Origin of the sequence: Oceanobacillus sp. FSL W7-1304 (assembly GCF_037969805.1) — a bacterium.
Classification (GTDB): Bacteria; Bacillota; Bacilli; order Bacillales; family Amphibacillaceae; genus Oceanobacillus; species Oceanobacillus profundus.
The window spans coordinates 3,284,828-3,515,513 of the sequence record NZ_CP150211.1; the positions used below are offsets into that span (position 1 = coordinate 3,284,828).

Annotated in this window: 201 protein-coding genes and 3 pseudogenes (2 of these 204 cut by a window edge); 172 read left to right on the forward strand and 32 right to left on the reverse strand. The window is 37.9% G+C overall.

Annotated features, from left to right (window positions below; all coding sequences use genetic code 11):
• On the reverse strand, window positions 1-1,935 hold the 5' portion of the coding sequence (locus NYE61_RS16465; protein WP_303448372.1) for a transglycosylase domain-containing protein. 78 nt of this gene lie to the left of the window's left edge; 1,935 of the gene's 2,013 nt are visible here — the first part of the coding sequence; it begins with the start codon at window positions 1,933-1,935; its stop codon lies off the left edge, out of view.
• A 183-nt stretch (window positions 1,936-2,118) separates the two neighbouring features.
• Between NYE61_RS16465 and NYE61_RS16470 the strand changes: the two genes are divergently transcribed.
• Window positions 2,119-2,559, forward strand: coding sequence for a DUF1934 domain-containing protein (locus tag NYE61_RS16470; RefSeq protein WP_339316039.1), 441 nt, complete (start codon window positions 2,119-2,121; stop codon window positions 2,557-2,559).
• Window positions 2,556-4,226, forward strand: coding sequence for an arginine--tRNA ligase (argS, locus tag NYE61_RS16475; protein ID WP_095307781.1), 1,671 nt, complete (start codon window positions 2,556-2,558; stop codon window positions 4,224-4,226). Before NYE61_RS16470 ends, argS begins: the two co-directional genes overlap by 4 nt.
• A 101-nt stretch (window positions 4,227-4,327) precedes the next feature.
• Here the strand turns inward: argS and NYE61_RS16480 are convergent, their stop codons facing one another.
• Complete coding sequence (locus NYE61_RS16480) at window positions 4,328-4,933, reverse strand: TetR/AcrR family transcriptional regulator (protein ID WP_303448370.1); 606 nt, start codon at window positions 4,931-4,933, stop codon at window positions 4,328-4,330.
• Window positions 4,934-5,220: 287 nt separating this feature from the next.
• Between NYE61_RS16480 and NYE61_RS16485 the strand changes: the two genes are divergently transcribed.
• From NYE61_RS16485 to NYE61_RS16580, 20 genes are all read left to right on the forward strand, one after another.
• Window positions 5,221-6,117 carry an NAD(P)-dependent oxidoreductase gene (locus NYE61_RS16485; protein ID WP_303448369.1) on the forward strand — a complete coding sequence of 299 codons (897 nt, stop codon included), beginning with the start codon at window positions 5,221-5,223 and terminating at the stop codon, window positions 6,115-6,117.
• Window positions 6,118-6,145: 28 nt separating this feature from the next.
• Window positions 6,146-7,654 carry a CoA-acylating methylmalonate-semialdehyde dehydrogenase gene (locus NYE61_RS16490; protein WP_118888491.1) on the forward strand — a complete coding sequence of 503 codons (1,509 nt, stop codon included), beginning with the start codon at window positions 6,146-6,148 and terminating at the stop codon, window positions 7,652-7,654.
• A gap of 274 nt (window positions 7,655-7,928) precedes the next feature.
• On the forward strand, window positions 7,929-9,218 hold the full coding sequence (locus tag NYE61_RS16495) for a GntP family permease (protein WP_118888492.1): 1,290 nt from the start codon (window positions 7,929-7,931) through the stop codon (window positions 9,216-9,218).
• Window positions 9,219-9,542: 324 nt separating this feature from the next.
• Window positions 9,543-11,645: a (Fe-S)-binding protein gene (locus NYE61_RS16500; protein ID WP_303448367.1), complete on the forward strand. Its 2,103-nt coding sequence runs from the start codon at window positions 9,543-9,545 to the stop codon at window positions 11,643-11,645.
• Window positions 11,646-11,753: 108 nt separating this feature from the next.
• The gene (locus tag NYE61_RS16505) at window positions 11,754-12,941 is read left to right on the forward strand and encodes an acetyl-CoA C-acetyltransferase (RefSeq protein ID WP_095307790.1); all 1,188 of its coding nucleotides are present in this window, start codon (window positions 11,754-11,756) and stop codon (window positions 12,939-12,941) included.
• 21 nt (window positions 12,942-12,962) lie between these two features.
• Window positions 12,963-13,814 carry a 3-hydroxybutyryl-CoA dehydrogenase gene (locus NYE61_RS16510; protein WP_095307791.1) on the forward strand — a complete coding sequence of 284 codons (852 nt, stop codon included), beginning with the start codon at window positions 12,963-12,965 and terminating at the stop codon, window positions 13,812-13,814.
• Window positions 13,815-13,845: 31 nt separating this feature from the next.
• A complete protein-coding gene (locus NYE61_RS16515) occupies window positions 13,846-14,982 on the forward strand; it encodes an acyl-CoA dehydrogenase (RefSeq protein WP_095307793.1) in 1,137 nt (378 codons plus the stop codon).
• Window positions 14,983-14,995: 13 nt separating this feature from the next.
• Window positions 14,996-16,135, forward strand: a complete 1,140-nt coding sequence (locus NYE61_RS16520) for an acyl-CoA dehydrogenase (protein WP_095307795.1) — start codon at window positions 14,996-14,998, stop codon at window positions 16,133-16,135.
• A gap of 81 nt (window positions 16,136-16,216) precedes the next feature.
• Window positions 16,217-16,837, forward strand: coding sequence for a TetR/AcrR family transcriptional regulator (locus NYE61_RS16525; RefSeq protein WP_095307797.1), 621 nt, complete (start codon window positions 16,217-16,219; stop codon window positions 16,835-16,837).
• 21 nt (window positions 16,838-16,858) lie between these two features.
• A complete protein-coding gene (icmF, locus tag NYE61_RS16530; protein WP_303448365.1) occupies window positions 16,859-20,101 on the forward strand; it encodes a fused isobutyryl-CoA mutase/GTPase IcmF in 3,243 nt (1,080 codons plus the stop codon).
• 434 nt (window positions 20,102-20,535) lie between these two features.
• Entirely contained in the window at window positions 20,536-21,015 is a 480-nt protein-coding gene (gene rpoE, locus NYE61_RS16535; RefSeq protein ID WP_118888495.1) for a DNA-directed RNA polymerase subunit delta, read from the forward strand.
• 228 nt (window positions 21,016-21,243) lie between these two features.
• On the forward strand, window positions 21,244-22,857 hold the full coding sequence (locus tag NYE61_RS16540; protein ID WP_095307804.1) for a CTP synthase: 1,614 nt from the start codon (window positions 21,244-21,246) through the stop codon (window positions 22,855-22,857).
• Between the two features lie 731 nt (window positions 22,858-23,588).
• Window positions 23,589-23,948 carry a response regulator gene (locus NYE61_RS16545; RefSeq protein ID WP_303448364.1) on the forward strand — a complete coding sequence of 120 codons (360 nt, stop codon included), beginning with the start codon at window positions 23,589-23,591 and terminating at the stop codon, window positions 23,946-23,948.
• A 131-nt stretch (window positions 23,949-24,079) separates the two neighbouring features.
• Window positions 24,080-24,934 (forward strand): class II fructose-1,6-bisphosphate aldolase, encoded by an 855-nt coding sequence (fba, locus tag NYE61_RS16550; RefSeq protein ID WP_095307807.1) that lies wholly within the window; start codon window positions 24,080-24,082, stop codon window positions 24,932-24,934.
• Window positions 24,935-25,026: 92 nt separating this feature from the next.
• Window positions 25,027-25,665, forward strand: a complete 639-nt coding sequence (fsa, locus tag NYE61_RS16555) for a fructose-6-phosphate aldolase (protein ID WP_095307811.1) — start codon at window positions 25,027-25,029, stop codon at window positions 25,663-25,665.
• 364 nt (window positions 25,666-26,029) lie between these two features.
• Entirely contained in the window at window positions 26,030-27,316 is a 1,287-nt protein-coding gene (locus tag NYE61_RS16560; RefSeq protein ID WP_095307814.1) for a UDP-N-acetylglucosamine 1-carboxyvinyltransferase, read from the forward strand.
• Window positions 27,317-27,449: 133 nt separating this feature from the next.
• Window positions 27,450-28,418, forward strand: a complete 969-nt coding sequence (glpX, locus tag NYE61_RS16565; protein WP_303448363.1) for a class II fructose-bisphosphatase — start codon at window positions 27,450-27,452, stop codon at window positions 28,416-28,418.
• Between the two features lie 507 nt (window positions 28,419-28,925).
• Window positions 28,926-30,206 (forward strand): transcription termination factor Rho, encoded by a 1,281-nt coding sequence (rho, locus tag NYE61_RS16570; RefSeq protein ID WP_095307816.1) that lies wholly within the window; start codon window positions 28,926-28,928, stop codon window positions 30,204-30,206.
• 220 nt (window positions 30,207-30,426) lie between these two features.
• A complete protein-coding gene (locus tag NYE61_RS16575) occupies window positions 30,427-30,672 on the forward strand; it encodes a type B 50S ribosomal protein L31 (protein ID WP_095307817.1) in 246 nt (81 codons plus the stop codon).
• 483 nt (window positions 30,673-31,155) lie between these two features.
• Window positions 31,156-31,776, forward strand: a complete 621-nt coding sequence (locus NYE61_RS16580) for a thymidine kinase (RefSeq protein ID WP_303448362.1) — start codon at window positions 31,156-31,158, stop codon at window positions 31,774-31,776.
• 186 nt (window positions 31,777-31,962) lie between these two features.
• On the opposite strand, the gene NYE61_RS16585 is transcribed toward NYE61_RS16580, so the two are convergent.
• The gene (locus NYE61_RS16585; protein ID WP_303448361.1) at window positions 31,963-32,712 is read right to left on the reverse strand and encodes a FixH family protein; all 750 of its coding nucleotides are present in this window, start codon (window positions 32,710-32,712) and stop codon (window positions 31,963-31,965) included.
• Window positions 32,713-32,958: 246 nt separating this feature from the next.
• Between NYE61_RS16585 and prfA the strand changes: the two genes are divergently transcribed.
• From prfA to upp, 11 genes are all read left to right on the forward strand, one after another.
• Window positions 32,959-34,029, forward strand: coding sequence for a peptide chain release factor 1 (gene prfA, locus NYE61_RS16590; protein WP_095307820.1), 1,071 nt, complete (start codon window positions 32,959-32,961; stop codon window positions 34,027-34,029).
• Between the two features lies 1 nt (window position 34,030).
• Window positions 34,031-34,894 (forward strand): peptide chain release factor N(5)-glutamine methyltransferase, encoded by an 864-nt coding sequence (gene prmC, locus NYE61_RS16595; RefSeq protein ID WP_251660276.1) that lies wholly within the window; start codon window positions 34,031-34,033, stop codon window positions 34,892-34,894.
• An 86-nt stretch (window positions 34,895-34,980) separates the two neighbouring features.
• Entirely contained in the window at window positions 34,981-35,586 is a 606-nt protein-coding gene (gene spoIIR, locus NYE61_RS16600; RefSeq protein ID WP_095307822.1) for a stage II sporulation protein R, read from the forward strand.
• Between the two features lie 69 nt (window positions 35,587-35,655).
• Entirely contained in the window at window positions 35,656-36,066 is a 411-nt protein-coding gene (locus NYE61_RS16605) for a hypothetical protein (protein ID WP_339316047.1), read from the forward strand.
• Window positions 36,067-36,249: 183 nt separating this feature from the next.
• Window positions 36,250-37,275 (forward strand): L-threonylcarbamoyladenylate synthase, encoded by a 1,026-nt coding sequence (locus NYE61_RS16610; protein ID WP_303448359.1) that lies wholly within the window; start codon window positions 36,250-36,252, stop codon window positions 37,273-37,275.
• A gap of 138 nt (window positions 37,276-37,413) precedes the next feature.
• Entirely contained in the window at window positions 37,414-37,962 is a 549-nt protein-coding gene (locus NYE61_RS16615; protein WP_095307825.1) for a manganese efflux pump MntP family protein, read from the forward strand.
• A 275-nt stretch (window positions 37,963-38,237) separates the two neighbouring features.
• A complete protein-coding gene (locus NYE61_RS16620) occupies window positions 38,238-38,840 on the forward strand; it encodes a low molecular weight protein arginine phosphatase (RefSeq protein ID WP_095307826.1) in 603 nt (200 codons plus the stop codon).
• A gap of 18 nt (window positions 38,841-38,858) precedes the next feature.
• Window positions 38,859-40,151 (forward strand): HAMP domain-containing methyl-accepting chemotaxis protein, encoded by a 1,293-nt coding sequence (locus tag NYE61_RS16625; protein ID WP_303448358.1) that lies wholly within the window; start codon window positions 38,859-38,861, stop codon window positions 40,149-40,151.
• A gap of 126 nt (window positions 40,152-40,277) precedes the next feature.
• Window positions 40,278-40,847, forward strand: coding sequence for a TIGR01440 family protein (locus NYE61_RS16630; protein WP_303448357.1), 570 nt, complete (start codon window positions 40,278-40,280; stop codon window positions 40,845-40,847).
• A gap of 231 nt (window positions 40,848-41,078) precedes the next feature.
• Window positions 41,079-42,323 (forward strand): serine hydroxymethyltransferase, encoded by a 1,245-nt coding sequence (gene glyA / locus NYE61_RS16635; protein WP_095307829.1) that lies wholly within the window; start codon window positions 41,079-41,081, stop codon window positions 42,321-42,323.
• A gap of 137 nt (window positions 42,324-42,460) precedes the next feature.
• Window positions 42,461-43,090 (forward strand): uracil phosphoribosyltransferase, encoded by a 630-nt coding sequence (gene upp / locus NYE61_RS16640; protein ID WP_095307830.1) that lies wholly within the window; start codon window positions 42,461-42,463, stop codon window positions 43,088-43,090.
• 71 nt (window positions 43,091-43,161) lie between these two features.
• Here upp and ribE (NYE61_RS16645) read toward each other — a convergent pair whose 3' ends face one another.
• From ribE (NYE61_RS16645) to ribE (NYE61_RS16655), 3 genes and pseudogenes are all read right to left on the reverse strand, one after another.
• Window positions 43,162-43,632 (reverse strand): 6,7-dimethyl-8-ribityllumazine synthase, encoded by a 471-nt coding sequence (gene ribE, locus NYE61_RS16645; protein WP_095307831.1) that lies wholly within the window; start codon window positions 43,630-43,632, stop codon window positions 43,162-43,164.
• 47 nt (window positions 43,633-43,679) lie between these two features.
• A pseudogene (gene ribB / locus NYE61_RS16650) lies at window positions 43,680-44,267 on the reverse strand (3,4-dihydroxy-2-butanone-4-phosphate synthase); the annotation flags it as partial.
• A gap of 14 nt (window positions 44,268-44,281) precedes the next feature.
• On the reverse strand, window positions 44,282-44,932 hold the full coding sequence (ribE, locus tag NYE61_RS16655) for a riboflavin synthase (RefSeq protein WP_251660254.1): 651 nt from the start codon (window positions 44,930-44,932) through the stop codon (window positions 44,282-44,284).
• A gap of 870 nt (window positions 44,933-45,802) precedes the next feature.
• Between ribE (NYE61_RS16655) and NYE61_RS16660 the strand changes: the two genes are divergently transcribed.
• The 30 genes from NYE61_RS16660 to NYE61_RS16805 all read left to right on the forward strand — a co-directional run bounded on the left by NYE61_RS16660 (window position 45,803) and on the right by NYE61_RS16805 (window position 77,943).
• Window positions 45,803-47,965: a S8 family serine peptidase gene (locus NYE61_RS16660; protein ID WP_303448356.1), complete on the forward strand. Its 2,163-nt coding sequence runs from the start codon at window positions 45,803-45,805 to the stop codon at window positions 47,963-47,965.
• Between the two features lie 538 nt (window positions 47,966-48,503).
• Window positions 48,504-48,893 carry an ATP synthase subunit I gene (locus tag NYE61_RS16665; RefSeq protein WP_095307835.1) on the forward strand — a complete coding sequence of 130 codons (390 nt, stop codon included), beginning with the start codon at window positions 48,504-48,506 and terminating at the stop codon, window positions 48,891-48,893.
• 62 nt (window positions 48,894-48,955) lie between these two features.
• The gene (gene atpB, locus NYE61_RS16670) at window positions 48,956-49,678 is read left to right on the forward strand and encodes a F0F1 ATP synthase subunit A (protein ID WP_118888506.1); all 723 of its coding nucleotides are present in this window, start codon (window positions 48,956-48,958) and stop codon (window positions 49,676-49,678) included.
• A gap of 43 nt (window positions 49,679-49,721) precedes the next feature.
• The gene (atpE, locus tag NYE61_RS16675; RefSeq protein WP_010648360.1) at window positions 49,722-49,934 is read left to right on the forward strand and encodes a F0F1 ATP synthase subunit C; all 213 of its coding nucleotides are present in this window, start codon (window positions 49,722-49,724) and stop codon (window positions 49,932-49,934) included.
• A gap of 149 nt (window positions 49,935-50,083) precedes the next feature.
• Window positions 50,084-50,611: a F0F1 ATP synthase subunit B gene (gene atpF / locus NYE61_RS16680; protein WP_303448355.1), complete on the forward strand. Its 528-nt coding sequence runs from the start codon at window positions 50,084-50,086 to the stop codon at window positions 50,609-50,611.
• Entirely contained in the window at window positions 50,608-51,150 is a 543-nt protein-coding gene (locus NYE61_RS16685) for a F0F1 ATP synthase subunit delta (RefSeq protein WP_303448354.1), read from the forward strand. Before atpF ends, NYE61_RS16685 begins: the two co-directional genes overlap by 4 nt.
• Before the next feature lie 116 nt (window positions 51,151-51,266).
• Entirely contained in the window at window positions 51,267-52,778 is a 1,512-nt protein-coding gene (gene atpA, locus NYE61_RS16690; RefSeq protein WP_095307840.1) for a F0F1 ATP synthase subunit alpha, read from the forward strand.
• Between the two features lie 138 nt (window positions 52,779-52,916).
• Entirely contained in the window at window positions 52,917-53,777 is an 861-nt protein-coding gene (gene atpG, locus NYE61_RS16695; RefSeq protein ID WP_303448353.1) for an ATP synthase F1 subunit gamma, read from the forward strand.
• A gap of 40 nt (window positions 53,778-53,817) precedes the next feature.
• Window positions 53,818-55,209: a F0F1 ATP synthase subunit beta gene (atpD, locus tag NYE61_RS16700; RefSeq protein ID WP_095307842.1), complete on the forward strand. Its 1,392-nt coding sequence runs from the start codon at window positions 53,818-53,820 to the stop codon at window positions 55,207-55,209.
• Between the two features lie 98 nt (window positions 55,210-55,307).
• Entirely contained in the window at window positions 55,308-55,703 is a 396-nt protein-coding gene (locus NYE61_RS16705; RefSeq protein WP_095307843.1) for a F0F1 ATP synthase subunit epsilon, read from the forward strand.
• Window positions 55,704-56,023: 320 nt separating this feature from the next.
• Window positions 56,024-56,254 carry a DUF1146 family protein gene (locus NYE61_RS16710; RefSeq protein ID WP_095307844.1) on the forward strand — a complete coding sequence of 77 codons (231 nt, stop codon included), beginning with the start codon at window positions 56,024-56,026 and terminating at the stop codon, window positions 56,252-56,254.
• 190 nt (window positions 56,255-56,444) lie between these two features.
• The gene (locus NYE61_RS16715; RefSeq protein WP_095307845.1) at window positions 56,445-57,158 is read left to right on the forward strand and encodes a YwmB family TATA-box binding protein; all 714 of its coding nucleotides are present in this window, start codon (window positions 56,445-56,447) and stop codon (window positions 57,156-57,158) included.
• Window positions 57,159-57,193: 35 nt separating this feature from the next.
• Entirely contained in the window at window positions 57,194-58,519 is a 1,326-nt protein-coding gene (murA, locus tag NYE61_RS16720; protein ID WP_303448352.1) for a UDP-N-acetylglucosamine 1-carboxyvinyltransferase, read from the forward strand.
• A 261-nt stretch (window positions 58,520-58,780) separates the two neighbouring features.
• Window positions 58,781-59,605 (forward strand): M55 family metallopeptidase, encoded by an 825-nt coding sequence (locus tag NYE61_RS16725; protein WP_303448351.1) that lies wholly within the window; start codon window positions 58,781-58,783, stop codon window positions 59,603-59,605.
• Window positions 59,606-59,698: 93 nt separating this feature from the next.
• Complete coding sequence (locus NYE61_RS16730; protein ID WP_095307848.1) at window positions 59,699-60,631, forward strand: ABC transporter permease; 933 nt, start codon at window positions 59,699-59,701, stop codon at window positions 60,629-60,631.
• Window position 60,632: 1 nt separating this feature from the next.
• Complete coding sequence (locus tag NYE61_RS16735; RefSeq protein WP_303448350.1) at window positions 60,633-61,589, forward strand: ABC transporter permease; 957 nt, start codon at window positions 60,633-60,635, stop codon at window positions 61,587-61,589.
• Between the two features lie 8 nt (window positions 61,590-61,597).
• Entirely contained in the window at window positions 61,598-62,599 is a 1,002-nt protein-coding gene (locus NYE61_RS16740; RefSeq protein WP_118888511.1) for an ABC transporter ATP-binding protein, read from the forward strand.
• A 119-nt stretch (window positions 62,600-62,718) separates the two neighbouring features.
• A complete protein-coding gene (locus NYE61_RS16745; protein WP_303448349.1) occupies window positions 62,719-64,383 on the forward strand; it encodes a peptide ABC transporter substrate-binding protein in 1,665 nt (554 codons plus the stop codon).
• 190 nt (window positions 64,384-64,573) lie between these two features.
• A complete protein-coding gene (locus tag NYE61_RS16750) occupies window positions 64,574-65,491 on the forward strand; it encodes an LD-carboxypeptidase (protein WP_251660255.1) in 918 nt (305 codons plus the stop codon).
• A 35-nt stretch (window positions 65,492-65,526) separates the two neighbouring features.
• On the forward strand, window positions 65,527-66,627 hold the full coding sequence (locus NYE61_RS16755; RefSeq protein WP_251660257.1) for a dipeptide epimerase: 1,101 nt from the start codon (window positions 65,527-65,529) through the stop codon (window positions 66,625-66,627).
• A gap of 173 nt (window positions 66,628-66,800) precedes the next feature.
• Window positions 66,801-67,748 (forward strand): C40 family peptidase, encoded by a 948-nt coding sequence (locus NYE61_RS16760; protein ID WP_303448348.1) that lies wholly within the window; start codon window positions 66,801-66,803, stop codon window positions 67,746-67,748.
• A gap of 1 nt (window position 67,749) precedes the next feature.
• On the forward strand, window positions 67,750-68,766 hold the full coding sequence (locus NYE61_RS16765) for an oligopeptide/dipeptide ABC transporter ATP-binding protein (protein ID WP_303448347.1): 1,017 nt from the start codon (window positions 67,750-67,752) through the stop codon (window positions 68,764-68,766).
• 181 nt (window positions 68,767-68,947) lie between these two features.
• Window positions 68,948-70,147 (forward strand): stage II sporulation protein D, encoded by a 1,200-nt coding sequence (gene spoIID / locus NYE61_RS16770; protein ID WP_303448346.1) that lies wholly within the window; start codon window positions 68,948-68,950, stop codon window positions 70,145-70,147.
• 1,138 nt (window positions 70,148-71,285) lie between these two features.
• Window positions 71,286-72,191, forward strand: coding sequence for a M23 family metallopeptidase (locus tag NYE61_RS16775; protein ID WP_095307856.1), 906 nt, complete (start codon window positions 71,286-71,288; stop codon window positions 72,189-72,191).
• 215 nt (window positions 72,192-72,406) lie between these two features.
• On the forward strand, window positions 72,407-73,423 hold the full coding sequence (locus NYE61_RS16780) for an AimR family lysis-lysogeny pheromone receptor (RefSeq protein WP_095307857.1): 1,017 nt from the start codon (window positions 72,407-72,409) through the stop codon (window positions 73,421-73,423).
• 492 nt (window positions 73,424-73,915) lie between these two features.
• The gene (gene spoIIID / locus NYE61_RS16785; RefSeq protein ID WP_095307858.1) at window positions 73,916-74,197 is read left to right on the forward strand and encodes a sporulation transcriptional regulator SpoIIID; all 282 of its coding nucleotides are present in this window, start codon (window positions 73,916-73,918) and stop codon (window positions 74,195-74,197) included.
• A 325-nt stretch (window positions 74,198-74,522) separates the two neighbouring features.
• On the forward strand, window positions 74,523-75,524 hold the full coding sequence (locus tag NYE61_RS16790) for a rod shape-determining protein (protein WP_095307859.1): 1,002 nt from the start codon (window positions 74,523-74,525) through the stop codon (window positions 75,522-75,524).
• Between the two features lie 162 nt (window positions 75,525-75,686).
• Entirely contained in the window at window positions 75,687-76,496 is an 810-nt protein-coding gene (locus tag NYE61_RS16795) for a flagellar hook-basal body protein (RefSeq protein WP_303451276.1), read from the forward strand.
• A gap of 19 nt (window positions 76,497-76,515) precedes the next feature.
• Window positions 76,516-77,349: a flagellar hook-basal body protein gene (locus tag NYE61_RS16800; RefSeq protein WP_303451274.1), complete on the forward strand. Its 834-nt coding sequence runs from the start codon at window positions 76,516-76,518 to the stop codon at window positions 77,347-77,349.
• Between the two features lie 240 nt (window positions 77,350-77,589).
• Window positions 77,590-77,943 carry a DNA-directed RNA polymerase subunit beta gene (locus NYE61_RS16805; protein WP_118888515.1) on the forward strand — a complete coding sequence of 118 codons (354 nt, stop codon included), beginning with the start codon at window positions 77,590-77,592 and terminating at the stop codon, window positions 77,941-77,943.
• Window positions 77,944-78,012: 69 nt separating this feature from the next.
• Here NYE61_RS16805 and NYE61_RS16810 read toward each other — a convergent pair whose 3' ends face one another.
• Window positions 78,013-78,159, reverse strand: a complete 147-nt coding sequence (locus NYE61_RS16810) for a lmo0937 family membrane protein (protein ID WP_118888516.1) — start codon at window positions 78,157-78,159, stop codon at window positions 78,013-78,015.
• 137 nt (window positions 78,160-78,296) lie between these two features.
• Here NYE61_RS16810 and fabZ point away from each other — a divergent pair, with 137 nt between their 5' ends.
• On the forward strand, window positions 78,297-78,719 hold the full coding sequence (gene fabZ, locus NYE61_RS16815; protein ID WP_095307863.1) for a 3-hydroxyacyl-ACP dehydratase FabZ: 423 nt from the start codon (window positions 78,297-78,299) through the stop codon (window positions 78,717-78,719).
• A 169-nt stretch (window positions 78,720-78,888) separates the two neighbouring features.
• A complete protein-coding gene (locus tag NYE61_RS16820) occupies window positions 78,889-79,134 on the forward strand; it encodes a hypothetical protein (protein ID WP_339316069.1) in 246 nt (81 codons plus the stop codon).
• Window positions 79,135-79,393: 259 nt separating this feature from the next.
• Here NYE61_RS16820 and NYE61_RS16825 read toward each other — a convergent pair whose 3' ends face one another.
• The 3 genes from NYE61_RS16825 to NYE61_RS16835 are packed head-to-tail and all read right to left on the reverse strand — an operon-like array spanning window position 79,394 to window position 79,800.
• On the reverse strand, window positions 79,394-79,549 hold the full coding sequence (locus NYE61_RS16825) for a YjfB family protein (RefSeq protein ID WP_251660267.1): 156 nt from the start codon (window positions 79,547-79,549) through the stop codon (window positions 79,394-79,396).
• Complete coding sequence (locus NYE61_RS16830; protein ID WP_339316072.1) at window positions 79,542-79,700, reverse strand: hypothetical protein; 159 nt, start codon at window positions 79,698-79,700, stop codon at window positions 79,542-79,544. Before NYE61_RS16830 ends, NYE61_RS16825 begins: the two co-directional genes overlap by 8 nt.
• Window positions 79,669-79,800, reverse strand: coding sequence for a hypothetical protein (locus NYE61_RS16835; RefSeq protein ID WP_262366375.1), 132 nt, complete (start codon window positions 79,798-79,800; stop codon window positions 79,669-79,671). The genes NYE61_RS16830 and NYE61_RS16835 overlap by 32 nt, the downstream gene beginning before the upstream one ends.
• Window positions 79,801-80,003: 203 nt before the next feature.
• Between NYE61_RS16835 and NYE61_RS16840 the strand changes: the two genes are divergently transcribed.
• Window positions 80,004-80,480 carry a competence protein ComK gene (locus tag NYE61_RS16840; protein WP_095307866.1) on the forward strand — a complete coding sequence of 159 codons (477 nt, stop codon included), beginning with the start codon at window positions 80,004-80,006 and terminating at the stop codon, window positions 80,478-80,480.
• A 223-nt stretch (window positions 80,481-80,703) separates the two neighbouring features.
• The gene (locus NYE61_RS16845) at window positions 80,704-81,006 is read left to right on the forward strand and encodes a hypothetical protein (RefSeq protein ID WP_095307867.1); all 303 of its coding nucleotides are present in this window, start codon (window positions 80,704-80,706) and stop codon (window positions 81,004-81,006) included.
• Window positions 81,007-81,144: 138 nt separating this feature from the next.
• On the opposite strand, the gene zwf is transcribed toward NYE61_RS16845, so the two are convergent.
• The 4 genes from zwf to NYE61_RS16865 form a co-directional block, all read right to left on the reverse strand.
• Entirely contained in the window at window positions 81,145-82,620 is a 1,476-nt protein-coding gene (gene zwf, locus NYE61_RS16850; protein WP_118888518.1) for a glucose-6-phosphate dehydrogenase, read from the reverse strand.
• Between the two features lie 112 nt (window positions 82,621-82,732).
• Window positions 82,733-83,173 (reverse strand): threonine/serine exporter family protein, encoded by a 441-nt coding sequence (locus NYE61_RS16855; RefSeq protein WP_095307869.1) that lies wholly within the window; start codon window positions 83,171-83,173, stop codon window positions 82,733-82,735.
• Window positions 83,174-83,202: 29 nt separating this feature from the next.
• Window positions 83,203-83,946 (reverse strand): threonine/serine exporter family protein, encoded by a 744-nt coding sequence (locus tag NYE61_RS16860; RefSeq protein WP_095307928.1) that lies wholly within the window; start codon window positions 83,944-83,946, stop codon window positions 83,203-83,205.
• A 91-nt stretch (window positions 83,947-84,037) separates the two neighbouring features.
• Window positions 84,038-84,439, reverse strand: a complete 402-nt coding sequence (locus NYE61_RS16865) for a hypothetical protein (RefSeq protein WP_095307870.1) — start codon at window positions 84,437-84,439, stop codon at window positions 84,038-84,040.
• A gap of 258 nt (window positions 84,440-84,697) precedes the next feature.
• Here NYE61_RS16865 and NYE61_RS16870 point away from each other — a divergent pair, with 258 nt between their 5' ends.
• Window positions 84,698-85,774, forward strand: coding sequence for an MraY family glycosyltransferase (locus NYE61_RS16870; protein ID WP_095307871.1), 1,077 nt, complete (start codon window positions 84,698-84,700; stop codon window positions 85,772-85,774).
• Window positions 85,775-85,819: 45 nt separating this feature from the next.
• Here NYE61_RS16870 and NYE61_RS16875 read toward each other — a convergent pair whose 3' ends face one another.
• On the reverse strand, window positions 85,820-91,438 hold the full coding sequence (locus NYE61_RS16875; RefSeq protein ID WP_339316078.1) for a S8 family serine peptidase: 5,619 nt from the start codon (window positions 91,436-91,438) through the stop codon (window positions 85,820-85,822).
• A 529-nt stretch (window positions 91,439-91,967) separates the two neighbouring features.
• Here NYE61_RS16875 and NYE61_RS16880 point away from each other — a divergent pair.
• The gene (locus tag NYE61_RS16880) at window positions 91,968-93,425 is read left to right on the forward strand and encodes an APC family permease (protein ID WP_303451222.1); all 1,458 of its coding nucleotides are present in this window, start codon (window positions 91,968-91,970) and stop codon (window positions 93,423-93,425) included.
• A 70-nt stretch (window positions 93,426-93,495) separates the two neighbouring features.
• Here the strand turns inward: NYE61_RS16880 and NYE61_RS16885 are convergent, their stop codons facing one another.
• A complete protein-coding gene (locus tag NYE61_RS16885) occupies window positions 93,496-94,809 on the reverse strand; it encodes a nucleotide sugar dehydrogenase (RefSeq protein ID WP_303451220.1) in 1,314 nt (437 codons plus the stop codon).
• A gap of 327 nt (window positions 94,810-95,136) precedes the next feature.
• Between NYE61_RS16885 and galU the strand changes: the two genes are divergently transcribed.
• The 13 genes from galU (at window position 95,137) to NYE61_RS16950 (ending at window position 113,797) form a co-directional block, all read left to right on the forward strand.
• Window positions 95,137-96,021: a UTP--glucose-1-phosphate uridylyltransferase GalU gene (galU, locus tag NYE61_RS16890; protein ID WP_095307880.1), complete on the forward strand. Its 885-nt coding sequence runs from the start codon at window positions 95,137-95,139 to the stop codon at window positions 96,019-96,021.
• A 341-nt stretch (window positions 96,022-96,362) separates the two neighbouring features.
• Complete coding sequence (locus NYE61_RS16895) at window positions 96,363-97,487, forward strand: glycosyltransferase (protein WP_303451216.1); 1,125 nt, start codon at window positions 96,363-96,365, stop codon at window positions 97,485-97,487.
• Between the two features lie 24 nt (window positions 97,488-97,511).
• Complete coding sequence (locus NYE61_RS16900; protein WP_303451213.1) at window positions 97,512-98,672, forward strand: glycosyltransferase; 1,161 nt, start codon at window positions 97,512-97,514, stop codon at window positions 98,670-98,672.
• The gene (locus NYE61_RS16905; RefSeq protein ID WP_303451210.1) at window positions 98,673-99,446 is read left to right on the forward strand and encodes a glycosyltransferase family 2 protein; all 774 of its coding nucleotides are present in this window, start codon (window positions 98,673-98,675) and stop codon (window positions 99,444-99,446) included.
• A gap of 157 nt (window positions 99,447-99,603) precedes the next feature.
• Window positions 99,604-100,398 (forward strand): ABC transporter permease, encoded by a 795-nt coding sequence (locus NYE61_RS16910; RefSeq protein WP_251661614.1) that lies wholly within the window; start codon window positions 99,604-99,606, stop codon window positions 100,396-100,398.
• A gap of 33 nt (window positions 100,399-100,431) precedes the next feature.
• Window positions 100,432-102,033 (forward strand): ATP-binding cassette domain-containing protein, encoded by a 1,602-nt coding sequence (locus tag NYE61_RS16915; protein WP_095307892.1) that lies wholly within the window; start codon window positions 100,432-100,434, stop codon window positions 102,031-102,033.
• Window positions 102,034-102,070: 37 nt separating this feature from the next.
• Window positions 102,071-104,026, forward strand: a complete 1,956-nt coding sequence (locus NYE61_RS16920) for a glycosyltransferase family 2 protein (protein WP_303451205.1) — start codon at window positions 102,071-102,073, stop codon at window positions 104,024-104,026.
• Window positions 104,007-106,169 (forward strand): glycosyltransferase family A protein, encoded by a 2,163-nt coding sequence (locus NYE61_RS16925; protein ID WP_303451202.1) that lies wholly within the window; start codon window positions 104,007-104,009, stop codon window positions 106,167-106,169. Before NYE61_RS16920 ends, NYE61_RS16925 begins: the two co-directional genes overlap by 20 nt.
• A 19-nt stretch (window positions 106,170-106,188) precedes the next feature.
• Window positions 106,189-107,607, forward strand: a complete 1,419-nt coding sequence (locus NYE61_RS16930; protein ID WP_303451199.1) for an ATP-grasp fold amidoligase family protein — start codon at window positions 106,189-106,191, stop codon at window positions 107,605-107,607.
• Between the two features lie 26 nt (window positions 107,608-107,633).
• Window positions 107,634-109,256 carry an acylphosphatase gene (locus tag NYE61_RS16935; RefSeq protein ID WP_303451196.1) on the forward strand — a complete coding sequence of 541 codons (1,623 nt, stop codon included), beginning with the start codon at window positions 107,634-107,636 and terminating at the stop codon, window positions 109,254-109,256.
• Between the two features lie 27 nt (window positions 109,257-109,283).
• On the forward strand, window positions 109,284-110,930 hold the full coding sequence (locus NYE61_RS16940) for an acylphosphatase (RefSeq protein ID WP_303451193.1): 1,647 nt from the start codon (window positions 109,284-109,286) through the stop codon (window positions 110,928-110,930).
• Between the two features lie 373 nt (window positions 110,931-111,303).
• Window positions 111,304-112,725, forward strand: coding sequence for an acylphosphatase (locus tag NYE61_RS16945; protein WP_303451191.1), 1,422 nt, complete (start codon window positions 111,304-111,306; stop codon window positions 112,723-112,725).
• Window positions 112,726-112,780: 55 nt separating this feature from the next.
• Window positions 112,781-113,797 (forward strand): YheC/YheD family protein, encoded by a 1,017-nt coding sequence (locus NYE61_RS16950; RefSeq protein ID WP_303451188.1) that lies wholly within the window; start codon window positions 112,781-112,783, stop codon window positions 113,795-113,797.
• Window positions 113,798-114,179: 382 nt separating this feature from the next.
• Here the strand turns inward: NYE61_RS16950 and NYE61_RS16955 are convergent.
• The 3 genes and pseudogenes from NYE61_RS16955 to NYE61_RS16965 form a co-directional block, all read right to left on the reverse strand.
• Window positions 114,180-115,693: pseudogene (locus tag NYE61_RS16955) on the reverse strand (IS3 family transposase).
• A gap of 69 nt (window positions 115,694-115,762) precedes the next feature.
• Window positions 115,763-116,567 (reverse strand): annotated as a pseudogene (locus NYE61_RS16960) (transposase); the annotation flags it as partial.
• 121 nt (window positions 116,568-116,688) lie between these two features.
• On the reverse strand, window positions 116,689-118,869 hold the full coding sequence (locus tag NYE61_RS16965) for a sugar-transfer associated ATP-grasp domain-containing protein (protein WP_303451185.1): 2,181 nt from the start codon (window positions 118,867-118,869) through the stop codon (window positions 116,689-116,691).
• A gap of 203 nt (window positions 118,870-119,072) precedes the next feature.
• On the opposite strand from NYE61_RS16965, the gene NYE61_RS16970 reads away from it, so the two are divergent.
• A complete protein-coding gene (locus NYE61_RS16970) occupies window positions 119,073-121,781 on the forward strand; it encodes a peptidoglycan-binding protein (protein ID WP_339316085.1) in 2,709 nt (902 codons plus the stop codon).
• A gap of 385 nt (window positions 121,782-122,166) precedes the next feature.
• Here NYE61_RS16970 and NYE61_RS16975 read toward each other — a convergent pair whose 3' ends face one another.
• Entirely contained in the window at window positions 122,167-122,643 is a 477-nt protein-coding gene (locus NYE61_RS16975; RefSeq protein ID WP_303451387.1) for a transposase, read from the reverse strand.
• Window positions 122,644-122,920: 277 nt separating this feature from the next.
• Window positions 122,921-123,220, reverse strand: a complete 300-nt coding sequence (locus NYE61_RS16980; protein WP_303451390.1) for a transposase — start codon at window positions 123,218-123,220, stop codon at window positions 122,921-122,923.
• 367 nt (window positions 123,221-123,587) lie between these two features.
• Here NYE61_RS16980 and NYE61_RS16985 point away from each other — a divergent pair, with 367 nt between their 5' ends.
• Together NYE61_RS16985 and NYE61_RS16990 are read left to right on the forward strand one after the other, a co-directional pair.
• Complete coding sequence (locus NYE61_RS16985; RefSeq protein WP_339316088.1) at window positions 123,588-127,268, forward strand: peptidoglycan-binding protein; 3,681 nt, start codon at window positions 123,588-123,590, stop codon at window positions 127,266-127,268.
• A 204-nt stretch (window positions 127,269-127,472) separates the two neighbouring features.
• The gene (locus tag NYE61_RS16990; protein ID WP_095307952.1) at window positions 127,473-128,561 is read left to right on the forward strand and encodes an MraY family glycosyltransferase; all 1,089 of its coding nucleotides are present in this window, start codon (window positions 127,473-127,475) and stop codon (window positions 128,559-128,561) included.
• A gap of 43 nt (window positions 128,562-128,604) precedes the next feature.
• On the opposite strand, the gene NYE61_RS16995 is transcribed toward NYE61_RS16990, so the two are convergent.
• The 3 genes from NYE61_RS16995 to NYE61_RS17005 form a co-directional block, all read right to left on the reverse strand.
• A complete protein-coding gene (locus tag NYE61_RS16995) occupies window positions 128,605-129,645 on the reverse strand; it encodes an LCP family protein (RefSeq protein ID WP_095307954.1) in 1,041 nt (346 codons plus the stop codon).
• A 178-nt stretch (window positions 129,646-129,823) separates the two neighbouring features.
• Window positions 129,824-130,216 carry a glycerol-3-phosphate cytidylyltransferase gene (gene tagD, locus NYE61_RS17000; protein WP_095307956.1) on the reverse strand — a complete coding sequence of 131 codons (393 nt, stop codon included), beginning with the start codon at window positions 130,214-130,216 and terminating at the stop codon, window positions 129,824-129,826.
• 290 nt (window positions 130,217-130,506) lie between these two features.
• Window positions 130,507-131,619, reverse strand: coding sequence for an FAD-dependent oxidoreductase (locus NYE61_RS17005; protein WP_303449964.1), 1,113 nt, complete (start codon window positions 131,617-131,619; stop codon window positions 130,507-130,509).
• A 209-nt stretch (window positions 131,620-131,828) separates the two neighbouring features.
• Between NYE61_RS17005 and NYE61_RS17010 the strand changes: the two genes are divergently transcribed.
• Together NYE61_RS17010 and NYE61_RS17015 are read left to right on the forward strand one after the other, a co-directional pair.
• Window positions 131,829-132,551, forward strand: coding sequence for a WecB/TagA/CpsF family glycosyltransferase (locus NYE61_RS17010; protein ID WP_251661500.1), 723 nt, complete (start codon window positions 131,829-131,831; stop codon window positions 132,549-132,551).
• Window positions 132,552-133,016: 465 nt separating this feature from the next.
• Window positions 133,017-133,778, forward strand: coding sequence for a glycerophosphodiester phosphodiesterase (locus NYE61_RS17015; RefSeq protein ID WP_095307964.1), 762 nt, complete (start codon window positions 133,017-133,019; stop codon window positions 133,776-133,778).
• 344 nt (window positions 133,779-134,122) lie between these two features.
• Here the strand turns inward: NYE61_RS17015 and NYE61_RS17020 are convergent, their stop codons facing one another.
• Window positions 134,123-134,314 (reverse strand): Rpn family recombination-promoting nuclease/putative transposase, encoded by a 192-nt coding sequence (locus NYE61_RS17020; protein WP_303449943.1) that lies wholly within the window; start codon window positions 134,312-134,314, stop codon window positions 134,123-134,125.
• A 221-nt stretch (window positions 134,315-134,535) separates the two neighbouring features.
• Between NYE61_RS17020 and NYE61_RS17025 the strand changes: the two genes are divergently transcribed.
• Window positions 134,536-135,075, forward strand: a complete 540-nt coding sequence (locus tag NYE61_RS17025) for a hypothetical protein (protein ID WP_303449940.1) — start codon at window positions 134,536-134,538, stop codon at window positions 135,073-135,075.
• 411 nt (window positions 135,076-135,486) lie between these two features.
• On the opposite strand, the gene NYE61_RS17030 is transcribed toward NYE61_RS17025, so the two are convergent.
• Both NYE61_RS17030 and NYE61_RS17035 read right to left on the reverse strand, forming a co-directional pair.
• Entirely contained in the window at window positions 135,487-135,879 is a 393-nt protein-coding gene (locus NYE61_RS17030) for a hypothetical protein (protein ID WP_095307969.1), read from the reverse strand.
• A gap of 218 nt (window positions 135,880-136,097) precedes the next feature.
• Complete coding sequence (locus tag NYE61_RS17035; RefSeq protein ID WP_251661489.1) at window positions 136,098-136,895, reverse strand: MurR/RpiR family transcriptional regulator; 798 nt, start codon at window positions 136,893-136,895, stop codon at window positions 136,098-136,100.
• Window positions 136,896-137,016: 121 nt separating this feature from the next.
• Here NYE61_RS17035 and ptsG point away from each other — a divergent pair, with 121 nt between their 5' ends.
• The 16 genes from ptsG to NYE61_RS17115 all read left to right on the forward strand — a co-directional run bounded on the left by ptsG (window position 137,017) and on the right by NYE61_RS17115 (window position 154,580).
• Window positions 137,017-138,567, forward strand: coding sequence for a glucose-specific PTS transporter subunit IIBC (ptsG, locus tag NYE61_RS17040; RefSeq protein ID WP_095307973.1), 1,551 nt, complete (start codon window positions 137,017-137,019; stop codon window positions 138,565-138,567).
• 15 nt (window positions 138,568-138,582) lie between these two features.
• A complete protein-coding gene (locus NYE61_RS17045; protein WP_095307975.1) occupies window positions 138,583-139,260 on the forward strand; it encodes an N-acetylmannosamine-6-phosphate 2-epimerase in 678 nt (225 codons plus the stop codon).
• A gap of 41 nt (window positions 139,261-139,301) precedes the next feature.
• Complete coding sequence (locus NYE61_RS17050; RefSeq protein WP_118888550.1) at window positions 139,302-139,793, forward strand: PTS glucose transporter subunit IIA; 492 nt, start codon at window positions 139,302-139,304, stop codon at window positions 139,791-139,793.
• Window positions 139,794-139,824: 31 nt separating this feature from the next.
• A complete protein-coding gene (gene nagA, locus NYE61_RS17055; RefSeq protein WP_303449925.1) occupies window positions 139,825-141,000 on the forward strand; it encodes an N-acetylglucosamine-6-phosphate deacetylase in 1,176 nt (391 codons plus the stop codon).
• 99 nt (window positions 141,001-141,099) lie between these two features.
• Window positions 141,100-141,834, forward strand: coding sequence for a glucosamine-6-phosphate deaminase (gene nagB / locus NYE61_RS17060; RefSeq protein WP_095307981.1), 735 nt, complete (start codon window positions 141,100-141,102; stop codon window positions 141,832-141,834).
• Window positions 141,835-142,268: 434 nt separating this feature from the next.
• A complete protein-coding gene (locus tag NYE61_RS17065) occupies window positions 142,269-143,702 on the forward strand; it encodes a PTS mannitol transporter subunit IICB (RefSeq protein ID WP_095307983.1) in 1,434 nt (477 codons plus the stop codon).
• Between the two features lie 66 nt (window positions 143,703-143,768).
• Window positions 143,769-145,835, forward strand: coding sequence for a BglG family transcription antiterminator (locus tag NYE61_RS17070; protein WP_339317507.1), 2,067 nt, complete (start codon window positions 143,769-143,771; stop codon window positions 145,833-145,835).
• Window positions 145,836-145,850: 15 nt separating this feature from the next.
• Entirely contained in the window at window positions 145,851-146,288 is a 438-nt protein-coding gene (locus NYE61_RS17075; protein ID WP_095307987.1) for a PTS sugar transporter subunit IIA, read from the forward strand.
• The gene (locus NYE61_RS17080; protein WP_303449915.1) at window positions 146,289-147,425 is read left to right on the forward strand and encodes a mannitol-1-phosphate 5-dehydrogenase; all 1,137 of its coding nucleotides are present in this window, start codon (window positions 146,289-146,291) and stop codon (window positions 147,423-147,425) included. It abuts the gene before it with no gap.
• Window positions 147,426-147,711: 286 nt separating this feature from the next.
• On the forward strand, window positions 147,712-148,563 hold the full coding sequence (locus NYE61_RS17085) for a MurR/RpiR family transcriptional regulator (protein WP_303449912.1): 852 nt from the start codon (window positions 147,712-147,714) through the stop codon (window positions 148,561-148,563).
• A 114-nt stretch (window positions 148,564-148,677) separates the two neighbouring features.
• Window positions 148,678-149,568, forward strand: coding sequence for an N-acetylmuramic acid 6-phosphate etherase (murQ, locus tag NYE61_RS17090; protein ID WP_118888554.1), 891 nt, complete (start codon window positions 148,678-148,680; stop codon window positions 149,566-149,568).
• A 19-nt stretch (window positions 149,569-149,587) separates the two neighbouring features.
• Window positions 149,588-150,961: a PTS transporter subunit EIIC gene (locus NYE61_RS17095; RefSeq protein WP_303449907.1), complete on the forward strand. Its 1,374-nt coding sequence runs from the start codon at window positions 149,588-149,590 to the stop codon at window positions 150,959-150,961.
• Between the two features lie 73 nt (window positions 150,962-151,034).
• Window positions 151,035-152,105, forward strand: coding sequence for a MupG family TIM beta-alpha barrel fold protein (locus tag NYE61_RS17100; RefSeq protein ID WP_303449904.1), 1,071 nt, complete (start codon window positions 151,035-151,037; stop codon window positions 152,103-152,105).
• Window positions 152,096-152,647: a GNAT family N-acetyltransferase gene (locus NYE61_RS17105; RefSeq protein ID WP_336623569.1), complete on the forward strand. Its 552-nt coding sequence runs from the start codon at window positions 152,096-152,098 to the stop codon at window positions 152,645-152,647. The genes NYE61_RS17100 and NYE61_RS17105 overlap by 10 nt, the downstream gene beginning before the upstream one ends.
• A 354-nt stretch (window positions 152,648-153,001) precedes the next feature.
• Window positions 153,002-153,961 (forward strand): BadF/BadG/BcrA/BcrD ATPase family protein, encoded by a 960-nt coding sequence (locus tag NYE61_RS17110; RefSeq protein ID WP_303449898.1) that lies wholly within the window; start codon window positions 153,002-153,004, stop codon window positions 153,959-153,961.
• Between the two features lie 202 nt (window positions 153,962-154,163).
• Window positions 154,164-154,580 (forward strand): heme-binding protein, encoded by a 417-nt coding sequence (locus NYE61_RS17115; protein WP_303449896.1) that lies wholly within the window; start codon window positions 154,164-154,166, stop codon window positions 154,578-154,580.
• A 184-nt stretch (window positions 154,581-154,764) separates the two neighbouring features.
• Here NYE61_RS17115 and rpiA (NYE61_RS17120) read toward each other — a convergent pair whose 3' ends face one another.
• Entirely contained in the window at window positions 154,765-155,442 is a 678-nt protein-coding gene (gene rpiA, locus NYE61_RS17120) for a ribose-5-phosphate isomerase RpiA (RefSeq protein WP_303449893.1), read from the reverse strand.
• 29 nt (window positions 155,443-155,471) lie between these two features.
• Window positions 155,472-157,490 carry a transketolase gene (gene tkt / locus NYE61_RS17125; protein ID WP_303449891.1) on the reverse strand — a complete coding sequence of 673 codons (2,019 nt, stop codon included), beginning with the start codon at window positions 157,488-157,490 and terminating at the stop codon, window positions 155,472-155,474.
• Window positions 157,491-157,722: 232 nt separating this feature from the next.
• On the opposite strand from tkt, the gene NYE61_RS17130 reads away from it, so the two are divergent.
• From NYE61_RS17130 to NYE61_RS17265, 28 genes are all read left to right on the forward strand, one after another.
• Entirely contained in the window at window positions 157,723-159,786 is a 2,064-nt protein-coding gene (locus NYE61_RS17130; RefSeq protein WP_303449889.1) for a BglG family transcription antiterminator, read from the forward strand.
• A 30-nt stretch (window positions 159,787-159,816) separates the two neighbouring features.
• A complete protein-coding gene (locus NYE61_RS17135) occupies window positions 159,817-160,305 on the forward strand; it encodes a PTS sugar transporter subunit IIA (RefSeq protein ID WP_095308010.1) in 489 nt (162 codons plus the stop codon).
• The gene (locus tag NYE61_RS17140) at window positions 160,305-160,586 is read left to right on the forward strand and encodes a PTS sugar transporter subunit IIB (protein ID WP_095308012.1); all 282 of its coding nucleotides are present in this window, start codon (window positions 160,305-160,307) and stop codon (window positions 160,584-160,586) included. Before NYE61_RS17135 ends, NYE61_RS17140 begins: the two co-directional genes overlap by 1 nt.
• 75 nt (window positions 160,587-160,661) lie before the next feature.
• The gene (locus tag NYE61_RS17145) at window positions 160,662-161,921 is read left to right on the forward strand and encodes a PTS galactitol transporter subunit IIC (RefSeq protein WP_118888571.1); all 1,260 of its coding nucleotides are present in this window, start codon (window positions 160,662-160,664) and stop codon (window positions 161,919-161,921) included.
• 115 nt (window positions 161,922-162,036) lie between these two features.
• Entirely contained in the window at window positions 162,037-163,068 is a 1,032-nt protein-coding gene (locus NYE61_RS17150) for a zinc-binding dehydrogenase (protein ID WP_251661460.1), read from the forward strand.
• A 76-nt stretch (window positions 163,069-163,144) separates the two neighbouring features.
• Entirely contained in the window at window positions 163,145-163,816 is a 672-nt protein-coding gene (gene deoC / locus NYE61_RS17155; RefSeq protein ID WP_118888573.1) for a deoxyribose-phosphate aldolase, read from the forward strand.
• 248 nt (window positions 163,817-164,064) lie between these two features.
• Window positions 164,065-164,229 carry a hypothetical protein gene (locus tag NYE61_RS17160; RefSeq protein WP_168927271.1) on the forward strand — a complete coding sequence of 55 codons (165 nt, stop codon included), beginning with the start codon at window positions 164,065-164,067 and terminating at the stop codon, window positions 164,227-164,229.
• A gap of 19 nt (window positions 164,230-164,248) precedes the next feature.
• On the forward strand, window positions 164,249-165,349 hold the full coding sequence (locus tag NYE61_RS17165) for a galactitol-1-phosphate 5-dehydrogenase (RefSeq protein WP_095308121.1): 1,101 nt from the start codon (window positions 164,249-164,251) through the stop codon (window positions 165,347-165,349).
• 279 nt (window positions 165,350-165,628) lie between these two features.
• Entirely contained in the window at window positions 165,629-166,582 is a 954-nt protein-coding gene (locus tag NYE61_RS17170) for an ATP-dependent 6-phosphofructokinase (RefSeq protein WP_303449882.1), read from the forward strand.
• A 436-nt stretch (window positions 166,583-167,018) separates the two neighbouring features.
• On the forward strand, window positions 167,019-168,278 hold the full coding sequence (locus NYE61_RS17175) for an SAF domain-containing protein (protein WP_095308020.1): 1,260 nt from the start codon (window positions 167,019-167,021) through the stop codon (window positions 168,276-168,278).
• 94 nt (window positions 168,279-168,372) lie between these two features.
• Window positions 168,373-168,729 carry a PTS glucitol/sorbitol transporter subunit IIA gene (locus NYE61_RS17180; RefSeq protein WP_095308021.1) on the forward strand — a complete coding sequence of 119 codons (357 nt, stop codon included), beginning with the start codon at window positions 168,373-168,375 and terminating at the stop codon, window positions 168,727-168,729.
• An 87-nt stretch (window positions 168,730-168,816) separates the two neighbouring features.
• Window positions 168,817-169,359, forward strand: a complete 543-nt coding sequence (locus NYE61_RS17185) for a PTS glucitol/sorbitol transporter subunit IIC (RefSeq protein ID WP_095308023.1) — start codon at window positions 168,817-168,819, stop codon at window positions 169,357-169,359.
• Between the two features lie 26 nt (window positions 169,360-169,385).
• On the forward strand, window positions 169,386-170,429 hold the full coding sequence (locus NYE61_RS17190) for a PTS glucitol/sorbitol transporter subunit IIB (RefSeq protein ID WP_303449876.1): 1,044 nt from the start codon (window positions 169,386-169,388) through the stop codon (window positions 170,427-170,429).
• Between the two features lie 25 nt (window positions 170,430-170,454).
• On the forward strand, window positions 170,455-171,513 hold the full coding sequence (locus NYE61_RS17195) for a zinc-binding dehydrogenase (RefSeq protein WP_303449874.1): 1,059 nt from the start codon (window positions 170,455-170,457) through the stop codon (window positions 171,511-171,513).
• Between the two features lie 32 nt (window positions 171,514-171,545).
• Window positions 171,546-172,553 carry a 2-hydroxyacid dehydrogenase gene (locus tag NYE61_RS17200; RefSeq protein ID WP_303449872.1) on the forward strand — a complete coding sequence of 336 codons (1,008 nt, stop codon included), beginning with the start codon at window positions 171,546-171,548 and terminating at the stop codon, window positions 172,551-172,553.
• A gap of 101 nt (window positions 172,554-172,654) precedes the next feature.
• Entirely contained in the window at window positions 172,655-173,038 is a 384-nt protein-coding gene (locus tag NYE61_RS17205) for a transcriptional regulator GutM (RefSeq protein ID WP_095308031.1), read from the forward strand.
• A gap of 230 nt (window positions 173,039-173,268) precedes the next feature.
• Window positions 173,269-174,210, forward strand: coding sequence for a sugar-binding transcriptional regulator (locus NYE61_RS17210; protein ID WP_095308033.1), 942 nt, complete (start codon window positions 173,269-173,271; stop codon window positions 174,208-174,210).
• A 263-nt stretch (window positions 174,211-174,473) separates the two neighbouring features.
• Window positions 174,474-175,418 (forward strand): sugar-binding transcriptional regulator, encoded by a 945-nt coding sequence (locus NYE61_RS17215; protein WP_251661449.1) that lies wholly within the window; start codon window positions 174,474-174,476, stop codon window positions 175,416-175,418.
• 429 nt (window positions 175,419-175,847) lie between these two features.
• Entirely contained in the window at window positions 175,848-177,110 is a 1,263-nt protein-coding gene (locus NYE61_RS17220) for a PTS galactitol transporter subunit IIC (protein WP_095308037.1), read from the forward strand.
• A gap of 192 nt (window positions 177,111-177,302) precedes the next feature.
• Window positions 177,303-178,001 (forward strand): SDR family oxidoreductase, encoded by a 699-nt coding sequence (locus NYE61_RS17225; protein WP_251661147.1) that lies wholly within the window; start codon window positions 177,303-177,305, stop codon window positions 177,999-178,001.
• A 27-nt stretch (window positions 178,002-178,028) separates the two neighbouring features.
• The gene (locus tag NYE61_RS17230) at window positions 178,029-178,778 is read left to right on the forward strand and encodes an SDR family NAD(P)-dependent oxidoreductase (RefSeq protein WP_303449864.1); all 750 of its coding nucleotides are present in this window, start codon (window positions 178,029-178,031) and stop codon (window positions 178,776-178,778) included.
• 22 nt (window positions 178,779-178,800) lie between these two features.
• Window positions 178,801-179,793 (forward strand): thiamine pyrophosphate-dependent dehydrogenase E1 component subunit alpha, encoded by a 993-nt coding sequence (locus NYE61_RS17235; protein WP_095308043.1) that lies wholly within the window; start codon window positions 178,801-178,803, stop codon window positions 179,791-179,793.
• 12 nt (window positions 179,794-179,805) lie between these two features.
• The gene (locus NYE61_RS17240; protein ID WP_095308045.1) at window positions 179,806-180,801 is read left to right on the forward strand and encodes an alpha-ketoacid dehydrogenase subunit beta; all 996 of its coding nucleotides are present in this window, start codon (window positions 179,806-179,808) and stop codon (window positions 180,799-180,801) included.
• 12 nt (window positions 180,802-180,813) lie between these two features.
• Window positions 180,814-182,136: a dihydrolipoamide acetyltransferase family protein gene (locus NYE61_RS17245; protein WP_251661142.1), complete on the forward strand. Its 1,323-nt coding sequence runs from the start codon at window positions 180,814-180,816 to the stop codon at window positions 182,134-182,136.
• Window positions 182,137-182,149: 13 nt separating this feature from the next.
• Window positions 182,150-183,529 (forward strand): dihydrolipoyl dehydrogenase, encoded by a 1,380-nt coding sequence (gene lpdA / locus NYE61_RS17250; protein ID WP_303449860.1) that lies wholly within the window; start codon window positions 182,150-182,152, stop codon window positions 183,527-183,529.
• A gap of 121 nt (window positions 183,530-183,650) precedes the next feature.
• Window positions 183,651-185,582: a fructose-1,6-bisphosphatase gene (locus NYE61_RS17255; protein WP_303449958.1), complete on the forward strand. Its 1,932-nt coding sequence runs from the start codon at window positions 183,651-183,653 to the stop codon at window positions 185,580-185,582.
• A 205-nt stretch (window positions 185,583-185,787) separates the two neighbouring features.
• On the forward strand, window positions 185,788-185,964 hold the full coding sequence (locus NYE61_RS17260; RefSeq protein WP_303449859.1) for a hypothetical protein: 177 nt from the start codon (window positions 185,788-185,790) through the stop codon (window positions 185,962-185,964).
• On the forward strand, window positions 185,948-186,277 hold the full coding sequence (locus NYE61_RS17265) for a type II toxin-antitoxin system PemK/MazF family toxin (RefSeq protein WP_158586191.1): 330 nt from the start codon (window positions 185,948-185,950) through the stop codon (window positions 186,275-186,277). The genes NYE61_RS17260 and NYE61_RS17265 overlap by 17 nt, the downstream gene beginning before the upstream one ends.
• A gap of 121 nt (window positions 186,278-186,398) precedes the next feature.
• Here NYE61_RS17265 and ric read toward each other — a convergent pair whose 3' ends face one another.
• The gene (gene ric, locus NYE61_RS17270) at window positions 186,399-187,097 is read right to left on the reverse strand and encodes an iron-sulfur cluster repair di-iron protein (RefSeq protein WP_251661136.1); all 699 of its coding nucleotides are present in this window, start codon (window positions 187,095-187,097) and stop codon (window positions 186,399-186,401) included.
• Window positions 187,098-187,310: 213 nt separating this feature from the next.
• Between ric and NYE61_RS17275 the strand changes: the two genes are divergently transcribed.
• From NYE61_RS17275 to NYE61_RS17370, 20 genes are all read left to right on the forward strand, one after another.
• Window positions 187,311-188,315, forward strand: coding sequence for a substrate-binding domain-containing protein (locus tag NYE61_RS17275; RefSeq protein ID WP_095308056.1), 1,005 nt, complete (start codon window positions 187,311-187,313; stop codon window positions 188,313-188,315).
• Between the two features lie 17 nt (window positions 188,316-188,332).
• Entirely contained in the window at window positions 188,333-188,890 is a 558-nt protein-coding gene (gene hxlB, locus NYE61_RS17280) for a 6-phospho-3-hexuloisomerase (protein WP_095308058.1), read from the forward strand.
• Window positions 188,891-188,906: 16 nt separating this feature from the next.
• On the forward strand, window positions 188,907-189,545 hold the full coding sequence (locus NYE61_RS17285) for a bifunctional 4-hydroxy-2-oxoglutarate aldolase/2-dehydro-3-deoxy-phosphogluconate aldolase (protein WP_095308060.1): 639 nt from the start codon (window positions 188,907-188,909) through the stop codon (window positions 189,543-189,545).
• A 29-nt stretch (window positions 189,546-189,574) separates the two neighbouring features.
• A complete protein-coding gene (locus tag NYE61_RS17290; protein WP_251661134.1) occupies window positions 189,575-190,600 on the forward strand; it encodes a TRAP transporter substrate-binding protein in 1,026 nt (341 codons plus the stop codon).
• A 21-nt stretch (window positions 190,601-190,621) separates the two neighbouring features.
• On the forward strand, window positions 190,622-191,107 hold the full coding sequence (locus NYE61_RS17295; protein WP_303449855.1) for a TRAP transporter small permease: 486 nt from the start codon (window positions 190,622-190,624) through the stop codon (window positions 191,105-191,107).
• On the forward strand, window positions 191,107-192,393 hold the full coding sequence (locus NYE61_RS17300) for a TRAP transporter large permease (protein ID WP_095308065.1): 1,287 nt from the start codon (window positions 191,107-191,109) through the stop codon (window positions 192,391-192,393). Before NYE61_RS17295 ends, NYE61_RS17300 begins: the two co-directional genes overlap by 1 nt.
• Before the next feature lie 29 nt (window positions 192,394-192,422).
• Window positions 192,423-193,091: a ribose-5-phosphate isomerase RpiA gene (gene rpiA / locus NYE61_RS17305; protein ID WP_095308067.1), complete on the forward strand. Its 669-nt coding sequence runs from the start codon at window positions 192,423-192,425 to the stop codon at window positions 193,089-193,091.
• A 23-nt stretch (window positions 193,092-193,114) separates the two neighbouring features.
• Entirely contained in the window at window positions 193,115-194,065 is a 951-nt protein-coding gene (locus NYE61_RS17310) for a sugar kinase (protein ID WP_303449853.1), read from the forward strand.
• A 16-nt stretch (window positions 194,066-194,081) separates the two neighbouring features.
• Window positions 194,082-194,702, forward strand: coding sequence for a 3-hexulose-6-phosphate synthase (gene hxlA, locus NYE61_RS17315; RefSeq protein ID WP_251661127.1), 621 nt, complete (start codon window positions 194,082-194,084; stop codon window positions 194,700-194,702).
• A gap of 344 nt (window positions 194,703-195,046) precedes the next feature.
• Complete coding sequence (locus NYE61_RS17320; RefSeq protein WP_158586192.1) at window positions 195,047-195,688, forward strand: GntR family transcriptional regulator; 642 nt, start codon at window positions 195,047-195,049, stop codon at window positions 195,686-195,688.
• A gap of 197 nt (window positions 195,689-195,885) precedes the next feature.
• Window positions 195,886-196,290, forward strand: a complete 405-nt coding sequence (locus tag NYE61_RS17325; protein ID WP_095308127.1) for a thioesterase — start codon at window positions 195,886-195,888, stop codon at window positions 196,288-196,290.
• Window positions 196,291-196,305: 15 nt separating this feature from the next.
• A complete protein-coding gene (locus NYE61_RS17330; protein WP_187393114.1) occupies window positions 196,306-197,445 on the forward strand; it encodes an amino acid dehydrogenase in 1,140 nt (379 codons plus the stop codon).
• A gap of 91 nt (window positions 197,446-197,536) precedes the next feature.
• A complete protein-coding gene (pdhA, locus tag NYE61_RS17335) occupies window positions 197,537-198,613 on the forward strand; it encodes a pyruvate dehydrogenase (acetyl-transferring) E1 component subunit alpha (protein ID WP_251661123.1) in 1,077 nt (358 codons plus the stop codon).
• A gap of 1 nt (window position 198,614) precedes the next feature.
• Window positions 198,615-199,610 (forward strand): alpha-ketoacid dehydrogenase subunit beta, encoded by a 996-nt coding sequence (locus tag NYE61_RS17340; protein WP_095308077.1) that lies wholly within the window; start codon window positions 198,615-198,617, stop codon window positions 199,608-199,610.
• Window positions 199,611-199,624: 14 nt separating this feature from the next.
• A complete protein-coding gene (locus NYE61_RS17345) occupies window positions 199,625-200,896 on the forward strand; it encodes a dihydrolipoamide acetyltransferase family protein (protein ID WP_251661121.1) in 1,272 nt (423 codons plus the stop codon).
• 33 nt (window positions 200,897-200,929) lie between these two features.
• Window positions 200,930-202,366, forward strand: a complete 1,437-nt coding sequence (gene nhaC, locus NYE61_RS17350; RefSeq protein WP_303449845.1) for a Na+/H+ antiporter NhaC — start codon at window positions 200,930-200,932, stop codon at window positions 202,364-202,366.
• A 231-nt stretch (window positions 202,367-202,597) separates the two neighbouring features.
• The gene (locus tag NYE61_RS17355) at window positions 202,598-203,257 is read left to right on the forward strand and encodes a GntR family transcriptional regulator (RefSeq protein WP_303449843.1); all 660 of its coding nucleotides are present in this window, start codon (window positions 202,598-202,600) and stop codon (window positions 203,255-203,257) included.
• 12 nt (window positions 203,258-203,269) lie between these two features.
• Window positions 203,270-204,190 (forward strand): hydroxymethylglutaryl-CoA lyase, encoded by a 921-nt coding sequence (locus NYE61_RS17360; RefSeq protein ID WP_095308087.1) that lies wholly within the window; start codon window positions 203,270-203,272, stop codon window positions 204,188-204,190.
• A gap of 68 nt (window positions 204,191-204,258) precedes the next feature.
• Window positions 204,259-205,416, forward strand: coding sequence for a CoA transferase (locus NYE61_RS17365; protein WP_303449840.1), 1,158 nt, complete (start codon window positions 204,259-204,261; stop codon window positions 205,414-205,416).
• 323 nt (window positions 205,417-205,739) lie between these two features.
• Window positions 205,740-207,044, forward strand: coding sequence for a citrate:proton symporter (locus NYE61_RS17370; protein ID WP_303449838.1), 1,305 nt, complete (start codon window positions 205,740-205,742; stop codon window positions 207,042-207,044).
• Window positions 207,045-207,336: 292 nt separating this feature from the next.
• On the opposite strand, the gene NYE61_RS17375 is transcribed toward NYE61_RS17370, so the two are convergent.
• Entirely contained in the window at window positions 207,337-208,227 is an 891-nt protein-coding gene (locus NYE61_RS17375) for a LysR family transcriptional regulator (RefSeq protein WP_095308093.1), read from the reverse strand.
• 384 nt (window positions 208,228-208,611) lie between these two features.
• Between NYE61_RS17375 and hpaB the strand changes: the two genes are divergently transcribed.
• The 16 genes from hpaB to NYE61_RS17455 all read left to right on the forward strand — a co-directional run bounded on the left by hpaB (window position 208,612) and on the right by NYE61_RS17455 (window position 226,645).
• The gene (gene hpaB / locus NYE61_RS17380; protein ID WP_303449835.1) at window positions 208,612-210,117 is read left to right on the forward strand and encodes a 4-hydroxyphenylacetate 3-monooxygenase, oxygenase component; all 1,506 of its coding nucleotides are present in this window, start codon (window positions 208,612-208,614) and stop codon (window positions 210,115-210,117) included.
• A 97-nt stretch (window positions 210,118-210,214) separates the two neighbouring features.
• A complete protein-coding gene (locus NYE61_RS17385; protein ID WP_303449833.1) occupies window positions 210,215-211,042 on the forward strand; it encodes an FAD synthetase family protein in 828 nt (275 codons plus the stop codon).
• A gap of 19 nt (window positions 211,043-211,061) precedes the next feature.
• A complete protein-coding gene (locus NYE61_RS17390) occupies window positions 211,062-211,535 on the forward strand; it encodes a flavin reductase family protein (protein ID WP_303449830.1) in 474 nt (157 codons plus the stop codon).
• Window positions 211,536-211,742: 207 nt separating this feature from the next.
• Complete coding sequence (locus NYE61_RS17395; RefSeq protein WP_303449828.1) at window positions 211,743-212,420, forward strand: GntR family transcriptional regulator; 678 nt, start codon at window positions 211,743-211,745, stop codon at window positions 212,418-212,420.
• A 171-nt stretch (window positions 212,421-212,591) separates the two neighbouring features.
• Window positions 212,592-214,109: a 5-carboxymethyl-2-hydroxymuconate semialdehyde dehydrogenase gene (gene hpaE / locus NYE61_RS17400; protein ID WP_303449826.1), complete on the forward strand. Its 1,518-nt coding sequence runs from the start codon at window positions 212,592-212,594 to the stop codon at window positions 214,107-214,109.
• 29 nt (window positions 214,110-214,138) lie between these two features.
• Entirely contained in the window at window positions 214,139-215,122 is a 984-nt protein-coding gene (hpaD, locus tag NYE61_RS17405; RefSeq protein WP_303449824.1) for a 3,4-dihydroxyphenylacetate 2,3-dioxygenase, read from the forward strand.
• Window positions 215,123-215,164: 42 nt separating this feature from the next.
• The gene (hpaI, locus tag NYE61_RS17410) at window positions 215,165-216,091 is read left to right on the forward strand and encodes a 2,4-dihydroxyhept-2-ene-1,7-dioic acid aldolase (protein WP_095308106.1); all 927 of its coding nucleotides are present in this window, start codon (window positions 215,165-215,167) and stop codon (window positions 216,089-216,091) included.
• Window positions 216,092-216,202: 111 nt separating this feature from the next.
• Window positions 216,203-216,994 (forward strand): fumarylacetoacetate hydrolase family protein, encoded by a 792-nt coding sequence (locus NYE61_RS17415; RefSeq protein ID WP_303449820.1) that lies wholly within the window; start codon window positions 216,203-216,205, stop codon window positions 216,992-216,994.
• A complete protein-coding gene (locus NYE61_RS17420) occupies window positions 216,991-217,752 on the forward strand; it encodes a fumarylacetoacetate hydrolase family protein (protein ID WP_095308110.1) in 762 nt (253 codons plus the stop codon). The genes NYE61_RS17415 and NYE61_RS17420 overlap by 4 nt, the downstream gene beginning before the upstream one ends.
• A 36-nt stretch (window positions 217,753-217,788) precedes the next feature.
• On the forward strand, window positions 217,789-218,172 hold the full coding sequence (locus tag NYE61_RS17425; RefSeq protein ID WP_303449817.1) for a 5-carboxymethyl-2-hydroxymuconate Delta-isomerase: 384 nt from the start codon (window positions 217,789-217,791) through the stop codon (window positions 218,170-218,172).
• A gap of 50 nt (window positions 218,173-218,222) precedes the next feature.
• Window positions 218,223-219,641: an NAD-dependent succinate-semialdehyde dehydrogenase gene (locus NYE61_RS17430; protein WP_303449815.1), complete on the forward strand. Its 1,419-nt coding sequence runs from the start codon at window positions 218,223-218,225 to the stop codon at window positions 219,639-219,641.
• A 73-nt stretch (window positions 219,642-219,714) separates the two neighbouring features.
• A complete protein-coding gene (locus NYE61_RS17435) occupies window positions 219,715-221,577 on the forward strand; it encodes a XylR N-terminal domain-containing protein (protein WP_303449813.1) in 1,863 nt (620 codons plus the stop codon).
• Between the two features lie 145 nt (window positions 221,578-221,722).
• Window positions 221,723-223,240, forward strand: coding sequence for a 4-hydroxyphenylacetate 3-hydroxylase N-terminal domain-containing protein (locus NYE61_RS17440; RefSeq protein WP_118888593.1), 1,518 nt, complete (start codon window positions 221,723-221,725; stop codon window positions 223,238-223,240).
• Window positions 223,241-223,786: 546 nt separating this feature from the next.
• Window positions 223,787-224,860, forward strand: coding sequence for a TRAP transporter substrate-binding protein (locus NYE61_RS17445; RefSeq protein ID WP_303450662.1), 1,074 nt, complete (start codon window positions 223,787-223,789; stop codon window positions 224,858-224,860).
• Window positions 224,861-224,864: 4 nt separating this feature from the next.
• Window positions 224,865-225,344: a TRAP transporter small permease gene (locus NYE61_RS17450; protein ID WP_095308135.1), complete on the forward strand. Its 480-nt coding sequence runs from the start codon at window positions 224,865-224,867 to the stop codon at window positions 225,342-225,344.
• The gene (locus NYE61_RS17455) at window positions 225,341-226,645 is read left to right on the forward strand and encodes a TRAP transporter large permease (RefSeq protein WP_339316125.1); all 1,305 of its coding nucleotides are present in this window, start codon (window positions 225,341-225,343) and stop codon (window positions 226,643-226,645) included. Before NYE61_RS17450 ends, NYE61_RS17455 begins: the two co-directional genes overlap by 4 nt.
• Window positions 226,646-226,845: 200 nt before the next feature.
• Here NYE61_RS17455 and NYE61_RS17460 read toward each other — a convergent pair whose 3' ends face one another.
• Window positions 226,846-227,478, reverse strand: a complete 633-nt coding sequence (locus NYE61_RS17460; RefSeq protein ID WP_303450651.1) for a PAS domain-containing protein — start codon at window positions 227,476-227,478, stop codon at window positions 226,846-226,848.
• Window positions 227,479-227,622: 144 nt separating this feature from the next.
• On the opposite strand from NYE61_RS17460, the gene thrC reads away from it, so the two are divergent.
• From thrC to NYE61_RS17480, 4 genes are all read left to right on the forward strand, one after another.
• On the forward strand, window positions 227,623-228,735 hold the full coding sequence (gene thrC, locus NYE61_RS17465) for a threonine synthase (RefSeq protein ID WP_303450648.1): 1,113 nt from the start codon (window positions 227,623-227,625) through the stop codon (window positions 228,733-228,735).
• Window positions 228,736-228,762: 27 nt separating this feature from the next.
• Window positions 228,763-229,149, forward strand: coding sequence for a RidA family protein (locus NYE61_RS17470; protein ID WP_303450646.1), 387 nt, complete (start codon window positions 228,763-228,765; stop codon window positions 229,147-229,149).
• Window positions 229,150-230,256, forward strand: a complete 1,107-nt coding sequence (locus NYE61_RS17475) for a D-TA family PLP-dependent enzyme (protein WP_303450643.1) — start codon at window positions 229,150-229,152, stop codon at window positions 230,254-230,256.
• A gap of 329 nt (window positions 230,257-230,585) precedes the next feature.
• Window positions 230,586-230,686 carry the 5' end (the start) of a thiamine pyrophosphate-dependent enzyme gene (locus tag NYE61_RS17480; protein ID WP_095308205.1) on the forward strand. 1,558 nt of this gene lie beyond the right edge of the window, so the window shows 101 of its 1,659 coding nt (coding positions 1-101); its start codon is at window positions 230,586-230,588; the stop codon falls past the right edge of the window.

The window sequence follows — 230,686 nt, forward strand, 5'->3', positions numbered from 1 at the left end:
GGAGCAATAGTTTCTCGGCTCCGTTCCTTTTTCAAAGTACATAATTCTGCTTGCACCACAGCTAGGTGTTGCACGTGCGCCGGTCTCGGGATCTATCGGGATGCCAATTACTCCAGATGGCATAGCAAAAACATCCTGCGCCATCCCTTTGTGAGCCCCTTCCATAAAGCCAGCCCACATCTCTTTTGCGTAGGCTGATTCAGCAACAAGTTCCATGTTCCGGTTATCATCGTAACCGACCCAAATGCCTGTTACAAGGGAAGGGCTATAACCAATCATCCAGCTGTCCGAATCAGTTGTTCCAGACTTCCCGGCATATAGGCGACTAAGCTCCTTCGAAATTGTTGCACCAGTTACAGAGGTATAGCCATTCATCTCGACATCAAACATCCCAGTCATCAGGTGTGTTAAAATAAATGCTTTTTTCGGATCAAGCAATTGTTCTGATGTATCCTCATGCTCGTAAACTACTTTGCCATTCCGATCCGTAATTTTTTCTACCGTATATCCGGAAATTGACCTCCCCCCATTAGCCAGTATTCCGTAGGCACTCGTCATGTCGTTTACAGAGACAGAAGCAGTGCCTAAAGCCAATGCTGGTACAGCTTGAAAATCCCCTCTCAGTCCGAAGGTTTCAGCGGTTTCTATCAGTTTTTCAGGTCCTAGGTACATATTTGTTTTGACAGCATACACGTTATCGGACAAGGCAAGTGCTTGGGCCAGTGTTATTGGCTTATTTGCATAATACCCGTTAAAATTACTCGGTTGATAGCTATTGCCATCACCTAACGCAAAAGTGGTTGGTTTGCTCATTAATTTCGTGCTTGGTGTATAGCCATATTGCAGTGCAGCGTAATATAAAAAAGGTTTAAAAGTTGACCCTGACATTCGCTTGGAATTCATTGCTCGATTATAAGTGCTTTCTGCATAATCCTTTCCGCCAATCATGGAGAGAATTGCACCGTCATCAGGATCCATTGCAATAGCAGCAGTTTCTACTTCACTGGAAGAATCAATTGTTGCACGTACTTGTTCTTCCAGTTTTTGCTGGTATGCACGATTTAATGTTGTATAAATATGAAACCCGCCAGCACGAATTTCATCCGGACTTAAATCTAAGAATTTAGCAGCCTCTTGTAAAACAACATCCTGAAAATAGGGGGCAGTATCCGCAGGCTCAGGTGTAATCGAATAATCCAGCTGCTCTTCGATAGCCCCAACATACGCTGCTTCAGAAATATACTTGTCATCCAATAGATGCTTTAAAATTTGCTGTTGGCGCCGATTTGCATTCTCTTCATTGTTTAATGGAGAGTAATAGGTTGGCCCCTTTGGTATTCCGACGAGCATCGTAGCCTCGGCTAAGGATAACTCACTTGCTTGTTTATCGAAGAAATAATGGCTTGCCGCCTCAATTCCATATGCTCCATGCCCATAATAAATTGTATTTAAATAGCCTTCTAGAATATCCTCCTTGGAATAAAACATTTCCAGTCGTATAGTATAGAATGCTTCCGTTAGCTTTCGTGTCCATGTTTTTTCAGGGGATAAATAAAGGTTGCGCGCATATTGCTGGGAAATGGTGCTCGCACCTTCTTTTAACGAGCTATTACGTAAATTTTTAATAACTGCACCAGCAATTCGCTTCAAATCAAACCCTTGATGTTCATAAAAATGCTGATCCTCCGTTTGTAATGTAGCTTCAATAACCGCAGGAGATATGTCATCTAAGCTAACCCAGTGCTTTGTAAGGCTACCACGCTGCTCGCTTATTATTTCTTCTTCACGATCATAAATGATAGTTACTTGGTCATTTGCCAATTTAGGAGGACCTAAAACGAAGGCCACTAAATAAATTGCAGCTATTGTAAACACACCTATAGCAATAAGTGTAAGTATAATCTTTTTGAAAAACTTCTTCGGGAAAAGTTGCATGCTCGTAATCTCCAATGTAAAGTCTTGTTTTTATCATTATGGGAAAAGCGGCATGGAAATAAACTTAAGGCAGCAAAAATCCCGACTTTTGTTAGTAGGCAGAGGGAGAATTGCATCTTTTTATTGCTACTCACCGTGTTTTATCGCTATAATAGGGATATTATAGATTCAAGAGGCGATAGTATGGATGCACCGCAAAAAAAGATAAACATTATACTCAAGACAACTATTGATGATGATGGACAACTGGAGAGCAACGAACAGAGCTACCACGGAGTTCTTTTTCAAAAAAACAATATGGACGTATTGATTTTTGAAGAAACATTAGAAGATGGTTTCACCATTAAAAACTTGCTCACAATCTATCCGCATAAGGTTAGTATTAATCGTTCTGGTGCAGTGAAAATGAATCAAAAGTTTCAAGCTGACCAGATAACGGAGAATATATATCACCATCCCCATGGTAAAATACATATGGAAACATATACAGAGACCATTGAATATAAGAAAGCAAGCAATGGAACAGAGGGCACATTAGCGATTCATTATACGGTGAAGTTAAACGGGCAGGATAAACGAAAACATACATTGAAATTGGCATATCAAGAGGAGGAAAAGCAATGAACGTTTTGGAACAAACGGAAAATACATTGAAGCAGGAAATCGCTGTTGCTGTTATCCAAGCAAAGCTAGCGACCGAAGAAGAGCTTCCTGCAATTATATTAGAAAAACCAAAGGATAAGGCACATGGTGACTTTGCCTCAAATATTGCGATGCAATTGGCACGAATCGCTAAAAAGGCACCGCGTCAAATTGCTGAAGCTATTGTAGCAAATTTAGATCAATCAAAGGCGTCGATCGAGAAGGTCGAAATTGCTGGACCTGGATTCATTAATTTCTTTATGAAAAATGATTTTCTTGGAGAAATCATCCCAACTATTTTACAGGCTGGAGAAGATTACGGAAAAACAAATACTGGAAATGGCGAACGTGTACAGGTTGAATTCGTTTCTGTAAATCCAACTGGAGACTTGCATTTGGGACATGCCCGTAATGCCGCTTTTGGAGATGTGCTTTGTAATGTGCTTTCCGCTTCGGGATATAACGTAGAGCGCGAATACTATATTAATGATGCAGGAAATCAAATTGATAACCTCGGTTTATCTGTAGAAGCTCGCTATTTCCAAGAACTCGGTGAAGAATTTGATATGCCAGAGGATGGCTACCATGGACAAGCTATTATTGAGATTGCGAAGAAGCTTGTTGCAGAATACGGCAATGAATTTGCTTCCAAAGATCAAGCAGAGCGACTCGCGTTCTTTAAAGAATATGGATTGAAAGCATCCCTTGAAAATATTGAAAAAGACTTAAAAGCGTTCCGTGTTGAATTTGATAATTGGTTTTCAGAGCGTTCCCTTTATCAGGAAAATAAAATTCCTGTTGCACTAGATAAGCTAGAGGAAGGGAATTACACGTATGAAAAAGATGGCGCGATGTGGTTCCGCACAACTGATTTTGGTGATGATAAAGACCGTGTGCTCATTAAGCAAGACGGAAGTTACACCTATTTAACACCAGACATCGCTTATCATAAGGACAAGCTCGACCGTGGATTTGATTCTATTATTAATGTATGGGGAGCTGACCATCATGGATATATTCCAAGAATGCGCGCAGCAATTCAAGCGCTTGGCTACCCGGTTGAAAGGTTCGATGTGAAAATTATTCAAATGGTAAACCTATTTGAAGGCGGCGAAAAAGTGAAAATGAGTAAGCGAACAGGAAAAGCTGTTTCATTAAGAGAGCTAATGGAAGAGGTCGGCGTTGACGCGGTTCGTTATTATTTCGTTACTCGTTCAAATGATTCACAGCTTGACTTTGATATGGACTTAGCCCGCTCCCAGTCCAATGATAATCCAATTTTCTACGTTCAATATGCGCATGCCCGTATCTGTACAATGCTCGAACAGGCGAAAAGTAAAGGATTTACAGTCGGGGGAGATTTTAATGCTGCATTATTAACTGCAGAAAAGGAAGTAGATCTAATGAAGAAATTAGGTCAGCTTCCACAAGTCGTTGCAGACGCTGCCGAGAAGCATACGCCACATAAAGTAACACAGTATGTTTTTGACTTAGCCTCCGCATTGCATAGCTTTTACAATGCAGAGAAAGTGTTGGATGCAGATCATAAAGAAAGAACACAAGCACGAATTGCTTTAATGAAAGCTGTTCGCATTACACTTGCGAATGCCATGACACTGATTGGCGTATCTGCACCAGAGAAAATGTAATAACTAAATGTGAACCACTGAAATTTTTTCAGTGGTTTTACTGTTTTAGAATTAACTTTATGATGTGGTCGCAGGCCGAAGATGTTAACTAACAAATTCCCTTACTTTTTTAACCCATTCAAAATTGTAGATGTGAACTTTGTCATTTCTTGGACAACATCAAATTCTTCTCCAAAGATAATCCAATCGTAGATAGTTCCCCTCATACACCTAGTAATTAATACGGACGCTTCTTCAGTAGTTAATTCCTCCTTAAACTCATTATTCTCAATTCCTTCCTGAACGAAAGAATTAATTACTTTATAAAGATTTCTATCTGGATCGGCTAAATAATGATTTTTGTTAATTGTTAGTGACATAGCATTCATGTATACATTTCTAATTAAGTCCTTCCCTAATTCATCACGTAAATAGATCATTTGAGCTTTGTAAAACATAAGAATCTTCTCGCTTGCACTAATGTTCTTGGGGATACCTTGTTGGAATGTGGAATAAAAATTATCAATATCCTTAAACTTTTCATTGAAAATGTCATATTTGGTATTGAAATGTACATAAAATGCCCCTTTAGATACATTACATTTTTTTGCTATTTCATCCACCGTTACATTATCAAACCCCTTTCTATGAAACAGTTCCAGTCCAGTTTCTAAAAGCGTTTTCTTTGTCTCTAAGGCTTTTAATTTTCTTGTTGTCATACGCGGCATAAATAATCCCCCTTTTACTTAAGAATAGCATAATGCTTTGGAAATATAGAATTCAACAGAATAGTCTTGACTATTGTAAATTTTACGTTTATTATTTTAATTAATAATTTAAGTGACCGCAGTATTTGACTTTGGTATGTGAAAAAGGTAAAGAAAGGAGACTAATTATTATGAGTAAATTCTAATTGGTAGGCTATATATGTAATTTTTCAAGGAAAAACTTAATTACTAGATTTCAAAAATGATAGCGCTTTCTAAATGCTTATGAATATTTTAGGAGGGTCTGGATGGAAACAAAGAAAGTAGGTTTTCTTGGATTAGGGAATATGGGTTTTCCAATGGCAAGCAATTTAATGAAAGCAGGTTATACCGTATACGGAGTAGATGTAAACAAAGAAAATGAAAAAAGATTTGCTGAAATAGGCGGGATGGTTGGGTTCACTTCAGCAACATTAGCAAGTGAAGTAAATATCATTTTTACTAGTTTACCAACACCAAAGGTCGTAGAGGATGTTTATTTAGGAATCGAGGGTCTTGTGGAAAACGGAAAACCACCCTTAACTTTAATTGACTTAAGCACAATCTCACCAGAACTAAATAAAAAAGTAGCAAAAGCAGCATTGGAAAAGGGGATTCAGTACTTGGGAGCTCCGGTTAGTGGAAGTGTAGCTGGAGCAGAGGCAGCAACGCTGAGTGTGATGGTTGGAGGAGATAAAACAACATATGGCTTCGCATTACCGTACCTTGAAACAATCGGAAAAAATATATTTCATGTTGGAGAAGATCACGGATTAGGAACTATTGTTAAATTAATTAATAATCTAATGGCTGGAATTCATACACAGGCTGTCGCAGAAGCACTATCTATCGCAGATGCAGCAGGTTTGGACCATGAAATTGTTTATAGAATTGTAAATGTCAGTACAGGTCAAAGCGGCATTTTTACTAGAAACTACAAAAATTTTATTGCTCAGGATGAATATTATGAAGGGGCTTTTACTACAGCACTACTATTAAAAGACTTAAAACTTGCGAACCATGTTTCGAATTCATTTGAGGGTAAATTGCCATTGGGTGAAGAACTAGTAAATTACCTTGAATCAAATATTGAGGAGTATGCAGATAAGGACATTTCTTCAGCCTATCTTATGCTAACAGAAGAAAAGGTGAAATTAGGTAAATAGATATATCCAAAATGGGAGGTTTGTTTAGATGACGACATTAAAGTTAGATACAGTAACCCACTATATTAATGGGGAAAAAGTAAAAGGGAATAACGATAAATATGGTTTTGTATACAGCCCATCCACGGGCAAGCGAATAGCTGCTGTTCCTTATGCTTCTGCTGAAGAAGTGGATGAGACCGTACAGTTAGCGAAAAAAGCTGCTGCAAAATGGGCAAAAACCTCTGTGGGAAAAAGAGTTGAAGTTCTTTTTAAATTTCGCCAATTATTGGTGGAGAATACAGATGAATTGGCACAGCTAATTGGGAAGGAAAATGGGAAAACGATCTCTGATGCAAAAGGGGAGATAAGCAGAGGAATAGAATCAGTGGATTTAGCAATAGGGGCACCGCAAATACTCAAAGGAGAACATTCTGTAAATGTTGGTGGGGATATAAACGCTTATTCAATGAAACAGCCGCTTGGCGTTGTAACATGTATATCACCATTTAATTTCCCTGTTATGGTACCGCTTGCGATGAGTGTTATGGCAGTGGCTGTTGGGAATGCAATGATATTGAAACCATCTGAAAAAGTTCCATATTCTGCTCAATTAATCTCAGAACTTTGGGAGAAGGCTGGTTTGCCTGCTGGAGTTTGGAACGTATTGAACGGTGATAAGGATACGGTTAATGCCATCATTACACATAGCGACATACAAGCGGTAAGCTTTGTGGGCTCTACGAAAGTAGCTGAAATTATTTATGAGGTAGGAACGAAGCATCATAAACGAGTAAATGCCTTTGGTGGAGGAAAAAACCACCTGGTTATTATGCCAGATGCGGATATTGATAAAGCAGTTGACTCCTTCTTAGGCTCTGCATATGGTTCAGCATCACAGCGTTGTATGGCTGTTTCCGTAGCAATGCCTGTCGGGCAAAAGACAGCAGATGTATTCACGGCAAAATTAAAAGAAAAGGTTGAAAATCTTAGACCCGGTTCCTATGACGATGAATCAGCTGACTTTGGGGCCGTTATAAGTGCAGAAGCAAAACAAAGCATCTTACATTCGATTGATGAAGCAGTAAGGGATGGAGCTAATGTTGTGGTCGATGGCAGAAACCCTGATGTTGAGTTTAAGGAAGGTTTTTACCTGGGGGCTACGCTATTAGATAATGTTACTCCTGATATGAATGTATACAAAGAAGAAGTGTTTGGTCCAGCACGTACAATCGTTTCAGTAGATTCAATTGATGAAGCAATACAGCTAATCAATAATCATCAATATGGAAATGGGGTTGCTATATTCACCAATAGCGGCCGCGATGCTCGCAAATTCACGCAAGAAATAGAAGTCGGTATGGTTGGAGTAAATGTACCTATTCCAATACCTGTGGGCTATCATAACTTTGGAGGCTGGAAAGGTTCACGATTGGGTGAAGGACAAATGTTCGGACCGGATACCGCTCGTTTCTTTACAAAAACAAAGACGGTCTCGGAAAGGTGGTTTGACCAATCAAGCACAGATGAAATTAACTTTGATTTTCCTAGCAGTTAATGAGGAAGGGGCCATTAGAAGGCCCCCATTTTTTTCTATGTAGTGTGTTCAAAAAAAGGGGATAAAAAGGGCCGAGGTCGGCTAAGAGTCAACGGCCTTTTTGCAGACGCCGATACTAGCACGACCTGAGCGTCGAAGGTCAAATGCTCTCGGTGTGTCATCTTTGCCGGACTTTTTAAACTTTCTCTATCGGTTTGATGATTGGTAGATTTCAAAGACTTCAACCTTATACTGACGATTACATAAGGAATTTATGAGAATATGAGGTGATCAAATGCTAGGGATTGCATTAGGGTTAGTTTTGCTAATCATCTTAGCCTACCGTGGATGGTCAATTATCTGGATTGCACCGATTTGTGCTGGCGTTGTAGCAATATTTGGTGGGCTTGACTTACTTGATGCATATACAAACACTTATATGCAAGGATTTGTCGACTTTACGAAAAGCTGGTTCCCTGTATTTATGTTAGGGGCTATCTTTGGCAAATTAATGGAATACAGCGGAATGGCACAGTCCGTAGCTCAAGGTATAATTAAACTATTTGGTGAAAACCAAGCAATTATTGGTGTTATTATGGCTTCATCTGTTTTAGCATATGGCGGTATTAGTGTGTTCGTTGTTGTATTCGCTGTCTATCCAATCGCGGTAAATATGTTTAGACAAGCGGATATTCCAAGAAAATTGATGCCAGCTACTATTACAGCAGGAATGATGACATTCGCAATGACAGCTCTTCCCGGGACTCCACAGATTCAGAACTTGATTCCTACTGATTATTTTAACACCACAGCGACTGCAGCCCCTATTATGGGACTTGCAGCCTCATTCGTAATGGGTGGGGGGTCTATCCTTTATTTGAAGTGGAGAGAGAAGAAGCTAAAAAAAACCGGACATGGATTTAAAGCGTTGGAAAAAGATCTGGAAGAAAAAGAAAAGATAAAGGGAAAGCTGCCAAATCTATATATATCTATACTGCCTTTAATATCTGTAATTGTTACGCTTAACATTTTTAACTGGAATATTGTCGTTTGTTTATTAATAGCTGTTTTATTGATCATCATATTTTCATTAAACAACATTAAAAGTTTGATACCATCGCTAAATCAAGGAGCTTCCGATTCTGTAATGGCGATGATAAATACTTCTGCAGCGGTTGGATTTGGAACCGTAGTACGCGTTGTTCCGGGATTCCAAAAATTAAGCGATTATATTCTGGGTATCGATGCAAATCCACTTATCTCCATGTCGATTGCTTCAAATGTATTATCCGGAGCAACAGGTTCAGCATCTGGAGGATTAGGCATCACGATGGAAGCTCTAGGTCACAAATATAATGAAATTGCCGCATCAACCGGAATAGCACCCGAAGCATTTCACCGTATCGCATCTATTGCCTCAGGGGGCTTGGACGCACTACCACATAATGGTGCGGTTATAACCATACTGATTGTGACCGGTTTAACACATAAAGAGTCTTACCGAGATATTGCGGTAGTAGCAATAGTCTTTCCGATTTTATCACTGATTCCAGCTATTTTACTTGCGAGTATCGGTGTGTATTAATGTATGTCCGTTAAAAAAGTAAGCAAGATATGGAAACTGTATTGTACATCACAAAATATTTAAAGCCTACCATGACTTGAATATTTTGTGATGTTTGCGTTGCGGTCATTACCAATTTCAAGATTACTATTTCATAAATAATCAAAATGTGACAGGCTATCTTTTTTATTATATAATAAATTATGAATTTAATATCTTTTACCAAAAATCTGTTGACTGAATGCTCATTCACGTATAAAGTATAGATATAGATTTCTGTAAGCGGAATTTTTCAATCAAATGTAATCGCTATCATTTAACTGTAACAAAAAGGAGGAGCCGCCAGTGGATACATTTATGCTAGTTAATTGGATTGCGTTTTTAATCATCACGTTTTATGCATTGTATTTATTCGTCAGGGTCGTCTCAACACGGATTGCTTATATAAGGCTTGGTAAAAAATCCGAGTTTGATGGTGAAATTAAGTTGCGGTTACAAAGGGTGTGGACGATTGTATTTGGCCAATCAAAGTTATTGAAGGATAAGAAATCCGGTATCATTCATGTCATGATGTTTTATGGATTTATTCTCGTTCAATTTGGTGCAATTGACATGTTTGTGAAAGGACTTTCACCAGGTAACCATTTACCATTTGGTGTGCTGTATCCAGGGTTTGTCTTCTTTCAGGAACTCGTAACGTTAATGATTCTTGTGGCGGTTGTATGGGCATTTTATCGTCGCTATATGGAGAAGCTCGTGCGGCTAAAACGTGGCTTTAAAGCTGGTCTTGTTCTTATTTTTATTGGCACATTAATGCTTTCTGTGTTATTTGGAAATGGGATGGCGCTTCTTTGGCATGGCCATGAAGTAACATGGACAGAACCAGTTGCAAGTATGATTGCACTAGTACTGGGATGGATTTCACAAGACGCTGCAATAGTATTGTTCTATATTGCTTGGTGGGTACATACGATTACACTGCTTTCATTCCTTGTTTATGTACCGCAATCCAAGCATGCACATCTGATTGCAGCACCAATTAATGTGTTTTTAAGCAAGCAAGTCCCAGGTAAATTGAAAAAAATAGATTTTGATATCGATGAAGATAGTGAGGAAGAAATCTCATTCGGGGCAGGGAAAGTAGAAGATTTTGAACAGCATCAGATGCTTGATTTCTATGCTTGTGTGGAATGTGGCCGCTGTACAGACGTGTGTCCTGCTGCGGGAACTGGTAAAATGCTGTCGCCGATGGACATTATGATTAAGGTTCGTGACCATTTAACCGAAAAGGGGGCAGCGATAACAGGAAAGTCCGCATGGGTTCCAGCTTACGCATTTAACAATACGGCAGGGAATCAGGCAAGCGCGCAAAAAGAAGCTGCAGCGACTGTTCAAAGCGCAAGTCTAATTGGTGATGTTATTACAGAAGAAGAGCTTTCTGGATGTACCACATGCCGAAATTGTGAGGATGCTTGTCCTGTAAACAATGAGCATGTTGGAACGATTATTGATATGCGCCGCTATCTTGTTATGACAGAAGGAAAGATGGATTCGGATATTCAACGAGCGGTTATGAACATTGAACGCCAAGGAAATCCATGGGGACTTTCAAAAAAAGACCGCATCAAATGGCGTGATGAAGATGAAACTGCATACATCCCTACTGTGAAAGAGCTGAAAAAGGAAGGAAAAGAATTTGAATACCTTTTCTGGGTGAGTTCGATGGGAGCTTTTGATAGCCGCAGCCAAAAAATCGCGATTGCTTTTGCTAAACTAATGAATCAGGCAGGTGTTAGCTTTGCGATTCTAGGAAATACGGAAACGAACTCGGGTGATACAGCACGCAGAATCGGGAATGAGTTTTTATTCCAGGAGATTGCCGAGAAAAACATTAAAACATTTGAGAAAAACGGTGTCACCAAAATCGTTACGATTGACCCGCATGCCTATAATATTTTCAAAAATGAGTACCCAGATTTCGGCTATACAGCAGAAGTGTATCACCATACGCAAATGCTCTATGATTTGGTGAAATCAGGGAAAATAAAGCCAGAACGTCCAATCAATGAAAAGCTAACCTATCATGATTCATGCTACTTAGGGAGATACAATGGTGTGTATGACCCGCCGAGGGAAATTTTAACATCTATCCCAGGACTTGAGCTTGTTGAAATGAATCGTTCACGGGAAAATGGAATGTGCTGTGGTGCAGGTGGTGGCTTAATGTGGACAGAGGAAACGACTGGAAACCGAATTAATGTAGCACGTACAGAACAGGCACTTGCTGTCCAGCCATCGATGATTTCCAGTGCTTGTCCGTATTGCTTAACAATGCTAAGCGATGGGACAAAGGCAAAAGAGGTCGATGAGGACATTAGTACAATGGATGTTGCTGAAATTTTAGCATTATCTATTCACTTTGACGATCAATCAAGAACAGCCTCTTAATTGATGATAGACTGATAGGGGGGAGATTCCCCTTTTCAGTTAAACGGATTAAATGAGTGAGCGTTCAATCAAGAAAGTCAGATAAACAAAAAGAAAGGATGGAAATCAATGAGAAAAACAGTAATTGTTTCAGGTGCAAGAACCCCTTTCGGAAAATTTGGTGGAGGCTTGAAGCCTTTTGCAGCATGGCAGCTAGGAGGAAAGGCAATTAAAGAAGCGTTAAATCGAGCTGGAATTGAAGGCTCAGAAATCGATGAAGTAATTATGGGTACCGTCCTGCAAGGTGGCCAAGGTCAGATTCCTTCCCGGCAAGCGGCTCGCGAGGCTGGAATCCCATGGGAAGTAAAATCCGAAACAATTAATAAAGTGTGTGCATCTGGACTGCGTAGTATTACACTTGCTGATCAATTGATTCGTCTTGGGGATGAGAATGTGATTGTTGCAGGTGGAATGGAAAGCATGAGCAATGCACCGTACTTTCTTCCGGAAACGAGATGGGGAAGCCGGATGGGCGATAAAAAAGTAGTTGATATGATGGTACACGATGGACTGACATGTACGTTCACAGGGGTTCATATGGGGAATTATGGCAATTCAACTGCAGAAGAATTCGAATTAACAAGAGAAGCACAGGACGAGTGGTCCTATCGCAGTCACAAACGAGCAATCGAGGCGATTGAAACAGGCAAATTTGCTGAAGAAATCGTTGCAGTGGAAGTGCCGGTACGTAAAGGTGAACCGATTGTCGTAGATACCGATGAAGCACCCCGAAAGGATACAACAGTTGAAAAACTAGCGGGTTTGCGTCCAGCATTTGATAAAAATGGAACAATTACAGCCGGTAATGCTCCTGGTGTCAATGATGGTGCATGTGCTTTTGTTGTGATGGGAGATGACAAGGCAAACGAGCTTGGGAAAAAACCGATGGCAACGATTCTTGGGCACACAGAAGTTGCTGTAGAAGCAAAGAATTTCCCGCAAACACCAGGACTTGTTATTAATAAATTGCTAGAAAAGACAGGATATTCCAAGGAAGACATTGATCTGTTTGAAATAAATGAAGCCTTTGCTGCTGTGTCGCTTGCAAGTGGAAAAATCGCTGACATTGACACTGAAAAGATAAATGTTAATGGTGGTGCTGTTGCATTAGGTCATCCAATTGGAGCAAGTGGCGCCAGAATCATTTTAACCTTAATTCATGAATTAAAGCGCCGCGGTGGCGGGCTTGGCATTGCAGCTATTTGCAGTGGCAGTGGTCAAGGGGATGCAGTACTGATCGAAGTTCCTAAGGGTTAACGCAAAGGAGGAAACAAAAAGATGGCAATAAATAATGTGATGGTCATTGGTGCAGGGCAAATGGGAGCTGGCATTGCTCAGGTCTGTGCGCAATCAGGATTTAACGTACTACTACACGACCGGGATAAGAATGCATTACAAGCAGGAATAAACGGCATCGAAAAATTGCTTGCACGTAACGTGGAAAAGAAGAGATTAACAAAAGAAGAGAAGGCGACAACCCTAGGTCGCCTAACTCCTTCCCATACATTAGAGGATGCAGCAACCTGTGATTTGATTATTGAAGCTGTTGTGGAAAATATGGATGTAAAATCAGCAGTTTTCAAAGAGGTGGATACACACGCACCAAAGCATGCAATCCTTGCCTCGAATACATCCTCCTTACCGATTACTGAAATCGCGGCTGAAACAAAACGACCGGATCAGGTAATTGGCATGCATTTTATGAATCCTGTGCCAGTTATGAAGCTTGTTGAAATTATACGCGGGTTACAAACAAGTGATGAAACGTATGAAACAATTCAAATGATGACTGTCCAGTTATCAAAAACTCCAGTAGAAGTAAAAGATTTTCCTGGGTTTGTATCCAATCGGATTCTAATGCCAATGATTAATGAAGCGATTTATACGGTTTATGAAGGTGTCGCCACGCCAAAGGATGTTGACCAGGTGATGAAGCTTGGAATGAATCATCCGATGGGACCGCTAACGCTGGCAGATTTTATTGGTCTGGATACATGTTTGTATATTATGGAAGTGCTTCATGAAGGATTTGGGGATAGTAAATATCGTCCATGTCCATTACTGCGTCAATATGTAAAAGCAGGATGGCTTGGAAAGAAATCCGGTAAAGGCTTTTATGAATATAGCTAGTTAAATAACACCCAAGAGAGGTGCAAACGGTATGATGTTAAAGGTTACAGAAGAACAGGAAATGCTTCTAAAGGTAGTTCGAGATTTTGCCAGGAAGGAAGTAGCCCCTGTAATAGAGCGAATGGAAAAGGAAGATCGTTTCCCGATTGAAATTGTGAAGAAGATGGGAGAGCTTGGATTAATGGGCATTCCTATTCCGGAAAAATATGGTGGAAGTGGGATGGATTTCACATCCTACATTCAAACGATTCATGAGCTATCAAAAGTAAGTGCGACCGTCGGTGTTATTTTATCCGTACACACATCTGTTGGAACGAATCCAATTTTATACTTTGGAAATGAAGAGCAAAAAAGGCGTTTCTTGCCAAGGCTTGCAAGCGGAGAGTACCTTGGTGCATTTGCACTTACAGAGCCAGGAGCTGGTTCTGATGCTGGTAGTTTAAAAACGACTGCTAAGGAAACAGATGTTTCTTATATTTTAAATGGGTCCAAGGTTTTTATTACAAATGGCGGTGTGGCAGATACGTATATTACATTTGCTCGGACTGGTGACAATTCCAAGGATATTAGCGCATTTATTGTAGAAAAGGATTCTCCTGGATTGATTATCGGTAAGAAAGAAAAAAAGATGGGCCTTCATGGATCAAATACAGTTCAATTAACATTTGATCAATGTGTTATTCCAAAAGGAAATTTGTTAGGTGAAAAAGGAAGCGGTTTCAATATCGCGATGGCTAATTTGAATATTGGAAGGATTGGCATTGCAGCTCAAGGTCTTGGTATAGCGGAAGCGGCTCTTGAATACGCAGTGAACTATGCCAAAGAACGAAAGCAATTTGGGAAATCGATTGCTTCAAATCAAGGGATATCATTCAAACTAGCAGATATGGCAACGGCGACCGAGTCTGCAAAATTATTAACCTATCACGCTGCAACATTGATCGAGCAAGGAGTCCCATGCGCGAAAGAAACGTCAATGGCAAAACTTGCAGCAACCAGAACAGCGATGAACAACGCAATTGAAGCAATCCAAATATTTGGCGGTTACGGCTACACAGAGGAGTATCCTGTCGAGCGCCTATTCCGAGATGCAAAAGTAACGGAAATTTATGAAGGCACAAATGAGATTCAACATATTGTGATTGCCAATCATTTATTGAAAGACTAAGGAGGAGAAGAAGATGGACTTTCAATTAACGGAAGAACAAGAAATGCTGCGTAAAATGGTTCGTGACTTTGCGGAAAGAGATGTAGAACCAACAGCGGCCGAGCGTGATGAAGAGGAGCGCTTTGATCGTGGGATTTTTGACAAAATGGCAGAGCTTGGTTTAACAGGAATCCCATGGCCGGAAAGCTATGGTGGCATTGAAGCTGACTATGTAAGTTATTGTATAGCTGTAGAGGAATTGTCACGTGTTTGTGCTTCCACTGGTGTAACGTTATCTGCTCACCTGTCATTAGCAAGCTGGCCAATTTATAAATTTGGGAATGAAGAGCAGAAGAAAAATTTTCTTACACGCTTGGCGACAGGAGAAGCACTCGGCGCCTATGCGTTATCCGAGCCTGGGGCGGGTAGCGATGTCGTTTCGATGAAAACAACTGCAAAGGAAGATGGAGATCACTACGTATTAAACGGGAGTAAAGTTTGGATTACAAATGGCGGTGTTGCAGATATTTACATTGTTTTTGCAAAAACAGATGCGGATGCTAAACATAAGGGAATTAGTGCATTCATCGTGGAGAAGGGAACAGATGGATTTGCTTTCGGTAAAAAAGAAAAGAAACTCGGCATTCGTTCTTCTCCAACAACGGAGTTAATCTTTGAAAACTGTCGGATTCCAAAAGAAAATTTGCTTGGGGTTGAAGGGGAAGGCTTTACCATTGCGATGACAACACTTGATGGTGGAAGAAATGGAATCGCAGCGCAAGCGCTTGGGATCGCCCAAGGTGCTCTAGATGCAGCAGTAGCCTATGCAAAAGAACGTGAACAATTTGGAAAACCAATCGCAGTGAACCAAGGAATATCATTTAAGCTTGCAGACATGGCAACCGAAATTGAAGCGGCTCGTCTATTAACCTATCAAGCAGCATGGTTAGAATCCAAAGGACTTCCATATGGGAAAGCATCCGCTATGTCCAAATTATTTGCTGGTGATGTGGCGATGCGCACAACAGTGGAAGCTGTCCAAATATTTGGCGGTTACGGATACACAAAAGATTATCCAGTCGAACGCTACATGCGCGATGCAAAAATCACCCAAATCTATGAAGGCACAAACGAAATCCAACGACTTGTTATTGGCAGAATGCTAACAAAATAAATAGAGTGATGACGCATGAAACAGATGATGTCCCGAGTGATTGCACGAACATATCTATGAAACAGATTGGAGGGATTCATGATGAAGGGGGAGAAGATACTTTCTTCTGTAAAAGATCAGCAGCTCATAAAAGTACGGAGAGAACAAATTATTAAGGGTGCGATTAAGCTTTTTAAAGAAAAAGGCTTCCATAAAACAACGACAAGAGAAATCGCAAGTGAATCTGGTTTTAGCATTGGAACATTGTATGAGTATATTCGCACAAAAGAAGATGTTTTATTTCTTGTCTGTGATTCGATCCATGAACAAGTTCGCGAGCGAATTGCTCAGGCGATTGATTTAAAATCACCTTCCATTCCAAGTATGATGCAGGCGTTACGGTCCTTTTTTTACTTAATGGATGAAATGCAAGATGAAATCGTCATTCTTTATCAAGAAGTAAAATCGCTAAACAAGGAATCAAGAAAACATGTTTTAGAAAGAGAACGCGATATGGTAGGAATTATAGAAAATGTTATTAGCACTTGCACAGAAGGAAAGCTATCCACAAAAGAGGTTAGTCTGCTTGGCAATAATATTGTGGTACAGGGACATATGTGGGGATTCAGAAGATGGATTATGCAAAAGCAATTCACACTGGAAGAATACACGAATGCACAATTAAAATTAATCGAACATGCAATTAACAAGCAGATTTCATAAATTTTACGAGGGGGGAGCAAGATGGAGCAGGTTGAAGTTTACGTGCCGAAACATCCAATTCGATTCGTAACAGCCTCAAGTTTATTTGATGGACATGATGCATCCATCAATATTATGCGCCGAATTCTTCAGGCAAGCGGGGCCGAGGTGATTCATCTCGGACATAATCGTTCTGTCGAGGAGGTTGTACACGCAGCGATTCAAGAGGATGTGCAAGGAATAGCCTTGTCATCCTATCAAGGTGGGCACGTAGAGTATTTCAAATATATGATTGACCTTTTAAAGGAGCTGGATGCTGTCCATATAAAGGTATTTGGTGGTGGGGGAGGGACGATTATCCCGCGTGAAATTAAAGAGCTGCATGATTATGGTGTTGCCTGGATCTTCTCACCTGAAGATGGGCGTAAGTATGGTCTGCAAGGAATGATTAATCGGATGCTTAAGCAATGTGATACCTTGCCACCCGTTGATATTCAAGAAGATTTAAAAAAGCTCGCGCAGGGCAACCGAAATGCGATTGGAAAATTTATTACGTATGTGGAAAGCAAGGACACGAACCCGGACGAAAAGCAAAAGGTTCTCGAAGAGCTGAAAGAAAAGGGAGACAGCACCATACCTGTACTCGGAATCACTGGAACAGGTGGAGCAGGGAAAAGTTCCTTAACAGATGAATTGATACGCCGTTTTATGAATGAAATTCCAGATAAAAAAATAGCGATTATTTCTATCGATCCAACGAAGAAAAAAACGGGCGGAGCATTACTTGGTGACCGAATCCGCATGAATGCAATTTTTAATGACCGCGTCTATATGCGTTCATTGGCAACGCGTGATTCAAGAACGGAGCTGTCAAAAGCAATTCAGGATGTGATTGATGTCGTACGAAGATCTGGATTTGATTTCATTATTGTAGAAACAAGTGGTATTGGTCAAGGTGATGCAGCAATTACTGATATTAGCGACCTGTCGATGTATGTGATGACAGCAGAATTTGGTGCACCAACACAGCTTGAAAAAATAGACATGATTGATTATGCAGATTTCATTGTAATTAATAAATTTGAACAAAAGGGTTCCGAAGACGCACTCAATCAAGTGAGAAAGCAATATGAACGAAGCCGAATGCTCTTCCATCAGGATAAAACAGCATTTCCAGTTTTTGGAACGATTGCAAGTCAGTTTAATGATGCAGGAACAAATGCGTTATTTGCTGCACTAATTGATACACTAAGTGATAAATACCATTGGGATGAAAAAATTGATTTTGACCGAAACGTTATTTCTGAGAAACAAAATCGCATTATTTCCAATGACCGCAGATATTACCTGCTCGAAATTGCAACCTATATACGCAATTACCACCAGCATACAAAAAAACATAGTGACATTGCCAGGAAGCTTTATCAGCTTGAAGGAACGAAGGAAGTTATGGAAGATGCATCTGTTAAGGAAGCCATTGATCAAACGATTGATCAATATAAAGAACAACTCGATCCTCAGCTGAAGAAAATGCTTGAGAGTTGGGAAGCACTAAAGGAAAGCTACCAGGGCGATACAATGACCTTTAAAGTTCGGGATAAAGAAATTAAAATGGACATCACAACCGAATCACTATCCGGTCTTAAAATACCTAAAGTTGCGTTTCCAAAATATGAGGATTTGGGAGAGCGGCTCACCTGGCTGCGAAAGGAAAACGTACCTGGTTCATTCCCGTTTACTGCTGGTGTGTTTCCATTTAAACGAACAGGGGAAGATCCGACTCGTCAATTTGCTGGCGAAGGAACTCCAGAAAGAACGAATCGACGCTTTCATTATTTATCAAAAAATGATGAAGCAAAAAGGCTTTCCACCGCCTTCGACTCGGTCACATTATATGGAGAAGACCCTGCGGAAAGACCAGATATCTATGGGAAGGTCGGAGAAAGCGGTGTTAATATTTGCACGTTAGAAGATATGAAAAAGCTATACGCTGGCTTTGACTTAACAGACCCGCTTACGTCCGTTTCCATGACAATAAATGGCCCGGCTCCAATTATTCTAGCGATGTATTTTAATACAGCGATCGATCAGCAGGTCGAAAAATTTACCGAGAATAATGGACGAAAGCCTACAGAGAAAGAATACAAGAAGCTCAAATCAGATACAATCTCTGTCATTCGCGGAACTGTTCAAGCAGATATTTTAAAAGAAGATCAAGGACAAAACACATGTATATTTTCAACGGAGTTTGCATTACGCATGATGGGAGATATTCAGGAATATTTTATTGAAAACAATGTACGCAATTATTACTCTGTTTCCATTTCCGGCTATCATATTGCAGAGGCTGGTGCCAATCCGATTACACAGCTAGCCTTTACGCTTGCTAATGGGTTTACGTATGTAGAATATTATTTGAGCAGAGGAATGGATGTTAATAAGTTTGCACAAAATCTGTCGTTCTTTTTCTCAAATGGTCTTGATCCAGAATACACGGTAATTGGCCGAGTAGCCCGCCGAATTTGGGCAATTACAATGCGCGACAAATACGGTGCCAATGAACGCAGCCAAAAGCTGAAATACCATGTGCAAACATCTGGACGTTCCCTTCATGCGCAAGAAATTGATTTTAATGATATTCGTACAACATTACAGGCATTACTTGCGATTCAGGATAATACGAATTCACTGCACACGAATGCATACGATGAGGCAATTACGACACCAACAGAGGAATCCGTAAGGCGGGCGATGGCCATTCAAATGATTATCAATAAGGAATTCGGTCTTACAAAAAATGAAAATTCCTTACAAGGTTCGTTTATTGTGGATGAGTTAACGGATCTAGTAGAGGAGGCTGTACTGCAGGAATTTGAAAAAATGAATGATCGCGGTGGGGTGCTTGGTGCAATGGAGCGCCAATATCAGCGTGGTAAGATTCAAGAAGAGTCACTCTATTATGAAGGGAAAAAGCATTCTGGAGAACTGCCGATTATTGGTGTAAACACATATATCAATCCGAACCCACCAACCGATGAACAAATCGATTCCATGGAATTAGCGCGTGCTTCCAAAGAAGAAAAGGAGCATCAAATTACGGAATTAAGGAAATTTCAGGAAGTTCATAAAGCGGAAGTAGAAGAAGCACTAACGAGCTTAAAGCAAGTAGCTGCATCTGGCGGGAATATATTTGCAGAGCTTCTGGAGACAGTAAAAGCAGCAAGCCTCGGACAAATTACCACCGCTCTTTATGAAGTTGGCGGACAATATCGCAGGAACATGTAATAATAAAAACGCTTGAATGATTAGGACATCTAATAAGCATTCTTATACTATTTTCCAGCATAGTTGTTATAAGCGATGCTCTAACCATTCCAGGTGATCAGAGTGCCGTGACTGCGGAAAGTATCGGACCGAAGCCTCCCGGACGGCTATTAGTGCACATACTTGTAAAGACAGCCGAGAAGTTAGTTCGCACTCTATATCTATTCTCATATAACACCAAATCCTATAGAAACGGCATGAAAAACATAAAAAGTTGAGGGAATAATATATTTTCTCAACTTTTTATGCTTTCGTTCTAGCATATTCTATATAAAATTGTTTATAATGTAATGTATGTTTATTGTGAAAGAAAAATGGTATATTAGTACAATAAAATGATGATTATAAATTAGGCTCATAGCCTTCAATATTTTTAGCAAAGGGAGTGCATTGCCGTGAGCTTAGACAAGTATAGCCACGAAGAATTACAAGAAATGTCAATGATTGAATTAGCAAGTAAAATTCTATTTGATGAAAAGAAAGCCCTCAATTTCAGAGATATTTTTGATAAAATTGCTGAAATGAAAGGTTTCTCTGCTAGCGAGAAGGAGAATAATATTGCTCAATTCTATACGGACATGAACGTTGATGGCCGTTTCTTAACACTTGGTTCCAGTATGTGGGGATTAAAAAGATGGTACCCAGTGGAACAGGCGCAAGAAGAGCTAACGGAAGTACCGAAAAAGAAACGTGTGAAGAAGAAGACTGATGAAGAAGTAGAAGAGATTGACGAAGAACTTGATATCACAGATGCAGATATTGAGGAAATAGTTGATGACTTTGGGGACGATGATGACTTTGAAGAAGATTTTGATGAGGAAATTGACGACGAGGAACTTATTGTTGATGAAGACGAATTGGACGAAGAAAAATAGTTAAAAAGGTTCCTTGACTTTTTTTAGGACTATGAGTACAATCTTAATTGGGCTCTTTGAATCTAATAATCAAGGCGTTTCCCTAGATACAATTGGGGAAACGCCTTTCTTATTTTTGCAGATAAGAAATTAAAGGCATTTACTCAGGAAGTTTGTTGAATGCCAAGTTTTTTACATTATTTTTAGGAATACTAATTACAGAACAAGAAAAGGAAAGAAGGATGAATCGTGACTAAATATATTTTTGTAACTGGTGGAGTTGTATCCTCGCTAGGGAAGGGAATTACAGCTGCTTCACTTGGTCGTTTGCTTAAAAATCGTGGATTAAAGGTGACTATCCAAAAGTTTGATCCATATATAAACGTGGACCCAGGTACAATGAGTCCATATCAGCATGGTGAGGTTTTTGTAACGAATGATGGAGCGGAAACAGATCTTGACCTTGGGCACTATGAGCGTTTTACAGACATTAACCTAAATAAATTCAGCAACATTACTACTGGTAAGGTATATTCTAGTGTTATTCGCAAAGAACGTCGCGGTGATTATCTTGGTGGTACGGTTCAAGTTATACCTCACATTACAAACGAAATTAAAGAACAGGTATATCGAGCAGGTGAAGCGACAGAAGCTGATGTTGTTATTACAGAAATTGGCGGAACTGTTGGTGATATCGAGTCACTGCCATTTCTTGAGGCGATTCGCCAAATTAAAAGCGATGTAGGACGAAACAGCGTAATGTATATCCACTGTACCCTTGTGCCATACATTAAAGCTGCTGGAGAAATGAAGACAAAACCTACCCAGCATAGTGTCAAAGAATTACGTTCTTTAGGTATACAGCCAGACGCGATTGTCTTGCGTACAGAATTACCAATCAGCGTTGAAATGAAAAAGAAAATTGCGTTATTCTGTGATATCAACGAAAAAGCTGTAATTGAAATGCGTGATGCAGATACACTTTATCAAGTACCAATTGCACTTCAAGAACAGAATCTGGATCAGTTAACGTGTGATCATTTTGGTCTTGATTGTGGAGTAGCTGACATGAAAGAGTGGAAAAAGTTGGTATCCAAAGTTAGAAACCTTTCGAAAAAAATTGATATTGGACTTGTAGGTAAATATGTAGAACTTCCAGATGCATATATTTCTGTAGTTGAGTCATTGAAACATGCAGGTTATGATTTTGATGCAGATATTAAAGTACATTGGATTAATTCCGAAGAGCTGGATAGAGCTGCGATTCACTCAGAACTTTCCCATGTAGATGGTATTATTGTGCCAGGTGGATTTGGCGATCGTGGTATCGATGGAAAAATTGAAGCAATTCGTTATGCGCGTGAAAATAATATTCCTTTCTTTGGTATTTGTTTAGGAATGCAATTAGCTTCTGTAGAATTCGCTCGAAATGTTGTTGGTCTAGAAGGGGCACACTCAGCAGAAATTGATCCAAATACAGCCTATCCAATCATTGACTTGCTTCCTGAGCAGAAGAACGTTTCTGATTTAGGTGGAACATTACGTCTTGGATCTTACCCTTGTAAGCTTAAAGATGGTACGAAAACAAAAGCAGCGTATGATGGTGCCGATATGATTGAAGAACGTCATCGTCATCGTTATGAGTTTAATAATGATTATCGCGAGCAAATGGAAGAGCATGGCTTTATCTTCTCTGGTACAAGTCCTGATGGAAGATTAGTGGAAACAATTGAGATTGACAATCATCCATGGTTTGTTGCATGCCAATTCCATCCAGAGTTTACTTCTCGTCCAACGAGAGCACAAGGCTTATTTAAAGGCTTTATTGGAGCTTCTGTGGAACAGAGCAATAGAAAAAATTAAACCCCTTTTCAACTTAATGCTGTTTCACCCCAAAAGTTAACTTTTGGGGTTTTTCTTACGTTTAGAAATCTTTGGTTAACAGATTTGATTGTTTTTTTCTAAAAAAAGAGGATTTAACCATCTTTTGTTGAATTGAGATTATGAGTACTTTTTATAGAGTAAATTGGAAATGATAAACTATCATTGGATATTTTAACGATAAAAAATATGAAAAACAGCACGGATAAAGTTAACTTGTATGTTTAAACCAGACAACTAAATAGACAATGTGAAGACTGCTATTTTGATAGCGGGGACGTGTCAATATTGCTATCTTCTTATCATTTATAGGAGAGTATCTGAAAAATGCGCATTCATGCGCATTTCCAATTTCGTAACCCATTTTTTGAATTTCCTTATCCTCCACCCCGATTAGCCATACGTGCTGTTTTGATTCATCTTTTGACTAGTCGTAGAAAATTCGGTGATAGCTAAAAATCCAATTGCATTCGTGCTTGTACTTCTATTATTCTTAAACCTCATTTATCACAATAAATAATTCTTGAAATTGTAAATGTAAACAATGTATAGCTAATTTTTTCTTATAGGTAAATTATTAAATATTGCATGTAGTTAATTGTTATAAACAAATATAAACAAACTGAATATGTAGAGAGGACAAAAGGGGAAAGAGCGATTGCATAGAATTCATATTATAGTAGAGATATTTGTTATTAGGGGGATTAGAGGAGATGCCAAAGGAGATATTAGTAGTTGATGATCAGCCAGGTATCCGTTTGCTCTTAACTGATATTTTAACGAGTGAAGGTCATCGGGTGACTTTAGCTTCTACAGGGAAAGAAGCATTGGATAAAATCCACCAAGCGTCATTTGATTTAATTATTTTGGATTACAAGTTACCAATCATCGATGGGAGTGAAGTATTGAACCAATTAGAAAATGAAGAAATAAAAACTCCCGTAATTGTTATGAGTGGAATGGCAGAGAGTATTATTGGGGAAATGGAAACAAGGGGAATAGTAAGGTATACGATTGCAAAACCTTTTAATGTAATGGATTTATGTGCCAATGTAAGGGAAATAATTATGTAAGCGGATTAATTAGAGTTATACACTTGCCTTCAAGTATTACTTGTTGCGTGAGAAGACGGTAGTTGGTATTCTTATAATGTACGAAAGTAAATAATGTTGTTTAGGTAATATAATTTAAGGAGGATATTTTAATGCCATTAGTATCTATGAAGGAAATGCTTGAAAAGGGTAAAAAAAATGGTTATGCAGTAGGTCAGTTTAATATCAACAACTTGGAGTACATCCAAGCAATCCTACAAGCAGCAGAAGAAGAAAAGTCACCAGTGATACTTGGTGTTTCTGAAGGTGCTGGAAAATATATGGGAGGATTTAATGTTGTTGTTGCAATGGTTAAATCATTAATGGAATCCTATGGTACTACTGTGCCTGTTGCAATCCATTTAGACCATGGTTCAAGCTTCCAAAAATGTGCTGAAGCGATTCATGCTGGATTTACTTCTGTCATGATTGATGCTTCTCATTCACCAATTGAAGAAAATGTTGCCATTACAAAACAAGTTGTAGAGCTTGCTCATATTCACGGTGTATCTGTTGAAGCTGAGGTTGGTACAGTTGGTGGAGAAGAAGATGGTGTTATCGGCGGAATTCAATATGCGGACAAAGATGAGTGTAAACAACTCGTTTCTGAAGCTGGAGTAGATTGCTTAGCACCAGCATTAGGTTCTGTTCATGGTCCATATCAAGGAGAGCCAAATCTTGGCTTTACTGAAATGGAAGAAATCCTAAACCTTGTTCAAGTACCATTGGTATTACATGGTGGAACTGGTATCCCTACAAAAGACATTCAAAAGGCTATCTCACTTGGAACAGCAAAAATTAATGTAAATACAGAGAACCAAATGGCTCAAGCAGAAGCTGTTCGCAATGTGTTAAACGCTAAGCCTGAATTATATGACCCACGTAAATATCTTGGACCAGGTACAGAAGCAATTAAAGAAACGGTTAAAGGTAAAATGCGTGAATTTGGTTCATCACAACAAGCGTAATAAAGCAATCTAAGTTATACATTAAATTGGACAGGCTGTTCCTTCGGGTTCAGCCTACCAGTCTATAGAAGATAATGGGGAGTGTGGAATAGATGAAGTTTTTTATCGATACAGCAAACATTGAAGAAATTCGTAATGCGAATGAACTTGGAATTTTAGCTGGTGTTACAACGAACCCAAGCCTTGTTGCAAAAGAAGGAGTCTCCTTTCATGAACGCTTGCGTGAGATTACAGCTGAGGTGTCGGGATCTGTAAGTGCAGAAGTCATTTCTGAAGATGCTGAAGGTATGATTGAGGAAGGGAAAGAGCTTGCTGCAATTGCACCAAATATAACGGTAAAAGTTCCAATGACTTTAGAGGGGCTGAAAGCGGTTAAAACGTTTAGCGATTTAAACATTAAGACCAATGTTACGTTAATTTTCAATGCAAATCAAGCATTGCTTGCCGCACGTGCTGGTGCGACATACGTTTCCCCATTCCTTGGTCGTTTGGATGACATCGGTCATGATGGAATGACCTTAATTGCAAGCATTGCTGAAATCTTCGAACGCCACAATATCAGTACCGAAATTATCGCTGCATCTATTCGCCATCCATTACATGTAACAGATGCCGCAATACATGGAGCGCATATTGCAACAATTCCCTATAATGTATTGTCTAGTCTTGTAAAGCATCCACTAACAGACCAAGGAATTGAGAAATTCTTAGCTGATTGGAATAAGAACTAAAACAGAAGCATCTTGTTAGCGATGTGCGGACGGCGCCTCTGGGGCGAAGTCTGCGCTACAGCTTTAGCGCTTCGTGGACGCGGCTGTTTCGGCAACTAAGTTATCCACAGTGTTTAAACATTATAATTCCAAAATAAATAAAAATAATTGCATGAAATTGGAAAAAATGAAAATGATAATATTGATATGCATTCAATAGAACGATAAATTCGTTTCGCTCGGAATTTACGATATAATCTATAGATATTTCGTGCAAGCGGAAATACATAGAACAGGAAATTCCTGATTTTGTGTAACAATAATTAATCGAAATGAAGTGTGTTCAAATACTTTTTGGACAACCTCTCAGGAACGAGGTATTCAAATGCAAAAATTGTTAATTGAAGGTGGCCATGAACTAAATGGCAAAGTTCGAATTAGTGGGGCAAAGAACAGTGCAGTTGCACTACTGCCTGCATCCATTCTAGCAGATTCCACTGTGACACTTGAAGGCCTTCCGGAAATCTCTGATGTCTATACACTTGGAGACCTTTTGGAGGAAATCGGAGGAAGTGTTTCTTGGAATGGTCAGGATGTAACGATTCAACCTGAAAAGATGATTGCAATGCCCTTACCGAATGGCAAAGTAAAGAAGTTACGTGCTTCTTATTATTTTATGGGAGCGATGCTAGGGAAATTCAATAAAGCTGTTATTGGGCTTCCTGGTGGCTGCTATCTAGGTCCACGTCCTATCGATCAACATATTAAAGGCTTTGAAGCGCTTGGAGCCGAAGTTACCAATGAACAAGGCGCAATTTACCTGCGCGCCAAAGAGTTGAGAGGTGCCAGAATTTATTTGGATGTGGTAAGTGTCGGCGCAACGATTAATATTATGTTAGCTGCTGTTAAAGCAAAAGGAAAAACAATTATTGAGAATGCAGCAAAAGAGCCGGAAATCATTGATGTTGCAACCTTGTTAACGAATATGGGAGCGAAAATCAAAGGTGTAGGAACTGATGTTATTCGGATTGAAGGTGTACCATCACTTCACGGCTGTAAACATACAATCATTCCAGACAGAATTGAAGCTGGGACGTATGCGATTGCAGCTGCAGCACAAGGGAAAGAAGTGGTTATCGATAATGTCATTTCCCAGCATATAGAATCGCTTATCGCAAAATTACGCGAAATGGGTGTAACGGTTGAGGAGAGCGATGAACAGCTGTATATCGCTAATCGAAAGCCACTGAAAAGCGTTGATATCAAAACACTCGTGTATCCTGGCTTCCCGACAGATCTTCAACAGCCATTTACATCGCTATTAACTCAAGTAACAGGTACGGGTGTTATTACTGATACGATTTATTCTGCGCGTTTAAAGCATATTGACGAATTAAGACGGATGAATGCTCTTATTAAAGTAGAAGGTGGATCTGTAATCGTCTCTGGACCTACACAGCTACAGGGAGCAAAAGTAAAGGCATCCGATTTGCGGGCTGGTGCTGCCCTGATCATTGCTGGTTTGGCAGCTAATGGAATTACAGAAATTACAGGTGTCGACCACATTGATAGAGGTTATGAAAAAATAACAGATAAATTAACAAGCCTTGGAGCTAACATCTGGAGAAAAGACATGACGCAAAAAGAAATTGCTTCCTTTCAGAATTCCTAATGGACTGTGCTAAAACTGGTTAATTAATGTGATATGTAAACTCACACAGGAACGAAACGATTTCCACATTTTATAGATATGCTTTTGGGATGAGTATATGTAAAAAATGCACCTCTAAAAGGAGATGGAAATCATGGAAAGAAGTTTATCGATGGAGTTAGTTCGCGTCACAGAAGCTGCGGCATTAAAGTCAGCACGTTGGATGGGGAGAGGCGTTAAAGCTGAAGCTGATGATGCAGCAACAATGGCAATGCGTACTGTGTTTGATACAATTCCAATGCAAGGAACAGTAGTAATTGGCGAAGGAGAAATGGACGAGGCTCCGATGCTGTATATTGGTGAAAAGCTGGGAACCGGTGATGGGCCTGGAGTCGATGTTGCTGTTGATCCCCTTGAAGGAACGGATATTGTTGCACAAGGCTCCTGGAACGCACTCTCTGTTATTGCGATAGCTGATAAAGGAACATTGTTGCATGCACCAGATATGTACATGAATAAAATTGCGGTTGGTCCCGAAGCAATAGGCATGATTGATATCAATGCACCAACGATGGATAATCTACAAGCAGTTGCAAGAGCAAAAAATAAAGATATAGAAGACGTTGTTGCAACCGTGCTTGACCGCCCGCGTCATGCAAAATTAATTCAAGAAATTCGTGAATCCGGTGCAAGAATTAAACTCATACCTGCTGGAGATGTTGCTGCTGCGATTAATACGGCATTTGAGAATACCGGTGTTGATATTCTGCTCGGATCGGGTGGAGCCCCAGAGGGCGTATTAGCAGCAGTAGCACTTAAATGTTTAGGAGGGGAGTTGCAAGGAAAACTTGTACCTTCAAATGATGATGAGATTGAGCGTTGTGTAGAAATGGGGATAAGCGACTTAAATAGAGTATTTTGCATGAATGATTTCTGTAGTGGCGATGATGCTATTTTTGCAGCTACAGGGGTTACAGATGGTGAACTACTAAAAGGTGTCCAATTTAAAGGATCTAAAGCTACCACACAATCTCTGGTTATGCGAGCCAAAAGTGGCACTGTGCGTTTTATTGATGGTGAGCATAGTCTGCAAAAGAAACCGAACATGGTAATTAATTCTTGAATTAATTTTCAGCAAGTAGTTTTGATTTTTTAACTCGATTTTGAATGAAAGCCCACCTCCAGCTAAAGCAAAATGAAAAAAGGAAGCCAGATTTGGCTTCCTTTTCTACCACTATATAAAGCTATGAAAAAGGAAAGTTTTACAAGGGAAACAAAAGATGTACTTGATTATGTCTATTTTCTTAAAAATGATATTGAATATTAGTGATTAAAAGAGTAATATAATATATGTTTAATACAGGCATAACTTGGCTAATCTATTTATACGTTAACTTATACCAGATAAGATTACCAACGGAGAAACTTAATCGATAGACTTCTACTAAAGCTTCTGTTAAACTCTGCATTTCTTCAAGGACGATCCTACCAATAAAAAGTGGAATCATTGAAATTACGAATTTATATTAGTTCATTACTGTTGTAGAAGAGCTTTTTCGCAACATTAGTGTAAACGTAGTAAAATAAATCTCTCTAAGAGAAGATGTATAGGAATAGGCGTGGTGATTGAATGGAAGCATTAACAATTTCTAATTTAGAAACGATGACATTAAAAGAAATTTATGCTTTAGCAAAAGAATTTAAAGTATCTTATTATGCGAAATTAACCAAAAAAGAACTTATTTTTGCTATTTTGAAAGCACAGGCAGAAAAAGATGGATTTCTGTTTATGGATGGTGTTTTGGAGATTATTCCTTCAGAAGGATTTGGGTTTTTACGACCGATCAATTATTCCCCGAGTGCAGAAGATATTTATATATCCGCATCACAAATTCGCCGTTTTGATCTGAGAAATGGTGATAAAGTTTCTGGTAAGGTACGTCCTCCGAAGGAAAATGAACGTTATTATGGCTTATTGCATGTAGATGCAGTTAATGGTGAAGATCCAGATTCATCGAAGGAGCGAGTGCATTTTCCAGCATTGACAGCACTTTATCCGAATCGTGTAATCAAGCTGGAAACGATAACGAACAAACTATCAACGAGAATTATGGATCTCATGACTCCAGTAGGTTTTGGACAGCGTGGATTAATTGTTGCACCGCCAAAAGCTGGGAAAACGATGCTGATCAAAGAAATCGCAAATAGTATTTCGAAGAATCATCCAGAAGCAAAACTTATTATTTTATTGGTGGATGAGCGACCAGAAGAGGTTACCGATATCGAACGCTCTGTAGATCCAGATGTAGATGTTGTTAGCTCCACATTTGATGAAGTTCCAGAAAGTCATATTAAAGTATCTGAACTAGTATTAGAACGTGCAATGCGACTTGTTGAGCATAAGCGTGATGTTATCGTTTTGATGGATAGTATTACGAGACTGGCGCGAGCATATAACCTTGTTATCCCACCTAGTGGACGTACACTTTCAGGTGGTATAGATCCGGCTGCTTTCCATCGTCCGAAACGGTTCTTTGGTGCCGCACGTAACATTGAAGAGGGTGGTAGCTTCACCATTTTAGCAACAGCTTTAGTTGATACAGGTTCTCGTATGGATGATGTTATTTATGAAGAGTTTAAAGGGACAGGTAATATGGAACTGCATCTTGATCGACAATTAGCAGAACGCAGAATTTTCCCTGCAATTGATATTTTACGTTCTGGTACGCGTAAAGAAGAGTTGCTTGTTAACAAAGGGCATCTTGATAAAATGTGGGCAATCCGCAAAACAATGCAAGATTCACATGACTTCCTTGAACGCTTCTTAAAACGCTTAAAAGCATCAAAGAGCAACGAAGAATTTCTGCAATTAATGGATGAGGAAATGAAAAGAAAAGGCATGACGAAATAAATACGTTATCCGTTTAGTATGTATTCAGGAAGAAAGTTTGAAGGGCTAAGGGAGAAATTCGATGTGTCATTTTACCGGATTTTTTGAATAACCTCTATTGCAATCATTCCTTCATACTGTTATAATCTTTCTATGTGAGTTTAGAAAAGGCATTATGCCTATGACGGCTCTTACAATAACTCTGTTTCCTCAGGTCTCAGGGCAAAAAGGAGTGGAAGACATGAAAAAGGATATTCATCCAGAATACAAAAAAGTAGTCTTTCTTGATACAAGTTCAGATTACAAATTCTTGAGTGGTTCAACAAAAGAATCTAACGAGACAATCGAGTGGGAAGATGGTAACACATACCCATTAATCAAAGTTGAGATCAGCTCAGATTCACATCCATTCTACACAGGTAAGCAAAAAGCTGATAAAGTAGGCGGACGTGTAGATCGATTCAAGAAGAAATATAATATGAAGTAAAAAGCTGAAAGAGCTTGTTCAGCGACGAAAAGCATAGGTCAGAAACTTTAGAGCTCCTGAATTTTGGTGCTCGGAGTGTTTATGGGTTATGTCTCGAGTCGCTAGCGCTTGAAGCTGGATTGAAATAAAAGTCGTAGCATGCTTAATGCGACTTTAAGTTAGACGTAAAAGGGCTGAAGTAATTTGTTTTAGCTTTTAAAAGGACAGGCAAAATGTCTCTATTTTGCCTGTTTTTTTACTTTGCAGAAGGGAACGCATCGAACGGTCCTTTATGTATAAGTGCAACGAAGGCATCTGTCCAATGGCTTGCGCTTCAAAGTATAAGGTCTTCAAAAAAAGCAAAGAGCGCTTTCGTAAGCATCCCTTTAACAAATGCCAAACTTTCTAATATTATCCGAAAAAAGGGTTAGTCTTATCGAATATAGTGGTAAACTATACACTGTACATAAAGATTAGCCAACGTTATGAGAGGAGTTCTCCTGCATGTATGTAATGAAGCAAAGTGGTTGGGTTGAAGTCATATGTGGCAGTATGTTCTCTGGTAAATCAGAGGAATTAATCCGTCGTGTTCGCAGAGCGACATATGCCAATCTAACCGTCCGTGTATTCAAACCAGCAATAGACAATCGCTACGATGATACAGCTGTCGTTTCCCATAACGGCTCTTCAACCATTGCTCGTCCGATCCATAATTCTGTAGAGATTCTAGAACATATTGATGACCATGTTGACATTGTTGGGATTGATGAAGTACAATTTTTCGATTCAAATGTTATAGAAATAGTCGAAGAGCTTGCAAACCGTGGAATTCGGGTGATTACTGCGGGTCTGGATACAGATTTCCGTGGTGAACCATTCGGTCCAGTTCCCAAGCTCATGGCATTAAGTGAATCTGTAACAAAGCTAAACGCCATTTGTCCTGTGTGTGGCTCACCAGCAAGCCGTACTCAACGTTTGATTAACGGCAGTCCTGCATCCTACGATGATCCAATTATTCTTGTTGGTGCATCTGAATCGTATGAGCCAAGATGCCGCCATCACCATGAGGTTCCAAAGAAGCCCAAAAGAAATTTTAATCGGAACCTAGAAAATGCAATAAAGTAAAACGAGAGCTCCCAAATGGGTGCTTTTTGTTTGGGCAGATAGATTAAAACTTTTCTAACTGCATAAGTGCATCTAAGTCATTCACCTAAAGGCTTGTTGCTCCAGAGTGCAAGGGCTGCTGTTACCCATAAGGAACATAAAAAGAGCTGATCGTATTACGGTCAGCTCTCAATCATAAATCTTTTGTTATTTAACTACTTCAAAAGTAAAGTCTTGATGCTCATGCAAATTCTCATCATCTTTGACATGAATGTTAATTGTATATGCTCCGGCTTCATTAAACGTATGTGCACCTGTGTATTCCCCTGTCTTCGTTTCAGATGCGTCAATCCACTTTCTTTCGTCTTCATTTTCCGTGTTCCATATTTCATAGCGAACAGTAGCATTCTCGAAGGGTACTTCATCCATTTGTAAATGGACAACAAAATCCACTTCCTCGGCAAGCATAACTTCATTTAGCTCCATTAAATGGATGACAAAACCTTCTGCATGATGATTGTGTTCATGTTCAGAAACATTGTTTGATTCTGCTTGTCCATCACCTACAGTAATGGACTTCTTCGGCATCGTGTGCAAATCTCGTGCTGTTGTATGGGCATAGATTTCATAAACACCATCTTCTTCAAATGTTACTTTTGCTGTATATGTACCGTCCTCATGATTGGTTGACTCCAACATTGTACTGTCGTCTTCATTTCCTGTTAACCAATGTTCAAATACGACTTCATCAGCGTCGGTAACCATTTCATTACCATATGTAACAGTAGCTTTTAATTCAACTGTTTCTCCAACTTCTGCCTGCTCTGGCAATTCAAATTCAACATCTAATGATAGTAGTTCTCCGTCACCTTCATCCACTTGATTATTTGATCCACAAGCTATTAATGTAAAAATACAAACAAGCCAAAAGCCTACTTTTAAATACTTTGGAATCATTAATTATCCAGCCCCATTTTTATTAGTTTTATAAAAATTCAACTTCTAACAACAATCTACCAAGGTTTAACTGCAGCGTCAACAAACAAAACTGTGAACAAATTAAGAAAACACACCATTCCCGCAAATAAGACGCCACCCAATGCCCGAGTACGTCTATCACGTCCTAAAACCACCCGCCACTAATTGACCATGTTCCATGGTTATAATATAATTAGACTGTTAATCAGAAAGAGGTGTACGTGAATGTTAGATCGTTTACAAACATTAGAAGATCGTTATAATAAATTGAATGAGATGCTAAGTGATCCGGATATTATTAGTGATACAAATAAGTTGCGTGAGTATTCCAAGGAACAATCAGGTCTAGAAGATGTTGTTCAAGCTTATCGTGAATATAAAGATGTGACGTCCCAACTCCAAGATGCCAAGGTAATGCTTGATGATAAATTGGATGAAGAAATGTATGAAATGGTAAAAATGGAAATTGATGAGCTAAGTGAATCAAAAGCAGATTTAGAGGGTAAAATGAAAATCCTCCTCCTGCCAAAAGATCCAAACGATGATAAAAACGTATTTATGGAAATTCGAGGTGCAGCAGGCGGGGATGAAGCTGCGTTATTTGCTGGAGATTTATATCGGATGTATTCTCGTTATGCAGAGAGCCAAGGCTGGAAAATTGAAGTAATGGAAGCGAGCTCTACTGGTGTCGGTGGTTATAAAGAAATAATCTTTATGATAAATGGGAACGATGTTTATTCCAAGCTGAAATATGAAAATGGAGCACATCGGGTGCAGCGTGTACCAGAGACGGAATCTGGAGGTCGAATTCATACATCTACCGCGACTGTTGCTGTACTTCCAGAGGCTGAAGAAGTAGAGGTTGAGATTCATGAAAAAGATATTCGTGTTGATACATTTGCATCCAGTGGACCTGGTGGACAAAGTGTAAACACAACAATGTCTGCTGTTCGATTGACGCATGAGCCGACAGGTATTGTTGTTTCCATTCAAGATGAAAAATCGCAAATTAAGAATAAAGAAAAAGCGATGAAAGTGCTTCGCGCCCGTGTTTATGATAAATTCCAACAAGAAGCACAAGCAGAATATGATGAAAACAGAAAATCCGCAGTTGGAACGGGAGATCGTTCTGAGCGTATTCGTACGTACAATTTCCCGCAAAACCGTGTAACAGACCACCGTATCGGTTTGACGATCCAAAAACTTGATCAAATCATGCAAGGAAAGTTAGACGAATTCATCGATGCACTTGTAATGGAAGAACAAACTAAAAAACTAGAACAAATTGGTGAATAAGATGACACACGAACAAAAACAATTCGAAGTCCTGCGCTGGGCTTCTCTTTTTTTAGAAAAACATCACCGTGAATCTAGAGTTGCAGAGATACTTTTACAATATTATTTAGGAGTAGATCGGCAGCAATTTTACATGCTGATGCGAGATCCTGTTCCAATTGAGATTGTGGATAAATTCAAAGCAGCTGTTGAAAAACATGCAAAAACTGGTATCCCTGTCCAGCATTTAATAGGCCATGAAATATTCTATGGCAGAGAATTTATCGTGAATGAACATGTACTAATTCCAAGACCAGAGACAGAAGAGCTCGTTCAGCATATTATTCAATCTACTGACACATCGGGGGGAGACCCACTGACGATTATTGATATTGGTACAGGAAGTGGCATTATCGCAATTACACTAGCATTAGAAATACCGAATTCGATTGTGTACGCTACAGATATTTCAAAAAACGCGTTAGAAGTTGCTGAACAAAATGCCAAGCAGCTAGGAGCAGATGTTCATTTTCTGCAAGGGGATTTTTTACAGCCTGCAATTGAAAAAGACATCCAGGTAGACATCTTAGTGTCCAATCCACCGTATATTGCAAAATCAGAAGCTCCTGAGCTATCGGATACAGTGAAAAATTTTGACCCGGAACTAGCGCTGTTTGCTGATGCCGATGGACTAGCCGCTTATCAAAAAATAATTGCTCAGGCACCACAGGCTACAAAAAGACCAGCACAATTAGCGTTTGAAATTGGGTATGAACAAAGTGAAGCAGTTTATGCACTTATTCAAGAAACCTTTTCAGAAAGCACCATTAATACAATTCAGGATATTAATGGCAAGAATCGGATTGTCTCAGCAAAGATAAAATAAATATAAGAATTTGCTAGAATACTAGTTTAAAATCATTTTGACCTGTCCATACTGGCAATTAAGGAGTTGGAGAGGAGAATTACGAAATGAAAAAGCTAGTATTTTTTGTACTTATATGTTTTGTATTATATTTTTCGTTGCCATTAAATGGAGTAAGCAAGGAACTAAAGAATGAAGAAGATTATCAAGTAATTCCAGATGAAGCAATTCGTTTGCGAATACTTGCAAATAGTGATAATGAGCAAGACCAAGCGCTAAAACTTGAAGTCCGCGACCGTGTTAATGAAGTGGTCACAGAATGGGTACAGCACATTACGGATATCGATGAAGCACGTGCATTAATTGAATCTCGTATTCCAGAATTGGAACAAATAGTGAAAAGCACAATTGATGAACAAGGAACAGAGAATGATTACAGTGTCGAATATGGAAAAAATATAACATTTCCAGCGAAGCTTTACGGTTCCTTTTTATATCCAGCTGGTGAATACGAAGCAATTTTAATAACGTTAGGAGAAGGAAACGGCTCAAACTGGTGGTGTGTATTATTCCCGCCTCTCTGCTTTCTCGACTTTTCAGGAGGCACAACGGTAGCGGAGGCAGCAGACGCAGATACCGTAGTAGAGGAAGAGGTTGAAGAAGAAGAAACGGAAATTAAATTTTTCTTATTTGAATGGTTTGGCTGGTCATAGTCTCTCTAGTAAATGCATAGAATGGAAGAAAAGGTAAATCATAATTCTATTAAAAATTTATTTGTAGAGGTGAGACTATTGAAACTCATTCTTGCGAGAGACGTGTCCTATGAACAATTGGAAGCATTTTTTAACAAGAATCCAGATGTGAATAAAAATAGGGTATTTGAAAATGGTTATGTGGTTGAATTGAATAATGCAATTGAAGGATGTTTTATTCTAGACCAAGTAGAAGAAGGCATTTACTGGCTGAAGCAGCTGTATATTACGCAATCAGAAGCTGGAAAGCTCCCGTTTTTATTGGAGGCCATCTTAGTACTTGCAAAGGATCGTAATGCAAAAAGTGTTTATGTTCATAGCCATCAGCCTGTAGTAGACTTGCTGTTAGAGGCCCTGCAGTTTTATCCACAAACTCAAAGTCTATCAGAGGAAAAATATCCTGTAAAAGGTGGAAGTTGGTGGGCATATAATGTTTCTTAATGATTATACACATTATCCACAGTCTCTTGTGAATAATGTGTTGGGAAATTGTTTATAAGTATGTGTATTTGTGGGTAACATTCATTTGGATGTGCATAAGTGTCACTTCCAAATTTACGTTATCCACATTTTGCGTTATGTGCCTCAATCCTCTAGAATAGAATTAAGAAATGAGGTAGCAAAATGATAGAAACAAAACGCTGGAATATACAAAATGATGAAAGCTATAATAAGCAGTCTATTGCTGAAGCTGCTACACTAATAAAAGAAGGTAATACCGTTGCGTTTCCTACAGAAACAGTTTATGGATTAGGGGCTGATGCAACCAATGAAGCAGCTGTTGCGGAAATTTTCAAGGCGAAAGGACGTCCGCAAGATAATCCATTAATTGCACATGTCGCAACTGTGGAACAATTGAGACGACTTGTGGATAACTTACCGACTTACGCTGAAAAACTAATCGATGCATTTACTCCTGGTCCACTTACATTTGTTCTTCCGAGTAATGGAGCATGTGCGGAAAATGTTACTGCGGGGTTATCCACAGTCGGAGTTCGGATACCTGATCACCCAGTAGCACAGCAGCTTTTACAGTTAGCTGACATACCAGTGGCAGCACCAAGTGCCAATCTCTCTGGTAAGCCAAGTCCGACAAACGCTGAACATGTGTGGGAAGATCTTCAAGGGAAAATTGCTGGGTTAATAGATGGTGGACCAACCGGTGTGGGTTTGGAATCGACAGTAATTGATTGCACACAGGATATCCCCATTATTTTACGTCCTGGCGGAGTGACGAAACAGCAGCTTGAAACGGTTGTGGGGACTGTTATGATCGATCCTGGTCTTGCAAATGAAAAGGAAAAGCCGAAATCGCCAGGGATGAAATACAAGCATTATTCACCAGAGGTACCTTTATTGCTTGTAGCTGGTACGGCAGCACGAATGCAAGCAACGATTGATGAGCAGCAAATAAAAGGGAATCGGGTTGGAGTATTAGCTAGTGAGCAAATAGCAAGGCAACTGCACCGCGTAGAAATTCGCAACCTGGGAGCAAATTTACATGAGATAGCATCTAACTTGTATGATGGTCTGCGAGCTTTTAAACAAGGGGATGCAGATGTTATTATTTGTGAGGCATTTTCCGAAGAAGGAATCGGCCAAGCGGTTATGAATCGCCTGAAGAAAGCAGCTAGTGAAATCATACGTTAGATGTAGTCTAAAGCTCGTTGGTGCCCATAGTTCTAACCTAATAAACCTTCATATAGAACAGGAATTTTAGTGAAAGACATTCATATCTTCTATTGGACATGCATATAGTTAACAAGCATGTCCAAGGGGGATTTGTGAATGTTTTTTTCTGGTGAAATCGCATCATTACTCGTTGTTTCCATTGCGCTTGGTATGGATGCATTTTCGATTAGCCTTGGGATAGGTCTCGTAAAATTACGTTTAAAACGAATCGCTCTTGTTAGCATGACCATCGGTGTTTTCCATATCATCATGCCGTTTTTCGGAATAATGCTTGGAAAAGTGATTTCAGAACAAATTGGAAATTTAACAACTCTAGCAAGTGGTGCTTTATTGTTTGGTATAGGTGCGCAAATGTTTTTCTCCGCATTTAGCCATGAGGTGCAGAAGAGAATGCGTCCAATTGGGCTAAGTCTGCTTTTAATCGCATTTACGGTTAGTTTAGATAGCTTTACTGTAGGACTGGGTCTTGGGTTATCAGGTGTTCATGTAATTCTAACTTTAATCCTATTTGGCATTAGTAGTGCTTTTCTTGCGTGTCTCGGAATGCTGCTTGGCAGAAAAGTACAGAGCTATCTTGGTGTATACAGCGAACTACTTGGTGGCAGTATCTTATGTTGTTTTGGATTATATATGTTATTTAGCTAATAGGAGATTCCGGCTGGGTGCTGGAGTCTTTTTTTGACAAACAATCTTACTTGGATAAGTACAACTAAGCCATTCACTCAGGAAGCTTGTGCTCTAAAGTTAATAGTTAAGGGCTCTTAAGTAGGGTAATAACGCTTTGGTAAGAATCCTTTTAACGAATACCCAGTATTCTAATGAAGAGCTTTAATTCGAAAGGAAAAGTAAATTATTTTATCTAACAAGTTAATTGGAAATATGGTATATTTGTCGTAGAGTTCCAAGATGGAGGGCGTTTCATGAATATATTATTTGTCTGTACTGGAAATACGTGCAGAAGTCCAATGGCGGAAGCTTTATTAAAGGAAAAAATGCCCGAAGCAAGCACGCAATCCGCTGGGGTTTTTGCGAGCAACAATCTACATGCCAATGGGTTTGCGATTCAATCCTTGCAAGAACGTGGAATCCAGTGCGAACACAAATCACAACCAGTGACGAAAGAATTACTTGCTTGGGCGGACGTTGTGTTAACAATGACTACCGGGCACAAACAATCATTGATTATTGACTTTCCCGATTATCAGAATAATTTTTATACGCTAAAAGAATATGTTTCAGAAGCCGATAAACAAGTATGGCAGGAATTGCAAAAGGCGTATGCAGATCTAGAAGTAAAACGTGCCCTATTTATCCAACAAAATAAGGGTGAAATGGACAGAATAGAGCTTCAGCAACAACTTCAGGAGTATCTAAGGCATGAATTGGCAATGATTCGGGGGCTTGAAGCGAATTTGATCACGTATGATATTTCTGACCCATTTGGTGGAAGCTTGGAAATTTATCGGGAGACGTTGAAAGAACTAGAAAAATATATTGACCTGCTGATTAAAAAAATACAGTAGTAGTCGGAGGAGAAGGGCATGGAGAAAAGCTATAAGTTTAGTTTACGTTTGAAACTCGTAATCTTTACGACCATATTGGCCATTATAACATATACATTTAGTGCGCTATTCATTTATGTATTATATGATTATGTACAAGCCTATTGGTCTATTACAATCGAGTGGTATACGATTATTATTTTGCTGCTTGGAGTTATTTGGTCTGGTATTCTGGCATTCTTTGCAGCGCGAGTAATTACAAAGCCGATGGAAAGTTTAGAGAAGGTTGCGTCCGAAGCGGCGAAAGGAAACTTAAATCAAGAAGTACATATTCCGAAGTCACATGATGAAATTCGTGATCTTTCCATAGCTGTCGATACTATGCTAAATAACCTAAACGCAATGGTACATAACATTGATAAGCATTTTGAAAGTACGAATGAGACTGTTATTCAGATGAAAGAAGCATCTCATTCAGCGGTACAGCATTCCGCTGCTATAGGTACTTCGGTCTATGAAATTTCCAAAGGTGCGGAAAATTCCTCAGAAGCAATCCAGAATACGGCAGAGGCTGTAGAAGTTGCTACTGAGCTAGCCAAAAAAGTGCAGGAAAAAGCAGAGCAATCGAAAGTTAAATCAAGTGCAATGCTTGAGACACTCAATGAAAGTAAAATTGTCGTGAACCAGCTCGTAAAAGGTATTCAAAAATTAGCACAAGATCAAGAACTTTCTTTAAAAGACGTTGATCACTTAAAGCAAAATGCGATACAAGTTGAATCGATTATCACAATGGTTGGTGAAATCGCAGAACAAACGAATCTGTTAGCATTGAATGCATCCATTGAAGCAGCACGTGCCGGGGAGCATGGAAGGGGATTTGCTGTTGTTGCCGAGGAAATCCGCAAGTTAGCTGATCAAAGTGCTCAAGCAGTACAGCGCATTTCTAGTTTGATAGAAGCGATTCAAGAAGATGTGAATTTAGTTGTAAGAAAAATAAACGATAATGTTATGTACGCAAAAAAAGAAGCAGAAAATGGAGAAGGCACGAACAGAACAATTGAGCAAATGTCTGGTTCGGTAAATGATGTGGCATCGGAAATTGATATGATTACAAGTCTTGTCGATAAGCAATTAGAATCGATTCAGGATACGGTAAGGCAGTCACAAGAGGTTGCTGCGATCGCTGAGGAAACATCTGCAGGAACAGAGGAAGTGAATGCCGCTATTCAGGAGCAAGTTTCCACGATGGAACAAGTAGACCAGCTAGCTCAAAAGATGGAAGAGCAAGCTCAAAGTTTAAACAAGCAAATTAACCAATTTAAGGTTTTCTAACATCTATTCGCTTAACAATGGTCATACGGTACTATTCTTTGTACAATTAGAATTAGGTGTACATTTTTAGGACGTAAACTTGGGTCCTTTGATGCTTGACATAAATCAATGGAAGGTGAAGAATAAATGGCATATGAAAATATACAGCAAGATATGACCTCAATTGTTGTGCAATGGATGAAAACGGGTTATTTGCGACGTGATGAATTATTTGTAGTTGGATGCTCTACAAGTGAAGTTGCCGGTAAGCATATTGGAACATCTGGAAGCGAACAGATTGCAGCAGTTATTTTTAAAGCGTTACAAGTATTACAGCAACAAACTGGCATTCATCTTGTATTTCAATGCTGTGAGCATTTGAATCGAGCACTTGTAGTTGAAAGAGAAGCTGCCACTGCCTATCAGTTGGAAGAAGTTTCCGTTATCCCAATTCCTGCAGCTGGTGGATCGATGGCTTCATATGCATATAAGCATATGGAAGATCCAGTTGTGGTTGAAACAGTACACGCGCATGCGGGAATAGATATTGGAGAAACGATGATTGGGATGCATTTAAAGCATGTAGCTGTTCCACTTCGATTTAACGAGAAATTCATTGGGAATGCGCGTATTACTGCCGCAAGAACTCGTCCAAAACTAATTGGTGGTCACCGAGCAAATTATGAGAATACAAGATTGAATGATAGCTGCAAATAAGTTATTAATGGGAGAATCTATCTCCTTATAATATAGTTTAAAAGGAGGATAAAAAGGACCAAGAAGTTCAAGCCAACGAGCTTCCACAGAATGTGGTGACTTCGACGATCGACACAGGATGTGTCGGTAGTTAGTTGAAGATCCCCTGTTCTCAACGTGTCATTTTTACCGGACTTTTTGAACAACTTTTATATAGCTTTAAAATATTCTTATACATAGGAGGCTTTACTTATGGAACATGTTAAACAAGCAGATGTAGAAATATATGAAGCAATTCAGGCGGAGAAAAAGCGTCAGCAGGATAAGATCGAACTGATCGCATCTGAAAACTTCGTGTCTGAAGCTGTAATGGAAGCAATGGGCTCTGTGTTAACGAATAAATATGCGGAAGGGTATCCAAATAAACGATATTATGGTGGTTGTGAGTATGTTGACGTTGCAGAAGATTTAGCTCGTGACCGTGCAAAAGAGCTTTTCGGTGCGGATCATGTTAATGTTCAGCCTCATTCTGGTGCACAGGCGAATATGGGTGTGTATTTCTCTATTTTAGAGCCTGGTGATACAGTACTTGGAATGAACTTGAATCATGGTGGACATTTGACACATGGAAGTCCTGTAAACTTCAGTGGAAAGCTTTACAATTTCGTTGACTATGGTGTCGATAAAGAAACCGAAAAAATAGATTATGATGCTGTTTTAGCAAAAGCAAAAGAAGTAAAGCCGAAGTTAATTGTAGCTGGTGCAAGTGCATATTCACGTCATATTGATTTTGCGAAATTCCGTGAAATCGCTGACGAGGTAGATGCTTATCTAATGGTGGATATGGCACATATTGCGGGCCTTGTAGCTGCTGGACTTCATCAAAATCCTGTTCCATATGCTGACTTTGTTACGACTACAACACATAAAACATTGCGTGGACCGCGTGGTGGAATGATTTTATGTAAAGAAGAATATGCGAAGCAAATCGATAAATCTATCTTCCCGGGTATCCAAGGTGGACCATTGATGCATATTATCGCAGCAAAAGCGGTATCCTTTAAGGAAGCATTATCCGATGAATTTAAAGAATATGCGAATAACATTATTAACAATGCAAAAGTTCTTGGTGAAGCATTGACTGAAGAAGGAATTCGCATCGTTTCAGGCGGAACAGATAATCATTTGCTCTTATTGGATGTAACACCACTTAACCTGACTGGAAAAGTTGCTGAAAAGGCTCTAGATGATATTGGCATTACAACAAATAAAAATACAATTCCATTTGATACGGAGAGTCCATTTGTAACAAGTGGAGTCCGTATTGGTACCGCTGCTGTCACATCGAGAGGTTTTGGTGAAGAAGAGATGAAAGAAATTGCTGCCATTATTTCATTGACATTAAAAAATTATGAAGATGAAGCAGTATTAGAAGAGGCTGCAAAACGAGTGGCTGCTTTAACAGAGAAATTTCCATTATATACACAATATGCATAAGTAGTAGACGAGGATATTCCGGTTTTCGGAGTATCCTTTGTTACGTTTTTATAACAAGAATAAAACTAAACTTGAAAGCTCGCTTGTTTTTCAGTACAATTTTAGGGATATAACTAATTCTGAAGGAGTGATCTACAATGGGAAATGTTTTTGTATTTGATCATCCGTTAATTCAACATAAATTAACGTACATAAGAGATAAGAACACAGGAACAAAAGAATTCCGCGAACTTGTTGATGAAGTTGCGATGCTAATGGCTTTTGAAATTACAAGAGACCTGCCGTTACAAGAAGTAGAAGTGGAGACACCCGTAACTATTGCCAAATCGAAAACATTGGCAGGAAAGAAAATAGGACTTGTTCCAATTCTTCGTGCTGGAATCGGGATGGTTGATGGCGTACGTAAGCTTATTCCGGCAGCAAAAGTTGGACATGTTGGTCTATACCGTGATCCAGAAACATTAAAGCCTGTTGAATACTATATTAAATTACCTTCGGATATTAATGAGCGTGAGCTGATTGTAATTGACCCGATGCTGGCAACTGGTGGGTCAGCAAATGATGCCATCCATTCATTGAAGAAGCGTGGTGCAAAAAACATTCGTCTCATGTGTATAATTGCTGCACCAGAGGGCGTTGAGGTTATTAAGAGAGATCACCCAGACGTTGACATTTATTTAGCGGCTATGGATGAGAAATTGGACGATCATGGCTACATTGTCCCTGGACTTGGAGATGCTGGGGACCGTTTATTCGGTACAAAATAAGTACTGCTACAGTGTAATAAATAGACAACAAACGGAGAATGCAACTTTAACTTGCACTCTCCGTTTTTGAATTAATTTTCTAGCAGTTTTACCATATTCGCCATTTCAATAGCGGAAATAGCTGATTCAGCACCTTTATTTCCAGCCTTTGTCCCAGCACGTTCAATTGCCTGTTCAATTGATTCAGTTGTCAGGACGCCAAATATAATTGGCTTGCTCGTTTGAAACGATACATTCGCAACACCTTTCGCTACTTCATTACACACATAATCAAAATGTGGAGTAGAGCCGCGAATTACCGTTCCTAACGTGATAATAGCATCATATTTATTAAGAGCTGCCATTTTCTGAGCAATTAAGGGGATCTCAAACGCACCTGGAACCCATGCAATATCAATGTTATCTTCAGCAACACCATGTCTTTTCAGAGCATCACGTGCACCATCCAATAATTTAGACGTAATAAATTCGTTAAATCGGGCAACTACAATCCCGATTTTTAAATCTGTACCAACTACATTTCCTTCATATGTTTTTCCCATTTTTTCTGTCTCCTTTATGAATGAATAATCATTGTATTATTTGTTTTACGATAGGTAATTAAATCTGCTATTGAGATGACTTTTAAGTCAAATTTTCCAGCCATAATTTCAAGGTCTGCTAGTCGTGCCATTGTACCGTCATCTTTAATGATTTCACAGATGACACCTGATGGGAAGGCACCACTTAGAAGTGCTAAATCAACAGCTGCTTCTGTATGACCAGGGCGAGTTAACACGCCGCCTTCCTTTGCGATAAGCGGAAACATATGACCTGGCTGTTTGAAATCACAAATATGTGCGTGAGGATCTGTTAAAGCCAGAATGGTGTTCGCTCTTTCTGCTGCACTAATTCCAGTAGTAGTATCTTTGTGGTCAACAGATACTGTAAAAGCAGTACCATATGGATCCGTATTCTGATTGACCATCGGTGATAGTCCGATATTCTCCACGTGCTCTGCTGGAAGAGAAACACATACGAGACCTTTCCCATGTGTAATCATAAAATTAATCAATTCAGGTGTCGCTTTTTCAGATAAAGCAACAAGGTCACCTTCATTTTCCCGATCTTCGTCATCAACAACAATAATTGGTTTTCCAAGTTTCAAATCAGCAATTGCCTCTTCAATAGTATGCATTATGAATATTCCTCCTATATGAATCCGTTTTGTTCAAGAAAATCTTGGTTGATTTCTTCACCGTGCTTCTTATATTGATTATCGAGCATATTTCGTACATACTTCGCTAGCATGTCACACTCGATATTCACGATATCTCCTTTGCCTTTTTCGCCAAGAATTGTTTCGGAGGCGGTGTGGGGAATAAGGGAAATAGTGAATCGATTCTGATTTACTTGGAAAAGCGTCAAACTGATTCCATCAACTGTAATGGAACCTTTATGCATTAAAAATGGAATGAGAGATTCAGATATTTCGATGTCGTAATAAATAGCATTTTCTTTTCGGTACACCTGGACAATTTGACCTGTACCATCAACATGGCCAGATACAAAGTGCCCGCCAAACCTTCCATTTGCTGCCATTGCTCGTTCTAGATTTACCTCAGAACCAGTTTTTAAAGCTTGCAAAGAGGTGGATTTTATCGTTTCTGGCATAGCATCCACTTGGAAGCTATTGGAACTATAACTTGTCACTGTAAGGCAAATGCCATTAACAGCAATACTGTCACCAATAGAAACGTCCTCAATTACCTTGCTGGATCCTATAGTCATTTGGACAGCCTGATTGGAAATCTTCAGCATTTTCTTTACAACACCTTTTTCCTCGATTAAACCTGTAAACATATAACTCACTTCCTTTCATAAAGAGATCGCATCCTTTGTAAACAATAAAAGGGGCAGCGCTCGGTCAGCGATGTATGGAGGCTAGCAAGTTTCGCCAGTCCTTTGCCGCTGGAGCTGCAGGAAATGAAAAAAGCCCCTGAGTTTCCTCAGAGGCTTGTGATTAGAATTTTAATAGTAAGCGATGGAAAAATAATGTAATACAACGAAATCGCATCCTGTTAATTGTACAAAAAGTATACAAATAACAGCACTCGCCTAAAGCATTACAAATAGCGTGCCTACCTAAAATTCCTTCTCCCATCCAGACTTTAACTGTCGGTTCTGGTTTTGCACCAGATCCACCGCTTGGTTTATAGGTTAAAGGTAGTTCAAAAATTTCCGGTAAAAATGACATTTCGAGAACAGGGGGCCTTCAACTAACTACCAACACGTCCTGTGTTGAACGTCGAAGTCATCACATGTTGTGCAAGCCCGTTCCTCACGTATTAATTGCATACGTAAAGGTACGGGGGCTACGCCGTCTGGAAATTCTCGGTCCTTTTTATCCTCTTTTTTGATCAACTATCTTATAATCTTATAAAAACCGCACGGGTCACGGACTTAGAAGCTATGCTTCATCACCGTCGGTTGGGAATTTCACCCGACCCCGAAGGAATATGCGTATTGAATTTTGATGGAAAACTTCCCTAGCTGCATAAGTGCAACCAGGGTTTTCATCCAAAGGCATGGTGAATTCCAAGTTTTCTAAAAAATAGTATACCATTAGTTCTTCTGAAAAAGCAAGGTAGAAAAATCCGGCGTAATCGAAACGAATGTATAAGAACGTAATTTATTTCAAATGCTATTGCTAAAAAAAGGGAGTGGGCGCCTATGAGAATTTTTAGCACCTTTTTATTGCTTCTACTTCTATTTATTCCATACCCTCAAGAACTTCATGCGGAAAAAGAAATGGAATCGATCATCATCGAAGTAGAAGGGGATCCAGAGATACATAAAGAGTATTTGGAAACATATCATCCATTTATCGAGGTTATTGCAGTTTATCACCAATTGTTTAATGGCATTGCAATCCAGGGAGCTCCTGCAAATCTGCAGAAGATAGAATCGCTGCCTTTTGTTCAACGTATTCACTCGGTACAGCAATATAAAGCACTTCCTTGGGATGGAAATCGTGAAAAGGGTAACGGGGTAATCCCATCTGATCTAAATACGACTTCATTTACCGGTAAAGGTGTAAAGGTTGGGGTTATAGATACTGGGATTGATCACAGCCATCCAGATTTGCAAAAAAATTATAGTGGGGGATATGACCTTGTTGACCTTGATGAAGACCCAATGGAGACAATTCCAGAACAAGGTATACCGACATCACACGGTACTCATGTTGCAGGGATTATTGCGGCCGACGGAGAATTGAAAGGAGTCGCTCCAGATGCAGAAATTTACGCATATCGAGCGCTTGGTCCTGGGGGGGCAGGAACATCTGTGCAAGTAATAGCTGCAATGGAGAAGGCGATTGAAGATGGGGTAGATATTATCAATTTATCGCTTGGGAATAACGTTAATGTTCCTGACTTTCCAACGAGTGTAGCAGTTAACAGAGCTACAGAACTAGGTGTAGCGGTAGTTATAGCGAATGGTAATAGCGGCCCACAAGATTGGACTGTAGGATCACCAGCAACTGCAGACAAAGCTTTATCAGTTGGTGCATCAACTGCACCAACAGAAACCCCTCTACTCTATGAACCGATGGCTGATCGTACAATCCCGCTTACTGAAATGGTAGGTTCTTCTCCGTGGAATTTGACTAAAGACTATCCAATTGCTGATATGGCAGAAGAGAATGGAAAGTTGAATGGGCGTATCGCATTTATAAAACGTGGAGAAACACCGTTCTATGAAATGGCAAAACGGGCTGAAGAAAAAGGGGCAGTAGCGGTTGTAATCTATAATAAAGAGAAAGGAATGTTTCGAGGTTCTGTTCAAAATAAAGAAGATCCAATAAATATACCAGTCGTATCGATAGCCATGGAAGATGGTGTATGGCTGAAAGAGCAGAATGAAGGGGAAAGTATTTATTTGGAAACTGCATACGAACATGAAGAGCGAACAATAGCTCCATTTAGCTCAAGAGGACCAGTTACAGTTAATTGGAATATCAAGCCAGACGTAGTTGCACCAGGGACGAATATTATGAGCACTGTTCCAGGAGGTTATGAGCCACTTGATGGCACTAGTATGGCTGCACCGCATGTTACTGGTGCTATTGCATTAATCAAAGAGGCGCACCCAGATTGGTCGACCCAGCAAATCTTCGGAGCACTTAAAACAACCGCGCATGTAATCGGTGAAGGTAATGTTTTAGCTCCCACGATTCAAGGAACGGGAGAAATCCAACCGGAAAAAGCAATTGAATCGACAACAATCATTCACAATCCACAACTCAACTTTGGACAAATAAATGGGTATAGAGAAACAAGTGAATTTCCATTAACAATTGAGAACATGACAGATGTTGCACAGACATTTACCTTTGATTATCCAAAGCAACAGAATGGTGTTAATTGGAAGCTGCCAATGTCATTTAGGATCGAAGCCAATCAGAAAAAGACAATCCCAATTGAGCTTAGTATAACAGCAGCTCGAATGGATCAAGGTGTACATCAAGGCTGGATCACACTGAGATCTCAAGATAACCAATACAACTTACCATATATTTTTGTGAACCAAGCTGCGAATCAACCCAAAACAGCAGGATTTGAGTTTGCGATGAAAACTCTCTCTGAAGAAGCATATGAATATCGAATATATCTAACAGAACCTGCGAGACGGGTAGAAGTTGACCTATACGATCCTGAAAGTCTTGTATTCAAGAGACGACTATTAGAAATGGAAAATGTAAAAACAGGAGAACATCAAGGTGAAATAAGTAAAAAAGATGCTGGTGATACAGGTTATTATTTAGCGGTAGTAACTGTATTTCTCAAGGACGGAACATATGAAAGCAGTCCATCTATTGTATATATAGAATAATTCATTGTTCACAAGAGACAAAAAAACTCAAATAAATCAAGTGAGTTCACAAAGATGTCACATTACACGACCCAACTTTCATTTATAATGAAAGTTGGGTCACTTAATTGTAAATTTATAAATAAGAAAATGTCACATATTGTTTCAACGACAGTATTTTATCGATGGTTTAAAAATTGCAATTTATCTTAGTGTCCTAATTGACAATGGTGGTCAAGCTGTTGTAAACTTGCTAACTGTGGGGGAAGGTGTATTTTTATATAAACTGCAACTATCTTGTTAGCTGATACGACGATTTTTAGTATCATTCGACATGAAAAATGGCAGACTTAATTTCCCTTAAAGCAACTTCTGTTACATAAGCATTTCCGTGTTTTTGGCTGTGAAACAGGACCAATATTTTAAAATAATGACTGAAAATAACAACCGTTTAATAGTAAACAATTTTGTTTGGAAGCGGATGCACGTGTTTTTTCAGCCTTTATTTTGTAATGAGAACATCCACAATATCGTTTGAGTGTTTAGGAGAGTAGAGTACATGATGTCTGAATATGATTTGATGGTAACGAGGCAGCGTAAATGGATGCTCTTTCTTCTTGCAATTATCGTAATTGGTGCAGGGTTCTCATCGTATCCTCGAATTTTTAACGGTTTATTGTTAGGAAGCGCTGTAAGCTTCTACAATTTATGGTTACTGCAGCATAAAACAAAAGCACTGGGAAAAGCGGTTATTGAAACTGGAAAGGTACGCGGGGGATTGGGAACATTCTCAAGGCTTGCTGCAACAATGCTTTCCGTTTTGATCGCACTTCGATTTAATGAAACCTTTCATATTATTGCCCTGGTTTTTGGTCTTGTATCTTCATACATCATAATAGGAATTGATGTTGCTTTTCGATTCATTTTTCAAAGAAAACATATTAAGTAAACTAGTTTAACAGGCATAGTATGAACGGATTTATAAGTATGTAGTGTAAAGGGGGGAGAATTTTGGATCATACAGCTCCAATAGTTAATGACGTCTTTGGGATTTCCTGGCTCGACTTTAACATGTCCAATGTCCTCATGATTGCAGTTGTATCGCTAATTGTGTTTGTTTTCTGTGTGTGGGCAAGTCGCAAACTGCAGATGAAGCCAACCGGGATGCAAAACTTTATGGAATGGGTAGTTGAATTTGTAAAAGGAATTATTAGTGACACAATGGACTGGAAAACAGGGAAGGTGTTTCTTCCATTAGGATTAACGCTGATTTTTTACATCCTTGTTAGTAACCTAGTAGGTGTAGCGACTGTCGGAGTGGTCGGTCATGACTTATGGTGGAAATCACCAACCGCAGATGCAACATTAACATTAACACTATCCGCTATGGTTATCGTATTAACCCATTTCTATGGCATTAAAACACAAGGAACAAAAGCATATTTCAAAGGGTATGTCAGCCCAGTACCTTTTATGCTGCCATTTAAAATTATCGAGGAGTTTACTAACACATTAACATTAGGTCTTCGTCTATTTGGTAACATTTATGCAGGGGAAGTATTATTAACCTTACTTGTAGGTATGGCAATGTCAGGCTTCTTGGGAGCATTAGGAGCAGCAATACCAATGCTGGCATGGATGGGCTTTAGTGTGTTTATAGGTGCAATTCAATCTTATGTATTTGTTATGTTAACAATGGTGTATATGTCTCACAAAGTGAGCAGTGACCATTAAATAAAAAATAATATTAGGTTTAAATAAAAGGAGGAAATTTTCAATGGAAGCATTAGCAGCAGCAATCGCAATCGGCCTGGCAGCATTAGGTGCAGGTCTTGGTAACGGAATGATCGTTAGTAAAACAGTAGAGGGAATCGCACGTCAACCAGAACTAAGAGGTGCCCTACAAGGTACAATGTTTATCGGGGTAGCACTTGTTGAGGCGATTCCAATCATCGCAGCAGTTATCGCATTTATGGCTATCTTCATGTAATTTTATTTGTATTTTATTTAAAACATAATGGCGAAGTTCGTTACCATAGAATCTTCGCCATTCCTTTATGTAACTTTCAGGTGATATGAAAATAAAATGAATCACTATAGGTAAATAGATGTGAAGTCACATTGAAAGGAGTGAAATCAGTGCATTCATACATTGACTTTATGACAATTGGAGCTAGTGTTGGAGGATTAAGGGTAGGAGACATGCTCGTACAATTAGCCTTCTTTATCATATTACTAGTATTAGTAAAAAAATTCGCTTGGGGTCCCCTCATGAACAAAATGCAAGAGCGTGAGGAGTATGTAGCTGGAGAAATTGAAGCAGCGGAAAAAAGTCGTCTTGAGGCTGAAAAAGCTTCAAAGGATGCTGCGGCACAGCTAAACCAAGTAAGAGAAGAAGCTCAAAAATTGATTGAGGACGCAAAGGCAGCTGGAGCAAAGCAAGAACAGGATATTGTTGAAGCTGCACGTAAAGAGGCAGACCGCTTAATCCTAGCAGCTCAAGCTGATATTCAAAATGAGAAGGAAAAAGCATTACAAGCACTTCAAGATAAAGTTGCATCCTTATCCGTACTTATTGCAAGTAAAGTGATTGAAAAGGAAATAAGTACACAAGATCAAGAGAAATTGATCAATGATTACATTAAAGAGGTAGGAGAAGAGCGATGAGTGAAGTTGTTGTAGCTAAACGTTATGCAGACGCTCTTTACCAACTCGGACTTGAAAAGAATACACTGGATCAACTCGTGAAGGAATTTAGAGTCGTTCAAGAAGTATTTAACAAAAATAAACAATTGGAAACTTTCTTAATGCATCCCAAAATTGATAATGTGGAAAAGAAACAACTGATTACGAAAGTGTTTCAAGGTATACAAGCAGATATTATCAATACAATCAAACTGCTTGTTGAACGCAGACGCATTAAAGCTCTTTCCAACATTATCGAAAGTTTCATTCAATTAGTGAATGATGCTAAGGGTATCGCGGATGCAACGGTTTATTCTGTACGTGAATTAACAGATGTTGAAAAAATGGAGTTGCAGCAAACATTCGCAAAGCGAATCGGTAAAACTGCAATCAATTTGAAAAACATTGTAGATCCTTCCATTATTGGTGGAATTAAAATTCGCGTTGGAAACACAATCTATGATGGAACAATTAGTGGAAAATTAGATCGTATTTCAAAACGCATTGTTTCTACTAATTAATGTGAACAGGCAACGTACAGACCAAAGTTAAGCATACATACTTGACATGGTCTTCTAACATGGAATTGAATTTTATACATGCTTATTATGAACAAAGATGATAGGGGTGAAATGGTATGAGCATAAATGCTGAAGAAATCAGTACACTAATTAAACAGCAAATTGAAAATTTCGATACAGATATCGAAGTTAGTGACGTTGGAACAGTTATTGAAATCGGGGACGGGATTGCACGTGCACACGGACTTGATAACGCAATGGCTGGAGAGTTGCTTGAATTCTCAAACGGTGTTATGGGACTAGCGCAGAACTTAGAAGAAAGCAACGTTGGTATCGTTATTCTAGGGCCTTACACAGGGATTAAAGAAGGCGATGAAGTTCGTCGTACAGGACGTATCATGCAAGTACCAGTTGGAGAAGAATTATTGGGACGTGTTGTAAACCCACTAGGACAGCCAATTGATGGGAAAGGTACACTTGAAACTTCTAAAACCCGTCCAATTGAAGCACAGGCTCCAGGAGTAATGGATCGTAAATCAGTTGATGAGCCATTGCAAACAGGAATCAAAGCGATTGATGCATTGGTGCCAATCGGTCGTGGACAACGTGAGCTTATCATTGGTGACCGTCAGACAGGAAAAACAACAGTAGCCGTAGATACCATTTTGAACCAAAGCGACCAAGATATGATTTGTATTTATGTTGCAATTGGACAAAAGGAATCGACTGTTCGAAATACTGTAGAAACGTTCCGTAAGTACGGCGCATTAGATTACACAATCGTTGTAACAGCAGGAGCTTCTGATCCTGCACCATTATTATACCTTGCTCCATATGCAGGTGTAGCAATGGGTGAAGAATTTATGTACAACGGGAAACACGTACTTGTTGTATATGATGACTTGTCAAAACAAGCAGTAGCATACCGTGAGCTTTCCTTGCTGCTTCGTCGTCCTCCGGGTCGTGAAGCATTCCCAGGGGATGTATTCTACTTGCACTCACGTTTACTAGAGCGTGCTGCTAAATTAAGTGATGCACGTGGTGGCGGTTCTTTAACTGCATTACCATTCGTTGAGACGCAGGCAGGCGACATCGCTGCATACATTCCAACGAACGTAATTTCAATTACAGATGGACAAATTTTCTTGCAATCTGACTTGTTCTTCTCGGGTGTAAGACCAGCAATTAACGCCGGTTTATCTGTATCCCGTGTTGGTGGGTCAGCACAAATTAAAGCAATGAAGAAAGTTGCTGGTACATTACGTCTTGATCTTGCGTCATTCCGTGAGCTAGAAGCCTTCTCACAATTTGGATCAGATCTGGATAAATCAACACAGGCTAAATTAAATCGTGGACAAAGAACGGTAGAAGTTCTGAAGCAAGGTTTGCATAAGCCAATGGTTGTTGAGAAACAAGTAATGATTCTTTATGCACTAACAAGAGGATTCTTAGATGATATTTCAGTAGAAGATGTACTTCGTTTCGAGAGTGAAATGAATGTATGGCTTGAAAGCAATCGCAATGAATTATTGACTACCATCCGTGAAACAGGTAACTTGCCAGATGATAGCGATATGAAATCTGCTATTGAAGCATTCAAGAAAACATTCTTACCAACGACAAATTAAGTAAACGAAGGTACAAACACCAGAAAAAGTGTTTCCCTTTGTCAATAGATTTCGAAAAGAGAATAATGGACCGGAAAGAGTTGACATGACACAGCCTTTTCCGGCTCAACCTCTGTCAGGAAAGTGTGGTGAAAAAGCTTGGCATCACTTAGAGATTTAAAAGCTCGAATAGATTCAACAAAGAAAACAAAGAAAATTACTGGTGCAATGCAAATGGTATCCGCTTCAAAAATGAGTAAAGCAGAGCAGAATGCAAAAGGGTTCGTTCCTTACGCAGATAAACTCCAGGAAGTTGTAGCTAGTATCGCTAATAGCAATACAGATGTATCTCATCCGATGCTGATTAAACGTGAAGTGAAAAAAACAGCCTATTTAGTTATAACCTCTGACCGTGGATTGGTTGGTGCCTATAACAGTAATATACTGCGAAACTTGGTTCAAACAATTGAAAAGCGCCATGAAAGTAAAGACGAATATACAGTCATTGCTGTAGGGCGCAAAGGATACGACTTCTGTAAGAAACGTGATCTCTCCATGTCAAATAGTATTCTTGGAATGGCAGACCACCCTACATTCGCAGACATCAAAGAATTAGCTTCTGAGACAGTGCAAATGTATAGTGACGGAGAAATCGATGAACTTAACATTATTTACAATCATTATGTTAGTGCAATCTCTCAAAAGGTAACTGCAAAAAAATTGCTGCCAATCGAGAATTTGGACGCACACTCTGCCATTAACAATGATTATGAATATGATCCGGATCAAGAACAAATTCTGGAAGTTCTTTTACCACAGTATGCCGAAAGCTTAATATTCGGTGCTTTATTGGATGGAAAAGCAAGTGAACATGCGGCAAGTATGACTGCAATGAGAAGTGCAACAGATAATGCTGGTGACCTTATTGATGACTTATCATTGACATATAACCGTGCACGTCAAGCGGCGATTACACAGGAAATCACAGAAATCAGTGGTGGAGTAGCAGCGCTTGAATAAGCTTCTTTAACAGGCTTTAAGTAAGTTAGGAGGGAAAGCGATGAGTAAAGGACACGTTACACAGGTAATGGGACCGGTCGTTGACGTTAGATTTGAAGACGGCACACTCCCAGAAATATATAACGCTTTAGTTGTCCAAGACGAAAATACAGATCTTACATTAGAAGTAGCTCTTCATTTAGGAGATAACAGTGTTCGCACAATTGCAATGTCATCAACTGACGGTGTTAAACGTGGCGCAACAGTAGAAAACCTTGGAAGACCTATTTCCGTTCCAGTAGGAGATGTAACATTAGGACGTGTATTTAATGTTTTAGGTGAAAAAATTGACTTGGATGAACCGTTAGCAGACGGATTACGCTTAGACCCAATTCACCGTGAAGCACCTAAGTTTGAAAACTTGTCTACAGAAACTGAAATTCTAGAAACAGGTATCAAAGTAGTAGACTTATTAGCTCCATATATTAAAGGTGGAAAAATTGGTCTATTTGGTGGTGCTGGTGTAGGTAAAACCGTTTTAATCCAGGAATTAATTAATAACATTGCTCAAGAACATGGTGGTATTTCTGTATTCGCAGGAGTTGGAGAGCGTACTCGTGAAGGAAATGACCTCTACTATGAAATGAAAGACTCTGGTGTTATTGCTAAAACAGCGATGGTATTCGGACAAATGAACGAACCACCTGGTGCACGTATGCGTGTAGCATTAACAGGTCTTACAATGGCTGAATACTTCCGTGATGAGCAAGGACAAGATGTATTGCTATTCATTGATAACATCTTCCGTTTCACACAGGCAGGATCTGAGGTTTCAGCATTACTTGGACGTATGCCATCTGCTGTTGGTTACCAACCAACACTAGCAACGGAAATGGGACAATTGCAAGAACGTATTACATCAACAGATAAAGGTTCCGTAACATCGATTCAGGCGATCTATGTACCTGCCGATGACTACACGGATCCGGCTCCGGCAACAACGTTTGCACACTTGGATGCAACGACAAACCTAGACCGTGGTCTATCTGAACAAGGTATTTACCCTGCTGTGGATCCTTTAGCATCTACTTCACGTGCACTAGATCCAGAGATTGTTGGGGAAGAGCATTATCGCGTAGCAACAGAAGTACAACAAACACTACAGCGTTATCGTGAGCTGCAGGATATTATTGCGATTCTAGGTATGGATGAGCTTGGCGATGAAGATAAATTAGTCGTTTCAAGAGCACGTCGTATCCAATTCTTCCTTTCTCAAAACTTCCACGTTGCAGAACAATTTACAGGACAAAAAGGTTCTTATGTGCCTGTTAAAGAAACTGTAGCTGGATTCAGTGAGATCTTAGAAGGTAAGTATGATCACCTACCAGAGGATGCATTCCGTCTTGTGGGACGTATTGAAGAAGTACTTGAAAAAGCAAAAGGCATGGAATAATAGATAATAGGTAGGAGAATACTGTAGAAATGATATTTCTGAAGAAACTCTGATGAATTATCATAGCTTTCTTCTACCAAGTCTTAGGAGGGGTTACATTGAAAACACTGGAAGTGAGTGTTGTTACTCCTAGTGGTCCGGTTTTAGAGGGTAGTTTTGATATGGTTGTCTGTAAGGCAGAAACTGGAGAAATCGGTATCTTACCTGGACACATACCTCTTGTAGCTCCATTACAAATCAGCGCTGTTCGTCTCAAGACAGGATCAGAGACGAAACATTTAGCGGTAAATGGTGGATTTATGGAGGTCCAACCAGATAAAGTGACGATTCTTGCTCAATCTGCTGAAAAAGCTGCAGAAATTGATGTACAACGCGCAAAGGAAGCGAAAGAACGTGCGGAACGTCGTCTTCAAGCAAAAGCCGATAATATCGATAAAATACGGGCTGAATTAGCACTCAAACGCGCAACCAATCGCCTAAATGTAGGCAGTTAAATGTATGAGAATCTCTTATAACGAAATGTTGTAAGAGATTTTTTACGTGTGAACGATTCCAAAGAACACGGTATCCAATCCTCTATTTTACAGCGCAGATAAGTAAACAGGTCACGCTGCACTTACTAATGCCCGATACAAAATCCATTCCATTATTTCCATTCACTCCTGTCGATATTTCCCGGGAAATGGCGGGATAAAGCATCGGAATAACTGAATTATCTCCAAAAAATGATATAGTAATTGAGCGTATAAAAGCATTGACATTTCTTTTTAATCATGGCAATGTAACAATTAGCAACTAAACAAAGGTGGTCAATATGTTTTCAATTGGACAAATGGCTTTATTTAGTATCATTTCACATCTGCTCTTCATTTATATTTCATGGCGAATCATTCTAGCAATGAATTTTGAACCAATAATTAAGAAGGGAAGAACAACGGAAGGAAGAATCTTTCTACTGTTCCTTGCAATTGTAATTGGAACTGGAGTAAGTCAATTTCTCCTTGATATTTTAAGATGGTCTAGCGATCTAATCTATCTTTTCTAATGCGTTTATATCTCTTTCAAGATTGTGTATGAAGTTCGTTGCATGATAATCTTTTTATAAGGGTATTAATCCATTATCAGATTGTGCAAACTAAGATATTTGGTCAAAAACTTGTCGTTATTTGTAAGGTATGCGATGTAGTCTCTCTGTCTAAACTAATGCTATTCGTTTAATACAGGGGGATTTTATTATGAGAAAACTATCAATTTTATTAGTGCTATTTTTATTAATCACTGCTAAACCAGTAGTCCACGGGATGGAATCTGACGAAATGATTGATTTAGCAAACTTTACAATTAGCAATGGGATTCCAATTGAAAGCTGGCAGGTTACAATGAAAGAGAGTGTAACAGCAGAACAAGCAGAACGGCAATTAGATAAAATGAAAAATGGTAGTTTTGTCACTAGAAGCGAAGATGGAAATGCTATAAAATATTTGCTTAGGGAAGACGCTAAACACAATGCTTTGCAAGTATCCTATACAATTGTTATTCCCAAGGACACTACGATTAAATCAGAAATCATTGTAATAATAGAAGGCACGAAATGGAACGAGGAAATTGAGGGAAATTACCTTTCCAAAAAGCGTGAGATAGTGGAGAAATATTTAACAGAAACGTCAAAAACATTTGCTTGTCTGACTACAGATTTTAGTGGTATAATGGAGTCTGATGTTCTTGTAGAGGAAATCATAAGTTATTTTGATTTACGACATATTAAGACACAATTCGACACAGTAAAAAATTCAACACATAAAAAAATTGTATACGGGTATACAGACTTATGGAAAGAAAATTTCATCATTGATGATGCCCCGTTGAACTTACAATTAGCTATAGCAACGAACGAAAAAGAAGAACTGAAATATACGATAGGAACACCTATCCTAATACATGAATATTAATATAGTGAAATTGGATCTGAAGGAGATTTATAAACATGGAGAAAATCATCGTAAGAGGTGGACAGAAACTGAGTGGCGCTGTTCGCGTTGAAGGTGCTAAAAATGCAGTACTTCCTGTGATAGCAGCAAGTCTAATTGCTAGTGAAGGAAAAAGCATTATTAAAGAAGTCCCCGTTTTAGCTGACGTATATACAATTAATGAAGTTTTAAGAAATATGAATGCCGATGTTGATTTTGATGCTGAGAGCAACACGGTATATGTGGATGCTTCAAAGCGTTTGGAAACAGAAGCACCATTTGAATATGTACGAAAAATGCGTGCTTCTGTACTTGTTTTGGGACCATTATTGGCCCGTTATGGACACGCGAAAGTTGCAATGCCAGGTGGATGTGCGATTGGTTCAAGACCAATTGATTTACATTTAAAGGGCTTTGAAGCTATGGGGGCCGAGATTCATGTTGGTAATGGCTTTGTAGAAGCAAAAGTAGACGGCCGTCTTCAAGGTGCAAAGATTTATTTAGATATGCCAAGTGTTGGAGCAACTGAGAACATTATGATGGCAGCTGCCCTCGCAGAAGGCAAAACAGTCCTTGAAAACTGTGCAAAAGAGCCAGAAATTGTAGATTTGGCAAATTACTTGAATAAAATGGGTGCACGAATTGTTGGTGCTGGTACGGAAACAATTCGTATTCATGGTGTGGAAAAGCTATGTGGAGTAGAACATTCCATTATTCCTGATCGTATTGAAGCAGGTACATTCATGGTTGCAGCTGCAATTACTGGTGGAAATGTTTTAATCGAAAATGCAGAAAGTGAACATTTACGTTCCGTTATTTCCAAATTGGAAGAAATGAATGTAAAAGTTATGGAAGAAGATGAAGGGATTCGCGTTATTGGATCTGATGATTTAAAAGCTACAGATATTAAAACATTGCCACATCCAGGGTTCCCAACAGACATGCAGTCACAAATGATGGCATTGATGCTTCGTGCAAAAGGCACAAGTGTCATTACGGAGACCGTTTTTGAAAACCGTTTTATGCATGTAGAAGAATTTAGACGGATGAATGCAAATATGAAGATTGAAGGACGCAGCGTAATTATTGAAGGATTGTCTGATCTTCAAGGTGCAGAGGTAGCTGCAACAGATCTTCGTGCAGCAGCAGCTCTAATTTTAGCTGGTTTAGTTGGAAATGGCCATACACGTGTAACAGAGCTAAAACATTTGGATAGAGGCTATGTAGATATCGTTGGAAAATTGGCAGCATTAGGTGCAGATATAGAGCGTATTGATGAAACTAAAGAATCTGTACAACCTGTACTTGATTTATCAAATGCAAAAATAGCAGCTGAATTTTAAGCGATACGTGTAATAATATTTATATATGTATGAAGTTTGTCTCATGACTAATAAGCAATTTTATAGTAATTTAAGGGAAAACAGGTGTAATCGAATGATACGCCTGTTTTTTTGCGTGCGCAGTAGAACGATAACTGAAATATTCATTCTCGGGTATATATAAAAGTTATAGAACGGAAAATTCAAACTTCTCTTTTTGTTAACGGTGTGTTAAAATTGAGAAAAAACAAATAATAAAATTCATAGCAAGGAGAAGAAGATATGAAATTATACCTATCTGTTGACATGGAAGGGATTACAGGTATACCTGATTATACTTTCCTAACTCCAAGCGAGCATAATTACGAACGTTCACGAAAAATAATGACCAAAGAAGTAAATAAAGTTGTTGAGACGGCGTTTACATATGGTTGTAAAGAAGTGCTGGTCAATGATAGTCATTCAAAAATGAACAATATACTTATTGATGAGCTTCATCCCGAAGCATCGCTAATTACGGGTGATGCAAAGCCTTTTTCAATGGTACAAGGTTTAAATGATACATATGATGGAGCAATGTTTATAGGCTATCATGCTCGCGCTAGTCAGTTTGGTGTGTTATCCCATTCCATGATTCATGCTGTACGGAATATTTTCATCAATGATCATGCAATTGGAGAAATGGGGCTCAATGCCTATGTTGCTGGCTATTACGGTATCCCGCTTTTATTTGTATCTGGTGATGATCAAGCAGTAAAGGAGGCGAAGGAGCTTAACCCCAATGTAACCACTGTCGCAGTTAAAGAAACCATTTCAAGATCCGCTGTCAAAAGCATGACACCAAAAAAAGCAGAGGCACTTTTAAAAGTAAAGGTAAATGAGGCACTAAAGAACCGTAACCAAGTAAAAGCCCTAGTCCCACCAGAGAAGCCATTACTTCGTATTGAATTTAATAACTACGGACAGGCTGAATGGGCAAATTTAATGCCCAAAACATGGATTGAACCCGGTACAACAATTGTAGGTTTCAAAGCAGATGATATTCTGGAAGCCTATCAAGCAATGCTGGTCATGATTGAGCTCGCTTTACAGTCAAAGTTTTCATAAAATGTAAGCGCTGTATTTTGTTCGGTTAACTAAGAAACGATAATTGAATAGATGATGCAACATGAAAAAAGAATCATACGGGGGTGCTAGGTCGTGCTGAAATACATATTAAAACGATTCCTAATAATGCTCGTAACTTTGTGGGTAATTATTACATTAACCTTTATTTTAATGGTCAGTATACCAGGCTCACCATTTAATAGTGATCAATCATCAAATGAAACAATTCGGGCTAATTTAGAAGCACATTATAATTTAGATGAGCCTTATCCCATTCAATATTTGCTTTACTTAAAGTCGATTGTGACGTTTGATTTTGGGCCATCCATAAAACAGCCAAATCAATCAGTTAATGATTTATTGGCTAGAGGGTTTCCAATCTCATTTGAGCTTGGAATTTTAACCATTATTGTTGCTGTTATATCTGGCATTATTTTGGGAATCCTTGCTGCTTTACGACATAATGGTGTGATTGATTATTTAGCGATGGGGATTGCCGTTCTCGGTATATCCATACCAAACTTTATTTTAGCAACGTTACTTATTCAACAGATAGCTGTAACGTGGGAATTGTTACCTACTGCAACTTGGTCAAGCCCAGCGCATATGATTCTGCCAATTGCTGCACTTGCAACGGGGCCGATGGCAATTATTGCTAGACTTACCCGTTCGACAATGTTGGAAGTGTTAACTCAGGATTACATAAAAATGGCAAAGGCAAAAGGATTGTCTCCTTGGAAAATCGTATTTAAACACGCACTTCGTAATGCGTTAATGCCGGTTGTAACAATCATGGGAACTCTGCTGGCAGGAATTTTAACTGGAACCTTTGTTATTGAACAGATTTTTGCCATACCAGGGATGGGTAAGTATTTCGTTGAAAGTATTAACCAACGTGATTATCCCGTAATTATGGGGACAACTGTATTTTATAGTGCATTTTTAATCATCATGCTGTTCCTTGTGGATATCGCTTATGGAATATTAGATCCACGCATTAAGTTCCATCGAAAGGGAGGGGAGTAATATGAAGTCTGTGAATGAAGTAAAGTCAGCATACTCTCCTTCTCAAGTCCCGGATGAATGGTTTAAGTGGAAAGAAAAAGATGAAGGTGCCGCGGAGGTTGTTGCTAGACCATCGCTATCCTACTGGAAGGATGCATGGAGACGATTACTGAAGAATAAACTTGCAATGTTGGGACTTTTATTTTTAATATTGCTGGCAGTAATGGCTATATTTGGCCCAATACTATCACCTTATGAGGTCAATCAACAAGATCTGCCAAACCAGTATCAGCCACCTTCTGCAGAGCACTGGTTTGGGACGGATAATGCTGGAAGAGACGTTTTTACTAGAACATGGTATGGTGCACGAATCTCCTTGTTCGTTGGATTAATGGCTGCCCTCATCGATGTCACCATTGGCATTATTTGGGGAGGTATTTCTGGCTATAAAGGCGGACGTACAGATAATGTCATGATGCGCATCATTGAAATTTTATATGGATTACCGTATTTATTAGTCGTCATATTACTACTCGTCGTATTAGGCCCGAGTCTCTCGACAATTATTATTGCACTTACGGTAACCGGATGGGTTGGGATGGCCCGAATTGTGCGAGGGCAGGTTCTGCAAATCAAGAATTATGAATTTGTTCTCGCTTCCAAATCATTCGGTACGAAGTCTTCAAGAATCATTCGGAAAAATTTATTACCAAATACGATGGGGCCGATTATCGTACAGATGACATTAACAGTCCCTTCAGCGATCTTTGCGGAAGCATTTTTAAGTTTTATTGGACTTGGGATTCAGTCTCCATTTGCAAGCTGGGGGGTAATGGCAAACGACTCATTAGGAGCTATTCTTTCTGGTAACTGGTGGACATTGTTCTTCCCGGCATTTTTTATATCCTTTACGATGTTTGCCTTTAATGTACTAGGGGATGGATTGCAGGATGCACTTGATCCGAAATTAAGAAAGTAGGGGACACCATGGGAAAAATTTTAGAAGTTAATAACCTCCACGTGACGTTTACTACTTATGGTGGAACCGTAAAAGCCGTCCGCGGAGTTGATTTTCATTTGAATAAAGGAGAAACACTGGCAATTGTAGGTGAGTCAGGCTGTGGGAAAAGTGTTACATCTAATGCAATCATGCGCTTGATCCCAAACCCGCCGGGGAAGATTACAGATGGTTCAATTAAATTTAAAGGAAAGAATCTTGTTAAATACTCGGAAAAACAAATGCGTTCTATTCGCGGTGTGGATATTTCTATGATATTTCAAGATCCTATGACCGCACTTAATCCAACCTTAACCATTGGCACACAGCTAATGGAAGGAGTGATTGCGCATCACGGAGTATCGAGTAACGAAGCAAAGAGGAAAGCTATTGAGATGATGGATCTTGTAGGTATCTCGAATCCAGAAGAACGCCTAAAGCAGTATCCGCATCAATTTAGCGGTGGAATGCGCCAGCGAATTGTAATTGCAATTGCGTTAATTTGCGAGCCGGATCTTCTCATTGCAGATGAACCAACTACCGCACTTGATGTAACAATTCAAGCACAAATTCTCGAGCTTTTTGAAAAAATTCAAATTGCAACAGGTGTATCGATTATTTTAATAACACATGATCTTGGTGTTGTCGCAAAGATTGCAGATCGAATCGCAGTAATGTATGCCGGTAAGATCATTGAAACGGGAACGAAGCGGGAAATTTTCTACAAGCCACAGCATCCTTATACACGAGGTTTATTGAATTCTGTTCCACGTCTCGACTTAAAAGGAGAAAAGCTTACTCCAATCGATGGAACACCACCAGATTTATTCTCACCTCCTGCAGGGTGTCCATTCACTGCCAGGTGTCCATTTGCGATGGAGGTGTGTGATAAAGTTTATCCCGCGAGTAAGGAGCTATCAGAATCACATCATGTAAACTGCTGGCTACAGGATGAACGGGCTAAACAGCTATTAACTGCAGTAAGGCTCTAACTCGCAAGTGCTTCGGAAGACTCGATAGGGCTTTAGCGTTGTGGAGCTGGAAGGGGCTGTTATGGATGAAACGAAAGTCCATGCAGTCCAAATCACTATTATAAAAAGGGGGAAAAGGCATGAAGAGGTTACTATTATTTTTGCTTGCATTGACAACAGTTGTCGTCTTAGCAGCATGTACTGCAAATGAAGATGCAGGACAAGAACCAGAAGAGAGTGATACAGGAGAAACAGAAACAGATTCAAATGATGCTGAGGCAGTAGAAGAGAATCCGGGTGAGAAAATTCTTCGTTTGAATAATGGTGTAGAGCCTTCGTCATTAGATCCGTCTATAGGCTTTGATGCAGTTTCATGGGATCCATTAAACAATCTGATGGAAGGCTTAACAAGGCTGAACGAGGAATCTGTAGCGGCAGAAGGTGTTGCAGAATCATGGGATATTTCTGAGGACGGGCTAACGTATACGTTCCATCTAAGAGAGGATGCGAACTGGTCGAATGGTGATCCAGTTGTAGCCGAAGACTTTGTATATGCGTGGAAGTATATGCTTGATCCGGAGAATGCTTCATCTGCAGCATTTCTTGGTTACTTTATTAAAGGTGGAGAAGCATTTAACACAGGTGAGGGTAGTGCAGACGATGTTGCTGTAACTGCAGCTGATGAAAAGACATTAGAAGTTGTACTTGAAGCACCGACTGGGTTCTTCCTTGACCTATTAACAAACCCAGCGTTTTTCCCGATCAATCATCGGGTCGCTGAAGAAAACCCAAGCTGGCATGCAGAAGCAGATACATTTGTAGCGAATGGTCCGTTCATGCTGGAGTCATGGACACACGGTACAGAAATGGTATTTGCTAAAAACCCAGAATATTGGGATGCAGAAGCAGTAAAATTAGATAAGGTTCATTTTGCAATGGTCAATGATACAAATACGCAATATCAAATGTTTGAAACGGGTGAATTGGATACTGCGACCATTCCACCAGAGCTATCGGATCAATTAATTGATGGGGACAATGTATATATTGGAAACTATGGGGGTCTAGAATTCTTCCGTTTTAATATTACTGAAGAGCCATTCCAAAACAAGAAAATTAGGCAAGCAATTGCCTATGCGATCAACAGACAGGATATTGCTGACTATGTTGTGAAAACTGGTGTTGACCCTGCATATGGATTTGTTTCACCAGGATTCACTACACCTTCTGGTGGGGACTTCCGTGAAGAAAATGGTGATCTTGTAACATTTGACCCAGATTTAGCAACACAGTTATTAGAGGAAGGTATGGCAGAGGAGGGCTATGAAGAGCTCCCGCCAATTGTATTATCGTATAACACAACTGATTTGAATAAAGCAGTAGCAGAAACCGTTCAAGGTATGCTTAGCGATAATCTTGGTATTGATGTGACATTAGAAAACCAAGAGTGGAACGTATTTGCCGAAGCACAGCAAAACCTGGAGCTGCAATTCTCACGTAGTTCCTTTATCAATGATTACAGTGACCCGGTTAACTTCCTGGAAAGCTTTATTACGGACTCCTATATGAACCGAACAGGCTGGTCTAATGCTGAATATGATGAATTGATTGCGAATGGTAAATCAGAAACAGATGAAGAAAAACGCTACGAATACCTATATGAGGCAGAAAGACTGCTTGCCGAGGAAATGATTGCAGTGCCGCTTCGTTATTACAATACGGTTGTATTACAAGCGGACGGGGTAGAAGGAATCCTTCGTCATCCAGTAGGATACTTTGATTTGAAATATGCAGATAAAAATTAAGGAATAATAGCGTAAGCGATCGGCTAGTGGCGTACGGAGGTGAGATAATTCTCACTGCAGCTTTAGCGCTGAATCTAGATGCGGGGAAGGTGACTCACTTACATTGTATGTGGGTCTCTCCCATTTTCATATAAGTATATAGTATTTTTCGTTTCAAATAGTACGTATACATAATGAAAGGTGGGATTCAATGATTCATCCAATACGGCTCCAAAAGGGCGATACAATTGGTGTTACTGCACCTGCAGGACCTCCAGATCAGGAAAAGTTACAACGAGCAATTGCATTTTTTAACGAGATGGGTCTTCGTGTAAAGCTAGGAAGAAATATTAAGCAAACACGAGGGTTTTTAGCTGGAACAGATGAAGAACGACTTAGCGATTTGCACGACATGATTATAGATCCGGAAGTAAAGGCAATTATTTTTGCGCGCGGTGGCTACGGAACTGGTAGGCTAGCAGATTGCATTGATTATGAATTGATTAGGCAAAACCCCAAAATAATCTGGGGGTATAGCGATATTACGTATTTACATACAGCGATTCATCAACAAACAGGGCTCATCACTTTTCATGGTCCAATGCTTGCATCGGATATTGGAAAAAGCGATTTTGATCAATTTTCAGCACAGCTGTTCAGGCAATTATTTACCCCAACACAATTAGATTATTCAGAGGTTATTTCGCCGCTTAAGGTTTATACAGCCGGAGAAACGGTTGGTCAGCTGGTCGGAGGAAATCTGTCTTTACTCGTCAGTACACTTGGTACCCCGTATGAAGTGGAGACAACAGGCAAGCTTTTGCTATTAGAGGATATTGGCGAAGAGCCTTATCGTATTGATGGGATGCTGAATCAATTAAGGCTAGCTGGCAAGCTTTGTGGTGCGCATGGTATAGTGCTCGGAGATTTTTCGGAGGTGAATTCGAAGGTTAACCCGTCCCTGACACTGGATGAAGTATTTACAGATTATTTTTCAGATTTTCATGGACCTGTAATGAGTGGATTTAAGATTGGACACTGTTTCCCTCATTTTTCTGTACCCCTAGGAGTATGGGCTAAACTTTCAACAATCGAAAAACGGTTACGAATCGAACCAGGAGTGAAATAAGCTTCGATTAACAGAACGAAGTGGAGGCGAGCGAATTGCAAATAAAATCAATCGAAACATACCGAGGAGCAATTCCATTACATACACCTTTTAAAACGGCGTTACGCACCGTAACAGTCGCTGAGACGATTATTGTGAAAGTAACTTGTGCAGATGGGATTGTCGGTTGGGGAGAAGCACCACCAACACATGTTATCACAGGTGAGAGTCTAGCAAGTATTGATTATGCGATACATTCTATTTTTAAACCATTACTCATCGACAACCCCCTTCAAATGCGAGAAATAATTTTTCGGAAAATAGAAAACAGTGTGTTACGTAATACGAGTGCAAAGGCCGCAATGGATATGGCACTTTATGACTGTATCGCAAAGCAGGCAAAACTCCCACTCTATCAATTTATTGGAGGCGTTCAAGAATCGATTGAAACAGACTATACGGTGAGCGTGAACACCCCAGAGGAAATGGCTCGGGATGCAAAAAAATATAGTCAAAATGGATTTTCCATTTTAAAAATTAAAGTAGGCAAAGATCAAATTGCAACAGATATTAAGCGAATTCAAACGATTCGAAATGAAATTGGTTCAGGCATCCAAATTCGTCTAGATGCAAACCAAGGCTGGCAAGCAAAAGAAGCTGTTCGAGCAATTAGACACATGGAGGAACTCGGGCTAGGAATTGACTTAATTGAACAGCCAGTTATCGCACGTGATTTAGAAGGATTGAAATATGTGACGGAAAATACAGATACGTTAATTATGGCGGATGAAAGTGTATTCTCAGTGGATGACGCAAAACGTGTTCTCGAAATGGGGGCAGCAGATTTAATCAATATTAAATTGATGAAGTCGGGGGGAATCCATCAAGCCATCAAAATTGCTACACTTGCTGAGGCTTATGGAGTAGAATGCATGGTCGGAAGCATGATTGAAACAAAAGTTGGTATTACAGCAGCAGCACATTTCGCGGCAAGCCATCCTAACGTAACACGCTATGACTTAGATGCTCCTCTAATGTTAGTAAGTGACATTGCAATTGGAGGAATCAGCTATAAAAATAACCAAATCATATTGGGAAATGCAATAGGTCTTGGGATCCAAGCGATTGATGAAAAATTTCTTGTAGAAAACGTGTAATATCGCGTGCAGATAAACATCCACTATGGTGATAGCTATTATAAATGGAAAAAACGTGACCTCGTCTCGTGACAGAGAGAACGAAGCATGAGAAAAGGGCCGAGCAACCACGCAGGGAATACCCACCCACAATTGTTCGCTTGTGCCATTCTCAAAAAGAAAGGAGTTTACTTATGGTTAATCAAACGTTTGAACAATTTTCTGATGAAATGTGGGTTATTGCTGTTCAAGTAGCTACTGTCTGGACAGAACCGCAATCTGCGAGAGATATCGATGAGACAGGTATATCAAACCCTACAGATATCGACGAATGGATCAATCAACTGTCCTATGAGGATAGCCTTGCGCTTTGTAATGAAGACCGTGTGCAAACGCAGGCTTTATACGGAGAGCCTGTACAAATTACAGCAGTTAAAGAAGAGTGGGCTCATGTGGTTATCCCTTCACAGCCGTCACATAAAGATGAATGTGGCTACCCAGGCTGGATACCATTTAGGCAATTGAAAAAAGTATCAAAAAATGAGTGGCTTACTGAGCATATGGCAGCTGTAAAACAAGATAGAGCTTGGCTTGAATCAGACGCTGGAACAAAAGTAATGAAGCTTAGCTATATGACAATGCTGCCTGTTAAATCAATGGATAATGTACGAACAAAAGTGATAACGCCACACGGGATTTTAGTTTTGCCAACAGGAGCACTACATATTTTTCCATCAGACAATGGAATCGCTAAAGGAAATGGTGATGATATTGTTAAAGCGGTCGAACCGTTCCAAACACTTGATTATTTCTGGGGAGGGATGAGTTCCTTCGGCTATGATTGCTCAGGTCTGGCATATACCGCTTATAAGGCGAATGGCTATCAAATAGCGCGTGATGCCGGAGATCAGGCAAATGCGGGTGTACCAGTTAAATATAATCAATTACAGGCTGGTGACTTACTGTTTTTTGCTTATGAAGAAGGAAAGGGAAGACTGCATCATGTCGGTATCTATTATGGACATGGTAAGATGCTGCACTCTCCGCAAACAGGCAAAGGAATTGAAATCATTACCCTGGCTGGAACAAAATATGAAAAAGAACTATGTGCGGCAAGACGTTACTGGAAGGAGAGCAATTAACATGAAAGAAAAAATATTGGAAGTCAAAAACCTTAAAAAATATTTTGACATGGGTAAAGGTACAATGCTGCAGGCTGTAAATGATGTGAGCTTTCATGTAAATAAAGGAGAAACCTTTGGCTTAGTTGGGGAATCTGGCTGCGGAAAATCGACAATTGGCCGTACAATCCTTGGGCTATATAATAAAACAGCTGGAGACGTTATTTTTGATAATGAGAATGTTCATGCATTATCTGAAAAAGAGCGATTTCAATTTTACCGGAGAATGCAGATGATTTTTCAGGATCCTTATGCATCTTTAAATCCAAGGTCGACGGTAAGGGAAGTGATCTCAGAGCCAATGGAGGTTCATGGACTATACAAAAACAAAAAAGCGCAATTGGAGCGAGTGTACCAGCTATTAGAAGAGGTTGGTTTGAATCGGGATCATGCCAACCGCTATCCACATGAATTTAGTGGGGGACAACGTCAACGAATCGGAATTGCACGTGCCTTGGCACTAAACCCGGATTTTATTATTGCAGATGAACCGATTTCCGCTTTAGATGTATCTGTTCAAGCACAAGTAGTCAATTTGTTAAAGGAGCTTCAGCTGGAAAAGGGGCTTACCTTTTTATTTATTGCTCATGACCTGTCGATGGTAAAGCAGTTTTCAGACCGCATTGGAGTTATGTATTTAGGAAATATGGTAGAGCTGACAGAAAGCAATCAGCTCTATGAAAAACCGCTCCATCCATATACACAAGCATTGCTGTCAGCTATTCCAATTCCAGACCCTGATATTGAAGAGAAACGGGAACGCATCATTTTAGAAGGCGAGCTACCGAGCCCGACCAATCCACCAAGTGGGTGTGTCTTCAGAACGCGCTGTCCAGTGGCAATGGAAGTATGCTCACAAGTGAAACCAGTATGGCAGGAGATAGAACAGGAGCACTTCGTAGCCTGTCATTTGTATGATGAGACAATCGATCATAAAAAATCCATTAAAGTTAAACCCGAAACGTTACCTGTTCATTAATCCATTCATAGCTTTCTCCAGCATTATAAAATTAAAGGTCTATTTTAGCTTTGCAGTGTATAGATTTATTAGTAGAGGCTGCTCAGAAAAAGGGGAATTACTTTTATTTTCCTTTTAGAACAAGCACTAGTAGAGCAACTAGAATAGAACTCTACTTTAATAATTGCAAAGGGGGAGAGCTGTGAACAAAAGAAAACACACATATTATTCCAATTCTGTAACAAAATCCTTGAAAAAAAAGAAATCGTCCTTGGAAAAGCAAATAATGAAAAAACAGCAACGGAAATTGGAGTATACGAAAACACAACCAGCACCACTCAAAAAAATTATTCCTTTAAAAAATCGAAAAACACGGTATTTCGATAATCGGAACCAATCGACATGGAAGATCCCTACTGCGATTGTATTATCCGGGCTATTGTTATTCATACTTGTTATCCCTGCGGTTATCGTAGCGATGTTTGGTGACGGAAAGCAGGAATCTATTGCGACACAGGAGAAAGAAACAGAAGCAACGGTGGAATTAGATCAATCACCAATTTCTGTAGCAGTAATGCGACAGGCGAAAGATACAGTGGAGGATCTGCCACTGGAAGATTATGTAGCTGGAGTTGTTGCTTCAGAGATGCCAGCTACATTTGAATTAGAGGCATTAAAAGCACAGGCTCTCGCTGCCCGAACATTTACAATTAATCATCTATTACATGGTAATGCAGAAGGTAACTATGACGTAACCGATACGGTGAATCATCAAGTTTTTAAAAATGAGCAAGAGCTGAAGCAATTATGGGGTAAAAAATACGCTGATAATATGAACAAAATAAAACGAGCGGTTCAGGAAACAGAGGGCCAGATTTTAACTTATAATGATGCACCAATCAATGCAGCCTTTTTTTCTACGAGCAATGGGTATACAGAAAACTCTGAGGAATATTGGGAAAATGAGGTTTCCTACTTAAGAAGCGTTGAGAGTCCGTGGGACCTTGATTCACCAGAATACCTTGGTCGAGAAACATATACAATTGCACAAGTGGAAGAAGCACTTGCAATTGACCTTCCAGAGGAGGATCCTTTATATATCGAAATGGAACGAACGGAAAGTGGGCGGGTCAGTAACATTGTAATTGAAGATAATAAGTTTACAGGCAGGGAAGTTAGAGAAGGACTTGACCTTAAATCGAGTGACTTTACGGTAACGCAAAACAACGGTCATCTTATTTTTACAACAGAAGGCTTTGGTCATGGTGTTGGAATGAGCCAATACGGTGCAGATGGAATGGCTAAAGAAGGCAAGACCTATGAAGAAATCGTCCAACATTATTATCAGGATGTTGATATTAGTACAATAAATGAAACAGCACCAACCCTCGTCTCGAAATAGACGAGGGTTTTTATTGTGAGGTAAATGAAATGTTTGATTCTGTATCTAAAAAATTCTATGAGCGTTCACCTTGATCAGTTGAACATATACTGGGGTTCAGATATCCATATCCATGATGAGTTACCGAATGAGCATGCATTTTCATTTTTGGGTCACTCATCCTTCTTATGAGTTACCGAATGAGCATGCATTTACACTTTTGGGTCGCTCATCCTTCTTATGAGTACCGAATGAGCATGCGTTTACACTTTTGGGTCGCTCATCCTTCTTATGAGTTACCGAATGAGCATGCGTTTACACTTTTGGGTCGCTCATCCTTCTTATGAGTTACCGAATGAGCATGCATTTACATTATTGGGTCACTCATCCCTCCTATGAGTTACCGAATGAGCATGCATTTACATTATTGGGTCACTCATCCCTCCTATGAGTTACCGAATGAGCATGCATTTACACTTTTGGGTCGCTCATCCTTCTTATGAGTTACCGAATGAGCATGCATTTACACTTTTGGGTAACTCATCCCTCTTATGAGTTACCGAATGAGCATGCATTTACACTTTTGGGTCGCTCATCCTTCTTATGAGTTACCGAATGAGCATGCATTTACACTTTTGGGTCGCTCATCCCTCCTATGAGTTACCGAATGAGCATGCATTTACACTTTTGGGTCACTCATCCCTCCTATGAGTTACCGAATGAGCATGCGTTTACACTTTTGGGTCGCTCATCCTTCTTATGAGTTACCGAATGAGCATGCATTTACACTTTCGGGTAACTCATCCCTCTTATGAGTTACCGAATGAGCATGCATTTACACTTTTGGGTCGCTCATCCTTCTTATGAGTTACCGAATGAGCATGCATTTACACTTTTGGGTCGCTCATCCTTCTTATGAGTTACCGAATGAGCATGCGTTTACACTTTTGGGTAACTCATCCCTCTTATGAGTTACCGAATGATCATACTCCCTCTTTCACCGGTCTCGCATAACCTCTGTACCGAACTCACATTTACCCGAGTAATTTCTTACCTTTCCTCAATTCTAAAAAAAAATCCATAAAATCTATAAATTTTTTTGGGAGTGATGTATATATTCTTACTTTTCTGCTCACAATGGTTGCTGAGGTGATAAATTATGAGTGAAGAATTTAAAGGCGGTCCAAAAAATAAATGGAGTCGCATTTATCGCAAGAAGTGGTTTTTCCCAGCTTTATACTTGACGATTGCAGCTGTTTTATTGTCGGTGGTTGTGTGGTATCAAAATTTAGATAATCAAATCACAGATACGACAGAAACCGAGAACCTAGGTGAGGAATACAGCCCAATCCCAAATGAGGAGGGTGCAGAGCCGGTAATTGAGCAGCAGGAACTGATTCAAATGCCATTAGAAAACTCAGATCAAGCAGAAATCGTAACTAAATTTTTTGATTACAGCGCAGAACAAGAAGATCGAGAGAATGCTCTGGTGCTCTACAATAACAGGTTCTATCAAAGTACGGGAGTTGATATCACATCAGCTGATGCAGAAACATTTGATGTTGTAGCAGCTTTATCTGGTACTGTTGAGGAAGTAAAAGAGGATCCACTCTTAGGGAACGTTGTTATTCTATTACATGGCGAGGATGTAAAAACGTATTATGCCAGTTTAGAAGAGGTTAGTGTTTCTGCTGGTGCAGAAGTAAAACAAGGTGAAAAACTTGGTACTGCTGGTAAAAATATTTTTGGTAAAGATAACGGAACGCACGTCCATTTTGAAATCAGAAAAGATGGAAAAGAAGTGAATCCAGAAAGCTTTTTCAATCAGCCTGTAAGCAGCCTTGAAAGTATTACAGAGGAAGCTAAAGAAGACGCTGCAGTAAATGAAGAAGATGCTACAGTAGAAGAAGATTCTACTGTGAATGAAGAAGAGCAAGCAGATGAATCGGATCAAGTAACAGATACGGATGGGGAAGTTGAAGAGAATCCTGAAGATACTCCAAGTGATGAAGCTGATGACTCTGAAGAAGGAACAGATGAACAATTAGAAACTGAAAATGAATAAGACGAAAATACTCCGGAAAAACGTTTCTGGAGTATTTTTTTCTTTAAAGATGAAAAATCGATTATTTAAAAGCTGTATATTTATGCGTAAATTGTCGAACGATATTATATTTTCAATACAATAAATTGTGATAAAATATTATTGTTTTTAGAAATAATTTTTTTGGGCAAAAAACTAATAAACGTTTTCCTGTTTTAGGAAAAGGAGGAATAAGGTTGGTTATTGCAAAGTTTATGACTCCGTATTCGGAGCTTACAATAACAGAAATGATGAATATATTAAACTTGGAAAAGGATGCAGCGTCAGCAAAAGAATCGATGAAAAATATTTGTTTGCATTCAAAATCACAGAATATCCAAAAAAAAGGCATGGAATATTTGTATATATACGGATTTATACAAGAGCTTGAATTATTAATCCAAAAAAACCTAGAGTCGGACAACCCGTCAAATCGACTATGGGGTGGGATTTATCGTATTATGGTTGATCAGCGTTGCTTTAAGATTAGTCCGATAGAAACGCTGGATCAATTGGCGTACTTTAGGGGTCGCTATTCTACCAAAGAGCCGGAGTTATTATTTTTAATTGAATTGATTCAAGAAAAAGCATACCAGCATCTCAATCAATTTGATAAAATCGGGAATTTAATGGTTACACATCAACAATACTTTTCAGAAATTGAGGAAAGGCTGCTAGTTGTCTTTTTTAAAATAAGATTATACAAAATCAATGTAGTGTACCATATTATGCGAAATGAATTAATCATGGCTAGGAAATACGCCTATCGTGCATTAAATATGCTTGATAGTCCACAACTTCACGCACATGTACATACGTATTTAGGATTATCCTATACGCATGACGCGTATGAAAGTGGAATATATCATTTGGATCAAGCACTAAAAATTTCCGAGGATAATAATTTATATTATATGATTAATATACTCGAAAATTATAATATTCCGTTTCTATCTGCACATTACAAGATGGTAGAGAACATTCGTACAGCAGATAAAGGAGAACAAGCCCATATCGAATTAGCAAAAGGCAACAATGAAAAAGCAATCGATATTTTAAGTGAAATACCAAGCAAAACACCGTTTCAGCTTTATTATTTAGGAAAAGCAAAGCGGGATAAAGGATTATTGATGAAATCCTACAATCATTTTATCGGAAAACGTAGTGATTATTTTTTCAGTAAGCTACCGTTAGATGCGATGAAAAAATTATAGTGCAGTATACTAGTGGCATGATACTTTGTTCTTTTGAGCGAGGTATCTTTTTTGTTCATAGTCATAGCAGTTGCAGTTATCACTTCGCTTCTAAGTAATTGCAGTTTATAGGGAATAACCTCAAATTTATTCGAGTGGATACCATTCTATATGCCTCATCAGAGCATAACAGCAAAATTTTTTCGAAAATACATCTTGTCCCTTTCATTTATCCTAATAATTTTAATCATAAAGCATGAACTCCGCTAATAAGATGTTACAAACCATGCAAACGAACTGTCTGAGGTGAGAGCTTGTGTGATTTAGAAATCTTCCTTTTACTACACGCTCCTCATGGAATATTATCTGATAACCGTTGTTTATTCATAAAATTGTTGGTACATACTCCATATTCTACTTAGTGTTATCTTTTCATTAATATCGATATCTCGTTGTAACGCCATGTCTCAGTACCTACACCTCGGAAGTAATCAACTTAGGGAGGCGAACGGTGTGCATGATTACATCAAAGAGAGAACGATCAGGATAGGAAGGCATGTCGTGGAGACAAGAAAAACAGTCCGAACGATTGCAAAGGAATTTGGTGTTTCCAAAAGCACAGTTCATAAAGATTTAACAGAACGATTGCCGGAGATAAATCCAGAGCTGGCAAATCAAGTAAAGGAAATTCTAGAATATCATAAAGCAATTCGACATTTACGGGGGGGAGAAGCGACAAGACAAAAGTATAAAATTGATGGGAAAAAAGTACCAGAGGAAAAACCAGCCGGTTGAATGAGCGTAGGAAATTTGATGCGCTTTTGTAAAACACGACATCAATAAATTTGTTTTAACTAGTATACGCCCGGATAATCCATCCGGGATCTTCTATTATTTGCTCTCTATTTACACCTCCTATCCCTTCTCTAAACAGTGGAAAAATCAACCATGACATGCACTTACAGCTTTTTCTGCATCCTTCTACAAACTTGCCTATTTTTATACACAAAAAAATTTCACAAAGAGCAGTTAATTGTTGAAATTTGTGGTAAAATATTATACTAGTAGCATTGTGTCAAAATGACCATGCAAGATAGTAACGCTAGGAGGATCTAGATTCATGTTTTCTAGAGATATTGGAATCGACCTTGGAACTGCCAATGTTTTGATTCATGTAAAAGGAAAAGGAATTGTATTAAATGAACCATCTGTTGTAGCAATGGACCGAAATACTGGAAAAGTATTAGAAGTTGGTGAAGAAGCACGACGTATGGTTGGACGTACACCAGGAAATATTGAAGCCACTCGTCCATTGAAAGATGGAGTTATTGCTGACTTTGATGTAACAGAAGCTATGTTAAAGCATTTTATAAATAAAATTAATGTGAAAGGATTGCTTTCGAAGCCAAGAATGCTTATTTGCTGCCCAACGAACATTACAAAAGTGGAGCAAAAGGCAATTAAGGAAGCGGCTGAGAAGTCTGGCGGGAAAAAAGTCTATTTGGAAGAAGAGCCGAAAGTAGCAGCGATTGGCGCTGGAATGGAAATCTTTCAACCGAGCGGTAATATGGTTGTAGACATTGGTGGTGGAACGACAGATGTAGCTGTTCTTTCCATGGGTGGAATTGTAACATCGGAATCCATCAAAATGGCCGGTGATAAGTTTGATATTGATATTCTTCAGTACATTAAAAAGAAATATAAGCTTTTAATTGGTGAACGTACGGCAGAGGATATTAAGATTAATGTTGCTACCGTCTTTAAAGGGTCACGTGATGAAGAAATGGAAATCAGGGGCCGTGATATGGTGACTGGATTACCACGTACGATTACAGTAGGTTCAGCAGAAATCCAGGAGGCACTAAGTGAGTCTGTATCCCTTATTGTACAAGCAGCGAAAACGGTGCTTGAACGTACTCCTCCTGAATTATCTGCAGATATTATTGATCGTGGAGTTATTCTAACCGGTGGTGGAGCATTATTACATGGTATCGATCAGCTCTTAGCGGAAGAATTGAAGGTCCCTGTATTTATTGCTGAAGACCCGATGGATTGTGTTGCCAAAGGAACGGGAATCATGCTTGAGAATATCGATAAAATAGAACGCAGCAAAATTGGTTAATTTGATATAAAGAGAAGGATTATTATCTCTTAGTACATATCTTACACGTGCGAGTTCAAAATGGAACTAGAAATTTGGTATGTCATTTTTACCGACTTTTTGAACACCCTCTTGTAATTTACTCAAATGGAAAAGCAGTGCCCTGTGGAGGAGGAATGAAACATGTTACGAGGCTTTTATACAGCAGCAAGTGGAATGATATCACAGCAAAGGCAACAGGAAGCTTTAGCGAATAATATTGCAAATGCGAATACACCAGGTTATAAAGCAGATCAGACAACCTTACGTGCCTTTCCTGAGTTATTGCTAAAGGAAATGGGATCGCAGGAACGTCTTTCTACGACACAGGGAGGATTGCAATTTCCTATTCAGAAACCGATTGGTTCAATTAACACTGGTGTTTATGTACAAGAAACAATCCCCAATTTTGTCCAAGGTGATATTAGAGAGACTGGTATAGCTACCGACATCGCGCTTGTAGATGGAACGATGCCCGATGATGCGGGTTCCTTGTTTTTTACGGTGCAAAACGAGGCTGGAGAAGTTCGCTATACGCGCAATGGAAATTTTACCGTTGATGGCGAGGGTTTACTTGTAACGAATCAAGGATACTACGTACTTGACAATGCTGGTAATCCAATTGAAACGAATGGAATGGAATTTGAGGTTTCATCAGAAGGCGTCTTACAAACACCTGAGCATGCAGTACAGCTTGGTATTTCATACACCGCAGATGTCAACGGAATGGCGAAAGAAGGAAATGATCTTTTCACTGGTGATGCAGAACAGATTCCAGAAGGAGCAACTTTTTCAATTCATCAAGGTTTTCTTGAGCAATCAAATGTAGATACACTGCAAACCATGACAGATATGATGAATGCTTACCGGATGTTCGAAACGAATCAGCGTGTACTAAGAGCTTATGATGAAAGTATGGGAAAAGCAGTTTCGGAAATCGGTCGAATTGGGTAGGGGTTAAGGAGGTATTAACATGTCTCAAATAATGAATCAAGCAGCTGTAACGATGAACCAGCTGCAGCAAAAACTAGATATTATCGGTAATAATATGGCAAATAGTCAAACAACAGGCTACAAAAGTCGCCAAGCTGAATTTTCTTCACTGCTTTTTAATCAAATCAATAATTTATCTGCAGCAGCCAATGCTGAAGGTCGTCTAACTCCAGATGGTATACGGATTGGTTCTGGAGCTAAAATTGGTACAGTGAGTAACAATTTAGCGCTGGGTTCCATTTTAGAAACAGGAAGAGCTCTTGATGCTGCATTAACACGAGAAAACTACTTGTTTGAAATCCAAGTGGATCAGAATGGTCAGAATGAGACTTATTATACCCGAGATGGTTCTTTCTTTCTCAGCCCGGTAAACAATAATCAGGCAGTCATGTTAACGACAGGTGACGGTCATCCAGTAATTGGTCAAGATGGCCCTATTGTTCTTGCAGAAGGATTTGATTCCATTGCAATTCGGGAGAACGGTCAAATTGTAGTAACAAGAGGCGGGCAAAATGCCGTTGAAGCACAGTTAGCAGTTGTAGAAGCGGTTCGACCAAGTGTACTCGAAGCAGTAGGCGAGAACATGTTTCGTCTCCCTGATCTTGATAATCTCGGATTTGAGATGGATGAAATAATCGTGGAAACAGGTGCAAATGAAGATATGATACAAGGTGGCGCACTGGAGCAGTCAAATGTGGATTTATCGAAGCAAATTACCGATTTGATGACGACACAGCGTTCCTACCAATTTAATGCTAGAACTATTTCAATGGGTGACCAGATGATGGGACTCGTTAATCAGCTAAGATCCTAAAATAAGATTAACCCTTTTACCACGCATTAAAGGGCTGTAATACCCAAATGAGAAAAATAAGATTTGAATGTGGGGAACAGCTCATAAATTTCTGATTCTGTTCAACTAACAATCAGTGGAGAAAGAAAGGAACCTCCCACTGATTGAAGTTTCACTTTATTAGGTGATCATACCTGATTATGTTACACTTTAAATAAGAAAAAGCGTTTAGATATGTAGGGGAATAAGGAGCAACAAACTATGTCAACAAATCAATCTGAAAAAACGTCTAGAAGAGCTCTGAAAGAAGAAAACCATGCAACAAAGAAGACGAAAGCACCGAAAGAGTCTCCTAAGGCTAGTTCAGCTTCAGATAAACAGTCTAGAAAACAGCAAAAGCTAAAACAAAAGGCAGAAAGATTGGAGAATAGAAGACCGCGTCGTCGTATTTTTCCAATTTGGCTACGGATTATCATTGTTTTAATTCTTGCTGCTGCTGCATTAGTTGCTGGATTGATGATTGGCTATGGAATTATTGGTGATGGTGTTCCCACGGATGCACTAAAAAAAGAAACGTGGCAGCATATCATTGATATCGTTACAAAGGCAGAATAATTAACTAGTACCTATATATGTAAGAACAAAGGCTATCGCATAAAGGTTTGCGGTAGCCTTTGTTTCATGTTAGGTGATTTTCCTACCTGTCACAAGTCTAAAAATTAAAAGAATCAACGCTATAACGAGCAGTATATGAACAAGTCCGCCTGCTATTTCAAATGAAAATCCAAGTAACCAAAAGATGATAAGCAAGCCAATAATAGTCCAAAGCACAGCTTATTCTCCTTTCTGAAAGTGATTATTTAAGAATTCTTATATATTCTAAGTACCTTTTATCGCTTTGTTTCAAACATATCAACTGTTATAATGAAATAATATAAAGCCTATAAGTGATAAAGGAGCAAGATAGCATGTTGAACATAGAACAAATTAAAGAAATTATCCCCCATCGATATCCGTTTTTATTGGTTGATAAAGTAACTGAAATGGAAGAAGGAAAACGCGTTGTTGGTCTTAAAAATGTGAGTATTAATGAGCCATTTTTTCAAGGTCATTTCCCGGATTACCCGGTCATGCCAGGGGTTTTAATTGTCGAGGCGCTAGCACAGGTTGGTGCAATTGCAGTATTAAACATTGAAGGAAACAAAGGCAAGATTGGCTTCCTTGCAGGAGTTGATAAATGCCGATTTAAACGCCAAGTAAAACCAGGTGATCAGTTAAAACTGGACGTAGAAATTCTACGAATGAAAGGCCCAGTTGGTAAAGGAAAAGGCATCGCCACCGTGGATGGCGAGCTGGCTTGTGAAGCAGAAATTACCTTTGCAATTAAATAAAGTGAGCACCCTTTTCATTTGTTTGAAAAAAATATAACAGTAAAACCATAACTGATTCGTCTGCACCATGAAAATGGGATTTTTATCAATAATTTCATCATTAATTCGTATGTCTTCTTTAAAAATGGTTAAGCTAATGGCGATAGTGAACATCTCAAAGGAGGAATTAATGATGAAAAGCAAATTGCTTATCAGATTAGGTGCACCTGTTTTAGCATTATCCTTAGTCACAGCATGTGGCATGGGGAATGACGATCAGGATCCTGTTAATGAAGAAGCTCCACTGAATGAAGAGGGAGATATGAATGAAATGGATCCTGCACAAGAAGAAAACACTGATCAACAGGATGGCATGATGGAAGATGGTAATCAGAATGAAGCACCGAATGACAATTTACGTGATGAGGATAGATAAAGAAAGAATCTTGAGCTAGGTTCTGAGAAAACCCAATTTTGCTTACCCCTTTTATGAATTTTTTGATAATTGGGTAGCTGAATTACAAAACAACCTCGTTACTTAAGCAATTAAAAAGCAGAACTAACCACAAAGGAGTTCTGCTTTTTTAGTTTATTTCAATTGAAGCTGATGACCAGTTTTGGCTTATTGAGCAAATTGTTCGACTCTATGCTTCTGAGAAACAGCGTGTAATAAATTTAAATCCTGGTCGTTCACTTTAAAGCTTTACATCAATCTGGTTTCCTAATGTTGGATGTGGAGGAGTGGAATCCTGTAACATTTCCATAAGCTGTAAACCTTGCTGTTCAGCAACATTCTTAATGTTATCCATAATTGCTAAGCTTGCATCTGTACGAACTTGATGATTATTCATTGCCATAGACATAGCTGCGATATCCATTTAAAATCCCTCGCTTTAACGTATAAAATAAAGTGTTCGCTACAGCGAGTATATCATACATGTTGTACAGTTGTTCAGCATTGGCGAATTTTTTATTTTTCTTTATTATCTTCTTTCTTTTCATTCCCTTGCGCTTCTTTCATATCATTCGATTGCAATTGCGAGCCTTTTTCTGTTTCACGATCATCAAGTTGTATTTTTTGTTTCTTTTTGTTGTTGGTCATTTATTTGCCTCCTTCTTTCACTTTATACTTAACAATACCCTTTCAATTAAGATTAAAAACAAAAACAGAGGACGCAAGTAATTTTAATTATGGTGAAAGCGTTTCGTTTTTAGTGAAATCTTTTGATATTTCTAGTAAAATAGCCTTAGTCCATACTATATAGTTATATTATGGTAAATAAGTTAAAAATAGGCGGTGGAAGGATGGAAAGGCTATATATTATATCTTCTGACACAAAAGCAATTATGCGTACTGCATCTTCATATTACCGATCGAAAGTATTAGAAGGCAACGAAGATAAGTTTTCCATTAAAAGTCCAGAGCAGATCATTGACAATAGTTGTCTTCTTTATGGTGCCGATTTAAAAGGGAGAAAACAAGCAGTAAGGAAAATCCTGTCCACAACCTCCAAATTACCAGTCCCCATTTCTCCAACACGAGGCGTATTTATGTTTCCAACATCATCGACTAAAAATAAAGATTGTGTCTGGATAGCTTTCCATCAGGTTAAATTTTATGAACAACGGGCCGATAGGACCTATATTGGATTTTTTGATGATACAGGAATTTATGTAAATGCCTCAGAAAATTCAATTGATGCACAGTATAAACGAACGAGTCAAGTTATCGTACATTACAATAGGCGAATTTTGTTTGGTTTTGGAAGTGACATGTATTAACGAGAAATGTACCATGGCTGCTTATAGAATGAGTAAAGCTAGAAGCGATAAAAAGTGAAACGTTTGCTGTGTTAAAACGTATATAAAAATGAAGTTATTTATAATCGGCACACGATTAGATTCTGATGCACAGCGATGATGTGTCAATTTTATAAAAACGGGAAATATAGTAAGAGCTTTTTATATTATAAACTGATTGTATGATAAGGAGGTGGTAATCCATATGTCGATATCACGTATTTTTAAATGGATTACTGGAATATTTGAAGCACTATTAGGAATTCCTATACTTGGAGGATTGTACATTCTTTCAAATGCATGGACACCACTATTTGTCATGCTGATTCTCCATATTATTACCTTAATCCTTGCGAAAAAGGATAATGGATCTGGATTTGGTAGCGTATTTGGAATTATCACATCAATCTTCGGCTGGATTCCGATTGTTGGAATGATTATGCATATCATTACAGCTTTAGTCCTTATTCTTTCGGCATCAAGACCGGAGGGTAGACAATACGTTTAATTTCAGAAAAGAATCTTCAGGGCTTTTGAGTATGAGCGATAGTTTGGGGATATAGAGTTAATAGCGAGCTTGATAGAGCAATTAAATTGAAATATAAAAAATACTGCTATTGCGATAGCAGTATTTTTTATACTTAGTTTAAATAGACCACCAATGAAAGCCGTCTTTTGCAAGTAACTCATCTGCTGCTTCAGGCCCCATGGAACCTGAGCGGTAGTTAGGGAAATCAGCAGTCTTGTTTGACCATTCATTAATAATCGTGTCAACGAACTTCCAAGATAGTGCAACCTCATCCCAATGTGTAAAGTTTGTCGCATCACCAATCATGCAATCATAAAGCAGCTTTTCGTAAGCTTCTGGTGTGTTAATTCCTGGAACTGGATTATGATTATAGGCAAGTTGAATTGGCTCTGCAAGGGAACCGGATCCTGATTTCTTCGCATTTAAACAAAGTGTAATCCCTTCGTTAGGCTGAATATTAATAATCAGCAGGTTAGGGTGTCTATCTTTGTCCTTTTTATAATATAAATTCATCGGGATGTCGTTGAATTCAATTACAATTTTCGTTGACTTTTCCGCTAAACGTTTACCAGTACGAATATAGAATGGTACACCAGCCCAACGGTAGTTATCAATGAGCAGCTTTCCAGCTACAAAAGTCTCTGTATTGGAATTTTCCAGCTCATCAGCCTCATCAACATATGCTGGAACTGTCTCCCCACCGATTTTTCCAACGCCATATTGTCCACGTACAAAGAAATTGTCTATTTCTTTTGGATTGATTGGACGAAGTGCACGAAGTACTTTTATTTTTTCAGACCGAATTTCATCCGTTGTTAGCTTAATTGGAGGCTCCATTGCTAGTAAAGCAACCATTTGCAGCATATGATTCTGGACCATATCTCTAGTAGCCCCAGAAGTGTCATAGTAGCGTGCTCTTTCTTCTACGCCTAATGTCTCACTTGAAGTAACTTGGACGTTTGAAATAAAGCGGTTGTTCCATAAATGTTCAAAAATTCCATTAGCAAAACGGATGACTTCAATATTTTGAACCATTTCTTTACCTAAATAGTGGTCAATCCGATAAATCTGATCTTCATCGAAAGCTGCGCGTAACTGCTTATTTAACTTTCTGGCAGATTTTATATCTATTCCAAATGGTTTTTCAATCACAAGTCGTGACCAACCAGCAGAATCCTTTAATCCGTATTCTTGTAATTTATTAGCAATTGTTCCAAAGAACTCTGGTGCCATTGCTAGATAAAAGATACGGTTCTCCTCTGTTTCATATGCACCTTCTAATTCCTTTATTAATGCATTTAATCCACTGTAGGAAGAATCATCAGTCACATCGAATGATTGATAATAGAAGTGGGATACAAATTCCTCAAGATCTTCCTTTGGAGAAACTGCCTCTTTAATGGAATTCGATACATTTTCGCGTAAAACTTCATCTGTCCAAGGTCGGCGGGCCAATCCAACAACAGCGAAATTTTCACTAATTTTACCACTCTGATAAAGGCGATATATCGAAGGGAACAATTTTCGTTTCGCTAGATCACCTGTTGCTCCAAATATTACGATAACCGATTTTGGCTGCAATTCATTACTCATGTTTTCGTTCCCTCGCTTTTACTATATATATACATCTATTTTATAGGAAATAAAATATTAATCAAATAATGGATACTTAAATCGAGAACTTCTTAAATGCCATACACTGCTATTATTTGAATAGCATCCGAGATTTATTTACTAACTGATTGATAACGCCTGAAAACATCAGACCAATTGCTATTCCTCCCGAAAGCAGCATGACCTGAGCAGAAAGCTGAACACCTGTATAATAATCATTTTCCACAAAGTTGCGCATCGCATTATAGGCGATACCACCGGGGACGAGCGGGATAACCCCAGATACGGTAAAGATAATAATCGGCTTTTTAAAAATCTTAGCACATGTATGGCTTAAAACAGCAACAAGCATTGCGGCAAAAGTCGTAGCTGGTACGGCATCCATTCCTGCCTCAACCAAAACATAATAAAGAATCCAGCCAAACATACCGACTAGCCCGCATTGGACGAGCGCATTCCGTGGAGCATTAAACAATATCCCAAAACCGGCAGAGGCTATAAAGCTTGTAATAAGCTGCTGCATAATAATCATGTTTCAACCTCCAAAATGAATACTCTGTTTTAAACAAATGCAATAATAAGTGCAACACCTGCGCCGATAGCAAATGCTGTCAGTAAAGCCTCCACACCTTTAGAAAGGCCAGAAACAAGATGGCCAGCCATCAAGTCACGGATTGCATTCGTTATATGTAAACCTGGCACAAGCGGCATGACGGCACCGATAATGGTCTTATCTAGAGCATTCCCGAATCCGCAGTATAGAAATAATAGGGCAGATAAGCCAATTAAAAAAGCACCGAAAAATTCAGCAAGGAAGCGAATTTCTATTACTCGCTCAAACCCAAGCATTCCTGCAAAGCCAAATGCTCCAGCTATACAGCTAGGAATAAAATCATTCCAAGTACCGCCGAACATAATGGCGAAGCATCCACTCACAAGTGCTGCAGCAAGGATTTGTGCCCAGGCAGGGAATGTTAATTTTGCCTGATCAATTTTTTCCAGCTGTTCATATGCTTCCTTAATATCTAATTCTCCTGCTGTAATCTTTCGTGAAATATTATTTACCTCTGCAATTTTATGTAAATCAGTAGACCGATTCGTCACACGAAGGAAATTAGAAGTTCCTGCTATATCTAATGAAAAGCTAATACCAGTTGGTGTTGCATAGCTCTGTGGATTTTTAACACCAAAGGCAGTGGAAATACGGTCCATAGTATCCTCGACACGATATGTTTCGGCTCCACTGACTAACATGATTTTTCCTGCTAATATGCACACTTTTTCAATGGTAATTTGTTCAAACATAAAACCACCTGCCTCAAAAGCAATCGATTTGTTTATATTATAAAGTTTTGCCTGTGGGAATGAAAGAGAAAAAGCTCCTCGTGTTAGGAGCTTAAGCAACATTTATAAACATCAGAACTAAAGCAATGATTGGAACCGCATTGATAAGTGCAATAGCAATTATAGAAAACTGGTTCACTGCTTGTCTTCGATCTTCTTCAACATCTACTTTTCGCTGCAGGAAAATAAAGAACATCGCAAATGCCATCAAGATAATAATAATGAATGCTGGAACATAAAGGTCTTCAATAGATAATGGTACTGCATGAATGATGGCATAAATAATCATAATAAGAGGAACACTCTCGCTGATAGCAGCTCCAATGAAAAAATTTGTCTGCGCCTTAGCTACTTGCTCTGGATCTGCTTTAATCTTATCCAGGTTAATTTTGAAGACAATTAAGATACCGATGACAGCAATAATCGCAGCAGCAGTAAACAAATACGGACTCAAAATTAGAACACCACCTTTAATTGTAACCTTTTAATCAGAGTATTTTGAAATACCCAATAATAGTAGCACAAATTGCAATGTATGTCACCGAGAAGTGCACCAATTGTCGGATTAACGAGAAATCTGCTTGCAAATCTCATTATAATTTGCTAATTGCTACCAACTTTCGATATAATTTAAAGCAATTAAAGGTATTTAAAGGGGAAAAATTCACGTACTACATCAAGAACTGGCAACAAAGAACAGTAGGAGAATTCTATGTTTAATTATATTGATTTATTAATTGCATTTCTTATCGCATTCACTGCAGCTTTATTACTTACATATCCAGTAAAAATGTTTGCAATTAAAATCGGTGCGATGGATAAACCGAACAGCCGTAAAATACACATCAATGAAACGCCTAGACTAGGTGGTTTGGCGATATTTATTGGTGCTCTTTTGGGGACACTTTATTTACAGCCATATCACCAGCACTTACCTGAAATTCTAATTGGTTCCATTATTATTCTTATTACAGGTGCGCTCGATGACCGGTTCACGATTAAGCCCATTTTAAAATTGACAGGGCAATTGGCTGCGGCATTCCTTTTAGTGTCTTCCGGGCTAATTATTGAACGAATTACAATCCCGATATTTGGAGTTGTCGAGTTCGGATTTTTAAGTGTGCTTATTACAATACTATGGGTTGTAGGTATTGCAAATGCGATAAATCTGATTGATGGCTTGGATGGCTTAGCTACAGGTGTTACAACAATTGCCATGACAAGTATATTTGTAATGGCATTAATTGATACACAGATAATCGTTGCATTTTTAAGTATCGCATTAATAGGGGCCAACTTAGGATTTCTATATCATAATTTTTATCCAGCGAAAATTTATATGGGTGACACCGGTTCGAATTTTCTTGGGTATATGATTGCGGTTCTTTCAATGCTTGGATTGTTTAAAAATGTTACGTTTTTCAGTTTTATAATTCCAGTTATCATATTGGCAGTGCCAATTTTTGATACATTAGTAGCGATTGTGCGGCGAGCTTATAACAAAGAAAGTATTATGGCTGCGGATAACAAACACCTTCATTATCAGCTTATTCAAGCCGGATACAGTCACCGGAAGGCAGTCATCATTATTTATATTTTCAGTGCGTTATTTGGGGTAATGGGAATCTTGTTTTCCAATGCCAGTCCAACCTTATCCCTTATTATATCGCTCTTCGTTATTTTACTGCTCTATATTTTTGCCGAGCTTGCAGGAATTGTTATGGGTGGGAAACGTCCGATCGTTAGCATTTTAAGGAAAATTTTACGGAAAATAGAACGGTCACAATAAAGAGGCTTCCTAATTAGGAAGCCTCTTTATATGTGGTGTTTCTAGTCAAAGCATTGATTTTCTTTTTCTTCTGTGCTGCACATAGATTGCTACAAAGCCAATGATAATTAATACCGCTCCAATTACAAGATAATTGTAAGTAGTTGTAGCAGTACTTGGAAGTTGTTTACCATCACCTGAGTCGCCCTTTGCATAACCGATATTCTTAGTCGTTCCTCCGTTAGACTTGTTTCCGGTGTTTTTACCGACATCTGAACGATTGTCGTCAATTGGGTCTTTATCTTTTGGTTCTTCCTTATCGTCATCTTTATCCACTGGATTCGGATCTACAGGGTCTTTGCCTTTATCATCGTCTGTATCTTCAAAAACAGCAAATTGACTAAAGTGATCTACACCAACGGATACCTTGCCGTCTTGGTATACAGAACCAGGAATTATTTCCCATTGCCTTGTGTCCTCATTCAAGTAGTATACATTTAATTTATCGACGTTATTAACTTTGTCTGGATTAATCTTGAATAGAAGCGCTATTGGTTCCTTAAATGTATTGATTGCATCTTCGTTTGCTTCGATTGTTAGGTCATATACAGGACTAACTGCTTTTTCAACATCATCCTGTTTTTCAAGATTAAATGAAATATCTTTCTCATCCGGTAAATTTACCAATGGAATCTGCATTTCAATATGATGGTTCTGAATAATCAATGTTGCTTCTTTTGCTTTCAAAGCAGCAATTTGTTCTTTTGTTATTTCGATGCGTACGGATTCCGTTTTGCCTAGGTCAATAACAAGTGTACCACCATCCGCTAATTGATCGATAGCTTCATTAGAAATAGTAGCTATTCCATCCGCAATTTGAGGAGCTGCGACAACAGTCTCTTCTTTAGGTTCAGGATCTGTAATATTCTCCACCTGGATGGTCTTGACAGCTTCAACATCATTACGGTTCTTTGCATAAACGGTGTATGTTCCATTTTCACTAACTTCAAAAGCTTTCGTATTAAGGTCAATTGCATGGCCGTTCTTGGCAAAATCCTCCGTTGTCTTTTCACCGGCATGCCATTTTAATGCCGTTATATCTGACTCGCTATCTGTTGCAACTGAAATTGTAACAGGACCTTCCGTTGGTTCTGTAGTAGAAGGTGAAAACGTAATTGTAAATTCCTCATCAACAGGTTCTGTAATATTTTTCACCGTAATCGTTTGAACAGCTTCGGCTCCGTTACTATTTTTCACATAAACGGTGTATGTCCCGTTTTTCGTAATATCAAATGCTTTTTTGGTTAAATCAATCGCATTTCCTGATTTTGTGAAATCTTCAATAGAACGTTCACCCTCAAGCCATTTCAATACTGCTAAATCTGCTGCACTGTCTGTATCAATCGAAATCGTAACTGGCCCTTCTGTTAACGCAGTTGTTGAAGGCGTTAATGAAATCGTAATGACTTCATCACCAGGCTGTATTATATTTTCGATTACAATGGTTTGTACGGTTTCTAATTCATCACTATTTTTTGCATATACTGTGTACGTCCCATTTTCTGCAATATCGAAAGTCTTCGTGTTCAGGTCAATTGCGTTTCCAGCATCCGCAAAGTTTTCTTCTGTAAGTTCGCCTGGAAGCCATTTTAATGCAGTAAGGTCTGTTTCACTGTTTGTCATAACGGAAATGGACATTGGTCCTTCCGTTGGTTCCGTTGTAGAAGGGATTAACGTAATGCTAAGCTCACCTTGTACAATAATATTCCCAACAACAATGGTTTGAACAGCTTCAGCCCCGTTACGATTCTGTACATAAACGGTGTAAATACCGTTTTCATGAACATCAAAAGCCTTTGTATTCAAATCGATGGGATTCCCAGCATCAGCAAAATCTTCCACGGCTTTGTCACCTTGTAACCATTTTATTGCATCCAGTTCTGTTTCACTGTCAGTCTCCACAGCAATAGAGATCGGTCCTTCTGTCGGTTCTGTAGTAGAAGGGGAGAGGGTGATTGAAAATTCCTCAACCGGATCTGTAATATTTTCTACTGTAATCGTTTGAACAGCTTCAACTCCATTACTATTTTTTACATAAACGGTATAGATATCATTTTCATGAACATCAAAAGCTTTTGTATTTATATCGATAGGATTCCCAGCTTCAGCGAAATCTTTCACGGCTTTGTCACCTTGTAACCATTTTATTGCATCCAGTTCTGTTTCACTGTCAGTCTCCACAGCAATAGAGATCGGTCCTTCTGTCGGTTCTGCAGTAGAAGGAGAAAGGGTAATTGTAATTACTTCTTCAATCGGCTCTGTAATATTCTCTATCGTAATGGATTCAACAGCTTCAACACCCTCACTATTTTTAACGTAAACCGTGTAAGTTCCATTTTCCTCAACGTCAAAAGCCTTTGTATTTAAATCGATCGTATTTCCTGATTCAGCAAAATCTTCCGCAGTCTTATCACCTTGCAGCCATTTCATCGCAACCAATTCTGCTTCACTATCGGTATCTACAGAAATCGTAACCGGTTCTTCTGTTGGCTCATTAGTAGAAGGTGTTAAGGAAATCATGATTTCCTTTGCTTCTTCTGTAACGTCCAGTTCGAGTTGTTGCTGAGTACTATTTGCAACAATGTCAGTAACCGTTAATGCTAGTGTGTTTTTACCACTTGTTAGGCTCGTTAACTGGACTTTAAATGTGCCATCTTGTTCAAGTATTACATCATTGCTTTCTAAAACGTGACCATCCTCATCAGTTAGCTCATACTCAGCAGATAATTTTTCATTTACATCATAAGGTAATCCAAAAATTCTCTCAACAGTCCTCTTGAAATCAATAAATTTATCATCAATTGATCCTGTTACAACAAATTCATTTCCATCAATTGCTTCATCTACAGAATCGAAATCAATCTCAGGAGCAGCTGTCTTCACAAAAAGTGGTCCATCGTCTGCAAGGAGTGTGATATTTTGATTTGCTATATCCCATGAATTGAAATCAACGGTGTATACGCCATCCGGGATGGTCGTTTCTTGCTCAGTCTCCCAATCATAATACGTTTCACTTATTGGAAGCTGCCATTCACCAGCTGGCAATGCTTGCATGGCCAAATAACCGATATAACCATCTCCGTAAATGCCGCCATTTGGATCGGCTGCATCCCATAGCTCGATGGACATGAGCTCTTCATCAGCTGATAATCCGAATTCTAAGACGGTTTCATCATGCTGACCATCACCATTTGGTGAAATTGCGTAATCGATGAGTTCGAAGTATGATAGTCCGCTTGGAACTTCTGTCGAAAATTCAACAGCGAAAGGTAATCCTAAATTTGTTGTCCCATTCGTAATATGGATATATCCAAGCAGCTCATTTCCAGGAGATTCTTCGCCTGCTGGGACTGATAACGTAACATCAAGTGTTTCCGTTCCATTTAAAGTAAAAGATGGTTTGTTTACGGTAACGCTCGCATCAGCTAATTCACCAGTTGCTGCTTTCGTTACGTCAACACTTACATCATAATCACTGGATTTGCCAATTAAGTCACGTACTTCAATCTGTTTTGTTATCGTTAACTCTTTTTCTTGATCTGGTGCTACTCTTCCAAATGTGATGGTTCCTTTTTCGTAATCAAGCGATTGTTCATCGAAGGCAGTAGTGTCTAATGCATATGCTAATGCTTCTGCATTTGCAGCGGCTAAAGGTTGTACACGGCCAGGCCCTTGTGCAAAGACATCGTATTGCTCTGTATCTAATTGCTTCGCTGTATTTGATAACGCAACTTTAATATCATATGGTGTCCAATCGGGATTTTTTGATAAAAGTAATGCTGCTATCCCTGCAATCTGAGGTGCAGCCATACTCGTTCCCGTTTTCCGGTCATATGCTTGTGTGTACGCTGCATCTGGATAATCCTTTCCGTAAGCAGGGACTGTAGCCATAATATTTGTTCCTGGTGCGGAAACATCTGGCTTGATATCAAACACTGGCGTGGATGGTCCACGTGAACTGGATGAATTTATTTGGTCTCCTTCAGTAGAGTTAACCTGGTAATCACTAAACGTAACCTTGCCAATATTGTCCGCTGATGCTGCGATTGCTTCTCTTAACGCTTGGCCATCTGCAGTTGAAATATCGAATGCTGGAATATAACCAAATGAACTTCCCAGCAATACATTAGCAGGTCCTTCACCATCGATATTGTTATGAATCAGGATACCGATAGCTCCAAGACTTTTGGCTACATCTATCTTATCTACAAATGGAATCTCCCCACGCGCAACCAACGCAACTTTTCCTTCCACGTCAATTCCTTCATAGTCAGATGCTGCACCAACTCCTGGAACAGGTACTACATCATATGTACCCGATAATGCATCTGCAGGATCCTCAGCAAAATTCCAACCCATTAATGCTGCATCATATTGTTGCTCATAATCACCAGCACTGGTAACTACGTTTGCTTGAATCGTTTCTTCTGGTAATGTGGAGTTTCCTACAGAAATTGCGAGCGCAGCAGATGCAGGATTTCCAACTGAACCACGACCTGGACCACTATTTCCTGTTGCGACAATTGCTGTAACCCCAGCTAATGTGGCATTGTTAATAGCAATTGCATCTGGAGCAGTTTGACTATTGCTGCCACCACCTAATGATAGATTGATAATATCCATGTCTTCTTCGACGGATTTATCAATTGCAGCAATGATACCAGACGTAAACCCACTTCCATATGCACCTAGTACACGATATGCATACAGGTCAATTTTTGGCGCTATTCCTTTTATGCCATATTCATTGTTTCCTGTTCCTGCAATGATACCCGCAACATGTGTCCCGTGTGATGTATAAAAGGAACTGCCATTTGCACTGAATTCTGGCATGTGATCTGGACGGTCTTCAGGAGTAGTCTCATATGGATCATCATCGTCACGTGGACGAGCATAATCTTCCGTGTGTTCGATGAAGTTATGGCCACCTTTATAAATTTCTTGAAAGTCAGGGTGATTATAATCAATACCAGTATCCAGAACGGCAACTTTCACACCTTGTCCTTCATGACCTAAATCCCAAAGTTCAGGAACTTCAAGGTGGGGAACAGTATCAACCATCATCGGACCTATGTTATTATCCCCGGCAAGTTCAAGAGCGTGAACCTCTTCATCAGGATCAACACTGACAACGCCATCTATTGTTAATAGTTTATCAATATCATCTGCTTTCAATTTCAGTGACATCCCATTAAAAGCTTGGGTATACGTAAATCCTTTCTCATAGTCAATGTTGTCTGCTTTTAATAGTTTTTCAAATCTAGCTTGTTCATTAATAACTTTATTTTTTACAGTTATTGCCTGTGCTCCGCTAAGCGTTTTTCCTTCTACTGTTTTCTTTCCTTGTTCTAGTGCAACAGGAGCTTCAGATAATTGAACAATAACAGCTGTTTCTTTATCACTAGATAAATTTTGTAAAGCTTGGTGTAAAACAGGTTCCTGATTTAAGATTGCTTGTTGCTTTGAAACAGCCTTTTTTAGCTGCGATATTCTATCATCAACGTTTAGTTGTTTTGTCGCATTGCTATTTGTTTCAGCTGATACAAGTAATGGATTAAATAATGAAAGAATAAGTGTAAAGATTAATAAACTACTAAATAATTTCTTAATATATCTCTGTTTCAACCATACTTCCTCCCATTCCCGTTTTAATCATATTTTCTATATAACCGACTAATTCCTCATATGAATCAATCCCATCTATAAAATATTTAATTTTTTGACAATATTACAATTTTATAGTAGCACAGCTCTATTACAATAGGAACAAAATTTTCCAATATAATAGCAATATAAATAATAATTAGTTAATTAAGACTATTAATCGACATTGTACGACAGGTGAGGGTTAGGTCTTTTTCTCTAAATTATTGAACTGCAATTACACGGAGCAAATCGAAAATTGGGATAGACAGGGAACTATGTATAGTGATGTAGAATGGTGGAAGGAGCTTGTTTAGCGCCCTTAAAATTAGACAAACTAAATTAAAATTTTAACCTCAAAATAAATATAACACCTCCATGAAATCTGATGAGAAAGTATTGCGTTTTTTTACTTAATTGGATTTTTCCCGCTTTTGATTAGGGAGTAATAATAAATAATGGTAAAATAAAACCCATAATAAAAATTCAAATCGAATAAAGGAGAAAAAGTATGAATGAAAGAACCACATTAGAGAAATCATTAAAACCACATTGGGTATGGGCCATTGCTTTAGGATCAGCAATCGGCTGGGGGGCATTCGTTCAGCCTGCAACGTGGATGTCTACAGCTGGTCCACTTGGAGTAATCATCGGTTTCGGTATTGGTGGTTTATTAATGATGCTGATAGCTGTCAGCTACGGTTTCTTAATCAAAAGCTTTCCTGTTTCAGGAGGAGCGTTTGCATATACATATGTTAGTCTGGGACGTACACATGCATTTATATGTGGCTGGTTTTTAACGTTTGGGTACCTTTGTATTGTGGCACTCAATGCATCAGCATTTGCATTAATGATTAAGTTTACGTTGCCGAAGCTTATTGAAAATATATATCTTTACGATGTTGCAGGCTGGAGTGTGTATGGGACAGAAATTATAATTGCAACGATTGCGCTTATCGTATTTGGCTATTTCAATATAAAAGGAACAGGGATGTCTGGCAGAATCCAGTTTATCTTTTGTTGTGTGATGGTTATAAGTATTGTTGTTTTAACACTATTAGTTGGGATACAGCCAGGTACTGGAATAGCTAATATGCAACCATTTTTCCCAGCAGAAACAACTGCATTCGCAGCTGTTATTTCAATTGTAGCAATTGCACCATGGGCATATGTTGGATTTGACACAGTACCACAAACAGCAGAGGAATTTAATTTTTCCTCTAAAAAAGCATTTAGTTTAATTATTTATGCGATATTCTTTGCTTTCTTACTATATAGCTTGATGATAATTGCGACATCCATGGCAGAGCCGTGGGAAGGTTTAGTTGCCGGCAATTACATTTGGGGAACCGGGACAGCTGTTCAAAGTCTATTAGGAATAGGTGGTTTGGCTATTTTAGTCGTAGCATTAACGATGGGAATATTCACAGGGTTAATTGGTTTTATTCTTTCTTCGAGTCGCTTATTATTTGCTATGTCACGAGCGAAGTTATTACCAGAAACCTTTTCGAAATTGCATCCTAAATATAAAACACCGTATATTGGTATTATATTTGTTGTGATTTTGGCGATGTTTGCACCATGGTTTGGCAGAGAGGCATTGCTTTGGGTGGTCGATATGTCATCAGTAGGGGTAACGATAGCTTATTTTTACACTTGTTTCACTGCATTTAAATTATTTAAATGGAAAAAAGATGCTAATTTCAATGAACAATTAAACACAGTTTCACCATTCAAAAAAGTTGTTTCCTTTATTGGATCGCTTACGAGTCTTGTGTTTCTGGGGCTTTTACTGGTTCCGGGTTCACCTGCATATTTAGGTATTGAATCAAGGATCGCCCTGGCAGCATGGATTTTTCTTGGGATTATATTTTATTTGATGAAACGAAAGCAATTTAATAAAGTACCTGAAAAGGAATTAAATTACTTAATCTTAGGTCAGGAAGAAGTTAATGTGAAAAATAGATAATAATACAATCGAAATTAAAAAATCGGGAACCTTGTTCATTGCAAAGGTTCCCGATTTTCTTAATATCAAATTATAAACTCCAGTAATGATATCCTCTTGCTTCTGATTCTTTTCTGTCAAAGATGCTTTTAATATCAATTAACACTTTTGAATCATTTTTGTAAAGCTCTTCCACGTTATCTAAACTATAAGATTCCTGGAATTCCTTGTGAGGAACAGCAAATACTACACAATCCAACTCTGTTAATTCCTCTTGCTCTACTAAGCGAATGTTAAATTCATTATAAACCTCTTCGTTCTCAGCAACAGGATCATAAACGAGTGTCTCCACACCGTATTCCTCTAATTCCGTAATAATATCAATGATCTTTGTATTGCGGACATCTGGTACATTCTCTTTAAAGGTAAGTCCAAAAATAGCTACGCGTGCACCGTCGATTTCTTGCTTTGCTTTTATCATTTTCTTAATGATATTGCTTGCAATGTATTTACCCATGTCATCATTAATTTTTCTGCCAGAAAGAATGATTTGCGAATGATATCCTAGTTGTTCGGCTTTATAGGTGAAATAATATGGATCGACACCAATGCAATGTCCGCCAACTAATCCAGGTGTGAATTTAAGGAAATTCCACTTTGTTCCTGCAGCTTCTAAGACAGCTTTTGTATTAATATCCATTTTATTGAACACCATTGAAAGCTCGTTCATAAATGCAATATTGATATCTCGCTGCGAATTCTCGATTACTTTAGCTGCCTCAGCAACTTTAATGGATTCTGCTTCAAATACACCGGCTTCAATAATAGATCCGTAAAGGTTAGCTATTTCACGAAGTGCAGACTCATCCGAACCAGAAACAATTTTCGTGATTTTTGTTAATGTATTTACTCTATCACCAGGATTAATTCGTTCTGGAGAATAACCAACTTTAAAATCAGTTCCAAATTCCAGACCAGAAACTTCTTCAAGGATTGGAATACAAACTTCTTCTGTTGTTCCAGGGTATACCGTTGACTCATAAACGACGATGGAACCTTTGGTTAAATTCCTTCCAACGGTTTCACTTGCACCAATCACCGGATTTAAATTAGGGGTCTTGTCGGTATTGATTGGAGTTGGTACAGCGACAATATGAAATTTACAAGATTGTAATTCTTCCTCTTCACTCGTGAATTTTAGGCTCGTTTCTTTGAGTGCCTCGTCGCCAACTTCGTCTGTTACATCAATTCCGCTTAAATATTTATCCAATTTAGCCTTATTTACATCAAAGCCAACAACATCAAATTTCTTAGCTAGTTCTATTGCCAGTGGTAGACCAACGTATCCTAAACCAATAACTGCAATTTTCTCTTCTTTTGCTTGTAATTTCTTAAACAATTCCATGGTATCGTTGCCTTCCTTTATCTGTTTGGTTTAATTCATATGAAGCTTTAAAATAAGTAGTGATTTCTGGTTAATAAACTGGGGAATGTTTTTATTCTCAATTCATCCATTGCACTACTATCTTTCAATATGCTTATCAAAATTACTATACATCTATATATTGAACTTGTATAGCAATTACTATTATACAGATTTTGACTATTTATTGCATTTTTTTATTGAAAAATTGGATAGTAAGTGGCGATATGATAAACTAACAATAGCAAATGAAAAACTAATATGAACCTTAATATACGGCTATTTAATCTAATAGAAGGAGCGCATAAGATGAAAGTAACCAAGGCTATAATTCCGGCGGCGGGATTGGGAACTCGTTTTCTTCCGGCAACAAAAGCCCAACCAAAGGAAATGCTTCCAATTGTGGATAAACCGACGATTCAATATATTGTAGAAGAAGCAGTTGCATCTGGAATAGAAGACATTATTATTATTTCTGGTAGAGGAAAGCGTGCAATAGAGGATCATTTTGATAAGTCTTATGAGCTTGAAGAAAAGTTAGCACATAAAGGGGACTTCGAAATGCTTGAAATGGTCAAGTCTATTTCGAATTTAGCCAATATCCATTATATCCGACAAAAAGAACCAAGAGGCTTAGGTCATGCGATTGGATGTGCACACAGCTTTGTAGGAAATGAACCATTTGCTGTTTTGCTTGGAGATGACATTGTGGAATCAGAAGTACCATGTTTAAAGCAGCTTATCGATGTGTTTGATAAAAATCAATCTTCCGTAATCGGTGTACACGATGTACCAATGGAGGATGTATCAAAATACGGCATTGTTAAGCCTTTAACGACAGATGATAATAGTTCTTCTGTCCGAGCGATTGAATCATTAATTGAAAAGCCAAGCCAAGATGAAGCTCCATCTAATTTGGCAATTATGGGAAGATATATACTTTCACCTGAAATTTTTGATATTCTTGCAAAACAAGAGCCAGGGAAAAATAACGAAATTCAGTTAACTGACGCCTTAAATAAGTTAAACGAAAAGGAACAAGTACTTGCATATAACTTTACTGGTGAACGTTATGATATTGGTGGAAAATTAGGATTTGTACAGGCGACCATTGATTTTGCCTTAAATCGACCAGATTTACATAATGAAATTAAGGCATATATGGAGCAAAAACTGAAAAGTTTAGATCATTAATAGATAACAGCCACAAAAAGGATCTGCGTTTATCATACCAGATCCTTTTTTTGTAATAAACTTTAACATCAATTTACATTATATTAAAATACCTTTACAAGAAAAGGACAATGTAACATTAAATTGTACATAAGACACCTTAATTGTAATGATTTCGACAATTTATTTATTGTTGCCGCTATGGTATAATTCGTTCAGTGTATTTTCGGTCTATTAATGAAAGAGAGCAAAAGCGGAAGCGCCCGATTAGCGACGTACGAGTTGGACGTGGGTGTTCCAGTACAAGAAATGTTACCAGCCAAATCTTATACTTTCTTTACTTAAAAAAGGATGACGATCTCGTGGAAAAGAAACGTGTTTTATTTTTTATTTACCAAATGGGTGGCGGTGGAGCTGCTCGAACATTATTGAACATTATAAATAATATCGATAGATCGAAATTCATTCCAATACTTGTTACGTTACAATACGATGGAAGCTATGAAAAATATTTAGATCAAGATGTGAAATTTATTAAATTGAAGACGAAACGATTAAGATCAGCGATTCTTCCGTTAGCAAAAGTAATTCGGGAAGAAAAAGCAGCTATCGTATTCAGTACGATACCGAATTATAACACGATAGCCATTTTAGGAAACCTTCTTTCTTTTTCTGGTGCGAAAAATATCGTGCGGGAAGCAGCTTTCTTGGGAGGTAGTCCTGCTGCTGATTTTAAATTAAGATTATACGGGCTTTTATACAAGCTTTCCAGTCGCGTGATCGCACTCTCACACGGTGTAAAAGAGAATATTGTAAAACGTTATAAGGTAAAACGGGAAAAAATAAATGTTATTTACAACCCAGTTGATATCGAACGTATTCGAATTAATATGAAAGAGGGAATACTTCCACAGGAACATGAAACCATTTTTACTGGGAGTGAAAAAGTAATCATCACTGCAGGAAGGCTGATTCAGGATAAGGATCAACAGACATTGATTAAAGCGGTTGCCGATGTAAGTCGACGCTTGGATGTGAAGCTTGTTATTCTTGGTGAAGGTGAACTGGAGGATGAACTAAAGCGACTTGCTGATAGAATGGATGTTGCTGATAAAGTGTTCTTCCTTGGTTTTCAACAGAATCCATATGTTTATTTCGCACATGCTGATGTTTTCGTACTATCCTCCAAGCGAGAAGGCTTTGGGCATGTTCTTTCAGAGGCACTAGCAACAGGGACACCTGTCGTTTCAACGAAGGCATATCCTGGAGCTGAAGAAGTATTAAATGATGGGGAATACGGGCTAATGTGTGAAATTGGGAATGCGGAACAACTGGCAGAAAAAATTTATGAAACATTAACCTGGACAGTTGATAGGCGTGAGCAGGCTATCCAAAAAGGACTGGAGCGTGTGAATACATTCCGCGCACAGACGATTGTTAAACAATATGAAGACGTATTTATGAAAACACTAAATAAAACGTATTAAAAGTTGAACAGGAGTTGAAGGAGTATGCATACTCCAAAACGTGTTGTTCAGTTAACAACTGTACACCACCCATATGATCCAAGGATCTATCATAAAGAATGTAAATCATTGCAAAAAGCCGGCTTTGATGTGACGTTAATCGCTCAATCAGGCGACCAGGATTCAAATACAGATAAACCGATAAAACATATACCATTAAAAAAATATAAAAGCAGATTAAAAAGAATGACAGTTGGGGCATTCGCAGCATATAAGGAAGCAAAAAAATTAAACGCAGATGTCTATCATTTTCATGATCCAGAGCTTTTGCCAATAGCATGGCTATTAAAAAATAAAAACAATGTCGTCATTTATGATATTCATGAAGATTACATTACAAGCATTCTGCAAAAAGATTATATGTCAATGCCGATCAGAAAAATGTTTGCGACAGTTTATAGATTAATGGAACGCTTTTTTGCTCGTAACTTTGAATTATGTCTTGCGGAAAAATACTATAAAGATATTTATCCGACGGGGACGTGTGTGCTAAATTACCCGACAGTTAATGAAAAGTTTTTAAATAGCAAACGTGAAACCCCCGCAGAGAATAAAGTCCTGTATACTGGAAATGTGTCCATTGTACGAGGGGCAATGTTTCACGCTCGCATACCGGTAATTGATGAAGAGATTGAGATGCATTTCGTAGGTAAATGTCCAAGTGACCTGGCAAAAAAAATGTACGAAGCAGCCGGAGATAAGAAAGCAAACTTAAAAATTGAAGGAATCGATCAGTTTATCGAAAAAGAAGTTATTGAGGATCGCTACCTTCAGACAAATTGGCTTGCAGGGATAGCTCTTTTTCCTCCAACAGAGCATTATATGAAAAAAGAACTAACCAAGTTCTTTGAGTATATGAATGCAGGACTGCCGATAATCTGTTCAAACTTTCCTGTCTGGGAAAAATTTATGGAAACCTATCAGTGTGGAATAGCTGTTGACCCATATGATGATGAAGCGATAAGAAAGGAAATTTCTTATCTTAAAAATAACCCTGAAGAAGCAAAACGTATGGGGGAAAATGGGAAAAAAGCTGTTGCAGAGGAATTGAACTGGTATACAGAAGAACAAAAATTAATCTCCTGGTACCATGAATTACTGGGTGTAGAAGAGAAAAGTATGCGGGAAGAAGGAATCGGTGATTAGATGAAACAAGATCCACTTATATCGGTAATTACCCCTGCTTATAATGCAGAGCGGTTTATCGGAGATACGATTGATTCTGTTTTGGATCAGACGTACGCTAATTGGGAAATGGTGATTGTGGATGATCGTTCCACTGATAATACAACGACGATTGTGGAAGAATATAGAAAGCGTGATAATCGAATCAAGTTAATTGTTCTGGAAGAGAACAGCGGTTCAGCTGTAGCACGTAATACAGCAATGGAGAATGCTAAAGGACGCTATATTGCTTTTCTTGATAGTGATGATCGTTGGTTACCAGAAAAATTAGAAAAACAGCTTCATTTTATGCAAGAGAAAGATATCGCTTTTTCTTTCACAACGTATGTTCGAATCCTGGAGGATGGAACGAAGACAAATGCGGTCAGCAGTACACCAGAATCCGTTAATTATGATGACTTAATGAAACGATGTGTTATAGGCTGTTTGACAGTCATGCTGGATCGAGATAAAGTTGGTCATTTAAAAATGGTCAACATCCGAACAAGACAGGATTATGTCTATTGGTTAACGATTACGAAAAAGGGTTTCCTTGCTTATGGACTTCCCGAAATTTTAGCTGAGTACCGCCTTGTCGGCAATTCAATCTCAAGTAATAAGTGGAAAGCTGCAAAACGAAACTGGTATGTTTTCAGGGAAATTGAAAAACAAAGCTTGCCGAAAAGTATATGGTACTTTTCGCATTATGTAGTGAGGTCTATTATGGATCTTATTAAATGGAGAACGAAGCGGTAGCCTTTCGTTTATTCAAATATAATTATAATAAATTTATAATGCGTTAAATCAAATTATAATAAAATTTTTCACTGAAAAAGAAAATGAATATAATTATAATAAATAGAGAAATGAACCGAAGCTTTTAGGTTTTAAATATTAGGCGGTGTCATGAATAATGAAAAATTATATGCAAGAAATGTTGAAAAGAAAAGATTTATTATTTTACTTAGTCAAATCCGGTTTGAAAGCAGAACACCGGAATAGTTACTTGGGATATTTTTGGTGGTTGCTGGATCCGCTATTGAATGTATTGGTTTACTACTTCTTGGTAGTAGTCGTATTAGGGCGTGGGGAAGAGAATTATCCGCTATTCTTAGTTATTGGATTAGTTGCTTGGCGTTGGATAAGTACAAGCATCAACTCCTCCTCAAAATCAATTTTGAGATATAGCTCAATCATTAATCAAGTGTCCTTGCCAAAAGCGTTATTTCCGTTATCTTTTACACTAACCCAATTATTTAATTTTGCATTTGGGTTGATTGTAATAGCGCTATTCCTTGCTATTTATGGCATAGTACCGACCTGGCATGTCTTTTACCTGCCACTTCTTATTGTTATCCAATTAACCGTACATTTGGCATTAGGGCTTGTTCTCGGATTCATTACGATATTTGTTCGAGATATTGAAAATTTGATGACCTATATAACGCGTATGTTCTTCTATGCTTCACCAATCATCTGGGAAGGTGGACGTTTATTAAGCAGTGGAAAAATTCCTAGTTGGCTTGAACCGTTAATTGTGTATAATCCAGTAGCGATTATTGTTACTGCTTATCGTGATATATTAATGAACCATCAAACGCCAAACCTAATTGGACTCGCAATTCTTTTCTTGATCGCAATTATTGTAGGAACATTTATGATCTATTATTACAGTAAAAACGAACATAAAATTATTAAGGCATTATAATACTGCCATATTTATAATAAATGAGGGGTAAACATGCAGGATCAAATGAAACATAATACGCACGAATCGCCAGAAAATGTTATCGTTGCTAAAGATATAGGTGTTTCCTTTAATGACCGTGGCTATCAGGATGATATAAAATCACGTGTTTTTGGCATGTTCGCTAAAAAAGAGAAAAAGAAGAAGGAAAAAGTCTGGCCATTGAAGGATATCGATTTTACAGGTCACCAAGGGGAAATCCTTGGTATCATCGGTTCGAATGGAGCTGGTAAGACGACATTAAGTAAAATCATTGCCGGAATTTTGCAGCAGGATAAAGGGACAATGCAAGTTGACGGTAAGGTGACTGCATTGTTCTCGTTTGGAATGGGCTTCAATAAAGAACTGACAGGAAGAGAGAACGTTTTTTTAAATGGCATGATGCTCGGAGTCAGTAAATCATTGATTAATCATTATATTGATGATATCCATGAATTCTCAGATATCGGTGATTTTATTGACCAGCCAATGAAATATTATTCGAGTGGTATGAAAGCAAGACTCGGATTCAGTGTAGCTGCTCATTTGGAGCCAGAGGTGCTTATCCTTGACGAGGCGTTGAATACAGGGGATGCACGCTTTAGTAAAAAAGCGGCTCTAAAAATGAAGGAGCTTGTTAAACAAGCGAAGATGGTAATTATTGTTACCCATAGTCTCAGATACGCACAGCGAAATTGTGATCGATTAATGTGGATTAATCAGGGCGTGGTAAAAGAAATTGGCGATCCGAAAGAGATTATTGCACATTATAAAGCAACGGTTCCTATGCCACCTAAACGCAAACGAAGCCTGGAGTTAAACAAAACGGAGAGCTCGGTTAAAGATAAAACAATTGTTCGGGCTACAAATGTGGGTATTTCCTATGAACTTAATACAGGCACATTCTGGGCGTTAAAGGATGTTAATTTTGAAATAAAAGAAGGCGAAGTAGTTGGGATTATCGGTCATAATGGCGCTGGAAAAAGCACACTTTGCAAAGTGCTGACAAATATTCTGAAGCCAGACCAAGGTGATATTCAGCTGGAAGGGGAAACGTCCTCTCTTTTAGGATATGGTACTGGATTTAATGCGCAATTATCTGGAAGAGATAATATATTCCTGAATGCGATGCTTCTCGGGATACCCAAAAAAAGAGTACAAGCGAAATACGATGAAATTGTAGAATTTTCAGGTCTGCAAAAATCCATTGATAAACCAGTCAAACAATATTCATCTGGTATGAAATCAAGGCTTGGTTTTAGCATAGCTGCTATATTGAAGCCTGATATATTTATTATTGATGAAGCACTCTCAACTGGTGACATGGCATTTCAGCAAAAGGCAAGTGAGCGAATCCAAGACATGATGTCTCATGCAAAAGCGGTTATTATCGTTTCGCACAGTATGAACTTTGTGGAAAAAGTATGCACTAGAGGGATCTGGATGGAGCGTGGACAGGTTCGTTTTGACGGAACAGCGGAAGAGGCAGTCGCTGCATATCGGGAATCACTTGGAATAAGTAAAACTGGAAACGCAAATAAAAAAGTTGTAAAACAAATAAGAAAACCAGTAAATAAACAGGATTCTTCAAAGAAGCCTGTGGAAAATAAAGAATAATGGTACCGTTTGGTGGTGACAAGAAGTGATTCGTGTAATGAAAAAGGTAGTCTTAGCCCCTGTTGACTGGGTTGTATATACCGTTTTAAATGAAAAGCAGCGAAAGGCTCTGACGGACATTTTTACAGAAGAGCAGAAGAAGCAAATAAAACGAATAATAACTGGAAGAAAACAGGCCGAGAGACAAAAGCTCAAACAAATTAAGTATCATCTGTACAATCTAGGGTTTACAGAAAAAGCGCTTGGCGCATTAGAAGATTATTATACCAACATAAAAGATCCACAGCTAAAACGCCTAGCCGCTTGGGAGCTAACATTGTGGCACGCAAATCAATATACAAAAGAAGGTGCTGGAAAAGCACTAGAATATATTGCAGCAGCTAAAAATGGCGAGAATGATGCGGACCAATTACGGCGAATTGCTATTGTCCAAGCTGAATGTCATGAAATGTGCAATGAATTAGAAAAAGGCAAAGAAGTTATTAACGGCATGCTTTCGACTCAGAGACATGCAGACCTTTATCTTGCAGCTGCTAATTTAGAAGACGCTCTTGATAAACGGATGGAATGGGTCAACAAAGTAATGGAGTTATATAAGTTACAACCGATTGGATTTACACAAACAGATCGCTCGCCAGTATATGATGACCTGCAAACCATAGCTTTGGATCGGAAAATTGAGGATGGGCCAAAGGTGTCTGTCATTCTGCCAGCATTTAAGGCTGAGGAAGGTATACGGGTTGCTATTGAATCGATACTTTCGCAAACATGGCAAAATATTGAGCTTCTAGCTGTTGACGACTGCAGTCCGGACAATACAGCGAAAGTTATCGCTGAATATGCAGAAAAGGATTCACGCGTAAAAGCTCTTTCAACCCCGGTAAACAGTGGGCCATATGTTGCTCGAAATATTGCGTTAGACCATGCAACTGGAGATTTTGTCACCATTAATGATGCAGATGATTGGTCACATGCGGAAAAAATAGAGATACAGGTAAAACATTTGCTTGAGCATGAGCATATTACTGCAAATACATCCGAGCATTCAAGGTTAACGGAAGAAGAGCTGAAGCTATATCGTCGAGGTACGCCAGGAAAATATATTTTCCCAAATATGTCGTCTATTATGTTTAGACGCAAGCAAGTTCTTGAAAAAGTTGGCTACTGGGACAGTGTACGATTCGCGGCAGATGGTGAATTTAAGCGAAGACTGATTAAAGTATTTGGAAAAAATAGCTATGTTGATTTGAAAACAGGTCCACTATCATTACCAAGACAGTCCGTTACATCGCTTACAGGGAGCTCTGCATTTGGATATAACGGCTTTTTCATGGGTGTAAGAAAAGAATATGTAGAAGCTTTGGAGTATTACCATCATACAGCAGAGACACTGCGTTATCCTTTTCCAATGACAACTAGAGTTTTTCCAGTTCCAGAGCCAATGTGGCCGAAACGAGAGGGAAAAACGGACGGCAAACGCTTCTTTCATCTTGTAATTGCGACGGATTTTCGAATAATTAATGAGGAGCAAATCAGCTACATTAAGGAAATTTATGCGAGAAATGACGGACGAATTGGTCTCGTGCAAATCAATCAATACAATGTTGCTCCATCTAAAACAATAAATGATTCCATTCGCAATATGCTTGATGAAGATAGATTGCAAATGCTTGTATATGGTGAACAAATACAAACAGATAAGCTAATTATTTTGAATCCGATTGTTTTAGAAGCATATCAAAGGTACGTACCCACTGTTTTTGCAAAGTCATTAGATGTTATTGTGAACGAATTACCAAGCCATGAAGGCTATCATATTTCTAATTGTTTAAAACACTTAAAGCAATACTTTGACCAATCGGGAACCTGGTATCCCGAAACACTTGAAATCAAGAATGCCTTGATAGAACATCATACAGAAGCGTCAGGTGAAATCAACTTCAGTGAACATGTATGGGAGAAGAGCTGGGTATATGATGAAAAAACAAACTGAAATGAATAAGCCCGAAGAACAGAATACTGTATTAGCTGATCAATTGGCTGAATTAGAAGCAGACTTAGAAAAAAAATTAGCCAAAAAGAAAGCAAAGCAGCAGAGTTTAATGGAATATAAGCGCGAATTTATGCAGGCACAGCACCTGATAAAAAAACTGGCAAAGTATAAACGCGAAGGGAAATCCCTTATTAGATCGATTCCAGCCTATGCATTAGGCAGAAGGAATATCAAGCAGGTCTACAGCAAAGCATATAAAAGAAAACATGCCGAAAATCAACTGAAAAAATACAAAAAGCATCTATACGATTTAGGGTTTATTGAAAAAGCTTTAGCCGATTTACAACAATTGCTCGTAACTACCGATAATAATTATTTGAAAAAAGCAATCGCTTGGGAGCTAGCCTTATGGTATGCGAATAAGCTTACGAAAGATAGTGCAAGCATGGCTCTTAAATATATTGCTATTTCAATGGATAAAGAGAATAACCAAGAGACTCTCAGAAAAGCGGCGATACTAAAGGCAGAAAGCTATGAACTCCTAGGTGAACAAGAAAAGGGAATGAGACTTATTACAAATCTGCTCGTTTCAGATAAACATGCAGATTTGTATGTAGCCGCAGCGAATTTAGAAAGAACGATTGAAGGTAGAGTTGAGTGGATCAATAAGTGCTTGGATCTATATCAATTGCAGGAGATTACATTGTCACCTGATGCTGGCACGGGTGCTTATTATAGATTAAGAACCAACCCGATTCAAAGGAAGCATGCAGCAGATGGGCCGAAAGTGTCGATTATCATTCCTGCTTATAATTCTGAATCGGGAATTCGTGTAGCGGTTGAATCCATGCTGGCCCAAACGTGGGACAACCTTGAAATATTGGTTGTAGATGATTGCAGTACAGATGATACAGCAAAAGTGATTGCGGAATATGCCACAATGGACGAAAGAGTAAAACAGCTCACTACACCAAAGAATAGCGGGCCCTATATAGCTCGCAACATTGCTTTACAACAGGCAACAGGCGAATTTGTAACGATTAATGATGCAGATGATTGGTCGCATCCAGAAAAGATTGAAAGACAAATGAATCACTTAATGGAACAGAAAGATATCATTGCAAACACCTCTGAGCATGCACGACTGACAGAAGAACTTAAGCCCTATCGAAGAGGTATGCCAGGGAGATATATTTTCTCAAACATGTCATCGATTATGTTTAGGAGGGAACCTGTGCTTGAAAAGGTTGGTTACTGGGATAGAGTCCGATTCGCGGCAGACAGTGAATTTAAAAATCGTTTAATTGCTGTCTTCGGTAAAGAAGCTGTAGTGGATTTAAAAACAGGACCATTATCATTTCCAATGCAATCATCTGGTTCACTAACTGCAAGCTCTGCTTTTGGGTACAATGGATTTTTAATGGGGGCACGCAAAGAGTATGCTGAAAGTTATCGGTTTTACCATAATCAAACAGACACATTCTACATGCCTATCCAACCCGAAATAAGACGGTATCCCGTGCCAGAGCCGATGTGGCCAGAGAGGGAAGAAAAACAACTCGGAAAGCGACATTTCGATATCGTCTTCATCTCGGACTTACGATCAAAGCCAGATCAATATATCGTTCTACAAATAAAGGCATTACAAGAAATGGGTATGCGAACAGGGCTGATTCAAATGGGGAAATATGATTTGAAAATGCCAAAAGAAATAAATCATTCTATCAGAGAACTGCTTGATGGCGATTCAGTCCAAATGCTCGTATACGGAGAACGGATTTCTTGTGACATTTTAATTGTGAACGATCCCGCTATCTTTGAGGAAAAGCAACGATATGTACCGAATCTAGATGCAAAGGTTGTTCGAATTATTATTAACCAGCCTCCTGGAAATAGGGGGGATAAAAGTTACAATCTTCGAAGGTGCTCCAGGCATATCGAAGAATATACGCACACAAAAGCAAAGTGGTACCCAATTAGTGAGGAAGTCCGCGATAACTTGTTGGAAAACCATCGTAAAGAATTAAAATCGATTCCATTATCCACTGAAAACTGGATGAGTGAAAAATCATGGAATCAAATGTCATTTGCATCCTTTATAGAAAATTGGTTGGTGGATGAGAATCCATTCAAACTGGAATAAGGCAAAGGTGGATGATTGGATGAACGAAGGTAATGATAATCAGCTTGATATGGAAAAAAACGCTGTTTCGATAGAAAAGCAACATAAAAATGAGGAATTAATCAAACGATTGATTAAAACAGAAGCAGCGATTAAAAAGGCAGAAGCCGATATTAAAAATAGTGAAAAACAGATACAGCAAATAAAAAAAAGCAAGACATGGAAACAAACAGCTTCGATTCGTAACGTATTGCATGCAAGCCAAGATCCACAAATAATGGATTTAGAAAACGAGGTTGAATCTATTCGTCATGAATTATATGCTGCAAAGGAAATAATAAACACGCTTAAATTAGAATCTGAGAAGCTAGATTATAATCATTTATGGAGAATGGCAAAGGAAAAGAAGAACGAAGGCACATTAATAGCGTTCATGGAAGATGTCATGGAGCGAAAGCAATCGTATGATGAAAATTACAATCATCTATTAAAGGCAGCCGCTCGTTTATTTATGCATGAGAAGAAGGCATATAAACAGCTTGTTTATCCAAAGCTCCTGTCCGGGCTAAAAGTAGAAGATATTCCAGAGTTCATGATCAGGTCAGGGCTTTCAGAGGAAGAGATTTCATTAAAACCGGCTTCCTCTTACCGTGCCAGTCTAAATATGCGCATGCGGGAGCATCAGCTGCTGGGAACATTACCAGAAATGCTGCTGGATGATAAAAAGGTTGCATACCGATTTATGAATCGATTAAATATAAGAACACCAGAGATTTCGGAGCGCACGTACACATTAGAAGAAATCCCTGAAAAGAATGGGATAGCAATCAAACCTAATGATGGAGCAGGTGCTCGCGGTGTATATCTCGTTTATAATAATAATGATATAATAGATATCAAACAATCAAAGACAATTGCTAATTGGCAAGTTTTAAGGAAAAATATGGAGAGAGACATAGAATCCGGTCGAGTTAGCAATAATGAATGGTTCTTCGAGGAACTAATACTTGAAGACAAAGATAAAAAAATACCTGCCCGCGATATTAAGTTTTATTGTTTTTATGGAAAAGTAGCGCTCATCTTAGAAATTGTACGCTACCCGGAAATAAAGCATTGCTGGTGGACAGCATCAGGTGAACGAATTGGAACTGGAAAATATGATGAAAGCTTATTTAAAGGCCAAGGCGTAACAAATGCTGAAATTGAGATGGCCACAGCGATTAGTGCTGAAATACCTTCTCCTTTTATAAGAATCGATTTTCTAAGGTCTGATGAGGGATTGGTGTTTGGAGAATTCACACCAAAGCCAGGAAATTACGATGAGTTTGATATTCCGACAGATAAATGGCTAGGAGATTATTTTATAGAGGCACAAGGTCGATTAACCAATGATTTGATAAATGGCAAGGAATTTATTCATTATACGAATTTAAAAACGAATGTTTATTTACAAGATTGAAATGGTGGAATGTAGGAGGAAATCAGATGGAAGAGAATCGTGCAGAATGGTTGTCACACCTTTCCAATGAAATTGTTTCAGATGCACATGGGAACTTATTAGATGCATATGTTGTTGCGCTCGAAGGATGGAGAAGAGGTCTAACACTTAGATGGCATGTAAAAGACTCTGAAAAATTTAAAGAGATGAAGACATGGTTTGTAGATAAACCTGGGCAATTATTTTCTTTAAGTTCGAAAGATAGAACACATTACTTCTTTCGCACACGAGGTGACAAAGTAACCAATGAAGCTGTAGATACTGGACGAGATAAAGAAAAGACGAAGCAAGCCTTACTCAAAAATGGGGTATCTGTGCCAGAAGGCAAGCAGTTTACAGAAGAAGCTTCAAATGAGGAAATAGTAGATTACGTATCCCATTTAGGTTTTCCAGTTGTGATAAAACCTACTGATGGCAGCTTCGGCAGAGGTGTTATCTCTAATATTAATAGCAGTGGTGAATTTGAGCATTCATTGGAATATGTACGTGGAAATCTTGGTTACCAAGACGTAATTGTGGAACAATACATACCAGGTAAAGAGTACCGCATGTATGTTGTTGGTGATGAGGTTGTTGGAGCGATGAACCGGATTCCACCAAATATTACGGCTGATGGAATAAATTCTATTAAAGCATTAATTGAAATTAAAAATGAGGAAAGAGGACTTAACCCTCGATTAGTAAGTTGTCCAATTCTTGTGAATGAAGAAGTGGAAGATTTTATCGGGCGAAAAGGATACACACTCGATACAATTCCGGAAAAAGGATTACATGTTGTGCTTAGTGATAAAACGAATATTTCGTTAGGTGGCGATCCAATCGATGCATTGGATGAGATGCCTGAATATGTAAAAGAGGCGGCAGTCAAGGCATTGCATGCTGTTCCGGGTCTTGAACATGGTGCGGTTGATCTGATTGTACATCAGGATAATTCAAATGTCTATATTATTGAGCTAAATCCAACTGCGCAACTAGGTGGTTTGCTCTATCCAATTCAAGGTAAATCAAGAGACATTCCAAAAGCAATCATTGATTATTATTTTCCAGAAACTAAAGGAATAAATACTGCTGAAGTAAATACATTTTTTGATTTCCATGATGTGCTTGATCCGTTGCAATCAAGAGATGCATTTGTTACTACGGTAACTCCATGTCCCCAAGAAAAACTATATACCAAAAAGTATATAGTAAGTGGAGATGTACTCGATATTGGGTACCATCGTGGGCTGCGAAAACAAGCCTTTGAACGTTTTCTGCACGGTTATATCATGACACTTGAAGAAGGCGATATTGAGGTTGTCGTGGGTGGCACTGATCCAGAAATGGTAGATGATTTTAAAAATGGATTTTGGGAAGACGAAGAACGAGGACAAGTCTTTGAAATACAGGTAGATGACTATTACGAACCGATTAAAGTCGGCTTTGAAATTAAAACAGATTTAAAAACGCAAATTGAAGATCTAAAGATGTATAAGCAAGAGCTTGAAGCTACAGAACGTGAACTAAAAAAAGCAGAATTGAAACGCAGAAAGTACTATAGTAGTTTATCCTGGAAAGCAACGATGCCAATTCGATTCGTAGGATCAATCACAAAAAAATTAAAAAACTAACAGGGTGCTACATAGGAGGAAATGGAAATGAAAGAGAAGCAGCTGGGAATTAGTTTGCCACAGCTTACAAATGATATTGTGAGAAATGCTCGAAAAACTCGATTAGATGCTTTTGCAGTTGCCCTGGAAGGCTGGCGAAGAGGTTTGAAGCTCAAATGGTATACAAAGGACTCGGATCATTTCAAAGATATGATTATTTTTGGGGTTAACCCTCCAGGTAGATTGTTTTCATTAAGCTCAGATAAAAAGACACATTACTTTTTTAGAACACGAGGAGATCTTGTTACTAATCAAGCAGTTGAAATAGGGTCTGAAAAAGATGACACGAAGATTTATCTTGAAAAAGCAGGTGTTCCTGTTCCAAAAGGAAAAGGCTTTGCACCAGACGCAACGAACGAAGAAATCATTGCATACAGTAATGAGTTAGGTTACCCGCTTGTATTAAAACCAACAAATGCAAGTTTAGGTAATGGTGTGGTAACAAATATCCGAGATGAAGAGCAGTTAATAAAAGCAATTCATTATGTTCGTCATGAATTAGATTATGATGAAGTAATTGTTGAACAGTATGTAGTAGGTAAAGAATACCGTGTTTACGTTGTAGGAGATAAGGTAATAGCAGCATATAATCGAGTTCCTGCAAATATTACTGGTGATGGGGAGCACACCATTGAAGAGTTAATTGATCTGAAAAATAAGGTGAGAAAGCAAAATGCGCGACTAAATAGCTGTTTAATTCATATCGATAATGAGATTCTAGATTTTATTATGGATGCCGGCTACACACTGGAAAGTATCCCAGAAAAAGGTGAAATAATCTATTTGAGGGAAAAAACAAATGTATCATCTGGTGGAGATCCGGTTGATGTAACGGATACATTGTCAGAAGAGTATAAGCAAGTCGCAATTGATGCGTTAAAAGCTATTCCTGGCTTTCCACATGCTGGTGTCGATATCATTGTAAATGAAGGTGAAGACGTTGCTGAATCTGTAGTTGTAATCGAGTTGAACCCAACAGCACAAATAGGTGGTGCACTGTTTCCAATTGAAGGGAAATCAAGAAATATTCCTGGAGCAATAATTGATTACTATTTTCCTGAAACAAAGGGAACAAATACAGATAAGTCAAAGATTTATTTTGATTTAATAACTGTTTTGGAGCCTTTGGAAAATAGAGCAGCACTTGAAGTAGAGGTAGCTCCTGCACCGATAGGCAGACTTTATTCTAGGAAATATACGGTCTATGGGGATGTACAACGATATAATTTCCATAATTGGTTGAAACAGCAAGCACTTGACCATAGTTTACACGGCTATGTAAAGAGCAAAGTGTTTGATGAAATTGAGATTGTAGTTGCTGGAACAGATAAAGAAACGGTTAGCGGCTTTAAAAAAATTATTGAACAGTATCCTCAAGGCTCTAACGTATTAAAAATTAATGAAGAGAGCTATGAAGATCCAGTAACGGTTGGGTTTGAAATATCAGAGCAATATAACACATCAAATATTAAATCTGTCCAGTATGCTTTAAGGAAGATGGATAAGGATTTGCAGAGATTGAAGAAGCAAAAGGATAGAATTGAGAAGGATAATCAACATATTTTGAATAGTACATCATGGAAATTTACAGCTCCACTTAGAAAAGTTGGAGGAATGGTTAAAGATCAAAAATAATTATATATATGGAAGAGCTCTCTATTTATAAGAAAGTGGATAGCAGTATTATTTTCATCTCATGTTCATAATTGGAATTGACTACCTAGATTAGTGTAAGTAGATATCAGGTCTTTAGTAGGTCATAAATTTAAGAGAAATAAATAAAGCCTTATTCAGAGTCTATATTCTACTAGTATTACCCTGATTACGACAGTGGTAGTGAAATGTTAGAATGAAAATGATAAAGAGTTTTGATATAAGAACATGTAACATTCATTTCATGAAGCTTAAGGTATGTGTTTGATTAGCAATATAATGTATTAGCTCTGATTATGTAATGTTTTATTTGACATTTTTATCAATTAGTATAGAAGGGTGGTATGTTTGAAAAATGGAAGATAAAAAAAGGTGGTTATCACACCTTATAGATTCAATTCCAAGAGAAGCACACGGTTATCCTGTAACTATGTACAGTATTGCTTTAGAGGGATGGAGAAGAGGCTTGACCTTAAAGTTTATTAATAATAGGAGGAATTGGAAAAAAGCAGGTATTGAATATTCATTAACGTATAATGGGAAAGAGCATCGGTTTATAGGTTCTAGAACTAGACTTATAACAAAAGAAGCAATTAAAATTTGCGTGAATAAAGATTTAACAAAACAATACTTGTCTAAAGCAGGAATACCTATTCCACTAGGAGAGATATTTCGAAAAGAAAATGCTGATGAGGAAATTATAAATTACGCAAAAACAATTGGATACCCGCTTGTACTTAAACCTTCAAACGGTGAGGGAGGGAAGGGTGTTATAGCAAATATAAAGAGTGAAAAACAGTTTAAAGATGCTTTGAAGCATGTTAGGTATGAACTAAACTATAAAGAACTAATTGTTGAAAAGTTTTTTGAAGGTGAAGATTATCGTCTTTTTGTAATTGGAGATGATGTAGTAGGTGCTATATATAGAATACCAGCTAATGTAATCGGCGATGGTGTTAATTCAATTAAACAATTATTAGAAAAGAAATTACTAGAGAGGAACAAAAACCCAGCGCTTTTTAGACGACCTATACAGATCGACAAAGAAATGATAGACATATTAAATATGCAAGGCTATACATTAGACAATGTCCCAAATAATGGAGAAAGGGTTAATCTAAAAACGAAAAATAATATTTCAGCAGGTGGAGATCCTATTGATGTTACAGATGAACTAACTGAGGAAGTAAAAATGAATGCGATAAAGGCTATCAAATCTATACCAGGTTTACTTCAAGGTGGTGTAGACGTTCTTTTTAACAAGCAAAATAAAACTGGAGTAGTTATTGAAGTTAACACCCAGCCTAGTATAAGAACTCATCTGTTTCCAATGGAAGGACAAGCAAGAGATGTCCCCAAAAAAATAATTGATTATTATTTTCCTGAAACTATAAGTAATAAGTTGGATAACCAACCGTTATATTATTTTGATATACAGAACGTGTTTGAAACATTCCGATCAGGCATTATAAAGGAAATTACAATCCCTAATGTGCCAAAAGGAGAGTTGATGGCAACGCGATTTAGACTCACTGGTAAATTACGTGGTGTTAATTACGAAAACTGGGTGCAGGCAAGAGCACGAAACTTAAATTTAAATGGATACATAATGCATTTAAAAAATGGTGAAACTTCAATAGTTGTTTCAGGCTCTGTAGATTCGATAAATGAGTTTAGGAAAATTCTTATTAACGAGTCACCTGTGAAAACAAATATCACAAAAATAGTTGAAAAAGAACGAAGTAAACCGGTAAAAATAGGCTTTGAAATAAGATAATGTAATAACTGTTTTAACTGAATTAATAATAATATAGCAAAAAAAGGAGCACAGTATGATTGTCGGATTAATGAGGAATTTTATAAAACCAACGGATATGGCTAGGTTAACAGCAATGTTATGTAAGTATCAAGGAATGGATCTTATTTACTTACGGCCAAGAGATGTGAATGTGAATAATGATACAGTAAAAGGAAAAATGTTAATCGATAATAAATGGGTAACTGTCGAGACAGATTTACCAAAGTTTATCGATATATCACCTTATTGTTTTAAAGCTCAAAACAGACGTATAATGGATTATCTGCGATCTAAGACGCTTTTATCTGATGATCGTATTAGTCGATTGAGTAAAGCTGAATTACAAATAAAGCTAAAAGAGGATAAGAAATTTGAACACTTGGTAATACCTACTATTAGTGCTGATAAGTTTGATAATGTGGAAGAGTATTTAGAAAGATATTCAACTATTGTAATGAAACCGATAGGTGGACAGCGTGGATTTGGTGTTTTTATTTTAAAGAAAGAAAATAACACCTATATACTTGGATATCAAAAAAAGGAAAAAAAGTTAACTAAAGATGAATTAATGTATTTTTTTAAAGAATCAATTGAGAATAAAAGATATATTATACAAAAATATATTTCATCCAGAACACTTCAAGGAGACCCATTTGATTGTAGGGTCCATGTAGAGAAAAATGGTGCTGGGAAATGGGTAAGTGCTCGGAACTTCATAAGGATTGGTATTGGTCAAAAAGTAATCTCTAATGTGAACCAGGGAGGGGGAATTAGTGATCCTGAGCCATTTTTAAAATCGAATTTTGGGGAGAAGTGGGAAGAGATAATTAACAAACTAAACGAATTGGCGCTATCTTTGCCTAATAAAATTGAGGAACTAAGAAAAACAAAATTAATGTCAATGGGAATGGATGTGGCAATCGATAAAAATGGTGATTTATACTTATTTGAAGTAAATGGTGCTCCAACAACCACTCCACTTAGATCAGAGGCAGCTATGCTAAGGACTGAGTATTACAAATATATTATGCAAACGCAGATTAAACAGTAAATGAAATTAATTGGCTATAATTGGGAGTGAAATTCAGTCATATCTAAGTAAATATGGAAGTATAATGATACTCTATTCTGATACATCAATGGAAAAGCTTGAGGGCGCTAAAGAATTAAATTTAATCGAAAGTGTATTCTAGAACTAACTTTTATCGGTTATTTAGGGTTTGTCAAATAAAGTGTGTAAGTTGTATTTTAAATCCCTCTCTTTAAATCTTGTGGAGAAGAAGTTGGTTCATAACTATTGCCGTGTTTTTAATATGTCCACCTTCCCATTTTGTTACGATTTTCTTTTACCCCTAAAAATAATACTTTTAATAGAGCGTTCTTGTTGGTGAACTGCCCCCTGTCAAGTAGACAGTGGAAATAATAAATTTAATTCAAGCGGCCATAGCCCTGTATTCAATAGGACTGTGGTCGTTTAATTTTTCTTGATATCTATCATGATTATAAAAAACAATGTACTCTATTATTGCCTTTTTCAGTTCTTCGAACGTTCCATACTTATGTAAATAGTACTTCTCCCATTTGAGAGTCCCCAAAATGATTCCAATGGGCTGCTATCAATGCACTTTCCACCACGAGACATACTGTGTGTCATCTCTGCCTTATCTATCCGACGATTAAATCCGTGGGAAGTATTGGGAAGTATATTGAAAACCACGATCACTATGAATAAGTGGATGGTCTTTATCATTCAATGTGGCTGTTGCCAGATCCAGCGTTTTAAAAACAAGTCGATTATTGTTTCGTTGTCCAAAAACATAGCTGACAATAGATCCATCATATAAATCACGAATAGCACTTAAATATGCTTTCTTCAACGCACCGTACTTAAACTCTGTCACATCCGTAACCCATTCTTCATTTGGTTTTTCTGCTTTGAAATTGCGATTTAAGATATTCTCCGCAACATGTTTGGGGATAGATTGTTTATAACACTTCTTCTTTTTACGTATGGCAGATTGTAATCCAGTGATTTTCATTAATCTATATATTCTTTTGTGATTTAGTTTTTGCTGAAATTTCTCTTTAAATAGACGGTTCATATTTGCCTTCATTCGACGGTATCCATAGATGCCCTCTACTTTTTCATAAAGAGTTACCATTTCTTTTACAATTTCCCGATTTTGTAGTTCACGTTCAGATGGCGTTCTATTTAACCATTTATAGTAAGCAGATCTTGCGATCCCTGCAATTTCACAAAGAAGGGAAATCGACAGATTTTCCTCCACATGAAGTTCTTGTATTGCCATATATTTATGTTCAAATCTTACTGGATTTATTTCCGCCCCCTTTCGATTTTCTCTAACTTTTTTAGATAGGCAAGTTCCGCACGCAAACGTTCATTTTCAAATTCTAATCGCTTCATCTCTAGTTTGTTTTTCTCTTCTTGCGATAGTTCGGATTCACTCCTTGTTCTCCCGCGATTGTCCTTTAACACTTCTACACCTTTTGTTTCATACTTCTTTACCCATTGATAAACTTGTTGATAAGAAACCTTATATTTATCTGTGGCTTCTTGATAATCTTTTTCGTTCTCCAAACAGTAAACAGCTATCTCGATTCTTTCTTCCCAAGTGGTTTTTCTCCCTTTAGTCATAGAACGTGTTCTCCTTTTTCCCGTATCTTTAAATTCTCTATGAACATTATACTGATTTATCCATCTATTGAGTACAGAATCACTTGAAATATGATGCCTTCAGATAACTTCTTTATAAGAATAGTCTCTCCTGACAAATAATCAGATACAGCTGCTTCTTTTACTTCCTTAGAATATTTTTTCCAGGTCTTGATTCCTTTAATCCACTTATTCCTTCCTTGTATAATCTTCATTATTGTAGGCCATTATTACTTCATATTTAAATTCACTTGAATGAGATCTTTTGGACATAAGAAACTCCCCTTAAGGTAAAACAGATTTTTACTTTTTAATCTGTCTACCTTAAGGGGAGCATATCATGGGGAATGCTCCTCTTTTGATTACTTTTCTGAAGCTTGAATGAATACATTCTACCGAGTCGGTCGTGTACATAACTTTCCGAATAGGACTCCCATAATCATAAAGTTGCTTGATATGGTGGAAGTTTCTTGTCCAAACATCAATAGCTTCCTGGATAGGCAGCCCGTTGTTGTTGAAAAGCTTCAAAAGAAGCACTTAGGCAATCCTTAAGGCATTGGTGAATGCTTTATAATCCCTACTAGGAACGTATTTGATGGAATTACGAATCAATTTCACTATACATCGTTGTACAATGATATTCGGAAAAATGGCACGCAATCCATCCTCCAAACCACTTACCCACCCGTGAATATAATGAAAATAACCTCGCCTCCTCTCGCCTTGATATCATCGAAAACCTGCATCCATTTGTGCTTTCCGCTTCATTTAACCCATAAAGCAAAAATTTCTTTATTGCCCTCTATGGTATATCATAAATCGTGTAAACGTCATATTTCTTCGTTTCAAATTGATTTCTAATCATTGTGTACATGCAATCCGCAAAACAAAGGCATAATAGTTACTTAACGGTCAGGATTTCCATTCTTCTAGCTCAGATAGAATCTGATCTGTAATATCGGATACCAATTGATGGTACACTGAGAACCATAAAGATATCCTCAATCGTGGAAGAAATATCTCGCTTCGACATACCACGTGCGTATATGGAAATCACTTTATTCTCAATTGAAGAGACGCTTTTTTTTTCGTTTGGGGATTGTTTAGGATTAAAAGAACTGTCACGATTTCTTGGCACCTTGATGTCCTTCAACTTAGTCAATAGAATAACCTCACAATTTTTTTATTGTTATTCTAACAATAAAAAAATTAACTGCAAAGTAAGAGCCGTACGTTCTCTCACTTACACAGTTAATATTACACTCCTATCAGTTCATCTTTTTAGATATTTTCCTTAAAATAGAAGTTGATCTCCAACTTTTACTATTTCTAATTGAATGGTTTTCATTGGTTAAATTTAGAATATGTTTATCCTGCTTAGTTATTTGTGCCTTAAGTTTTTCTTTTTCTTTAGACAGTTTGTCGATTTGCATTTGTAATTTTTTATTTTTATTGTTAGCTGAACTAGATTTGACATTTTTATTTATATCTTTCTTTTTTAATTCCTTAGATACGTACTCTAATATCTCTTCTGTAAGATCACCAAATAAAGGTCTTTGAGCAGCGAGCTGGTAAAGCCAAGTTGCACCTCTATAGTTTGCCTCTAAAAAGATAGGTTCATTATTAATACCCACTGCAATATCCCAAGATACAAAGTCATGATGTAAAATATTTTTGTGTAATTCAATCACGAAGTCTTTATATTTATTGAAATCCGGAATTTTTGCATAATCCTTAAAATTATAGTCAGTTGTTGGATGGGTAGTATATATTTTGCAATTCTCGTCAATTGCAAAATCTAAAAATTCACCTTCATCTGTAATACCAATACATAATCCACCCGTTCCGGCGTTATCTTTCACTGAATTATTTGCTCCAAATCTCGCAAAAGTTAGGAGATATTTTATTTCGTTATTCCAACGTAAGGTAACCATTCTTAATGTATTTACGGAAGCGGGATGCGGTTTAGCCATAATAGTGTGCTGTTTTATGACTTCTTGTACAGTAAAATTATATCCGTAAAGTTCTCCTAGTCTCTTCATTTCAATGATTTCTTCATCTAAATAGAGCTGGTTATTTTCATAATGGATTTTTTTTATTCCTTTCCCATTATCAGTATCGCTAGGTTTTATAATTAAATCATTTTTATAATCTAACATGACTTGAAGAGCTTGATTGGTATTTAGATCTTCATTATTTGTATTAAAGTAATGCCCTCTAACTCTCTTTAAAATTGTTCTTGGTGCATTAGGTGTGTAAATCATTCTATCATATATGTTTTTATCACTATATCCTATCCTAATATTCATATCGTTGAAAAAAGGAATTAACTCATTCCACATTATTCTACTAGGTATTACTCTTGGATCAGTATTCTTAGTTAAATTCCTAAATGCTAAATTTAAAATAGGATCTACTTTTTGGCCATAATGTTTATTCCAGAACTCATTTACATCACTTAAAAATGGCTCATCCACATTATCAAGTAAGCCTGCATCATTAAACCTACTAAATGCTTTTTTTGAGGTATTAATATTATGTTTTTTAAAGATATCTTGTTTAGTTGTCGTAGTTTCGTTTTTTATATTCATTGTAGTATTTTCCTTTCTCCTGTTACATTTGTTTTCGTTTCTCGACATTAAATTTTCTCTGTATTCCTTTATTATTTCTCTTACTTCATAATCATTTGCTTTATAAGAGTTAAGTAATACATCTATATTCTCCCTCGCGTGAAATAATTTATTTTGATCTAACCGCTTTTTAGTTCGTTCAATATGCCATTTAATTATCTTTTCTTTATTTAAGAGGAATTTCAATTCCTTGTTTTCAAAAAAGAATTTCGCTACATTTTTTAGTTCGCCAGATAAAAGAAGTGCTCTAGCAGTATAATGCCCAGCATTTGAAATATGATAATAGTTGGCATTTGGATATGCTTGCTTAATAAATATATTAACATAATAATTGTCAATATAATTATACTTATCATAAAATATATTTACTTCTTTATTGCTTACCTTTAGGTTTGTTAACTCTTTATGTTGAAATCCTTTATTCTTAAAAATTCCCCCCATTAGTTTATTGATTACTGGATGAGCAGGAATACGTGGGCTTAAAGCTAAAATATTAGCATTGATTACCCCGCCGTAATATAACGCACAATAGGCTCCTAAGCTAGAACCATATGTAAAGACTTCTTTATTGGTAATTATATTTTTAATAATGTTAAAGAAATTCTTATCTGATAAAAATTGGTATTGAGTATGAATCTTCTGCGCCACATAAATATGATCATACCCTTCTGACATAACCAGTTTACTTGCAAAACCTGTTTCATCTAGTTTAGAATCGATTTCTCCAAATGTTATTATGCATTTATGACTGTTACCAGTAGTATACGCCGTAATTTTATAGTTACTTGTAGAAGCAAGTATTTTTTTTGAATAATCCATTATAGTATCTCCTTCTAAGGTGTTTATAACAACGATTATTAGTAAGTACAGCTATTAGTTATATTACGTGAATATAATACCTATTGTAAAGAATATTATTCCCTATTTTATATACAAAAGTTGGTATGGATATTATTAAAATAATATGGAGGATAGCCGATAATATAATAGAATTGAAAAGGAGGTGAAAAACTAAAGTGAAAATGAAGAAATTTATTACTTATGTCGTTTTATTTTTTATGTTTTTCCACTTTAGTATTCCAGGAGTTAATGCATCCAGAGAAGTTAATAGTAAAGTTGAAGTTTCAGAGGTTGAAGAAGAAAATGTAAAAAGGCTGGAAAAGAGTAATGATTCTGGTGGAATTGCAGAAGAGACTGAGGGAGTAGATGATTCATCTATAGAAGCTGAAACAGGTTCTGATGAACCGCAGTCTAATGCAGAAGAATCAGAAGAGATAACTGACAATACAGTCGAAGTAAAAGAGCCTTCTTCCAAGGAAGAAACTCATCCAGTAGATTCTACAGAAGCAATGGAAGCTCCGGTAAAAGGAACAGAATCAAAAGAAGTACCAGCATCAAAAGAGGAACGAGAGTCTGCAGAAGAAAAATCTAATGATAGTCTAGTAGAAAATGAGGAAGAGGAAGAGGAAGAAAAATCAAACCTCAAAATGAGTGTATTTTCGACTAACATTCAATTACCTTATAAGCAGGGAGATAATCATGAAAAAATTATTCCCATAAAGGTAAAATTAAATGCTCTAGGTTTTGATGGTATAGCTGAAACGGGAAACTATGGTAGTTTTACAGCTAAACGAGTAAAGGAGTTCCAAGCTTATTATAGTTTACCTGAGACTGGAGAAGTCGACCAACGGACGTTGGATAAGCTAAATGAAGTCTATAATAGCCCATATCAAAAAGGCAAGAGTAACTCATACACAACAGAGATTAAAAAGATGCTTAATGCATTGGGTTACAGTGGTCTAGCGGAAGGTCCGGTCTTTGGAAGTTTAACAGAGACACGTTTAAAAGAATTCCAAAGCGACAATGGCTTAAAAGCCCACGGAATTGCCGATGAGCCTACCGTTTCTACACTGGAAAAGGCATATAATAAGACAGTGTTTCAAGTTGGTGACGATCATCCAGCAATTATTCCAATCAAACAAAAGCTAAATGCCTTAGGTTTTGATGGTATAGCTGAGACGGGAAACTATGGTAATTGGACAGCGACCCGAGTGAAGCAATTCCAAGCATATTATGGTTTATCGGCAACAGGGATTGCAGATGAAACAACGCAACAGAAGCTGAATGAGGTTTACAACAGTCCATATCAAAAAGGGAAGCGTAACTCATACACAACAGAAATTAAAAAGATGCTTAACGCATTGGGCTACAATGGTCTAGCAGTAGGTCCGGTCTTTGGAAGTTTAACCGAGACACGTTTAAAGGAATTCCAAAGCGACAATGGCTTAAAAGCTCATGGAATTGCGGATGAACCTACCATTTCAATGCTAGAAAAGGCTTATAATAAGAACGAGTTTCAAGTTGGCGACGATCACCCAGCAATTATTCCAATCAAACAAAAGCTAAATGCCCTAGGTTTTGATGGTATAGCTGAGACGGGAAACTATGGTAATTGGACAGCGACCCGAGTGAAGCAATTCCAAGCATATTATGGTTTATCGGCAACAGGGATTGCGGATGAAAAAACGCAACAGAAGCTAGATGAAGTCTATAATAGCCCATATCAAAAAGGGAAGCGTAACTCTTACACTTCAGAAATTAAAATGATGCTTAATGTATTGGGTTATAATGGTCTAGCAGAGGGTCCAGTCTTTGGGAGTTTAACCGAGACACGTGTAAAAGAATTCCAGAGAGATAATGGCTTAAAAGCCCATGGAATTGCAGATGAGCCTACAATAAAAAAAATAGAAACCAAGTTAAACAATAGCAATATCTTGAAAAAAGGTGATAGAAAACGAGGAGTTATTGATTTAAAAAGAAAATTAAACTCTCTAGGTTACAATGGCCTTGCCCTAACAAATAATTTTGGGAGTTTAACCGAGACTCGTGTAAAGCAATTCCAGAGGGATTATGGTTTAAAAGAATATGGTATGGGTGATAAAATAACTCTGGAAAAAATCGATCACATCTTGAGTACTTCTTTAAAAAGAGGCGATAGAAAACCAGAAGTTATTGAACTGAAAAGAGATCTTAATTCGTTGGGTTATAGTGGTCTTGCTTTAACAAATAATTTTGGAAGTTTAACAGAGAAACGCTTAAAACAATTCCAAAAAGATAATAATTTACCAGTAAATGGTATAGCGGATGAGAGAACATTACAGTTGATTGAAAAATCATTTATAAAAATCTTTATTGATCCAGGTCATGGTGGTCAAGACCCTGGTGGTACAGGTCATGGACTTAAAGAAAAAGATATAGTCTTGGATATTGGATTTAGAATTGCTGAGGAGTTAAGTCGCTATACTGGTGTGAAAGTAATGCTATCAAGAACAAAAGATATATTTCTTGAACTATCAGAAAGAACTAATATGGCAAATAATTGGGTTGCAGATTACTTTGTAAGTTTACATACCAATGCTGGTGGTGGTACTGGTTTTGAAACCTTCATATACAATGGTTCAGTCTCCCAAGAAACAAAGAATAGACAAAAAGATATCCATACTTATTTAGCCAACTGGTTAAAATCTAATAATAATATTAATGATAGAGGGATGAAACAAGCAAACTTCCATGTTGTTAGAGAGAGCTCGATGCCTTCAATCCTCTTGGAGTATATGTTTATAGACAATAAAAGAGAGAATAATTTATTAATAAGCAAAAGTTATCGTAATTCATTAGGGAAAATAACAGCACAAGCCATTGCTAAATCTTTTAACCTTAAAAAGAAATAATTAAATTTTATGTGTACTTGGAAGAGTCTGAGACAAAAGTATTTTTATGAAATAAAAACCGAATATGATTGGTGCAAATAACTCGCTCCGGAAATATATCTCGCGCACCCAGAGCGGCTGGTGGGCCCCCTTGTGCTATAGCACTAGGGTGTCTCACCTATGCCTTACCTCCCGCTGGAGTCTACATATATTTCCTACGCTAAGCTTATGCATCGTTCGTCTTTAACTTTAATCATTTTTGTTATGTCCCAGCTTCTTTCCTACGATTAGTCAAGTCTAATATCATTAATTTAGAAATTACTTTTAGACTAAATTTGGGTATAATAAATAAACCTCAAGTAATGAATTTTTTTCTGAGGGAGTATATGTGATATAATATGATTAATTAGTGGTCCATAGAGACCTTGTGCGAGTAATCGTACTTTGCATTGTTCCTGACCATGGAATAAATACATTTTAGTTGCTTGTTCATGCAAGCTATTATCGCGACCTTGTCCTTTTTAGGATGAGGTTGTTTTTTAAAACTTGTAATAGTACAATCCACAATGTGGTTTGGTGCTGCTTTCTGTTGGCGAATCATGTTCCGAACAATGAAATATAGTACTTTCCTTCCTTTTGGATTTCCTCGCTTATTAATGTGATCGTGGCCTGCATATTTTCCGGAATGATATCTTCGAATATCAATGCCTATAAAGGCGTTGACTTTTTTATGTTCTGAAAAGCGTGGAAGGTCTCCGATTTCGCCAATAAAAAGTGCTGCGCTAATTTCACCTATGTCTGGAATACTTGCGAGTAACTCAAACTCCGAAATTATTTTTGCTTTGGTAATCATTTGTGCAGAAATATTTTCTTTCTCTCCCAATAAATGAAGAAGTTGCCTTGAGTAATATTGGACTTTTTGAGTCTGAACGCCGTTTGAAGAAACAGCTGGATAAGATTCCTTCGCATATTCTATAATTTGACTTGCCTTTTGTTTCGCACGATTCTCCGATATATTTAGGTGGTACTTTTCATCAAAAGATTCTTTATTTTTGTTTTACTGGTTTGTAATACAAATTCAGGGTGTGGAAATAAATCAATCAGAGTCAGGGCATATGGTGTAACCCTGCTTGAAAAGAATTGTTCAAACTCTGGAAAACTTAATTGTAGTGCGTTATGCAAATACATCCTTGTTCTAATGCTTTTTGGCTGCAAGAGGATTTAATAAGCAATAGTACAACTGATTTTTTTTGGCAAAATGTTTCTACTGGTCTGGAGTACATACCTGTAGATTCAAAAACAAGCATCAAATCTTCAGGAAGAGATTGAATCTCATTCATCAGTTCCTGAAAACCAATTTGATCGTGAGTCACTTCTTCTTCAGACAGACAATTTTGACCGTCATAAACAACTTTATAGCTTTTCCCCATCGTAACATCTAAGGCCATTATTGTTCCCATTCAACTACCTCTCTCCTTTGTTTGTATGAAAGATCTCCACTTATTCATTTTGATTCCAATTTCCTATACACGAGCTCTTAGGCCCCAACATACTAAACCTGATTCAAAAATGAAAGTGAAGAAGCCCTGTTTTTTATTCGGATTCTCAACCCCTAAGGCTTCGGTCGGACTTTCTTTCACTACTCACTATAACTTAAAAAAGAAATAGTGGGTAAAGTCGCCCGTCGATGACCTTACCCACTAACCTTAGTATGTTTTTACATGAATTTTAAAAAATAAGTCGAATTCAGGGATAAGTATTAAAAAAATATGGAGGATAGCCGATAATATAATAGAATTGAAAAGGAGGTGAAAAACTAAAGTGAAAATGAAGAAATTTATTACTTATGTCGTTTTATTTTTTATGTTTTTCCACTTTAGTATTCCAGGAGTTAATGCATCCAGAGAAGTTAATAGTAAAGTTGAAGTTTCAGAGGTTGAAGAAGAAAATGTAAAAAGGCTGGAAAAGAGTAATGATTCTGGTGGAATTGCAGAAGAGACTGAGGGAGTAGATGATTCATCTATAGAAGCTGAAACAGGTTCTGATGAACCGCAGTCTAATGCAGAAGAATCAGAAGAGATAACTGACAATACAGTCGAAGTAAAAGAGCCTTCTTCCAAGGAAGAAACTCATCCAGTAGATTCTACAGAAGCAATGGAAGCTCCGGTAAAAGGAACAGAATCAAAAGAAGTACCAGCATCAAAAGAGGAACGAGAGTCTGCAGAAGAAAAATCTAATGATAGTCTAGTAGAAAATGAGGAAGAGGAAGAGGAAGAAAAATCAAACCTCAAAATGAGTGTATTTTCGACTAACATTCAATTACCTTATAAGCAGGGAGATAATCATGAAAAAATTATTCCCATAAAGGTAAAATTAAATGCTCTAGGTTTTGATGGTATAGCTGAAACGGGAAACTATGGTAGTTTTACAGCTAAACGAGTAAAGGAGTTCCAAGCTTATTATAGTTTACCTGAGACTGGAGAAGTCGACCAACGGACGTTGGATAAGCTAAATGAAGTCTATAATAGCCCATATCAAAAAGGCAAGAGTAACTCATACACAACAGAGATTAAAAAGATGCTTAATGCATTGGGTTACAGTGGTCTAGCGGAAGGTCCGGTCTTTGGAAGTTTAACAGAGACACGTTTAAAAGAATTCCAAAGCGACAATGGCTTAAAAGCCCACGGAATTGCCGATGAGCCTACCGTTTCTACACTGGAAAAGGCATATAATAAGACAGTGTTTCAAGTTGGTGACGATCATCCAGCAATTATTCCAATCAAACAAAAGCTAAATGCCTTAGGTTTTGATGGTATAGCTGAGACGGGAAACTATGGTAATTGGACAGCGACCCGAGTGAAGCAATTCCAAGCATATTATGGTTTATCGGCAACAGGGATTGCAGATGAAACAACGCAACAGAAGCTGAATGAGGTTTACAACAGTCCATATCAAAAAGGGAAGCGTAACTCATACACAACAGAAATTAAAAAGATGCTTAACGCATTGGGCTACAATGGTCTAGCAGTAGGTCCGGTCTTTGGAAGTTTAACCGAGACACGTTTAAAGGAATTCCAAAGCGACAATGGCTTAAAAGCTCATGGAATTGCGGATGAACCTACCATTTCAATGCTAGAAAAGGCTTATAATAAGAACGAGTTTCAAGTTGGCGACGATCACCCAGCAATTATTCCAATCAAACAAAAGCTAAATGCCCTAGGTTTTGATGGTATAGCTGAGACGGGAAACTATGGTAATTGGACAGCGACCCGAGTGAAGCAATTCCAAGCATATTATGGTTTATCGGCAACAGGGATTGCGGATGAAAAAACGCAACAGAAGCTAGATGAAGTCTATAATAGCCCATATCAAAAAGGGAAGCGTAACTCTTACACTTCAGAAATTAAAATGATGCTTAATGTATTGGGTTATAATGGTCTAGCAGAGGGTCCAGTCTTTGGGAGTTTAACCGAGACACGTGTAAAAGAATTCCAGAGAGATAATGGCTTAAAAGCCCATGGAATTGCAGATGAACCTACCATTTCAATGCTAGAAGAAGCTTATAATAAAAACGAGTTTCAAGTTGGTGACAATCATCCAGCAATTATTCCAATCAAACAAAAGCTAAATGCCTTAGGTTTTGATGGTATAGCTGAGACGGGAAACTATGGTAATTGGACAGCGACCCGAGTGAAGCAATTCCAAGCATATTATGGTTTATCGGCAACAGGGATTGCGGATGAAAAAACGCAACAGAAGCTAGATGAAGTCTATAACAGCCCATATCAAAAAGGGAAGCGTAACTCCTACACTTCAGAAATTAAAATGATGCTTAATGTATTGGGTTATGATGGTCTAGCAGAGGGTCCAGTCTTTGGAAGTTTAACCGAGACACGTGTAAAAGAATTCCAGAGAGATAATGGCTTAAAAGCCCATGGAATTGCAGATGAACGAACAATTTCATTGTTAGAAAAGATATATAAACCAGCAATTATCCTAATCAAACAAAAATTGAATGCTTTAGGTTTTGATGGTATAGCTGAAACAGGAAACTATGGTAGTTGGACAGCGACCCGAGTGAAACAATTCCAAGTATATTATGGTTTACCCGAAACAGGCATTGCAGATAGAAAGACGCAACAAAAGCTAAACGACATATATAATAGTCCATATCAAAGAGGCAAGAGTAATCCATTCATTACAGAGATAAAAAAAATGCTTAATGCATTGGGTTATAATGGCTTAGCAGAGGGTCCGGTCTTTGGGGGTTTAACCGAGACACGTGTAAAACAATTCCAGGAAGACAATGGCTTAAAAGCCCATGGAATTGTAGATGAAGTAACCATAAACAAGTTAAACGACGTTTATAGTAATAGAAATACCATTTATTATTCGGATGTAACATTAGAGCAAGCTTTAAATATTCAGATGAATCAGTTACAGCAAACAGATAAATACCGAAACGAACCTGCGTATATTCATAGTAACTATGTTAATATTGAAAGAACAGGAGCAATAACTGATAATGGAGTTAGACTTCGTACTTCACCGGATTTTAATAATAATATTGTATATACGGTAAATAGTGGAACGAGTGTTATAATACTTGATGAGGTTAGTGGTGCTCTTCATCAAGGTAGTAAAATATGGTATAAATTATTATATAACGGAACAACTTTATATGTACATTCATCACTTGCAAACCCTAATGCTTTAGTTGCAATTACAACTGCAAATGTTAATGTGAGAGCTGAAGCGAATAGTTCCAGCCATAAATATGGAGTAATTCCTAAGGGGACGACAGTAAATATTGTTAAAGAAGGCGGTACTTGGCATCAAATAGATTATGGTTCTTGGCGGAACCCTACGCGTGCTGATGTCCTTCATTATTTGAATCCAAATAATAATGATATGTTTCAACATCTTGTACTTTCAGAAAGTGTTGGAGTTTCAGCTACTTCATTGAACAATGTTTTAAAAGGGAAAGGAATACTCGATGGTGAAGGCCAGGCGTTTATTAATGCTGCTAAAAAGCATGCAGTTAATGAGGTTTATTTGATTTCCCATGCCTTACTTGAAACAGGCCATGGAAAATCAGATCTAGCTAACGGAATCGAAGTAGGTCTAAACAAGAGTGGAAACCCAGTATTAGTAACCTCCAGTAATAGAACTACTCTAACGTCCATAAAACCAACTTATAATATGTTTGGTATTGGTGCAGTTGATGGAAACGCCCGCACTGCAGGTGCAATCAGAGCTTATAGAGAAAAGTGGTTTACACCAGAAGATGCAATCGTAGGTGGAGCTAAATTTATAGGTGAACGATACATCCATAATGCATACAATCAAAATACACTTTATAAAATGCGTTGGAATCCGGCCAATCCTGGTTACCCACAATATGCAACTGATATTGCTTGGGCTACAAAACAAGTAAATACTATTAAGAACATGTATAGTCAATTGGATAATCCTTTATTCCATTTCAATATTGTTCAGTATAAATAGTAATATTCTATATTAGTAAAGACCCGTACCTAGTCAGGTACGGTTTTTTTCTATCTATCTCAATAAGAAAGTTGAACTCATAGTTTCCTATATATAAGAAACAAAATATAAGAAACAAAATCTTGTTATTATTATCATTCACATTTATATCATATATGTTAAAATAAATAAGACTATATCAAACTACTAAGTAGGTGCACACTTATGTGGAACATAAGCGAATTGCTTATAGCATTTCTAATTTCCTGCGGGACAGCATTACTTGTAACACCTTTAATTATAAAACTATCCTTTAAATTTAATATCGTTGATAAGCCAGACAATAATCGTAAAATGCATAAAGGTCCTAAACCGAGTATGGGTGGGCTTGGTATTTTTATCGGTACAGCCGCAGGTTTTTGGTATTTACAGCCTGCTAGCCCAGAGATGAATGCAATTATACTTGGTGCGTTTATTATGCTGATAACAGGAATAATTGATGACATGTTTGAAATAAGAGCGGCCTATAAATTATGTGGTCAGATTGCAGCTGCTGTAGTAGTTGTCTCATCTGGATTAATTATTGATAAGGTGACCTTGCCATTTACTGGAACTGTGTTTTTAAATGAATATGTCGGAATTGCTTTGACGATCTTTTGGATTTTGGCAGCCTCTAATGCGATTAACTTAATTGATGGTTTAGATGGACTGGCTGCTGGGGTTTCTATAATTGCTTTAATCAGCATTCTCATAATGGCTGTAACAGATTTCAGATTTATCGTAGTGGCTTTATGTGTTATTTTGATTGGAAGCTCTTTAGGTTTTCTTTTCTTCAACTTCCATCCGTCTAAGATTTTTATGGGGGACACAGGAGCATTGTTTCTTGGGTATTCGATCGCAGTTGTATCGATGCTTGGGTTATTTAAAAATGTAGCGTTCTTTAGTTTTATCATACCGATTATTGTTATTGCCATTCCGGTCTTTGATACATTGCTGGCTATTATAAGAAGGACGATGAATCATCAGGGGATTGCTAAACCAGATAATAAACATATCCATTATCAGTTGATGAAAAGAGGGTATTCACATCGTGCTTCTGTTCTAATCATTTATGGTTTTAGCGTATTCTTTGGAATCATGGCTGTAATCTTTAATAGTGCGACACTATTATCATCATTAGCTGTATTGGCATGTATATTAATAGGATTCCAGCTGTTTTCTGAAATAGCTGGGATAACCATTCATAATCGCCAACCAATACTACGGGGGATTCGTCAGCTTACAAAACTGCGAAAGCCTAACAGAATGAAATAAAAGAAGCATCTAATCTACTAACACTAGATTAGATGCTTCTTTTTTAATAGGACTCTGAAGTACTTTCAATCGTTGAATCTTGATTATTTGCAACGGATGAATTAATTTCTAGATGATCCTGTAATAAAGCTTTTGTTTCCTCTAAAGATGGTTGATCAAGTGCCCAATAATATTTATTTGCAGGCTGATAATCGTATCCTTCTAATGATAAAGTATTAATCTCGATGTTCTTTCCTTTTGTACCGTACGTAATAAATGTTTTCATATCGCTAAACGTCATATTTGTCGTCATATTATCGCCAACAGCTTCTAACAAATCATCATAATTTAAAATAGAATTAAGTGACGTTGCTTTATTGATTACTGCTTTCATAATTTCCTGTTGTCTCTTACCACGCTCAATGTCATTATCGAGCTTTCTTGTTCTTGCAAGTGCAAGTGCTTCTTCTCCACCAACGTCTTGAACACCCGGCATGAGGTGAATTGAATCACGCTTATCCATTGAATCGGATTCTTTGAATTCGTATGGTACGTCTACGGATATCCCACCTAAAGCATCGACAACATCTACAAATGCATGGAAGTTAACTTTTACATAATAATCGACAGGAATATCGAGTAAGTTTTCAACCGTTTCAATCGCACCAGTAGTTCCGCCGAAATAATGTGCATGATTGATTTTATCCTCATAACCAACTTCTGGAATGTAAACTAATGAATCACGCGGGATACTTAGAAGATTAACGCTCTTTTCATCTTTATTGAAAGTAGCAAGCATTAAAGCATCTGTTCTTGCACTGTCAGCATTCCCCCGATGATCATTTGAGTCGATACCCATGATTAGCACCGAAACATTATCAATATTTGGATCAACAAGTGCATCCCTTAATGGGGATTTTTCTCTTTCTGTCTCTACATAGGAGTCTGACATTACGGTATCCGCTTTTATATACAAATAAGTACCATAGCCTAGTACACTAAGAAAGGCAATTAAAATTGGTAGCAAGATAAAATAAACTTTTTTACGTATTTTTCGTTTATGTCTTTTAACGATTCGAGTCTGGGTAATTCGATTATTACTCATTATGTTTTCTCCTTAAATAACAATTCTATTAACTACTCATCCAAAAACATACTACAATTTATTTTACTATGAAAGTAGCAATTCGTAAATTAAATTTTAATTACAATGTGAAGGATAAATAGTTTCCATATGTATTAGACGTTCAACATCTGAAAAGGATACATTATTTCTTATATTTCTATTGGTTGTTATTCATATTTCTTTTAATCTCTGATGTTGAGATACCTTCAGTTCTTGGGAAATATACAACCTCACAATATTCCTGTAAAAAATCAAACTGTCCTTTCCAGTCATCTCCCATTACAAAAATATCAATATGATAACGTTTCACATCATCGATTTTTTGATCCCATGAATACTCTGGAATAACCTTATCAACGAAACGAATCGATTCTAAAATCATTTTCCGATTGTCAAAAGTATGATAAGCCTGTTTATTTTTTACTTTATTAAATTCATCTGTAGAAATTCCTACAACTAAATAATCCCCTAGATCCTTTGCGCGGCGTAGTAAATTGATATGACCAGCATGAATCAAATCGAAAGTTCCATATGTTAGTATTTTTTTAATGGGTTACGCCTCCATTTTTTACTGATGATTTTAATAATTATCATATCATAAATGTGAAACTAAAACTTACATAAATCGACTTTTTTAGTACAAATAGGACAGACGAAGCTACAAGTCTGTAATCAAATGGTTGAAGTCCTGATATTAGGATTCACGTCAATAGTTGTTCAAAAATATTTCTGTAAATAAACTTAGAATATCATTAGTAACAATTTTCTTATTTTTCTTTTAAAAAATATGGAAAGATTCTTACCGCCATTTCTATTAAACTCTAAATTCCCTGCACATTATTAGTTTCGTTCAGGCTGATAGGCTGTTAAATCTAAATCAACATCTTTTCCTTCAGCTATTGAAGCAGCTAATGATCCAACATAAGGTCCCATCGTTAAGCCGGATGCACCTAGCCCGGTTGCAATTACAATGCCTTTTACCTTATCAAGCATTCCTAACAAAGGTAAGCCGTCTGGACTCATGGGGCGAAATCCGATTCTCATTTCCTGAACAGTACCACTGGAAAGACCAGGTGCCACGTCTAAAGCATTTGATAGAACCTCATGAATTCCGCCAGCTGTCGTTTTATAATCAAATCCAGAGCCTGTTTCTCTTGTTGCACCGGCAACAACTCTAGCATCATCAAATGCTAACATATAATGACTCGACTTTGGTAATACGACTGGCCAATTGGATGTATCCTCATTTGGTAACGTAATATGAGCAATTTGTCCACGCTGGGCATCAACTTTCAAATCAATACCAACTGGATCTAATAATTGTGGTGTCCACGCACCTGCTGCAGCAATTACAACATCAGCCTGAATTGTTTGGTTTTGATACTTTACTCCAGTAATGACGTCTTGTTCTTTCACAAGGGTTGCTTCCCCTTGAAGGACTTCTGCTCCATGTATTTTAGCTGCACGTACCATCGCATCTCGTAGTAACCTTCCGTCAACCCGTGCTGCACCAGAAATAAAGACAGCCTCTAACTGTTCGTTTAAAGGTGGGAATAATTCACGTGCTTCTTGAGCGGACAAGCGCTTAATGTCTCCAATTTCTGGAGCGTTTTCATATTTAGCTTTAACTTCTTTTTCAATTGCATCTAACTCATGTAAGTCTGAACGCACACAAAGGGCTCCAATTCTTTTATAGCTCACATTATCTTCTCCATCGTTCTTTAATTGATCGATAAGGTGCGAATAAAATGATGCTCCTCTTCTTGCAATCTGATACCAATCTTCGTCCTGCACATGTGAAGAAACCCAAGGACAGACAATTCCTGCACCTGCAGCAGTTGCCGCTCCTTGATGCTTTTTATCAATCAAAATGACATCATGATTATTTTTTACTAATTGATATGCCGCACTTGCCCCTACAATACCACTGCCTACAACAATAATTTTCATAATAGAATTCTCTCCTGTGCGATCTGGATTTTAAAAAATTCAATGTATTCTATAAAAATTATACATCACATGTTAATTGATTGTGAAATAATTAAATATTAATCCATTTAGTCTGAATTTTCCCCCTACCAGGGTGTTTGCTACTATGGTATTTTAAATGTATAGATAAAATGACAGGAATAAAAAAGGAAAGTTTGAAAGGTTGTTAATAGATGACGAGGGTGAACATAGAACAAATTGAAATATTAAATATAACAAAAAAAGACTTCTTACATTATCATTTATATCCCCGATTGAACAGAAAACAACAAACTTTTGTTGTGTTAGCTGACACGGCAACACTTATGCATGCGGAAAAGGATAGAATTTATAAACAAATCGTTCAGTCAGCAGACTATGTTGTTGCCGGTGGAGAAGGAATTATCAGTGCTGCAAAATATAAGAAAGAGCCGTTCAAAGAACGAATTGAAGCTTATGATGTCATGCTTGATTTAATCAAATTTGCTCAAGTGCAGGGTTTAAGCTGTTACTTTTTAGGTGGGAAAGATTATATAAATGAAAAGGCTGTGTTAGAAGTAGAGAAAATGTTTCCTGAGATAAGTATTGCTGGCCATCATCATGGTTCAATTTCGATTGAAGATTCACAAATCGCAACAAATATGAAACAGGCAAACCCCGATCTTATTTTTGTATCATTAAAGAAAGCCAAACAAGAACAATGGATTGCTACATATAAAAATCAGTTTCAAAAAGGTATGTTTATCGGAGTAGGAGACAGCCTTGAGCTATTAGCTGGTGAAAGGGAGCAAACACCACGTAATTGGAAAAAGCTAAATTTGGAATGGCTGTATCGATTGCTAAAAAAACCTTCTCGGTTCAGTCAAACAATGAGGAAAATTGGATTTCTCTTGCGTCTGGTTTTGAATACTAAGTAAACTTGGCTAGATTTCAAGGTTGTTTTTACATCTAATCCCAATAGTAAATAGTGTTTGTTTTTAATTAAACTGATTTTCATTAACTTACTATTACGTATGTAAATGATTCGTTAATCATTTGTTAGAAATCAGTAAAAATGCATTTTTCTGTATCTATTTATGATTAAATAAATATTGTCATAACAAATAGGGATTATGAAAACGGTATAGTTGATATTTCAAAGTCAGGATAAGAAAAAATGTAATGATTTAACTTTTGAGTAGTTTGCAAAATACTGGAATAAGGTATTTATTGGCAGAGTGCAGATAAAGTGTAGGAAACTGCAGTAACGCAATTTAATGCAGTAATTCAACAAGCTAATACGATAAAGGGTCAAGGTAAGGTAACAATAGAGGATGAGTATAGGGAGAGAGAAGATACGCTCTTGCTCCATTATTTAATAATTTAGTAAAGGAAGTGTTTCTATGTGTGAGACAAAGATTTACGGTCATCGTGGTTGTATGGGTATGTTTCCAGAAAACACACTGCTTGGGTTTAGGAAGGCAATTGAGCTTGGTGTCGATGGATTGGAAATTGATGTCCATATGACAAAAGATGGTGAAATTGTTGTCATTCATGATGAAACATTAGATCGAACAACAGATGGATCTGGATTTATAAAGGATTTAACCTTAGATGAGATTAAACAGTTTAGTGCTGGGGTGAAGTATACGCACTTTCAGGATTATGATCCAGCGAACTGGGAAATGGAACGTGTACCAACGTTAAAAGAACTATTAGAGCTGCTGGAGCCTTATCCAATTGATTTGAATATCGAATTAAAGACATATCAATTTCATTATGAGGGTATAGAAGAAAAGGTTCTTTCAATAGTAGAACAATATGGGAATAGAAGAAATGTAATTTATTCTTCTTTTCATTTACCTACATTATTACGTATGAAAAGTCGTGATAAGGAAACGAACATTGCATGGCTATTAGACCAGCCAATTACACATCCACTCGATTACATGAATGTATTTGATTTAGAGGCATTACATCTATCAAAAAGAATGACATTATCCGATCCGTATGAGTGGAAAGGAATGCTTGATAAAATTCGAGTTTGGACAGTAAATGAAAAAGATGAATTGAAGCAGTTATTAGACCTCCGGGTAAATGCGATTATTACAGATTTTCCGGAAAAAGCTCTCTTTTATCGAAGTGAAAGATTGACATTTTCATAGAAGTGTCTTACTCGAAAAGATACAATAAGACGTTTCGTTATACTGATTTTCTAGAAAAAACTTGGATTTAAGGATAAATATGCCAAATCCGAAGATAGGAGCTGCTGAATGATTCAGGGCTCCTATCTATGTGTGAATACCTGTCGAAATGGGTTATACATAATTTTTAGGAATTAAGGGCGATATCCAACATTTTTTATCCTAATTTTATAAATTAATAATTTCATAGATGCTTAGCTACTTTATCTCAGCAATTTCAGCAATAGGCATTCCTTTCGCTAAAAGTTTCCTTGCTACTTTTCTCCAGTAATTCTTTTTCTTTATAACGTTCTACCTAGGAAGAGTTACTTACAATTAAGAACATTATCCCCAAATAAAACTGCTTGATTCAACGTTCGCTTAAATTTCAATGGATTTGTCCAATTATCTTTACCAATATAAAGAATGATTGGAATAATCACTGATAGACGGAATGTTTTTCGAGTTACTTCCTTTGCATCACTGCTTTTGATTACTTCTCGCCATATTTCAACCAAAAAGTTATGGTTATAAGCAAAATTCTGTTTAATGTTTTTATTTTAGACTGATTTGAGGTAAGTTGATACTAAGAAAAATCGAGTCTAATAGTTATTTCCCGGGAAATATCGACAAAATCATAGTGAAAGACTAGTTAGTTTCTTGAGAAATCAGGGTTAATATATCCACTATAATTTAATTGCGCTACCTCTAGAAAAACATCCATGGGAGTATGAAAATAGTGTTTGTTGTTGAAAATTATAAGGCTTATCCTAATCAATGGCAGTTCTTATCCCAGATCGAAAAAAACTGTGGCGAAGAGATTGAGGATATTGTTAAAAATAACTCTCTAAATAAAGGAGTCGTTTCTAAGGTAAAGAAACAAACTAATATTGTGAAGATCCCTAAAAGATTAAAAGTTATCAACAGTAATGGGAACCATATACCTAAAAGTAGCTTGCCACCAGTATTGATAAATAAAATAATACAATTAGCAACATTTACTAACCCTGAATTCTTTAAAGCCAAGTCGAAGAGATTATCAACATATAAGATACCAAGAATAATTGATTGTACAGAAAATTACACAGACTACATCATCTTACCAAGAGGGTGTTTGGATCGTTTAAAAGCATTAATGCTGGAAAATGGTACTGAGCTATTAGTGAAAGGAAGATTCAGACCTGTTTTTGGAATCCTCTTTACTAGCTGTTTTAAAATATTCCTGTTCGAAAACCGATTTTTATGGTATAGTATACATAGAAGAATAAATTATTCATAAAATAATAAGGACCGAAGATACTGCTAATATCTCCGGTCAGCAATGAGTCGCTCCTCTTTAAGAGAGGCAGCGCAGTAAGGATAGACCTCGCCGGACTGGTAATCTCAGAGAGGTCTATTTTTTATGGTCGATGATTACTACAACGAGTGTTGCGAACGCAATCATGATAACCATTGTCTCGAAAACAGACATAGGCAACACCTCCCTTCGTTATAGCATATCGCATGACACTATAACGGCAAAAAGTGCGCCGACCTCCCATGAGAAAAAGCAACTATTGCATGTAATCATTATACCTTTAAGTATCAAAAAGCAAAAGAACAAATGTTCTTTTGTGACCTGCCACTATTGCCTTGTAATCCAATACTAAAAGAAAAGCTACTAAATTCAGCACTCCTCTCTTTAATCTTTCTACATCCTCTTCACAGAAATAGCCTGAGAATAACTCGTTACTCTACACCCATCTAAATCTGCTTCATTAAGCAGTCCGAGTTCGATTGCAGCGTTTACCTTTCCATCATCAGGTTTTTTAACTACTTGAATGAGGTCATGCATTTGTAATTCTTCTAGTCGTTCAACTGTATCCATCTCTTTAAACTTTTCTGTTTTTCGAATCTGTCGCAGAAGTCTGTAGTCTCCTTCGGTAAACTCTCCCTTTTTATTAGGTCCACTATATTTATCCATATGTGTATGGAAAGAAGCTTTCAAATGACTCATTTCAGATTCGATTTCTTTCTTTAACTTGTTCAAATCATAATAACGGGCTAGCATATCCTCTGTTAACAGCAAATTATCTGTGTTCATTATACCCCTCCAAAAAATATTGTTTGTAGAGTTTATTGATGGGATAGATGAATTATTCATTATTTTTGGTAGGTGTTTTGAAGCTTTCGATGGCATGAATTACGAAATTTGCAGATGGAAAAGGATTGGGTTAAAACAGAGATATAGTGATATTAAGTAAAGAAAAATTCATTTATGAGTCAGAATGCTAGTGCTCAATTTCGGCACTAGCATTCTGATTAACTATATTTGTGAATTGCATCTAATGTTTTTTGCCGCGCATGCATTAGGTCTTCATTGTTAAGCAGTTTGTAGGTTAATAAATCCAGCAGGAAGAGACCGGGTATCTGAGAATTAATGAACTTAGGATCATCAATGTATTTATAGCTTGATATAAGTATAACTTCGTCAGCAAGCTCACTTAATACAGTTTGCTCGAAATTCGTTACAACGATAATTGTAACGTTATTGTTTTTTGCTATTTTTGCTGAGTCGATAACTGGTTTCGTTTTACCAGAATTAGAAAAACAAATGAGCAAGTCGTTTTCCTGTAGCAGGCTGCTTTTCATTAATAAATCATGTGCATCCGTCACAGATTCAGAAGCAATCCCCATTCGATATATTCTACTGTTGAATTCATGTGCGATCAAACCAGAGTTTCCAATCCCACAAAATAACACCTTATTTTTGTTTAAAATGAGTTTTACGATTCTACTTGTTTGTTCTTCGCTAAAGAACTCCTGTGTTGATTTAATAATTGTTTGGTAATAATTGTAAACTTTTTCAAAGGTGTGATCGCTTTTTCTGCTTTCCGTACTGTTTCCAATTAAGGAAAATTTCATTTGCTGAAACGTATTGAAATCAATTTTTTTGCAAAATCTGGTTATACTAGCTGGAGATACTTGAATTTCTTCAGATAAGTCGATAATGGTTTTATCACGTATGGAAGCTTTATTGGCGAGTAAATATCTGGTGATTTTTTTATCATTATCAGTTAATGAAGAATTGTATTTTTGAATCCTATTCTCAAAATTCAACAGATTCATCTCCTTTCTTAACTCTAAGTAATTTTATCATACCATCAAATATTATATTGACATAGATGAAAGCGTTTGTTAATATTTTTTGTGAAAATAATTTTCTGGAGGTGTAATATTTATGAAAAAGTTTTTCGGTAAAGCGCAGCAATTTGGGAAATCATTTATGTTACCGATTGCTATCCTACCTGCAGCAGGTCTATTACTAGGAATAGGGGGTGCTTTATCCAATCCAAATACAGTTAATGCATATCCAATCTTGGACCAATTCTTGCTCCAAGCGATTTTTACAATAATGAGTTCCGCGGGTAATATTGTGTTTGCAAATTTACCGGTTATATTTGCAGTAGGGGTTGCCATTGGACTGGCAAGATCAGATAAAGGTACAGCTGGCTTAGCTGCTTTAATTGGTTATTTAGTTATGAATGCAACGATAAATGCTATCCTAATTATTTCTGATAAATTAGCTACAGATAGCCTTTCAGCAGTTGGACAAGGTGTAACACTAGGGATTCAAACATTAGAATCAGGTGTGTTCGGCGGGATTATTGTTGGTATTATGGCAGGATTATTGCACAATCGATTTAATAAAATTGAACTTCCACAATTCTTAGGTTTCTTTGGAGGATCGCGGTTTGTTCCAATCATAACTTCCTTTTCTGCAATCATTCTTGGAACGGTCATGTATTATGTATGGCCAATGATTCAAAATGTCATCTTTAATTTTGGAGATATAGTTAATGCGACCGGTTATATCGGTACATTTTTCTATGGTTTTATACTAAGAATGTTAGGGCCATTCGGGTTGCATCACATTTTCTATCTACCTTTCTGGCAAACCGGTTTAGGTGGTGCGTTAGAAATTGGAGGGCAATTAATCCAGGGAACGCAAAATATATTCTTCGCACAATTGGGTGATCCGACAACGACAAAATTCTTTGAAGGTACATCACGTTTTATGTCTGGACGATTTATTACAATGATGTTTGGTTTATTAGGTGCAGCATATGCGATTTATCGTACTGCAAAGCCTGAACATAAAAAAGTTGTTGGTGGGTTAATGCTTTCAGCTGCATTGACATCCTTCTTAACAGGGATTACAGAGCCATTAGAATTTTCATTCTTGTTTATCGCTCCATTACTTTATGTGATGCATGCAATTTTTGATGGTCTAGCATTTATGCTGGCTCATATTTTCCAAATAACAATCGGGCAAACATTCTCTGGAGGATTTATTGACTTCATTCTATTTGGAGTATTACAAGGACAGGCACTAACCAACTGGATGTACGTTATTCCAATCGGAATCATTTGGTTCTTCTTATATTTCTTTACGTTCACATTCTTAATTAAGAAGTTTAACTTTAAAACGCCTGGACGCGAAGACAAGAAAGCAGAAGATGATACTACTGTTCAAACAGCTCAAGGTTCTGGAGAAGAACGACCACTAGCAATCATCCAAGCATTGGGTGGAAGAGATAACCTAGTTGATGTCGATAATTGTGCAACGAGATTGCGTGTCACTGTTAAAGATGGGGAAATGGTAAATGAAGCGGCTTTACAACAAACAGGAAGTAAAGGTGTTATTGTTAAAGGTGAAGGAGTACAGGTAATCTACGGTCCACAGGTATCAGTTATAAAAAATGAAATCGAAGAAGAACTAGAGAAATAATAGGAGTTGAACGTTTTGAAATTACCAAGTAATTTAATTGTATCGTGTCAAGCATTAGAAGATGAACCACTTCATTCATCCTTTATCATGAGCAAGATGGCGCTTGCTGCTGCTCAAGGTGGAGCAAAAGGAATTCGAGCTAATTCAAAAGAAGATATTATTGAGATAAAGAAAGAAGTCTCCCTTCCTATTATCGGAATTGTAAAGCGGAATTATCAGGGATCAGATGTCTATATTACTGCCACGAGTAAAGAAGTAGACGAATTAATTGAAAGTGGCTGTGAAGTTATTGCGATGGATGCGACCATTAGCGAAAGACCGAAAGAGTCATTAGAAGAATTAGTTAACTATGCGAGAGAACAGGCACCACATGTTGAATTAATGGCGGATATATCAACCATTGAGGAAGCAATTATTGCTGAAAAACTAGGCTTTGATTACGTTGGAACAACATTGCATGGCTATACGAAGCATACAAAAGGGAAGAAATTATATGATCAGGATTTTGCCTTTTTAAAAGAAGTATTGCAAGCAGTGGAAAAACCAGTAATTGCGGAAGGAAATATTATAACACCAGATATGTTGAAGAAATCCTTTGAACTTGGAGTATATGCAACCGTTGTTGGTGGAGCAATTACAAGACCGAAAGACATTACAAGTCGATTTGTTCATGAAATCAAAGATATGCTTTAATAGAAGATAGTGATTAATTTATATAGAAAGGAATTCACACTATGTTTAAAAAACTGTTTAAGCAAAAAAAGGAAGAAAATATAGTTGCACCATTAAACGGAAAAATTGTACCTATGGAAGAAGTTCCAGATCCAGTCTTTAATCAGAAAATGATGGGAGAAGGGATTGCAATTGTTCCGGAAGAAGGAATGGTTTATTCCCCAGTTAACGGAAAGATCATTCAGCTTGCTGAGACAAAACATGCGATTGGACTTATTACGGAAGGTGGGGTAGAGATTCTTATCCATATCGGACTGGAAACGGTCGGATTAAAAGGAGAGGGATTTACCACAAAAGTAAATGTAGGAGATGAAGTAATCGCTGGGCAGCTGTTAATGGAAGTAGACCTGGAATATATTGGTGAACATGCATCGGACACTATCACACCAATTGTAATTACAAATAGTGCAGAAGGTAATAAAACGTATCGCTTTACATCGGAAAAACTTGCAAAAGCAAAAGAGACGGTTATCATTACAGCTGAAGATAAATAGTTGTTATTAGAAATATGTGGAGGGGAAACACATGGTAGAAGGCAATCGGTCGATATTTATAAAGAATGCAAGGCTCTATTTGGAGGATAAAGTGATTCCAAATGGTGGAATTTATATCGAAAATAATCGCATTCAGTCCATTCATGAAGGTAAGGATCTACCACATAATCTTGATCAACATGTTCACATTATTGATGCAACTGACCTAAATGCTATCCCGGGATTTATCGATGGACATATCCACGGTGCGAATGGAGCGGACACCATGGATGCAACAGAAGAAGCGTTAGATAAAATTGCATCGCTTTTACCAATGGAAGGGACGACAAGCTTTCTCGCAACGACGATAACGCAGTCACCAGAGCATATCTCTAAGGCATTGGAAAATGCTGCACGTTATCCAAACAAACCAGGCCAAGCAGAGATGATAGGGGTTCATTTAGAAGGGCCTTTTGTAGAAAAAACAAAGGCTGGCGCGCAACCAAGAGAGTATATTATTAAACCAGATTTGGAACAATTTAAGAAATGGCAACAGCAATCTGGAGGGAAAATAAAAACGATCACGATGGCCCCAGAGCATGATGAAGAAGGTCTGTTTATTAAACACCTAGTACAGTCTGGTGTGAATGTTTCAGCAGGACATACAGATGCTGGATTTGCTGGAATAAAAAAAGCAACAGTACATGGTGTTAGCCAGTTAACCCACCTTTGTAATGCAATGAATGGAATCCATCACCGTGATATTGGTGCGGTCGGTGCGGCATTTCAACTGAATGAATTACGAGCAGAATTAATTGCAGATGGCATTCATGTTGCTCCAGAAATGCTGCAATTAATTTATAATAACATGGGTAGTGAGCGGATTATTTTAATCACGGATGCGATGCGTGCTAAAGGACTACCAGATGGCGATTATGAGCTTGGCGGTCAACCGGTTAAAGTAGAAAACGGGAAAGCTGTATTAGAAGATGGAACACTAGCGGGAAGTATTTTGAAGATGCATGATGGTGCAAAGCAAATGTTGAAGCTAACCGATGTTTCGATTCGTAATATTGTTGAAATGGCTTCCGTTAACCCGGCAAAGCAAATTGGAATTTACGATCAAAAAGGCAGTATTTCACTTGGGAAAGACGCTGATATTCTGTTGGTAGATGATGAACTAAATATAAAATTTACCATTTGCCGTGGGGAAATTTCATTCCAATAAACACTTTGTTGATATTCCATGTTATTATCAAAGTGTATACACAATTTGACAAGAACTGCTAAGTTCTGCAGAAGTATTTCATTTGGAGGAGATTGGAAAGTGAACGTTATCAAAGTAAAAAACTACGATGAGATGAGTGAAAAGGCAACCGAACTTATTGTAAATCGTATCAATACCTTAGAGAACCCAGTACTTGGTTTAGCAACTGGTTCAACACCAGAAGGTCTCTATCAACGAATAATTAAAAAGTTTGAGCGAGAAGAAGTATCGTTTAAAAATGTAACTACTTTTAATTTAGATGAGTATGTGGGATTAGATAAAGATGATTCAAATAGCTATTATTATTTTATGAATGAAAAGCTATTTCGTCATGTAGATATTGCAATGGATCGTGTTCACGTTCCAAATGGTGTTGCTCAGGATTTGGAAAAAGAATGTATGGAACATGAACGAGCAATTGAACAAGCAGGTGGGATTGATGTTCAGGTCTTGGGGATTGGCGGAAATGGACATATTGGTTTTAATGAACCAGGAACTTCCTTTTCTAGCAGGACACATGTTGTTGACTTAGATGAGTCCACGATTCAGGCCAATGCGCGATTCTTCAATTCAATTGACGACGTACCAACACAAGCAGTTTCTATGGGAATCGAGACAATCATGAACAGTAAAGAGATTCTGTTACTCGTTTCTGGTGAAGCAAAAGCAGATGCAATGGCAAAATTGCTGAATGGCGAAGTGTCTGAAGACTTCCCGGCTTCTATTTTGAAACAGCATGAAAACGTAACAGTCATTGTTGACGAAGCGGCATTGACTGTTGCAGAAAGTAAATAATTATTTCAACGAGCGCTCGCATTGAGCGCTTTTACTTTTCCATTAGTACCATGCCAGGCGAAATAGCAGCAGTTAGGACACCATTCTTGGCAGCGAAGGCACCATCCCATGCAGTTAAGACACCATTCACAAAAATAAGACATCATCCCATGCAGTTAAGACACCATTCCTCGCAGCAAAGACACCACCAATCGCATTTGAATTCCTAACTTAATTCGTGATTAAGATAGAAATAAACAGGGTACAGTAAGAAAAGAAAATACAAGCTTGAATTTAATCCCTTACCTTAACCGTAGACAAGTTTTACATTTCCCACCCTCCTTATTAAATTATGTCAACAATAATAATGCCAATTTGCCACTTTCTTTTAATTGAATAACCTACCATACTCGCTTACGATTAATAATGATGCAATTTTGAAAGGAGAATATTAAATGGCTGAACAAAAAGGAATTCGTGCCAAAGTACAACGTTTCGGAAGCTATTTGAGCGGTATGATTATGCCGAATATTGGTGCTTTTATTGCATGGGGAATTATTACAGCTTTATTTATACCGGATGGCTGGTGGCCAAATGAAGATTTGGCAGCATTAGTCGATCCAATGCTTTATTACTTATTGCCACTTTTAATTGGTTTTACTGGTGGGCGTATGGTTTATGATTTACGTGGTGGAGTTGTCGGTGCTACTGCAACAATGGGTGTTATTGCAGGAGCAGACATCCCAATGTTCTTAGGAGCAATGGTTGTTGGACCACTCGCAGGGTATTTAATGAAGAAAATTGACCAGGTGCTCCAGCATCGAATTCGTCAAGGTTTTGAGATGCTTTATAACAACTTCTCAGCAGGGATTCTTGCTGCGCTTTTAGCAATTGTTGCTTTACTTGGAATTGGACCATTAGTAGGCGCATTGAATAAAGCCTTAGCTGCTGGAGTTGAAGTTATTGTCAATGCAGGTTTATTGCCTCTTGCCAATATCATCATTGAACCTGCAAAGATACTATTTTTAAATAATGCAATCAATCATGGAATTTTAAGTCCGATTGGAGCGGATCAAGCCTCACAATTTGGAAAATCAATTCTATTCTTATTGGAAGCGAATCCAGGACCTGGTTTAGGTATCCTGCTTGCCTTTATGATCTTTGGAAAAGGTGCCTCCAAAAGCTCTGCTTCTGGTGCGGCAATTATCCAATTCTTTGGTGGGATTCATGAAATTTACTTCCCGTATGTATTAATGAAACCAGCATTAATTTTAGCAGCTATCGCTGGTGGGGTTAGTGGTGTGTTTACCTTCCAATTGTTTGATGTAGGACTAAGAGCTCCTGCTTCACCTGGTAGTATTTTTGCCGTATTGGCGATGACAGCACAAGATAGCTACGTCGGTGTTATCCTTGGTGTGCTCATTGCAGCTGCTGTTTCATTTGCTGTTGCAGCAATTATATTGAAAACAGGCAAAGCTACTAATGATGATCTTTCTGAAGCTACCAGTAAAATGGAAACAATGAAAGGGAAGAAAAGTTCAGTTGCTGGATCATTAAACCAAGCTACTGAAGAGCAAGTTGAAGGAGCAGCAGTGGAAAGCAAGCAAGCTTCCGATGTAGATAAAATTATCTTTGCTTGTGATGCTGGAATGGGCTCCAGTGCAATGGGTGCTTCCTTATTAAAAAATAAATTTAAAAAAGCAGATATTGATATATTTGTGACGAATAAAGCGATTAATGAAATTCCAGATGATGCGGATATCGTGGTCACGCATAAGGATCTAACGGATCGTGCAAAAGCGAAAGTACCAGCAGCTGAACATATTTCCGTAGAAAATTTCTTAAATAGCCCAAGATATGATGAGCTAGTAGAACGTCTTAAAAAATAAGAGAAGTTTCGAATAGCAAGGTTGAGGTGGTGAAGGCTTCTGAACATTTCTAATCGTGAGCGTAAAATCCTTGAAATTTTATTGGGAAATCCTGAGGGTATAACTGTAAAAGATATTGCCAAGGAATTAGAAGTTAGTGCTCGAACCATTCATCGTGATTTAAAAAACACAGAAGATATTACAAATCACTACAACCTAATATTAGAAAAAAAATCCGGTGTTGGCCTTCGGTTAGTTGGCATGGAGCAGGATCGAAAGCAATTTCTCTCAGCATTAGCGAATGTTACTGTCTTTGACTTTACACCAGAAGAAAGACAATCGATTATTTTGGCTACCCTTCTTGAAATGAAGGAACCAATAAAGCTGTTTACGCTAAGCACAGAATTAAAAGTAACGGAAGCAACAATCAGTCATGATCTTGATCAATTAGAAAAAGAAATAGCATCCTATCGTCTTATTTTGATTCGAAAAAGAGGGTACGGAGTGGAAATTGCCGGTGACGAGGCGAATAAACGTGCAGCATTAAGCAGCTTGATTTCAAAGCATATTGATCCATTTGAGTTCGTGTCATTGATAAAGGATAATATTCAAAAGAAATCACAGGATCAATTTTCTGCGATTTCCAATAGGCTATTAGGTTTAGTAAATCCAGAGCATCTAATTGTGATTCGACAACGGGTGGAACAGGCAAGAGAAGAATTACCGTACGAATTAGCAGATAGTGCATTGATTGGGTTGGTTGTTCATTTAGCGTTAGCGATTGAGCGACTGCAGAAGGGTGATTCGATTCAATTTGACCAAGCACAGCTAATGCAAATGGAAGGTACAAAAGAATATCGTGTTGCTGAAAAAATGATACGTGATATAGAAGGCCCCCTTGGGATGGCCATCCCCGATGATGAAATTGGCTACATCACGATGCATTTAATGGGAGCTAAATTGCGATCTGATTCGAACTATATTGACATGTATCCTGATGAGGATATCGTTTTTTCAGCTAATCAATTAATTCGTTCCGTCAGTAAGCAAATCAATGTACCGCAGATGAACAATAAACAGCTGCTAAATGATTTAGTTGCCCATCTGAAGCCAGCTATTTATCGGTTAAAACAAGGGATGACAATAAAAAATCCATTGATTAGGGAAATCAAGCAGGATTACGATGAGTTATTTCATATGATTACGGCAGCTGTTAGGGATACGTTTCCAAATATGGAATTCCCGGATGATGAAATAGGATACCTTGTTCTTCATTTTGCAGCGGCATTGTTAAACAATGAAAAAGCAGTAGATTTACAAGCGTTAGTCATCTGTTCGAGTGGAATTGGTACTTCAAAAATGCTAGCGACAAAGCTCGTTCAGCGTATACCAGAGATTAAGCATGTTGAAAATGCATCTATTTTTGACTTGAATAAATTAAACGTGGAAGCTTATGATGTCATTGTGTCGACGATTCCGTTAAAAGAATTTGACCACGATTATTTACTCATTTCTCCGATGCTTACTCAAAACGAGATTCATCAGGTGAAAAAGGAGATAAAGAAAAGAAAGCTTACGGTTCATATGAATTATAAAGAACCACGAGTAACGACAGATAGCAGTAATTTTACTGTTCGCATGGAAGCACTGCAAAATTATTCACGAGCAACTCTGGATCTTCTAGATTCATTCCAAGTTTATGACGTTACGGATAATTTAACAATAGACTCGGTATTACGTTTGGTTTGTAAGACGTTAGCAGAAAATAAAATCATACAAAGTGCAAAAATTGTATTTAAAAAACTGCAATTAAGGGAACAGATAAGTGGATTAGGAATTCCAGCTACGTCCATTGCACTTTACCATACACGTTCCAATGCAATCCACAAGCCGACGTTTTCCATTTATAAATTAAACCACCCGCTTGCTATCCGCGGAATGGATAACAACCAAATGGAAATGGATACGGTAATCGTTATGCTGGCACCTGAGATAACCCATCAGGAAGTCCTGGAGATCTTAAGCTTTCTAAGCAGTTTGATTATCCAGGATCAGACAAGTATTTCTTTATTTGAATCCGGAGATGAACCAAAGATAAAACAGTATCTTTCCGAACAACTAGAGCTATTTATACATGAAAAAGAATTAATTTAAGGAGTGAGTTTTATCATGGCAAAAGAAATTTTAAGCAAAGATAACATTCAGTTAGATACAAAATTAGCTAACAAAGAGGAAGCAATTCGTTTCACAGGTAAGATCCTAGTCGATAATGGGTACGTTGAGCCAACTTACGTGGAAAAAATGCTTGAACGTGAAGAGCTAACTTCTACATTTATGGGAAATAGCGTTGCTATCCCACATGGTACAGAGGATGCAAAGGAATTAGTAAAGGAAACAGGGATTTCAGTTGTTATCGTACCAGAGGGTGTGGATTTTGGTGACGGAAACACGGTGAAAATCTTGATTGGTATTGCTGGTAAAGGTGATGACCATTTGGAAGTTCTATCAAAAATTGCGATTGTACTTTCTGAGGAAGAAAATATCCAAACAATTGTTAACGCAACGACAAAAGAGGAAATCATAAGCATTTTTGATGAGGTGAACTAAATGCTAGCAGTACATTTTGGAGCTGGAAACATCGGCAGAGGCTTTATCGGGGCTCTGCTCTATCAAGCGAATTATCATACAACGTTTGTCGATGTTAATGAAGGCATTATTAACGAAATAAACGAGAAGCAGCAATACAATGTTGTGTTAGCAGCAGAAGAAAGTGAAACATTAACGGTAAAAAATGTTTCCGGAATCAATAGCATTACAGATCCAGATAAAGTAATCGAAGCAATTGGGAAAGCAGATCTCATTACAACTGCTGTCGGACCAAACATTTTGGCCATTATCGCAAAGTTAATTGCAGAAGGATTACAGAAACGAATCAAGACAAATAATAAGGCCTTAAATATCATTGCTTGTGAAAATATGGTTGGTGGAAGTTCACTGCTTAAAGAACATATTTACAAACAAGTAACAGCAGACGAGCAACAACAATTTGATGAAGTGTTTGGATTTCCAAATGCTGCAGTAGACCGAATTGTTCCAAACCAAGTGAATGAAGATCCATTATTAGTCTCTGTTGAACCATACTTTGAGTGGGTTGTTGAAAAACCAGCATTCAAAGGTGAGGTACCTGTAATTGATGGTGTCACATATGTGGAAGATTTAACACCATACATTGAACGGAAATTATTTACGGTGAATACCGGTCATGTCGTGCCTGCATATATTGGGCGCTCCCTTGAATATGCAACCATCAATGAAGCAATGCATGATGAAAAAGTACAGGAGATCATTAAGGGAGCTTTAAATGAGTCTGGTGAAGCACTGATTCAGACCTATCATTTTGACCGCACCGAACATCAAAACTATATTGATACGATTATCGGTCGCTTTATGAATCCATATATCTCAGACGAAGTAACACGAGTTGGACGTGGACCAATTCGTAAGCTAGGTCCACGAGATCGTATCATTCGTCCCGCAAGTTTATATATGGATGTAACAGGAAACGTGCCAACTTATCTCGTTCAGGTGATTGTAGCTGCATTACAATACAAAAATGCTCAGGATGAAGAAGCAGTAAAATTACAGCAAATGATCGCTGAACAAGGTTATGAAAAAACGTTGCAAACTATTTCAGAACTGGATGTTAATCACCCATTGATTGCAGCAGTGATGAAGGAAGTATAAGCTTAAGAGACACGTGGGTGCACGTGTCTCTTTTCTATTTTACTCTCATAAGACACCATCCTCCGCAGCTAAGACACCATTCGTAAAAATAAGACGCCATCCCCCGCAACTAAGACACAATTCACAAAAAATAAGACACCATCCTCCGCAGCTAAGACACCACCCCTCTCAGCTAAGGCACATCAGCCCCACCCGTCGGCAAACACATTCTGATTTTAAATTAGTACACCTATTTAATTTTTGCTATACTAATGAACATAAAAGGATAAGAACAGGAGAAGTTGACATGGCAACCACATTACTAGCTAGAATAAACGAACGGCTTCACCAATTTTCCAAAACGGAGAAGAAAATTTCTGCGTACATATTAAATCACGCAGAGCTAATTCCAAACATGACAACGAAGGAACTGGCGAATAAGGCAGATGTAAGTGAAGCAAGCGTTATTCGGTTTGCGAAAACAATTGGTATAGGGAGCTTTAAGACATTTAAAATTTCCTTAGCACAGGAATTAGCTGTAAAAGAAGGATATATCACGGACTTTTCAATTTTGCAGAAAAAGGATTCCCCATACGAAATGTTCCAGAAAGTTGTCCATGTAAACAAGAATGCGATTGAGCTGATAATGGAATCCTTAGATAAAAAAGAGCTCGATGATGCGGTCACGTACCTAAAAAATGCGCGAAAAATTATTTTTTATGGTGTCGGAGGATCTTCGATTGCTGCAATGGATGCACTATACAAATTTACGAAACTCGGATATCAAGTGGAGTTTAATTTAGACTTTCATTACATGCTATCAAAAGTGCCGCATTTTAATAGTGAGGATGTTTTTGTTGCGATTAGTATGTCCGGCAGAACGAAAGATGTTCTGGACTTAGCGCGACTGTCGCAAAAAAAAGGAGCAAAGGTGATAGCAATTACAAACATAAACAAGTCACCACTGTATAAAGAAGCAGATATTCGATTAGCAACCCCGAATGTAGAGCAGGATTTTCGGATTGGCAGCATCACATCAAGAATGACCCAGCTGACAATTATAGATAGCTTATATATTAGTATTTTTAATAGTATTGGTGAGAATGTGCTGGACGAATATCAAGAAGCGAGAAATCATGTTGTGAAATTAAGAAGATAGCTTCTTTTTTTACTTGAAATGAAATTTAATTTCATAAAATTCATTATTTATATTGACTTTTAATTTCATAAATAGGTAAAATAGAGGTGAAAGAAAGTAGAGGAGGCAAAAATTATGCTTGAAAAATTAACAACGGAAGCGCGAAATCAACATACGATGCATTTAGATGAAATGACTACGTTGGATATTTTGCGCACGATGAATAAAGAAGATCAACAGGTTTTAACGGCGATTAAGGAGCAACTTCCACAAATTGAGAAGGCTACGAAATATGCAATTGAATCATTCAACAAAAACGGAAGACTTATTTACGTTGGGGCAGGAACAAGTGGTAGATTGGGAGTTTTAGATGCTGTAGAATGTGTTCCTACATTTGGTACGTCCCCAGAGATGGTACAAGGAATTATTGCGGGTGGAATGAAAGCGCTTTATGAGGCGGCTGAGGGGGCTGAGGACGATCCAGAACTTGGAGCAAACGATTTAAAGAGCATTCAACTGTCAGAAAATGATACGGTCATTGGAATTGCTGCAAGCGGGCGTACCCCTTACGTTATCGGAGCATTACAATATGCGAATTCGAAAAAAGCGAGTACAGTAAGTATATCCTGTAATAAAGACGCAGTAATGAGTCAATACGCTTCGGTGGCGATTGAACTTCTAACGGGATCTGAGGTACTAACTGGTTCTACCAGATTAAAGGCTGGCACTTCTCAGAAGATGGTCTTAAATATGATTTCTACTGCATCGATGGTAGGGATTGGTAAGGTTTACCAAAACTTTATGGTAGATTTAAAGCCGACAAATGAGAAATTAGAAGAAAGGTCCAAACGAAATATTATGGAAGTTACTGGAGTCGATTATGAAACTGCAGCCTCTTATTTTGAGAAATCGAAGCATCAGGTGAAGATAGCAATCGTAATGATTTTATTGCAATGCTCCTATGAAGATGCTATTAACAAGCTTAAGAACTCTGACGGATTTGTGCGACGCGCATTAGCAAAGTAAGAAAAAGGAGGGGTCAATCATGAAGAAAGAACAAAGAATGGCTACAGATATATTAGAACATGTCGGTGGAAAAGACAATATTCAGCGAGTCGCTCATTGTATGACAAGGTTACGTTTGTCATTAAAGGACGATTCCAAAGTGAATATGACTGACTTAAAGCGTGTAGATGGTGTGATGGGCGTTGTTGAGGATGAAACGTTACAGGTCGTTATTGGACCTGGAACCGTAAATAAAGTTGCTGCTGAGATGAGTCAACTAACCGGGTTTGGTATCGGTGAAGATGCAACACCAGATGATTTAACATTTGAAGAAAAAGCAGCCCTTGATAAACAAAAACTCAAAGCAAAAAATCGAACACCATTTAAAAATTTTCTGCGTAAGCTTGGAAATATTTTCATTCCACTTATTCCAGGTTTGGTTGCTTCAGGGATTCTTAATGGAGCAGCTAACTTTGCAGTGAATGCAGGAGTAGACAGAGAGCAAACATGGATGCAAATTTTACTTTTGCTTGGAAGCGTTGTCTTTGCATCATTAGGAATATTGGTTGGTTGGAATACGGCAAAAGAATTTGGCGGGACACCGGTATTAGGCGCCATTGCAGGAATGTTCTTATTTAGCCCGTTGTTAGAGAATATTACAATATATGGAGAAGTATTAAAGGCCGGCAGAGGCGGTTTGTTTGGTGTTATTTTCGCAGCTTGGTTAATGACTTTTGTTGAAAAAAATGTTCGAAAAGTGATGTGGGACGCAGTAGATATTATCTTCACACCTCTAATCACATTACTCGTTGTCGGATTTGCATCCTTATACGCTGTTATGCCAGTAGCTGGTATCCTGTCAGACGGTATCACGATGGGACTTACTGCTTTAATTGATACAGGTGGAGCGATAGCAGGAGCAGTTCTAGCTGGATTTTTCCTGCCATTAGTTATGGTTGGTTTACATCACGGTCTAGCGCCTATTCATCTTGAGTTAATTAATGTATATAATGAGACGGCATTGTTAACCATTTTAGCGATGGGTGGAGCTGGACAAGTTGGTGCAGCGATTGCGATCTTTGTAAAAACAAAGAATACGCGTCTGCGAAATATTATCAAAGGGAGTGCGCCAGTAGGGTTTCTGGGAATTGGCGAACCGTTAATGTATGGAGTAACATTACCATTAGGAAGACCGTTTTTAACAGCTTGTCTGGGAGCTTCCGTTGGTGGAGCATTCCAAGCAGTTATGAGTACAGCATCATCGGGAATTGGCGTTTCTGGTTTGTCACTAATCCCACTTATAACAAACGGACAATATATAAGCTATTTCCTCGGACTCGTCATTTCGTATGCGTTTGGATTCCTATTTACGTATGCATTTGGCTTTAAGGAAAGCATGGCAGATGGTATTTAATAGGCTTTAAGATTAGGAGGTTGCTTTAACCTCCTATCTTTGCTTACATAAAAAATAAATGGAGGGAATCAGTGTGTTAGGAATTTCTGTTTATCTAGGGAATGAGCCAATTGAACAGCAGACTCCCTATATTCGTAAGATGAAAGAAAGTGGATTTCAGTCGATTTTTACATCGCTCCATATTCCTGAGGACGATCACTCGACCTATAAGGATCAGCTTCAGGCACTTGGAAAAGTAGCTACTGAGTTAGATATGGAATTGATGGCAGATATCTCGCCGAATTCATTACAGGCACTAGGGTTAAATTGGGAAAATGCGGATAAATTACTAAATTGGGGACTATCAGGTCTTCGGATCGATTATGGTGTGGACGAGCAAACGATTATTGATTTGTCTCACAAAATGCGCATCGCACTAAACGCAAGTACGATTACAGCGGATTCGTTACACGATATGAAAGCAAAGGGGCTAAACACTGAAGCGGTGGAAGCTTGGCATAATTATTATCCACGACCAGAAACAGGACTCGGGTTAAGTGATTTTATCCAAAAAAACAGGCTGTTAAAGTCGGCAGGGATTACTGTAATGGCATTCATTCCTGGGGACAAGCAATTAAGGGGTCCGCTATATGAAAAACTGCCAACCTTGGAACAGCATCGCAAGCACTCACCTTTTACTGCTTTTTTGGAATTAGAGAAACTGGCAGGGGTGGATAAAATTGTGGTTGGTGACGTTGAATTAAGTGAAGCGTCATTAGAACAATTTCGCGACTATAAGCAAGATGAAATTGTCGTTCGAGCTATTCCAGATAAACTGACAGACTCTGAAATCCTTAGCAAATCAGTGAGTCCATTCACCAACCGGGCAGATAACGCGAGAGACTGTATCCGTGCAGTTGAATCGAGAGGTTATGCGCAATTTGGAGAAGCAGTTGTTCAGGCCCGCAACTGTGTGGAACGATCAGCTGGATCCATTACGATCGATAATAAGAAATATATGCGTTATCAAGGAGAAATTCAAATTGCATTAGCCGATTTACCAGCAGATGAAAGAGTAAATGTACTTGGAAAAGTCATTGACGATGATTTACCATTGCTTCCATGGATTAAGGGCAACCAGAAGTTTCGGATTAAATGGGTGTAATCAAGGTATCTTTAGCAGAATGTCAGGAACAAAGGGGCGGGATAAGGATGGTCATTAGATCAATCGCGGAAAGTGATGCAGAAAATTTTGTTGAGCTAAGTAAGGAAATCGATGCATCTGGATTTATGTTACATGATCCGGGAGAACGCGATACGACGGTCGAGCAGCAACGAAAATCAATCGAACGGATTCTAACTGAAAAAAATACAGTCTTTTTAGTAGCTGAAGCTGATAACAAATTGGTTGGCTTTATTGCAGCATTCGGTGGGAAACTGATTAGAAACAAGCATTCAGCATACCTTGTTTTAGGCATTCTCGAAGCATATCAAGGACAAGGAATAGCTACAAAATTATTTCAGCGAATTTTTGAGTGGGCAAAAGAAGTTGGGATTTCAAGATTAGAATTAACAGTTATAAAAGAAAATATAAAAGCATTTAATTTATACCGAAAAATGGGGTTCGTTGTAGAGGGAGAGAAAGTCAATTCTCTCATGATAAACGGTGAGCCCGTTAATGAGTATTATTTATATAAATTTGTGTGAATGTAGATTTCATTCGAAGTAAATAACTTTCCCTTATGAACTACAACAAAAGGAGCTAACGTCTAAATAGATTAGATTCTTAGCTTCCTTCTTTATGGATTACGAAGGTTTCTGCCGTATAAAGTTATTTATGTCTGTAATGAGTGCCTGAACCAGGCTTCTTTTTGGATATTCGGTACCTCATCACCTAGATTGTAATTTCTTAAGTGCGTAACCCTTGTATTTTCTATAGAACAGCCCCTGTCCCACAATATTGATAATCTACACGAGTCTATAATAATCAATTTTCCCTTCACATATAATCTAATAGATAATCAACTAATCAACTATAAACACTGGTGGAGGCTAGTTATTATGTACGTTTTAGGAATTGATGGTGGTGGTACAAAAACAAAGGGTATCATAGCAAAGTCGAATGGAGAAATAATTGCCGAAGCAACAGTAGGTCCGACCAACCCAAATAGTGTAGATAAGTGGAGTTTGAAAAAAGAGTTGCAGAATCTATTTACTTTATTAAAACAACAGTGTGATTCTTGCTTTTTCCAATTAAAACATGTATTTGCAGGGATGTCAGGTGTTGGCCATCCAACAACGAAAGAGATGGTGCAAAAGATTCTTGTCGACTTACTACCAGATCATGTGCATGTAACAGTAAATATAGATGCTATTAATGCTCTCTATTCAGGTACTTTAGGTAAACCGGGAATTGTACAAATTGCTGGCACAGGCTCCATTACATTTAGTATAAATCATGACGGTTTATCTGATCGTGTGGGGGGATGGGGATATTTAATTGGGGAGATGGGAAGCGGTTTTGCACTCGGACGTGATGCTTTAGAGGCAGCTTTCTTAGCCCATGATGGATTAGGGACTCCAACAGCAATTAGTAATTTCCTACTTGAATATTTCCAAGCGGCTAAGTTACCCGATATTATCCATGCTGTTTATCAAGAAAAAAACCAGAAAGAACGTGTTGCTTCATTGAGCAAAATAGTAATGAGAGCAGCCGATGATGGTGACCAAGTTGCACGAGGGATCATTCAAAAAAACGCCATACATATGGGCAAGTCAATTGCTTGTTTACAAACAAAGCGATTTTCAAAAAAGGATAGAGTCCCGGTTGTGCTAACAGGTGGAATTTATAATCGACTTGACCTTTTCCAAGCAATAATCGAAAAAGAAATTCGTCAACATCAATTGGAATCAATACTCACAGTTCCTAAAATGGAACCTGTTGGTGGAGCTATTGTTGCTGCGTGGAGGGAAGAAGGAGTTACCGTTAATTCGAGTTTTGTTAAGGTTTTTACAAGATAACCAGTAGTTTACATGAATCAAGTCTTTTTACCTGCCGAGAGTTTGTGCTAGGTATAATGATTTATTTGTTTAATTCTAATAATTACAACTTGTTTAATATTTTGGTTTAATGTAGAATGAAACTGCAATCATGTGAAACATTTAAAATATCGTTCCTATCACGAGAAATGGATAGTTATTTAATATGAGGGAGGAATTTTAGTTGAGTAAAATGAATCTTGAATTAGCAAAAAAACTTATTGAGGGTGCTGAACAAGAAGCAGCAAATATTGGAGTTTCAATGGTTATATCCGTTGTTGATGAGGGTGGAAATCTAATCGCAGTACATCGTATGGATGACGCATGGCTGGCTAGTGTTGACATAGCACAGAATAAAGCTTGGACTTCTGTTGCATTAAAGATGCCAACATCAGATTTAGCTGAAGCTACTATTCCTAAAGCTGAATTGTATGGTTTAAACACAACGAATAACGGGCGGATCGTTCTCTTCGGGGGAGGCATTCCATTAGTTGAAAATGATCAGGTTATTGGTGCTGTTGGCGTGAGTGGCAGCTCTGTAGAACACGATGTTCAAGTGGCTCAGGCAGCAGTGGATGCTTTTGAAAGTATAAGAGTATAATATAATAGAATAAATGCATATTAAAAAGCAGTGAACGATTATTAATCGTTCACTGCTTTTCTTACTATAAATACATATACTGAAATGTAACCGTGTAGGAAAGTAAATTATAAAGCTATCAGTATGATTCTTGCCATTAAAACGATAACTGTTGGATAAATACTAGAGAAGAATTACTGAAAGATTATTTAGTTATACTAAAAACACCGTCCGCTCTTCCAACAATAACTTTATCAGCCATTCCTGCAAACAGCCCTGTTTCAACAACACCTACAAGCATTTTTAAATCCTTTTGCAATGCTTCGGGTTCTAGAATTTCATCAAAGGAGCAGTCCAGAATGTAGTTGTCATTATCGGTAATAAACACTTCCTCATCTTTATTGCGCAATGCTGGTCTGCCGCCTAATTTTTCAATGGTTGTTGAAGTTCGTTCCCAACCGAAAGGCGTTACCTCTACAGCTAGCGGAAATGCTCCCAGATGAGTTACAAGTTTTGATTCATCAACAATAACAATAAACTCTTTTGCAGCAGCTGCGACAACTTTTTCGCGCAGTAATGCACCGCCTCCGCCTTTGATAAGCTGCAGGTTTTCATCGACTTCATCAGCACCATCAATTGCTATGTCCAATTGCTGTACCTTTGAGAAATCAGTAAGTGGTACACCGAATTCTTCTGCCCATTTGGCTGTCGTGTTAGAAGTGGGGATAGCAGTAATATTTAGTCCTTCTTGTACACGTTCACCTAATCTTTTCACCATCCAGTACACTGTAGATCCAGATCCTAGGCCGACTTTCATGCCGTCTTTAACTAAATTCGCTGCCTCTTCTCCAACTAACTTTTTTAACTCGTCTGCATTTTGCATCGTGTAACATCTCCTATTTGTGAAAAAAATTATAAAATAACTTCCACGTTCAATACTGATTCAACATGCTTAACAACATTTTTAACTGTAAAACCATACGCTTCAATCACTTTATTACCTGGTGCAGATGCTCCGAAAGTGTCAATTCCAAGAATTCTTCCTTGTTCACCTGTATAGCGTTCCCAGCCGAAAGTGGTTCCCATTTCGATTGCAACACGTGCTTTCACTTGAGGAGGAATTACTTCATTTTTATATGCTGCATCTTGTTGGTTGAAGCGATCCCATGAAGGCATGCTAACAACGCGTACATCGATTCCTTTTTCTTTCAGTGCTTTCTGGGAATTAATCGCCAGTTGAACCTCAGATCCAGTTGCTAATAATAGTGCATCAGGTGTCTCTTTTTCTGAGTTGCTTACGATATAGGCACCTTTTTTAACACCTTCATAGGCATTTTCTTTTGTTGATTCCAATGTTGGTAAATCTTGTCTTGTTAAAACAAGTGCTGTAGGCTGATCTTTTGATTCCAGTGCTAGGCGCCATGCAGCAGCGGTTTCGTTTGCGTCAGCAGGACGAATCGTGGATAGTCCAGGAATGACACGTAGTGCTGCTAAATGTTCAATTGGTTCATGTGTTGGACCATCTTCACCAACAGCAATAGAATCATGGGTAAATACATAAGTTACAGGTGTTTTCATAATGGATGCCAGGCGAATAGCTGGGCGTAAATAGTCATTAAAGACAAAGAATGTACCACCATATACTTTTAATCCGCCATGCAGAGCCATTCCGTTTAAAGCAGCTCCCATTGCATGCTCACGTACACCAAACCAAATATTTCTTTCTTCGTAACTATCCCGTGAGAAATCGCCTTCACCATTTATCATTGTCTTGTTGGATCCTGCTAGGTCAGCACTTCCGCCAAAGAAGTTAGGTACTGTTTTTGCAATAGCATTTAAAACTTTACCAGAAGATGCTCTTGTAGCAAGCGTATCCTGACCAGCCTCAAAAACTGGTAATGCTTTCTCCCAATCTACTGGAAGCGCATCATGTATTGCCAGCTGAAGCTCTTTTGCTAGTTCTGGATATTTTTCAGTATACATCTCAATCAATTGATTCCATGCAGCTTCTTTTTCTTTACCGTTTTTACCAATTTTTTCATTGAAATCGGCATATACCTCTTCCGGGACATAGAAGGCTTCGTGTTCCCAACGATAAAATTCTTTTGTTAGCTTTGTTTCCTCTGAACCAAGCGGAGAACCATGTGATGCTGCAGATGCAGATTTATTTGGTGAACCATAACCAATTACAGTTTTGATTTCAATTAAAGTTGGTTGTGTTGTATTTGCTTGTGCTTCCTTAATTGCTTTTCTGATTTCATTGATATCGTTTCCATTTTCAACACGGAGAACCTGCCATCCATAGGCTGTGAAACGTTGCTCGGTATTTTCAGAGAAAGATTTATTTAACTCACCATCTAAAGAAATATCGTTAGAGTCATAGAGTGCAATTAATTTGCCTAACCCTAAATGCCCGGCTAATGAAGCAGCCTCATGGGATATTCCTTCCATTAAATCTCCGTCGCTTACAAGCGCATACGTATAATGATCCACGACAGATAGGTCTTCTTTATTAAACTTAGCAGCTAAATGTGCCTCAGCCATTGCCATACCAACAGACATTGCGATACCTTGACCAAGTGGACCAGTTGTTGCCTCCACTCCATCTGTATGATGTACCTCTGGGTGCCCTGGGGTTTTTGAATCCCATTGGCGAAACGCTTTCAAATCATCTATTGAAACGTTATAACCAGCTAAATGAAGTAGGCTGTATAAAAGCATTGATCCATGACCTGCTGAAAGGACGAAACGGTCACGGTTAAACCATTTAGCGTTTTTTGGATTATGGTTCATGAAATCTGTCCATAGCGTGTAAGCCATTGGAGCAGCTCCCATTGGTAAACCAGGATGTCCAGAGTTAGCCTTTTCGATTGCGTCGATTGATAGGGTGCGAACGGTATTAATGGATAAGTTCTCGATGTTTGTTGACATTAGTAAACGCTCCTTTAATTTATAAATGTTATATGTTTCACATAACTATCGTATAATGAACCGTTTTCAAAAACAAGCATTTTATTGTACGTAATTGTGAATAATATATGTACAAATTTGTATTTTCTGTGTAAAACACAACGTTGTACATTAAATGTTCTGTTTTTTGGGATGAAAACGAATTCAATTTATGTATAATAGATGGTAATATAAAGCTAAAGGAGGATTACGAGTGGTACTGAGCGATCGCGACAAAAGGGTCTTAAATGATTTGATGAGTAATCCAAGTATTACAAGTATGACATTAGAAGAGAAACATTTATTAACAAGAAGACAGCTTGGCTATAGCTTCACGAAGATTAACGAATGGTTAAAAATAAATAGTCTTCCAGCAATAGAAAGAACTAGGAAAGGTCAATTTGTGATTGATCAGGCTGTTTTTTCAAAGCTTAATAGTAGTTATGAAGGTGCTGTGGCTTCAGCGATATTTACGGAAGAGCAACGTGTTCAATTAATTATTTTAATGTTGCTAAGCTCCGAAGAAGAGCTGTCATTAAATCATTTTACAATCGAGCTGGAAGTTAGCAAGAATACGATTCTAAATGACATGAAACAAGCTCAAGTATTCTTAGATGAATACGATTTGACAATTCGGTATTCAAGGAAACATGGATATTTGATTGAGGGTAATGAGTTTCAAGTCCGTAAACTACTCATCCATATTACACATCAAGTACTGCAAATGAGTAATGGGAAAAATAGATTAGAGGATTTATCTGGCATTCAAAATGATTTGTTAGATGAATTTAAAAGGCGTATTGAGAAAGTAGAGAATAAGTTAAACTTAAAATTTACCGACGAAAAATTGGTAACGATGCCATACATTTTGATTCTAATATTAAGAAGAATACAAAAAGGCTGTGAGATAAAATCGTTTTCCATTCGCTATGAGGAGTTATCGGATACGAAAGAGTATCAGGCTACTGAGGAAATTTTATATGATTTTAATGAAATCCCAGTAACAGAGCGCTTATTCATCACATTGCATCTTTTGACGACAAATGTTTATTGGTCTGAATACATTAATGAGGAAGCAATTCCAAATCTAGTTCCAGCTATTAACGATATGCTCAGACAATTTGAGAAGAGTGCTTGTATTTATTTGCAGGAGCGTAATCAGTTATTAGACAAGCTTTTACAGCATCTTCAGCCTGCATATTACCGAATAAAATATCATCTTACAGATACAATTAATTTTCAAGGGTCTTTGAGCAAGGAGTTTAAGGAATTGCATCATCTTGTAAAGCGTTCCATTGGACCGCTTGCAGAGCTGATCGGTGATGACATTCCTGAAAGCGAAACCACCTATGTTACGATGCTTATTGGTGGGTGGATGAACAGACAAGGTGAAAGTATTGAAGAAAAAATAAAAGCAGTTGTGGTTTGTCCGCAAGGTGTATCGGTTTCAAAATTAATGTTTAATGAGCTGAAAGAATTATTTCCAGAATTTGTTTTTTTGGATTCCTTGTCCGTACGAGAATTTCTCGATTATAAGTTAGATTACGATATTGTATTTTCACCAACCCAATTAGAAACAGAGAAAAAGTTATTTATCTCAAAAGTATTTCTTGGGCAAGATGAACGTTATCGTTTAAGAAAGCAAGTGATGCTTGCGATTCATGGGTATATTCCAAATGATATTAATGTTTATCATATTGTAGATATTATTAAGAAGCATACTGCAATTAATAATGAAAAGGCTTTAATAGAAGATTTAGAGCAATATTTTAATCGTGACGATGATTCAGCAGTGGTAAGGCAGAATGCTGCACAACGGGAAATCGATTTGGATGAATTAATTGTGCCAGAGAATATCACGTTAAGAGATTCAGTTGATTCATGGGAAGAGGCGATACGTATAAGTGCCGATCCATTAATTAAAAAAGGCAAAATACTTCCAGAGTATGTGCACGCGATGATTCACCACTCGAATGATGATCCGTACATCGTAATAGGTACAAATATAGCAATCCCACACGCTGCTCCAGAAGACGGTGTTAATGAGGTTGGTATGACTTTATTACGTTTAAAGGATGGTGTTCAGTACAGTCAGGATTATAAGATTAATCTAATTTTCGTTATTGCCGCAGTGGATAAACAGCAACATATACATGCTTTAATGCAATTAATGAATTTGGCAGGATCTGAAGAAGATACAAACAAAATAATCAATGCGAGTTCTATTGAAGAGGTTCATGAAATTATAAAATTTTATAGTTCTGACAGAAGTTTGTAAGACAGAAGCAAAAGAATAGGAGTGCAAAGAATGAGTGAGTTATTTTTCAATGAATCTGTCATTCTACTAGATGTGGAAGGCGATAATAAAGAAGAGGTACTAGCAACAATTGGCAATAATCTAGTGGAAAGAGGTTTAGTGAAAGAAAGCTTTGTTCCTGCGATTATTAAACGAGAAGGTGAGTTTGCAACAGGGCTTCCAACAGCAGGAGTATCTGTAGCAATACCACATACAGATGTGGAACATGTAAATAAAAAGACGATTAGTGTCGCCGTTCTAAAGAACCCAGTTGATTTTGTGATTATGGGCGACGATAGTGAGACTACACCTGTACAACTAGTTTTTATGTTAGCAATGGATGAAGCGCATTCACAGCTTTCTTTACTCCAAAAGTTAATGCAAGTTTTTCAAGAAGAGGATACATTGAAGTACCTAGTAAACCAAAAAGACAAAACAAAGGTTAAAAGTCTTTTGGAGGAAAAGCTAGATTTTGTAGCACTTGAAGGAGGTGAGAGATAATGGCGAAAACAGTATTAGTAGCATGTGGAGCAGGTATTGCAACATCAACAGTTGTAAACAGTGCAATTGAAGAATTAGCGAAAGAAAACAACATTAAAGTTGACTTAAAACAAATCAAAATTGCTGAAGTTGGTGCTTACGTAGATACAGCTGATCTATTAGTTACAACTGCAATGACGAAAACAGAATACCCATTCCCAGTAATTAATGCACGTACATTTTTAACTGGTATTGGTGTTGAAGATACAAAAAAACAAATTTTAGAAGAACTTCAAAAATAAGTAGCAAAACATAAATCTCGATAAGCTCTTAATGTGATATCGAGATTTATGTTGAATTTGTTAGGGGGTATCATAATGCAAGCATTCGTAGATTTTATTCAAGGTTTTTTAGGTTTAGGCGCGACTGTTATTCTTCCAGTAGCAATCATGATTTTAGGTCTTGTGTTTGGTCAGAAGCTCGGCAAAGCGATTCGTTCAGGTTTAACAATCGGGGTTGCTTTTGTTGGTATTTTCTTAGTGATTGATTTGTTAACGCTAAACTTAGGCCCAGCAGCACAAGGGATGGTTGAGCGTTTAGGAGTAGATTTAAATGTTATTGATGTAGGATGGCCGGCGACATCATCAATTGCATGGGCATCTGTTGTAGCGGCATTTATTATTCCACTGGGATTAGTTGTAAACGTTATTATGCTCTTAACGAAGACAACGAAAACAATGAATGTTGATATTTGGAACTACTGGCATTATACATTTATGGCAGCAGTTGTGTATACAGTATCAGGTAGTATTGTACAAGGTTTAATTGCAGCAGTTATATTCCAAATTGTTTGTCTTAAAGTTGCAGACTGGACACAACCAATGGTTAGTGATTTTTATGAATTGCCAGGTGTTTCCGTTGCAACAGGAAGTACAATTTCCTATGCACCTTTTATTTATTTAGTAAAATTAGTACAAAAAATCCCTGGATTGAAAAATTTACATGCTGATCCAGATTCCATTCAAAAACGTTTTGGTATCTTTGGAGATTCCATGGTAATTGGTCTGATTTTAGGTGCAGCAATTGGAGCATTAGCAGGGTACAGTGTTGGTGATGTTATTAACATTGGTATATCAATGGCTGCTGTAATGGTCCTTATGCCACGTATGGTTAAGATTTTGATGGAAGGGTTAATGCCTGTTTCAGAATCAGCACGTGAATGGTTAAATAAACGTTTTGGTGATCGAGAAATTAATATCGGGCTGGATGCAGCAGTACTGTTAGGACATCCATCTGTAATCGCAACCGCTCTTATTTTAACACCAATTACAGTTTTAATTGCAGTTGTATTACCTGGTAATGCTGTACTGCCATTTGGTGACTTAGCTACAATTCCATTTGTTGTTGCATTCGTAGTAGGTGCAGCTAGAGGGAACATTATCCACTCGGTTATTGTTGGTTCGGTTATGATTGCACTTTCACTTTATATGGCGACAGATATTGCGCCGCTTTTCTCTGACATGGCTTCAACTGCAAGTATTAATTTACCTGAAGGCTCAGCAATGGTTTCAAGTATCGACCAAGGTGGTAACTTAGTAAACTGGATTATCTGGAGAGTCTTTGAGATTTTTAACTAGAAAGATTCATTTTTTCTAAAGTTATGAAGTGTTTGATTGTGAAACCTTTCACCAAAAGGCTATATACAACTAATTAATTGATCGAGTTAAACAAAAGCAACAGGAGGAATTCATAGTGAAAGCATTAGTAAAAACAGAACTCGGATTTGGTAACCTAGAAATTCAAGATAAACAAGAACCACAAGCTGGTAAAGATCAAGTGAAAATTGAAGTGAAATATGCGGGTATCTGTGGATCTGATATTCATACGTATGAAGGACATTATAAGGTTGCAACACCTGTAACACTCGGCCATGAATTTTCTGGTGAGGTAGTTGAGATTGGAGAAGGAGTAACGGAATTTAAAGTAGGTGATCGAGTTACTTCAGAAACCACTTTCTATATTTGTGGTGAATGTGAATACTGTAACTCAGGTGACTATAACCTTTGTAGCCACAGAAAAGGTCTAGGCTCACAACAAGATGGTGGTTTTGCCAAATATTTAGTTGCCCGTAAAGAAAGTGTCCATCAGTTGCCGGAAAATGTAGACTACCAGTCAGCAGCAATGACAGAACCATTAGCATGTACACACCATGCAATTGAGAAAACAGAAATTAATACAGGAGATCTTGTTGTTGTCATTGGACCTGGTCCAATTGGACTTTTAGCGGCTCAAGTAGCTAAAAGTCGTGGTGCTACGGTAATCATTACAGGACTAACAAATGATAAAGTTCGTCTGGATAAAGCAATTGAGGTAGGTATTGATTATACCGTTAATACGCAAGAAGAAGATCTAAAAGAGTTTGTCCATAAGTTAACAAATGGTTATGGTGCTGATGTAGTCTTGGAATGCTCTGGTGCTGTACCAGCTGCGAGACAAGGTCTGGATATTCTTCGCAAAAAAGGTCATTATGCGCAAGTAGGTATTTTTGCACAATCTGAAATTCAATTTGATCTTGAAAAAATTATTCAAAAAGAAATCCGGGTTGTGGGCAGCAGAAGCCAAAAATCAGCTGATTGGGAACCATCACTTGCATTAATGAATGATAGAAAAGTAAATGCAAAGGCTTTAGTAACACATGAGTTTAACATTACCGAGTGGGATGAAGCATATCAAGCGATTAAAAGTGGAGAAGCAATTAAAGTTTTGTTAACGCCTGTGGATTGATTAAAAATCTAGTAATCTTCCAGCAAAGGTCTGAATTACATTATACCTTGTAACAAAGGTGAGGGGGAGAATGAAATTGGATAAGCAACAACTAATTGACATGATTGATTATACATTATTAACTCCAACTGCAAGTAAAGAGGATATTAAAGCATTCTGTGAAGAAACAATCGAATATGGCTTTAAAACTGTTTTTGTGAACCCATTTTATGTATCGTACGCGCATAGTCTGTTATCTCCACACAATATTAAAGTTGGAGTACCAATAGGATTCTCACTTGGTGGTGCAACAACGCATGTAAAAGTGGAAGAAACAAAAGAGGCAATTAAAAATGGTGCTGAAGAAATCGATATGTTAGTTAACTTGGGAGCTCTTAAGTCAGGCGAATATGATGTGGTAAAAAATGATATTGCAGAAGTTGTTAAGGCATCTCAAGGATTAACAACCAAAGTTATTATTGAAACAGCATTATTAACGGATGAAGAGAAAGTGAAAGTAACGGAAATAATCATCGAAGCGGGTGCTGACTTTGTAAAAACAGCTACTGGCTTTAACGGTGGTGGAGCAACAGTTGAAGATGTTAAATTACTTCGTTCCGTAGCGGGTGACAAAATAGGTGTCAAAGCTGCTGGGGGAGTTAAAACGTATGAAGATGCAGTTAACATTGTCGCTGCTGGTGCAAATCGTATTGGTGCAAGTGGTGCTGTAGCAATTATCAGTGGCGGTGTTTCAGAGGCTTCATATTAAAAATATCGTGCTAAACGGTTAAGTATAATACTTAATCGTTTTATCACGCATTAACGGACTGTAATATTTTTTCTCAAAGCTTGAGAAAACTAAAACGTGAAGGTTGTGGGAGAAACATCCCATAAATTCCCGATTCTGTTCAAGGTCCTTTAGGTCATACCCTTGAGGTACTAACATTCAGTGGGGAGGAAGGGAATCCCACTGAATGAAGTTTCACTTTATCACTTTTCATAGAAATGAGGGTTAGTATGGTAGATACACTTTTAGATTTCATGTTAGGCCCACTAAGAGGGATAAGTGAATTCTATTTTGAATACCAATTAATTTTTAACACGATTATCGTTGGATTCGCAGCATACAAACTGTTTTTCAGCAAAAAAAAAGAAGTAAAAAATGAGTCTGCAAATTATTAGATATATTGAGGTGAATGGGATGAGAGCGTTAAATCTTTATGGTGTACAAGATATTCGTTTTGAAGAGAATACACCAATTCCAGTAATCGAAAATGATACCGACGTTATTATTAAAATAAAATCAGTTGGAATATGTGGATCCGATACATCTAGATATAAAAAACTCGGCCCATATGTAGAGGGAATGACGTTTGGCCATGAGTTTGCTGGTGAAGTAACAGAGGTTGGGCCAGGAGTAAAAGGAATTAAAGTTGGTGATCGTGTCGCAGGATGCCCTGCATTTGTTTGTGGAGAATGTGAATATTGCCTCAGTGGTGAACCAGCACGCTGTGAAAACCTTAGTGTAATTGGTGCACGTCACCCTGGTGCTTATGCTGAATATACAAAATTACCTGCAACCCACATCGTTCCCCTTCCAGATAATGTTGATTATGATACGGCTGCATTGGTTGAACCTTCTGCGGTAGTAGCACACGGATTTTACCGTACTAAAATTCAGCCAGGTGCAGAGGTTGCTATAATGGGTGTTGGGAGTATCGGACTTCTAGCTGTACAATGGGCAAAAATTTTCGGTGCGAAAAAAGTATATGCAATTGACATTGATGACAAAAAACTACAAATTGCGAAAGAGCTTGGTGCTGATGTAGCAATCAATTCATTGGAAAAACCCGCCCATGAGCAAATTATGGAGTATACAAATGGTAGGGGTGTGGATTTAGCCGTTGAATCTGCAGGTTCACCAATTACATCTGCCCAAGTATTTGCCTTACCTAAAAAAGGTGGAGAAGTAGTATTTATGGGAATTCCATATGCAGATATTAACATTGAGCGTTTCTACTTTGAAAAAATTGTTCGTAATGAATTGACCATTTATGGATCATGGAATGCAATCTCAGCACCATTCCCTGGGAAAGAGTGGTCATCAACTGTTCACTATATGAGTACTGGCCAAATTAATGTGAAACCAATGATTTCTCATAAGTTATCTTTAGAAGAGGGCCCAGAAGCATTCCAGAAAGTTATAAATAGAGAGATAGACTCGGTTAAAGTGATTTTTAACCCGGAAAAAACGGAAGTATCTAGTGAATTAAATGTTGAAGAATTTACGATAGGAAAATAAAATATTTTATAATATGTAACCTATAAAAGGTTAATGTATTTTTTTCAAGGTTAACAACACAATCAAGGTTTCCTCTTAAGAATCTTTGGTTGAAATAAATCAAGGATTACTACTATACAGGGTACCTATAGGAATCTTGTATAGTATTTTCTGTTATAGCGAGAGTAATTAACATATAGAATATCATAGGGGATAGATTAATTTATATAGACAACAAACAAAATATCTGATTATATATAAATAACAGAAATCAATTAAATTACTTGGATGTGTTTACAAATGATGAAAATAGGGATATTAACAAGTGGTGAAGATGCACCTGGAATGAATACTGCAATTAGTGCAGTCGTTAAAGCGGCCAATTATCATAATATTGATGTAATGGGAGTTAATTATGGTTACAATGGGTTGATAGAAGGATCTATTTATCCGTTAACTGCATCTGATTTGGAAAATATTACTGATTCAGGCGGTACAATCTTAAAGACATCAAGAAGTACGGAATTAAGTGAAACAGTGAAAATGAAAATACAAGATACATTGGAAAAATCCGGAATAAATGCTCTAGTTATAATCGGAGATGATAAATCCTTTGAAGCGGCTAGGAAAATTCAACAACAAGGTATAAAAGTAATAGGTATTCCTGCAACAGTTGAAAATGATATAGTCTATACAGATTATTCTATCGGTTTTGATACAACTGTAAATACCATTCTAGAATGCATTCATAAGATTAAAGACACAAGCTTTTCTCATGATAAGACAACTATTGTAGAGGTGATGGGCAGACACTGTGGTGACTTAGCTTTGTTCTCAGCTTTAGCCGGTGGGGGAGAGATCATTTCTACACCGGAACGGAAATTGGATTTAGATTCAATCTGTTCTACATTAGCTATGAGAATAAATGATGGAAAAAGAAACAATATGATTATCGTAACAGAAGAATTACATGATATACAGGAATTACAAAAAGGTATCGAAGAAAGGCTGAATATTTCTGTAAGAACATCTACATTAGGATTTTTACAAAGAGGTGGAAACCCATCGGCTTTTGATCGGGTACTTGCAAGCAGGTTGGGTATTGCAGCAATAGAATTATTAATGGACGAGCAAACTGGCAAAGCTGTAGGTATTAAAGGAAATAAAATAATAGATGTAGATTTTGATAAATTAAACATTGAAAATGGAAATAAACTAGAGGGTTACCGTTTATTGGAAACACTTTTAGATTAAATAGATTGATATTCTAGAACCATGGTTGTTAGAAATGTTGTTTTTATGAGTGTCCCCATTCTATACGCTCTAGATATAATAGCTATCGTTTATCTAAGATAAATGATGGCTTTTTGTGTCAGGAAAACTATCTGAAATCGCAATAATTTAACCACTAACAACAGGCACCTATTATTTTAAACCTACATTTATAAAGCTATCCTGCGATGAAAATATAAATTCCTGCAAAATCCGACAATTTTTGTAGTTGACAATCTAATTTTTCCAATCTATAATGAAAGCGTATTCTAACATATGACACACATTGTAACAAATGTTACAAGATTAAACTTTATTTACGTAATGTAACAATTGTTAATTATGAAAGAACTTATTATCAAAGCTAGGTTTATTAAGTATGCGTTTTTATTTCAGAAGATTCTGAGGGGGATTTATAATGTCAATTTATCATGAACTTCAATTAAGAGAACAAGAAAATAACCCAATCAAAGTAGGAGTTATTGGTGCGGGACAAATGGGATTTGGACTTATTACCCAAATATCTCGCATCCCCGGAATGATCGTCGGTGGAGTTTCGGATGTAAACGTTGAAAGAGCTCAAAAGGCAGTTGATTATTATCAGTCTCAAGAAAATAAGAAAGTAAATACATTGGTATCTTCAGATTATCGAGAAGTCATCCAGTCATCCAATGTGGAGGTAATTGTAGATGCTACTGGAGTACCTGAAGTTGGAGCAAATATTTCCCTGGAAGCTTTAAATTCTAGGAAACATCTAGTCTTATTAAATGTAGAAGTTGATATAACAATAGGTTCGTATATGAATTCATTGTTTCAATCTGCTGGACTAGTTTATTCAGGATCTGCTGGAGATGAGCCAGCTGCAATCGTTGAATTATATGAATTTGCCAAAACGATGGGAATGGAAGTCGTTGTTGCTGGAAAAGGGAAAAATAACGCATTAAAAACGACAGCTAACCCAGATACTGCCGCAGCAGAAGCAAAAGCTAAAAACATGAGTCCGCATATGCTAGCAGCATTCCAGGATGGAACCAAAACGATGGCTGAAATGAATTTATTAAGTAACGCAATCGGCTTAGTGCCAGATAAAGTAGGAATGCATGGCGTCGATGCTAATCTAGATGACGTTGCACAAAAACTAGATTTGAAAGAAAATGGCGGCGTTTTAAACAGCTTAGGAGTAGTAGAATATGTTAACGGTTTAGCACCAGGGGTTTTCGTTATTGTTAAAAGTGACCTAGAACCTGTTGATGAGGAACTGCGCTATTTATTAAAAGTAGACAAAAGTCATGGAAACCATTATACATTATATCGCCCATATCATTTAGCTAGTTTAGAAACACCGGTTACAATTGCGAAGGCTGTCTTACATCATGATACTTCTATTCATCCGCTTGGAGCTCCAATCTCAGAAACTGTAACGGTTGCAAAGCGAGATATTAAAGCGGGCGAAACACTAGATGGCATTGGTGGTTATTCTGTTAGAGGTGTATTAGAAACACATCAAGATATGGAAGTGAATGGTCACATTCCTATTGGTCTAATTAGTGGTAATGTTGTTGCTAAAAGGGATATTAAAGAAGGTCAATTTTTAACACACGATGATGTAGAGCTTGATCCTTCAACAACCGTATGGAAATTAAGAGCTTTGCAGGATCATATGTTTCGTGTTAAATAGTTTTTTACTGCCTAAGTGAAATTAATATTGGGTTCCTGGTGTAGGAAGATGATTAAGTTACAAGTCAACAAACACATAAAGGGAGGATAAAATCATGATGAAAACGAAAGTTCTGGAAATTGGAGCACTAGTACCAGATTTTAAAGAGGAGAGCTTATTAGTACTTTTTAATGAAACTGCTCCCCTTGAATTAAAAGATATCTCAGTAATTCACCGTTTTGAAGAACAACCTAAAAATGCTCTGCAGGAAGGAACAACACTTGTGATTGGTGATAAAGAATATACGATACAAAAAGTCGGGGATGAAGCAAATCCAAATTTTGAAAGCCTTGGTCACGTTTCGATTTATTTTAAAGACGATGAAACGGAAGAAATCTTACCAGGGGCAGTTTTAGTAACACCTAGTGAATTTCCAGAGTTAAATATTGGTGATTCAATTGAAGTTAAATAAGGTGGATACGCCCTTATAGTGCGGGGTTAACAACCTCTAAACGAGCATTTCCTTCTATATTACGTTATAAGAGAGGATGGAATTAAGATGGATTTTATGATCGCTATTGCTGATGGCTTTATTGGAATGTTTCAGGCGGGTGCAGAAGTATTTATGGGTTATATGACGGGGATTATACCTTTATTAGTAACGCTAATCACAGCTGTTAATGCGGTAACAAAAATGATTGGTGAGGAGAAGATAAATCGATTCCTTCAAAAAATTACCAAATATGCCTTATTACGCTATACCCTTGTACCACTTATCGCTGTATTCTTTTTTACGAACCCAATGTGTTATACAGTTGGACGTTTCATGCCAGAAAAATATAAACCAGCATTCTATGATTCTGCGGTTTCATTCGTGCATCCAATTACCGGTCTTTTCCCACATGCAAACTCGGCTGAATTATTTATTTGGCTAGGAGTCGCAACAGGGTATGCAACCGCTGGCGGCAGTCAAGCACAATTAGGTCTTATGTTCTTATTAACTGGTTTACTTGTTATTTTAATGAGAGGTCTTGTAACGGAACGAATCAGTGCCTATATGTTTAAAAAACAAGGTTATGAACGAATCCTTAACGAGAAATAAAGTAGAAACGCAGAGGGGGAAATCTTATGGCTAACCATAAGACGGTAATAGTGTCCAAAGGAAAAAATGGCTGGGGTGGACCATTAGAATTAACACCAACCGATGAAAAAAAATATGTCATCAGTGTTACTGGAGGGGGAATCCATCCAGTAGCAAGAGAGATTGCAAGACTTGCAGGTGCTGAGGTAGTTGACTCATTTAAAAATCCAGTAGCAAAAGAGCAAACATTGGTTGCGGTTATTGATTGTGGTGGGACAGCACGGTGCGGAACTTATCCAAGACTAAGAATACCTACTGTTAACGTTAAAGTAATGAGTCCATCTGGACCACTTGCAAAATTTATGACAGAAGATATTTTTGTCTCTGGTGTAACTGTAGGTGATGTCGAGCTCGCTGATAGTGAAACTACCGTTGCTGCAGTACCAAAAACAGAATTGGATGAAGCGGAAGTAAAGAATGCTGAAAAAAACAAAGAAACTGTAGCGGCTGCAGCTGAACCAGTAGAAGATAACAGTACAAACAATGAAATTGAGGGTAATAAAGGTGTTATGGGAATCATTGACAAGATAGCCAAGGGTGCGGGTAGCTTTATGAATATCATGTACCAAGCAGGTCGTGATACCATCGACACAATCATTAAAAATATAATCCCCTTTATGGCGTTCGTTGCAACGTTAATCGGGATTATCAACTATACAGGTATTGGAGAAATATTAGCAAATGTATTTGTACCACTTTCAAATAATATTGGTGGGCTAATTATTTTAGGTGTTATAACCGCGCTTCCATTCCTGTCACCACTACTTGCACCAGGAGCTGTTATCGGTGCAATTATCGGTACATTAGTTGGAAATGAAATTGCAAACGGTAACATTGATATGAGCATTGCGCTTCCTGCATTATTTGCAATTAATGCACAGGTTGGAACTGACTTTATTCCGGTTGGCTTAACACTGGGGGAAGCGAAGCCGGAAACAATTAGTGTTGGAGCACCAGCAATTCTTTTCTCCAGAGTAATCACTGGACCACTAGCAGTTGTCATTGCTTACTTTATGTCGTTTACACTGTAGAAAAGATGATGAAAGGAGGATTAAAATGCTGCCAGATTCATTTCGATTTGGAGTTCTTCTAGAAGCCGGAAAAGCTGAAGTAAGAGAAGGAAGGCTGCCTGATTTAAAAGATGATGAACTGCTGATTAAGCAGGAAGCATGTAATATTTGTACAACCGATTATCAACAATGGCAGGGGAAACGTGAACATCAAGGATACCCCATGGCTGGTGGACATGAATGCTCAGGGATAATTGTCGCTAAGGGAGAAAAAGTAAGTAGCTCTTTAGAGGTTGGAGAGCGGGTCAGTGTGCTATATGACTACTGCGGGGATTGTGAGAAGTGTAAGAAAGGTGACATCACTTCTTGCAAAAGCATAAAACAATTTGGGAAAAATTATTCTGATCAATATTTTGGGATTTTTGGTTTTGCGAATTATTTTATCCGGAAATCCAAAAGTGTTGTGAAAGTTAGTGATGACTTATCTGCTTCTGAGGCAGGATTTGTTGAACCGTTATCATCCGTATTAAAAGGAATTCGAAAACTGCGGATTAACTCAGGACTTGACACTGTCGTTGTTATTGGTGGCGGTACAATGGGATTGCTTAATGCAGCAGTCGCTCAAGCAATGGGGGCAAGAGTCATTGTCTCGGAACGTAATCCCAAAAAAGTAGAGAAGATTAAACAAATGGACTTAGAATTAATTGATGCTGGTGAAACTGATCCAGTGGAGGAAGTTAGAAAACGAACAAATGGCAGCGGTGCAGATATCGTGATTGTTGCAGTCGGTACTTCTTCTGCAAATGAGCAAGCTTTGAATATGATCAAAGATGATGAAGGGAAGGTTCTTTTGTTTGCAGCGGGTTATCCAGCACCGGATTTAAATGTAGATTCCAATGAAATTCATTATAAGCAATGTGAACTTATTGGTACGTACGGCTCAAGCCTCGAGGATTTCAATAATGCAGCAAAAATGCTAAGTGAGCGCCGAATTGATGTAAGTCCTTTAATAGAAGAAGAGATTCCATTATCCAGAATTCAAGAAGCCTATGAAAAAGCAAGTACACGCGGTAATTATCGTATTTCTGTTTTGCTGCATGCATAAGCGTAGAGAAAAAATAATCGGAGGGTGAAAAAATGAAATGTTTAGCAATAGCCGATTTATTTATAGATAAACAAATGATGGAAGAAGGTCTTATTAGTTTAAAAGAGCTAGGTATTGATATTACCATCAAAGAATGGAAGCATAAAGATTTGGAAGCGTTACAGAAGGATAATATTAAACTAGAGTATGAAGGCAGTGAAGCAATTGCGCTTCCTTCTGAACTAACAGATGGCCTGGAAGACTATGATATTATCATTACCCAGTTTGCACCGATTGGAAAAGCAGTCATTGACCAATGCAAAAACTTAAAAGTATTAGGTGTCCTTCGGGCGGGTATTGAAAATGTGAATAGGGAATATGCTGAATCAAAAGGTATTACGGTTTTGAATACACCTGGGCGCAGCACTACAAGTGTATCCGAGTTTGCTGTTGGTATGATTCTAAGTGAAATCCGTAATATTGCCAGAGCTAACTATAAATTAAGAAACGGTGTGTGGGAAAAACATTATCCAAACGGTGTGCTTGCTCCCGAACTAAAGGGCTCAACAGTAGGTTTGATTGGATACGGTGCTATAGGCAGGCGGGTTGCAGAATTACTTCGCCCTTTTGGCAGTGAAATTCTATTCTTCGATGATTATTACCAAGGTGATACACCAGACACAAAAGTTGAAACCCTAGAAGAATTAGTGAAAGAAGCGGACATTATTTCAATGCACTACCGTCTAACGGAACAAACAAAGAACATGATTAATAAAGAACATTTTAGCATGATGAAAAATAATGCAGTGCTCATTAATACGGCTCGTTCTGGATTAGTTAACGAACAGGACTTGGCAGAAGCATTAAGCGAGAAAAAAATTGCTGGTGCTGCCGTGGATGTATATAATGTTGAACCATTGCCAAGCGATCATCCTTACAACGGACTGGATAATATTACGATTACACCACATATTGCAGGCTCAACAATCGGTAACTTTGCTAATTCGCCAATTATATTAAGTGAACGAATTATCGAAGCTTTAGAGCTGACAGTTCATTAATCAGAACAATGGGTGAACGGTTAAATTCTTCATCCATTGTTCATCAACCTCAGTTTCAATCTATCGAATAAATAACATCAATCAGAGCAGGAGGCGAAAAGATGGATCCCTTAGCATTCCTAATGTTATTAGTAGTTGTTCTTGTTATTCAAGCGTTTACGGGAATTTTACATGTGAAATATTATCAGAAAAAAGTAAAGAAGATTACCCAACAATATAGTGAAGGGTACCTTGGTGTGGGGATGACGAAAAAAATGTTCCGGGTTGGAAAGGTAGCTATTGTCGTTACAGATAAAAAAGGAACCATTCAGGAATGTAATATTTTATCAGGACTTACAGTTCTTTCAAGATTTGCAAAGTATAAAGAGTATGTTGGTGAAAATATAAAGGTTATTGATTGGGAGAAGAAGAAGCATAGGCTAGTCGTTCAAGATGCTGTTAAACGAGTAGAAGAGCAAATGAAACGAGAAGCAAAGGTAAGCTAAAGGAAGCAATTATAAAGGTAGAATGTTTCATAGTAAGTGTTAAAATGTAAGTGTTAAAATTAGAAATTTTTGTAAAAAACATGTAAACTTGGTACTGGAAAAGAAGTAATATAGAGGAATTTTGATATCGTTTTAAACTGTATGGATCTGGAGCAGTATTTAATCTATCAAATTCCCTCTCAGCTAAGACAGTAATCTAAATAATTTTCAATAAGAACAGGGTGTAGGAAATGTCCTATCTAGACGATCGGAGATTAATGGTTAAGATTGCAAATCTATATTATGAAGCAGGTGAAACCCAATCAACTATTGCAAAAAAAATTGGAGTAAGTCGGTCATTAATATCGAAGTATTTATCAAAATCAAAGGAATTAGGTATTGTTGAAATTATTATTCATGATGAGGATTATAGTACCGTATCAAGTTTAGAGACAAAGCTAGAAAATCAATACGGATTACGTGAGGCAATTTGTGTGCCTGATACGGAACAAAGTAATTCTAAAATTCAGTTGGGAACGGCGGCAAGTAAATATTTGCATAGAATGATCAGGGATGATCAGGTTGTTGGAGTGTCTTCCGGAACAACTTTATATGAGGTTGCAACCGCAATGTCATCTAATCAGCATTTCCCAAATGTATGCTTTGTTCCTATAGTTGGGGGAATGGGAGACGAGCGTGTAGATATACATGCAAACCATATTGTTGCTAAGCTTGCGGAGGCATTGAAAGCAACCTATCACCTTTTACATGCTCCAGTTGTTGTTGATTCTAAAGAGACGAGGGAAATAATTCTGAAACAACCGTCTATAAAGAATACATTGGAATTGGGAAGCAAGGCAGACATTGCGATTGTAGGAATAGGCGGAACACCAGAGCATTCAACCATGGTTCGATCCTATATTAATTCTGGTATAACAGATGATCTGGATTTTGATGAAATTGCTGGTGATATTTGCTATAACTTTATTAATGAAAATGGAGAAGTAGTAAACAATTCCTGGAATGAAAAAACAATTACACTTGAACTAAATAAGTTAAAGCAAATCCCCCTTGTTGTTGGAGTAGCTGCTGGAGTCGAAAAAGTGAATGCTATTAAAGCGGCATTAAGAGAAGATTTAATTGATGTATTAATAACCGATGAAAAAACTGCTAGATTATTACTGGAAGGTTAGTATTATAAGGATGCTAACCTTTTTTAGTGCGCTAGTATTAGAATTGTACTGCGAAAGAAAGTAATAGTAGTCTTTGACCAGAAGAAATTTCTGCATAATTCATATTGTAGGAGCTGCTGTCTGAGTATGCAAAAACAAATTCTAGTACATCTCTATTTTAAACAGCTGAAGATAATTGACAGCGTTTCATCTGTTCTATATGATAATGTACAAACGTAATATGATAGAACAAATATAATTTTTTCAAAGAAAAGAGCGGTTGTATGTTAGATTGGGAAGAACGACGTTTAATGGTGAAGATAGCTAAGTTATATTATTTTGAAGGTTGGACTCAAGCCCAAATCGCAAAAAAACATAATGTTTCCAGACCTGTCATTTCAAAACTGTTAAATGCTGCAAAAAAAGAAGGAATCGTGGAAATCTATATCAAAGACGAGACAATTCATACGATTGATTTAGAACAGCAGCTTGAGAAGAAGTTTGGATTAAAAGAAGTTATTGTTGTCTCTACTGCAGGTTTTACACAGGAAATGGCCAAGAGGCAGCTTGGAAAAGCAGGAGCATCCTATATTAGTAAAAACCTAAAGAATATTAAAAACATAGGTATTTCTTGGGGAAGTACACTTTTATCTTTGGTTGAAGAATATCCATATGAACGAAATGCTCATATTCGTATTGTACCAATTATTGGTGGAATGGGTAACAATTATGTTCATTTACACTCCAATCAGCTTGCGTTTAATTTAGCGCAAAAAATGAATACATCCTGCATGTATCTTTATGCACCAGCAATGGTTGAAAGTGACGATTTAAAAGAGATGCTCGTTCATACAAAAGATATCGCTATGGTATTAGAAGAAGGCCGAAAAGTTGATATGGCTGTCGTAGGGATAGGAAATCCATTTAAAGATTCAACTTTAGAAGTGATGGGATATTTAAAGGAAAGTGATTTAACTTCATTAAAAAAGGCAGGAGCAGTAGGTAATATCGGATCTTGCTTTTTTAATGAAGTTGGAATGGAGATAGATCACCCCTTAAATGATCGATTTATCGGTTTAAATATCGATGAAATAAAGAATATACCAGAAGTAATTGGTATTGTTGAAGGTTCACATAAACTGGAAAGTATAGAAGCAGCTCTTGTTGGTGGATGTTTAAATGTTCTTATAACAGATGATCGTACTGCACAAGCTTTATTAGATAATTAAAATAAATGCATCCCTTTTTCTTATAGAAAAGGGATGCATCTATTTGTTGCTACAAAAAATTAGATTCAATTTATGTATAAATTAATCAATTGTTCTGAGTGGTTACGAATGTTAATCATGATATTATACAAAGATATGACATTAAGTTGTGATGAAAGCGAATACAAAATCGATATTATTGGTGATAAGATAGAATTATTAAGCAACTGTTAATAGTGGATTTACTTTCATACCGGCTAGTAATGCAGTTAATGTAAGCGATATCAAATAATAGGATTGTTTTGGGAGGGAGTTCTAACTTACATAATAAATCGATGAGAACAAATGAAATTCGCTTAAATAAGGAGGTATTGATGAAAAAGCATATGAAGATTGGTAAGCAAATTTAAATTAAATAGAATTATATTTTTCACTCAAGGGGGAAACAACATGCAAGGATTCGTAGATTTTATACAAGGTTTCTTAGATTTAGGTGCTACCGTAATTCTACCAGTAGCAATCTTTTTGCTTGGCTTATTTTTTGGACAAAAGCCTGGAAAAGCATTTCGTTCGGGTTTAACTATTGGAGTTGCTTTTGTAGGTATATTCTTAGTGATAGATTTGCTTGTTTTAAACCTTGGTCCTGCGGCACAAGGGATGGTAGAACGATTAGGGGTTAACTTAAATGTTATTGATATTGGTTGGCCAGCAGCTTCATCTATTGCTTGGGCATCCCCGCTTTCAGCATTTATCATTCCTTTAGGGTTAGCTGTAAATGTTGTTATGCTGGTTACAAAAACAACCAAAACGATGAATGTTGATATTTGGAATTTTTGGCACTATGCATTTATGGCAGCAATGGTTTATGCACTAACTGGAAACGTTTGGATAAGCCTTGCCGCAGCGATTATCTTCCAAGTTATCACACTAGTGATGGCTGATCGCTTAGCTCCAATGGTTGCTGATTATTATGAAATGCCAGGTGTGTCGTTAACTACTGCAACAACACTTTCTTACGTCCCGATTGGTATTCCAATCGTAAAGCTGCTTCAAAAAATCCCTGGGTTAAAGGATTGGGATGCAGATCCAGATTCAATTCAGAAAAGATTTGGTATTTTAGGAGAATCGATTTTCATTGGACTCGTACTTGGAGCAGGGATTGGTGCATTAGCTGGATATAGTGTGGGTGATATTATTGAAATCGGTATGTCCATGGCAGCGGTAATGGTTTTGATGCCGCGAATGGTAAAAATTTTAATGGAAGGACTAATGCCAGTATCGGAATCAGCACGGGAATGGTTAAATAAGCGATTTGGAGATAGAGAGATTTATATTGGACTTGATGCAGCTGTGGCTCTAGGTAATCCCGCAGTAATTTCAACAGCATTGATTCTTGTTCCAATAACAGTCGTATTAGCAGTGATTTTACCTGGTAACGCATTACTTCCGTTTGGAGACTTGGCAACGATTCCGTTTATTGTTGCATTTATCGTAGGTGCTGCGCGCGGAAATATTGTTCACTCCGTTATTGCAGGAACCATTGTAATTGCTATGTCACTCTACATGGCGACAGACTTAGCTGTGATATATACTGATATGGCGGTGAAAGCAGAGTTTAATATGCCTGAGGGAGCTACCATGGTTTCAAGTATTGACCAAGCAGGTAATTTAATTCATTACGTCATTTATAAAGTAGTTGAACTTTTCCATTAAATAATAGCTAAAGGAATTCATTGAACACGGTTCATTTAGGAAATAAATAATACCACCTCTCTTCCATTTGCAGAGAGGTGTATTTTTGATTGCGATAAGAACATATGTAATATAAATGTTGACAAAATACCATTTATAAGTTATATTTTATACAAATGTAACTGCTAAGAACAAATGTAAAGGAGGTTGGAGATGATTCAATTTGATTTACAGAACAAGGTAGTATTTGTTTTTGATGGCGATCATCAAGTAGGCAAAGAAATTATTCGGTTATATACAGAAGCAGGGGCAAAGATATTGTTTTTAAGCAGAACGGCCCCAGAGGATGAAAGCATATTTATTTTAAAATATAAAGATGGATCTTCTAGTAATGATATAGGTCCAGTGAATCTTGAAAATAGTTCATTTCTTCAAGGATTACCAGATTTACATCAAATTGATATTATTATTAATAATTTGGAAACGGATACAGGAAAGGAAATTATAGATATAACCCCTGAGGAATGGGAGAACGTAATGTTTATTAATTTGGATGTACCTTTTCAATTAATAAAAATGATAACTCCATTGATGGAAAAGCAGAATGATGGAGTAATCATTAACGTCTCCTCAACGAGTGCGATAGATGGGGGGAATGGTGATACTGCCTATGCTGCTAGTAAGAGTGCATTAGAATCCATGAATAAGGCCCTATCCAGAGAGTTAGCGTCAAGTAACATTAGAGTCAATGCTGTAAGTGTTGGGAAATATGACACAAGTGATTCTATTCCATTGGGGCGCAAAGTAACAGCAAGCGAAATTGCCAATACCATATTAATGCTAACAACACCGATGGCGAGCTATATGAATGGGCAAACGATTCTATTAGATGGTGGAAAAACACTAGCTTAAGAATGGCTATTAAAATGGGGTGAATATATGGAGCAGAAAAAAGCAATCTTGGTTATTGGCGGAGCGGCGGGAATTGGAAAGGATTATGTGAAAAATAGAGCGGCTAGGGGAGATTCTGTAATATTTACAGATCTAAATAAAGAGGCTGGAGAAGCATTAGTTAATGAATTAGCTTTAAAAGGTAAAGAAGCAACTTTTTTTCAGCATGATGTAACCGATTGGGAGAATACGAAGGGAATAATAAATAAGGTGATCAAACAGTTTGGAAGAATAGATACGCTTGTACATTCTGCAGGCATTACGGTATCTAAATCTTTTGGAGAGCTGACCTTCCCGACGTGGAAAAAAACAATTTCCGTAAATTTAACAGGATTATTCTACGCTGTAAAAGCTGTAATCCCGGAAATGCTGCATCATAAAGGCGGTAATATCATTATCATCGGATCAGGATCAGCTATTACTGGAACTGGCGGTGGTGTTCATTATGCAGCATCAAAAGGTGGAGCGTTTGGATTAATGAGGGCTATTGCCAGTAAGTACAGTCACTTAGGAATAAAAATTAATCTTGTTGCACCAAGGGTAATTCAAACCGAAATGCTTGATCGGCTATACCCGACAGAAGAGAGCTTGGAGAAATTAGTACAGAAAATACCCGTAAGAAAAATTGGAACGTTGTCTGATACAACGAATGCGATAAATTTCCTGGCTTCTAAAGAGTCCGATTATATACAAGGACAGGTGCTGCTAATTGACGGCGGAAGAACATTTTTATCATAAAAACAAAGGGAGAGTGAACAGAATGGAACAAACCAAAACATTAAAACTCGTTCCAGAACTATCAAATGAAAAATTGAAAGGGCTTTACAAACAAATGTGGTTAATTCGCTACTTTGATGAACAAGTAGATCAATTCTTCGCAAAAGGAATGATTCATGGAACAACTCACTTGGCTGTTGGGCAGGAAGCAACTGCTGCAGGTGCATGTGCATTGCTTTCCGACGAGGATAAAATTACAAGTACACACAGAGGACATGGTCATAGTATTGCAAAAGGCGGCCGTGTCGATAAGATGATGGCAGAATTATTCGGAAGAACGACTGGATATTGTAAAGGAAAAGGCGGTTCCATGCACATTGCGGACTTGGATAAAGGTAACCTTGGAGCAATGGGGATTGTCGGTGGTGGAATACCTTTAGCTGTTGGTTCGGCGCTTACAGCACATATGAAGAAGCTGGACTATGTAACGGTTTGTTTCTTTGGTGATGGTGCGTCGAATGAAGGAAGTTTTCATGAAGCGATCAATATGGCTTCGATTTGGGATTTGCCGGTCGTGTTTTTCTGTGAAAATAATCAGTATGGCATGTCTGGTAACGTAAGTGAAATGACAAATGTGGAGAATATTGCAGATCGTGCTGCTGCATATGGTATTCCCGGCGTTGTTATTGATGGAAACGATATTATCGAAGTCATCAATGCTACCTATGAGGCGACAGAACGTGCGCGTCTTGGAGAAGGACCAACATTAATAGAAGCAAAAACATATCGCTGGAAGGGCCATTCGAAAAGTGATGCAAAAAAATATCGTACACGTGATGAAGAAAAGGATTGGAGAGATAATCGGGATCCAATCAAACGATTCAAGGAAGACTTGGTGGAAGCTGGAATTGCAACGGAAGATGAGTTAGAAACACTGAAGAAAGCAGCTAAGCAAGAGATGGATGATGCAGTTGAATTTGCGCAGAATAGTCCAATGCCGTCACTGGATGAATTATTAACGGATGTATATGCATAGGAGGGGATTTTAATGAGAGAGATAACTTATTTAGAAGCTGTCAGAGAAGCAATGAGTATTGAAATGCGTAAAAACGACGATGTGTTTTTAATGGGTGAGGATATTGGTGTTTATGGTGGAGCATTTGGTGTATCACGTGGAATGATTGAGGAATTTGGTCCGGAACGTATCCGTAATACACCGATTAGTGAAGCAGGAATAGCAGGTGCAGCAGTAGGTTCTGCATTAACGGGAATGCGCCCGATTATGGAATTACAGTTTTCGGATTTTATCACAATTGCACTGGATCAGATTGTAAACCAAGCTGCGAAATTACGTTATATGTACGGTGGAAAAGGAAAAGTTCCAATGGTTGTTCGAACACCAAGTGGCTCTGGAACAGGAGCAGCAGCACAGCATTCACAAAGTTTAGAAGCTTGGGTTACCCATATTCCGGGATTAAAGGTAGTACAGCCATCAACTGCATATGATGCGAAAGGGTTACTGAAAGCAGCCATGGATGATGATAACCCAGTTATTTTTTATGAACATAAACTATTATATAAAACAAGCTCGGAAGTGCCGGAAGAGGAATACAGCATTCCATTAGGAAAAGCAGAAGTGAAGCGTGAAGGAACAGATATTACAATTGTTGCTACTGCTATTATGGTTCATAAAGCACTAGAAGCAGCAGCGGAGCTAGAAAAAGAAGGAATCAGTGTCGAAGTTGTTGATCCGCGTACCCTTGTTCCATTAGATACAGAAACGATTATCGAATCAGTTGCAAAAACAGGGCATCTCGTTGTCGTGCATGAAGCGGTAAAACGTGGTGGATTTGGAGGAGAAATTGCCAGTATGATTGCTGAAAGTGAAGCATTTGACTATTTAGATGCACCAATCAAGCGATTAGGCGGTGTAGAAACACCGATTCCATATAATCCAGAATTAGAAAAAGCCGCCATTCCGCAGGTACCGGATATTGTAAATGCTGTAAAAGAAACGTTAACGAAAAAAGCTGTGGCCAAGTAAGGGGGAGCGGACATGTTAAAAGAAGTATTTATGCCGAAATTAAGTAGTACGATGGAAGTTGGTACCTTACTTGAATGGTTTAAAGAAGAAGGAGAGTCCGTTGAAGTAGGAGAACCTTTATTTGAAATCATGACGGACAAAATCAATATAGAAGTAGAGTCCTATGAAGAAGGAATTTTGCTGAAAAAATATTATGATGTGGAAGATGAAGTTCCGGTAAATGAGATTGTCGCATTCATCGGGGAGGCAAATGATAAGGCACCAGATAATCCGCCAGCAGCAAGTAATGAGGAACAGGTGGAAGAAGAGACTGCAGCAGAAAAAGCAGTTTCACAGGAGGAAGCTGCAACGAGTGGAGCATCAATCAGTAAAGTACGGGCTACTCCTGCAGCAAGAAGGGTAGCTCGAGAAAATAACCTGTCCATAGAAATCATTCAAGGAACAGGTTCAAATGGTCGTATCCATGAACAAGATGTCATAGCAGCACTAAACACGGATTCTAGTAAACTTGTAACCCCTCTAGCAGCGAAAATTGCAGCAGACCAAGGCATTGACCCTGATTCTATTCAGGGAACAGGTGCGAGAGGGAAGGTCGTTAAACAAGATGTGTTAGGTCAGCAAAATACTTCAGCTCAAGAAACAGGAGAGCTGGAACGAATCAAATTAAAAGGTCTTCGTAAAGCTGTTGCGGATAAGATGTTACAAAGTGCACGCTCTATTCCACATGTAACGTTAACAACAGATGTCGATATGTCAAAAGCCATCGAGGTACGTAAGGCATTACTGCCAACAATCGAAGCGCAAACTGGCTATCGGGTATCCTATACAGAAATTATTATGAAAGCTACTGCAAGTGTACTGAAAAATCATCCAAGAGTGAATGCATCCCTTATTGATAATGAAATTGTTATGAATCAAGCAATTAATCTAGGATTGGCAGTTGCTGTTGAAGATGGATTGATTGTTCCTTCTGTACCAAACGTTGACAAAGCAGGTCTGGCAGAATTAACAACGCTAAGTAAAGGGCTTGGGACGAAAGCGAGAAATAACAAACTGACACCAGATGAAATGCGAGGAAGTACGTTTACGATAAGTAACTTAGGAATGTATGCAATAGATGGCTTTACTCCAATTATTAATGCACCAGAAACAGCAATTCTAGGTGTTGGCAGAATCGTAGAGAAAGCCGTAGTGATTGATCACGTTGTTGAAGTGCGACCAATGATGGTATTAAGTCTTTCTTTTGATCACCGAGCAATTGATGGTGCACCTGCTGCAGCCTTCTTAACAGAGCTAAAAGAACGTTTAGAAAATCCATGGACATTATTGGTATAGGGGGCTGGGAGCAATGCAAAAGTTTGATGTAGCAATCGTTGGTGGTGGACCTGGCGGTTATGTAGCAGCCATTCGTGCAGCAAAGCAAGGACTAAATGTCGCTTTAGTTGAGGGAAGAGATTTAGGTGGGACATGTTTGAATAGAGGATGTATCCCATCGAAGACACTATTAAAACATGCGGAAGTACTAGATCAAATTAAGAATGCACAAGCGTTTGGCATCACCGTAAATGATGTTTCCTATTCGATTGAAGCAATGGTAAAAAGAAAAAATACGGTTGTAAACACGTTGAAAAATGGAATCAAAGGATTGCTGAAACAAAACAAAATTAAGGTTTTCGAAGGCTATGGCGTCGTATCAGAAAATAAAACAATAATTATTTCTTTAGCTAATGAAAATAAGACCATTCTAGCAGAAAATATTATACTTGCAACTGGATCCAAACCATTTGTGCCTCCGTTACCTGGTTTAGATGAAGTTTCTTACCATACAAGTGACACGATTTTTGATATTGAAGAGGTCCCATCTAAGCTGGTTATTGTAGGTGGAGGTGTAATTGGATTAGAAATTGGGTGTATTTTTAATCGCTTGGGTACAGAGGTAGAAGTTGTCGAGATGGCTGAAAGTATCATCCCGAATGAAGACGAAGATGCAACGAAATTTCTAACAAAGCAATTGAAAAAAAGCGGCATCTCCATTCATACAGGAACGAAGATTACCGGGTTTAAACCGAATAACGGAAAAACAATTGTGGAGATGGAAAAAAATTCGAAGAAACAAATGATTGAAACAGATAACGTTTTAGTTGCAGTTGGAAGGGAACCAAACGTAACAGGAATCGAAGACCTTCCTATTGCGTTTGAAGGGAAATTTGTAGATATAAATCAATCCATGGAAACGTCAATCTCTGGAATTTATGCGATTGGTGATTTAGTTGGAGGCTACCAGTTAGCGCATGCTGCAAGTGAAGAAGGAATCAGGGCTGTTAAACATATCGTAGGAAAGGAAGTTCATGGAGAAGCAATTATCCCGCGTTGTGTCTATTCATTCCCGGAAATTGCAAGTGTAGGTTTAACAGAAACGGAAGCAAAAAAAGCAGGATATCAGGTTAAAGTTAAAAAAGTCGATCTTGCTGCCAATGGAAAAGCAATTACTGCCAATGAAAACAATGGCTTCATGAAAATAATTGCAGATGAAAAATACGGTGAAATTCTTGGTGTTGTGATGGTTGGTGCTCATGTAACAGAGATGATTAGTGCAGGTACTGCGTTTATGCATTTAGAAGGTACGGTAGAGGAAATTGAAAGTATGGTTTTCCCGCATCCGACCGTTTCAGAAGCATTGTTTGAAACCGCAGCAGCGTGGATGGGAAATGGAATCCATTATAATTAAGAGATAAACGAAATAAAACGGATAAACCAAAGACTAGCAATTCATTTCTGCTAGTCTTTTTGGTATAGTAGTTGCAATAGCTTATATCTACATAAAATGACTTCAAGAGGGGATGGATATGTTGAAGGAGAAATTCTTAGACTTATTGGCACAGAAATATGATAGTGAAGAAAAAGTAGTTACAGAGATTATTAATCTGGAGGCCATCCTCGATTTACCAAAAGGAACAGAGCACTTTGTAAGTGACTTACATGGGGAGTACCAAGCCTTTCAGCATGTATTACGAAATGGTTCCGGTAAAGTGAAGGAAAAAATCAGGGATATTTTTAAACATGAATTATCGGAAGAAGAAATTAATGAATTCGCGACATTAGTCTATTATCCGGAAGAAAAACTGCAATTAATACGGGATCAATTTGACAATAATCAAGAATTAAATGCATGGTATTCCAAAACGATTGATCAGATCATTCGGCTCATTCCCTATGCGTCTTCTAAATACACTCGATCCAAGTTACGTAAAGCATTACCGAAGCAATTTGTATATATCATAGAAGAGTTGCTTTACAAAACTGATGAATATACAAATAAAAAGCATTACTATTCCAAGATTGTCCAAAAAGTAATTTCACTTGGTCAGGCGGATAAACTCATTATAGGTCTTGCCTATACGACGCAACAGTTAGTTGTCGACCATCTTCATGTAGTGGGGGACATTTATGACCGTGGTCCTGAACCAGATAAAATCATGGAAGCGCTTATCAATTATCATTCCCTGGATATACAGTGGGGAAATCACGATGTACTATGGATTGGTGCTTTTTCAGGGTCGAAGGTTTGTCTAGCTAATATACTCCGGATCTGTGCGCGGTATGACAATTTGGATATTATTGAAGATGTGTATGGCATCAATCTTAGACCACTTTTGAATCTTGCAGAGAAGTACTATGAGGACAATCCTGCATTCAGACCAAAAAGACATTCCAATAAACAGCAATCCGCAGAAGAACAATTACAAATCACCAAAATACATCAAGCAATCGCAATGATTCAGTTTAAACTCGAGATGCCAATCATAAAACGACGTACTTACTTTAATATGTCGAAAAGGCTTTTACTAGAAAAAATCGATTATGAAAACAATGAAATTACGATTCAAGGAAACACCTATTCCTTGGAAAATACTTGTTTTGCAACCATTAATCCAGACCAGCCTGATGAATTATTGGAGGAAGAAAAACAAGTAATGGATAAGCTATTATTTTCTGTCCAGCATTCAGAAAAACTAGCAAGGCATATGGAATTTTTAATGAAAAAAGGCACACTTTATTTAAGATATAATGGGAATTTATTAATACATGGCTGCATGCCGATAGATGAAAACGGGAATATGGAAAAAATGGTTATTGAAAATAAAGCATATGCAGGTCGTGAGCTACTTGATATTTTCGAGCAATATTTGCGATATGCTTTTGCAAACCGCGAGGTAACCGATGACCTTGCAACGGATATGGTTTGGTATTTATGGACTGGAGAATATTCCTCCCTTTTTGGGAAAAGGGAAATGACTACCTTTGAAAGGTACTTTATTAAGGATAAGGCTACACACAAAGAGAGAAAGAATCCATATTATTATTTGCGAGAAAAGGAGGAGATTTGCAGAAAGATTTTAGAAGAATTTGATCTTGATCCAGATCAAGGTCATATTATCAATGGCCATACACCAGTGAAGGAGATTGACGGAGAAAATCCGATCAAAGCAAATGGTAAAATGATTGTCATTGACGGCGGCTTTTCAAAGGCTTATCAACCAACAACAGGAATTGCGGGTTATACATTACTATATAATTCGTTCGGCATGCAATTGGTTGCCCATCAGCATTTTAGCTCGAAGGAAGATGTTTTGCGAAATGGTAATGATGTGCTGTCTGTAAGACGATTAGTAGATAAAGAGCTAGAGAGGAAAAAGGTGTCCGAAACGAATGTTGGCGAAAAGCTGATACAGGAAATTAATATGTTGAATAGTTTGTTGAAGTACAGGTATATGAAGTGAAGGTAATGCACTTATAAATACACTATTGACAGGGGATATAAAATGAAAATACACTCATTACTACTGATATCAGTGGTTGTGGGTGTTTCTTGTTTTGTCCGTGAGCGTGTATGGTAACTTTTATCGTTCAGTCATTGCAGGAATATAATGACTACAGTACAATTAAAAGTGTAAAATTTACTTTAGTAAGGAGGAAAAGGATAAAGTGTCTGCGGAAGAGAAGATTATTGAGGAAATTGAAAAATTGCCGAATGAAACGAAAAAGCATGTATTAAAAAAGCTTCATGAAAAGTATTTTACTAAGCATGAAGTGTTTGTAGCAGATGAAAACTATGATTTCTGGCTAAATGAAAAGGATGAGGAATATGAATCCGATATATAGTCAGGGTGATGTATGGCTAGCAAAGGTATACTTTAAAATGCAGGAGCAATTTAAGCATCGACCAATTGTTATAGTAGGTCGGGATATCACGATTGATATTGACATAATTATTTCTCCTATAACAAGTAGTGAACCAAGAAATGAGTTCGATGTAATCATTCATTATTGGAAAGAAGCCGGATTACGACACCTTTCAGTTGCTCGCACGACAAAGATTCATGCGGTACCTCGATCATCATTGATCAAAAGAATTGGATCTCTACATGAATATGACCTTCAAAGAATTCTTCAGAAGTGCAGAACACTTTTTTAAACTTCAAACGTTTATCGGCCACTCTTTTAAAGGGTAGACTAAAAACATGACTTCTAGTAGTTTTATTGGGTACACATGAAAAAAAAAGAGATCGGAAGTCAATCACTTCCGATCTCAAATTTTATGATTTAATCCGTTTAAACAGTACATTATTTTCTAAGTGAACGTGCTGGAATGTATCTGTTTCTAACTCAGCTAATCGTGCATACGTTATTTGATAGGAATTGCAAGCTCCAGCCGGAGGGATGAAATCATTTGTAATTTCTCGCATTCTTTTTAAAATGTTCCCCTGTGATTCGTGCTCATCCTCTAAACCACCATTCGCTATATGAATCTGCTCTGCAAGCTCTTGACTTGGATTTTTTTCATATTCCTTAACCAACGGAAATACTTCATTTTCTTCTTTGACCATATGTGCTTCCATATCCACTTTAAAATCATTATATAATCTGTGCAGTTCTTGAAGATGGGGATGAGCATCTCCATGTACACGAAAAATTTTGGTTACAAACTGTCCTAATGGAGAAAGTTCTTCATTTAAATAAGCATGGTGTTTGTGGACAATATGATCTACTAATTCGGAAAGTGGCACCCGGTCCCAATCGATAACTTCATGATCTTCTTTACTCCAGATTTCAAATGCTGTATTCAATTCTGATAGAACGGCTACTTCATCCATGTTTTTTTCAGTAAATACTGTACCTAATGGGCGATCCCCACCACAGCAAAAGTCGATACGTCGTTTCTTGAATAAATCACTCGCTTTTGGAAAAACCTTCACGATTTCTGCTGGTGTATGCTCAACTGTAAATGAATTCATAATATGACCTCCTATTTATCAATCTATCTTTATGATAAATGAGGTTGTTCGTTTTTTCTGTGATGGAAATCACATGGATTAAGATTATCCGATCAATTTAATTATATTCTAATAAAATAAAAATAATCCCTTGTAAAACGCTTACAACTATTATATACTTTTACTAAATCGGTTTACTAAATCGATTTAGTAATGAATTTTAGGAGCAAACAGATGAAAAAGACGACAATAGCTGATGTTGCAAAACATGCAAACGTATCAAAAAGTACAGTATCTCAATATCTGAACCAGCGCTTCGACTATATGGGGGAGCAAACAAAAGAACGGATTGAAAAGGCAATTGCTGAGTTAAAGTACAGTCCCAATATTTTGGCAAGGGGTTTGAAGCAAAAATCTTCCACAACAATTGGTGTTATTGTAGCGAATATTTTACATGTGTTTTCCACACAAGTTATCCGAGCTATTGAAGATTTTTGTAATGAAAAAGATTTCCACGTTATTGTTTGTAACGCAGATGATGACCCGGTTAAAGAAAAACGGTACATTGAGATGCTTCGAGCAAAACAGGTGGATGGGATCATTGCCTTTCCTACTGGAGAAAACGTTGAGTTATACAAAGGAATAATAGAAGAAAATTACCCAGTAGTTTTTATGGATAGATTGATTCCTGGGATTACCATTAATACGATTTTACTGGATAATGAACAAGCAGCATTTTTAGCGGTTGATGAATTTATAAAAAAGGGACATGAGCGTATAGGAGTGGTTTCTCCTCCATTAACGCAAAACGTTACGCCAAGATTTGAACGTATGGAAGGGTATAAAAAGGCATTAGAGAACTATGGCATCCAGTTTAATCCAGATTATATTCAAAGTGGAGAGATAGAGGAAATGCACAGGAAATTAAAGCAAATGATGTGTTTGCCTGTGCCTCCAACTGCAATACTTGCAATAAATGATCGTACGTTAATTGAAATATTAACGTACACAAAAGAAGAACAGCTGCGGATACCAGAAGATTTGGCATTAATCAATGTCGATGATGTATCTTTTGCAGGCATTTATAATCCAGCACTGACAACAATAGCCCAGCCGGCATTTGAAATGGGAAAAAAGGCAGCGGAAGTTCTTTTTGATTTGATGCGTGACAAAAATGTATCTGCCGATGCGAAAGTATATCGTTTTAAACCAGAGCTAATCGTAAGAGAATCTTGTTAAAGAAAGGTTGATCAGCCGTGAAAAATATAATTAACACTGTTGCATTAGAAGTGAAGGAAGTATTGGAAAAAACCGATTTCAATGAATCAATGAAACTTGCAGAGGAAATTGATCGTGCCAGTCGGATATTTATAGCGGGAACAGGACGATCAGGACTAATTGGCAAAGTAATAGCTATGCGATTAATGCATAGCGGCTATCCAGTATATGTTATTGGTGAGACGATAACGCCAAGTATCGGTTCGGATGATTTACTGCTCATTATCTCGGGATCAGGAAGTACCAGTTCACTTATAAATTATGCTGAGAAAGCAAAAGAGATTGATGCCACAGTTGCATTAGTAACAACAAATAAAGATTCGAAGATAGGAAGCATAAGTGATTATCTCCTTACCATTCCAGCAGCAACAAAGAAACGTCTGGACTCTGAACCACCTACCATCCAGCCGCTTGGAAATCAATTTGATCAGTCGGCACATTTGCTGCTTGATGCAATTGTTGTATACCTTCTGGAAAATAAGCCAGATAGAAACAGCCATGCAAGCTTAAATCAAAAACATACAAATCTAGAATAATAGGGAGTGTTCGTAAATGAATTTAGTAGAACAAATTCAGCAACATAAAATAGTAGCTGTTATTCGAAAAGCAGATGTGAACAACATTGTTCCGATTCTTAATGCTTTATACGAAGGGGGGGTCTACTCAGTCGAGATTACTGCAGAAACTCCAAATGTTTTGCAAGTAATTGATACCGCTGTCAAACAAGTAGGGGATAAAATAAATATCGGTGCTGGAACAGTACTTGATCCAGAAACAGCAAGATCTGTCATTATGGCGGGAGCGAAATTTATCGTATCCCCAACACTGAATCTCGAAACGTTAAAGTTAACAAATCGCTATGGAATTTTAAATATACCTGGAGTCCTGACGCCAACAGAAATTTTGACCGCTTATGAAAGCGGTGCCCAAATGGTTAAAATTTTCCCGGCAGATGCATTCGGACCAAATTATGTAAAAAATATCCTCGGTCCATTACCGCATGTGAAGGCAATGGTTACTGGTGGAATTACACTTGAAAACATAAATGAATACCTTTCCAAAGGAAGTACAGCAGTTGGAATTGGAAGCAATCTTGTAAATGCAAAACAACTAAAGACAGATGAAGATTACCTTCATTTAATACAAACGGCAAGAGCGTATGTAGAAAAGGTAAATGAGCTTGAAAGATAAATATCAATATTTATAAGGAGGCTTATCACATGAAAAATCGTAACTATACTTTTATTATGATTATTTTTATATCCATTGCTGCTCTATTGGCTGGCTGTAATACGGATGACGTAGAGGCAGAGGACGATGGAAAAATTAAATTGATTACAGCTCATAATCAGACATCGCCTGATAATCCATACCAGGTCGGTTTGCTGAAGTTTAAAGAAGTTGTTGAAGAAAAATCAGATGGGAAAATTGAGGTAGAAGTGCATGCCGGTACAATTGGTACGGAAGAATCACAGCTAATTGAAAAGCTGCAGCTCGGGGCGGCTGACCTTGTTGTTGTTTCACCAGGTCTAATGACACAAACGGGAATTCGAGAAGTGGATATTTTTTCTGCCCCATATTTGTTTAATAGCTATGATCACTGGTTAAGAGCAGTAGATGGAGAAGTTGGAGAAGAGATGGCAGCTATCATTAATGAAAAATCCAATAACTCTTTTAAACTATTAGGCTATTGGTCAGCGGGGGTTAGACATTTCTATGGAAAAGTTCCTTTGGAATCCGTAGATGATTTGAAGGGAGTTTCTCTAAGAACGCAAACATCTGGAGTTATATCTGATTTCTGGCAGAAGACTGGTGCAATTCCTTCATCTATCTCATGGGGCGAGTTGTATCAAGGCTTGCAGCAGGATGTTGTTGACTCTTCCGAAAACGCTTACCCATTTTTTGTGCAACAAGCACATCACACTACTTCCAATGGTAAGTATATAACGGAAACAGCTCATGATTATACAACAAGACTTGTCTTATTCAATGGTGAAAAATTTGATAACTTCCCAGAAGAATATCAAGAAATTATTTTAGATGCAGCTGAACAATCTGTAGTTGCTGAACGTGAAGCAACGAATGCACAGGATATTGAATATAAGGAAAAGGCCATAGATGATGGAGCAATCATCAATGAGATTGATAGAGAACCATTTATTGAAATTGCCCGGCCAATCTTGGATGACTTTGTAAAAGAAATTGAAGCGGAAGAATTACTGCAAAAGATAAGAGAACTAGAGTAAATAATCGAAGGAGGTCCTATCATGAAACGTTTCGTAAACGTACTTGAAAAAGTACAGATTATCACCGGTGTCACATTTCTATGTATATTCTTTCTCATCATTATGCTGCAAATCGTAACCAGACACCTTGGTATATCCGTTATTTGGACAGAAGAGGTAGCGAATTATTCCTTTATTTGGGGAATCTTTATGGGTGCTGCAGTAATGGTGAATCGCAGAGAACATTTTAATTTTGATTTCTTAATCCGAAAATTGAACGGAAAAAAAAGAATGTCCTTAAGTATATTCAATGATTTAGTTCTAATTGTTTTTAATAGTTGTATATTATTGCTCGGTTTGCAAGTTGTAACAGAATTTTGGAATTATACATGGGCAACGATACCAGAAATGAAGATGGGATATGTTTGGATTGCTATTCCATTAATGGCAGGAACGATGATTATTTATTCCGTGTCCCACCTAATTGATCATGTCCAGGCAGCTAAAGTGAAGGAGGTAAGTGAGTGATGGGATTTTTATTAATTGGTTTATTTCTTGTGTTAATGCTCATCGGTGTTCCAATAGCGTTTGTTATCGGGATAGTCGCATTGCTCGGTATTTTTGGAATCCCTTACACACCTGAAGCTACCGTGCCAATGTCCATGGTTAATGGACTGGATTCATTTGTGCTGCTTGCGGTTCCATTGTTTATATTAGCTGCAAATTTAATGAACTCCGGTAAAATCTCTGAAAAACTGATCAATCTTGCTTTAGCAATTGTTGGACCAATTCGTGGAGGACTTGCACATGCCAATATCCTTGTATCCATGATGTTTGCCGGTGTTTCTGGTGCAGCACAGGCAGACACCGCTGGGGTTGGAAAAATACTGATTCCGAGTATGCTCCGAAAAGGCTATGATAAGGAAACGGCCGTTGGGGTAACGGCAGCATCATCAACAGTTGGAGTGGTTATACCGCCAAGTATCCCAATGATTATTTTTGCAGGTCTGACCAATGCATCAATTGGAGCATTGTTCCTTGGTGGAATCATACCAGGAATCCTAATTGGCTTAGGAATGATGGTTTTCGTTTACTTCATGGCAATTAAACGGAATTACCCAAGGGATGCGCGTGTTGAGGTTAAGAAATTTATGAAATTATTGGTGGAGGCTATTCCAGCACTGCTCACTCCGATCATTATTATTGGAGGGATTATTACAGGCTTCTTTACTGCTACAGAAGCTGCGGCAGTTGCTTCATTATATACACTGCTTGTATGTATGTTTTACTATAAAACATTACGCGTAAAAGATTTACCAGGTATTTTAATGGATACCCTTGCATTAAGCTCCTTATCCTTGTTTGCCCTAGCAGCAGCAAGTGCGCTTGGAGAATTAATGAGTTATTACCAGCTCGGAACGCTTGCACAGGAGTTCTTTACGAATAATGTTGGAACAGAGTGGTTATTTATTATCATCGTGATTGCATTTTTCTTGTTTGTTGGGACGTTTATGGATGCGATTCCAGCAATGATTTTATTTGTACCTGTCATTCTTCCGACAGCATTGCAGTTTGGAATTGAGCCCGTTCATTTGGGATTGATTGTCGTTATTACATTGGCAATTGGATTGATTACACCACCATATGGGCTATGTTTATTGCTTGCTGCGAAGATTGGGAACATGTCCATTGAAAGGTCGTTTATAGCAGTAATCCCGTACATTGCAATTATTTTGGTCGTGTTGCTGTTTGTTGCCTTCTTCCCGGAAATCGCATTTTTTATACCGAAAATGATTAATCCTGGATTATTTTAGCAAAAGTTAAAACCCTGTTAGGAGAGATAATGATGGAAGATAAACAGATGGCTGCTGAAGCATCTATACAATATATAAAAGATGGGATGACGGTCGGACTCGGTTCCGGCTCCACCGTCAATTTCATGCTTGAAAAGCTTGCTGAACGTATTAAAGAAGGACTTACAATCAAAGGTATACCTTCTTCGTTAAAAACAGAACGATTTGCGAAACAATTAGGAATTCCACTGACTGATTTTTCTAATACGACAAAGATTGATATCGCAATTGACGGAGCTGATGAAGTGGATCCGAACCTCCACCTTTTAAAAGGTGGTGGCGGGTCACTTGTCAGAGAAAAAATTGTTGATCAAGCAGCTGATAGGCTTATTATTATTGTGGATTCATCAAAGACTGTATCTAAATTAGGAGACTCCCCCCTCCCAGTTGAAGTATTGCCATTTGGGTTTGAGGTGACAACAGAACAAATCGCCGCATTTGGATGTACTCCAGTATTGAGAAAAAGAGATGGTCAACCATTCGTATCCGATAACGGAAATTATATTGTAGATTGTAAGTTTGCCAGTATTGAAGATCCACAAGCACTGCATGAGAAATTGAAACAGATCACAGGAGTCGTCGAAACAGGTTTGTTTCCACAAATGGCTCATAATGTGATCATTGCAAGAGAAGGAAGGATTGACATTTTAGAAAGGTAAATGTCAAGAGGAGGCAGCTAAAAATGAATGATGTGATTACAATTGGTGAAGCAATGATTGCATTTAGCCCGCAATCAACAGGACCAATGAAGTACGTAAATATGTTTGAGAAAAAGGTTGGTGGAGCAGAGCTGAACCTAGCAATCGGCTGCTCGCGCTTAGGACTGAAAGCTGGTTATATTAGCAGATTAGGCAATGATGAATTTGGCAAATATATTTATAATTTTGCCCGTGGCGAAGGAATAGATATGTCACAGGTCAAATTAGTGGATGGATATCCCACATCGTTAAATTTTAAAGAAATTGTGGAAGATGGAAATGTCCGAACGTTTTATTATCGTGATAAATCTCCAACATTAGCAATGCATCCGGAAGATTTAGATGAAGGCTATTTTGAAGAGGCAAAGATCCTCCATATAACAGGGATTTATCCGGCAATTGGTGAAATTCATATTGACGTTATCCATAAAGCAATCGAACTAGCGAAGAAAAACAATCTATTAATTTCTTTTGATCCAAATATAAGACTTCGGATGTGGAGCAAGGAAGAAGCAAGTCGTGTGTTAGCGGAAATCCTCCCCCATGTTGACATCTTGTTAGCAGGGGATGAAGAGATGGATATTATTATTGGTGAAAAGGATCCCAAAGCAATTATTGAAAAGACGAAGGAGATGGGAATTTCCTATATAGCTGTAAAGCAAGGTGAAAATGGATCTGTCGGCTATTACAATGAGGAAATTGTGGAAGCACCTCCTGTTAAAGCGAACAAGGTTGCTGATACGGTAGGAGCTGGAGATGGATTCAATGCGGGTGTGCTTTATGGAATCCTGAATAAGTGGCCGCTTGAAAAAACATTACAGTTTGCAAATACGATCGGTTCGATGGTTGTCAGTGTTGTTGGCGATAATGAAGGACTGCCATATTATGAAGATGTTCAAGGCAAACTCGGTGAAATTGAACGTATCGAGCGATAGAAATGGGGTACAAATAATGAAACTGCAATTAGCATTGGACAGACTTACTGAACATGAATGTTTTCGTCTGGTAGAAGAAGTAGAGGAATATATTGATATTATCGAAATAGGGACGGGTGTTATCAAAGAATATGGCATGGCGATTGTAAAGGAAATGCGAGCGCGTTATCCAGATAAGCTGATTCTTTCCGATATGAAAACATGTGATGCGGGCAGGCATGAAGCATACCAGGCCTTTAAAGCGGGCTCAGATATAATGACAGTTATGGCATTAGCTTCTGACTTAACGATAAAAGATACGCTGCAGGCAGGTGAAGAGATGGGGACTCAGGTAATGGTTGATTTGCTCGAAGTACGTTCAAAGGACCGAATTACAGAGCTTGAACAGCTGGGTGTAAGTCTCGTTAGCCTCCATGTTGGAAAAGACAAGCAATCAGAAGGCGGTTTTACAACTGATTTGTTTTCTCTAGTAAAGGAATCGTCTTTTAAAATAGCGGTTGCAGGGGGGATCAATTTGGAATCATTGTCTGAAATTGTTCAAGAGGAACCAGATATCATTATTGTTGGAAGTGCGATAACAGCGGCAGCTCATCCGAAAATTGTAGCTAAAGAAATGAAAAGGCTAATCAGTCGGTGAAATTTAATAGAAAAGCTAGTTTGCTATTATCCAAGAAAAGCTAGTTCGCTACACCATTTTAACACTGGATGTGGAGAGGGAAATTAAAATCTCGAATCGGGGAATCGATAGATAAAATGTGAAAAAATGGGCTACTGAGAATGTAGCTCATTTTTGGTGATTTATAGAATACAATCACGTAGCGTCTGTAATTCCAGTAGTCCTCAAATTTTTATCATAAACTGATAATGTGTACATCCAACTTCTATCCGTCCAGCATATTTTTGTGCTATATTAGTAGACGTAAACACTTACAATTAACTATTTTATATATGCAGAGTAGTTTAGCAGAAGGAGCTGTTACGATGGGTAAAATTATTAAGTCAGAATCCTTGCATTTACAAGCCTATCATTTGATTAAAGAAGCAATTATGGAAGGAAATTTAAAGCCTGCTGAACGTGTCGTAGAAGCTAAGGTCGCAAGTACGTTAGGGACTAGCAGGGGAACCGTAAGAGAAGCGATTCGTATGTTAACGCAGGATGGCTTACTAATATATAATGATGGGTTCGTAAAGGTGTATGAGCCAACAGTTGACGATGTTGTAGATATATTTCAGTGCAGGGAAAGTCTGGAAGTGTTAGCGATCCGTCTTGCTATTAAGAATCTGACCGATGAAGTGAAGGAAAGTTTAGCTCATAATTTACAGGAAACGAAAAAAGTGAAACCGGATTCTCCAGAACTTGGTCAGCTGGATCAGCAATTCCATACAATTATTACCGAAGCATCTAACAACGGCCAACTGATTAATTTGCTTGAAGTTATTAAAGTAAAAACGCATTATATGCGAAAGAGTATGGTCGGAGGATCGTTTTACCCTTCTTTTATTGAAGACCATGAACAAATTTATGAATGGATGCTTAACGGGAATGAAGAAGAAGCAGCCAATCTAATGAGTGTCCATATTAAAAAGGCTCTGGAAGGTGTCTTGATGCATATCAAATCTTAATCCAATCAAAAATGGATTAAGATTTTTTATTTTATTATTTATTTTTGGTTGACAGTTAACTGTCGGGTGAATATAATTGGAAATGTAATATTTTGAAAATAATAAAGATGGTAAAAAGTTAGATGTTTTTTAACCTTATATGGACTTATTCAAACAAATATGCTGTCATTCAAGGCTTTGGGGAAAGGGTGAAAGAAATGAAGGAAGGATTGAAAGTTGGGGATTGGGCCGTTCTTGAAATAGTAGTGACGGAAGATATGTTTGCACAATTTGGCGACGAATTAGTACATCCCGCTTATTCCACCGCTTCCATGGTCTATCATATGGAATGGGTATCAAGAGATCTGTTGCTTCCCTATCTGGGGGGACAAGAAGAAAGTGCAGGAGCAGCTGTAAAACTCAAGCATATCGCCCCATCAGCACTAGGTACGAAAGTTAAGATGGAAGCTGTTGTAACAAGTATTACCGAAAAACAAGTGATAACAAAGGTTATTGCTAAAAATGAAAACGGTATCATTGGTGAAGGGGAAGTAAAGCAGGCAATTCTGCCAAAAAATACGATGCAAAGCAAATTAAATGAACAATTGCAGTTAAACAAATAAATGGAGGTAGTCTTCTTGAAACAGCTTGAAATAGTCAAACCAATAGAGAAAAATACATTTGAAACAATAGCAAATCATGAACAAGTGATGTTCTGTAATGATCCGGCAACGGGACTTCAAGCAATTATAGCCATTCATGATACGACACTCGGTCCTGCATTGGGCGGAACAAGGATGTATCCATATGAAAGTGTTGATGAGGCACTGGAGGATGTTCTCCGATTGTCAGAAGGAATGACCTATAAGTGTGCAGCATCTGGTCTTGATTTTGGTGGAGGAAAGGCGGTCATTATTGGTGATCCCAAAAAAGATAAATCCCCTGCACTATTCCGCGCATTCGGACAATTTGTTGATTCTTTGAACGGACGTTTTTATACAGGTACAGATATGGGAACAACAACCGATGATTTTGTGGAGGCATATAAGGAAACCAATTTTATTAACGGAATTCCAGAAGCTTATGGAGGCAGCGGAGATTCTTCTATTTCCACCGCACGTGGAGTGATTCATGCCTTAGAGGCAACCAATGAATACTTATTTAAAAATAACGATTTAGGAACCAGAACATATGCCATTCAGGGATTAGGAAAAGTCGGTTATAAGGTGGCCGAACAATTACTGGAAGCTGGAGCGCAAATCTATGTCACGGACCTTAATCAAGATGTGTTGAGACAGATTAAAACAAAAGCAAAAGATACAAACGGTGAAATCCATGAGGTAGAGAGTAACGCTATTTATAGTACGAATGCAGATATCTTTATTCCTTGTGCAATGGGGGCAATCATTAATGACCAAACCATTGGTCAGCTAAAAGTAAGAGCGATTGTTGGTTCAGCGAACAATCAGCTCCAAACTCTAAATCACGCAAAAACACTTCACGAAAAAGGAATTTTATATGCCCCGGATTATATTGTTAATGCCGGAGGACTAATTCAGGTTGCGGATGAATTATATGGTCCGAATTCTAAACGAGTACTTGTAAAGACAAAAGCAATTTACCGTTCGCTTTATGATATTTATCAGCAAGCAGAAATGGATGCGATTACAACAGTAGAAGCAGCAAATAGAAAAGTACGCAGCGTATTGGATGAACAGCGAAATCGAAACAATTTTTATTCTCGCAAGCGTAGACCGAAATGGAATATAAGAGAATAAATATTTAATTTTATATAAATAATCTAAAACCCTATGTGAACGAAAAGCTTACTTATAGAATCTAAAAATAAGAGTCAAAGAGGTGATGGACATGAAAAGAGACATCCAGGAAGAATTTCCAATGGTGCAAATCATGGACCAAAATGGAGAACTAATAGATAAATCATATCTTAATCAAATTGATCATGCATTAGCACAGCAATTTTACCGACAGCTAATCTGTATGCGGGCATTTGACCAAAAGGCAATTAACCTGCAGCGCCAGGGCAGGCTCGGTACTTACCCAGGCTTTGAAGGGCAGGAAGCAGCACAGGTGGGAAGTGCTCTAGCACTCGATGAAGATGATTGGATGTTGCCAACATATCGAGATCATGCGGCAAGTATTAGCTTTGGAAAATCTTATACTATTTTATCTTCATGGAATGGACGAGTGGAAGGGAATCTTCCACCTAAAGGAAAAAATATATTACCACCTTCTGTTCCAATCGCAACACAGCTGCCACTTGCAGCTGGAATAGCGATGGCAAATAAATATAAAAATTCTTCACAAGCTGTTATTGCTTATTTTGGAGATGGCGCAACTTCAGAAGGTGATTTTCATGAAGGATTAAACTTTGCTAGTGTATTTCAAGCACCTGTTGTCTTCTTTAATCAGAATAATCAATATGCCATTTCGACTCCAATCTGGAGACAAATGAATTCCAAGACGATTGCTCAGAAGTCAATTGCCTATGAAATCCCAGGTATTCGAATTGATGGGAATGACATTTTTGCAGCTTATTTTGAAACAAAAAAAGCATTAGAACGAGCGAGAAATGGGGAAGGACCAAGTTTAATTGAAGCCGTAACATGGAGGTATGGTGCCCATACCACTGCAGATGATCCGACGAAGTATCGTAATCAAAAAGAAGAAAATGAAAAACACCGTCAAAATGATCCGGTTACAAGATTAGAATTATTTATGAAAGCGCACGGTTATTGGGATGAAACAGTCGTAGAACAGTTAAAAGAGGAAGTAAAGGAAGAAATTGATAGGGCAGTAAAAGAGTTGGAGACGATGCCACCAGCGGATGTGAATGATATTTATGATTACATGTTCGAAAAACCGACATGGACGATTGAACAGCAAAAGGAAGAATATATGAACCATTTGCGAGGGGTGAGATGAGATGATAACGATAGCGAAAACGAAACAATTGACGCTTATTCAAGCTATCACTGATGGAATGCGTACCATGCTTAACGAAAAAGAAGAAGTCGTGGTATTAGGGGAAGATGTTGGAAAAAATGGCGGTGTCTTTCGGGCAACGGATGGCTTGCAGGAAGAGTTTGGAGAAAAGAGGGTTTTTGATACACCATTGAGTGAAGCAGGAATCATCGGATCCTCGATTGGGATGGCAATAAACGGACTGTTGCCAGTAGCAGAAATTCAGTTTTTAGGTTTTATTTACCCTGCATACGAACAAATTATGACACATGCGACGAGAATGCGCTACCGTACCAAAGGTGCCTTTACCGTACCACTTGTGATTCGTGCACCATATGGAGCAGGAGTACGTGCTCCAGAAATCCATTCGGATAGTATGGAAGCATTATTCACCCATATGCCAGGGATAAAAGTCGTTTGTCCATCTAATCCACATGATGCAAAAGGACTTCTTATTTCGGCAATAGAGGACCCAGATCCGGTACTATTTCTTGAGCCACTAAGATTATACCGTGCTGTCAGAGGAGACGTTCCAGAAGAAAAATATGAAATTGAAATTGGAAAAGGGAAGTATTTGCGAGAAGGAGACGATGCAACGGTGATTGCCTGGGGGGCAATGGTACCCGTTGCAATGAAGGCAGCCGAACAGGCAGCAGATAAAGGGATTAGCTGTGACGTCATTGATTTACGCACGTTGTATCCGATTGATAAAGCTATTATAGCCGAATCTGTGCAGAAAACCGGGCGCTGTGTCGTTGTTCATGAAGCTCCAGCAACCGGGGGATTAGGAAATGACATTATTTCGATTGTAAATGATACTTCATTTTTATATATGAAATCACCAATTGAGCGTGTCACTGGTGCGGATGTTCATGTGCCTTTTTGGGCTCTGGAAGAACATAATATCCCGACACCAGCACGTGTAACGGATGCAATTTATAAAGTGATTCATTTTTAAAGGAGGTGGAGTGAATGGTAGAAGTAAAATTACATGATATTGGAGAAGGAATGACAGAAGGGGATGTACTAGCTTATTTTATTCAGGAAGGAGATCAAGTTGAGGAAGATCAGCCAATTGTAGAATTGCAGACAGAAAAAATGGTTGCCGAGTTAACAGCGCCAGCCAAAGGGGTTGTTAAAAAAATATATATTGCTGAGGGAACGACTATCCCTGTAGGAACAACGATTTTGACGATTGAAGCAGAGGGTTCTATTGAGAAAAAAGAGGCTGCAGAAACACAAAAAGAAGAATCAAATCATTCTATACAATTTGCAGCGAGTGATAATGCAAAAAAACAAACGAAACCCGAAAAAATAAACGGGCCAACACGAATAAAAGCAGCACCATTTACGAGGAAGATTGCGAGAGAACTTGATGTGGATATCGAATTTGTAGAAGGAACGGGGAAATCTGGACGTATTACCATAGAAGATGTTCAGCAGTTTGCTCAAAACAGAGAGAGCGCTGCAACAAAAGTCAAGCCTGCTGTTAAACAGTTAAAAAAGCAATTTTTTCAAGGGACAGCAGAAAAGCAGTCGGTCAGTGAAAAAGAGGAAACGGATATTATTCCGTTTAAAGGCAGGCGCAAACAAATCGCAAAAAAAATGACAACATCCATCTTTACGATCCCACATGTTCATCACATGGAAGAAATTGATATGACTGAGTTACTGCAGTTCAGAAAAGAGATTAAGCCTCATGCCGATGTATCTGTTGCAGCATTTTTTATTAAAGCGCTCACGATAGCATTGAGAGAACATCCAATCTTTAATGCCAAACTTGATGAGAAAAAAGAAGAAATCAGATTGGAAAAAGGGGTTCATATGGGCATTGCAACGGATACGGAAGAGGGGTTAATTGTTCCAGTCGTTAAAAATGCGGATAATAAGTCAATCCGCATTATTAACAAAGAAATGAAAGAACTGATGAAGAAAGCAAGAGAAAATAGACTGACACCGAAAGAAATGACCGGAAGCACCTTTACGATCAGCAATGTTGGACCAATGGGAAGTATCGGTGCAACGCCGATCATCAATTATCCAGAAGTCGCATTAATGGCTTTTCATAAAACGAAAAAAATGCCTGTTGTAAACGAAAATGATGAGATCGTTATCAGATCAATGATGAACGTGACGCTCACATTCGACCACCGTGTTACAGACGGAGGAAATGCAATAGCCTTTACGAATAGGTTCAAGGCATTGCTTGAAAAACCAAAACTGCTACTAGTAGAACTCAGTTAATCTAACAACAAATTAAAATGAAGGAGATTCATTATGTTCCGAATTAAATCTGAGCAAATGCCGTCGTTGCCTGAGGCTATCCTCGTAATCTCAGCTATCATCGCTATTATGAGTGTCAGTATTATCTATTTTGAAGCTCCTCCACATATACCTTTAACGATTTCATTGTTAATGTTAGTTATTTATGGAATCATTAAAAAGATCCCTTATGAAAAATTACAGGAAGGTTTTTCAGAAGGGGCTACATCTGGAATGGGGGCCGTTTTTCTTTTCTTTATGATTGGTATTTTAATAGCTGCATGGATTTATAGTGGAACTATTCCGACTTTGATTTATGCTGGATTCGAATTAGTGACACCACGTTTTTATTATGCCATTGTTTTAATCGTAACCTCTGTCGTTGGAATTTGTGTGGGGAGCTCTTTAACAACGGTGGCAACAGTCGGATTAGCTTTTATTGGTATATCCCAGGCTCTTGATATTTCACTGGCAATCACAGCCGGAGCAATTGTATCTGGTGCATTTTTCGGTGATAAGATGTCTCCGATTTCAGATACAACGAATATGGCTTCCAGTATTCTGAAGGTTGATTTGTTTGACCATATACGAAATATGATGTGGACAACAGTTCCGGCATTCCTGATTGGACTGGTGATTTTCGGAATTATATCACCGAGTATTTCAACTGTAAATTTCAGTGAAATGGAGTTATATCAGCAAGGGCTTTTGGGGACAGGGCTGATTCACTGGTATAATGCGGTCATTCCACTTGCTGTCTTAGTTATTTTCTCTATCTTCAAGGCCCCAGCATTATTATCGCTTACAGCTGGTGCAGTAAGTGCTATTCTTATATCATTTTTTCATGCTGTTCCTTCAATTGGTGGGCTGCTGGGAATATTATATGGAGGCTATGTGTCAGAGACAGGTATTGAACAAATCGATTCTTTACTGACACGGGGCGGAATGGAAAGTATGTTTTTTACGATTGCAATCATTTTGCTAGCATTAGGAATGGGAGGATTATTGTTTAAGTTAGGGATTGTCCCAAGACTATTTGAAGCCGTGGAAAGAATGTTACGATCTGCGAAGTCAGTAATCACTGGCTCTGCTCTCCATGCTATCGGAGTCAATGTGCTGGTAGGGGAACAATATCTATCTATTCTATTAACAACAGAAACGTTCCAGTCGCAATATCAAAAACTCGGTTTAGCAAATAAAAATCTATCAAGAGTTGCAGAGGACGCCGGAACCGTAGTTAATCCACTAGTTCCATGGAGTGTATGCGGTGTTTTTATAACAAGTGTTTTAGGAGTACCGACTCTAGCGTATTTGCCATTTGCTTTCTTTTGTTTGTTATGCCCAATACTGACGATAATTTTTGGAATTACTGGGAAAACGCTGACATATACGGAAGCTGCAGCAGTAAATCCTGTTCAGTTTGAATCAATTGAAGAAAGTAAGATGGGGTAATAGGTTTCAGGAAGATAATAAATAGAAGGGGGGAGCTGATGCTTCCTCCCATCTCTGCAAAGCACGCAAAAACTGGCTGAGTATTCAAAAAATATTGACTGTAGATTATTCCATGTTTATAATGAAACTCAACTTAATCTATACTGAGAAATATTATAAAATATAAGATTAATTTATAAATTTGCAGTTGATTGTATACACTAATTGAATTTTATGAAAAGGGTGAGGTAATTGACATTCATACTAGATACATCCAAGACACTTCAAGTTCAAGTGTATGAATATATGCACGACAAAATTGTAAATGGAAAACTGGGACCAGGGACACGAGTTGTGGAGCAACAAATTGCAGAAGAAACAGGGGTAAGCAGGAGTCCCATACGTGAGGCTATAAAGCAATTGAAAAGTGAGGGGCTTGTAGCAAGTCATCCCCGGGGTGGAGTGAGAGTTTTCAGACCTACAAGTGATGATTTTAAATATTTATATGAGTGTCGTTTAAGTTTAGAGCCTCTGGCTGCATCACTTGCAGCTGAACGCAGCAATAATATACAGTTAACAGAAATAAATGAACTGCTTAGGAAAATGAAGGACATTATGGAAGCAGAAGATTTTGAGCATATGAAGAAGTTAAGTAGAAATTTCCATGATTTAATCTTGGAATGCAGTGAAAATCCTTTTCTCATCAAAATGATGAATCAGCTTCATTCCTTGATTCTATTCTACCGAAACATTATTCTTACAAAAACAAGCAGAATGGTAGAAGGCTTCTTTGAACATGAAGCAATCTGCTTCGATATTTTAAACAGAGATGCTAAATCTGCAGAAAAACATATGAGAGACCATATTCAAAAGGATTATAATTATTACTTGGAACAATATGGATACAACTAAATGAATTGGTAAATGATTCATTTACTTCATTATCATAAATCAAAAGGAGTGGATTTACACGTGAATTTCCCTGAAAAAGTAAGCATTCGCGACGTTACGTTAAGAGACGGTCTTCAAAATGAATCCGTTTTTATTGGAGCAGAGAATAAGCTTGGTGGTTTAAATGAGATTATTGATGCTGGATTTAGACGTATTGAAGTTACTTCCTTTGTCCATCCAAAGTGGGTACCAGCCCTTAGCGATGCTGATGAGCTGGCGAAGAGACTTCCTAAAATTCCAGGTATTCAATACGATGCTTTGGTTCCAAATATAAAGGGTCTCGAACGGTTTTTGAAGACCAATATTGATACTGCGGTTTTCTTCCTTTCAGCCAGTACGAGACATAATGAAGCCAATTTGAATCGGACGACAAATGAATCGCTGGTACATGTAAGTGATTTAATAAGCAAAACAAGAAGTCATAACCGAAAAACAATGGGGGCAGTTGCCACTGCTTTTGTTTGTCCATATGCAGGAGAGGTTCCTTATCAAGAAGTTGAACGAATCGTTACGACAATGGTTGAAAATGGCGTGGATGAAGTTGGTTTGGGAGACACCATAGGAAAAGCAACACCAAAAATGATATATGAATATTGCAGTCGTATTAAAGACAAGTATCCTGACCTGACATTAAGTCTGCATCTTCATGACACTTATGGATATGCGCTCGCCAATATTATAGCAGGTATTCAATCAGGCGTTTATATCTATGATACAGCACAGGCAGGATTGGGCGGGTGTCCATATGCACCAGGAGCACCAGGGAATGTGCAGGCAAGTCAAGTAGTAAACTTTTTGGAAAGGCAGGGAATAGAGACTGGAATAGATATAGATAAGTTAAAAAATACGGATCAGATGTTTCAGGATATGGTAAAAAAGCAAACAAGTGTGTAATTTTTTGTATACAATATCTGAATATTAAGTATTCAATAAGTTTATCGAGTTAAGAGAGGATGGGCATAATGAAAAAACCACTAGAAGGAATTAAAGTATTAGAATTAGGAAACTTTGTAGCTGCTCCTTTTGTTGGAAAGATCTTTGGTGAATTTGGTGCTGAAGTAATAAAAGTAGAGGATCCAGGAAAAGGTGACTCTTTAAGAAACTGGCGAGTCATGCACCATGATACATCTGTATGGTGGTATGTGCATGCAAGAAATAAAAAATCCATTACGATTAACCTTCGTGAAGAAGCAGGACAGGAAATGATAAGGGAATTAGCAAAAGAGGTGGATGTGGTAATTGAAAATTTCCGCCCTGGTACACTTGAAAGGTGGGGAATCGGTTATGAAGATTTAAAACAAGTAAATCCAAGCATTATTATGACTCGAATATCCGGTTATGGTCAAACCGGTCCATATCGGGATAAAGTAGGATTTGGCAGTGTTGCAGAGTCAATGGGCGGCCTGCGTTATCTAACAGGTTTTCCTGATCGTCCACCAGTTCGTGTCGGTTTAGCTATTGGGGATTCTATCGCTGCTTTATACGCAGCACTTGGTACACTGATGGCACTTAGAGTCCGAGATAATGTACCATCAAGAAAAGGTCAATACGTTGATGTTGCACTTACTGAATCTGTTTTTTCTCTATTAGAGGGTGTGCTTCCTGAATATGACCTAAAAGGGATCATTCGAGAGAGAACTGGAGCTACGCTGGAAGGAATAGCACCATCGAATACGTATCTTTGTGGAGATGGGAAATATATCGTGATTGCAGCAAACAGTGACGGTATATTTAAACGTTTTGCGAATGCAATGGAACGTCCTGAACTTGCGGAAGACCCCGTGTACGCGAGTAATCAAGGCAGGGCAGAAAATGTTGATTATCTTGATAAGATTATAGAAGACTGGACAAAGCAGCATACTCAAAAAGAGGTACAGCAAATTCTTGATGAAGCCCGTGTACCAGTAGGACCAATTTATAGTATAGAAGACATCGTAAATGATGAACAATACCAGGCACGAGACATGCTACAAACAGTTGAATTGCCGGATGGGAAAAGTGTCAGAGTCCCGGGGGTTGTGCCAAAATTATCCGAAACACCTGGCGATATTGGAACTATTGGACCTGAATTAGGTGAAAATAACTCAGAATATCTACCGAAAATAAAAAGTAAGCAATAAACTTAAAAATTGCTATAAACAAATTATATGGATATTATTTTAGCTTAAGTGACAATGGGAGTGGTGGATATCGTTAGGCAAACCACCACTTCATTCAATTGACTTTTTTAAGAGGGTAAATTATAAGTCTATTACATTCAATCTAACTCTATTTTTTGGAATAATCCCAAATATCTATATATGAATTCGTTAATCTATTGATAATGGATGATTGATCACATGCTACTTGGATAATAACTTATTAATGAAAACAAAATAGTAATGAAGACTCTACTAAATTGTAAACGATTTCAATGTTTTTTTATAAAGGGGGAAGGGCAATTATGTTAGCTATTTTAGGTTTTCTGATGGTAATCACATTTTTGTATCTTATTATGTCAAAACGTGTGACACCTTTTACTGGCCTGATTATCGTACCGGTAATCTACGGGATTATTGGAGGCTTTGGTTTTCAACTGGGTCCGATGATGATGGATGGTGTTTTAAATACAGCACCAACAGCACTCCTAATCCTGTTTGCAATTCTATATTTCGGTATCATGATTGACACGGGATTGTTTGAGCCACTAACAAACAAGATTATAAAGATAGCAAAAGGTGATCCATTAAAAGTTATTGTAGGGACAGCTATATTAGCAGGTATAGTAGGCTTAGATGGTGATGGTTCCACTACGATTATTATAGTTGTGAGCGCCTTTCTTCCAATTTATATAAGACTGGGGATAAAACCTATTATTTTAGCATCTATAACGGTATTGCAAATTGGTATTACAACACTAGTTCCTTGGGGTGGCCCTGTCGGTCGGGTTGCAAGTGTTTTGAACTTAGATCCTACAAGTCTATTTAGGACAATGGTACCTGGGATGATTGTTAGCATGATATATATTGTTTTGGTTGCATATATTATTGGCCGGAAAGAAAGGGCTCGACTCGGAATACACAAACCTTATTTGAACATGAACGATCAAACCGAAAGTATGATGTCTGCTGCTGTAGAAAATGTGGTAATAAAGCGTCCCAAACTAAGATGGCTAAATTTTATTCTAACGATTGTTATCATGGCAGCATTGCTTTTGGAATGGCTGCCACCAGTAGTGTTATTTATTCTTGGGACTGCTATCGCATTATTAATAAACTATCCATCGATTATTGATCAACGCGAAAGAGTTCAAAAACATGCTCCCAATGCATTATCTGTTACGAGTATCATGCTTGCTGCCGGGGTTTTTGCCGGTATATTGAAAGAAACACAAATGTCCGCAGCTATGGCGCAGAGTTTAATCACTATAATCCCAGACGGAATTGGATCCTTTCTTCCAATTGTAATTGCTGTTCTTAGTATTCCCGGACTCTTTTTAATAGGCCCCGATGCTTTTTATTTTGGCATTATTCCTGTAATAGCGGAGACTGCTTCCATATATGGGGTTAGTGAAATGGAGATTGCTATTGCATCGTTATACGGAACCTCTTTTGGTTTCATTGGTCCGCTGGTTGGAGCAATGTACTTGTTAACAGAGATGACAAAGGTTAATTTAGGGGATGTCCAAAAATATGCTGCTAAGTGGGCAATAGGTGTTTTTCTGATATATATTATTATAGGAATATCTTTAGGCCATGTTTTATTTTAAGTTTATGCCAAAAATTGGTGTGAAATAGGATGCTCTGTTTCCTGAAAATTCTTAAATACTATTAAACAAATCTGTTTATTACAGTATTATTGAAAAAAGAAGAATGATAGTTTTTTCCTTTTTTATAAAGTATTTGAGTTTTGTAGCATTAAAACAAGCGTTAAAATCTACATTCCGGATTGAAGTCATTTGTTGTTCTTCGAGGTTTGATTATGGCCAAAGAGCCTCGACTGAGACATTTATTTATGGTCAATTTCTTTATATTACTTCAAATCTGAAGGAATTGGCCTTTTTATTTTCCGATAGATTCCTCAAAGTATTCGATAAAGCGTTGCTTGCTTTTGGAAAGATAACGATCCTTTAGCCAAATGATTGCGGACTTGGAAATAATCGTCTCGTCTTCAATGGCAAACCCTTTTATTCCAGCATTAAAATGTTTCTTGAGTATGGATGCTGGTAAAATCGAAGCTCCGACTTCCACATTGACCAATTCGAGAATCATGTCCACATCTGGACAAACTGTCACGATATTGGGAGTAAGTCCTCGTTTTTCAAATTTATCCATAATCAGCTCATATTGACCAACACCACTAATTCTTCTTAATAATAGTAAAGGTAAATTGGCAAGTTCGTTCATGGTAATGGTTTCGGATTCATAGGATTTTGCCCATTGCTCAGGCATAATAGCTACATAGTTTTCTTCTGGCAGAAAGAGGCTTGAATAAGGTTCCATATCTAAAGGGAGCCGAACGATTGCCAAATCAATGTTTCGATTATTAAGCTGTTCTGCAAGAAGATAAGAGTCCCCTTCTCTTAATTCAAAGGTGACGTTTGGATATTTTTCACGAAAAGATTTTATTCTTTGCGGTACATGAGAAAAAAGTGTCTTTACACAGCCAACAGTCAATTGTCCCTTTAGACCTTCCCCTGTTTCCTTCACCTCTGTAAGCGCTTCATCAAAAAACTTGAAAAAATAATCTGCTTTCTTGTATAAAACTTCCCCAGCTTCAGTAAGTTCCATTTTCTTGCCATTTCTTTCAAACAGCGGGACACCTATTTCACTTTCTAATGCTTTTAAACTTTGACTAAGAGGAGGCTGTGCCATATGAAGTATTTTAGCTGCCCGTGTAATTTGTCCCTCGGTTGCAATTGTATAGAAATAACGCAGTTGTCTCATATCCATCTTTCTCCACCTCGATATCTCTTATGATAGTAAACCAAGTATGTATAAAGAAATAATAGTATCAAATAACGAAAAAGTCAAAAAATTAATTCATCTAATCCCAGATTCATCTTATAGCAAATTATATATAATAGTATATCTAAAATGTATGATAATCATATATTTTAGATATTTTTCATATATTTGATTCCGTGTTACTATACAAACAAGGTTGAATTATTAAAATATTTTAAAAGCATATGCAAGGTTTGATCTCTGACCACAACGATATGTAATCATTTTATTTTTTTAACACATTATGAAAACGAATACATTTTGACGGTCTAGAAAACAACTTTGAAAAAATGGAAGAAAATCAGATCGAAATTAAAGGAGGATAAAGTAATGCCAGCTAAAACAGGACAGCAGTACATTGACAATTTAAAGAAAGCAAATAACAACGTATATATCCATGGGGAGCGAGTAGAAGATGTGACAACACATCCAGCGTTTAAGGGTGCAGTCCAATCCATGGCAAAATTGTATGATTTACAATATGAGAAACCTGAAAAAATGCTTTATACATCTCCAACAACCGGTGATAAAGTAGGGAAGACCTTTATGGCACCAGAAACAATCGAAGACTTAATCGAACGTCGAGAAGCGATTATGGAGTGGCAGGGCATTACAAAAGGTTTAATGGGACGCTCTCCAGACTATTTAAATTCAGAAGTTATGACAATGGAAAAAGCATATGACTATTACGGCAAAGGAAATCCGCAATTTGCTGAGAACGCTAGAAAATATGCAGAATACGCTAGGGAAAATGACATCAGTCTTACACATACATTGATCCACCCGCAAGTAAACCGTGCAAAAATTCAAGCGGAACAAAAAGATGCTAATGTTGCTTTACACGTAGTGGAGAAGAATGATGATGGAGTTATTGTTGACGGTATTCGGTTACTTGCAACACAAGCTGGTATCACAGATGAAATTTTCGTTTTCCCATCGACGGTAGTAAGAACAGGAGCAAAAGATGATCCTTATTCACTTGCTTTTGCAATACCAAATAATACGCCGGGATTGAAATACCTAAGCCGAGAATCATTTGATTATGGGAAAAATGGGTATGATCATCCAGTAGCCTCCCAGTTCGAAGAAGGGGATGCGATTGTTTCCTTTGATAACGTACTTGTTCCTTGGGATCGTATTTTCATTCTGGAAGATTCCGAGATTTGTAATGGCGCATTTGCTGAAACAAATGCTGTTGTGCACATGTCCCATCAGGTTATTGCAAAAGATGTTGCAAAAGTGGAATTTCTGCTTGGTGTCGTGCTTAAGCTGATGGATTCAATCGGTATTGACGGATTCCAGCATGTAAAAGACAAAGGGACAGAAATCATGCTTACGCTGGAAAATATGAAGTCTCATCTGTACAGAGCTGAACACAATGCAAAAATTGATAGATGGGGCATGATGACACCAGACTTTGAAGCATTGAATGCTGCAAGAAACTGGTTCCCACGCGTATATCCGCGTCTAGCAGAAATCTTAAGAATACTGGGTGCATCTGGATTAATGGGGATTCCGACGTATGATGATTTTGCTAGCGCGGAACTTGGACCAATCTTAAACAGAGCCATGCAAGGTAAAAACGTGGAAGGTTTTGAACGTGTTCAATTATTCCGTCTCGCATGGGACATGACGATGAGTTCATTTGGAAGCCGTCAGACACATTATGAGTACTACTTCTTTGGAGATCCAGTAAAAATGGGTATGGCTTACTTTGACAATTATAATAAAGAACCATACAAAGCAATGGTCGATGAGTTTTTAGAAAGCCAAAACATTAAGAAACCATCCATATTAACAAAATCAGGAACACAAACAGAAAGTGTTTTAAAATAAAAGTATTTTAAACAAAAAATGTCATAGAAGTAATGAATGGAATTGAATAATATGAATGTAGGCTAGAAAACAATGCAGCAGGAAGGAGAATTCTGTAATGGAAGTGATTAACTTGACTCACTTGGATGACCAAATATCTCAGAAACCTCATATTATGGCAATCGGATTTTTCGATGGGGTGCATTTAGGTCATCAAGAATTATTAAACCGTGCCAAGGAACTTGCGAGAAAGCAAAATGTCTTATTTACTGCGATGACATTTAGCCCACATCCAGATGAAGTTTTAAAAGGGAATAAGAATCGTAAGTACTTGATGACATTACCTGAAAAAATTAAAAAAATGGAAGCCATGGGAGTTGATAAGTTATTTGTTATGGAATTTGATCGCACTTTCGCTTCATTCCTTCCGGCTGACTTCATCCAGAGATATATATTGAATTCAAACACGAAACACGTCGTTGTCGGTTTTGATTTCACGTTTGGTTTTAAGGCGCAGGGAAATACACAACTACTCCAGAAAGAATCGAAAAAAAGTGGGTTTGGTTTATCGGTTATCCCTAAAAAAACCTACTTGCAGGAAAAAATAAGCTCTACGCTTATAAGAAGATTGGTCATGGAAGGGAATGTGAATGTGGTGCCTTATTATGTAGGCTCGAATTATGAGGTGAGCGTTAACATTCTTCCGTATAAAATCAATGGAAATATAGTTGTGCAGCCAAGTGATAAATCTATTTTTCCGAGACCTGGAACTTATGTAGTGAAAGTGAAACAAGGAACAACAACCTTACATGGGGAGTTTTATCAATTTTCTGATTCAAGAGCAGATAATGTATTGAAATTGAATGAACCGGCTTACGAGTTAGGTGATGTTTGTTCAATTGAATTTATTAGTAGGGTCAACGTATCAGAGAGTCTTTCGGTATAATTTTAAAGGAGGAGTTTTAATGAATAGCAGAGAATTTCGGAATGCAATGGGGAGATTCGCTACAGGTGTAACGGTAATCACAACAAATGATGGCACTGATGCTCATGGAATGACAGCGAATGCATTTATGTCTATTTCACTAGAACCAAAATTGATAACGATTTCAATTGATAATCATGCAAATATGCTCAAAAAAATAAAGGCTTCAGGGCAATATGCAGTAAACTTTCTTTCGGATCAACAGCAGGACATCTCCATGAATTTTGCTGGACAAAAGAAAAAAGAAGACGGCGTTGATTTTGGCTTCATTCAAGGTGTGCCAGTTATTAAAGAATCTTTAGCTTCGGTTGTTTGTGATGTCGAACAAGAAATTGTAGTTGGTGACCATACACTGTTTATCGGTAGCGTAAAAGATGTAAAAGTAACAGATGGTAATCCATTAACTTTCTATTGCGGTAAATACGGTGATTACAGACAAAAAGAATACGCTTAATGTGCGTGTTCAAAAAGGAGGATAAAAAGGACCGAGAAGTTCGAGGCGGTGAAGCTTTGAGTACCGGAACGTATGCAATTAATACGTGAGGAACAGAAAAGCAAGCCAACGAAGAAATTCGATGTGTCATTTTTACCGGACTTTTTGAACAACCTCTTAAAGAGAACCTTTGACCAAATTCGCCAATTCATATAATATGAAGACACTATGAATAATACTAAACGAGTAAGCAAAAAACAAAAAGCATACGACTATATGAAATCAAGAATTATGGAAGGTTTTTATGCACCCGGGCAACGGATTGTTATTAATCAACTGGTCAAGGAATTAGCAACAAGTGCAATTCCAATTCGAGAGGCTGTACGTTCGTTAGAAGCAGAAGGTTTAATTGAATACCAGCAAAATATTGGTCCAGTTGTAACACCTATTGATGAAAGTAAATATACGGATACGCTTTCCACGTTGGCTGTCATGGAGGGATATGCTACAGCATTGAGCAAAGCAGCACTTACTGGGGATCAAATTACAATCTTGAAGGACTTAAATCAGCAAATGAAGGAGGCGTTAACAGAGTTTGAGTTTGGAAAATTTGGAGAGCTAAATCGAAAGTTTCACGATTTAACGTACGATAGCTGTCCGAATCAGTATTTGATTGAGTCTATCCGAAAGACATGGATGCAGCTGGATTCCATCCGTTTGACGGGGTCAACATTTAATCCGAAAAGAGCTAAAGAGTCTATTGATGAACATGAGCATATTATTCAGCTGCTAAGCGAGGATGCAGATTTTCAAGTAATCGAATTAGCAGTTAGATCGCATAAGTTAAATACAGTTCAATCGTTTCATGAAAGAAAAAGACAGCCAAATGGCACTACGTTTATATAGGGTGCCATCCTTGATATTTTTTGTATAACAGTATTATGAGAAGAAATGAAAGCGCTAAATTTGTGAGGGACGGTAAATTTATTTTAAGAAATAAAGAATAACACTTCAAATCATATATTATTTCGTATATAATCGTAATAGAAAGAAAATTCAATTGAAGGAGTGGATCATGTGTCTGTGAAACATGAAGAATTAGTAAGCAAACACGAAGAACTAGCCAACAAACTAGATGATATTAAGCTATATATAAACGGGGAATTCGTTGATGCTGAAGATGAAGGAACGTTTGACAATATCAGTCCTTTTACGAATGAGAAGATTAATAGTATTGCATCAGGTCAAGCAGCAGATATTGACAAAGCTGTTCAAAGTGCAAAGAAAGCATTTAAAGGTGAGTGGGGAAATTTAAAACAAGCTGAACGTTTGGAGTATGTATATAAAATAGGTGATCTAATTGAACAGCATACAGATGAAATCGCTTTATTAGAATCATTAGACACTGGTCTTCCGATTGCACAAACAAGAAAACAAGTATCACGTTCTGCAAATAACTTCCGTTTTTATGCAGATACAGTGAAATCTCAAATGTATGGAGAAGTGTACCAAGTAGACGATGAGTTCATTAACTACACAGTATATTCTGCAGTTGGTGTTGCGGGATTGATCACGCCGTGGAATGCTCCATTTATGCTAGAAACATGGAAAATAGCACCTGCATTAGCAACAGGTAATACAGTCATTTTGAAACCTGCTGAATGGTCTCCATTGACAGCTAACCGGATGGCAGAAATTATCGATCAAGCTGGACTCCCTGACGGTGTTTTCAATATTGTACATGGCTTTGGTGAAACGGCTGGAGATGCATTAGTTAAACACCCTGATGTACAGCTTATTTCCTTCACTGGGGAAACAACTACAGGTTCTACGATTATGAAAAATGGCGCAGATGCGTTGAAGCGTTTCTCCATGGAGCTTGGTGGCAAATCACCAATTATCGTATTTGAAGATGCTGACCTTGATAGAGCACTTGATGCAGCCACTTGGGGGATATTCTCATTTAATGGGGAGCGTTGTACGGCAAACTCAAGACTGTATCTACATGAAAGTATTGCAGATGAATTTATCGAAAAATTAAAAACACGAGTCTGGAATATCAAAGTTGGTGACCCGTTGGAAGACGATACACAAGTTGGACCACTTATTAAAACAGAGCATTACAACAACGTAAAAAACTATCTTAAGATTGCTGAGGAAGAGGGTTGTGAAATAATTAGTGGTGAGATTCCTACAGAATTAAGCCGAGGCAATTACGTAGCGCCAACTATTTTGTTGAATGCTTCCAATGAAATGCGTGTTGTTCAAGAAGAGATCTTTGGACCTGTAATTGCAGTAATGACATTCAAAGAAGAAGCAGAAGTAATTGAAAAAGCAAATGATGTAAGATATGGACTTGCTGGCTATGTATGGACAAACGATATCAAACGCGGTCACCGTGTAGCACATGCCATTGAGTCAGGCATGTTATGGGTAAACTCCCAAAATGTGCGTGATCTAAGAACGCCATTCGGTGGTTCAAAAGACAGTGGAATCGGACGTGAAGGCGGACACTATGCATTTGAATTCTATACGGAACAAAAAATTATCCATGTAGCTATTGGTGATCATCATATACCGCAATTTGGAAAATAAGATCAAAACAGAGAGAGGGGAATCTAAATATGAACTTTGATATTAAACGTACAGGGCGTGCGGTGCTTCATGTTACAGACCTGGATAAATCGAGAGAGTTTTATGATGCACTTGGCTTAATTGAAACAGAATCAGATGATGAGAATATTTTCTATCGAGCAATTGAAGACCATAATCACCATTGCCTTTGGCTAAAAAAGAAAGCCGAAGCGGCTGTTGAGGTAGTTAGCTATCGCGTTAATGCGGAAGATGATCTGGAAAAGCTGGAATTATTCTTTCAAAGCCAAGGTACAGAAGTAAAATGGATGGAAAAAGGTTCACAAAAAGGAATTGGTCGTACCATTCGGATTCAGGATATTTCAGGAATTCCTGTAGAATTTTATTTTGAAATGGATAAAGTGGAGCGTATGCTGCAGCGTTTTGACATTCACGTAGGTGCAAAAGTACAGCGAATCGATCACTTCAACTGTGCAGTTCCTGATGTACAAAAAGCTTATGACTATTATATAAAAGAACTTGGCTTTGCTTGCTCTGAATATACGACATCAAAAGGTGAAGATAATATTTGGGCAGCATGGTTACACCGTAAACCAGGTGTACATGACACTGCGTTTATGAATAGTGTAGGACCACGCCTTCATCATATTGGTTTCTGGTTAAAAGACCCGATGAGTTTGATTGATGGCTGTGATTACTTAGCTGCCAAAGGATTTTCTGCATCCATTGAACGAGGACCGGGACGTCATGGATTGTCTAACGCATTCTTCTTGTATTTAAGAGATCCAGACGGACACCGTATCGAATTGTATAATGGCGATTATTACACTGGTGATTCTGACTTTGATCCAGTCGAATGGGACTTAGATGATCCGCAGCGTCAAACTTTCTGGGGACATGAAGCGCCAGATAGCTGGTTTGAAGAGGCATCAACATTCCTCAACGTTTATACAGGTAAAAGAGTTGAAACAAAACAGCCAACATTAGAAAAAAGAAAGCCCACAACAGTAATATAAATTAACTATATATTTAGCAAACTAACAGGAGGTTTTTATAAAATGAGCAATCGATACGAGGCTATTAAAAAGAGATTAAGAGGATCCATTGCACCAGTAATTACGCCATTTAAAGCAAATGGAGATATCGATTTCGAAAAACAGTCTGAATTAATCGAATTCCAGATTGAAAATGGAACACATGCCATATCTGTAACCGGTACTTCTGGAGAACCGAGCTCTCTTACTACTGAAGAACGGGTTCAAGTAATGGAAAATGCAATCAAAACAATAAATGGACGAATTCCATTTGCCCCAGGAACTGGGTCCACTAACCATGATGAAACAATGTACTTAACAAAGAAAGCTGAAGAAATGGGTGCAGATGCTGCAATGGTAATTGTTCCTTATTATAACAAACCAAACCAGGAAGCATTGTACGATCATTTCAAAACAGTAGCTGATTCTGTAGAGATTCCGATTATTATTTACAATATACCAGGACGTACTGCACAAAACATGGAAGTAGGAACGATGGCACGTTTGGTAAAAGATTGTCCTAATATTGTGGGAGCGAAAGAATCGAATAAAGATTTTGAACATGTGAATCGAGTATTGCTTAATTGTGGCAGAGACTTCCTATTGTATTCAGGAATTGAACTGTTATGCTACCCAATGCTAGCAATTGGTGGGGCAGGGTCCATCAGTGCCACAGCAAACGTGGAGCCTAAGAAGATAGCAGAAATGCATAATGCCTGGGAAGAAGGAGATATCAAACGGGCACAGGATCTTCACTTTGAATTAATGAACCTGAATGATGTGCTGTTTAAAGATACAAACCCTGCACCAGTTAAAGCAGCACTTGGCATGATGGGCATGATTGAACCAGTTTTGCGTAAACCAATGGGCTTGCCTTCAGAGGCACTGCAAGAAGAAATTCGCGAAACACTTGTTGAATATGGAAAATTAGAAAAAACAGCTTCGGTTTAAATAGATAGCTTTATAGGAAGAAATTGAATCAAGACCAGTAAGCTACTGGTCTCTTTTTCTTCATAGGCAACATCGTTATGGACCCAATATTGTTAAAGGAGTGCTGTTATTATGAGTAAGGTGAAATTTAAACATCAAGGGATTCAGCAGATAAAAGAAGGAATCTATCAAGCGGATCAGAATCGAATAGAATTCGATGGAAAACAGTGTCCGCTAAATGACTTATCACTAGATGTACCTGTGTCCGGAACAGTTTATGGAACTCTATTAAATTATAAAGGTGAGTATGCCAAGTTAGAGTCTTCGATGAACGACGATCCATATAAAGCCCCACCGAAAGCTCCTATACTATACATTAAACCTATCAATACACATATCGGATATGATGCGGCAATTCCTTTACCAGAAGGGTTTGATGAAGTTTCGATTGGAGCTGCTTTAGGTGTCGTAATTGGTAAGCCAGCTAAAAAAATTAAGAAAGAAAATGCTTTGGATTATGTAGCTGGTTATACAATCGTAAATGATGTAAGCATTCCACATGAAAGTTTTTATCGTCCTGCCTATAAAGAAAAAGCAAGAGATGGATTCTGCCCAATAGGACCATGGGTACTTGACCGTGACGCTATCGGAAATCCGAATGAACTCGGAATCCGCGTTTTGATCAATGGTGAATTGAAACAGGAAAATACAACGTCAAATTTAATCCGTTCAGTTGAACGATTATTGGAAGAGGTAACAGACTTCATGACACTTTATGAAGGGGATATATTATTAGTAGGTGTGCCTGAAAATGCCCCGCTAGCAAAAGAAAACGACAGCGTTAAAATTGAAATTGACGGTATAGGAACATTAACAAATAAGGTTGTAAAAGAGAAAGTAGTTGTAGGAGGCGGTATTGTATGAGACACGCACGTGTAGCGTATAATGGTTTAATTCAGAATGCAATGGATACAGAAGAAGGTATTCAATTAGAAGATGGTCGGATTGTCGAGGAATCAGAAGTTACGTGGCTCCCACCAGTAGAACCTAAAACCGTATTTACGCTTGGTTTAAACTTTGCTGATCATGCTGCTGAACTTTCGTTTAAAGAAGCACCAAAAGAGCCATTAGTATTTTTAAAAGGACCAAACACGTTCATCGGCCACCGTGGTGAAACGGTTCGTCCGGGAGATGTAACATTTATGCACTATGAGTGTGAATTAGCGGTAGTCATCGGCAAAACGGCTAAAAATGTCAAAAAAGAAGAGGCATATGATTATGTTCGTGGATATACGGTAGCGAATGACTATGCGCTTCGAGATTATTTAGAAAACTATTATCGACCTAACCTTCGTGTGAAAAACCGTGATACATGTACACCGATCGGACCGTGGTTGGTCGATAAAGAAGATATTGATGACCCAATGAATTTGCAGTTAACTACTTATGTAAATGGTGAAATTACGCAGCAGGGCAGTACCGCAGATATGATCTTCTCTGTTCCTCATTTGATTGAATACTTAAGCGGGTTTATGACATTAAATCCAGGAGATATTATTCTGACTGGAACGCCAAAAGGATCTGTGGATACGAAGGTTGGCGATGAAGTGATAACAGAAGTAGAAGGAATAGGCAGACTTGTCAATACAATCGTTGGGGAAGAAACCTTTCAAACGAACTAATTGAAGATAACTTCATTAAGGTAAGGGGGACTAACGATGCCACATCTGATTATTGAATACACCGCCAATCTAAAAGAAGAAACAGATATACCGGGGCTTTTAAAGAAGGTTAATGATTCCCTGCTCTCCTATTCTGCCATCATTCCAATCGGCGGTCTCCGTACAAGGGCAATCGAATTAAATGACTATCGCATAGCGGATGGAACAGAAGACGATGCATTTGTACATGCCACCCTAAAGCTTGGCGGCGGCCGGACAGAAGAAGATAAAAAGGTACTTTGTGATGATCTATTTGCTACAATAAAAGAACACTTTGCGGATTTGTATGATAAACGTTATTTAGCATTATCATTGGAATTACATGAATTTACAAATCCTACTTATAAGCAGAATAACATTCATGCTCGGTATAAAAAGTAATATAAGGTAAGTCGCACTACTAATCATCCTAATGAGAGAGGTATCAGAATATGCAGCAATATGAAATGTTTGTTGGTGGGAAATGGTTTGGAAAGGATTTAGAACAGATTGATGTAATTAATCCGGCAACAAATGAACCAATTGGAACAGTACCTAAAGGCGGAAAAGAAGAGGCTAAGCAGGCGGTGGATGCCGCGTATGGTGCACTAAAAGAATGGGCTGCAAGAACTGCAGAGGACAGAAGCAGCTACCTTGTGAAATGGCATGAACTGATAAAAAAAGAAAGAGAAACGATAGGGAAAATCATGACAGAGGAACAAGGCAAACCACTAAAAGAAGCAATTGGTGAAGTAGACTATGCAAATGGATTTATATCATGGTATGCCGAGGAAGGAAAGCGGGTATATGGCGATATTATTCCGGCATCCCATCCGAATAAACGTATTTTCGTGCAGAAACAGCCGGTTGGCGTTGTCGCAGCGATTACTCCATGGAACTTCCCTGCCGCAATGATCACCCGTAAAGTTGGACCAGCACTTGCAGCAGGGTGTACCGTAGTTATTAAGCCTGCTACTCAAACCCCTTTAACGGCATTTAAATTGGTTGAGTTAGCTGAAAAAGCTGGTATTCCAAAAGGTGTTATTAATATAGTAACTGGCAGCTCAGGTCAAATCGGGAAAGTGTGGAATGAAGATAGCAGAGTTAGAAAATTAACGTTCACTGGCTCAACGGAGGTAGGCAAAATATTGATGAAAGCCGCTGCCGATACAATGAAAAAGATCTCCCTTGAGCTTGGTGGCCATGCCCCATTTGTTGTGATGGAAGACGCAGATTTAGATAAAGCAGTGACAGGCGTAGTCGCATCTAAGTTCCGTAATGCTGGTCAAACTTGTGTATGTACAAACCGAGTATATGTGCATGAATCGATTAAAGATAACTTTCAAGCAAAGCTGACAGAGGCTGTGTCCAAGCTTAAAATTGGAAATGGTCTGGAAGAGGGGACAGATATTGGCCCATTGATTGATCAAAGCGCAGTAGATAAGGTAAATGAACAAGTTAAAGACGCAGTAAGCAAAGGCGGGAACGTCACCTTAGGTGGAAAGAATTTAGAAGGATTATATGTGGAACCGGCAATTGTTATGGATGCAACAGATGACATGCTTTGTATGTATGAAGAAACATTTGGGCCACTGCTTCCCGTTACAACATTCAGAGATGAAGCAGAAGTAATCGAGCGAGCAAATAATTCACCATTTGGATTAGCTGCATATGTATTTACAGAGAATATTGGTCGTGCTATCCGAATAAGTGAAGCACTCGAATATGGAATTGTCGGATTGAATGACGGAGCACCGTCCACACCACAAGCCCCATTTGGCGGATTTAAAGAAAGCGGGCTTGGTCGTGAGGGTGGTTACTATGGCATCGAAGAGTTTCTTGAAACGAAATATATTTCACTTGCATTTTAATAAGGGGGCTAATGCAGCTCCCTTTTGTTTCTATACGTCTTAGCGAATATTGGTTATCAGGCAGGTGACGAAAATGAGTGTAGATCAGAAAATAGATCGAAATAAAACAGATAACGAGGGAAGAATCTACTTAGATGATGAGCGGGTAATTTTAACCTCGTCGGCTGTCTTTGGGATTCTTCGCAAAGATCTGATGGACAATATATCTGAAGAGAGGATGAAGGGGTTTTTAATCCGTTATGGATGGAACCTTGGAAAAAATGATGCGAAAAATGTGCTTAAAAAGAATCAATCTTCTATTGAAGAGCTCTTGAAAAAGGGACCTGAATTACACATGATGAGAGGTTTTACAAAAGTAAAACGAGTCGATTTACAACTGGATTATGATGAAGATGGGCAGATAGAAGGTGTTCACGTAGAGGGATTCTGGTCTGGATCTTATGAAGCAGAGGAATTTATCGAGCAGTTTGGCAATTCAGATGCTGCTGTATGCTATACCCTAGTTGGTTATGCAAGTGGCTACTACTCCGAAATATGCAAAAAAACGGTTGTATTTAAAGAAGTGGCATGCAAAGCGATAGGCGCTGATAATTGCTATTATGTTGGAAAAACAATACCTGAGTGGAACGGTTCAATTGAAAAAGAATTAAAGTACTATCATGATGAACCAATTGTTCGGGAACTTGAGATCACCTATGAAAAATTGCTGGAGGAACGGAATAATTTTGAAAAGACGTTTACCATTCATGAGCGTCTTACACAAGAATTTACAAACGGGAATGATCTACAAACGATTGCAGATGCGATCTATGAAGAGATCGGTATACCAATATTAATAGAAAATGCAGACATGTCACCATTAGCAGGTTCGGGATTTTCCTCTGACTTTTTCACGAATGGTTATTTGGATTTTAAGTCAGCAGTACATATTCAACAAAAGGAAAAGGATTATCAGACAAGGGAAATTTCTGATGGAGTAAACCAATATCTTACAACGCCAATTATGCTGCAGCGAAAGTGTTTTGGTTTCTGTTCGTTTATATACGAAGTAAATCAACCGGTTACTAAAGTCGACCTCATGATTTTAGAAAGAGTTGCTTCTGTCTGTTCGCTTTACATTTTAAACGAGAAAACAACATTTGAAGCAGTAGAACGGATAAAAGGGCACTTTCTCGATCAGATTATCGACGGAGGTCATCTCACAGAAAAAGAAATTCTAACAAGAGGAAAATATATACAAACAGATTTAAATGCTCCATATTGTATTGCTGCATTGAAATATGATAATGGAAATGCTGGTTCAGAAAACGGATTGTTTATACATGATCAAGTGATTGAAAGTGTACAGCATTTCTTTAAAAACCGGTTTAATGTGTTAATTGGACAGCGTTCAGGCATACTCGTTCTTCTTATTCAAAAAGATCATAACCAGAAGACAATGAAGGAAGTTTGCCAGTCACTGCTTGATTATTTAAAAAAGGAATTTCCGCCCAGTGTTTTTCGAATGGGGGCAAGCACCTTGTCTGAAAGTATTCAACAAGCGAGTGAGTATTACAAAGAAGCGATGACAGCGCTGAAAATGACCGATGCATCAGAGGAAATCATGTTTTTTAAAGACATCAGTGTCGCAGGTCTGCTCATACATTCCAAAGATAAACAGGCAGTGATACAAAAGGCAAAACATCTTCTTGGACCAATTTATGCGAAGAAAGATGAAAGCGCCGAATTAATTAAAACGCTATACGTATTTCTCGCAAACGGAGGGAACCTGGAAAAGTCTATGGATGAGCTGTGTCTTTCGATGAGCGGGTTAAGATATCGAATAAGAAGGTTAGAAGAAATGTTAGGAAAAGATCTTCGCCAGCCTGCTGTAACGTATGAACTTTTACTCACGTTACAAGTCCTTGATGCAGAGGGAGAAATCATTTTAAAGTAAAATGGAATTGAACAGAAATTGTTCGTTTTATCCATAGAGGATAAACACTAATTGTTGTAGAACGATAGTTGCCTCCTTGATAATCTTACCTTAAGGAAAAATTATACCATATTATAATATCTATTATTTTGGAGGTTATACAACAATGATGAATGGTAAGGAGTATTTAGAAAGTCTGCGCGATGGTCGTCACGTATATTTGAACGGTGAGAAAATTGATGATGTAACAACCCACCCAGCATATCGCAATGCCGCAAGATCGATAGCCCAGCTGTATGATGCCATGCATGATCCAGAAAAAAAAGATACGATCACAACGAAATCAGATGTTGGTGATTTTCGTACACATAAGTTTTTCAAAGCATCTACAAGTGCTAAAGAATTGCTTGAAGCGCGCGATGCAATGGCCGAGTGGACGAGATATAGCTATGGATTTATGGGACGTACTCCGGATTATAAAGCAGCATTTTTAGGATCGCTTGGTCCATATGCAGATTTCTATAAAGGATTTGAAGATAATGCAAGGAGATGGTATAAAAAAGGGCAGGAAGAAGTTCCTTTCTGTAACCATACGATTGTAAATCCACAATTGGACAGACATAAGCCACTTCATGAAAATAAAGATGTATTCGTACGGGCTGTTGGAGAAAGAGATAATGGTATTATTGTAAGCGGTGCCAAGATGGTTGGAACTTCTGCAGCTCTTACCCATTATAATTTTGTTGCGAACTACTCCCCACAAGATTTAGGTGAAGGTGACCAAAGCCATGCATTAATCTTTTTTGTGCCAATGAATGCGCCTGGTGTAAAAGTAATCAGTCGTCAATCTTACGAAGAAATGGCTGCAAAGCAAGGCAGCCCATATGATTATCCATTATCAAGCCGTTTTGACGAAAACGATGCCATTATTATTTTAGATAATGTTCTGATACCATGGGAAGACGTTTTAACTTACAATAATGTGGAAATAGCAAATGGGTTTAGACCACAAACAGGCTGGCTGAATCGTTACACATTCCAAGGCTGTACGCGCTTTGCGGTGAAGCTTGACTTTATGGTTGGCATGCTGCTTAAAGCAACTGAAGTCGCTGGAACGAATAACTTCCGCGGTGTACAGGCAAGAATCGGTGAGGTCATCTCCTATCGCAATATGTTTTGGGCTATTTCTACAGCAATGGCACTTGATCCAGAAGATGGTCCAGAAGGTTATAAACTCCCGAATTCAACCTATGCAACTGCATATCGTACATTTGCACCGACCGTATGGCCAATCATCAAAAATACATTTAACGAAGTAGTAGCAGGTGGTTTGATATCTCTCCCTTCGAGCACTCAGGATTTCCTTAACCCTGAACTGCGCCCGTACATTGACCAATACTATAAAGGAACGGGTGTAAGCGCAGAAGAAAGAGTAAAGCTTTTGAAAATGGTTTGGGATGCAACAGGAACTGAATTTGGCGGACGTAATGAATTGTATGAAATAAACTATGCCGGCAACAACGAAGGAATACGATTGGATGCACTGAAGATGGCTAATACAGCAGGCCAAACAGATATATACAAATCATTCGTTGAAAGAGCAATGAATGATTACGACCTTAACGGTTGGACAAATGATACGTGGGTTAATCCAGATAAGGAAATACAAAAACTGTTTATTTAAAATCCAAATTTTATACTTCCTTCTCATGTGAGAAGGAAGTGTTTATTGTTTATCTAGTAGTAGATGGAAAGGTGCGATTAGGCGTCATAGTGGGATGGCATGTTGCGATAATATTGGATTAGGTGTCATAGTAAGATGGAATGGGTGCGATAGTATTGGATTAGGTGTCATAGTGAGATGGCATGTTGCGATAATATTGGATTAGGTGTCATAGTAAGATGGAATGGGTGCGATAGTATTGGATTAGGTGTCATAGTGAGATAGAATGTTGCGATAGTATTGCGTTTGGTGTCAAAGTATCCTTAATCTCATTGAAAATATTTTTATATCATGCTCTAATCTAATCTGTTTAAAACTTCCTACCATTTATATAAAAATATTAAATTTATATTGTTTTTATATATAATATTATATATAATTTAATATATTATAACTAAATATTTAAAAATGTAAGCGATTTCCTTCGAGGCAGTTTTTGTCTGACTAAATTTTAAGCTTAGACGAAGAAATTAAAGTTATTAGTGCATGAAAGAGAGGAGAATACTTATGCAATTCAGTTTTATTAGGAATAGAGTTCTGCTGATTGTGTTGTTATTTTTTGTATTGGCACTAGCTTCCTGTGACAGCACACTGGCTTTCAAACCGGAAAATTCAGTAGAGGAAAATCATAATTTAATTGTTTCTCACTTCCAGCCAGGGAATCACCCTATTCAAACAAAAATTTTTAATGGTCTTGCTTCTGATCTGCATGAACAGACAGACGGAAGAATTACGATGGAATTTTATCCATCGAATACATTAGGTGATGCCGGGTCGCAATATGATATGGCTGTAACAAGAGAAGCGGATATTGCATTAAGTGTTTATGGTTACTCACCAGGAAGATTTCCGCTCGTGACAATTATGGAACTGCCTTTTCTAGCGGAGTCCGCCGAACATGCATCGGAAATACTAATGACATTATATGAAGAGTTTCCGGAAATGCAGGAAGAACATGCAGACACGTACCCATTATTTCTTTTCTCTGCCGAACCAGCTCAGATTATAAGTAAAGATTTTAAAATTGAAACACCAGACGATATGAAAGGTCTGCGTGTCCGTTCTCCATCCCCGATGGCAAACAAAATTATAGAGGCATTAGGGGCTACACCAATTTCCATGCCAATGGGAGATGTTTATGAATCGTTGGAAAGAGGCGTAATTGATGCAGCCGTCGTACCTTTTGAAACCCTTTACAATTATAGCTTTCATGAAGTAACAAATTACATTACTATTGGCGACTTCTCTGCGACACCATTTTTTAGTGTGATGAGTCAGAAAACGTATGATAATTTCAGCGAAGGGGATCAGCAAATACTAGATAATTTAATAGGTAAAGAGTTAGCAAAAAAAGCTGGAAGTGTCTATGATGTGGACGGAAAAATTGGCCTTGAGACGGCAATTGAAAGTGGTGCTGAAGTGATTGAACTAGAAGGTGATGCATTAATCCCATGGCAAGAGGCATTGGAGCCAATGGTTGATGAGTGGATTAAAGAAAGAACGGAAGAAGGCTATCCTGCTCAGGAAATCTATGACCGGGCAATGGAATTGAAAGAGGAACTGAGTGAGAGGGAGGAGTAGTAAGGTGGAGAGGATTATAACGAAATTAAATGCTGGACTACTTTATATTGCCCAAGCTGTTTTAATTATTATGGTATTCTTAGTCACCGCAGATGTGCTTGGCCGCTGGCTGTTCAGTCAGCCAATAACGGGAGCCGTAGAACTTACAGAACTTGGACTATCCATGGTTATTTTCTTGAGCATTGGTTATACCCATTTAAAAGAAGAACATATTTCAATTGACTTCTTGGTGGAACGATTCCCTGAAAAAGCTCAATGGATAGTAGAGGGGTTTATTAATTTAATTATTATGGCAGTGATGGTGCTAATGGCTTTAAGTCTGTTCTGGTATGCTGAGCGCTTGCTTACTTCTGGTACAGTCACAGGAGACTTAGGCCTTCCAATCTACTTATTCGCTGCAGTGTCAGGAATTGGATCAATTGTATTTGCCTTAACTGCATTATTATTAGCTATCAAATACGTTGCAAAGGTGGGTGGAAAATGAGTCCAGAACTTATTGGTTTCTTAGGGATTATTGCGATTCTAATCTTATTTTTTTTGAAAATCCCAGTGGCTATTTCCCTAATTATAGTCAGTTTGCTAGGAACAACTTTAATTAGAGGCTGGGATGTTGCTTTTGCGCAATTGGGAAGAACCCCATTTGATACGTCCAGCAACTATTCACTAAGTGTTATTCCATTATTTATTTTGATGGGTATGATTTTATCATATACAGGAATTGGGAAAGACTTATATAGAATGGTGGATAGTTGGATTGGGCACTTACATGGTGGCCTTGCGATGGCGACAATTGGCACAGCAGCTATTTTCTCATCTATTTCAGGCTCCCTAAATGCAACGACTGCAACAGTAGCAAAAATTGCCCTGCCGGAAATGAAAAAATACAAATATAAACCAGGGTTATCGACTTCAAGTGTTGCTGCAGGCGGAACACTTGGCATTTTAATTCCCCCGAGTGTTATTTTGATTTTATACGGAATCCTGACAAGAGAACCAATTGGTGCGTTATTAATTTCGGGTATCATTCCAGGTATTTTACAGATTGTTATTTTTATCATTACAATTTATGTTCTTGTTCGTAAAGATCCTTCCATTGCACCGCCGAGAGAGGGGAAAGCAAGTAATGCTGAAAGGTTACATACGCTTAAAAATATTTGGCCATTTATGGGGCTGTTTTTAGTTAGTATTGGCGGTATTTATTTAGGTGTTTTTACTCCGACTGAAGCAGCTGGAGTGGGGGCGTTTGGCGCGCTTTTGTTTGCTTTAATTTCCAGAAAACTTACGTGGGAAAGTTTGAAAGGATCACTAAATGAATCTGTTCGATTAACTGCGTTTATTTTCTTTATTTTGATTGGTGCTAATTTATTTGGCCAATTTTTGGCAATCAGCAGAATTTCTGTCATGCTTACCACATATGTTGGAAATCTTGATTTGAACCCATATATTATCCTTATCGGTATTCTTGTTGTATTGCTTTTACTTGGGTGTTTTATTGAAAGTTTAGCTTTAATCGTGATCACATTGCCTATCCTTTATCCGATTATTACGGAATTAGGATTTAATGGGATTTGGTTTGGTGTAATTATGATTATGGTTATTAACATCGGTGCATTAACACCACCGCTTGGAATAAGTGTATATGTTATTAAGGGCGTAGCAAGAAATATTCCGCTGCAGACGATCTTCAGAGGCGTCGTTCCGATGATTATCGCAATGATTGTATGTGTAGCGATTCTAGTTGTTTTTCCCCAGATCGTTACTATATTGCCAGATTTGATGAACTAACCAGTAGTGGAGCTGGACTGCAAGATAAGGTTGGATATCTGTGTTACTTCAATATGTTCAAAGAAAGGATAGAAATACGCTGGGTCGTGTCTCTATCCTTTTTTTAGATAGGATTTAATTATCGAAATTTGATAGTAGAACCTTGGTAAGCTAAGAGCATTTACTGGAGAAAGATGCAGCTATTATCGCGTTCAAAAAAATCACTCACCCTTCTTAATCTCATCCAGATAACTATAAATCGTAACCCTCGACGTATTCAATTTCTCAGCTACTTTATCAATAGCTCCTTTAATCAGAAATATCCCCTTTTCATCCATGAATTTTACAATCTGTATTTTGTCTTTCCTCTTAAGATGTTCAACATCATAACCTTTAATAATGGAATCAATGATTTCATCAGCGATCTCGACGACATTGTCTCTCTGAACCTCAGCTGTTGGTTTAGTTTCCTCTCCAAATGTCATCATATCCTCAACGAACTCTTGTACATGGGAAAGAGAATTTAAACGATAATTAATACATAGTGCTCCTTTGACTTTTCCAGATCCATCTCGGATCAGAGACGTAGAAGATTTTATAGATTCTTTGTTGTGGTCAGATGTCTCGTAACCCGCCACAAAATCTTCATTAAATTGTCCAGACAAGAGTACTTCTCGAATCAAATGATCAAATGATTGACCAACTTTTCTGCCAGTAACATGATTGTTTACAGCGAATATCACAGAGTTTTGAGGAGTTGTTAAGTCGTGAACAACAACCTCACAATTTCTTCCAAACGTTTTAGCAATCATTTTTGCTGCAGTAATATAGGGGTTAAAAAATTCTATCGACACTAAAATCACAATCTCCTTCGTTGTAAAACGTATAATTTTTTATTGACTTGCATTAATTTTATAGATAAAGTTATATGTATAATATATTTTCAACTCATTATATATAAAAAATTACATGATAACAAGTTGTAGGAGTGATCATGCATGGAGGTGAAATACAAGTGCAGCCAATGTGGTGAAACTCATGATCCACAAACGTTTATTCACAAATGTCCATGTGGAGGGCTTTTAGATATAACTCCGTTTGATGTCGATTTTCCACTTGAAAAAATTAAACAACGAACACCTTCTCTGTGGCGTTATGAGGAAGCACTTCCGTTCAGTAAATCTCAGCAGGTTACGTTAGGAGAAGGCTTTACATCAATGGTTTCAACTGATGATTCTAATAACGTTTTCTTTAAAATGGATTATATGATGCCTACCCTTTCATTCAAGGATCGTGGTGCATCCATGCTTATTACAGCGGCGAAAGCGTTACATGTAAAGCGAATTGTAGCAGATAGTAGCGGGAATGCAGGAACAGCAATTGCTGCTTATGCATCCAAGGCCGGTATAAAGTGTGACATATTCGTTCCAGCTAGTACGTCACCAAATAAATTAACCCAAATTAAAGCGCATGGAGCACAATTACATTTAATCCCTGGAACGAGAGAAGATACGGCAGAAGCTGCAGTAAAGGAAGTAGAAGAAAGTGGAAGTTTTTATGCAAGTCATGTTTACAACCCTTTTTTCTATCAAGGAACCAAAACCTATGCATATGAAATTTGGGAGGAGATGAATGGGAATGTTCCGGATGTGATTGTCGTACCAGTTGGAAATGGCACGCTGTTGTTAGGGGCGTACTATGGCTTTAAAGATTTATATGATAAAGGATTAATTCTTAGTATCCCTAAATTTGTTGCCATTCAAGCGGAAGGGTGTGCACCTTTACTTAAGGCATTCCAAGCAGGTTCAGAGCACATAGAACCCATTGAAACAGTAGGAACACAAGCAGAAGGGATTGCAATTGCTAATCCAGCAAGACATTACCAAATCTTGCAGGTCATAAAAGAAACTGGTGGAGAAATTATAGCTGCCCCAGAAAATACGATTGAGAGTGCAAGAAAAGCGCTAGCACATCAAGGGTTCTTCGTCGAACCAACATCGGCTTCAACTTATGCAGGATATCTTGCATATATCGCGCAAGAAGGAAGCAATGTGGAAAATCAAACGATGGTTATTCCTTTATGTGGAGCGGGTATTAAGGCGGTTAAGTAAATAAAAGGTGATGCGGGGGATGTTAAAGTGAAGCCAATCCATACAGATTATTCGAAGCAGCAGGGGGCCCATTACGTTCCAGCGATGGAACATAATGGGGTACTCTATATATCCGGACAATTATCGAAGGATCCTAAAACAGGTACGATTCCTACAGGTGGTATAAAAGCAGAAGCCGAACAAGCATTAGCTAATTTAGAATTAGTTTTAAAGGCCCGTGGCTTACAGCGAGAGGATGTTATTTTCTGCAGAGTTTACACACCAGATGTTGCATACTGGGACGAAATTAATGTGGTATATGCGCAGTTTTTCAGCGATCATAAACCGGCGAGAGCTATTGTACCTACCAATGCCTTACATTTTGGCTGTCTAGTAGAGATAGAAGCGATGGCAGCGATCGGGGAGGGGAAATAGGTGCATTATAAAGAAATAGACACACCTGCACTTTTGATTGACTATGCTATTCTTATGAAAAATATGAAGGACATGCAAGTTTATGCGGATAACCAAAATGTAAAATTACGCCCACATACCAAAACACATAAAATGCCTAAGCTAGCTAAAATGCAAGAAAAATATGGTGCTTCTGGTATTACGGTTGCAAAAGTAGGAGAAGCAGAAGTGATGGCTGCACATGGTCTAGACAATATCTTTATTGCCAATGAGATTGTAGGCGAACAGAAAATCCAGAAAATCAGAGATCTGTCGAAATCAATAGCTATTTCTTTTGGAATTGATTCCATTTATCACGTAAATGAAATAGAGAAAGTTTTTGAAGGTGCAGCGGAAAAAGCACAAGTATTAATTGAAATTGAAGTAGGGGAAAATAGATCCGGTGTTATTGAAGAAGAAGCATTTAGAGAATTAGTGAGCGCAGTGAAAAATAGCAGCAATATAAATCTGAAAGGCGTTTTTTCGCATGATGGCCACACGTATGCAGCGGAAAATGTGGGGCATTGTAAGGAGTTATATACTGCTAGTGTAGATAGGACGCTGCATTTTGCAGGTATATGTACAGAATTAGGAGTTCCACCTGAAGTGGTAAGTATCGGTTCTACACCACCATTTTTATTCGGCTTTGATATTCCAAAAGGTGTAACGGAAATAAGACCCGGCACCTACATTTTAATGGATGCATCCCAATCGAATGCTTTTGGTAGTTTTGAAAAAGCTGCTGCTACAGTTCTTACCACTATCATTAGTAAACCAACAAGTGAGCGTGTCATAACGGATGTAGGAGCTAAAGGAATTACTGCACAAAAGCGAACAAAAGGCATTACTGCGACAACTGGTCTGGGTAAAATAAAAGAATATGAAGATGTTTTTATTGATAGCGTTTTTGACGAGCATGCGATTATTTATAACAAATCCTTTAGTGAACAGGTAAATGTAGGGGATAAGGTACAAATTATACCAAATCATATTTGTCCTGTGTCTAATTTGCATGAAAAGGCATATTTAATCCAGGATGAGGAGGTTATGGATGAGGTAATTGTGGAGTGTAGAGGGAAGCTGCAGTAAATTAAGTCGTTAAATCAAAACAACCAAGTTGCTTACATGAAGTTTGTAAGTATCTTGGTTGTTTATTGTAAATAAAAATAACCTTTGTCTTCGAATACATCCTCAAATTATCTAACGGAATACATTAACTCTTAATTAAATAACCATCTATTTAAAATAAATAAAAAATTTAAAATAGTCATTGACATGAAAACGTTACCATGATATCTTTTAAGTGGCTAGACCACTCAGACACTTATTGACTCAGTTATTAGATTTGTAAGAAGTCTATGAGTGGATTCATATGAATTGAATTAATTACTTTGAAAAAATATAAAGGGGACAAACTCATGAAAAGAACAGGTGGGCAACGTGTAGTGGAAGTTTTAAGGAAAGAAGGAGTTAGAAAAGTTTTTGGTGTTCCTGGTGAAAGTTATTTAGCTGTAATGGA

Excerpts from the sequence above, each read along its gene's own strand:
- NYE61_RS16840 (WP_095307866.1), top strand. The coding sequence starts at position 80,004 with ATGGAAAGGCTATATATTATATCTTCTGACACAAAAGCAATTATGCGT.
- atpD (WP_095307842.1), top strand. The coding sequence starts at position 53,818 with ATGAGTAAAGGACACGTTACACAGGTAATGGGACCGGTCGTTGACGTT.
- NYE61_RS16830 (WP_339316072.1), bottom strand. The coding sequence starts at position 79,700 with ATGAAAAGAAAGAAGATAATAAAGAAAAATAAAAAATTCGCCAATGCT.
- hxlA (WP_251661127.1), top strand. The coding sequence starts at position 194,082 with ATGAAACTGCAATTAGCATTGGACAGACTTACTGAACATGAATGTTTT.
- NYE61_RS16715 (WP_095307845.1), top strand. The coding sequence starts at position 56,445 with ATGAGAAAACTATCAATTTTATTAGTGCTATTTTTATTAATCACTGCT.
- NYE61_RS16765 (WP_303448347.1), top strand. The coding sequence starts at position 67,750 with ATGAAAGAAAAAATATTGGAAGTCAAAAACCTTAAAAAATATTTTGAC.
- upp (WP_095307830.1), top strand. The coding sequence starts at position 42,461 with ATGGGAAATGTTTTTGTATTTGATCATCCGTTAATTCAACATAAATTA.
- NYE61_RS16995 (WP_095307954.1), bottom strand. The coding sequence starts at position 129,645 with ATGAGTAATAATCGAATTACCCAGACTCGAATCGTTAAAAGACATAAA.
- ptsG (WP_095307973.1), top strand. The coding sequence starts at position 137,017 with ATGAAAAAGTTTTTCGGTAAAGCGCAGCAATTTGGGAAATCATTTATG.
- NYE61_RS16585 (WP_303448361.1), bottom strand. The coding sequence starts at position 32,712 with ATGATTCCAAAGTATTTAAAAGTAGGCTTTTGGCTTGTTTGTATTTTT.
- NYE61_RS17360 (WP_095308087.1), top strand. The coding sequence starts at position 203,270 with ATGATTCATTTACTTCATTATCATAAATCAAAAGGAGTGGATTTACAC.
- NYE61_RS17230 (WP_303449864.1), top strand. The coding sequence starts at position 178,029 with ATGGAGCAGAAAAAAGCAATCTTGGTTATTGGCGGAGCGGCGGGAATT.
- NYE61_RS17050 (WP_118888550.1), top strand. The coding sequence starts at position 139,302 with ATGTTTAAAAAACTGTTTAAGCAAAAAAAGGAAGAAAATATAGTTGCA.
- NYE61_RS16745 (WP_303448349.1), top strand. The coding sequence starts at position 62,719 with ATGAAGAGGTTACTATTATTTTTGCTTGCATTGACAACAGTTGTCGTC.
- NYE61_RS17095 (WP_303449907.1), top strand. The coding sequence starts at position 149,588 with ATGAAGAAAGAACAAAGAATGGCTACAGATATATTAGAACATGTCGGT.
- NYE61_RS16820 (WP_339316069.1), top strand. The coding sequence starts at position 78,889 with ATGATGAAAAGCAAATTGCTTATCAGATTAGGTGCACCTGTTTTAGCA.
- NYE61_RS17290 (WP_251661134.1), top strand. The coding sequence starts at position 189,575 with ATGAAAAATCGTAACTATACTTTTATTATGATTATTTTTATATCCATT.
- NYE61_RS16725 (WP_303448351.1), top strand. The coding sequence starts at position 58,781 with ATGAAATTATACCTATCTGTTGACATGGAAGGGATTACAGGTATACCT.
- NYE61_RS17390 (WP_303449830.1), top strand. The coding sequence starts at position 211,062 with ATGAATAGCAGAGAATTTCGGAATGCAATGGGGAGATTCGCTACAGGT.
- ric (WP_251661136.1), bottom strand. The coding sequence starts at position 187,097 with ATGAATTCATTTACAGTTGAGCATACACCAGCAGAAATCGTGAAGGTT.
- NYE61_RS16965 (WP_303451185.1), bottom strand. The coding sequence starts at position 118,869 with ATGGATTATTCAAAAAAAATACTTGCTTCTACAAGTAACTATAAAATT.
- NYE61_RS16825 (WP_251660267.1), bottom strand. The coding sequence starts at position 79,549 with ATGAATAATCATCAAGTTCGTACAGATGCAAGCTTAGCAATTATGGAT.
- NYE61_RS16560 (WP_095307814.1), top strand. The coding sequence starts at position 26,030 with ATGCAAAAATTGTTAATTGAAGGTGGCCATGAACTAAATGGCAAAGTT.
- NYE61_RS16935 (WP_303451196.1), top strand. The coding sequence starts at position 107,634 with ATGGAAGAGAATCGTGCAGAATGGTTGTCACACCTTTCCAATGAAATT.
- NYE61_RS16790 (WP_095307859.1), top strand. The coding sequence starts at position 74,523 with ATGTTTTCTAGAGATATTGGAATCGACCTTGGAACTGCCAATGTTTTG.
- NYE61_RS16750 (WP_251660255.1), top strand. The coding sequence starts at position 64,574 with ATGATTCATCCAATACGGCTCCAAAAGGGCGATACAATTGGTGTTACT.
- NYE61_RS16990 (WP_095307952.1), top strand. The coding sequence starts at position 127,473 with ATGTGGAACATAAGCGAATTGCTTATAGCATTTCTAATTTCCTGCGGG.
- NYE61_RS16950 (WP_303451188.1), top strand. The coding sequence starts at position 112,781 with ATGATTGTCGGATTAATGAGGAATTTTATAAAACCAACGGATATGGCT.
- NYE61_RS17145 (WP_118888571.1), top strand. The coding sequence starts at position 160,662 with ATGCAAGCATTCGTAGATTTTATTCAAGGTTTTTTAGGTTTAGGCGCG.
- murA (WP_303448352.1), top strand. The coding sequence starts at position 57,194 with ATGGAGAAAATCATCGTAAGAGGTGGACAGAAACTGAGTGGCGCTGTT.
- NYE61_RS16740 (WP_118888511.1), top strand. The coding sequence starts at position 61,598 with ATGGGAAAAATTTTAGAAGTTAATAACCTCCACGTGACGTTTACTACT.
- NYE61_RS17375 (WP_095308093.1), bottom strand. The coding sequence starts at position 208,227 with ATGGATATGAGACAACTGCGTTATTTCTATACAATTGCAACCGAGGGA.
- NYE61_RS17415 (WP_303449820.1), top strand. The coding sequence starts at position 216,203 with ATGAGTAAGGTGAAATTTAAACATCAAGGGATTCAGCAGATAAAAGAA.
- NYE61_RS16805 (WP_118888515.1), top strand. The coding sequence starts at position 77,590 with ATGTCAACAAATCAATCTGAAAAAACGTCTAGAAGAGCTCTGAAAGAA.
- NYE61_RS16800 (WP_303451274.1), top strand. The coding sequence starts at position 76,516 with ATGTCTCAAATAATGAATCAAGCAGCTGTAACGATGAACCAGCTGCAG.
- NYE61_RS17310 (WP_303449853.1), top strand. The coding sequence starts at position 193,115 with ATGAATGATGTGATTACAATTGGTGAAGCAATGATTGCATTTAGCCCG.
- spoIIR (WP_095307822.1), top strand. The coding sequence starts at position 34,981 with ATGAAAAAGCTAGTATTTTTTGTACTTATATGTTTTGTATTATATTTT.
- NYE61_RS17285 (WP_095308060.1), top strand. The coding sequence starts at position 188,907 with ATGAATTTAGTAGAACAAATTCAGCAACATAAAATAGTAGCTGTTATT.
- NYE61_RS17135 (WP_095308010.1), top strand. The coding sequence starts at position 159,817 with ATGAGTGAGTTATTTTTCAATGAATCTGTCATTCTACTAGATGTGGAA.
- NYE61_RS17185 (WP_095308023.1), top strand. The coding sequence starts at position 168,817 with ATGGATTTTATGATCGCTATTGCTGATGGCTTTATTGGAATGTTTCAG.
- NYE61_RS16575 (WP_095307817.1), top strand. The coding sequence starts at position 30,427 with ATGAAAAAGGATATTCATCCAGAATACAAAAAAGTAGTCTTTCTTGAT.
- NYE61_RS16980 (WP_303451390.1), bottom strand. The coding sequence starts at position 123,220 with ATGGGAACAATAATGGCCTTAGATGTTACGATGGGGAAAAGCTATAAA.
- NYE61_RS17345 (WP_251661121.1), top strand. The coding sequence starts at position 199,625 with ATGGTAGAAGTAAAATTACATGATATTGGAGAAGGAATGACAGAAGGG.
- NYE61_RS16775 (WP_095307856.1), top strand. The coding sequence starts at position 71,286 with ATGAGTGAAGAATTTAAAGGCGGTCCAAAAAATAAATGGAGTCGCATT.
- murQ (WP_118888554.1), top strand. The coding sequence starts at position 148,678 with ATGCTTGAAAAATTAACAACGGAAGCGCGAAATCAACATACGATGCAT.
- NYE61_RS16545 (WP_303448364.1), top strand. The coding sequence starts at position 23,589 with ATGCCAAAGGAGATATTAGTAGTTGATGATCAGCCAGGTATCCGTTTG.
- tkt (WP_303449891.1), bottom strand. The coding sequence starts at position 157,490 with ATGTCAACAAACATCGAGAACTTATCCATTAATACCGTTCGCACCCTA.
- NYE61_RS16855 (WP_095307869.1), bottom strand. The coding sequence starts at position 83,173 with ATGATTATTATGCAGCAGCTTATTACAAGCTTTATAGCCTCTGCCGGT.
- ribE (WP_251660254.1), bottom strand. The coding sequence starts at position 44,932 with ATGTTTACAGGTTTAATCGAGGAAAAAGGTGTTGTAAAGAAAATGCTG.
- NYE61_RS17300 (WP_095308065.1), top strand. The coding sequence starts at position 191,107 with ATGGGATTTTTATTAATTGGTTTATTTCTTGTGTTAATGCTCATCGGT.
- NYE61_RS16660 (WP_303448356.1), top strand. The coding sequence starts at position 45,803 with ATGAGAATTTTTAGCACCTTTTTATTGCTTCTACTTCTATTTATTCCA.
- NYE61_RS16525 (WP_095307797.1), top strand. The coding sequence starts at position 16,217 with ATGAAGGGGGAGAAGATACTTTCTTCTGTAAAAGATCAGCAGCTCATA.
- prfA (WP_095307820.1), top strand. The coding sequence starts at position 32,959 with ATGTTAGATCGTTTACAAACATTAGAAGATCGTTATAATAAATTGAAT.
- NYE61_RS16940 (WP_303451193.1), top strand. The coding sequence starts at position 109,284 with ATGAAAGAGAAGCAGCTGGGAATTAGTTTGCCACAGCTTACAAATGAT.
- rpiA (WP_303449893.1), bottom strand. The coding sequence starts at position 155,442 with ATGCAAAATGCAGACGAGTTAAAAAAGTTAGTTGGAGAAGAGGCAGCG.
- NYE61_RS16710 (WP_095307844.1), top strand. The coding sequence starts at position 56,024 with ATGTTTTCAATTGGACAAATGGCTTTATTTAGTATCATTTCACATCTG.
- NYE61_RS16470 (WP_339316039.1), top strand. The coding sequence starts at position 2,119 with ATGGATGCACCGCAAAAAAAGATAAACATTATACTCAAGACAACTATT.
- thrC (WP_303450648.1), top strand. The coding sequence starts at position 227,623 with ATGGAGGTGAAATACAAGTGCAGCCAATGTGGTGAAACTCATGATCCA.
- NYE61_RS16760 (WP_303448348.1), top strand. The coding sequence starts at position 66,801 with ATGGTTAATCAAACGTTTGAACAATTTTCTGATGAAATGTGGGTTATT.
- NYE61_RS17085 (WP_303449912.1), top strand. The coding sequence starts at position 147,712 with ATGGCAACCACATTACTAGCTAGAATAAACGAACGGCTTCACCAATTT.
- NYE61_RS16835 (WP_262366375.1), bottom strand. The coding sequence starts at position 79,800 with ATGACCAACAACAAAAAGAAACAAAAAATACAACTTGATGATCGTGAA.
- NYE61_RS17425 (WP_303449817.1), top strand. The coding sequence starts at position 217,789 with ATGCCACATCTGATTATTGAATACACCGCCAATCTAAAAGAAGAAACA.
- NYE61_RS16485 (WP_303448369.1), top strand. The coding sequence starts at position 5,221 with ATGGAAACAAAGAAAGTAGGTTTTCTTGGATTAGGGAATATGGGTTTT.
- fabZ (WP_095307863.1), top strand. The coding sequence starts at position 78,297 with ATGTTGAACATAGAACAAATTAAAGAAATTATCCCCCATCGATATCCG.
- glpX (WP_303448363.1), top strand. The coding sequence starts at position 27,450 with ATGGAAAGAAGTTTATCGATGGAGTTAGTTCGCGTCACAGAAGCTGCG.
- NYE61_RS16665 (WP_095307835.1), top strand. The coding sequence starts at position 48,504 with ATGATGTCTGAATATGATTTGATGGTAACGAGGCAGCGTAAATGGATG.
- rpiA (WP_095308067.1), top strand. The coding sequence starts at position 192,423 with ATGATGGAAGATAAACAGATGGCTGCTGAAGCATCTATACAATATATA.
- NYE61_RS16495 (WP_118888492.1), top strand. The coding sequence starts at position 7,929 with ATGCTAGGGATTGCATTAGGGTTAGTTTTGCTAATCATCTTAGCCTAC.
- NYE61_RS16870 (WP_095307871.1), top strand. The coding sequence starts at position 84,698 with ATGTTTAATTATATTGATTTATTAATTGCATTTCTTATCGCATTCACT.
- hpaD (WP_303449824.1), top strand. The coding sequence starts at position 214,139 with ATGAACTTTGATATTAAACGTACAGGGCGTGCGGTGCTTCATGTTACA.
- NYE61_RS17105 (WP_336623569.1), top strand. The coding sequence starts at position 152,096 with ATGGGTGTAATCAAGGTATCTTTAGCAGAATGTCAGGAACAAAGGGGC.
- NYE61_RS16735 (WP_303448350.1), top strand. The coding sequence starts at position 60,633 with ATGAAGTCTGTGAATGAAGTAAAGTCAGCATACTCTCCTTCTCAAGTC.
- NYE61_RS17030 (WP_095307969.1), bottom strand. The coding sequence starts at position 135,879 with ATGAACACAGATAATTTGCTGTTAACAGAGGATATGCTAGCCCGTTAT.
- glyA (WP_095307829.1), top strand. The coding sequence starts at position 41,079 with ATGGAACATGTTAAACAAGCAGATGTAGAAATATATGAAGCAATTCAG.
- NYE61_RS17140 (WP_095308012.1), top strand. The coding sequence starts at position 160,305 with ATGGCGAAAACAGTATTAGTAGCATGTGGAGCAGGTATTGCAACATCA.
- NYE61_RS17440 (WP_118888593.1), top strand. The coding sequence starts at position 221,723 with ATGATGAATGGTAAGGAGTATTTAGAAAGTCTGCGCGATGGTCGTCAC.
- NYE61_RS16580 (WP_303448362.1), top strand. The coding sequence starts at position 31,156 with ATGTATGTAATGAAGCAAAGTGGTTGGGTTGAAGTCATATGTGGCAGT.
- NYE61_RS17215 (WP_251661449.1), top strand. The coding sequence starts at position 174,474 with ATGTTAGATTGGGAAGAACGACGTTTAATGGTGAAGATAGCTAAGTTA.
- NYE61_RS16620 (WP_095307826.1), top strand. The coding sequence starts at position 38,238 with ATGAATATATTATTTGTCTGTACTGGAAATACGTGCAGAAGTCCAATG.
- NYE61_RS17420 (WP_095308110.1), top strand. The coding sequence starts at position 216,991 with ATGAGACACGCACGTGTAGCGTATAATGGTTTAATTCAGAATGCAATG.
- argS (WP_095307781.1), top strand. The coding sequence starts at position 2,556 with ATGAACGTTTTGGAACAAACGGAAAATACATTGAAGCAGGAAATCGCT.
- NYE61_RS17180 (WP_095308021.1), top strand. The coding sequence starts at position 168,373 with ATGATGAAAACGAAAGTTCTGGAAATTGGAGCACTAGTACCAGATTTT.
- NYE61_RS17160 (WP_168927271.1), top strand. The coding sequence starts at position 164,065 with ATGGTAGATACACTTTTAGATTTCATGTTAGGCCCACTAAGAGGGATA.
- NYE61_RS17240 (WP_095308045.1), top strand. The coding sequence starts at position 179,806 with ATGAGAGAGATAACTTATTTAGAAGCTGTCAGAGAAGCAATGAGTATT.
- atpE (WP_010648360.1), top strand. The coding sequence starts at position 49,722 with ATGGAAGCATTAGCAGCAGCAATCGCAATCGGCCTGGCAGCATTAGGT.
- NYE61_RS16910 (WP_251661614.1), top strand. The coding sequence starts at position 99,604 with ATGAAAAATTATATGCAAGAAATGTTGAAAAGAAAAGATTTATTATTT.
- NYE61_RS16920 (WP_303451205.1), top strand. The coding sequence starts at position 102,071 with ATGAAAAAGGTAGTCTTAGCCCCTGTTGACTGGGTTGTATATACCGTT.
- lpdA (WP_303449860.1), top strand. The coding sequence starts at position 182,150 with ATGCAAAAGTTTGATGTAGCAATCGTTGGTGGTGGACCTGGCGGTTAT.
- galU (WP_095307880.1), top strand. The coding sequence starts at position 95,137 with ATGAAAGTAACCAAGGCTATAATTCCGGCGGCGGGATTGGGAACTCGT.
- NYE61_RS16610 (WP_303448359.1), top strand. The coding sequence starts at position 36,250 with ATGATAGAAACAAAACGCTGGAATATACAAAATGATGAAAGCTATAAT.
- pdhA (WP_251661123.1), top strand. The coding sequence starts at position 197,537 with ATGAAAAGAGACATCCAGGAAGAATTTCCAATGGTGCAAATCATGGAC.
- NYE61_RS16795 (WP_303451276.1), top strand. The coding sequence starts at position 75,687 with ATGTTACGAGGCTTTTATACAGCAGCAAGTGGAATGATATCACAGCAA.
- icmF (WP_303448365.1), top strand. The coding sequence starts at position 16,859 with ATGGAGCAGGTTGAAGTTTACGTGCCGAAACATCCAATTCGATTCGTA.
- NYE61_RS17435 (WP_303449813.1), top strand. The coding sequence starts at position 219,715 with ATGAGTGTAGATCAGAAAATAGATCGAAATAAAACAGATAACGAGGGA.
- NYE61_RS17370 (WP_303449838.1), top strand. The coding sequence starts at position 205,740 with ATGTTAGCTATTTTAGGTTTTCTGATGGTAATCACATTTTTGTATCTT.
- NYE61_RS17265 (WP_158586191.1), top strand. The coding sequence starts at position 185,948 with ATGAATCCGATATATAGTCAGGGTGATGTATGGCTAGCAAAGGTATAC.
- ribE (WP_095307831.1), bottom strand. The coding sequence starts at position 43,632 with ATGGGAAAAACATATGAAGGAAATGTAGTTGGTACAGATTTAAAAATC.
- NYE61_RS17445 (WP_303450662.1), top strand. The coding sequence starts at position 223,787 with ATGCAATTCAGTTTTATTAGGAATAGAGTTCTGCTGATTGTGTTGTTA.
- NYE61_RS17275 (WP_095308056.1), top strand. The coding sequence starts at position 187,311 with ATGAAAAAGACGACAATAGCTGATGTTGCAAAACATGCAAACGTATCA.
- fba (WP_095307807.1), top strand. The coding sequence starts at position 24,080 with ATGCCATTAGTATCTATGAAGGAAATGCTTGAAAAGGGTAAAAAAAAT.
- NYE61_RS17455 (WP_339316125.1), top strand. The coding sequence starts at position 225,341 with ATGAGTCCAGAACTTATTGGTTTCTTAGGGATTATTGCGATTCTAATC.
- NYE61_RS17340 (WP_095308077.1), top strand. The coding sequence starts at position 198,615 with ATGATAACGATAGCGAAAACGAAACAATTGACGCTTATTCAAGCTATC.
- NYE61_RS17195 (WP_303449874.1), top strand. The coding sequence starts at position 170,455 with ATGCTGCCAGATTCATTTCGATTTGGAGTTCTTCTAGAAGCCGGAAAA.
- NYE61_RS17325 (WP_095308127.1), top strand. The coding sequence starts at position 195,886 with ATGAAGGAAGGATTGAAAGTTGGGGATTGGGCCGTTCTTGAAATAGTA.
- NYE61_RS16915 (WP_095307892.1), top strand. The coding sequence starts at position 100,432 with ATGCAGGATCAAATGAAACATAATACGCACGAATCGCCAGAAAATGTT.
- NYE61_RS17220 (WP_095308037.1), top strand. The coding sequence starts at position 175,848 with ATGCAAGGATTCGTAGATTTTATACAAGGTTTCTTAGATTTAGGTGCT.
- NYE61_RS17395 (WP_303449828.1), top strand. The coding sequence starts at position 211,743 with ATGAATAATACTAAACGAGTAAGCAAAAAACAAAAAGCATACGACTAT.
- NYE61_RS16905 (WP_303451210.1), top strand. The coding sequence starts at position 98,673 with ATGAAACAAGATCCACTTATATCGGTAATTACCCCTGCTTATAATGCA.
- NYE61_RS16860 (WP_095307928.1), bottom strand. The coding sequence starts at position 83,946 with ATGTTTGAACAAATTACCATTGAAAAAGTGTGCATATTAGCAGGAAAA.
- NYE61_RS17385 (WP_303449833.1), top strand. The coding sequence starts at position 210,215 with ATGGAAGTGATTAACTTGACTCACTTGGATGACCAAATATCTCAGAAA.
- NYE61_RS16925 (WP_303451202.1), top strand. The coding sequence starts at position 104,007 with ATGATGAAAAAACAAACTGAAATGAATAAGCCCGAAGAACAGAATACT.
- NYE61_RS17430 (WP_303449815.1), top strand. The coding sequence starts at position 218,223 with ATGCAGCAATATGAAATGTTTGTTGGTGGGAAATGGTTTGGAAAGGAT.
- atpA (WP_095307840.1), top strand. The coding sequence starts at position 51,267 with ATGAGCATAAATGCTGAAGAAATCAGTACACTAATTAAACAGCAAATT.
- NYE61_RS17175 (WP_095308020.1), top strand. The coding sequence starts at position 167,019 with ATGTCAATTTATCATGAACTTCAATTAAGAGAACAAGAAAATAACCCA.
- NYE61_RS16510 (WP_095307791.1), top strand. The coding sequence starts at position 12,963 with ATGGCAATAAATAATGTGATGGTCATTGGTGCAGGGCAAATGGGAGCT.
- NYE61_RS17065 (WP_095307983.1), top strand. The coding sequence starts at position 142,269 with ATGGCTGAACAAAAAGGAATTCGTGCCAAAGTACAACGTTTCGGAAGC.
- NYE61_RS17210 (WP_095308033.1), top strand. The coding sequence starts at position 173,269 with ATGTCCTATCTAGACGATCGGAGATTAATGGTTAAGATTGCAAATCTA.
- NYE61_RS17295 (WP_303449855.1), top strand. The coding sequence starts at position 190,622 with ATGAAACGTTTCGTAAACGTACTTGAAAAAGTACAGATTATCACCGGT.
- NYE61_RS17200 (WP_303449872.1), top strand. The coding sequence starts at position 171,546 with ATGAAATGTTTAGCAATAGCCGATTTATTTATAGATAAACAAATGATG.
- NYE61_RS16480 (WP_303448370.1), bottom strand. The coding sequence starts at position 4,933 with ATGCCGCGTATGACAACAAGAAAATTAAAAGCCTTAGAGACAAAGAAA.
- NYE61_RS16685 (WP_303448354.1), top strand. The coding sequence starts at position 50,608 with ATGAGTGAAGTTGTTGTAGCTAAACGTTATGCAGACGCTCTTTACCAA.
- NYE61_RS16945 (WP_303451191.1), top strand. The coding sequence starts at position 111,304 with ATGGAAGATAAAAAAAGGTGGTTATCACACCTTATAGATTCAATTCCA.
- NYE61_RS16630 (WP_303448357.1), top strand. The coding sequence starts at position 40,278 with ATGGCATATGAAAATATACAGCAAGATATGACCTCAATTGTTGTGCAA.
- NYE61_RS16505 (WP_095307790.1), top strand. The coding sequence starts at position 11,754 with ATGAGAAAAACAGTAATTGTTTCAGGTGCAAGAACCCCTTTCGGAAAA.
- NYE61_RS16625 (WP_303448358.1), top strand. The coding sequence starts at position 38,859 with ATGGAGAAAAGCTATAAGTTTAGTTTACGTTTGAAACTCGTAATCTTT.
- NYE61_RS17235 (WP_095308043.1), top strand. The coding sequence starts at position 178,801 with ATGGAACAAACCAAAACATTAAAACTCGTTCCAGAACTATCAAATGAA.
- rho (WP_095307816.1), top strand. The coding sequence starts at position 28,926 with ATGGAAGCATTAACAATTTCTAATTTAGAAACGATGACATTAAAAGAA.
- NYE61_RS17320 (WP_158586192.1), top strand. The coding sequence starts at position 195,047 with ATGGGTAAAATTATTAAGTCAGAATCCTTGCATTTACAAGCCTATCAT.
- nhaC (WP_303449845.1), top strand. The coding sequence starts at position 200,930 with ATGTTCCGAATTAAATCTGAGCAAATGCCGTCGTTGCCTGAGGCTATC.
- NYE61_RS17205 (WP_095308031.1), top strand. The coding sequence starts at position 172,655 with ATGGATCCCTTAGCATTCCTAATGTTATTAGTAGTTGTTCTTGTTATT.
- hpaB (WP_303449835.1), top strand. The coding sequence starts at position 208,612 with ATGCCAGCTAAAACAGGACAGCAGTACATTGACAATTTAAAGAAAGCA.
- NYE61_RS17245 (WP_251661142.1), top strand. The coding sequence starts at position 180,814 with ATGTTAAAAGAAGTATTTATGCCGAAATTAAGTAGTACGATGGAAGTT.
- NYE61_RS17080 (WP_303449915.1), top strand. The coding sequence starts at position 146,289 with ATGCTAGCAGTACATTTTGGAGCTGGAAACATCGGCAGAGGCTTTATC.
- NYE61_RS16880 (WP_303451222.1), top strand. The coding sequence starts at position 91,968 with ATGAATGAAAGAACCACATTAGAGAAATCATTAAAACCACATTGGGTA.
- NYE61_RS16930 (WP_303451199.1), top strand. The coding sequence starts at position 106,189 with ATGAACGAAGGTAATGATAATCAGCTTGATATGGAAAAAAACGCTGTT.
- NYE61_RS16970 (WP_339316085.1), top strand. The coding sequence starts at position 119,073 with ATGAAGAAATTTATTACTTATGTCGTTTTATTTTTTATGTTTTTCCAC.
- hpaI (WP_095308106.1), top strand. The coding sequence starts at position 215,165 with ATGAGCAATCGATACGAGGCTATTAAAAAGAGATTAAGAGGATCCATT.
- NYE61_RS17010 (WP_251661500.1), top strand. The coding sequence starts at position 131,829 with ATGACGAGGGTGAACATAGAACAAATTGAAATATTAAATATAACAAAA.
- zwf (WP_118888518.1), bottom strand. The coding sequence starts at position 82,620 with ATGAGTAATGAATTGCAGCCAAAATCGGTTATCGTAATATTTGGAGCA.
- NYE61_RS16985 (WP_339316088.1), top strand. The coding sequence starts at position 123,588 with ATGAAGAAATTTATTACTTATGTCGTTTTATTTTTTATGTTTTTCCAC.
- NYE61_RS16520 (WP_095307795.1), top strand. The coding sequence starts at position 14,996 with ATGGACTTTCAATTAACGGAAGAACAAGAAATGCTGCGTAAAATGGTT.
- NYE61_RS17170 (WP_303449882.1), top strand. The coding sequence starts at position 165,629 with ATGATGAAAATAGGGATATTAACAAGTGGTGAAGATGCACCTGGAATG.
- NYE61_RS17110 (WP_303449898.1), top strand. The coding sequence starts at position 153,002 with ATGTACGTTTTAGGAATTGATGGTGGTGGTACAAAAACAAAGGGTATC.
- NYE61_RS16515 (WP_095307793.1), top strand. The coding sequence starts at position 13,846 with ATGATGTTAAAGGTTACAGAAGAACAGGAAATGCTTCTAAAGGTAGTT.
- NYE61_RS17165 (WP_095308121.1), top strand. The coding sequence starts at position 164,249 with ATGAGAGCGTTAAATCTTTATGGTGTACAAGATATTCGTTTTGAAGAG.
- NYE61_RS17075 (WP_095307987.1), top strand. The coding sequence starts at position 145,851 with ATGGCAAAAGAAATTTTAAGCAAAGATAACATTCAGTTAGATACAAAA.
- NYE61_RS17225 (WP_251661147.1), top strand. The coding sequence starts at position 177,303 with ATGATTCAATTTGATTTACAGAACAAGGTAGTATTTGTTTTTGATGGC.
- NYE61_RS17015 (WP_095307964.1), top strand. The coding sequence starts at position 133,017 with ATGTGTGAGACAAAGATTTACGGTCATCGTGGTTGTATGGGTATGTTT.
- NYE61_RS16615 (WP_095307825.1), top strand. The coding sequence starts at position 37,414 with ATGTTTTTTTCTGGTGAAATCGCATCATTACTCGTTGTTTCCATTGCG.
- NYE61_RS16490 (WP_118888491.1), top strand. The coding sequence starts at position 6,146 with ATGACGACATTAAAGTTAGATACAGTAACCCACTATATTAATGGGGAA.
- NYE61_RS16845 (WP_095307867.1), top strand. The coding sequence starts at position 80,704 with ATGTCGATATCACGTATTTTTAAATGGATTACTGGAATATTTGAAGCA.
- NYE61_RS17365 (WP_303449840.1), top strand. The coding sequence starts at position 204,259 with ATGAAAAAACCACTAGAAGGAATTAAAGTATTAGAATTAGGAAACTTT.
- fsa (WP_095307811.1), top strand. The coding sequence starts at position 25,027 with ATGAAGTTTTTTATCGATACAGCAAACATTGAAGAAATTCGTAATGCG.
- prmC (WP_251660276.1), top strand. The coding sequence starts at position 34,031 with ATGACACACGAACAAAAACAATTCGAAGTCCTGCGCTGGGCTTCTCTT.
- NYE61_RS16885 (WP_303451220.1), bottom strand. The coding sequence starts at position 94,809 with ATGGAATTGTTTAAGAAATTACAAGCAAAAGAAGAGAAAATTGCAGTT.
- NYE61_RS17190 (WP_303449876.1), top strand. The coding sequence starts at position 169,386 with ATGGCTAACCATAAGACGGTAATAGTGTCCAAAGGAAAAAATGGCTGG.
- nagA (WP_303449925.1), top strand. The coding sequence starts at position 139,825 with ATGGTAGAAGGCAATCGGTCGATATTTATAAAGAATGCAAGGCTCTAT.
- NYE61_RS16900 (WP_303451213.1), top strand. The coding sequence starts at position 97,512 with ATGCATACTCCAAAACGTGTTGTTCAGTTAACAACTGTACACCACCCA.